The organism is Cobetia sp. 14N.309.X.WAT.E.A4, assembly GCF_030397495.1.
In the GTDB taxonomy this organism is placed as follows: Bacteria; Pseudomonadota; Gammaproteobacteria; order Pseudomonadales; family Halomonadaceae; genus Cobetia; species Cobetia marina.
The window spans coordinates 1-227,243 of sequence record NZ_JAPNXT010000008.1; the positions used below are offsets into that span (position 1 = coordinate 1).

The following is a 227,243-nucleotide window of genomic DNA, read 5'->3' on the forward strand; positions in this document are numbered from 1 at the left end:
CACTTATACTGAACCGCCCCTGCAGCCCAGCTGCAGGGGCGGTTCTCTTTGTGCGTGAAAAGAGTCGTGTGCGAGACAAAAGCTGCGCTGAGTAAAGAGTGCTGAGCCGGGCGTGCTGGGAACACGCGATGAGAAAAGGTCACGCGTCCCTAGGGTAGCGTTTCTCCCTGTAAGAGTAGCGGATGGCCGCCCCACAACCGTCATGCAAGGCTCGTCAGGCACTTGTACCAAACCGCCCCTGCAGCCCAGCTGCAGGGGCGGTCTGCGTTGGGGTATCGAGGTGGGCAGAGTACGGTAAAGCGGGAGGCGCTTCGTCGAGGTAGTGACGCAACGTTATTCAGAACCGCCGGGAGAGCGGTTGTGGACAGGTGGACGCCAACCAGGAAAACAAGTTGTCCACACCCCCTGGCGGCGTGAGAGCGCCCCGACTTACGAGGCAACTGTCGCTGTTACATGGCGCTGTCCCGGAAGAGCGGCAGGGTCTTGGTGGACATCGGACTCGCTAGAGGCCGACGCGAAGACGCCCTGCCACACAGTGCGTGGCAGGGCGTCTTGAGTTGCCTTCACTGATCAAATGAAGGTGCTACGGATCAGTGGCAGAGCCGTGGTTCATGACCTGGCCAGCCAGAACCACCAGACGATGGCAGCGATCAGGCCAAGCCCTATCAGATTGACGAGTATGCAGATCATGCTGACTCTCCTTGTGGCATGGTGGAAGAATTTCCTGTGCTGTCCGTACGTGACCGAGCTGCCCCCGGGGGAGTGAACCCCCGCAGGCGGTTGGCGTTCGTCACGACCGTCACGGAAGACAGTGACATGGCCAGCCCGGCGATCACCGGCGACAACAGCATGCCGGTGAAGGGATAGAGAATGCCTGCCGCAATCGGAATGCCGATCAGGTTGTAGCCGAAGGCACCCACCAGGTTCTGCTTGATGTTGCGCAGCGTGGCCTGGCTGATCGCGATCGCGTCCGCGACCCCTGCCAGGGAGGGCTGCATCAGCGTGATGCCGGCCGTCTCGATGGCGACATCAGTACCTTCACCCATCGCGAAGCCGACATCGGCCAGCGCCAGCGCCGGCGCATCATTGATGCCGTCGCCGACCATTCCCACCACATGGCCTTCCTGTTGGAGGCGGGCGATCTCATCGTGCTTGTCATCCGGTGAGACGCCGGCACGATAGTCATCGATCCCGGTCTCACGGGCCACGGCAGCGGCCGTGTGCTGATTGTCACCGGTCAGCATGATCACCTTGAGGCCAACGGCATGCAGGCGAGCGATGGCGTCGCGGCTATCGTCACGCAGCGGGTCGGCCAGCCCGAAGACGGCGATCAATGCATTGTCACGTGCCATCAGGATCACGGTGCGGGCATTGTCTTCCAGCGACGTGATCTGCTCACTCAGCGGTGCAAGGCTGATACCTGCATCCTCCAGCATGGCAGCGTTGCCCATGCGCCAGGTGCGGCCTGCATCGTCCTGAGCCTGAATGCCGCGCCCGCTGATGGTCTGGTAGTCATTGAAGGCCTTGCTGCGCGAGGCCTCGGGACGCTGTGCTTCGATATGTGCCAGCAGCGCGGTGGCCAGGGGGTGCTCGGAGCCCCGCTCTAGGGCATGAGCGGCATCCAGCACCTCCTGCTCGCTTTCCCCCGAGACCCGATGCGTTTCAGTGACTTCCGGCTTGCCGCGCGTCAGGGTGCCGGTCTTGTCGACCACGAGTGCCGTCAGGCGACTGGCGGTCTGCAGTGCCTCACCGCTGCGCACCAGCACGCCATGTTCCGCTGCCTTGCCGACCCCGATCATGGTCGAGATCGGCGTCGCCAGACCCAGTGCACAGGGGCAGGCGATGACGAGAACCGCCGTCGCGACCACCAGCATATGCACGCCAGTCGGGGCGGGCCCGACGTTGAACCAGAGAAGCGCCGCGACAATGGCGATGATCATCACGCTGGGCACGAATACGCCGGAGATGGTATCGGCCAGCCGTCCGATCGGGGGGCGCGAGTTCTGCGCCTGACGCACCTGACTGATGATGCGGCCCAGGCGTGTCTCGTTGCCGATGCGCTCGACCTCGAAGACCAGACTGCCACGCGTGTTGAGCGTGCCGGCAGCCACGTCATCGCCGACACCACGTGAGACAGCCAGCGGCTCACCGCTCAACATCGATTCATCGATGTGGCTCTGTCCCTCGATCACCTTGCCATCCACCGGGATGCGCTCACCGGGGCGAATGCGCACGTGGTCACCGCTGCGTACGTCGTTGACATCGATCTCGCGCTCTTCGCCCTCGCGAATGACCCGAGCGGTACGGGTCTGCAGATCCAGCAGCGCGCGCAGTGCTTTCTGTGTACGCCCGCGGGCTCTGACCTCCAGTGCCTGACCAAGACTGATCAGGCCGATGATCATGGTCGAGGCTTCGAAGTAGAGGCCACGAGCCGCCTGGGGCACCGTCTCGGGGAAGATCAGCACGCCCATGGAATAGAGCCATGCCGCCCCGGTACCGAGTGCCACCAGCGTGTCCATGTTGGCCTGATGATGGGTGAAGGCCTTCCAGGCGCTGGTGAAGAAGTTGCGTCCTGCGGTGGCGAGCACACCCAGCACCGCGATCCCGATGGCCAGCCACACTCCACGTTCGAGACCTTCGAAGCCGGGATGATGGAAGAACATGCTGATCATCAGCGGGATACCGATGCCCAGTGACAGCACGCTGTCACGGATGCGAGAGCGATATTCCTGGTCAGCCTCTTCCTGCTGTTGCGCGTCATTGGCGCCCGGGTCTTTCACCACGCTTGCCCCATATCCCACGTCTTCGATGGCCGCGATGATCTCGGTGGTCGCAAGCTGGCTTTTGACCTGTGCCGTGCGCGAAGCGAAGTTGACCTCGGCATGTTCCACGCCATCCAGCCCATCCAGTGTCTTCTGGATAGTGGCGACACAGCTGGCGCAGGTAATGCCGGACAGCGAGAGCTCAAGACTTCCGCTATCCGTCGGGCTGGCCGGAGAGGGTTCTGCTGCCGATGGAGCCGCCGTTGCGTGATCCTCCGTGGTGTCGTCGCACTCAGTGAGATCCGCTGATGTGTCGCCCTCGGCAGGAGGTTCCAATGCATAGCCCGCCTCGACGACAAGACGTTCAAGCAAGGCTTCCGGCAGCCAGCTGGAGACCTGCAGGACATTGTCTGCCGGCGTACCGCTGACGGTCGCGGACGAATCCCAGTGCTGAATGGCATTGCGCAGCTTGGCGACGCATTTCTGGCAGTGCATGCCGTAGACGTTGATCTCGAGGTTCGCAGGGGTGGCCGGTGCTGCCGGGGTGAGCGGATAGCCGCTGTCCTGCGCCACCTTCGCCACTCCTTCCTCACCCAGCCTCGTGTGTACCAGCAGCAGCTGGGCTTGGGGAGCGCCGACCAGTTCGGCCTGATCATCCTGTGCCAGCAAGGCCTTGCGAATCCTGGTGACACACCCCTGGCAGCTGATGCCGTCAGTGTTCATCACGCTGATCGTGGCAATGGGGTCGTGGCTCATGAGGTCCTCCCGGTGTCAGGGGTGTACGTTCCGTTCTCTTCTGAGGGGGGCGGGAACGATTGCCCCTCGATCAGGCAGCACACCCTGTTGCCATCCGGCACGCCGTCCGGCATGTCCTGCCAGCTCTCCATGGCATGCTCCATGCGCTCTGCCAGGGCTTCCAGCTCGCGGATGCGCTCACGCACTCGGGGCAGATGTTCCTTGAGCAGGTCTCTCACCATGGGGCAGGGGGAGTCATGCTGGTCAGCCTGCTGCAGAATCTGCTTGATATCGGCAAGGCTGAAGCCCAACTGGCGTGCCTGACTGATGAACTTGAGACGTACCAGCGCCTGCTCATCGAAGCGCTGGTAGTTGTTGACGGGATCGCGCCGGGCCGTGATCAGGCCCTGGCGGGTGTAATGGCGAACGGTTTCGGCGGTGACGTTTCCTTCGCGGGCCAGTTCAGCGACTTTCATTGCATCATCTCCTCGTGATCAAGAGTGGCGGAGAGAGCATTCGGCTGCCCTGAAGGTCTATCGGCAGCCAATGTTCCGTGAATGATCCTCAGTGTAAGACCTATGTGCAGGACATAGGTCAAGCGACCCACTACATACGAAAAACCTGATGTTCGACCAATAGGCTAGAGAGGAAGGTGAGAGCCCCGCCATGTTTTAAACGCTGGCGAACAGACGCTAAATGATCGCCAGGACATGGGGTTAGCAACACGATGACAGTGCAGACATGAATGAAAGTTCCTCAAATACTAGAAATCTCCCTATTCAAACAAACGTTCGCCCTTGACTTGAACGGGCGACTCGCCCAAAACGTAGGTGTCAGGGCTATGCATCAACGAACGATAACAACAACATGCAGCTCTCCAAGCCACCTGCAATGGGACGCCATCCATAATGAAAAACAAGATGAACAAACTCACCCTCGGGGTCGCGCTGGCAGCGGCTGCCACGGCTTATGCCGGTGGCGTTCACGCGGGGGCCTTCCAGCTCAACGAGCAGAGCGTCAGCACTCAGGGGACGTCCTTCGCCGGGCGCGCCTCGAATGCCAACGATGCTTCCACCGTCTTCGGCAACCCGGCTGGCATGTCCTTCCTGGATCGCGCCCAGATCACCGGTGGGGTGACCTATCTGGACGTCAATACCGATATTGATGTCGCCAGCGCGAATGATGCACTCGGTCGGCCAGTCTCTGGCGGAGATGACGGCGACATGGTGCCGGGGGCGGCAGTGCCTTCCTTCTATTATGTGCAACCGATGAACGATCAGGTCGCGCTGGGCTTCGGGGTCTATGCGCCCTTTGGTGTGATTACCGATTATGGCTCTGATTTCCGTGGCCGTTATTTCGCCAATTACAGTGAAGTCGAGGTGGTCACCGCCCAGCCGACCATCTCCTACCGCATCAATGACAAGTGGGCCATCGGCGCCGGTGTGACCTACAACAGCATCAAGGGTGAGCTGACGTCGAATACTGTCGATGTCGGCGCAGGGGATGGCAAGGTCAAGATCAAGGGCGACGATGCCGCCTGGGGCTACAACGTCGGGGTCATCTTCCAGCCGGTGGAAAGTACCCGTCTCGGTCTGTCCTATCGCTCCAAGGTCGACTACAGCCTGGAAGGCGAGGCCAAGTACAACAATGTCTTCACTGGCACGGGCTTCGCGAATACCGAGCAGGATGCGTCGCTGGACGTAACCTTGCCGGAAAGCATCGACTTCTCCGTGACGCACAAGCTGGATGATCGCTGGACGCTGATGGCGGGCGTGACCTGGGTACACTGGAGTCGCTTCGACGAGATCGCGGTGGAAGTCGACAACATGAACGACATCGTCGAGGAGCAGGGCTATGAGGACAGCTGGCAGTATGCGGTCGGTCTGAGCTATCAGCTCAATCCGCAGTGGGTGCTGCGTACCGGCATGGCCTTCGATGACAGCCCGACCGTGGATGAGCATCGCAGCGCGCGTATCCCGTCCGGGGATCGCACCATCTTCTCGCTGGGGGCCGGCTGGACGCCGATGCCGGAGCTGACCATCGACATGGCCTACACCTACCTGTGGGAAGAGACGGCCACCGTCAGCCTGAGCGAGCCCAACCGTGGGACCTATGAAGCCGATTACGAGAATGAAGCGCATGGCTTCGGTCTCGGCGCGACCTATCGCTTCTGAGTACGTAAGCGGCTGAAACGCTGAGCGGATCTCAGGACAACCAATACAGAAACGCCCGGTCACATGACCGGGCGTTTTTTGTTGCCCCTGCCGGAGGCCATCCGGCAGGGGCGGGACCATCGCCTCAGCGCGAGCATCGGCGGTCCGTCACCAGCGTCTGACATGACGATCAGAAGTCGTAGCGTGCCAGGAACATCAGCTGGTCGCGGTCAGCACTGTACTCGCTGCCGTCTGACTGGCGGCTGTTGTCGAAGCGGTACTCGGTGGCCAGCGTCAGGTCCTTGACTCGCCAAGCCGCGCCCAGGATCTGATAGGCGTAGCGGGCTTCGCTGTCGGTGTCTTCCAGGTGGTTCAGGCCGCCATAGAGCTCGACGCTGTCATCGCCCCAGATGACCTCCTTGAACTTGTAATTGACCACGAATTCCGCGCCGCGCGCCTTGTCGACGAAGGCTTCCGAGGAGTCCAGGGTGCTGCCGGCGATGTGGTTGCGATATTCCCCGCCGACGAGCGCGATGTACCAGTTGCCCGGCGACCAGTGACCGCCGAGCAACCAGGCATCGACATCGCCGTTCTCGCTGTTGCCGCTCTCGTAGTCGCTCAGCTCCGTATGGTGGAAGACCCCGCCCACCGTGACGTCCTCGTTCGGATGCCAGTTGAGCGCGGCTTCATAGCTGTAGTCGCGCTCATAGCCTGAGTACTCGGTCTCGGTGGTGAAGACGCCGTCCTCGAAGAGCGAGGTCTCGTTGCTGTGCTGGCCATCATGACTGAGCTGGTAGAGCAGGCCGACGGTGAACTCTCCGAAACCCTTCTTCCAGTACAGCGAGTTGTCCGGGCGTCCCGTGCCATGCAGACCACCATCTCCGCTGCGGCCTTCGAAGGTACCGGACGCCTCGCCACCATTGATCCAGAACCAGTCGGTGTTGACGGCCACCATGTCGTACCAGGGGCCATACTGCTTGCCGACCGTGAAGCTGCCCCATTTCTCGTGTGCCGCCCCAGCGTAGAGCATGCGCTTGTAGTGAGCATCGGTGCCATCCTTGAACCAGGGGTCGAAGCCCCATTCGGCCCGGATGATCGAGCTCCAGCCTTGCTGGAACTGATGCTCGTGGATCAGGCGAATCCGCGAGCCACCGTTGTAGATCTCATCGTGTGCGCCATCCTGGATCACGGCAAACGCCGCCAGGCGGCCACTGAACTCGACGCGGTCGGTATCCGTCTTGTAGACCTCGATGGCCTGAGCCATGGGGCTCATGCTCAGCAGTCCCGTGCCGAGCAGGGCTGCGCCAATCGCGTGACGCAGACGAGGGTGAGTGAGAAGGGGGATGCTGGCTGTTGTTGTAGGTTGCATCGTCATCCTGTGCATGTCTTTCCATCGGTGTTGGGAATGCCGGAGCATCCTGCTCCGGCCTCGGTCGGGTGCACGCACCCGGTTGGCAGCCAATGTCGATTCGCGTGACCGACTCGGCTGCCCTCGCCTGAGCCTTTTCTCAGGCAAAGCGGGGTCTTGATGGGCGCCGAAGCGCCCATCAGGCATGTCGTCGTGTTCAGGGTGTCAGTGGTGCGCCTGGCCCAGATCCGGGGCGAAGGCAGCCTGCATCAATTCACGGGTGTAACGCTCACGGGGCGCCTCGAAGATGGCGTGGGTACTGCCGCTTTCCACCACCTCGCCTTCCTTCATCACGATGAGGTGGTCTGACAGTGCACGCACGACCGCCAGGTCATGGCTGATGAACAGGTACGTCAGGCCATGACGCGTCTGCAGGTCGCGCAGCAGGTCGATCACCGTGACCTGTACCGAGCGATCCAGCGCCGAGGTCGGCTCATCCAGCAGCAGGAATTCCGGCTTGAGCACCAGGGCGCGAGCGATGGCGATACGCTGGCGCTGGCCGCCGGAGAATTCATGCGGATAGCGATTGCGCATGCCGGGGTCGAGGCTGACCTCACAGAGTGCCTCACAGACCTGTGCGTCGCGTTGGGCGCGATTGAGCTCTGGATGATGCACGCGCAGGCCTTCGCTGATGATCTCGCCCACGGTCAGGCGCGGCGACAGGGAGCCGAAGGGGTCCTGGAAGACGACCTGCATGCGCGAGCGCAGCGGTCGCATGCCGGACTTGTCCAGCGCGGCGATGTCCACGCCATCGAAGTCGATGTTGCCCTGGCTCTTGAGCAGGCGCAGCAGGGCACGACCCAGCGTGGACTTGCCGGAACCGGACTCGCCGACGATGCCGATGGTCTGGCCGCGTCGGACCTCGAGATCGATGCCGCGCACCGCCTCGAAGGCGACCTTGGGGCCGAACAGCGGCCGCTTGATGGTGAAGCTGACGCGCACATCGCGTGCCGAGAGCAGCACCGGCGCATCCGCCGCCACCGCGGCCTTCTCGCCGGCCGGTTCGGCATCGATCAGCATGCGGGTGTAGGCGTGCTGCGGGTTGTCGAAGACCTCGTGGGTGGTGCCGGTCTCCAGCAGCTCGCCGTGGCGCATCACGCAGACGCGGTCCGCGAAGTGGCGCACGATGCTCAGGTCGTGGGTGATGAACAGGATCGCCATGCCGTAGCGTTGCTGCAGCGACTTGAGCAGCCGCAGGATCTGCGCCTGCACCGTGACATCCAGCGCGGTGGTCGGCTCATCGGCGATCAGCAGGTCCGGCTCGCAGGCCAGCGCGATGGCGATCATCACGCGCTGACGCTGGCCGCCGGACAGTTCGTGGGGATAGCTGTCGATACGTCGCGCCGGCTCCGGGATGCCGACCTGCTCCAGCAGCTCCAGCGCCTTGTGACGGGCCGCGCGGCCCTTGAGATCACGATGCAGTGCCAGTACCTCGATGATCTGTCGTCCGATGCGATGCAGCGGGTTGAGCGAGGTCATCGGCTCCTGGAAGACGGTGGCGATACGGTTGCCGCGCAGCTCGCGCATGCGCCGCGTCGAGGCACTCAGCAGGTCTTCGCCGCGCAGGCGGATGGCGCCCTTGATCTCGGCGAGTTCCGGCAGCAGGCGCAGGATGGCGGTCGAGGTCACCGACTTGCCGGAGCCGGACTCGCCGACCAGCGCCAGCGTCTCGCCCTTGTTGAGGGTGAAGCTGACGCCCTTGACGGCGGGTACCGCGCCATCCGGGAGCTGGAAGTCGACCTTGAGGTCATCGACTTCCATCAGCGGCGGCGTGCCCGGCGCCTCGGCCGCCAGTCCCAGGCGAGTCAGGGTGTCGGCGCGAGCCTGGTCGGCGGCGTTGCGCGCTGGCGGCAGGCTGGAGGCGGTGCCGGAGGGTGAAGGTGAAGAGGTCATGATCAGCGCTCCGGTTCAGCGAGTCTTGGGGTCGAGGGCGTCACGCAGGCCATCGCCGAGGAAGTTGAGGCAGAACAGGGTCGCGGCGAGGAAGGCCGAGGGCACCAGCAGCATCCAGGGCGCGGTCTCCATCATGTCCTTGCCTTCGGAGATCAACACGCCCCAGGAGGTCAGCGGTTCCTGCACGCCAAGCCCGAGGAATGACAGGAAGCTCTCCAGCAGGATGACCTTGGGCACCGTCAGCGTGACGTAGACGATCACCGGGCCCAGCGCGTTCGGAATCAGGTGACGCGTCACGACCTGCAGATCACGCACGCCGAGTGCATGCGCCGCCTCGACGAATTCGCGCTTCTTGAGTGCCAGCACCTGGCCGCGCACGATGCGCGACATGTCCAGCCACTCCACCGCACCGATGGCGGCGTAGATCAGGAAGATGTTGCGACCGAACACCACCATCAGCAGGATCACCAGGAACATGAACGGCAGCGAATACATGATGTCGACGAAGCGCATCATCAGGTTGTCGGTGCGTCCGCCGAAGTAGCCGGAGACGGCGCCGTAGAGCACGCCGATCACCAGACTGACGAAGGTGGCGACCAGCGCCACCGACAGCGAGATCTGACCGCCATGCAGGGTACGGGTCAGCAGATCACGCCCGTTGACGTCGGTGCCGAAGATGTGGCCGGAGGCCAGGTCCGGACCGGTGCCGATGGCGTTCCAGTCGACCTCGTCGAGTTCGAAGGGCGTCAGCCATGGGCCGATCAGGCAGGCCAGCACGACGAGGGTCATCACCACCAGACTGCACATGGCGGCGCGGTTCTGCTTGAGACGACGCCAGGCATCGCGGGTCAGGCTGTCGCCTGCCGGTGCCGCAGGGGGCTGGCCGTCGAAGGCACTGGCAGCGCCGGTGCCGTGGGGGGCGGGAGTTGTCTGTGACATGTCAGGGCCTCGGGTCAGTCGTCGTAGCGGATCTGCGGGTCGAGCATGCTGTAGAGCAGATCGACGATCAGGTTGAGCAGCAGGATCAAGGCGCCATAGAAGACCACCGTGCCCATCACCAGGGTGTAGTCACGATTGAGCGCACCCTGCACGAAATAGCGGCCGATGCCGGGGATACCGAAGATCTGCTCGATCACCACCGAGCCGGTGATGATCCCGGCGATGGCCGGGCCGAGGTAGGAGACCACCGGCAGCATCGCCGGTCGCAAGGCATGGCGCAGAATCACCTTCCACTCGCTCAGCCCCTTGGCGCGGGCGGTGCGGATGTAGTGACTGCCCAGTACCTCGATCATGCTGGCGCGCATCATGCGGGCGATGTAGGCGATCTGCTGGATGGAGAGTGCCACCACCGGCAGCAGCAGGTTTTGCCAGGCGCCGCCGTTCCAGCCGCCGGCCGGCAGCCAGCCGAGCAGCACGCCGAACACCAGCGCCAGCAGCGGGGCGATCACGAAGTTGGGCACCGCGATCCCCGCCAGTGCGGTACTCATCACCACGTAATCCGCCGTCGAGTTGCGCCGGATGGCCGCGATCACCCCCAGCGGCACGCCGATCAGCAACGCGGCCAGAATCGCCCACATGCCCAGTTCCAGACTGGCCGGGAAGCCCTGGCTGATCAGCTCGCTGACGTCGAAGTCCTTGTACTTGAAGGACGGGCCGAGATCGCCCTGTACCAGATCACCCAGATAGCGGATGTACTGCATCGGCAGCGGTTCATCCAGGTGATAGGCCGCGCGCAGGTTCTGCTCGATTTCCGGCGGCAGGCGGCGTTCGCCATCGAAGGGACCGCCCGGGGCGACCCGCATCAGGAAGAACGACAGGGTGATCACGATCAGCAGGGTGGGAATCGCCTGCAGCAACCGTTTGAGGGTGTAGCTCAGCATCCAGTGCTCCGTTCGGGCCGCTGCCCGGGTGTGTCGTTGTTATGGGTGGCTGTCATCGGTCAGTGCGAGGAGTCGATATGCAGATAGCGACTCGGGTGCACGTCCAGCGCGTTGGGGGCCCAGCCGCTGATGGCGGGGGTCACGAGACTGGAGGTGACGTAGTCGTAGAGCGGCAGCACCACATCGTGGTCGAGCAGATACTGCTCGGCATCGTGCAGTTGTTGCCGGCGAGCATCGTCATCGCCCTCGCGGGCCGCCGCCTCGATCAGCGCATCGTAGGCCGGTGAGCTGAGTCCGGGTGCGTTGGAGGTGTTGTCGCTGCTGAAGGCGTTAAGGAAGTCGTAGGCATCGGCGATGGTCGCGATCATGCCGTAACGGCCGACCTCGAAATCACCCAGCGCCAGATCCCGGTAATGCACCGCGGCCTCGGTATTGGTCAGCGTCACGTGCACGCCCAGCGGCTTCCACATCGCTCCGAGCGCCACGGCGATCTTCTTGTGGTCTTCCAGGGTGTTGTAGCGCAGGGTCAGCTCAAGCGGGTGGTCTGGCCCGTAGCCCGCGTCTGCCATCAGCTCGCGGGCCTTCGCCATGCGCCGGTCCATCGACCAGTCAGCGAAGTCGAAGCGCGCGCCCTGATGTTCACTCAACGCCTCGGGCACGAAATGCCAGGAGGGGATCTGGCCCATGCCGAGAATGCGCTCGGTGATCACCTCACGACGCGTGGCCAGATTCAGCGCACGACGAATGCGCCGGTCCGCCACGGGCGAGCCCTCGCGCAGATTGAAGACATAGAAGTACTCGCCGAGGATCGGGTAGGTGTGCAGGGCCTCGGCCAGATTGTCCTGAATCCAGGCGTAGTGGCTGGCGGGTACGCCGTAGGCGATCTCGACTTCACCCGCACGGAAGCGATTGAGCGCGGCATGGCTCTCCTCGATGGGCAGGTAGACCACCTCGTCGAGAGTGACGTTCTGTGCGCCGTGATAGCGCGCGTTGGGTGTCAGCGTGATATGCGACTGCGGCGCCCATTCCTTGAGCACGAAGGCGCCCGAGGTGACCATGTTGGCCGGCCGCGTCCAGTCAGCGCCATTGGCCACGATCACATGGCGTGGCAGCGGGGCGGCTTCGCTCATCGCCAGCGTCTGCGCCAGTGTTGCCGACGGATGACTGAGCGTGATGGTGAGCGTCTGCGCATCGGGCGCGGCCACGCCGAGCTGATCCGGGGGCAGCGCGCCGGTATTCACCGCGCGGGCATTGACGATCGGGTAGTAGAGGGTGGCGTTGTGGGCCGCGGTAGCCGGTGTCAGCAGGCGGCGCAGCGCAAAGGCTGCATCCTCGGCGGTCAACGGCGTGCCGTCTGACCACTCAAGCCCCGCGCGCAGATGGAAGGTCCAGATCCGTCCATCGGCGGACGACTCCCAGCGCTCTGCCAGCCCGGGAATCAGCTCGCCGTCGGCGGAGTAGGCGATCAGCGGCTCGAACAGATCACGCACGATGCGTGTCTCCCAGGTGCCGCTGGTCTGTTGCGGGTCCAGCGAGCCGGGTTCGGCGCCGTTGGCGATGCGCAGGATCTGTTCGTCCTGGCTTGCGGGGCTTGTGGAGCTTGTGGCTTGTGCGGCCATGGCGCTGCTGGAAGCGCTCATGGACACGGAGAGTACGGACAGCAGCAGGCCTGCGCCGAGGCTTGCCGCGCATTGCATCGGGGAAGTGGGGGACATGCGTCGACTCCTTGTCACGCCCGTGGGGCGCGACGGCATCTTCTGGTGCCATCCTTGGCAGATGCCACGAGGCCGCCCTGGTGGACAGCCGCGTGAACCCATGACATTCGAGAGAGCGGCGAGCCTGGTCAGAGGCTCAGCAGGCTCGCCTCACTCGGAGAACGAGACCCAGCGCGAGCGGTGGATATCCTCGATGTTGCCCTGCCAGCCGCTGAGCTTGGGATTCACCAGGTTGCGTGACACGTAGTAGTAGATCGGCAACACGGCGTAGTCATCAAGCGCCTTGCGCTCGGCGTCCTGCATCAGGGCCTCTCGGTCATCCATGTCGAGGGTATCGGCGGCCTTTTGCATGTCGTCATCCAGCGCCTTGTTGGAATAGGCGCCGTAATTGTTGGGCACGCCGGTTTCCAGCAGGTTGAGGAAGTTCTGGGCGTCGTTGTAATCGCCGATCCAGCCGGCGCGACCGACATCGAACTTGCCCTGGCGCATGTCCTCGTAGTGCACCGCCACCTCAGCATTCAGCAGATTGACCTTCACGCCCAGCGGCTTCCACATCGCGGCGGCGGCAATGGCCACCTTCTTGTGGTCTTCGCTGGTGTTGTAGCGCAGGGTCAGCTCCAGCGGGTTGTCCGGGCCGTAGCCGGCGTCTTCCATCAGAGACCTGGCCTTCTGCATGCGTTCATCCATCGACATGTCCTTGAAGGGCATCTCCTGGATGTCGTAGTGGTTCACGCCGGTGGGCACGAAGCTGTAGGCCGGCACTTCGCCGGTGCCGAGAATCTTGTCGGTGATGATGTTGCGGCGGATGGAGAGGTTGAGCGCCTCGCGCACCCGCGGGTCTGCCGTGGCATGGCCGTCGCGTGAATTGAGCACGTAGTAGTAGATACCCAGGTAGGGCGCGACGTGGGTGGCGTCCGGCAGATTGTCCTTCAGCCAGCCGTATTGCTGGGTGGGGAATTCGCGTGCGATGTCGATCTCGCCGGCACGGAAGCGCTTCAGGGCGCTGTTGCGCTCCTCGATGGGGTAGTAGATCACCTCATCCAGCGCGACCTCCTTGGCATCGTGGAATTCAGGATTCTTGAGCGCGACGATGCGGGTCTGCGGCTGCCACTCGCTCAGCTCGAAGGCGCCGTTGGAGACCATCTTGCCGGGGTCGGTCCAGTCCTTGCCGTACTTCTCCACCACATGTTTCGGCAGCGGGTAGGCGGTGTAATGCGAGAGCTGGTCCAGGAAGTAGGGCGTCGGGCGCTCGAGGGTGATCTCGAGAGTGTGGTCATCCACGGCTCGCACGCCGAGGGTATCCGGCTCGGCCTCGCCGCTGTTGATGGCCTTGGCATTCTTGATCGGATACAGGATGTAGGCGTAATCCGAGGCGTTCTCGGGTGTCATGATGCGCTTGAGCGCGTACACGAAGTCCTCGGCGGTCACCGGCTCACCGTCAGACCACTTGCCGTCCTGGCGCAGCGTGAAGGTATAGGTCTTGCCGTCATCGGAAATCTGCCATGACTCGGCCGCGCCAGGGATGCGCTCGCCATCGGCGGCTTCGGTGACCAGCCCCTCGAAGAGATCGCCCACCACGTCATTTTCCCAGGTGCCGGAGATCTGCTGCGGGTCCAGCGAGGCCGGCTCTCCCATGATCGCCAGCTTGAGCGTATCGGCCATGAGGCCCGGGGAAGCGGCGATGCTCCCGGCCAGCAGCAGGGAGCTTGCCAGTCGCTTGAGCGCGAAGCGCTTGGGGAGGGCCGGCGCATGAGACGAGGAGTGCAGTAGTGCCATGGTAGGGAGGCTCGCTATTGTTGTTAGGGGGAATACGAGTGATGCCTTCTACCATCGAGTCTTTTCCTGCCTGCTGTCCATGTTAAAAAATGGATAGCTCATGCATGCATTCGATGATCGCCATGCAAGGCACGGAAAATCGGGCGTTCCGGGGCTGACAGCCGTTTGAATGACTTTGGTCGCAGTCGCATGGAAGGCAGGCAGCTGCCGGCTGGCGGGCAGCGTGACGGATACCCGAGAGCGTCCTTCGGCCACCTGGCCACGGATGATGGGGCGGGCATGGTCGCCACGCCGGGAAATGGCTACAATATCGGGCTTCGCGCGCTGTCGATCTGCGCAGGTGTCCAGTGGACAACGTCTCGCAGGCTGTCCCCTTCGACAGGGCTGTCGCGCCCCATTCACGCATCATCGCCTCAAGACAGGACGACCATGCAAGAGATCAATCCGATCACCAACCTCATCAAGGACCTGTCCGAAAGGGCAGAAGTCCTGAGGGGGTATCTTTGACTATGCCGAAAAGCAGGATCGGCTAGAGGAAGTCACTCGCGAACTCGAGAATCCGGATGTCTGGAATGACCCGGAATACGCGCAGAAACTCGGCAAGGAGCGTGCGTCGCTGGAGCTGGTCGTCAAGACCCTCGACGACATGAGCAACGGCCTGTCCGACTGCGCTGACCTGCTGGAGATGGCGGTCGAGGAAGAGGATGAAGGCACCGTGGACGAAGTCGTCCGCGAGCTGGATCAGCTCAAGGCCAGTCTCGAGAAGCTCGAGTTCCGCCGCATGTTCTCCGGTGACATGGATGCCAACAACGCCTACCTCGACATCCAGGCCGGCTCCGGTGGTACCGAAGCTCAGGACTGGGGCAACATGCTGCTGCGCATGTACCTGCGCTGGGCCGAGCATCACGGCTTCAAGACCGAGATCGTCGAGGCGAGTGCCGGTGAAGTCGCGGGCATCAAGTCCGCCACCATTCACATCGAGGGCGACTATGCCTTCGGTTGGCTGCGCACCGAGCTGGGTGTGCACCGTCTGGTGCGCAAGAGTCCCTTCGACTCCGGCGGCCGTCGTCACACCTCGTTCGCGTCCGTGTTCGTGTCGCCGGAAATCGATGACAACATCGAGATCGACATCAATCCGGCCGATCTGCGCACCGATACCTATCGCTCCTCCGGTGCCGGTGGTCAGCACGTCAACACCACCGACTCCGCGGTACGTATCACCCACATCCCGACAGGGATCGTGGCGGCCTGCCAGACCGAGCGCAGCCAGCACTCCAACCGTGACCGCGCCATGAAGATGCTGAAGGCGCGTATCTACGAAGCCGAGATGCAGAAGCGCAACGCCGCCAAGCAGGAACTCGAGGACTCCAAGTCCGACATCGGTTGGGGCAGCCAGATCCGCTCCTACGTCCTCGATGACCAGCGCATCAAGGACCTGCGGACCGGTGTCCAGTCGAGCAACTGTGACAAGGTGCTCGACGGCGATCTCGATGACTTCATCGTCGCCAGCCTCAAGATGGGGCTCTGATCGCGAGGAGACTCGCGAACCAGCGCCCATTCGCCTCCGCCGGTATCGCCGGCGGAGGCCACGAATTCCCGAATCGCGATCAGTCCTGATGCGCTATCCCCAGGCTGATCTTGATCTGTCGTGGCTTTGGCCATGACCCTTTGATACGAGATAGGCCCCTCCATGTCGACAGAGCAGACCCCCGCCATTGATGAGCAGCAGGCCGCCGAACAGGCTCAGGAAGAGAATCGCCTGATCGCCGAACGTCGCGCCAAGCTGAGTGCCCGCCGTGAGCAGGCCGCCGCCGAAGGCAAGAGCGCCTTCCCGAATGACTTCCGTCGTGACAGCCTCGCCGCTGACCTGCAGGCGGAGCTGGGCGAGAAGGACAAGGCCGAGCTGGAGACGCTGGACCGCAAGTCCGCCGTCGCCGGGCGCATCATGCGCAAGCGTGGCCCCTTCATCGTGTTGCAGGAAGTCTCCGGCCAGATTCAGCTCTATGTCGACAAGAAGGGCCTGCCGGAAGCGCTGCTTGAGGATATCAAGGGCTGGGACATAGGCGACATCGTCGGTGCCAGTGGCCCAGTGCACAAGTCCGGCAAGGGCGATCTGTACGTCATGATCGAAAGCGCCCAGCTGATGACCAAGAACCTGCGTCCGCTGCCGGACAAGTTCCATGGTCTGTCCGACCAGGAAATGCGCTATCGCCAGCGCTATGTCGACCTGATCATGAACGAGCAGTCACGCCGCACCTTCGCGCTGCGTGCCGGCATCGTCGCCTCCATCCGCCGCTTCCTCAGCGACCGTGGCTTCATGGAAGTCGAGACGCCGATGCTGCAGCAGATTCCGGGCGGCGCGACCGCGCGTCCGTTCATCACGCACCACAATGCGCTGGACATGGAAATGTACCTGCGCATCGCCCCGGAGCTGTACCTGAAGCGTCTGGTGGTGGGTGGCTTCGAGCGCGTGTTCGAGATCAACCGCAACTTCCGCAACGAAGGGCTGTCGACGCGTCACAATCCCGAGTTCACCATGCTCGAGTTCTACTGGGCCTATGCGGACTACCGTGACCTGATCGCGCTGACCGAAGACATGATCCGCACCGCAGCTCAGGAAGTGCTCGGCACTACGCAGATCACCTGTCAGGGCAGCGAGTACGACCTGAGCCAGCCGTTCATCCAGATGACCATGCGCGAGTCGATCATCAAGTATGGCGATGGCATCACCGCAGCCGACCTGGCCGATTACGACGCCGCACGCGCCACGGCGGAGCGTCTCGGTATCCAGGTCAAGCCGATCTGGGGGCTGGGCAAGCTCGAGACCGAGATCTTCGAAGCCGTCGCCGAGCACCGTCTCGACCAGCCGACCTTCATCACCGAGTACCCGGCCGAAGTCAGCCCGCTGGCGCGTCGCAACGATGCCAACCCGCACGTGACCGATCGCTTCGAGTTCTTCGTCGGTGGCCGCGAGATCGCCAATGGCTTCTCGGAGCTCAACGACGCCGAAGATCAGGCCGAGCGCTTCCAGGCTCAGGTGGCCGAGAAGGATGCCGGGGATGACGAAGCCATGTTCTACGACGCCGACTACGTGCGCGCGCTGGAATACGGCATGCCGCCGACGGCGGGTGAAGGCATCGGCATCGACCGTCTGGTGATGCTGCTGACCGACAGCGCCTCCATCCGCGATGTGCTGCTGTTCCCGGCGATGCGTCCGCAGCAGGGCTGATCGCGCTGCTCGCCTCCCGTGGTGAGTCATCGTGACGAACCGCGCTGATGGCACTTGCGACGCCTCCGATCCTCGATCGGGGGCGTCGTGGTCTCTGCAGGGCGACATTGGCTGACGACGAGCGGTGGCCGAGGCGCAATCGTCACGGATGAGGCGAGGCGGTGCTTGGCTTTGTTGCATGCGAGCGGCCATAATGGTCGGCGTCCTGTCAGTCAGCCGTTTCATGGTGCTGAAGCTGACGACAGTATCGTCGAGGTCTACCGTGCGAGAGCGTGTGCCGGCTGTGTCGAGCCACCCACGATGGCGGTGTCCTGCCTTGGGAATTGTCCCCTGAATGTCCTGGAGAGTGCAGAATGAAGCTGCTTAACCGTTCCGCCCTGAGCGTCAAGCCGACCCAGGCGTTTGTCGACTGGATCAACTCGCTGGAATCCGAAGGTGAGGGAAGTGAGGATCTGGCGCTGGAGGATGTCAATCAGGAGAGTACCGTCTACCTGATTCCCGAGATGGACACTCGCGAAGCGCTGGATGGCTTCGTGTCCGAGCGCTGGCTGGACGTGCTGGAAAGCGAGCTGCGCGCCTGGGAGGAAGACACCCGCCATTGGCCGGAGCCGATGGACAAGGCGCTGTTCGAGCGCTTCCTGACCGTCGAGCACAGCTACCTGGCCGTTGACCTGGATGACGAGGCGCCGCTGGAAGTCTGCGAAGTGGACGACGAGCTGCTGGCGGATCTCGATTGAGTCCGTCGCGCGCCGTCTGTTGACGTGACGGCGCTGTCAGTCAGCGCGACAGGCGTTACAATGGCCTCGGGCAATGTGCTCGGGGCCATTTGCGTTCTGTGGCGGCTTTCCCCGTGGCGGCTTTCCCCTTGGTGTCTGTCACCCGGTATCTGCCACGCGGTACCTGTCACGTGGAGCGCCCTTTTCCCGACATGTCGTTTCATTTCACCTGCCGTCCATCCGCTCGGCGGCTGCCCCATTCAAGGAGATCGCGCATGAGCGTCCAGGCCCGGATAGAAAGCAAGCTAGCGACGCTCGACCCGCTGATGGTCGAGGTCGTCAACGAGAGCCACATGCATAGCGTGCCGGCCAATTCCGAGACGCACTTCAAGGTCACGCTGGTCAGCGAGCGCTTTGACGGCCTGATGCCGGTCAAGCGTCACCAGCTGTTGTACGCCCTGCTGGATGAAGAGCTCGCCGGCCCTGTCCACGCGCTGGCGTTGCATCTGTATACCCCGCAGCAATGGACGGCGCGCGGCGGTGAGATTCCCGAATCCCCCAACTGCCTGGGCGGTGGCAAGCACTGACCATGACCTCTGAACCGCAACGCCTGCAATACCTGGACGCCATGGGCCTGACCGCCTGGGTCGGTCGCTATCAGCTGCCCAATGCGCTGCCCACCGAGGCCTGTGAATGGCCAGAGCCGGTGGTGGCTGAGCCGGTGGCACCTCAGGCACGTCTGCATGCGCTGATTGAAGAGGCGCCGCAACCGACGGTGAGCTCGCCGCAGGCGGAGCCGGCTCCTGCGCGAGCACCGGGACCATCGCCTGCCGCCAGTGCGCGCGCCCTTCTGGGCATGGCGCCGGCCGAGGCCTCCGTGGCCACGGCCGTGCAGACCCGCGAGGCGACGGGGGGCGAGTCAAGCAGCACGGCCTCCTGGGGGACGCCACCTGCTCAGGCGACGACAGAGACAGTGGTCGAGGCGCAGGTCACTCCTCCGGCCGACCAGCCGCCGCTGCGATTCAGCGTACAGCTGGCAGCACTCGACGGACGCTGGTTGGTCATGTTGCCCGGTGATGAGGCGCCGCATCTGGAAGGCGAGGCGTTGCTGAAGGCATTGTGGCGGGCGGCAGGCATCACGCCGACGACAGACCTGACGTTCAGTCACTTCCGCTGGCCATTGCTCGCGAACCTCAAGGCCAGTGCACCGCTGGATGAGGCACGGGAGGGATTGCGGGCCTTCCTGAATGGCCCCGCACGCCGTGATTGGCAGCCCGAGCGGGTCCTGATCTTCGGCAATCGCGAAGACTGCGCGACCCTGCGTGAGGTGCTGGGCATCACCTCCTCCTCGGGAGACGCCGAAACCTCAAGCCTGCTGGACATTCCCGTCTGGCAGGGGCCCGAGCTTGCCACGCTGGCGCGCTCCAGTGATGCCAAGCGCCAGCTGTGGCCGCTGCTGATTCGCTGGGGAAAGGCGTGGTCTCGCGGGATGACGGAAGGCACGTCGTCATGAGCGGGGCTGACGGCGAGACGGGCGCGGTGCGCAAGCTGGTGCTGGACGATGCGACGCTGGCGGCATTGCAGGCCATCGAGAGCACCCAGGCGCATGGGCTCTCCAGATGCCAGCTGGCGGATGTGCTCAGCGATGCCTCACGCTGCATTCTTGGCTGGCATGCGCCAGCCACGCCTGAGCGGCTGGCGGGATTCGTGGTACTGGCGCGCGGCCCTTTCGAGGCCGAGATCGAGGCGATCACCGTGCATGCTGACCTGCGCGGTCAGGGCATCGGGCGGGCCCTGTTGCAGGCAGCGATCGAGCGCGCCAGACAATGGCATCATGCCACGGGGCTGGAGCGCCTGTTGCTGGAGGTGCGCGCAGGCAATGACGCGGCGCGTGCGCTCTATGCGCATGCCGGGTTCCATGTGGATGGCGTGCGGCGCGGCTACTACCCGGCCTTGCCTCCTGCGCCCTCGGGAACTCGCGAAGATGCGCTGCTGATGTCGCTGTCACTGGAGTGAGGTGCCGGCAGGACATCTCTTCAGAGGCTGGCCTTCTGGGGCACATCGCAAGCGACTGCTGACAGAGACGACAACGCCGCCGACAGGAGACTGTCGGCGGCGTTGTCGTGCAAGGCCAGAGTGATCAGGCGCTCTGGGTCTCGCTCTCGTTCTCGCTGAAGCGGGCGATCAGGCCTTCCAGACGGCTCGCCCACTGGTCGCGCTCTTCCTGCAGGCGCGCATTGGCCTGACGCAGCTGCTCCAGTTCCTCGCCCTGGCCTTGCTTGGCGTCGCTCAGTCGCTGGTTTTCTTCCTTCAGCTCATCGACTTCCATCTTCAGCATCTCGATGGAGTCGATCGCCTGGCCGACTTTCTGCTCAAGCTGGGTAAAGAGTTCAGTGCTCATGCTATCTCCTTGTCGGGCCCCAAGGGCTCGAGGGTGTTCGTTGAGGGCGGTAAAAGTATGCGGTGAATGCTGGTGCGATGAAGATCGGCCACCCCGGCAGTCCCTGCCGGAACGGCGCAGCGATACCCGCCTGCAGGCAGACTACGATGCTGCCTTTATCGACACAAGCGCGAAAGGTGCTCAGGCCGGTTGCTGGCGTCGATAGAGGCGTCCGTGACTGTCGCCGGCGCGACTCTCGCGATGCAGCTGCCAGTTGGCGGGGACCTGAGGCGTCAGCTCCGCCTCGACTTCCAGATAGATCATGGCGCCATCCTTCAACCAGCCCCGCGACTCGAGCAGCTCGCAGCTCTCGGCGGCGAGTCCGAGCCGGAAGGGCGGGTCGAGCAGGACCAGGTCCACGCCCTCCTCGGGCGGGGTGCCGCTCTGTAGCCAGTGGATCACGTCGGCGGTGATGACCGTCGCCGGCAGCGGGCCTTCATTGCTCAGGGTCGTGATGTTGTCGGCCAGCGCCCGAGCGACACGGCTCTCGCGTTCCACGAAGGTGACCTGGGCTGCCTCCCGTGACAGCGCCTCGAGTCCCAGTGCGCCGCTGCCGGCGAACAGATCCAGTACTCTGGCGCCACCGACATGAAAGCCGAGCCAGTTGTAGAGTGTCTCGCGAACGCGGTCTGGCGTCGGCCGCAGGCCGGGCGCCTCGATCACGGTCAGCAGGCGGCGCTTGAAACGTCCGCCGATGATTCGCAGACGCCCCGCTGGCCCTGCCTTGCCAGAGCGCGAGGGGGCTGAGGATTTGCCCCGTGCGGGGCCTTTGTGAGGTGCGCGTTTTTTCATGCCGCGAGTCTAGCATGTGCGACGCCGGATGCCGCGTGGTGCGTACCTTAAGGCCTGAAGGGATGGTAGGATGACGCCACTTTCACGAGTTCAGGACTGTCTCGCCATGTTCGGTTTTTTCAAGCGCAAGAAACACAAGGCTCAGGAGCAGCAAGCCTCCGAGCAGCAGGCCCTCGAGCAACAGGCTCTTGAACAGACACAAGATGCCACGCCCCACGAGCAGGACTCCGGCAAGCAGGACACTGCCGAGCAGGCAGCCCAGCTAGAGGCTGAAAAGGCGGCAGCTGAGAAGGCCGAAGCCGAGCGTCTCGCTGCCGAGGAAGCCGCCCGTGTCGAGGCTGAAAAGGTGGCAGCTGAGAAAGCCGAAGCCGAGCGTCTCGCCGCCGAGGAAGCCGCCCGTGTCGAGGCTGAAAAGGCGGCAGCTGAGAAGGCCGAAGCCGAGCGCCTCGCCGCCGAGGAAGCCGCCCGTGTCGAGGCTGAAAAGGCGGCAGCTGAGAAAGCCGAAGCCGAGCGTCTCGCCGCCGAGGAAGCCGCCCGAGTTGAAGCTGAGAAGGCTGAAGCTGAGCGCCTCGTCGCCCGCGAAGAAGAAGAGCGCCTGGCTGCCGCGCAGCTGGCCGCCATCGAGGCCGAAGAACAGGCCGCGCTGGAGCAGGCTCGCCTGGAAGAAGAGGCCCGTGCTGCCGAAGTCGCCGTGGCGGAGGCTGATGCCACGGTGGACGATGAGGATGCCCGCGATACGGCGCGCGATGGACGTGAGAAGCCGCGTCGTGGCTTCTTCGCGCGCATCAAGGCAGGTCTAGGCAAGACGCGCGCCAACCTGACCGAGGGTGTCGCCAGTCTGTTCCTCGGCAAGAAGCAGATCGACGATGAGCTGATGGAAGACCTCGAGACCCAGCTGCTGATGGCAGATGTGGGCATCGAGGCCACCACCGAGATCATCGACAACCTGACCGCGCGCATCTCGCGCAAGGAATTGAAGGAACCGCAGGCGCTCTACGAAGCGCTGCAGGAAGAGCTGCGCGTGATGCTGGCGCCGGTCGCGAAGGATCTCGAGCTGCCGGCCAAGGGCGATGGCCCCTTCGTGATCCTGATGATCGGGGTCAACGGGGTCGGCAAGACCACCACCATCGGCAAGCTGGCCAAGCGCTACCAGAGCCAGGGCCGCAGCGTGATGCTGGCGGCGGGCGATACCTTCCGTGCCGCAGCGGTGGAACAGCTCAAGGTCTGGGGCGAGCGCAACAAGGTGCCGGTCATCGCGCAGCACACCGGTGCTGACAGCGCCTCGGTCATCTATGACGCTCTGGAAGCCGCTAAGGCGCGTAACGTCGATATCCTGATCGCCGATACCGCGGGCCGTCTGCACAACAAGAGCCACCTGATGGAAGAGCTCAAGAAGGTGCAGCGCGTGATGGCCAAGCTGGACGTCGCCGCGCCCCATGAAGTGATGCTGGTGCTGGATGCCGGTACCGGTCAGAACGCGCTGTCACAGGCCTCCACCTTCCATGAAGCGGTCAACATCACCGGCCTGACGCTGACCAAGCTGGATGGTACCGCCAAGGGTGGCATCATCTTCGCGCTGGCCAAGCAGCTCAATCTGCCGATTCGCTACATCGGTGTCGGGGAGGGAGTGGATGATCTGCGGCCCTTCGCGGCGGACGATTTCGTCAACGCCCTGTTCGCGCGTGCCGGAGAGGAAGAGGATGCACGTCCGGCGGATGGCGCGGAGACACGCGAGGCATGATTGCCTTCGAGCATGTGGGCAAGCGCTATGGAGGGCGCTTCGATGCACTCGCCGGGCTCGATTTTCGCATCGAGCGTGGCGAGATGGCGTTCCTGACCGGGCATTCCGGGGCAGGGAAGAGCTCATTGCTCAAGCTGATCATGCTCCTCGAGCGTCCCTCGCGTGGCCGTATCCTGGTGGCCGGGCACGATATCGGACGCCTGCATGCCTCGCAGGTGCCTTACTACCGCCGCCAGATCGGCGTGGTCTTTCAGGACCATCAGCTGCTGAGCGATCGCAACATCTTCCACAACGTGGCGCTGCCCCTGATGATCCAGGGGGTCACGCCGCGCGAGCAGGCGCGTCGCGTGCGTGCCGCTCTCGACAAGGTGGGCCTGCTGCATCGCGAGAAGGCGCTGCCCATCGAACTCTCCGGGGGGGAGCAGCAGCGCGTGGGCATCGCGCGTGCGGTGGTCAACAAGCCAGCCTTGCTGCTGGCGGATGAGCCGACCGGCAACCTGGACCCGAAACTCTCGACCGATATCATGCGTCTGTTCGAGGACTTCAATCGCATCGGTACCACGGTGATGATCGCCAGTCATGATCTGGCGCTGATCGCGCGTCTGCACCATCGCACGCTGGAGCTTTCCGACGGTCGCCTGATTGCCGACAAGGAGGCCCGATGAGCCCTCCCCGCACTCACCACGAGTCCTCGTCCGACAAGCGCCAGGCGGGAAGAGGTCGTGCCGGCAAGGCCGCCTCGGACGCTGTCGAATCCACGGAGTCTGTCGAGCGTCAGGCGCGCAAGGGCGCGCGCTCCAGCCGGATTTCCGTCGAGAGTCGCTATCGCAGCTGGCTGCGTCATCATGGCGCCATGGCGCGTGACAGCGCACGCCGTCTGCTGGTCACTCCGGTCGCCAGCCTGCTTACCATGCTGGCGATCGCCATCGCGCTGACACTGCCTGCCGCGCTGTGGCTGGCGCTGGACAGTGCGCGCCTGCTGGACAATGAGCTCAATGACAGCGCTCAGCTCACCCTCTATCTCGAGACGTCGGTCGACGAGAGCCAGGCACTGACGCTGTCGGACTCGCTGCGCGGCGCCCCGGGCGTCGGAGGCGTACGTTTGATCACTGCCGCCGAGGGCATGCAGGAATTCGCCCAGGCACTCGATCTCAAGCGCTCACTGAGCCTGCTGGACGACAACCCCTTGCCGGCCAGCATCGTCATCACGCCGCTGGATACCTCGCCGGAATCCGTCCGCGATCTCGCCGCACGCCTCGAGGGCGAGCCGGGCGTCGAGAGTGCACGGCTGGATCTGGCGTGGCTGGAGCGTCTGCGTCAATTGAGTGAGCTGGGTCAGAAAGTGACGCTGGGACTTGCGCTACTCTTCGGACTGGGGGTGCTGCTGGTGGTAGGCAATACCATCCGGCTGTCGGTGGAGAGCCGCCGGCAGGAGATCGAGGTCGTGACCCTGATCGGTGCGACCCACGCCTTCGTGCGGCGTCCCTTCCTTTATAGCGGTGCCTGGTATGGCCTGGGCGGCGGGTTGCTGGCGTGTGGCATTCTGGCGCTTGGCGGTAACTGGTTGGCGGCACCCGTGACGGCTCTTGTACAAAGTTATGGCGGCAACTATGTGTTGCCCGCACTGGGCATCACAGGGGGTACCACGCTGCTGTTTTCGAGTACAATACTGGGTTGGTTGGGGGCCTGGATCGCGGTCGGACGTCATCTGGCGAGTATTTCTCCGCGCTGATGCCGATCTTTTTTCGCGGTTTTCCGCCAGTGTTCCTCTCCAGAAAGGTCATCAGTTACGCTCCGGCAACAATTGCGCCGGGCGTCAGTGAAGGGGCTGGTGGGTGGTTAAACGTACCGCACACCCGCTGGCGTTACGAAGCGCTACTCGTCATGACAATTGTACACGTCATGTACAGCTATTGACGGGAACCTGTCGCAACCTTCACAGTCTCACTACTTGCATGCGTGTTAGGCAACCATGGAGACATCTGCATTATGAGCACCAGTCTTCAGCCACTTGGCCACCTGTCACCGGGTCAAGATCTAAACGGCTATATCCAGTCGGTGAACCGTATCGCTGTGCTTACTGCTGAAGAAGAGCATGAGCTTGCCCTGCGGTTGCATGAAGAGAATCATCTGGAGTCGGCTCGTCGACTCGTCATGTCGCACCTGCGCTTCGTGGTACATATCGCGCGCAGCTACAGCGGCTATGGCTTGCAGCAGGCGGACCTGATCCAGGAAGGCAATGTCGGCCTGATGAAAGCGGTCAAGCGCTTTGACCCCCATCAGGGCGTTCGCCTCGTGTCCTTTGCCGTGCATTGGATCAAGGCCGAGATTCACGAGTTCGTGCTGCGCAACTGGCGCATCGTGAAAGTCGCGACCACCAAGGCCCAGCGCAAGCTGTTCTTCAATCTTCGCGGTGCCAAGAAGCGTCTGGCATGGCTGAACAATGAAGAAGTGGACGCCATCGCAGGCGACCTGGACGTCAAGCCATCGGTGGTACGCGAGATGGAAAGTCGTCTCTCGGCACACGATGCCGGCTTCGATGCGGGTCCCAGTGATGACGAGAGCTCCGCTTACCAGGCGCCGGTCAATTATCTCGAGGACCACAGTCTCGATCCGGCGGCTCAGGTCGAGCAGCAGGATCTGGAAGATGACTCCCACGGGCGTCTGCTCAAGGCACTGGCAGCATTGGATGAGCGTTCGCGCGATATCCTCCAGCAGCGCTGGTTGAGCGACAACAAGGCGACGTTGCACGAGCTGGCAGACATCTACAGTGTCTCGGCAGAACGTATCCGTCAGCTGGAAAAGAACGCCATGAAGAAGCTGCGTGAATCGATGGGTGACATGAGCGAAGGGTTCGCTGCCTGACACTCCCTCGCTGACTTCCCGCAGTAGATGAAGCCCCGCCGGTGTTCCGGCGGGGCTTCTGTCGTTGAGGGACAGTGAAACGACCGGCTATGGCAGTAGACAGTTGTATCGTGCAACAGAATGTTTCATTCTGTTGCACTACGCTAAGCGGTCATTTCCCTTCCTCATTGGTGGCTATGTGGACCCGATTACCTCGCGTCAACCAGGCACACATTCACTGTGGCGCATCCTTGGCATCAATGTCGCTTTGCTGGTGGTGTTGGGCGGGCTGTTTCTGGCGGGACAATGGTTTGATGTCCGCGAACAGGAGATGCAACGCCTCGAAGCGCTCGATACGCAACTGCACATCTCGACTGAACAGCTCGTGGCGGATGTCGCCCGCGAGATGATGGTGCTCGAGCGTGTGTTGCACGAGGAGACACCAAGGCAGTGGAGAGGCTCGCTCGAGAGTGCGCTGGGGCGTCATCCGGCGCTGGTCTCCCTGATGATGGTGCCGTTCGCCGATTATCGTGGCAGCAGCCTCAATCAGATCGGTGTCGGGCGCAGCTGCAAGTGGCAGCTCTCGCAGGCCGAGGCGCAATCCCTGCCCGGCAGAAGCAATCTGTTGTTCGGTTCGGCACTGCCTCTCGGGTCCGGCCAGCCCGGCTTGCCTTTCTATCGCCATATGCAGCTCGAGGACAAGGCGTGGCTGCTGATCGGGTGCCTGGATTTCTCGGAGTCCAGAAGTCTGCTGGCCAATCCGGGGGCGGATGACGGGCAGCGCCTGCGCCTGTTCTCGACCAACGGTCTGCTGCTGTTTTCCAGCCCTCAGGAGCACGCGCTGGGGGTGACGGGAAAGTTGCCGTTGCCGACGCTGGCCAACATGGGCAAGTACATCTCCGAGCGTGGCGTGCGGCGCTATCACGTGGACGGCTTTGATGGCCGTCCGCGCATGGCGGCGGGCAGTTTTATCGCACCACTCAAGCTGTTCAGCGTCGTCAGTCAGCCCGTCTCGAGCCTGTGGTGGGTCTGGTGGCAGCGTATCTGGTTCGGTCTGCTGCTGGGAGGCATCTTCCTGGTGGTGCTTGGCGTGATGATCGCGCGTGCCGAGCGGCAACGCAGTGAGCGCCACGATGAGCTGGAGGGCGAGCTTGAATCGATGGCGGCGCGCTCGCGTACTCTGGTGACCTTGATGGATAACCTGCCCGGTGTGGTGTATCGCATCGAGGTCAACACCGGCACGCTGACCTTCATCAGCAGTGGCGCCGCGGAATTGTTCGGACGTTCGGCCGAGTCTCTGGTCGGGGCCGGCATCACCCTCAATGAGCTGATCCATCCCGAGGATCGCCCGTCCGTCGCGTCGGCGCGTCACTGGGCGATGTGCGCTCAGATGCGTCATGAACAGGTGTTCAGAATCGTCGCGGATCACGAGCGCTGGGTGCTGGACCGCAGCGTGATGATCGAGGGGGAGGAGGGCGTACGTTACTGGGAAGGCCTGCTGCTGGACATCAGCGCCCACAAGGAGTCGGAGCGTCAGCTCGACTACCTGGCGCGCCACGATGCCTTGACGGGGCTCTACAACCGCAAGGCCTTCATGGCGGCGGCGGATGAGCGGGTCGCGATCGGAGGCGTGATGATCTATGCCGACATCGATCGCTTCTCGACGGTGAATGATGGCCTGGGGCATGAGGCGGGGGATCAGCTGCTGGTCTCGATCGGTGAGCGCCTGCGGCGCATCCTGCCGCCCGGTGGCCTGGTCGCGCGTCTCGGGGCGGATGAGTTCGGCCTCTATTTCCCTCAGGTCGGCGAGCAAGCCGAGCAGATCGTGGCCGATGTCCAGCAGAAGCTGGAGCGCCCCTTCACGATTCTCGGGCGTCCCTTGATCATCAGCCTGACGGCCGGCTACTCCCTGGCCGAGGCAGATGGTGATGCCCAGGCGTTGATGCTCAATGCGGACGTGGCGCTCTATCATGCCAAGTCGCGTGGCGATCATGCCCTGCGCTGGGAGTCCTCGCTGGACAAGCATGTCGCCTCGCGCATGACGCTGGAGCAGGACCTGCGTCAGGCCATCGAGCGCCAGCAGCTCTTCCTGCACTACCAGCCGCAGCTGAACGCGGCGGGAGAGCTGTTGGGGGTCGAGGCGCTGCTGCGCTGGCAGCATCCTGAGCTGGGCATGATCTCTCCGGCCCAGTTCATTCCGCTCGCGGAAGAGACGGGGCTCATCTTCCGGCTGGGGCGTTTCGTGCTGGAAGAGGCCTGCGCCCAGATGGTGCGCTGGCAGGAAAGCGGCCTTTACATGCCGCGCATGGCCGTCAACCTCTCGGCGCGTCAGCTGACTTCGGGCTATGAGCATGAAGTGATCAGCGTGCTCGAGAGTCAGAATCTCGCGCCGACGCGCCTGGAGGTCGAGGTCACGGAGACCCTGTTGATCCAGGACATGGAGGGTGGGCTCAGCGTGCTGAGAGCACTGCGGGAGCTCGGTGTGCGTGTGGCGCTGGATGACTTCGGGCAGGGATACTCGTCACTGTCCTATCTGTCTTCCCTGCCGCTGGATGTGCTCAAGGTCGACCGCAGCTTCGTGATGAAGATGGACGCCCTGGCGGAAGATGCGTCCGAGCAAGGGCGCGGCGGTCAGGTGGCCAGCGAGCAGGGAGCCAATGAGCAGGCCATCCAGCTGGTAGGTGCCATCATCAGTCTGGGGCATTCGATGGGGCATGAGATCGTGGCGGAAGGTGTCGAGACACAGGCGCAGTTCGAGGGGCTCAAGCGATTGCGCTGCGACAGTTATCAGGGCTACCTGCTGGCACGCCCGATGACGGCGACGGCCATCGTCGAGCGCTATGGGCCTGGCAACTGAGTCTGCACGTGAAGGTGGCATGAAAAAGCCCCCGTCTCTTCGAGGCGGGGGCTTTTCTTTTGCTCAAGCGGAGGGCCGTCAGACGGCAATCCGCTCCTGGCTGCTCAGCAGCAGGTCGCGACTCAACAGTCTCCACTGTTCTTCCCAGTGCTCGGTGGGTCGCTTGCGATAGTCGCTGCGGACATACTGTCCGATGCGGCCTTCGGCACTGGCCAGCAGGAGATTGGCTGCGGCTGTCACGGTAATGGCAGGCCGCAGGCCTTCACGAGGCTCGGCCTCGCGCAGTACCTGCTTGAGCTGGGTCTCGAGACGTTCGAACAGCTGCGCCATGCGCACGCGCAGACGAGCCGTCTCCCCGGTCAGGGCATCGCCGTTGAGCAGGCGGCACAGTCCGGGATTCTTCTCGGCAAAGCCAAGCAGCAGGCTCAGGATATGGTGCACCCTGGCATGAGCCGTATCGTTGTCCTGCAGAATCAGCGCGATGCGCTCGAACAGGGTGCTCTCGATGAACTCGATCAGCCCTTCGAACATGCGCGCCTTGCTGGGGAAGTGACGATAGAGTGCAGCCTCGGAGACGCCGACCTGACGTGCCAATGCCGCGGTGGTGATACGTTTGCCGCTGTCCTCTTCCAGCATCAAGGCAAGTGCCTGGAGGATCTGTTCGCGACGTGATTGTTTTGGATTCGCCTGCGTCATGGAATCTTGTCATTTCTCGCGGCCTGCAGCGATGTGCTGCGGGCGGGTCCGTGTCCTGAGGCGTGTCGCTGGCCTCGCGCGAATCACCGGAAGTCTGGCCCCGGCTTTATGCTCTTCATGCCTTGGAGGTGTCCGGATCAGCATTGCTGATCAAGGTGCCGACACCGGCATTGGTGAAGATTTCCAGCAGGGTGGCATGCGGTACGCGACCATCGATGATGTGTGCACTGCGCACGCCCTGCTTGACGGCATCCAGCGCGCAGCTGATCTTGGGCAGCATGCCGCCATAGATGGTGCCGTCCTCGATGAGTCCATCCACCGCTTCGGTGGTCAGCCCCGTCATGACTTCGCCCTCGGCGTTCAGAAGGCCGGCGACGTTGGTCAGCAGCATCAGCTTCTCCGCCCCCAGCGCTTCTGCGACCTTGCCGGCGACCAGGTCGGCATTGATATTGTAGCTGCGTCCCTCATCGTCGACGCCGATCGGCGCGATCACCGGAATGAAGTCATTGCGGGTCAGTAGCTCGATCAGATCCGTCGAGACATGCTCGACTTCACCGACGTGACCGATATCGATGATTTCCGAGGCATTCATGCCCGGCATGTGGCGGGTGACCTTGAGCTGACGCGCGCGAATCTGGCCGCTGTCCTTGCCGGTGACGCCGATGGCCTTGCCGCCGCACTGGTTGATCAGATTGACGATGCCCTTGTTGACCAGGCCGCCCAGTACCATCTCGACCACATCCATGGTCTCTGAGTCGGTCACGCGCATGCCGTCGACGAAGCGTGATTCGATGTTCAGCTTCTTGAGCAGGGCGCCGATCTGAGGGCCGCCACCGTGCACGACCACCGGGTTGATGCCGACTTCCTTCATCAGCACCATGTCGCGGGCAAAGGAGTCGATCAAGGTATCTTCGGTCATGGCGTTGCCGCCGTATTTGACCACCACGGTCTTGCCCGAGAACTGCTGGATATAGGGCAGGGCTTCGGACAGGACCTCGACCACCTGGTGCGGGTCGCGGTTGGCGTGGCTCATCAACGTATCACTCCACAGAAATTGGGTCCGAAAGGAGAGTTCGGACGCTGTCACTCGAGACTATCACTTGCGTTACGCCTGCGCGCACCACGTCATGGAAAGAGGTGATGGCAACCGGCGCTGCCATGGGAAAGAGTCACCCGGGCCGGGGAGTCAGCGGACCGGCACGGCGGTCATCCTGCTGCCGCGCCGGTCGTTGATCGCCTGCCCGGGCCGATCAGAACGCCTCGATCAGAACGGGGCGGTGATGCTTGGCTCGGCCTGCTTCAGTGCGGCGCGGAAGCTGTCCTTGATGCGCTCCAGCGCCGCCTCTGACTTGCCTTCGAAGCGCAGTACCAGCACCGGTGTGGTGTTGGAGGCGCGGCACAGGCCCCAGCCGTCGGCGTAGTCGACGCGAATGCCATCCAGCGTGGTCTTCACGCCGTCGTCACCGAAGTCACCTTCGCTGGCCAGTCGCTCGACGATAGCGAACTTGGTCTCATCGGTCACTTCCACGTTGATCTCGGGGGTGCCCAGATCCTGCGGATAGCGTGCGAAGAAGGTGTCGGCATCGACATCCTGCTTGGCGAGGATTTCCAGCAGACGCGCCGCGCCGTAGAGGCCGTCGTCGAAGCCGAACCAGCGCTCCTTGAAGAAGATATGGCCGCTCATCTCGCCGGCCAGGGCCGCGCCGGTTTCCTTCATGCGCGCCTTGATCAGGGAGTGGCCGGTGCGCCACATTTCCGGTGTGCCCCCCGCCTTCTCGATCACGGTGGCCAGGTTGCCGGTGCACTTGACGTCGAAGATGATGCGCGCGCCCGGTACACGTTCGATGAGGTCTTCCGACAGTGCCATCATCAGACGGTCGGGATACAGGATCTCGCCCTTGGGCGTGACGACGCCGAGGCGATCGCCGTCGCCATCGAAGGCCAGACCGATATCCGCGCCGGTTTCCTGCATGGTTCTGATCAGGTCCTGCAGGTTTTCCGGCTTGCCCGGGTCCGGGTGATGGTTCGGGAAGTTGCCATCGATCTCCTCGAACAGCGGGATGGTCTCGACACCGAGGCGACGGATCAGCTCCGGGCCCAGCTCACCGGCCACGCCATTGCCGCAATCGACCACTGCCTTGAGCGGACGCTTGACGACCACGTCGCCGGTAATCTGATCCAGGTAGCGTTCGCGCACGTCTTCTTCACGCAGGCTACCTTCGCCTTGCGCCAGATCGCCTTCCTGCAGGCGGCGATAAAGGTCGGTGATGGTGTCGCCGGACAGGGTCTCACCCGCCAGCACGATCTTCAGACCGTTGTAGTTGGCCGGGTTGTGGCTGCCGGTCAGCATCACGCCGGAGCGGGTGCCTTCCAGGATGTTGGTGGCGTAGTAGAGCACCGGAGTCGGCACCATGCCGATGTCGATGACATCACGGCCGGCATCGCGCAGGCCGGCAATCAGCGCCTTGGACAGGCGCGGTCCGGAGAGGCGACCATCGCGGGCGACCACGACGGTGGACTCACCGCGTGCCGCGGCTTCGCTACCAATGGATTGGCCGATGGCGCGCACGCCGTCTTCGGTGAGGGTCTCATCCACGATGCCACGGATGTCGTAGGCGCGAAAAATTGAAGCGGGTACCTGACTCATGGTGCATCCCTGTCGGTTGAATCAATCGTGAGAAGTCATGGCCGGCATGCCGTGCGAACACTATCGCGGCATGCCGACGGGTGCGGCTAGCAAGCGGTTCCATCTGTCACGGAGCGCTGTCGGGTTTCGGTGGCGAGTCGTCTGCAATGTGCTGTCAGTGACGACCCGTCAATGACGACCAGAATGGCCAAAGCCGCCTTCACCGCGCTGGCTGGTCTCGAATTCCGTGACCTCGACCAGTTCGGCTTGTACTACCGGGACTAGCACGTACTGTGCCAGTCGCTCACCGGGTTCCAGCACGAACTCGCTGTCGCCGCGGTTCCAGACCGAGATCATCAGTTCGCCCTGGTAGTCGGAATCGATCAGACCGACCAGATTGCCCAGCACGATGCCGTGTTTATGCCCCAGGCCGGAGCGCGGCAGGATCATGCCGGCCAGCGCGGGGTCGGCGATATGGATCGCCAGGCCGGTACGCACCAGCTCACAGGCGCCCGGGGCCAGTGTCAGCGGGGCATCCAGCAGTGCGCGCAGGTCCATGCCGGCACTGCCGGGAGTCGCATGGTGGGGTAGCGGGTAATCGCGAACGCGCTCGTCGAGGATCTTGAGTTCGAGCCGGGGGCGGGTCATCTAAGGTGTTTCCTGGTCATCGATGGCGGAGGTCGCCATGTTCAAATTGGCGGCGCCATGGAGGGCGCCGTCTTGATGCAGTGCCAGTGCGCGCTCGAGAATCGCACGCGCCAGCGCAATCTTGGGGCAGGCCGCGATGGCCTGTTCATGCAGTCTGTCATTTGCCTGGCCGGGGTGTCGCCACACCAGGGTGGCGGCATTGCTGTCACTGCCGAACCCCAGTCCCGGGGTGCTGACGTCATTGGCCACGATCATGTCGAGACGCTTGCGTGTCAGCTTGTCGCGGGCATAGCGAAGGACATCGCGAGTCTCGGCGGCGAAGCCGACCACCAGCGGAGCGGGCTGTCCGTTGGCGCGCCGCGCCTGACTCTGCTCGGCAATGCCGGCAATGATATCGGGGTTGCGGATCAGATGGACCTGCATCTGTTCTTCGCCGACCTGCTTCTTGAGCTTGTGCTCGGCGACAGCGGCAGGTCGGAAGTCGGCGACGGCGGCGCAGCCGATGAAGACCTGGCTATCCTGCAGCGCCGCTTCGGCAGCGTCTTGCATCTGCAAGGCTGACTCGACATCGATGCGCTCGACGCCAGGCGGTGTGGGTAGGGCGACAGGCCCACTGATCAGGCGAACTCTTGCGCCCAGTGCCGCGGCTTCGCTGGCCAGGGCATACCCCATCTTTCCGGAGCTGTGATTGCTCAGATAGCGCACCGGATCCAGCGCTTCCCGGGTCGGACCGGCGGTGATGGTGATGGTCAGGCCCGCTGCCGGCAATGGTGCCGGCTCGCCCTCGTCGAGCAGCGCGCTCAGACCGGCGACGATCTCTTCTGGCTCGAGCATGCGCCCGGCTCCCACGTCGCCACACGCCTGTTCGCCGCTGGCCGGGCCGAGCAGCGTCCAGCCATCGGCACTGAGCTGCCGGGCGTTGCGCTGGGTGGCAGGGTGCGCCCACATCGCCTGATTCATCGCCGGGACCACGACCCAGCGTGCGTTGTTGGCCAGGCACAGGGTAGTGATCAGATCATCGGCACGGCCATGGGCCAGGCGGGCCATGAGGTCGGCAGTGGCGGGGGCGATGAGAATGACCTCCGCCCAGCGCGCCAGCTCGATATGTCCCATGCCGGCCTCTGCCTCAGGATCGAGCAGCGAGGTATGCACGGGATTGCCCGACAGCGCCTGCAGGGTCAACGGCGTGATGAAGGCCTGGGCACCTTCGGTCATGGCGACGCGTACCTCGCACCCGGCCTTTTTCAGCAGACGAGTGATGAGCGCCGCCTTGTACGCTGCGATACCGCCGCTGATGCCCAGCAGAATGCGCCGTCCGGCGAGTGAGTGCATGGTGTCCTGCATCCCTGATCCGTCAATGTCAAAGCTCTCGCGTTCGCCTCTACCATATCACCGTGATGCAACCTTGCGTAGCGTCGCTGGCCGGGCACGCCGTCTGTCGCGGGTGCGGACACTGACCTGTCGCGGCACGATGAGCCGCGAACCAGAAAGGCTCAGCCAGCCAGAAAGCGCGCCAGGCATGCAAGCGTTGAGAGTGACGCTGGCGGCAGTGACGGGCGAAGACCACGCTTCTCAGTCCAAATGCTGATGTCGCGTCATGCTCCTTGGCGTGTCGGTGGGCCTGCCCTGAGGCAGGCGTGGCCACTCTCGTGGCGCGCCGGATGTCAGCATCACTGTCACGAGAGGAGAATGTGCATGGGCATCAGGGAGTGGCCAATCGGGGAGCGGCCCCGTGAGAAGCTTCTGTCATCGGGGGCTGCTGCGCTGTCAGATGCCGAGTTGCTGGCAATCTTCCTGCGAGTGGGAATCAAGGGACGTTCGGCGGTGGACCTGGCGCGCGACCTGTTGACCACCTTCGGCGGGCTGCGCCCACTGCTGGAAGCCAGTCAGCAGGATTTCTGTGCCGCGCGAGGCCTGGGAGATGCCAAGTACGTACAGTTGCAGGCGTCGCTGGAGCTGTCCCGTCGACATCTGGAAAGCCTGTTGATGCGCGGGGCGGCATTGACCTCACCGCTGCTGGTACGGCGCTACCTCTCCTCTCATCTGCGTGATCTGCCACATGAGGTCTTCGCCGCACTCTTCCTGGATAGTCAGCATCGCGTCATTCGCTTCGAGACACTCTTCACCGGCACGCTGGATGCTGCTGCCGTCTATCCGCGTGAAGTGGTCAAGCGGGCGCTGGCGCTCAACGCGGGTGCCTTGATACTCGCCCACAACCATCCCTCCGGAGTGGCGGAGCCCAGTGATGCCGATCGTCGTATCACCCAGCGCCTGGAAGAGGCGTTGGGACTTTTCGATATCCGGGTGCTGGATCACTTCGTGGTGGGGGACGGCGAGGTGATCTCCTTCGCCGAGCGTGGCTGGTTGTGAGCCAGGCATCGCCTCGGTCTTGTGCGACCTCTTTCGACAAGGCGCTGAGACGAGAGCAGGGGGGAAGAGAAGGAAGAAGAAGGAGCGGATGGGAAGGAGGCGCCCTGCGGATGTCCGGTCTGGTCAATTGTCGGGCCTGCCGGGTGACAGGGATTGCAAAACAGGGCGTCGATTGTGGTAATGTTGCGCCTCCCGTACCACCCACCACAGAATTCGCGACCACTCTGGCCGACATTGGCTGAGTGAAGCGTCTGGCTAAGCAAGCGTCTGTACCGATGTGACAGCTCGGGCGAAGCGTGTTGGCGAAAAAAATCCGTCTTGGGCGTGCTTTCGCGTTCCTCTTCGGGTAAAATGCTGCGCCTGCACGTTCCAGTACCCTGAAGCTTGTCTTCCGGAATGGACGTAACACACTTTGAAATCAGGGCATGAGGCGGCGCCTGCCACTTCCGGTTTGCCCGACAGGTTTTGAACAACTTAGCCAACGCAGCGGTTGGAGGCTCCAATGTCCAAAGTATGTCAGGTTACCGGCAAGCGCCCGGTGACTGGTAACAACGTTTCTCACTCCCAGCGCAAGACTCGTCGCCGGTTCCTGCCGAACCTGCACACCCACCGTTTCTGGGTTGAATCCCAGCAGCGCTTCGTCAAGCTGCGCGTCTCTACCAAGGGCATGCGCATCATCGACAAGAAGGGTATCGACGAAGTCCTCAAGGACCTCACTGCACGTGGCGAGCGCTTCTAAACACTAGAAGACAGCCCCTGTAGCAATGGCAACCGAGCCGAGGGCAACGCTCTCAATCGTTCGGTGAATGCGACTGTGGAAGGAAACTGAAAATGCGTGACAAGATCAAGTTGGTGTCAAGTGCCGGTACTGGCCACTTCTACACCACCGACAAGAACAAGCGTAACACTCCGGACAAGCTTGAATTCAAGAAGTACGATCCGGTCGTTCGCAAGCACGTGATGTACAAGGAAGCCAAGATCAAGTGATCTTGTCTCCCGCCAGCGTGCTGTCGGAACCCTCGAAAACCCGGTCCTGACCGGGTTTTCGAGTATCTGGATGTCGGAGTTCCGGCATCCTGCAACAGGGTGGCGGCTTCTGTCGTCACCCTGTTGTGCGTCTGGCGGTCAGTCGAGGAGGAAGCATGCCCGAATTACCGGAAGTCGAGACGACTCGCCGTGGTATCGCACCATTGGTCGAGGGCCAGGAGGTCACCGAGGTGATCGTGCGTCAGCCACGGCTGCGCACGCCAGTACCGAGTGAGCTGGCGGAGTGGCTGGTGGGGCAGCGTTTTGGTGAGCTCTCGCGCCGTGCCAAGTACCTGCTGTTGCCGATCGCCGATGGCCACCTGCTCTGGCATCTGGGCATGTCCGGCAGTCTGAGGCTGGTACCCCTCGGCACGCCGCCCCGTACGCATGACCATGTCGATGTAGTGCTGGGCAATGGCCAGGTGTTGCGCTATCACGACCCGCGTCGCTTCGGTTTCGTCGACTTCGTGCGCGGTGACCCGCACGCTGACACACGTCTGGCGAGGCTCGGGCCGGAGCCCTTGTCGGACGCCTTCACCGGTGAGCTTCTCTTCGCGCGCTCGCGCAAGCGACGCGTGGCGATCAAGCCTTTCCTGATGGACAACGCCAATGTGGTCGGCGTGGGCAACATCTACGCCAGTGAGGCGCTCTTCATGGCTGGCATCGACCCGCGTCGTCCGGCGGGGGAGACCTCTCTGGAGGAATATGAGCGCCTCGCCGAGGCCTCGCGCAGCGTGCTGGCGGCTGCCATCGAGCAAGGCGGTACCACCTTGCGTGATTTCGTCGGTGGTGATGGCAAGCCCGGCTACTTCGCCCAGCGCCTCAACGTCTATGGGCGAGGGGGCGAGCCCTGCCGTGAGTGTGGCCATGAGATCATGAGCTTGGTGCTCGGGCAGCGTGCCAGCTGCTTCTGCCCTCATTGCCAGAGCTAGTGCCGTTCGTGCCGGCACGGGTCAGACATGTCTCGCTGGCCCTTGATGATCACTTGACCGGAGGCTCCGTGACCGGGGCCGCCATGACGACTAGAATGGCCCCATTCGGGCGCGCCCTGTCGTCGTCCTGTCCCTTTCCCTGTCTTATGGATGATTCCCGTGACTGAACGTCTGCGCCTGAAGAAGAATGCTGATCGCCGCCTCAAGGCTGGCCATCTGTGGCTGTACTCCAATGAAGTCGATACCGTCGCGACGCCGCTCAAGAACTTCGAACCGGGCGCCCAGGCGATCATCGAGGCCAGCAACGGCCGCGCGATGGGCGTTGCCTACGTCAACCCGAACTCGCTGATCTGCGCGCGTATCGTCTCGCGCAACCCGGAACAGCGTCTGGACCGCTCGCTGCTGGTGCATCGCTTCAACCAGGCGCTGTCGCTGCGCGAGAGCCTCTATGACAAGCCGTTCTACCGTCTGGTCCACGGCGAGGGCGACCTGCTGCCGGGTCTGATCGTCGATCGCTTCGGCGACGTGCTGGTCTGCCAGCTCAACACCTTCGGCATGGAGCGTCTGGCGGAAGTGATCGTCGATGCGCTCTTGAAGGTCGTCAAGCCGACCGCCATCGTGTTCAAGAACGATTCCAGCGGTCGCCGTCAGGAACAGCTCGAGCGCAACGTCGAAGTCGTCTATGGCGAGCTGCCGGAAAGCGTGCTGCTGGAAGAGAATGGTGTCCAGTTCAGCGCGCCGGTACTGGATGGCCAGAAGACCGGCTGGTTCTATGATCACCGCGACAACCGTGCCTGGCTGAATCGTCAGGTGGCAGGCAAGCGCGTGCTGGACCTGTTCAGCTACGTCGGTGGCTGGGGGGTGCAGGCGGCGGCGCATGGCGCCAGCGAAGTGCTGTGTGTCGACGCCTCCGGTGCGGCACTTGAGCGAGTCTCGGGCAACGCCGTGCTCAACGGTGTCGAGGATCGCGTCTCCATCGCGGAGTCGGATGTCTTCGAGGCACTGACGGCCCTGCGCGCGGAAGGCGAGCAGTTCGACGTCATCATCGCGGATCCGCCCGCCTTCATCCGCAAGCGCAAGGACATCACCAATGGTGAGCGTGCCTATGCACGCCTCAACCGTGAAGCCATGCGCCTGCTGGGCCGCGACGGTCTGCTGATGTCCGGCTCCTGCTCCATGCATCTGGCGCCGGAGCGCCTGATGGATGTGGTGCGCGGCGCCGTGCGTCACCAGGACCGCCACGGTCAGGTCATCTTCCAGGGCCATCAGGCCAGCGACCACCCGGTGCACCCGTCCATCCCCGAGACCTCCTACCTCAAGGCGCTCGGTGTGCGGGTCTATCGCGACTGAGATCGAGTCTCGGGTCGCGATCGGGATCGCGAGCGATGAACGTGTCCTTTGGCACGAACGACAACGCCGCCCTTTGGGGCGGCGTTGTCGTTGATGGCTTCCGTAGCGCCCGGACTCTGATAGTCTGACGGCATGTATCGACGACTGACATCCCATCACAATCTCGTGCTGCTGGATCACTGGCGCAACCTTCTGGAAAGCGAAGGTATCCCGTGCGAGCTGCGCAACCGTCTGCTGGGTTCGGCAGCCGGGGAGTTGCCCGTCAACGATTGCGAGCCGCAATTGTGGGTTGCCGAGCACAATCTCGCCCGCGCTCGCCAGCTGCTGGCGCATATCGAGGCCGCGCCTGCGCAGCCGGATTGGCAGTGCGCCTGCGGGGAGCGCCTCGAAGGCAGCTTCAGTGAATGCTGGTCCTGCGGTGCCAGTGCGCCCATGCGTGATGATGCAGGGCCCCGCGAGCAGGATGACGACACGGAGTTCGTGGCATGACGGACGTACAGGCATCGGAGACCGTCATCGGCAACACGGCCCCCTTGCGGGAAACCTGTGAAGGGTGGGCGCTGCCGTCTCCCTTCCTGCTGCCGATCGCGGTAAGTGTCGAGGCGCTGGATGGCTATGGCCATGTCAACAATGCCGAATACGTGCGCTGGCTGGAGAGAATCAGCTGGGCGCATTCCGAAGCGTTGGGGCTGGGCCTTGAACACTATCGTGCCCAGGATCGTGGCATGGCGGTGCATCGTCACGAGATCGACTATCTGGCCAGCGCACGGCTTGGCGATTCGCTGATGCTGGCCACCTGGCTGGTGGCGTGCGATGGCCGCCTGAGCCTGACGCGCCGCTTTCAGCTGCGTCGTTGCTCGGATGGCCTGACGCTGTTGGAGGCGCGCACGCGCTTCGTCTGCATCGAACTCTCGAGTGGGCGAGCCAGACGCATGCCCGAGGCTTACCGTGAATGCTATTCGGCGGCGCTGGTGAGCGAGGATGCTGTCAGCCAACGATGATTCCCTGCATTCCACTGCATTGCTGTCGTGTTTTGGTGAATCTTGCTGGCATCTGATTGGCGCGACGCTGACGAGTCTGCTGTGCTTGTAGGAGGTGTCGAGATGACATCGCCGTATTCCGCCAGCAGTGCAAGGAGCTCGTCATGCAGATCGCCGTGCCGAAGGAAATCAAGAACCACGAATACCGTGTCGCTCTGACGCCCGCCGGGGTGCGAGAGCTGATTGCCCATGGCCATGACGTCATCGTCGAGCGTGGTGCGGGTGAGGGCAGTGGGTTCAGTGACGCCGAGTACCAGGGGGTCGGGGCTCGTCTTGAATCGGATGTCGAGCAGGTCTTTCGTGAGGCCGAGCTGATACTCAAGGTCAAGGAGCCTCAGCCGGCCGAGGTGGCACGTCTCACCAGCGGCCAGACATTGTTCACCTACCTGCATCTGGCCGCCGCCCGTGAGCTGACCGAAAGCCTGCTGGATAGCGGGGTGACCGCGATTGCCTACGAGACCATCACCGACACCGCCGGTGGTCTGCCGCTGCTGGCGCCCATGAGTCGCGTTGCCGGGCGCATGGCGATCCAGGCCGGCGCGCATGCGCTGGAGAAGGCGCAAGGCGGGATGGGGGTGCTGTTGCCCGGTGTGCCTGGCGTGCCACCGGCGCGGGTCACGGTGATCGGCGGCGGCGTGGTGGGGGAGAACGCGGCGCGCATGGCGCTGGGGCTGGGCGCCGAGGTGGTGATTCTCGATACGTCATTGAACCGCCTCGAGACGCTGGATCACCGCTATCAGGGACAGATTCGTACGGTCTATTCGACATCCGAGGCGCTGGATGAGGCGGTACGCCATTCGGCATTGATCATCGGGGCCGTGCTCGTGCCCGGTGCCGCGGCTCCCAAGCTGATCCGTCGCGAGCATCTGCGCAACATGATGCCCGGTGCGGTGCTGGTGGATGTCGCGATCGACCAGGGCGGATGTTTCGAGACCAGTCGCGCCACGACCCATGCGGAACCGACCTATCTCGTCGATGGTGTCGTGCATTATTGCGTGGCCAACATGCCGGGGGCCGTGGCACGTACCTCGACCCAGGCACTTACCAGCGCGACGCTGCCTTATGTGGTGAAGCTCGCCAATGGCGGCTATCGCAAGGTATTGCGGGAAGATCGTCACTTCGCGGCAGGCCTCAACGTGCATGCCGGCCAGCTGACGATTGCGGAAGTCGGCGCTGCCTTCGGCATGCCGGTGATCTCGCTGGAAGATGCCCTGGCAAAGGGCTGACACCTGCCGGCGGGTACATGGCGTGCATGGGGCGCTGGTCGTCTGTCCGGCCCTTACGAAGGCCATGCCCCTCAGGGTAAGATGAGCGCAATGCAGCGGCAGGACATGGCGGGTTCATCGCATCGTGATGCGCGCCGTCGTGCCCTGTCGTGATTCATTGTGAGCAGGTCCCGCCAAGTGGCACGCTCCCCGACTCAGACGCCCAAGAAGTGCATCCATGACCAAGACCCGCGTTCTTACCGGCATCACGACCACCGGCACCCCTCACCTCGGCAACTATGTCGGCGCCATCAAGCCCGCCATCGAGGCCAGCCAGGACCCGACGGTCCAGTCCTTCTATTTCCTCGCCGATTTCCATGCTCTGATCAAGTGTCAGGACCCGAAGCGCGTGCAGGAATCCCGCCGTGAGATCGCCGCCACCTGGCTGGCGCTGGGGCTGGACACCGACAACGCCATCTTCTATCGCCAGTCGGATGTGCCGGAGATTCCGGAGCTGATGTGGTTGCTCAACTGTGTCTGCGCCAAGGGCCTGATGAACCGTGCGCATGCCTACAAGGGCGCCGTGGCCGAGAATGAAGAGAGCGGTATCGAGGATCTCGATCGCGGCATCAGCATGGGTCTGTTCAGCTATCCGGTGCTGATGGCGGCGGACATCCTGATGTTCAATGCCCACAAGGTGCCGGTGGGGCGTGACCAGATCCAGCATATCGAGATGGCGCGCGATATGGCCGGGCGCTTCAACCACCTCTTCAAGGGCAACTACTTCACCATGCCCGAGGCGGTGACCGACGAGAAATCCCAGCTGCTGCTGGGCCTCGATGGCCGCAAGATGTCCAAGAGCTACAACAACACCATTCCGCTGTTCGGCACCGAGAAGCAGCTGCTCAAGAGCGTGCGCAAGATCAAGACCAATTCGCTGGAGCCGGGGGAGCCGAAGGACCCGGATACCTGTTCGCTGTTCCAGATCTATTCAGCCTTCGCCACCGAGGCGGAAGTCGCCGCCATGCGTGAGCAGTACGCCGCCGGCATTGGCTGGGGCGATGCCAAGAATCAGCTGTTCGAATACCTGAACGACCATCTCAAGGCGCCGCGTGAGCGTTACGTCGAGCTGATGGAAGATCCGGCACATGTCGAAGCCATCCTCAAGCGTGGTGCCGAGCGTGCGCGCGATGAGGCCGCGCCGATGATGGAGCGCCTGCGTCGTGCCGTCGGTCTGGGCAACTTCGTGTAATCTCGAGGACACCCCGCACAGCCCGGCACCAGACGCCCGCCATCGCTTTCGATGGCGGGCGTCGTCGTCTGGGAGGTGAGCTGACGGGGGTGACTTATATTCCATGGCGGAATGGATGGCGTGCTGAAAATTCGTTCACAGCTATAAGGCAACGCGTTAGGCTTGCCGCATTGATGAACGCGACATGACGACTTCGTTCAAGGAGCAAGACATGAGTCACGATGCGATACCCGGCAAGGCCAGCCAGTCCGGCCTGCCGACGACCGCCATCAACCCGAAGGCCATTCTGGCCGGAGGCTTGCTGGTGGTGGCTGCCATCCTGCTGGGGATGGTGTCCGGCTGGCGCCAGGGCTTGCTGCTGCTGGTGGGGGGCGCGCTGGGCGTGGTGCTCTACCACGCGGCCTTCGGCTTCACCTCCGCCTGGCGAGTCTTCATCACCGAGCGCCGAGGACGCGGCCTGCGTGCCCAGATGCTGATGCTGGCGATCGCCGTGGTGCTGTTCTTCCCGGTATTGGCCTCGGGCAGCCTGTGGGGGCAGGAGGTCTCCGGCTTCGTCTCGCCGCTGGGTATCTCGGTGGTGGTCGGTGCCTTCCTGTTCGGGCTCGGCATGCAGCTGGGCGGCGGCTGCGCCTCGGGCACGCTGTTCACCGTCGGTGGCGGCAATGCGCGCATGGTGATCACCCTGATCTTCTTCTGCGTCGGCTCGGTGATCGGCACCGCGCACTTCAGCTGGTGGCAGAGCCTGCCGTCGCTGCCCGCCGTCTCGCTGGTGGACAGCTTCGGCGCGCTGGGTGGCATCATCGTCAGCCTGGTGCTGTTCGCCATCATCGTGGTGGTGACACGCACGCTGGAGAAGCGCCGTCACGGTGAGCTCGAGAAGGCCACCGTGACCGACAGTCAGCCGCGTGGTCTGTCACGCTTTCTGCGTGGTCCCTGGCCGCTGCTGGCGGGTGCCGTGGCGCTGGCGCTGCTCAACTTCGTGACGCTGGCGCTGGCCGGTCGCCCGTGGGGCATCACCTCGGCCTTCGCGCTGTGGGGCACCAAGGCCTACACCGCGCTGGGCTTCGATGTCAGTGACTGGGGCTACTGGCAGGCGGCGGGCAATGCCAAGGCACTGGCTGCACCGCTCTATCAAGACATCACCACGGTGATGAACATCGGTATCGTGGTGGGGGCGCTGGCGGCGGCACTGCTGGCCGGCAAGTTCGCGCCGAAGTGGAACATTCCGCTGCGCTCGGTGGTGGCTGCCGTGCTGGGTGGTCTGCTGCTGGGCTATGGTGCGCGCCTGGCCTTCGGCTGCAACATCGGTGCCTACTTCGGTGGCATCTCCTCCGGCAGCCTGCATGGCTGGCTGTGGCTGGTGATGGCCTTCGCCGGCAACATGCTGGGCGTGAAGCTGCGCCCGTTCTTCGCGCTTGCGCCGCGCAAGCCGGCATCGCGTGCCGATCTGGCCTGAGCCATTCCCCGCACGTGACCGAGAACGCCTCGCTCCTTCCCCGTCAGGGGGATGAGCGGGGCGTTTCTCGTCATGCAGCACCCTTGTCTGCGCAACGCACGCCGACCCTGCACAGGCTGCCGGAGATAGCACTGCGCGTGCTATCATCATGCCTTGTTCGCACGTGGAAACTGCACGTCGAAAGGTCCCTCGGACGCCCGGTTGCCAGCAGGTCTTCTGCGGTGCTTCAGCGGGCATGCTGCGCGTGTCTGCCGGCATGCCAGAAGCTTGCCGAGCGTGAGGTCGTCCCCACTGATTCAAGAGTCTCGCCATGACGGATACTTCCAAGCGCGCCCTGTACGTTCCCTACGCCGGCCCGAGCCTGCTCGAGATGCCGCTGCTCAACAAGGGCAGCGCCTTCAGCCTCGAGGAGCGTGTCAGCTTCAATCTGATGGGCCTGCTGCCGCAGAATGTCGAGAGCATCGAAGAGCAGGTCGCGCGCGTCTACAGCCAGTATCAGCAGTGCGCCACCGACCTCGACAAGCACATCCTGTTGCGCTCGGTGCAGGACGACAACGAGACCCTGTTCTTCCGCGTGATCGAGGAGCACCTCGAGGAGATGATGCCGATCATCTACACCCCGACCGTCGGTCAGGCGTGCGAGGAGTTCTCCAACATCTACCGCAACCACCGCGGCCTGTTCATCTCCTACCCGGACCGCGAGCACATGGATGACATCCTGCGCTCCGCGACCAAGGACAACGTCAAGGTCATCGTCGTCACCGATGGCGAGCGTATCCTGGGGCTGGGCGATCAGGGCATCGGCGGCATGGGCATCCCCATCGGCAAGCTGTCGCTGTACACCGCCTGTGGCGGCATCAGCCCGGCCTACACCCTGCCGATCTCGCTGGATCTGGGCACCAACAACCAGAAGCTGCTCGACGACCCGCGCTACATGGGCTGGCGTCACGAGCGCGTCACCGGTGATGACTACAACGCCTTCGTGGCCGAGTTCATCACTGCCGTGAAGCGTCGCTGGCCGAAGGCCATGATCCAGTTCGAGGACTTCGCGCAGGCCAACGCCATGCCGCTGCTCGAGCGTTACCGCGATGAAGTCTGCTGCTTCAACGACGACATCCAGGGCACCGCCTCCGTCGTGGTCGCGACCCTGATGGCGGCCTGCAAGGCCAAGGGCGAGAAGCTCTCCGATCAGCGCGTGACCTTCCTGGGTGCCGGCAGCGCCGGTTGTGGCATCGCCGAGATGATCGTGGTGGCGATGGTCAAGGAAGGCATGGACGAGGCCGAGGCCCGCAAGCGTGTCTTCATGGTCGATCGCTTCGGCCTGCTGACCAGCGACATGGAAGGCCTCTACGACTTCCAGAGCCGTCTGGCTCACGACGTCGAAAGCGTGGCCGACTTTGGTGACCGCGGCCTGCTGGATGTGGTCAAGGCCGCCAGGCCGAGCGTGCTGATCGGTGTATCCGGCCAGCGTGGCCTGTTCAGCGAAGACGTGATCCGTGCCGTGCAGGCCGGTTGCGAGAGCCCGCTGGTGATGCCGCTGTCCAACCCGACCTCACGCGTCGAAGCGACACCGGCGGAAGTCATCGAGTGGACCGACGGCAAGGCACTGGTTGCCACCGGCAGCCCGTTCGCGCCGGTCGAGCACAACGGCCACACCCACGCGATTGCCCAGTGCAACAATGCCTACATCTTCCCGGGCATCGGTCTGGGTGTGCTGGCATCCAGCGCCTCACGCATCACCGACAACATGCTGATGGCCGCGGCCAATGCGCTGGCCAACAACGCCCCGATCGTCCTGAAGGGCGAGGGCGCGCTGCTGCCGTCACTGGGCGACATCCAGGACATCAGCCGTCAGATCGCCTTCGATGTAGCACGTCAGGCTCAGGCCGACGGCGTGGCGCTGACCTCCAGCGATGAGATCATCCAGGCCAACATCGAGAAGAACTTCTGGCAGCCGCGTTACCGCGCCTACCGTCGCAAGGCGTTCTGATCGCGCCTGCGCCGTCAGTGAGCGCATGAAGTAGATTGCCTGAAACAGGTTGCCTGAAACAGAGTGTGCAAATGAAGAAGCCCCCGCAGGCCATGCCTGCGGGGGCTTTTGTATTGCGGTCAGCGCTGCGGTCAGCGGCTGGCGGGTTACAGCATGCCGCGCAGCACGTAGTGGAGGATGCCGCCGTGGCGGTAGTACTCCAGCTCGTTGTCGGTATCGATGCGGCACAGCGCCTCGATCTTCTGCGCACCCTTGTCGCTCTTGAAGGTGACCTGGACCTTGCCGCCGGCCGTCAGGTCATTCAGACCGCTGATGCTGATTTCCTCATCACCGGTCAGGCCGAGAGACTGGCGACTCTCGCCTTCAGGGAACTGCAGCGGCACCACGCCCATGCCGATCAGGTTGGAGCGGTGGATGCGCTCATAGGACTCGGCAATCACCGCACGTACGCCCAGCAGCAGGGTGCCCTTGGCGGCCCAGTCACGTGAGGAGCCGGTGCCGTACTCCTTGCCCGCGACCACCACCAGTGGCGTGCCTTCCTCGGCATACTTCATGGCGGCATCGTAGATGGCCATCTGCTCGCCGGAGGGCACGTGGCGTGTCTCGCCGCCCTCGACGCCATCGAGCATCTCGTTGCGGATACGCACGTTGGCGAAGGTGCCGCGCATCATCACCTCATGGTTGCCGCGACGTGAGCCATAGGAGTTGAAGTCCTTGACCTCGACACCGTTCTCCTTGAGGTAGCGACCCGCCGGGCTGTCCGGCTTGATGGCACCGGCCGGTGAGATGTGGTCAGTGGTCACCGAGTCGCCGAGCATGGCCAGCACGCGAGCGTTCTCGACGTCCTGCACGGCCTTTGGCTCGCGCTCCATGCCTTCGAAGAACGGCGGATGCTGGATGTAGGTGGAATCCTTCCACTCATACACCTCGGCTTCCGGTACCTCGATGGCCTGCCAGGTCTCGTCGCCGTCGAAGACTTCAGCGTACTCCTTGCGGTACATCTCGGTGCGTACCTGTTCGACGGCCGTGGCGATTTCCGCCTGGGTGGGCCAGATGTCCTTGAGGAAGACATCGTTGCCGTCGTTGTCCTTGCCCAGCGGCTCCTTGGAGAGGTCGGTGCGCACGGTGCCGGCGAGGGCGTAGGCCACCACCAGGGGCGGTGACGCCAGCCAGTTGGTGCGGACGTTGGGATGCACGCGACCCTCGAAGTTGCGGTTGCCCGACAGCACCGAGGCGACCGTCAGGTCACGCTCGTTGATGGCGGCTTCGACAGGGTCCGGCAGCGGGCCGGAGTTGCCGATGCAGGTCGTGCAGCCATAACCGACCAGATTGAAGCCCAGCTCGTTGAGGTCATCCTGAACCCCCGCCGAGGCGAGATAGTCGGTGACGACCTTGGAACCCGGTGCCAGAGAGGTCTTGACCCATGGCTTGGTGCGCAGGCCTTTCTCGCGCGCCTTGCGGGCCACCAGGCCTGCCGCCAGCATCACGCTGGGGTTGGAGGTGTTGGTGCAGGACGTGATGGCGGCGATGACCACGTCCCCGTGATCGAGACGGAAGGTCTCGCCGTCCAGCTCGCTGTAGTCGGTATCCTTCTCGTAGCTCTGCTCGACATCGACGGCGGTCTGGCCACCCTCGGACAGCCATTTGCCGTCCTCGACCGCGGGAATCTGACCCAGCTGGTCATCGAGGATCTTCTCGAAGGTCTGCTTGATGTCGGTGAGCGCGACGCGATCCTGCGGACGCTTGGGGCCGGCCAGAGAGGCGACGACCTCACCCATGTCCAGCTCCAGGGTGTCGGAGAAGATCGGCTCATGGCCCGGCTCACGCCACAGACCCTGCTCCTTGGCATAGGCTTCGACCAGCGCGACCTGTTCATCGGAGCGGCCGGACAGACGCATGTAGTTGAGCGTCTCGTCATCCAGCGGGAAGAAGCCGCAGGTGGCACCATATTCCGGCGCCATGTTGGCGATGGTCGCGCGGTCCGCCAGTGGCAGGTCGTCCAGGCCATCACCGTAGAACTCGACGAACTTGCCGACCACGCCACGGCTTCTCAGCATCTGGGTGACGGTCAGTACCAGGTCCGTCGCGGTGATGCCTTCGTTGAGCTTGCCGGTCAGCTTGAAGCCGACCACTTCCGGAATCAGCATCGAGACCGGCTGGCCGAGCATCGCGGCTTCCGCCTCGATCCCGCCGACACCCCAGCCCAGCACGCCCAGGCCATTGATCATGGTGGTGTGGGAGTCGGTGCCGACCAGGGTGTCAGGGTAGGCGAGCGTCTTGCCATCTTCCTCGCGGGTGAAGACGGCGCGCCCCAGGTACTCGAGATTCACCTGGTGACAGATGCCGGTACCCGGCGGGACGACGGAGAAGTTGTCGAAGGCCTGCTGGCCCCAGCGCAGAAACTCGTAACGCTCGCGGTTGCGCTCCATCTCGATACGCACGTTGTCCTTGAAGGCGCTTGGGTCGCCGTAGTGATCCACCATCACCGAGTGGTCGATGACCAGATCCACCGGGGTCAGCGGATTGACCTTCTCGGGGTTCGCGCCCAGTGTCTTGACGGCGTCACGCATGGAGGCCAGGTCGACGACGCCGGGCACACCGGTGAAATCCTGCATCAGCACCCGGGCCGGGCGATAACCGATCTCATGAGTGCTGGAGGCGGTCTTCTGCCAGTCGGCCAGCGCCTTGATGTCGTCCTTGGTGGCAGTGTCACCATCCTCGAAGCGCAGCTGGTTCTCCAGCAACACCTTGAGCGTGAAGGGCAGTCGCGTCAGGTCGCCAAGCGACTCGGCGGCCTTCTTGAGCGAGTAGTAGTAATATTGCCTGTCTCCGACCTGCAGTTCGGAGAGGGTATTGAGCGAATCCAGTGACTGAGAGCGCTGGGAACCCATGATTCTCCTCCTTGTCGTTGTCTTCACCGGCCAGACTGCTGATGTGTCATCCAACAGGTGCGTCAGGTGCCTTGGCCGGCTGCGACGCGTCGCCTGAGAGCGACTGCCAAATCGCGGGATACTGCCTATATAAGGCTATGGTCATCATCTGACCGGAATTCAAGCGCCTGCTTGCTTGAGGATAGTGCGCAGTGAGGAACCCCGCGTCGCGTTCGCTGCCATAGAGACGGATGAGAGACATCGTGAGGGAGGTGAGCATGGCGCTCATGGCTCGTGGACTGTCAGCCGCTGGCAAGGCCTTCGCCGCGATCAATCGCATCTCTCACATGACATGACGGAGGTTGGCATGAGTGATCAAGGGCGTGAGCCGGGTGAGTTGCCGGAAGATGACGAGGTACTGGATGCTGCCGTCGAGCAGTGGCTGGCGGAGCATTCCTCGGGGCAGTCCGATGAGTGGCCGGGACATGAGCTGCTCGAGGACAAGCATGAAGGTGTGACCAGTGAGGCGCTGCATGAGGCGGAAATCAACTGCCCCTACTGTGACACGCCCTTCACGGTGTTCCTGGATCTGGACGAGGGCAGTCTGACCAACATCATCGACTGCGAGCGCTGCTGTCAGCCGATTCAGGTGCGCCAGCAGGTGGACCCCGCCAGTGGTGAGCTGGACGGCCTGGATATCGGCCAGGACGATGACGTGCTCTGACCTCGGGGGGCGATCTCAGACGCGATCTCAGGTGCCCTGATTCAGCGCATCTGCCCCGAATCGCGCCGCAAGAGCGAGAATCCCGAGCAGTGCACAGGAGATACTGTATTCTGTTTCAGAGGTCACTTATGATTCCGGCGCAGCAGGCATCGTCATCGAGCTTTCATAGGCAAACTCTATGATGGTGATTGCGCCAAACATTTGGCATCTGCCACCTGAGGCGATTAGTCTGTGTGGCGATTCATCACGAAGGCGGCTTTGCGCCTTCCATCATCATTTCTCAGGAGATCACCATGAGCGTATTGGTCGGACGTCAGGCCCCGGATTTCGAAGCCGCAGCTGTGCTGGGCGACGGTACCATCGTCGACAACTACAAGCTGTCTGATTCCAACGGCAAGCTGCGTGTGCTGTTCTTCTGGCCGCTGGACTTCACCTTCGTTTGCCCGTCTGAAATCATCGCCCACGACAACCGTCTGGCGAAGTTCAAGGAACTCGGCGTTGAAGTCATCGGTGTTTCCATCGATTCCCAGTTCACTCACCACGCATGGCGCAAGACCTCTCCGGACGCTGGCGGCATCGGTGAAGTCGGCTTCCCGATCGTGGCTGACGTCAAGCACGAAATCGTGCAGGCCTTCGGTGTCGAGCACCCGGAAGCTGGCGTCGCACTGCGCGCGTCCTTCCTGATCGACGAAGACGGTGTCGTTCAGCACCAGGTCGTCAACAACCTGCCGCTGGGCCGCAACGTCGACGAGATGGTCCGCATGGTCAAGGCCCTGCAGTTCCACCAGACCAACGGCGAAGTCTGCCCGGCAGGCTGGGAAGAAGGTCAGGAAGGCATGAAGGACACCGCTGAAGGTGTCGCCAAGTACCTGGCAGGTCACTCCAGCAGCCTGTAAGTCGCTGCCTGGTCGCGATCAGCCGCGTCATCGCTGACTGATCGAGCGTCCGCCTTTCGACACCCTCCCATGAGTGGCTCGACTGGCAGGCGAACCGGAAGCCGTCGCCCCTGGCGGCGGCTTCCGTGTATCTGAGGCTAGCGTCATAAGCTTCTGCGATGCCGGTCTGAGCGCAGTGCTGAAAGCTCGGCGCGTCTGCGCTAATCTGCGCAGTCCCTGTTCACCATCCACTCCGTGTCCTGAGCCATGCCGATCGCAGGCGCTGTCCGCATCGCTCAGTACATAGATCATCAGTCGTCACCCGGCGTCTGGTGAATTTTCCGCCTTCATCTGTCCTGAGGTCATCCATGAGCAATGTCCGTCACGAACGTCTGATCATCCTCGGTTCCGGCCCGGCGGGTTACACCGCTGCCGTCTATGCCGCGCGTGCCAACCTCAAGCCGCTGCTGATCACCGGCATGCAGATGGGTGGCCAGCTGACCACCACCACCGATGTCGACAACTGGCCGGGCGATGATGCCGGCGTGCAGGGACCGGAGTTGATGGAGCGCATGCGCCGTCACGCTGAGCGCTTCGAGACCGAAGTCCTGTTCGATCACATCAACGAAGTGACTCTCGGCGAGCGTCCGTTCCTGCTCAAGGGTGACAACGGCAGCTACAGCTGTGATGCACTGATCATCGCCACCGGTGCCAGTGCACAGTATCTGGGACTGCCGAGCGAGCAGCAGTTCATGGGCCAGGGCGTCTCGGCCTGCGCGACCTGTGATGGTTTCTTCTATCGCAATCAGGAAGTCGTGGTGGTCGGTGGCGGCAACACCGCGGTCGAGGAAGCGCTGTACCTGTCCAACATCGCCTCCAAGGTCACCCTGGTGCACCGTCGCGACAGCCTGCGCGCCGAGAAGATTCTGCAGGACAAGCTGTTCGACAAGGTCGAGAACGGCAACATGGCGGTGGAATGGCATCACACGCTGGATGAGGTGCTGGGTGACAACTCCGGCGTCACCGGCGTGCGTCTGCGTCATGTCGAGAGTGGCGCCACCAAGGAGCTGAGCTCGATGGGGGTGTTCATCGCCATCGGCCATCGTCCGAATACCAGCCTGTTCGAAGGCCAGCTGGAGATGCAGGGCGGCTATCTCAAGGTCCAGTCCGGCCTGGAAGGCAATGCCACCCAGACCAGCATCCCCGGTGTCTATGCCTGTGGTGACGTGATGGATCACGTCTATCGCCAGGCGATCACCTCTGCCGGTACTGGCTGCATGGCGGCGCTGGACGCCGAGCGCTATCTGGATGGTCTGACTGCCTGAATGGCCTGACCCTCCGCGCTCGCGTCTCCTGACAAGCCGTCAGGGAGGCACGCACAAGAACGGCCCCGTGGCATGCGCTGCGGGGCCGTTCTGCGTTTTGATCACAGGTGCCAGTGCTCGCTTCAGTAGTGAGGAGGAAGCTCATCGGCAGGCGACAGTGAGTCGGTCTGTGTCCGTTCACTGCCAGATTCGCGCAATTGGCGCAGCTGCGCGCTCATCAGCGCGGTGAGGCGCTCGAGCGTCTCTATCTGGCGTTGCTGGGCAATCACGGTGCGATCCAGCGTCTCCAGCCAGTCATCCTGGTGGGCCAGGCGGCTTTCGAGCGCTTCCAGGCGTGCTTCCAGCCGAGCATCGCCGGGGAGATCGGTCGGGGTCGACATGCGCTATGAACTCCTGAAGAGAGGTGTCAGTCCCGGTGGGCGAGTCAGTGGCGTGAGGATATCACCAGCCACAAGCGGACCGACAAGGGTTGAGGGAGGCACGTGGTGGCATCAGACGCATTCTGGTGAGGCGTGTTAGACTGATATCGGTGTGTTCTGCCTTCTTTTCGCGCAGTGCACCTGTTGACGGCACCTGCCAGTTTCGCCTCTGGCACTGACATGGCTGCCGGTTCCATCGACTGATGTGGGGAGACTCGCATCACGAGCCACGACGTGGCCAGGCTGACACCGAGTGTCAGTGACAGCCACGGGCATCGCCGTGAGGCGTTGCGTTCAGGCAGAGGTCCGACGACTGACGGTCGCATCGCGTGTCGTCATCCTCCCGGATTCTGCCCTTGCTGCGGCGTCTGGCAGAACATTCTGATATGGATCATCTGAAGTACCCCCTTCTGCCTTGTCGCGTTCCACCTTAATCCATTGCTTAGAGAGTTTATCTTGATGAGTTCCAAATCGTTCTTCCGTTGTTTCATCATCAGTCTGTTGCTGGCATTGCCGGCACCGTTGCTGATTGCCGTCTTCATCACCCTGACCGGCGGCGAGCTGGCCGACACGCTGTCCACTGCACTCAGCGTCGAGGGCTTTGAACTGGCCTACGCCGCTGCTGCCGTCGCCGTCTTCATTCTGCTGCTGGTCGCCACCCTGGCCATTCCGGTGCTGACACCGCGTTCCGCGGCGCTGGCCGAAGTCGAGGACGACGATCGTGAGATCGGCGAGGTCAAGTGGTTCAACGTCAACAAGGGCTATGGCTTCGTGACCCGCGAGAGCGGTGAAGATGTCTTCGTGCACTTCCGTGCCATCCGTGGCAAGGGCCATCGCACGCTGGCCGAAGGTCAGAAGGTGCGTTACCACGTCATCAGCAATGAGCGTGGCCTGCAGGCGGATGACGTGACGGTCATCACCTGATCGCTGACTCGCTCAGTGAAAGACGACAACGCCCCGCAGGCTAGCCTGCGGGGCGTTGTCGTTCATGGCCTGCACATTGGGGTGACGAGCGTCGCGTCACTCAGCCCTGGTCTGGCCAGGTGAAGGCCTCTTCGCTGCCATCGGCCATGACGCGGAAGAAGCGGTCCGGCTCATCACCTGGCTGCCAGCTACCCAGCGAGCAGCGCGCCTCGACCTGCAGCCCTCGGGCGGCGGCGCGAGCACAGTCGACATCACGTGCCCAGGGAGTGCTGGCGCTGTCGAACCACAGGCTGGCGAACCCGTCAGCGACTTTCTCCACGACCAGTACCGCGATCTCGGCGCCGTCACGCGTGAGGCGGGTCCGGTGCTGCAGCTTGCCGGCCGGCTGGAAGACGACGACCTGCCCGAACTGCTCGCCCAGCCAGGCACCGAGCGCTTCCAGGCTCAAGGGCTTGAGGTAGATCTCGATGTCCGGGTATTGCTCATCGGCGTCAGTGTGCGGGGTGTCGCTCATGCCGTGGTCTCTCGGGTCGCGGGGACAAACAGGTATTCCAGGATGTGCTCGTAGGCGCTGGAGAGCTGGTCCAGATCGCTGGCCATGACGCGTTCATCGATCTTGTGGATGGTCGCGTTGACCGGCCCCAGCTCGACGACCTGGGTGCCGAGCGTGGCGATGAAGCGTCCGTCCGAGGTGCCGCCGGAGGTGGACAGTACCGGCTTGCGTCCCAGCGCGCGTTCCACGCCGTGCACGGCGGCATCGACCAGCGCGCCTTCCGGTGTCAGGAAGGGCTCGCCGCTCAGGTTCCACTCGATCTCGACGTCCAGCCCGTGCTTCTCGAGGATCTCGTAGGTGCGACGCTTGAGGTCATCGGCGGTCAGCTCGGTGGAATAGCGGAAGTTGAACACCACTTCCAGCTCGCCGGGGATGACGTTGGTCGCGCCGGTACCGCCACGGATGTTGGAAATCTGGAAGCTGGTCGCCGGGAAGAAGTCGTTGCCGTCGTCCCAGTGTTCAGCGGCCATGGCGGCCAGTGCCGGGGCAGCCTCGTGGATCGGGTTGCGTGCCAGGTGCGGATAGGCCACGTGGCCCTGCACGCCTTTCACGTGCATGACGGCGCCGAGCGAGCCGCGACGGCCATTCTTGATCACGTCACCGGCGTAGTCGGTGGAGGACGGCTCGCCGACGATGCAGTAATCCAGGCGTTCGTGGTGCTCGCGCAGATACTCGACCACCGCGCGGGTACCGTGAACCGCCGGGCCTTCCTCATCGGAGGTGATCAGGAAGGCGATGCGGCCTTCGTGGTCCGGGTTGGCGGTCACGAAGCGCTCGGTGGCGGTCAGCATCGCGGCCAGCGAGCCCTTCATGTCGGCGGCACCACGGCCACACAGGAAGCCGGCGTCATCGATGCACGGTGAGAACGGCGGATACTGCCAGTTGGCTTCCGGGCCGGTGGGCACGACATCGGTGTGGCCGGCGAAGGCCAGTACCGGACCATGATGACCGCGTACTGCCCAGAAATTCTCGACATCACCGAAGGGCAGGCGGGTGATCGTGAAGCCAAGTGCCTCGAGACGGTCGATCATCAGGGCCTGGCAGTCCAGATCATCCGGTGTGACGGAAGGGCGCTCGATCAGGTCGAAGGCCAGTTCCAGCGTCGGCGAGAGATTGCTGGGGCGTGACGGAAGCGGTGCGTGTGAATCAGTCATCATGGGCCATCGCTGCAGGCGTTGCCGCGAGGAGCGGCAACGCGAAATTCGGGGGAGACGAAATGTCTTCGTGCCGGCTCGAGCATCGCTGCCCGAGCCGGAAGATGCCGCGGCTACCTGCTGGCTCACTTGCCTGACAGGCAGCCGTCGCGCGCCTCAGTTGTGGGCGTGCAGGGCATCATTGAGCGCGATGGCGCTCTTGTTGGTGAGGCATTCCACGCGACCGGTGATGGAGTTGCGACGCAGCAGCAGGTCATCCTGGTTCGCCAGCTCACGTGCCGCGACGGTCTCGACTTCCTTGCCTTCATTGTCGAAGACCATGACCTTGGTGCCGGCGGTGATGTAGAGGCCAGCTTCCACGGTGCAGCGATCGCCCAGCGGGATGCCGATGCCGGCATTGGCGCCGATCAGGCAGCCTTCGCCGACCTTGATGATGATGTTGCCGCCACCGGACAGGGTGCCCATGGTGGAGCAGCCACCGCCCAGGTCGGAGCCCTTGCCGACGAAGACGCCCGCAGCGATACGGCCTTCGACCATGCCCGGGCCTTCGGTGCCGGCATTGAAGTTGCAGAAGCCTTCGTGCATCACGGTGGTGCCTTCGCCCAGGTAGGCACCCAGACGCACACGTGAGGTATCGGCGACACGGATGCCGGTCGGCACCACGTAGTCGGTCATCTTCGGGAACTTGTCGACGCAGTCCACGGACAGCGTGCGACCTTCCAGGCGGGCCTTGAGACGACGCGCCGGCAGCTCCTCGATGTCGATGGCGCCTTCGCTGGTCCAGGCGACATTCTTGAGCAGACCGAACATGCCGGTCAGGTCGATGCCATGCGGACGCACCATGCGGTGGGACAGCAGGTGCAGCTTGAGGTAGACCTCCGGCACGCTCTGCGGTGCGGCATCTTCCTCGAGGAACATCGCGACCAGCGGGCGCTGGGAGCTGGCCAGGCTTTCGGCCAGTTCGGCCTGGGCGCTGTCGCCGGCGTCGCGCAGGGCGCTTGCCAGGGCGGCACAGTGCTCCGGCAGGAAGCTGGTGGCAGTGGTGCCGGCCGGTGCGTCCAGTGCCTTGCGAGCGGCGTCAGCAACGGCAGCGGTCGGCTTGAACAGCGGGGCAGGATAGTAGACTTCCAGCCAGTCGCCGGTGGTGTTCTGGGTGCCGATTCCGAGGGCAAGGCTCAACATCGTGTCAATCTCCGGGGTGTCCAGTGGTGTAAGAGGTAACTCAGTCCTGCGGTTCGTAGACCGCCTTGTCATAGCCGATCACCAGATCCACCTCGTCCTCGGCCGGATGGCGTTCGAGGATAGGGCGCTTGATCAGGGTCGGGTGCTCCAGCATCAGTGCGCGTGCCGAGTTGGCATCGAGGCTGTCACGTTGTTCATCGCTCAGGTTGCGCCAGCTGGTGCTGCGCTTGTTGAGCAGGTTGCTCCAGGCGGTCTGCTCCAGCCAGGATTCCAGCAGGCTGGCGGAGAGGCCATCCTCACGCAGGTCATGCCAGCGGTAGGGCACGCCCCGGCCATCGAGGGCGCGGCGCGCCTTGCGGCAGGTATCGCAGGTCTTGATGCCGTAGAGCACGTGCATGGCGGTCTCCTTGAGCCAATCCGCCTCGCCGGGCGGGGCTGTCATCCAGTATTGGGCTGCTGTCAGCCCGTGCAGGCCTGGCGCTCAGCGCAGGCGTTCGACGAAGCGACGCAGGCGCCGGGCGGCTTCGACGGTCTGTTCCAGTTCGGCCACCAGCGCCAGACGAATGCGTCCGGCGCCCGGATTCACGCCGTCCACCTCACGCGCCATGTAGCTTGCCGGCAGCACGCCGACGGCCTCTTCACGCAGCAGCTCGCGGGTGAAGGCGGCGTCATCCCCGCTCGGCACGGCCGGGTAGAGATAGAAGCTGGCTTCCGGGGTCGGGAAGTCCATCACCGGCGCGAGGATCTCGGTCACGGCGGCAAACTTCTCGCGGTAGGCGTCGCGATTGGCCAGCACGTGGGCTTCATCGTTCCAGGCGGCGATGGAGGCGTGCTGGTGGTGCAGCGGCATCGCGCAGCCGTGATAGGTGCGGTAGTGACGGAAGCGACGGATCACCTCGCCATCGCCGGCCACGAAGCCGGAGCGCAGGCCCGGCAGGTTGGAGCGCTTGGACAGCGAGTGGAAGACCACGCAGCGCGCGTAGTCATCGCGACCCATGGCGGCACAGGCTTGCAGCAGGCCCGGCGGCGGTGTGGCTTCGTCGAGGTAAAGCTCTGAATAGCACTCGTCGGAGGCGATCAGGAAGTCGTGCTCGTCAGCGAGGCGAATCAGCTGCTGGAAGTCGGCCAGCGGCGTCACCGCGCCAGTGGGGTTGCCCGGCGAGCAGACGAAGACGATCTGGGTGTCACGCCATACCTCGGCCGGCACCGCGGCGTAGTCGGGGCGGAAGCCGTTCTCGGCGGGGCAGGGCAGGTAGGTGACCTCGCCGCCGGCCAGCAGCGTCGCGCCTTCGTAGATCTGATAGAAGGGGTTCGGCACCAGTACGCGCGCCGGACGCGTGCTGTCCAGCGAGGCCTGGATGAAGGCGAACAGTGCCTCGCGGGTGCCGGTGACCGGCAGGACCTGCTGGTCGATATCCGGGGTGGCGTTGAGCGAGAAGCGCTTCTCCAGCCAGCTGGCGATCGCGGAGCGCAATTCCGGCAGGCCGCCGGTGGCGGGATACTTGGCCACGCCCATGATGTGCTCGCGCAGGGTGTCGAGCACGAACTCGGGCGGCGCGTGACGCGGCTCGCCGATGGTCAGCGCAATCGGGTCCAGAGCGGGGTTGGGGACGACGCCCTCGCGCAGCTTGGCCAGGGTTTCAAACGGGTAGGGCTTGAGCTGGTCGAGATCCGGGTTCATGCACGTTCCATGGGTGATGGCCGTGGCAGCCAGGCTGCCGGCCGAGCAGGAAGGAAGGCGTCCGCGAGTCCGCCGGACTGCCATGCAGGTCGACTCGCGATTATAGGGAAGGCGGCCGGTCCCCTCAATCGCGGGGTGCCGGCGGCCTCTCGCTGTTCATGCCTGCGCGACGCGTCAGCCGCGCTCGCCGACCTGGAGCACTTCGGTCAGGGCATCACGCAGGCGCGTCTGGCGCTCTGGGTCGGTGATCGGCTCACCGGCGCGGTCGGTGATGAAGAAGATATCCTCGACGCGCTCGCCCAGGGTGACGATCTTGGCGGCATCGATGGCGATCTCGTGCTCCATGAACACGCGGCCGATGCGCGCCAGCAGACCCGGGCGGTCAGAGGCGATCACTTCCAGCACGCTGCGGCCATTGGTGTAGTCCTGGCTGAGCGTGATGCGTGGCGCGATGCGGAAATGCTTGAGCTGACGCGGCGTATGGCGATTGACGATCACCGAGTAGTCATCCGGATCATCCAGCTCTTCGACCAGATGGGTGCGGATGTCGGCGAGACGTGCGGCATCGCGGATCGGCTCACCGTCGTCATCGAGCAGGATGAAGGTGTTGAGCGTCCAGTTGTGGCTCGAGGTGGCGATGCGTGCATCGTGGATCGAGAGCCCCAGTTGCTCCAGTGCCGCCGCCGTGGCGGCAAACAGGTTGTCCACCGAGCGGGTATGGATGAAGACCTTGGTGCCGCCTTCGGTCATCTCTTCGGTGGGTGCACTGGTCAGCACCAGCGGCAGAGGTTCGCCATGCTCGTCCAGCTGGGGCGATGCCTGACGTGCCAGGATGCCCTGGGTGTGCCAGGCCACCTCGCTGGGCGCGTAGCGTACGAAGTAGTCGTCACCGAGGCTGGCCCACAGCGCTTCGGCGTCGCTGCGTGAGGTGCCCATGCCGGCCAGCAGTGACAGGGCTTCCTCGCGGGTCTCGGCGATCCATTCGTGGCGTTCCGGCGGATGCTCCAGGCCCCGTCGCAGCGCCCGGCGCGTCTCCATGTGCAGCTGACGCAGCAGCGCCGCTCGCCAGCCATTCCACAGCGAGGGGTTGGTGGCATTGATGTCGGCCACCGTCAGCACGTAGAGGTAGTCGAGATGCGTCTCGTCGCCGACGATCTCGGCGAAGCGCGTGATGATCTCGGGGTCGGCGATGTCCTGCTTCTGTGCGGTCATCGACATCAGCAGATGGTGGCGCACCAGCCAGCTCAGGGTGCGAGTGTCGCGCTGGCTGAGATCATGACGGCGGGCGAAGTCCTCGATTTCCAGTGCGCCGATCTCGGAGTGATCGCCGCCGCGTCCCTTGCCGATGTCATGATAGAGCCCCGCGATCCACAGCAATTCCAGCTTGGGCAGTTCACGGATCAAGGCGGCGGCGACGGGGAATTCCTCTTCCGCGTCAGGGGCGCGGAATTCCTGGGCGACCTTGAGCAGACGCAGGGTGTGGGCATCGACGGTGTAGACGTGGAACAGGTCATGCTGCATCAGGCCGACGGCACGACCGAAGGCCGGCAGGTACTTGCCGAGGATGCCGTAGCGCGCCATGCGCTTGAGGACGCGTGGCACGTTGCCGCCGGAGCGCATCAGCTCCATGAACAGGCTCTGGTGACGGACGTCGTCACGGAAGGCGTCATCGATCTGGTGACGATGATCACGCAGTGCGCGGATGGTGTCGGCGCGCACGCCCTCGATCTCGGGGTGCTGCGCCATGAGCAGGAACAGCTCCAGCAGCGCGGCGGGGCGACGGCGGAACACGCCTTCCTCGCGCAGGCTGATGTAGCCGCTGCGAATCTCGAAGCGCGGATTGAGCGGCACGATGTTGACCGGCTCGTCATGGCGCAGGATGGCCTCATCGAAGTGCTGCAGCAGCATGTCGTTGAGGCCCGCCAGGGCGGTGACGTGGCGATAGTAGCGCTTCATGAACTGCTCGACCGCCAGGTGCTCGGGCGTGTCCTGGAAGCCGAACAGCTCGGCGATGGTGCGCTGGTGGTCGAACAGCAGCCGGTCCTCGGCGCGCCCGGCCAGCATGTGCAGCGCGAAGCGCACCTGCCACAGGAAGGCCTGCCCCTGGCTTAGGATGCGCAGCTCGGCGTCATTCATGAAGCCCAGCTCGACGAGGTTGTCGTAGCGCTCGACCCCGAAGTGACGCTTGGCGACCCAGCCGATCATCTGGATATCGCGCAGGCCACCGGGGGATGACTTGATGTTGGGCTCGAGGTGATATTCGGTATTGGCGAACTTGTGGTGGCGAGCGATCTGCTCCTGCCACTTGGCCTCGAAGAAGGCCTCGGCCGGCCACAGATGGTCGGTACCCAGGCGCTCGCGCATGGCCTCGCGCAGCCGCTGCGGGCCGGCGATGACACGGGATTCCAGCAGGTTGGTGATCACGGTGACGTCGGCACGGGCCTCACGTTCGCAGTCACTCAGCGAGCGCACCGACTGGCCGATCTCGAGCCCGATGTCCCACAGGAAGGTGATGAAGGCGGACAGCGCCTCACGGTAGGGCATGTCATCGTCCTGCTCCAGCAACAGCAGCAGGTCGATGTCGGAGTGCGGGTGCAGCTCACCACGGCCATAGCCGCCCACGGCGAGCAGGGCGATGCCATCATCCGGCCAGGCCTGGCGTTGCCAGGCGATGGCCAGCAGGCGATCGATGGCGCGGGCTCGGCCATGGATGAGGTCGCGGATGTCGGCACCCGCCTTGAAGCGGGCCTCGAGACGCTCCTGTACCTGTGCCAGAGCCCGCTTGAACAGCGGGATGGGCGTCTTCGTCGTGGCCAGCTCGCCGTCGAAGGTGACGGCATCGTAGAGCGCTTCACGCTCGACGAAGTGGTAGTGGTGCAGGAGCATCGTGATCAACCCTCGAGGAAGGAGAGGTCCTCTTCCGTGCGACGTGTCAGCACCTCGACGCCGGTGGCGGTGACCAGCAGGGTATGCTCCCACTGCGCGGACAGGCTCTTGTCCTTGGTCACGGCTGTCCAGTCGTCCTTGAGTACCTTCACCTTGTAACCACCGACATTGACCATCGGCTCGATGGTCAGGCACATGCCTTCCAGGAGCTCGGCGTCGGCACGGGCTTCGTAGCCGTCATAGTGCAGCACCTGCGGGTCCTCATGGAAGCCGGCGCCGATACCGTGGCCGCAGAAGTCACGCACGACGCTGTAACCTGCCGCTTCGGCATGCTTCTGGATGGCGCGACCGATCTCGGAAAGACGCACGCCCGGGCGTACCAGCTCGATGCCCTTGTAGAGACATTCCTGGGTGATGCGGCACAGGCGCTCCGCCTGGATGGTCGGTTCCCCGACGATGTACATCTTCGAGGTGTCGCCGTGATAGCCGTCCTTGATCACGGTGATGTCGATGTTGAGGATGTCACCCTTCTTGAGCTTCTTGTTGTCATCGGGAATGCCGTGACAGACCACGTGATTGATCGAGGTGCAGATCGATTTCGGGAAGCCGTGGTAGTTGAGCGGTGCCGGAATGCAGCCCTGAACCTCGGTGATGTGGTGGTGAGCGATGCGATTGAGCTCGCCCGTGGTGACACCGGGACGGACGTGCTCGTCGAGCAGCTCCAGCACTTCAGCCGCCAGACGGCCGGCGACGCGCATCTTGTCGATTTCTTCAGCTGTCTTGATGGGAATGTTCATGAGGACTCGAGGCAGGAGATAAGAGGGATGAAACGCCGCCAGGCCGCGCGTGGCGGGGGAATGGCGCGACGCATCGCGTGCCGTGTCGGGCAGTCGCGACTTCATATCGTGGTCGAGCTATGGTATAAAGCCGCGCGCTTTCCTGCAAATTCTCCTCGATCGGCCACCTCCGGGCATCTGGCCGAGGCGACATTGAAAGGACTGACGTACATAACCCCAATCCACACACGTTCCGTCACATGGTCCCGGGTGCCGCGCAAGCGGTCGGATCCATGGGGGACGTGGAGGCCCAACCCGATATCCAGGAGATATTCACATGGCGCAAGTCAACATGCGCGATCTGCTCAAGGCAGGCGCACACTTCGGTCACCAGACCAAGTACTGGAACCCGAAGATGTCCAAGTTCATCTTCGGCGCTCGCAACAAGATCCACATCATCAACCTCGAGCACACCCTGCCGGCGCTGAACGAAGCCGTGTCAGTGGTCGAGAAGATGGCTGCCAATGGCAACAAGATCATGTTCGTGGGCACCAAGCGCGCTGCCGGCAAGATCATCAAGGAAGAAGCTCGCAAGGCTGGCCAGCCGTACGTCAACCATCGCTGGTTGGGCGGCATGCTGACCAACTTCAAGACCATCCGTCAGTCCATCAAGCGCCTGCGCGAAATCGAGCAGATGCATGAAGACGGTACCTTCGCGAAGCTGACCAAGAAAGAAGTCCTGATGGCCACTCGTGAGCAGGACAAGCTCGAGCGTTCCATCGGCGGTATCAAGGAAATGGGCGGCCTGCCGGACGCCATGTTCGTGATCGACGTTGACCACGAGCGCATCGCGATCAACGAAGCCAACAAGCTGGGCATCCCGGTCATCGGCGTCGTCGATACCAACTCCAATCCGGACGGCGTGGACTACGTCATCCCGGGTAACGATGACTCCATCCGTGCCATCCAGATCTATGTCCAGGCAATTGCAGGCGCCTGTGGCAAGAACAAGGAAGAAGAGCTGGCCGGTGAGTTCGTCGAAACTGCGGCTGAAGAAGACGCAGCAGAGTGATCCTGGCGGCTTGATCTGACTGTCACACACGCTGCGCTACACTAAGTGCGGCATGGCCTAGCCAAGCGGCAGTCAGGTCAGGCAATGAGGGGGCCACGGCCCCCTCATTTGCGACCGCTCAAGCGGTCGTGACCGAATTCCCGTATTCAAAGACGTCGACACGACAGAGGTTTCATCCCATGGCAGCTATCAGCGCATCTATGGTCAAGGAACTGCGTGAGCGTACTGCGCTCGGCATGATGGAATGCAAGAAGGCTCTTACCGAAGCCGGTGGCGACATCGAGCTCGCGATCGAGAACCTGCGCAAGAACTCCGGCCTGAAGGCCGCCAAGAAAGCTGGCCGTGTGGCCGCTGAAGGCGCCATCGTCATCAAGGTCGCCGACGATGCCAGCTATGGCGTGATGGTCGAAGTCAACTCCGAGACCGACTTCGTCGCTCGCGATGACAACTTCCAGGCCTTCACCAAGCTGATCGCCGACCGCGTGTTCGAGACCAAGAACACCGATATCGCTTCCCTGATGGAAGGCGAGCTGGAAGACACTCGTGGTCAGCTGGTTCAGAAGATCGGTGAGAACATCTCCGTGCGTCGCGCCGAGCTGGTCGAAGCGCCGGCCGGTGGTGTCGTCGGTGGTTACGTCCACGGCGGTCGCATCGCGGCTCTGACCCTGCTGCAGGGCGGCACCGCTGACGCGGCCAAGGACGTCTCCATGCACGTCGCAGCCGTGAACCCGGTCTGTGCACGTCCGGCAGACATGCCGCAGGAACAGATGGACGCCGAGAAGGCCATCATCCTTGCTCAGCCGGACATGGCTGGCAAGCCGGCGGAAATCGCCGAGAAGATGTCCCAGGGCCGTCTGAAGAAGTACCTGGCTGAAAACAGCCTGACCGAACAGCCGTTCGTCAAGGACCCGAACCAGACCGTCGCCGAGTTCGTCAAGGCTGCCGGCGGTGAAGTGGTATCCTTCGTGCGCATGGAAGTCGGTGAAGGTATCGAGAAGGAAGAAGTGGACTTCGCAGCTGAAGTCCGTGAGCAGGCCAGCCGCGCGTAAGGGCTGACTGTTTTCGCTTCTCACGATGGCGTGCGCTTAGTCGCACGCCATCGTGTATCTGGCCCCCGCCTTCGGGCCGCCCCGTCCCCGTATGTCAGTATCAGGAGAAATTCGCATGGCCACCATTTCCGCTGAACGCAATGCCAAGTACAAGCGCATACTGCTCAAGCTTTCCGGTGAGGCCCTGATGGGCGATGGCGAGTTCGGCATCGACCCCAAGGTGCTGGATCGCATGGCGCTGGAAATCGGTCAGCTGGTGGGCATCGGTGTCCAGGTCGGCATCGTGATCGGCGGCGGTAACCTGTTCCGTGGCGCGGCCCTGCAGGAAGCCGGCATGGAACGCGTGACCGGCGACCACATGGGCATGCTGGCCACCGTCATGAACGGTCTGGCGCTGCGTGATGCACTGGAGCGTTCCAACATCCGCTCTCGCGTCATGTCTGCCATCCCGATGAGTGGCGTGGTAGAACATTACGACCGCCGTACCGCGATCCGTTATCTGACCTCGGGTGACGTCGTCATCTTCTCCGCCGGCACCGGCAACCCGTTCTTCACCACGGATTCCGCCGCCTGTCTGCGTGGCATCGAGATCGATGCCGATGCCGTCATCAAGGCGACCAAGGTGGATGGTGTCTACGACAAGGACCCGGTCAAGTTCCCGGATGCCGTGAAGTACGAGAGCCTCAGTTATGACGACGCGCTGGAGCAGAAGCTCGGCGTGATGGATTTGACCGCCATCTGCCTGGTGCGTGACCATGACATGCCGGTACGGGTGTTCAACATGAACAAGGTAGGCGCGCTGCTCAACCTGGTGGTGGGTGGCAAGGAAGGCACGCTGATTGATAGAGGGTAAGATTGTGATCAACGATATCAAGAAAGACGTCGAAGCACGCATGAAGAAGACCATCGAGTCCCTCGGTGCCGCCTTCAGCAAGATTCGTACCGGTCGTGCGCATCCGAGCATTCTCGATGCCGTGACGGTCGACTACTACGGTAGCCAGGTGCCGCTGAATCAGGTGGCCAACATCACCACCGAAGATGCGCGCACCCTGACTGTCGTGCCGTGGGAAAAGCCCATGGTGCCGAAGGTCGAGAAGGCCATCATGACTTCTGACCTGGGTCTCAACCCGTCCACCGCCGGTGACGTGATTCGCGTGCCGATGCCGATGCTGACGGAAGAGACGCGTCGTGGTTACACCAAGCAGGCGCGTGCAGAAGCGGAAAACGCCCGCGTGGCGCTTCGCAATGTGCGTCGTGACGCCAATGGCGACATCAAGAGCCTGCTCAAGGACAAGGACATCTCCGAAGACGATGCACGTCGCGGAGAAGACGAGATCCAGAAGCTGACCGACAAGTATGTGGCGGAAGTCGACAGTGCTCTGGAGCACAAGGAAACTGACCTGATGCAGGTCTGATCGGGTCTGCCGCCGGCACCCTGTCGGCGGCATCCGGTGCTCGTAGCGAGACCCCATGACGTCACCGAATTCCCTCTCCACGCCACGCCATGTGGCGATCATCATGGACGGCAACAACCGCTGGGCGAAATCCCGCGGCTGGGCTGGTATCCGTGGCCATCGTGCCGGTGCCGAGACCGTCCGCAGTACCATCCGTCGCGCTGCCGAGCAGGGCGTCGAGGTACTGACCCTGTTTGCTTTCTCCAGCGAGAACTGGAAGCGTCCGGCCAATGAGGTCAGTGCGCTGATGGAGCTGTTCCTCATGGCGCTCAAGCGTGAGGTCAAGAAGCTTCATCGACACGACATACGCCTCTCCGTGATCGGGGAGCGCAGCCGCTTCTCAAGCTCCATCCAGAAACATATCCGCAGTGCCGAAGAGATGACGCGCGACAATCGCGGCATGCATGTGGTCATCTGCGCCAACTACGGTGGCCGCTGGGACATTGCCGAGGCTGCCCGACGTCTGGCGACGCAGGTCGAGCGAGGCGAGCTCAAGGCCGCGGATATCGACGAGTCCCGCCTCGGGGCCGAGGTCTGTCTGAGTTCGCTCCCGGAAGTGGATCTGTGCATTCGCACCAGTGGCGAGCAGCGTATCTCCAACTTCCTGCTCTGGCAGCTGGCCTACGCCGAGTTCTACTTCTCGCCGGTGCTGTGGCCTGATTTCGACTCGGCGGCCTTCGATGAGGCGCTCGATGCCTATGCCCAGCGTCAACGGCGCTACGGCATGACCAGCGAACAACTCGACGCCGAGGGGCTCTAGTGCTCAAACAACGAATCATCACCGCGCTCATTCTCGCCCCGCTGGCGCTGTGGGGGCTGTTTGGCCTCGACGGTGCCGCCTTTGCGGTCATGACCGGGGGCGTGGTGGCACTGGCCGCCTGGGAGTGGGCCAATCTTGCCGGCGTGCGTGCCGGCGCGGCGCGTCTGCTGTTTCCTGCCTGCATGGCGCTGGCGATGCTGCTGGTGTGGTGGGCGGATGCCTCCCAGGCTCGCTGGCCGCTCTATCTGGCGGCGCTGGCATGGGCCGTCAATCTGCGCTGGGTGATGCATTACCCCGAAAAGCGTCAGGAATGGCATGCCACCGGCATGCGACTGGGTGTCGGGGTCCTGGCACTGTTGCCGACCTGGTTCGGCTTTCTCCAGCTCAAGACCAGCGGTGGCGAGTGGCTGCTGTACGTGCTGCTGATGGTGTGGGCGGCGGATATCGGTGCCTATTTCTCCGGCAAGCGATTCGGCAAGCGCAAGCTGGCGCCACGTGTCAGCCCGGGCAAGTCCTGGGAAGGTGTCTACGGCGGGCTGGTCGCCACCGGATTGCTGGCCACCGGCTATGCGCTGGCAGGGCAGGCCGACTGGCTGCCGCTGCTGCTGGTCACGCTGGGCGTCACTGGCGTCTCGGTGCTGGGAGACCTGCTGGAAAGCATGTTCAAGCGCGAGCGTGAGATGAAGGACTCCAGTCAGCTGTTGCCGGGGCACGGCGGCATCATGGACCGCATCGATAGTCTGACGGCGGCCGTGCCGTTGTTTGCGCTACTGTTGCCCTGGGTGCTGGGAGGTGGTGCGTGATGGCGGGTGACATGTCCTCCAATGCGCCGGTGCAGCGCATCACGATTCTGGGGGCCACCGGCTCCATCGGCTCCAGCACGCTGGATGTGATCTCGCGCCATCCGGAGCGCTATGTGGTGCATGCATTGAGTGCCGCCACGCGCCATGAGGCATTGCTGGAGCTGTGCCTGGTCCATCGACCTCAGGTGGCGGTGATCGCCTCCGCCGAGGCGGCGCTGTGGCTCGGTGAGGCGCTCGAGGGCGTCGAGAGCTACCAGGGCACGCCCATCGAGGTACGTCACGGTGAGCAGGCGCTGGTGGACATCAGCGAGGCCCCCGAGGTCGACAGCGTGATGGCGGCCATCGTGGGTGCTGCCGGGCTGCTGCCGACTCTGGCCGCGGTGCGTGCGGGAAAGCGCGTCCTGCTGGCCAACAAGGAGGCGCTGGTGTGTGCCGGCCAGTTGTTCATGGATGCGGTGAAGCAGCACGGTGCGACGCTGCTGCCCATCGATTCCGAGCACAACGCCATCTTCCAGTGCCTGCCGCCCGAGCATCGCGAGGGGCTGGCCCCCATCGGGGTCGAGAAGCTGCTGTTGACTGCCTCGGGTGGCCCGTTCCGTGACGAGGCCGAGTGGCCTGCCGAGCGCCTGGCGACGGTGACGCCGGACGAGGCCTGCGCGCATCCCAACTGGTCGATGGGGCGCAAGATCTCCGTCGACAGTGCCACCCTGATGAACAAGGGGCTGGAACTGATCGAGGCCTGTTGGCTGTTCGCCTGTGGGCCCAACGACATCCAGGTCGTCGTGCATCCCCAGAGTGTCATTCACTCGATGGCGGCTTACAGTGATGGTTCGGTGCTGGCCCAGATGGGCAATCCCGACATGCGCACGCCCATCGCCTACGCGCTGGCCTGGCCAGAGCGCATCGATGCCGGCGTCGAGCCGCTGGATCTTTTCCAGGTGGCGCGACTCGACTTCCGTGCCGCCGATGAGACGCGCTTCCCGTGTCTGCGTCTGGCGCGTGAAGCCATCGCGGCAGGCGGCACCTGGCCTGCAGTGATGAATGCCGCCAATGAGGTGGCAGTGGCAGCCTTCCTTGAGGGCCGCCTGGCCTTCGATCGTATCCCGGTGGTGGTGGAAGCCGTCATGCAGGCTCGCCCGCCCCTGGCGGTGGATGGTCTCGAGGTGATCCTGTCCGAAGATGCCGCGGCACGTGAGTTGGCAGCCGCCCAATTGGCCCTCGTCGGGCCCTGAAATCCTATCTTGCACTGTCTTGTCACTTTCCTTGTGGGCGTGACAGGGCAGGCTGCCCATCTCGGGCACCAATTTCCAGGAGCGCGTGATGGGTGTGATCCAGAATATTCTTGCCGTGATCGTCGTGCTGGGGGTGTTGATCACCATCCATGAGTACGGTCATTTCTGGGTCGCGCGTCGTTGCGGCATCAAGGTGCTGCGCTTCTCCATCGGTTTCGGCAAGCCGTTCTGGTCGTGGACGGACCGCCACGGCACGGAATACGGTGTCGCGGCCATTCCATTGGGCGGCTACGTCAAGATGCTGGATGAGCGCGAGGGGCCAGTCGACCCGTCGGAGCGCCATCTGGCCTTCAATACCAAGTCCGTCTGGAAGCGCATCGCCGTCGTCTCGGCAGGGCCGCTGGCCAATTTCCTGCTGGCGATTCTGGCGTACTGGGCGCTGTTCGTCGCCGGTACCACGACCGTGGTGCCGATGGTCGGAGCGGTGGCGCCGGACTCTCCTGCAGGGCGTGCCGGGCTGACGCCCGATGCGGAAATCGTCGCCATCAATGATCAGCCGACACCAAGCTGGGAGGCGATCAATCTGCGCCTCATCGGCGCGATAGGGGACGACCAGCTGACGATCACCACCCGTGCTCCGGGCGCCAGTGCCTCGCGTGAACAGACACTGGATGTCGAGCGCTTCCTGGTGGATCAGGATCCGCCGCGTCCGCTGGTCACGCTGGGCATCACCGCCTGGCGGCCCCAGCTGCCGGCGGTGCTGGGGCGAGTGCTGGAGGACGGTGCGGCGCAGGCTGCCGGCTTGAAGGCGGGAGACCGTATCGTCAGCATTGATGGCGTGCTGGTGGTGGACTGGATCGACTTCGTCGAGCGGGTGCGCGGTGCGCCGGGCGAGACGCTGTCCGTGCTGGTGGCGCGTGATGGCAAGGAAGAGACGCTGTCACTGACGCCCGCGAGCAATGCGCTCGATGACGGGCGTGTCGTGGGGCAGGTCGGCGCCGGTGTCGAGAATGTCAGCTGGCCGGAAGAGTATCAGCGTGAGCTCAGCTATGGGCCCCTGGCTGCCGTGGGGCAGGCGGTGAGCAAGACCGGCGAGATGACGGTGCTGACGCTGGACTCCATCCGCAAGATGCTGGTGGGCCTGATCGCGCCTTCCAATCTGTCCGGACCGATCACCATCGCGCGGATCGCCGGTGATACGGCTCGCTCCGGGCTTGAAGCCTTCCTGGGCTTCATGGCGTATCTGTCCATCAGTCTCGGGGTATTGAATCTGCTGCCGATTCCGGTGCTGGATGGCGGGCATCTGCTGTTCTATCTGGTCGAGGCGGTGCGCGGCAAGCCACTGTCCGAGAAGGTGCAGAATGCCGGGCTCAGGATCGGCATGGCGCTGGTCGGGTCGTTGATGTTCATGGCGATCTATTTCGACCTCATGCGTCTGTGGTAACCACCAGGATGGCGAAGACGGGGTGCCTCAGGATTGCCTCGCGTTTCCTGCAAGATGAACCAGAGCTGAACTGTCGCCCCTCATGAGGGTCAATTCATTGCACGGGCTGGCCAACATGGCCAACTCCCGTCATCATGCCCACACGACTTCGGCCCCGATTGCCGACCCCCAGGGGTGCTGTCTTGTCAGTAGCCAGGGGTTGTGTATAAGGTGCCTGTTTATCCAAGCGGGCGGAATCCAGAGAAGCGAAGCGACTGCATGAAACTCAAGACCATTGGATTGGCAGCTGCGCTGCTCGGGGCCAGTCAAGGCGCCTTGGCCGCGTCTTTCAAAGTATCCGACATCCGGGTAGAAGGCCTTCAGCGCGTGTCTGCGGGCACCGTGTTCAACGCCTTCCCCGTCTCCGCTGATCAGACCGTCGAGGATGATGATCTGTCCTCCGCGGCGCGCCAGCTGTTCGACACTGGCCTGTTTGATGATATCCGCCTCAAGCGTGATGGCGATGTGTTGATCATCGACGTGGTCGAGCGCCCGACGATCTCCAAGATCGAGATCGACGGCAACTCGCAGATTCCCGACGAGGACCTGCGCAAGGGCCTCAAGGAAGCCGGGCTGGCCGAAGGTCAGGTGTTGCAGCGCTCCACCTTGGAAGAGATGCAGCGTGAGCTGGAGCGCGTCTACCAGGCGCAGGGCCGCTACAGCGCTCGCATCGAGACCTCGGTGGAAACCCTCGAGCGCAACCGTGTTCAGGTCAATATCGACGTCAAGGAAGGTGCGGTCGCCAAGATCCACCAGATCAACATCGTCGGCAACTCCGCCTTCGATGACGAGACCCTGCGTGAACAGCTCGAGCTGGAAGACCGCCCGAGCTGGTTCTTCGGCTGGTTCTCCGACGACGAATACTCGCGCGAGAAGCTGACCGGGGACATCGAGACGCTCAAGTCCTGGTATCTGGATCGTGGTTACGTGAACTTCCAGGTGCGCTCGACCCAGGTGTCCATCTCGCCGGACAAGTCCGAGATCTTCGTCACCATCAATGTCGACGAAGGCAAGCCGTACAAGATCGGTGAGATCGGTTTCGCCGGCGACATCAAGATGAAGGAAGAGAGGGCGCGTGATCTGGTCAAGCTCGCTCCGGATGCCCTCTATTCCCAGCGTGATGTGACGGCTTCCAGCGAGGCCCTGCGTCAGGCATTGGGAGCCGACGGCTTCGCCTTCGCCAAGGTCAACGCCGTGCCTGAGGTCAATGAAGAGAGCGAGACGGTGGATCTGACCTTTGCGGTCGACCCCGGCAAGCGCGCCTACGTGCGTCGCATCAACTTCAAGGGCAATACCACGACGGCCGACGAGGTGCTGCGTCGTGAGATGACCCAGCTCGAGGGTGCGCCTGCCTCGACGGACAAGATCAAGCAATCCAAGCAGAAGCTCGAGCGCCTCGGCTTCTTCAAGCAGGTCGATGTGGACACGCGTCCGGTCGCCGGCGAGCCGGATCAGCTGGACGTCAACTACAACGTCGAGGAACAGCCGTCGGGCTCGATCTCGGCGTCGGTCGGCTTCTCTCAGGGTGACGGGGTCATCTACGGGGTGGGGCTGTCGCAGAAGAACTTCCTGGGCACCGGCAACGAAGTCAACATCAATGCCCAGAAGTCCGATGACTACACCAATGTCAGCTTCGGCTATACCGACCCGTACTGGACACTGGATGGCATCTCGCGTGGCTACAACCTGTTCTACCGCAAGGTGGATTACGACGATGATGACGATGTCGCCAGCTACGCGACCGACAGCTTCGGCGGTGGCATCAACTTCGGTTACCCGATCAACGAACTGTCGCGCCTGAATTTCGGTGCCGGTTACGAGTTCGTGCGCGTCAAGGACTTCGATGACAGCCCCGCCGAGGTCACGCAGTACATCAGTGATGAGGGCGAGGATTTCAACCTCTACAAGCTGACCGCCAGCTGGTCGCGCAACAATCTCAACCGCGGCATCCTACCCACGGCGGGCAGCTCGCAGCTGCTGTCACTGGAAGTGGCAGTGCCCGGCTCCGATGCGGACTATTACAAGTTCCGCTACAAGGGGCAGAAGCTGTTCGAACTGCATGATGACTGGTCGCTCAAGTTCCGGACCGAACTTGGCTATGCCAATTCGTTCTCCGGCGATACCTACCCGTTCTTCAAGAACTTCTATGCGGGTGGTCTGGGCAGCGTGCGTGGTTACAGCTCCAACACCCTGGGTCAGGCATCCACCGAGGTCGATGACGGTGATGACGATACCCTGGGCGGCAACATCCTGGTCGAGGGCGGGATCGACCTGATCTTCCCGATGCCCTTCGTCAAGGACAAGCGCAGCGTCCAGCCGTCGTTCTTCGTGGATGCGGGGAATACCTATCTGACGTCCTGCTACGATGTCGGCTCCAGCTATTCCAGTTCCTGTGAGAGTGGCGTGGACCTCGGCGATCTGAATTACAGCGCCGGTATCGGCCTGTCATGGATCACGCCGGTTGGCCCGCTGACCTTCAGTGTCGCGCAGCCCATCGGTGACGATGACGACGACGACACCGAGATCTTCCAGTTCTCACTGGGCCAGACCTTCTAAGGCGGACATGACGCCACACCGGTGGGCAACCGATGTGGCGTCATGTCCCCGCTGCCGGCGCCGCCGTTCCTGTTCTGGCGTCGGTCACCGAACAACAGGCCTACAAGGAGTTTTATGATGCGTAAATTGACCCGCGCACTGTGTCTGGCAGGCGGCCTCGCAGCCTTTGCGACCCCGATGATGGCCCAGGCCACGGAAGTGGCGGTCATGGACTGGCGCCAGGCGCTGTTGAGCTCCGATGCTGCCCAGCGCTCCATGAATCAGCTCAAGAATCAGCTGGCTGGCAAGCAGGATCAGGCCAAGGCGCTGGCCAAGGAGCTTGAGACCATGCAGAACAAGCTGCAGAAGGATGGTGCGGTGATGTCGGATTCCGAGCGCCAGTCACTGCAGCAGCAACTGCGCCAGAAGGGCGGGCAGTTCCAGCAGCTGCGCGGCCAGGTCCAGCAGCAGCAGCAGCAGGCCGAGCAGGCATTCCTCAAGCAATCCAAGCCCAAGCTGGACAAGGCCATTCAGCAGGTCGTCGACAAGCACGGTGTCGAGCTGCTGGTGGACCGCAGTGCCACGGTCTACAGCAAGGATGGTCTCGACCTGACCGATGAGGTCACCCAGGTCTTCAACTCGCTCAACTGATGTCGTCGCGCGTCACGGCGCGCGATGCCAGCATTGAGCATGCCTACGCGAATGCGAGCCAGCGGCGCCCGACGCCTAGAGACAGCATGAAAAAGCAACAATTCTCCTACACTCTCGAGGATCTGGCTCAGCGGCTGGGTGCTCGACTCGTTGGCGACCCGAACGTTCGGGTCTCTGGTCTGTCGACGCTGGTGGACGCGGCGCCAGGCGATATCGCCTTCCTCGCCAATCGCGCCTACCTCAAGTATCTCGCGGACTCTCAGGCCACGGCGGTGCTGCTGCACGAGAGTCATCTCGACGAGTGCAAGAGCCATGCGCTGGTGCTGGACAATCCTTACCTGGCCTATGCCGAGCTGTCGCGGTTGTTCGATCCCATGGCACAGGCACCGCAGGCCAGCGTGCATCCCAGTGCAGTCGTCGATGAGACGGCCACGCTGGGCGCGAATGTCGAGATCGGCCCGCAGGTGGTGGTCGGCCCCGGTGTCAGTATCGGGGATGGCTCCCGTCTCCAGGCCGGGTGCGTCATTGGCGCTGACAGCGTGCTGGGCGAAGGGTGTTTGCTGCATCCCAATGTCACGCTCTATCACGGGGTGGTCATCGGGGCGCGGGCAGTCCTGCACAGTGGCTGCGTGATCGGTGCCGACGGCTTCGGTTTCGCCCACGACGGCAAGGGCTGGCACAAGATCGCCCAGCTGGGTGGCGTGATGATCGGTGATGATGTCGAGGTCGGCAGCTGCACCAGCATTGACCGAGGAGCACTCGGCGACACCATCATCGGCAATGACGTCAAGATCGACTCCCAGGTCCAGATCGCGCACAACGTGCAGATCGGAGATCACTCGGCGCTGGCCGGCTGTGTCGGCATCGCCGGTTCCACCAAGGTGGGTCGCTACTGTCTGATGGGCGGTGGCGTGGGGCTTGCCGGGCATCTGGAAATCTGTGATGGCGTGCAGGTCACCGGCATGAGTCTGGTGACCAATTCCATCACCAAGCCGGGCGTGTACTCGTCGGGTACCGGGGCGATGGACAATGGCCTGTGGCGCCGCAATGCCGTGCGTTTCAAGCAGCTGGATCAGCTCGCACGACGTCTGAACCAGGTCGAGAAGGACTTGAAGGACAGGTAGCGCTGCTCTGGCACCGCGGCAGGTGCCAGCAGGCGTTGTCCATGAGGCAGTGGTCGCTGGTTTTGTGCCTTGTGCCGAGCGCCTGTCCAGGCAGGTCATCTCGTCAGCCCGGCGACTCTGGGCAATGAGCGGCTGCCAGTCGCGCGCAAGGACGCTATAATGCGCGCCATTGCCAGAACGGCGGTCCGGACCGTCATTACATGCCTGCCCGAGTGCGGCAGGCATTTCGTTATTTCAGAGGTTGCAAGCCAATGGTTATGGACGTCAACGAGATCCGTGAGTATCTCCCGCACCGCTATCCTTTCCTGCTGATCGATCGGGTCATGGAACTGTCCCTTGGCGAGTTCATCGTCGCGCGCAAGAATGTGAGCATCAATGAGCCGTTCTTCAATGGCCACTTCCCGGGACACCCGATCATGCCGGGTGTGCTGATCGTTGAGGCCATGGCTCAGGCGGCAGGTATTCTGGGTTTCAAGACGGTCGACAAGCGTCCTGCCGATGGTTACATCTATTACCTCGTGGGCAGTGACAACGTGCGCTTCAAGCGTCCGGTCATGCCGGGCGACCAGCTCGAGATCAGCGCCCGCGTGCTGCGCGAGAAGCGTGGTATCTGGAAGTTCGCCTGTCAGGCCAAGGTCGACGGTGACGTGGTCTGTGAAGCCGAAATCATCTGTGCCGAGAGGAAGGTCGCTTGATACATCCTACTGCCATTGTCGATCCCGGCGCCCGCCTGGCCGACGATGTCGAGGTCGGTCCGTTTTGCGTGATCGGTGCCGACGTCGAGATCGGCGCTGGCACGGTGGTGGGGCCGCACGTCGTCATCAAGGGTACGACGGTCATCGGTGAGCGTAACCGCATCTTCCAGTTCGCCTCGGTCGGTGAGGATTGCCAGGACAAGAAGTACGCCGGTGAGCCGACACGCCTGGAGATCGGGGATGACAACGTCATTCGCGAGGGTGTGACCCTGCACCGGGGTACCGTCCAGGATGCCAGCCTGACACGCATCGGCAGTCGCAACCTGTTCATGGCCTACTCGCACGTGGGCCATGATTGCATCATCGGGGATGACTGCATCATGGCCAATCAGGCGACGCTGGGGGGGCATGTCCATCTGGGCAATCACGTCATTCTCGGCGGACTGTCGGCGGTGCACCAGTTCTGTCATGTCGGCGAGCACGCCATGGCGGGCGGTGGCTCCATCATCACCAAGGACATCGCGGCCTTCGTGATGGTCAATGGGCACCCTGCCGAGGCGCATGGCCTCAACAGCGTCGGCCTCAAGCGCCGTGGTTTCAGTCGCGAGACCATCTCCGCCCTGAACGCGGCCTACAAGACGGTCTTCCGTCAGGGGCTGACACTGGCGCAGGCACTCGAGAAGCTGGAAGGTGAGCCGCCTCTCGCCGAGCGCGATATCTTCATCGCCTCGCTCAAGGCGTCCACTCGTGGCCTGACACGCTGAGCATGCGCATCTACCTGGTAGCCGGAGAGCTCTCCGGTGACATCCTCGGTGCCAGCTTGATGCGCGCGCTCAAGGCGCGTCATCCCGATGTCGAGTTTCGTGGCATCGGGGGGCCGCGCATGCAGGCCGAAGGCTTCGACAGCCTCTATCCGCTGGAAACTCTCTCCATCATGGGGCTGGTCGAGGTGCTCAAGCATCTGCCGGAGTTGATCAAGGTGCGTCGCCATCTGTTGCGCGACGCGCTTGAGTGGCAGCCTGACGTGATGATCGGTATCGATGCTCCCGACTTCAATCTGGGGCTCGAGCTGCGCCTGCGCAAGCGGGGCATCACTACGGCGCACTATGTCAGTCCCTCCGTCTGGGCCTGGCGTCAGGGCAGGGTGAAGACCATCCGCCGTGCCGTCGATCGCATGCTGACCTTCCTGCCCTTCGAGGCGGCCTTCTATCGCGAACATCAGGTGCCGGTGACCTTCGTCGGCCATCCGCTGGCGGATGAGTTGCCGCTCGAGGATGATCGCGATGCTGCTCGCCTGCAGCTGGGGATTGCCCCCGACGTGCAGTTGCTGGCGGTGTTGCCGGGATCCCGTGGCAACGAGATCCGTTTCCTCGGCGAGACCTTCCTGGCCGCCATTGAACGCCTTTGCCAGCGTTACCCTGCGCTTGAAGTGGTGATTCCGGCCGCCACGTCGCTGCGGCGTAGCGAGCTTGAGTCACTGATGCAGGGGCGCGAGGCGCTGGATCGCAGTCGCATTCACCTCATCGATGGCCAGTCGCGTGAAGCGATGACTGCCGCCGATGCCGTGCTGCTGGCCTCCGGTACGGCAGCGCTCGAATGTCTGCTGTGTCATCGTCCGATGGTGGTGGCCTATCGCATGGCGCCGATGACCCACCGCATCGCACGGCACATGGTCAAGACCGATTGGATTTCGCTTCCCAACCTGATTGCCCGCGAGACATTGGTGCCGGAGCTGATCCAGGACGCAGCCACGCCGGAGTCCATCGAGGAAAGCCTCGCTCCCTTGCTGTCGCGTGCCGCCGGCGATGTCTGTCGCCAGCGTGAGCTGCGTGAGCGCTTCGTCGCCATGCATCGTGAGTTGACCTGTGATGCCAGCGCCGCGGCCGCCATTGCCATCGGTGAGCTGGCGGGGCGCTGATCACGATCGCCCGTGATGCCTTTACTGACTGATACCCCCTGATCGGCAGGCCGCAACAGTGGTCTGTCGGTTGTCTGACGCCCCGAGATACCATGACCGATTCTGCCGATCGACCCGCCGCTCTGCCCGCCAGTCGCAAGCGCAAACCTGCCGATGATTTCCCTGCGCTGGTGATCCCCTATCACGGGGAGCTGCTGGCAGGTATCGATGAGGTCGGGCGTGGACCGCTGGTCGGGCCCGTGGTGGCGGCAGCGGTGATTCTTGACCCGGATGACCCCATCGAGGGCATCACCGACTCCAAGAAACTCAGCGAGAAGAAGCGCCTGGCACTGTACGAGCAGATTCGTGCGCGTGCCTGGGCCTGGGCGATCGCCGAGGCTACCAGTGAAGAGATCGATGAGCTGAACATCTATCAGGCCACGCACCTGGCGATGCGGCGTGCTGTCGATGCCCTAGGCGTACGCCCGGAATATCTGCTGGTGGATGGCAACCGCTTGCCGGGGCACGAGATTCCCGGCATGGCAGTGGTGAAGGGCGACCTGCGCCACGCCGCCATCGGCGCGGCTTCCATACTGGCCAAGGTATACCGCGATGCCCAGATGGCAGCGCTGGATGCCTGCTTCCCCGCCTACGGTTTCGCGCGTCACAAGGGCTACCCGACCCGCGAGCATCAGGCTGCCATCGAGACGCATGGCATCCTTACCCTGCATCGCAAGAGCTTCGGGCCGGTCAAGCGGCTTTACATGGCCGGGCATGTGCCGCAGGCCGTGCCGGAAGATGCATTGATCGCGCTGCCAGCACCGGTTGAGCCAACCGCTGAGCCGGACAAGGCTGTCGAGTCATCAGGGCAATCGTCGGGGCCGTCAGAGCGATCGTCGGGGCCGTCAGAGCAGGAAGCGGCCCTGGCGACGAGTGAGCCGAGCCAGTCTCCCGCTGAAAAAAAGCCGCCAGCCGTGGTCTGACTGATGCCAGTGAGACCACGGCATCCCCGTCAGTCGAGGTCGTCCTGACAGGCGAGGCGCCTTCAGACGCTGCCCCCGACGCGCTATCCTTGGCAGCGGAGTCCCCGCCTTCAGCGTCCGAGGCGCCGGCAGCGTCAGCGCGGCCATCGTCACCCGCCGCGACTGAATCCTTTACCGTCACGCAGACTTCACGAGCCGATTCCATGACCACGCCCTTTGTTCACCTGCGCGTTCACACCGAGTTCTCTCTCGTCGATGGTCTGCCCGGCGTCAAGCCGCTGATCAAGGCGACCGCCACGGCAGGCCAGCCGGCTGTCGCGGTCACCGACGAGGCCAACCTGTTCGGGCTGGTCAAGTTCTACTCCAATGCCCGAGGGGCCGGGATCAAGCCGATCATCGGCTCCGATCTGTGGATGACCAATCCGCAGGACGTCACGCGTCCCTACCGCATCACGCTGCTGGCGATGAATGACATCGGCTATCGCCATCTGACCGAGCTGATCTCGCGCGGTTGGACCGACGGCCAGAAGCAGGGGCGTGCCTATCTCGAGAAGCAGTGGATCTTCGAGCAGGCCGAGGGGCTGATCGTGCTGTCCGGGGGTCGCGAGGGCGAGATCGGGCGTCATCTGCTCTCGGATCACGAAGACACCGCACGGACCCTACTGAGCGAATGGAAGGCGGTCTTCGGGGATCGCTTCTATCTGGAGCTGACCCGTACCCAGCGCCAGTACGAGGAAGAGTGCCTGCACCTGTCGGTGGCGTTGGCGGAGGCGACCGATACTCCGGTGGTCGCCACCAATGACGTGCGCTTCCTCAAGCGTGAGGACTACTGGGCCCACGAGACGCGCGTGGCCATCGGGGAAGGCAAGGCGCTGGATGACCCGCGCCGCGAGACCCGCTACAGCGATGAGCAGTACCTGAAGACCGCCGAGGAAATGCACGAGCTGTTCGCCGACATTCCCGAAGCGCTCGAGAACAGCGTGCTGATCGCGGCGCGCTGTTCCGTGACTGTTCAGCTGGGGACCTACTTCCTGCCCGAGTTCCCGGTGCCGGAAGGCATGACGATGGATGAGTTCTTCCGCAAGGTTTCCCATGATGGCCTGACGGAACGCCTCGAGAAGCTCTATCCGCGCGACAGGCATCCCCGCGACAGCGAAGCCTGGGCTGACACCGAACAGCGCTATCGTTCCCGCCTGGACTTCGAGCTCGACATCATCCTGCAGATGGGCTTCCCCGGGTACTTCCTGATCGTCATGGACTTCATCCAGTGGGGCAAGGACAACGGCGTGCCGGTCGGCCCGGGGCGTGGTTCCGGTGCCGGCTCACTGGTGGCCTATGCCCAGAAGATCACCGATCTGGATCCGCTGGAATACGACCTGCTGTTCGAGCGCTTCCTGAACCCGGAACGTGTCTCCATGCCCGACTTCGACGTCGACTTCTGCATGGAGAAGCGCGATCGCGTCATCGATTACGTGGCCGAGCGCTACGGGCGCAATGCGGTCTCGCAGATCGTCACCTTCGGCACCATGGCCGCCAAGGCGGTGGTGCGTGACGTGGCGCGTGCCCAGGGGCGTCCCTACTCGCTGGGCGACAAGCTCTCCAAGCTGATTCCCTTTGAAGTCGGCATGACGCTGGAGAAGGCCATCGAGCAGGAGCCTCAGCTCAAGGAATTCATCGAGAACGATGAAGAGGCCCAGGAAATCTGGGAGATGGCGCTCAAGCTCGAGGGCACCACCCGCGGTACCGGCAAGCACGCCGGGGGCGTGGTGATCGCTCCCACCAAGCTGACCGATTTCTCGCCGCTGCTGTGTGAAGAGGATGGCAGCGGTCTGGTGGTGCAGTTCGACAAGAACGATGTCGAGGAAGCCGGGCTGGTCAAGTTCGACTTCCTGGGGCTGCGTACCCTGACCATCATCGACTGGGCGACCGAGATGGTCGACAAGGTCCGTGAGCGTGAAGGGCTGCCGCCACTGGAGATCGATGACATTCCGCTGGATGACGCCAAGACCTTCGACATGCTGCAGAAGGCGGAGACGACGGCGGTCTTCCAGCTGGAATCCCGCGGCATGAAGGAGCTGATCAAGAAGCTCAAGCCCGACTGCCTGGAAGACATGATCGCCCTGGTGGCCCTGTTCCGCCCGGGCCCGCTGCAGTCCGGCATGGTGGATGACTTCATCAACCGCAAGCACGGTCGCTCCGAAGTGTCTTATCCACACCCGGATTATCAGCACGAGCTGCTCAAGCCGGTACTGGAGCCGACCTACGGCATCATCCTGTACCAGGAGCAGGTCATGCAGATCGCGCAGGTGCTGGCCGGCTACACGCTGGGCCAGGCCGACATGCTGCGCCGCGCGATGGGCAAGAAGAAGCCGGAAGAGATGGCCAAGCAGCGTGCCGGCTTCATGGAAGGGTGTGCCGAGAAGGGCATCGACAAGGACCTGGCGGGCAACATCTTCGACCTGGTGGAAAAGTTCGCCGGTTACGGCTTCAACAAGTCCCACTCGGCGGCCTATGGCCTCGTCTCCTACCAGACGGGCTGGCTGAAGGCGCACTATCCGGGGCCGTTCATGGCCGCGGTGATCTCGACCGAGATGCAGACCATCGAGAAGGTGGTACCGCTGATCGAGGAATGCCGCCATATCGGCCTGACGGTCACGCCACCGGACGTCAACATCGGTGGCTACAAGTTCACCGTCGACCTCGAAGGGCGCGTCGTCTACGGGCTGGGCGCGATCCGTGGCGTGGGCGAGGGCCCGATCGAGGCGATCGTCAGCGCACGTGCCGAGGGTGGGCCGTTCAGCGACATCTTCGACTTCTGCAAGCGCATCGATGCCAAGAAGATCAACAAGCGCACCCTGGAGGCGTTGATCCGCTCCGGGGCGCTGGACAACATCGGCCCGTCCCGTGCGGTGCTGATGCTGGCGGTGGAGGATGCGCTCAAGGCCGCCTCCCAGAATCATGCCAACAACGATGTCGGCATCACCGACATGTTCGGCGATGCCTTCAGCGAGCCGGAAACGGATGTCTACGCCGGCTATCGCAAGGCGCGCGAGTGGACCGACAAGGAGCGCCTCACCGGCGAGAAGGACACCCTGGGGCTCTATCTGACCGGCCATCCCATCGATGAATACGAAGGTGAGCTCAAGCGCTTCATCAATGCGCGCATCAGTGACCTGAAGCCGTCACGGGAGCCGCAGCGCATCGCCGGGCTGGTGATCGCCATGCGCACCATGAAGTCCAAGCGTGGCGATACCATGGCCTTCGTGACCCTGGATGATCGCACCGGACGCATCGAGGCCTCGATGTTCGGCGAACTCTACGACCAGGTACGCAACAAGCTGGTACCTGACAGCGTGGTGATCGTCGAGGGGGAGGTCAGTCAGGATGATTATTCCGGCGGCCTGCGCCTGCGTGGCAAGGATGTCACGCCGATCATCGATGCGCGGGCGCGCTTCGGTGAGGCCGTCGAGATGAGCATCGCCGCCGAGGATATCGGCGGACGCTTCACCCAGCAGTTGTCCACGCTGTTGACGCCGCACCTGGCCAGCGAAGGCCTGCCGATGCGGCTACGCTATCGCAATGCCGCCGCGGAGGCCTGGCTGGAGCTTGGTGAGCAATGGCGCGTCGCCCCCAGCGATGAACTGCTGATCCAGCTGGGTGAGGTGGAAGGCCAGCGCGGCGTGCGACTCAAGTACCGTGAGTGATTGTGGATCAAGGGGGAGGGACGCCATCCCTTCCCCTTGATGATGCAAGTGAAACGAGGTGGTGAAGGGCGTGGGGGAGAGGCAATCCCGCGCCGAACGGGCGGGCAAGGTTTGCACCTGTCGAACAGGGTGCGATAATGCCCCCCTATCTTTTCCGTACCCAATTCCATGCCGACTGTGACCGCCGTGAGCCACAGATCGCCTGAGCGCTTGCTCAGGGGGAGTGACCCGGCCGACTCGCTTTCCTGGCTGCCCGAGACGACGAACGAAACGCCTTATGAATCCCAATTATCTGGACTTTGAACAGCCGATCGCCGAGCTGCAGGCCAAGATCGAGGAACTCCGTCTGGTCGGTAACGACTCCCAGGTCAACCTGTCTGACGAGATCGCTCGTCTGCAGGACAAGAGCACCAAGCTCACCGAGTCCATCTTCAAGGACCTCGGTGCCTGGCAGGTATCTCAGCTGGCGCGTCATCCGCAGCGTCCGTATACCCTCGACTACCTCGAGAACCTGTTCACGGATTTCGATGAGCTGCACGGCGACCGTCACTACGCGGACGATGAAGCCCTGGTCGGTGGCATTGCGCGTCTCGACGACAAGCCGGTGATGGTGATCGGTCACCAGAAAGGCCGTGACGTGAAGGAAAAGGTGCGTCGCAACTTCGGCATGCCGCGTCCGGAAGGCTACCGCAAGGCCTGCCGTCTGATGGAGATGGCCGAGCGCTTCAAGATGCCGATCCTGACCTTCATCGACACCCCGGGTGCCTATCCGGGCATCGGTGCCGAGGAGCGCGGTCAGTCCGAGGCCATCGCCTACAATCTGGCAGTGATGTCGCGTCTCAAGACCCCGATCATCTCCACCGTCATCGGTGAGGGCGGTTCCGGTGGTGCACTGGCCATCGGCGTGTGTGACGAGCTCAACATGCTGCAGTACTCCACCTACTCGGTGATCTCGCCGGAAGGGTGTGCCTCCATCCTGTGGAAGAGCGCAGAGCGTGCCGCCGATGCCGCTGATGCCATGGGCATCACGGCCTCGCGCCTCAAGGAGCTGGGCTTCGTCGACAACTTGATCAAGGAGCCGCTGGGTGGCGCGCACCGCAATCCGCAAGCTGCTGCCGACAGCATCAAGGCCGCGCTGGGTGAAGGCCTGGAGCGTCTTGGCGCGCTGGATACCGACGCCCTGCTGGAGCGTCGTTACCAGCGCCTGATGAGCTACGGCGCACCGGTATGATCTCTGCACATCACGCTTGATGCGCATGCAGTTCACGCCTGAGTGACCAGGACGCCTCCGGAATCTTCCGGGGGCGTCCTTGCGTTCAGGGCCGCTTTTTCTCCGCTCACTTCATCCATCTGCTTTCGCGACGGGAGCCCGGCATGTCTCTGTCTTCTTCACTGGACTCGATGTCCTCGTCTCCGCAGTCTCTTGGCGAGATGGCGGAATCGCGCGCACTCGTTGCCGTCCGTGCGGCGTTGGCAGCAACGGATTCACGGCACACGGTATGGATCGCACTCTCGGGCGGACTGGATTCGGTGATGCTGGCGAGGCTGGCTGCCAGGGCAGTACAGGCCTGCCCGCGGCGACTGCGGCTGGTGCATGTGCACCATGGCCTGCAGGCGGCCAATGATGATTTCGAGCGTCTGGCGCGCAGGCTGGCCTCGCGGTTGGGGCTGCCGTTGAGTGTGCGCCATCTGGCGCTGGATGAGGCCGCATTCAAGTCGCGAGGCGTGGAGGCTGCCGCACGTGAGGCGCGGCTGGCGGCACTGACGGCCTGTCTGGCGGCGGGCGATAGCCTGTGGCTGGCGCAGCATCAGGATGATCAGGCCGAGACACTATTGCTCAACGCGCTGCGCGGCAGTGGCGGGCGCGGGCTGGCGGCCATGCCGCCTGAGCGGGCGCTGACCGTGGGCAACTTGTCCACTGGGCGAGATCTGGCCCCCCATGCGCGTGCACGACTGGTACGCCCGCTGCTGGATGTCTCTCGCCGTGATCTCGAGACTCTGGCGAGTCAGCAAGGGCTATGTGTCTCACGAGACTGGTGCGAGGACCCCAGCAATCTCAGTCAGCGTTTCGATCGCAATTATCTGCGTCACACGGTGCTGCCGGCACTCGAAGGGCGTTGGCCACAGGCTGCGGGCAGCCTTGCGCGCTCGGCGGAGCAGCTCCAGGAAGAGCAGTCATTGCTGGATGAGCTGGCGGCCGAGCTGCTGGCGAAGGTACGGCTGTCAGGCGCGGAGCGCGTCACGCCGGGGCAGGAGCTGAAACTGGAGCAAGAGCAAGAGGTGCAGCTGTCGCTGGCACGTCTGGGCGAGTTGAGTGAGCCACGCCAGCGTCTGGTGTTGCGTCACCTGTGCCAATCACGCGGCTGGCCGGTGCCGCCGCGCGGGCGCCTGGCCAGTCTGCAGCAGTGGATCGCCACGCCGCCGGGCTCGGTGGCGGAGGTGCGCTGGCACAGTCCGGTCTCAAGTCTGGTGGTGCGCCTCTGGCGCGGTCAGCTGTGGTGGCAGGCGAGTGATACCGTTACAAGGCATGGTCTTGGTGACGGGGTCAGTGACTGCCAACGGCGTGAACTGGATGATCGGGCGAGACAGAGCTGGCAGGCATTGGCCGGGCAGGAGGACGAGGTCGTGATCGGCCAGCGTCAGCCGGGTGATGTCATGCGCCTGGCTGACAGGGGCCGGCGGGACCTCAAGCGCCTGCTGCAGGAAGCCGACATCCCACCCTGGCAGCGCCACCAGCTGCGGGTAGCGCGACGTGCCCGCGATCAAGCCATCGTGGCGCTATGGCATCCCGCGTGCGGGTGGTGGTTGCGAGCAAAGCCGAGTGGCTGACTGTGGGCCTCAGAAGTCGGCCCCGGGAGTCAGTCTCGACAGAGAGTCTCACGGGGCCCTGGGCGTAGTGGCGGGACAGCACGAGGCCAGGGCGGCGTCCGTTCTCAGTCGACGTCTTCGAGGGTGAGCGTCATGTCGGAGGCCTTCTGCAGACTGCTTTCCTGGGTCAGGTCATCACAGATCAGACTGTGATCCCGATATTCTTCTGCCAGGCTCAGTCGCAATTCGTCGCCCTTGGCGCTCAATTGCGTGCCGAGGACAGGCTGTTCAGGGCGTGAATGATTGAGCATCACGGCGATGCGCAGCAGGCGCGCCAGACGGGCGAGGCGTGGCTGGAGCGTCAGCGGCAGATTGGCAAGCTCCCGGCTGGCGAACTTGCGACGATGGGCGCGTACCAGGAAGGCGAGCGCCTTCTGCTCCGGTCGCGAGAACCCCTGCAGGTCGGAATGCTCGATCAGGTAGGCGCCATGACGATGGAACTGGCTATGCGAGATGGCCAGCCCGACTTCATGCAGTTCGGCCCCCCAGGCCAGCATCTGGCGGGAGGTTGCCCCCAGTGACCACGCATCCGCGACCTGGTCGAACAGCGCCAGTGCGGTATCGCGCACGTTGGCCGCATGTCGGGTGTCGATACCATAGCGACGACGCAGCAGATCGATGGCCGCGATGCGCGAGTCTTCCGCCGTATTGCGACCGATCAGATCAAACAGCACGCCTTCGCGCAACGCGCCATCGGAGTAGCGGATCTGCTCGAGTTCCAGGGCTTCGAAGATACCGCACAGGATCGCGACCCCGGCCGGGAAGACGCTGGCGCGGTCACTTTTCAGGCCTGGCAGGCTGACCTTGTCGAGACGCTTGAATCCCAAGAGAGCGGTGCGCAGCCGATGGAGTCCCTCGCGAGTCACCAGGCCGTGTGCTGCCCAGCCATGGGCTTCCATCACGCTGGCGGCTGCCTTGATGGTGCCGGAGGAGCCGACGGGGTCGTCCCAGCCCAGCTCGCGATAGCTGCGCTGTATGCTGGCCAGCTCCGAGCGAGCGGCCAGTTCGGCACGGCGCATGCGTTTCTCGCTGATCTCGCCGTCAGAGAAGAATGTCTTGGTATAGGCCACGCAGCCCATGTGCAGACTTTCCAGCAACAGCGGCTCGAACTGTTCACCGATGATGAATTCCGTCGAGCCGCCGCCGATGTCGATGATCAGGCGCTTGCCATGCACATCGGCCAGGGCATGGGCGGCCCCCAGATAGATCAGGCGCGCTTCTTCACGGCCGGCGATGATCTCGATGGGATGCCCCAGCAATTCCTCGGCGCGATCGATCAATGTCTGGCTGTTGTGCGCGGCACGCAGCGCGTTGGTGCCTACGATGCGCAGATGCTCCGTCTCGATGCCATCCAGGAAGGGCGCGAACTGTGCGAGGCAGTTGAGCGCACGCTCCATGGCATCTTCACTGAGCATGCCGTCTTCATCCAGGCCAGCTGCCAACTGGATCTTCTCGCCCTGCTTGGCCACGACCTGCAATTGTCCGGCCTGATGATTGGCCAGCAGCAGATGGAAACTGTTGGAGCCGAGATCGATGGCGGCCAGCTTCAACAGTGGTGCATCGTCACTGGTGTCCGTGGCAGCGGGGGAGCTGTCAGGTAGGGAGGAGGCTGAATCACTCAAATGCATGGTCCTTGTGGCAGGTCCTGCTGGCAGGCCTTGCGCGAACGGGCGCTGCTACATGCGCTGTCCTCGAGGGCAGGGCGCCATGTGCCAAGCCGTCCACGCTGCGGAGTATCACGGTAAAGAATGCAATGTCAGTCTGGATCAAGGTTGCGGCGACTTGTGTGAGGTGTCAAACCTCATGGCATGTCGTCGGCAGGATCGGTCGAGAGTGGGGCATGTCAGAGACAGGGCGTGGTAGTCTACTGGTGCGACATGACAGTCGTGCGAAGCGCCAGAGAGCGATGCCTCTCGTACAAGGCGCTCGCGTGACACCGCTCATCCCGGGGCTTGCCGTCATCGTCGTCACGCTGAAGTATCATCATTTACCTGCAGGAAGATCAGCAAGGCCGATGTGGCCTGGGAGATAACGTCGCGATGAGCGAACGTGTGGCACCGATTTCAGAAAGAGACTTTGAATCCGTGGTGTTGGAGAGCGAGCAGCCGGTACTGGTGGATTTCTGGGCCTCCTGGTGTGGGCCGTGCAAGACGGTGGCCCCGACACTCGAGTCGCTGGCGGAGGAATATGAAGGGCGGTTGAAGATCGTCAAGGTCGATGTCGATGAGGCCCCTGAGCTGGCGTCCCGTTTCGGCGTTCGTGGCGTGCCGACCCTGATGCTGTTCCTGTCCGGAAATGTCGAGGCCAGCAAGGTCGGGGCGATGCCTCGTGCGCAATTGGCCGCCTTCCTGGATGCCAACCTGTGATGGGGGATGACGCCGTCAGTTGAGCGGCGGCCCCGTCCCCCGGGCTGCGCTGGCATGGCCTCTGAGCACGGGACTTGCGTTCGAGGTGAAGCTTGACTACCATCGAGGCGTTCGCCTGATTACACGCTCTCTGATTGCGTCATGTCGACCGTCCCACGGTCCCCCAGTTGTCAGCCAGCCCTCTGGTAATTCTGTCCTTCTATTCACAGGTCAGCCACCAGGCGATTCATACCGCTAGATTCCATATCGAGAAGACTTTTACGTCAGGAAGCACGACGCCCCATGTCCTTGCGGACGGGCTGCAGTCGCTCGACACTCCGTTGCCGAATCCGTTGTACGGCCGTGGTGAGTGATCTTTCCTGAACCTTTGGCACCTGTATTCTTTCCACTCAGGCGCTTGCCCCCGGGAATGCTGTCGAGATCAGCCTGCACTCACACAGTACAGTGTCAGTCTCTGCCTCCTGCTCGTCTTCTCGATTCCCTTCTTATCTTCAGCCCTGCTGACACGAGCTACGTTCAAACAAGCCGATGAATCTTACCCAACTCAAGCAAAATACCGTCCCGGAACTGCTGGAACTCGCCCAGACCATGGGGATCGACAACCTGGCACGTTCGCGCAAGCAGGACATCATCTTCGCCATCCTCAAGAAGCACGCGAAAAGCGGCGAGGATATCTATGGTGATGGTGTGCTGGAAATCCTGCAGGACGGCTTCGGCTTCCTGCGCAGTGCGGATTCTTCCTACCTTGCTGGCCCCGACGACATCTACGTTTCCCCGTCCCAGATTCGCCGCTTCAATCTGCGCAAGGGCGATACCATTTCCGGCAAGATTCGTCCGCCGAAGGAAGGGGAACGTTACTTCGCGCTACTCAAGGTCAATCAGATCAACTTTGACCGTCCCGAGAACGCCAAGCACAAGATCCTGTTCGAGAACCTGACGCCGCTGTTCCCGCAATCGCGTCTGCTGATGGAAATCGGCAACGGTTCCACCGAGGACATCACCTCGCGCATCCTGGATCTCACGGCCCCGATCGGCAAGGGACAGCGTGGTCTGATCGTGTCACCGCCCAAGGCGGGCAAGACGATGATGCTGCAGAACATCGCCGCCTCCATCACTCGCAACAACCCCGAATGTCACCTCATCGTGCTGCTGATCGATGAGCGTCCTGAGGAAGTCACCGAAATGTCGCGCACCGTGCGCGGCGAAGTCGTGGCCTCCACCTTCGATGAGCCGCCGGCCCGTCACGTCCAGGTCGCCGAGATGGTGATCGAGAAGGCCAAGCGTCTGGTCGAGCACAAGAAGGATGTCGTCATCCTGCTCGATTCCATCACGCGTCTGGCGCGTGCCTACAACACCGTGGTGCCGTCCTCCGGCAAGGTGTTGACCGGTGGTGTCGATGCGCATGCCCTCGAGAAGCCGAAGCGCTTCTTCGGTGCCGCGCGCAACATCGAGGAAGGCGGCAGTCTGACCATCCTCGCCACGGCGTTGGTCGACACCGGTTCCAAGATGGACGAAGTCATCTTCGAGGAGTTCAAGGGCACCGGTAACATGGAAGCGCACCTCGACCGCAAGCTGGCCGAGCGTCGTGTCTTCCCGGCACTCAACATCCGTCGTTCCGGTACGCGCCGTGAAGACCTGATCGCGTCTGAAGATGAAATGCAGCGCATGTGGATCCTGCGCAAGCTGCTCAACCCGATGGAAGACGTGGCCGCGACCGAATTCCTGATCGACCGCCTGAAAGATACCAAGACCAACCTCGAGTTCTTCGAGGCCATGAAGCGCCGCTGAACCGATGTCCTGAGTTGACGAGGCAATGCCATGGATTCCCCCACGTGATTCCGTTCAATGACGGAATCACGTGGGGAATCCGCACTTTCCGAGACGCCCATCTTCTGATCAGGAGATGGGCGTCTTGCGTTGTCGGCCTGCCGACTATCGGCTGGCAATGGTATGCTCGGAACCTGATCAAGCCGACCGGAAACTCCCATGCAGTATCGAGACTTGCGCGATTTCATCGCGGCGCTGGAAGAGAAGGGCGAACTCAAGCGCATTCGTGCCGAGGTGGACCCTTACCTGGAGATGACCGAGATCTGCGATCGCACCCTGAAGGCGGGTGGTCCGGCGTTGCTGTTCGAGAACGTCAAGGGCCACAGCATGCCGGTGCTGGGCAATCTGTTCGGCACGCCGCGTCGTGTGGCGCTGGGCATGGGGCAGGAGTCGGTCGAGGCACTGCGCGAAGTCGGCGAGCTGCTCGCCTTCCTCAAGGAGCCGGAGCCGCCCAGAGGCTTCCGTGATGCCTGGGACAAGCTGCCGATCTTCAAGCAGGTGATGAGCATGGGCCCCAAGCGGGTCAAGCGTGCGCCCTGTCAGGAGGTCGTACTGGAGGGGGATGATGTCGATCTCGACATGATTCCGATTCAGCACTGCTGGCCCGGAGATGCCGCGCCGCTGGTGACCTGGCCGCTGGTGATTACCCGCGGGCCGCACAAGGAGCGTCAGAACCTCGGCATCTACCGTCAGCAGAAGCTTGGCAAGAATCGGCTGATCATGCGCTGGCTGGCGCACCGTGGCGGGGCTCTGGATTTCCGTGAGTGGCAGAAGGCCCATCCGGGTGAGCCCTTCCCGGTCGCCGTGGCGCTGGGGGCTGACCCGGCGACGATTCTGGGCGCTGTCACTCCGGTGCCGGATACGCTGTCCGAGTATGCCTTCGCGGGGCTGCTGCGCGGCTCGCGCACCGAGCTGGTCAAATGCGGCCTATCGGAGCTCGAGGTGCCGGCCAGCGCCGAGATCATCCTCGAAGGCTATCTGTATCCGGATGACATGGCACCGGAAGGCCCCTACGGCGATCACACCGGCTATTACAACGAGGTCGAGACCTTCCCCGTCTTCACCATCGAGCGCATCACCCATCGTCGCGATCCGATCTATCACTCGACCTATACCGGGCGTCCACCGGATGAGCCGGCGATTCTCGGTCTGGCCCTCAATGAGGTCTTCGTGCCGATTCTGCGCAAGCAGTTCCCGGAGATCGTCGACTTCTATCTGCCGCCGGAGGGATGCTCCTACCGCATGGCGGTGGTGACGATGAAGAAGCAGTACCCCGGCCACGCCAAGCGCGTGATGATGGGAGTCTGGAGCTTCCTGCGCCAGTTCATGTATACCAAGTTCGTGATCGTGCTGGATGATGATGTCGATGCCCGCAAGTGGGAAGATGTCATCTGGGCCATCACCACGCGGATGGACCCGAGCCGTGATACCGTTCTGGTCGACAATACGCCGATCGACTATCTCGATTTCGCCTCGCCAACCGCGGGGCTCGGCTCCAAGATGGGCATGGATGCCACCAACAAGTGGCCCGGCGAGACCGACCGCGAATGGGGCGAGCCCATCGTGATGAGCGACGAGATCGTCTCGCGGGTCGATGAGCGCTGGGACAGTCTGGGCATTCTGGATTGAGTCTCACCTGACCATCACCACTCATGCATTTACCCTGCCTCGGCGCCAGGCGTCGCGGCAGGCTTCAGACAACAAGAGGATACGATGACGGCGCGGACCCTGACCTGTCATGTCGAGAGTGTGGAAGACCTGACCCCGGACGTGTTTCGTGTGCGCTTTGCCGCACGTCCCGAGGCCCTGGCGCATGCGCCGGGCCAGTATCTCGAGATGAAGCTCGACGACACCACCTGGGTACCGTTCTCCATCGCCAACGCTGCCAAGGGAGATGGCGTGCTTGAGCTGCACATCCAGCACTGGCCGGAGCGCAGCAACTCGGCGCGTCTGCGCAGCCTGTTGGTCGCGGCCAATCAGCTGGAGTTGCGCCTGCCGAATGGCGAATGCGTGCTCGATCTCGACGACCCCAGTCCCATCGTGCTGATCTGTGCCGGTACCGGATTCTCGCAGATGCATGCCATGTTGCAGGCAGCGTTTGCACACGGCCTCAATCAGCCCATCGAACTGTGGTGGGCCGCGCGTGAGCGTCGGGATCTGTATCTGGAAAGCGCCGCGCTCCACTGGGCCGCCAGTCAGCCCAATTTCCGCTACGTGCCGGTACTGGAAGAAGCGCCTGAGGCGGGTGATGCCCACCATCAGGCACTGGAAGCGGCTGGGGTCGAGGCAAGCTTCAATGGCCATATCGGTCGTATCGATGATGCGCTGCGAGCGCATGCGGAGAGCATGGCAGGCAAGCGCGTCTATCTGTCGGGCTCGCCCGGCATGGTCTATGCCTGTGTCGATGCGCTGACGCCGCTGGGGGTCGAGGCCAGCGCGCTGAGCTCCGATGTCTTCAGTTATGCACCACGCGAGCCGCTGCTGGATCCGGCGCTGGTATCCGGCTGAAGCTGCCTGACGTTGCCTGAAGGAGTCGAGTGAATGAGTCAGTCCCCCATCCTGATCACCGGTGGCGCCCAGCGACTGGGGCGCTACTGCGCCGAACGTCTGGTGGATGATGGCCATCCCGTCATCATCAGCTACCGACGTGAGCGCGAAGAGCTCGATGCCCTGCGGGCGTTGGGTATCCGCACCGTCCAGGCGGATTTCTCCAGTGAGGCGGGCATCCAGGCCTTCATCGCGACGATTCGTGAGATGACGCCGACGTTGAGGGCCATCGTGCACAATGCCAGCGACTGGGCGCCGGATGGTGGGGCGGAGGAGCGCGGCGAGATGTTCGAGCATCTGTTTCGCGTCCACATGCAGGCGCCGTATCTGATCAATCTGGCGCTGCGTGATCTGCTGGAGGCAGGTATCGAGACTCAGGCCGACATCATTCACATGAGTGATTTCGTGGTCCAGAAAGGCTCGCGCAAGCATGCGGCCTACGCGGCCAGCAAGGCGGGGCTGGAAAATCTGACCTTGTCGTTCGCATCGATGTTCGCGCCACGCATCCAGGTCAACACCATCGCGCCGGCGCTGATCATGCTGCGCCCGGACGACGATGATGACTACGCCGAGCGAGCGCGGGCCAAGTCTGCGATGCAGAGTGTGCCGGGCCCAGGGGTGATCTGGCAGGCGCTGCGTTATCTGCTGGACAGTCCCTATGTCACGGGCACGACACTGCCGGTGGATGGCGGACGTCATCTCACGTGACGGGTGCTTCCTGCCGGTGTCCGGGTAGCCTCCAGAAATCGAGACCCGGCAGAGCAGCATGAAAAAGGCCCCCGCTGAGAAGCGGGGGCCTTTTCGTTGATGCGACGTCGTGTGGTGACGCAGCGTTTGCCGCCAGTGCTTGCAGGCAGTGCCTACAGAATGTGGCGGCCTTCGACGGCGGTGAACTGGCCTTTCTTGAGCGTTGGCCCCATGTTCTGACCGGAGGGAGCGCCGCCCGGATTTTCCAGCGTGATCACCAGGTCGCTGTCGGGGAAGGCGGCCAGATATTCCTTCGGCACTTCCACCTTCATGGTGCCGGAGTGCGGCAGGATGCCCAGTGACATCGGCTCCTTGCCATCCTTGGCCATCAGCCACAGCTCGCAGACCTTGCCGGGGGCCGGGGCGTTGGGGCTGACGGCCTGGACCATCATCTCACCCGAGTGGGAGGCATTGACGATCCAGCCGGGGCTGCTGTCAGGGTTGCTGACCACGAACACGTAGTCGCTCTCCATGCTCTCGTTCTGACCCAGACTGAAGGTCAGGCTGACGGCGAGTGCGAGGCTGAACGCCGTGGCCGTCATGCCTTGCCACAGGCCCAGGCGACGCCACCACGGCTGCCGAGCGGTGCCCGTCGCCTCGGCGATGCCTTGCCAGACATCGGCGGGCGGCGCGACAGGGGGCAGCTGTTCATTGAACACGTTCAGGTGTTCGCGCCAGCGCTCCACATCGCGCTGCAGATCGTGACTCACGGAGAGCAGCGACTCGAAAGCGGCGCGCTCACTGCGTGTCAGGGTTCCGAGCGCGTACTCGCCCGCTGCGGTTTCGCGCAGTTCGGGATCGCTCAGATCAAATGACTCATGCATGTCTTTAACCTCTCGAGTCCACGTCGGACCCAGCTCTTGACGGTGCCCAAGGGCTGGTCCAGTTGGTTGGCCAGATCCTGGTGGGTGAGGCCTTCGAAGTAGGCCAGTTCCAGGGCGCGGCGTTGATCGTCATTCAGCTCGGCCAGACACTGGTGGAGTTCACCACTGTGCTGGGCCAGGTCGACATCTGCCTCGATATCACTTCGACCGGGCATGGCAGCGATCAATTCATCGCTGTCGTGCTCGCTGGGTCGCTGTCGACGTATCCAGTCGATGGCGATGTTGCGGGTCATGGTGCCGAGCCAGGTCATCGGGCGGGCGCGGCCGGCGTCATACTGGCCGGCGGCGGCCCATACCCGGATGTAGACCTGCTGAAGACAATCCTGCGCGGATGCCTCATGTCTCAAGATACGCAGCAACTGAGCGTATAGATGCGCACTGGTTGCGCGATAAAGTCGATCCAGTGCCTTGGCATCCTGCCGGGCACATCCCGACAGATACTCTATCAGTGCTTCATTTCGGGAATCCTGCATGCATGCATTCCAAGCTGTGGGCGCGGTGTCAGGCACCGCTGGACGAATGCGCGTTGCCGATCATGTCGTTCGACAACCAAAGGTTATACTGATGCCACTCCGGGCTGATAGTCCTTCTTTATACGTGCAGGCAACGGTTTGTTGCCCGATCATGCTTGCGTGCGACGTTTCGTAGTGCAAGGATAGAGTCATCGACGCTTCATCGTCATCACTGGACACCGGCCCGACCCATGAATCAATCCTCAAGCTCCCGCCTTCGCACTGCCGCTGCCTGCCCTTCGGGTCAGCTGGCGTCGGCTGCGTGTGCGGCCGGCTATTGGTATTGGTTTACACAGGGGCGCGCCTGAGGTTACGGCGTGCCTGTCTCGTACGGGCTGCCACCACCTTGAAGAACCCCCGGTCGCAGCCACGACCGGGGGTTCTTGCGTTTGGGCCCGGCAATCTCTCATGACGAGAGAGGCGTGCCACCCTAACGTGCCAACGATGATTGCAGCATGAATGACTGGAGGAATGACCATGCGTACCACGATCCCGACTACCCGCTTGTCTTTCGCTTCCGCTCGGGTCGTGCATGGTTATTGGCGCTGGCGATTTAGCGGCGTCCTGCCTCTTTCCGCTGTCACCGCGGGGCAGGGCGAGCAACATCGGGGTGACGATTCGCGAAGTCCCTGTCTGTCAGAGTGAATATTGCGTGATGAAGCCGAAGCTTCGTCACAGGAGAGAAGACCATGAACGCCAGCCTTGAACGCGTGTTGACGAATGACCCGCACACAGCCGATACCACTGTCGACACCATGACCGCCGAGACTACCCCCGTGACCCGCTTCGATGCCGCCCAGACACCGACCACTCCCGGACGCATCAGTCGTGAAGCCCTGCCCAGCGCCAGCGAATTGCGCGCGCAGCTGCCGGTGGATGCTGACCTGGCCGGCCAGATTCGCCAGCACCGCGCTGAGATCAACGCGATTCTTGCCGGGGAGGATGATCGTCTGCTGGTGGTGGTCGGCCCGTGTTCCATCCATGATCTCAAGGCCGCGCGTGAATACGCCCAGCGCCTTGCGGTGATCGAACCGCAGGTCCGTGATCGCCTCAAGCTGGTGATGCGTGTCTATGTCGAGAAGCCGCGCACGACGGTGGGCTGGAAGGGGCTGGCCTATGATCCGCATCTGGATGGCAGTGATGACATGGCCAGCGGCCTGCGTCAGGCGCGCGAGCTGATGCGCGAGATCAACCAGCTGGGCCTGCCGGTGGCGACCGAGCTGCTGCAGCCCCTGACCGCCGCCTACCTGGAAGACCTGCTCGGCTGGGCGGCCATCGGGGCACGCACCACCGAGTCACAGATCCACCGCGAGATGGCCTCCGGCCTTGGCTGCGCCGTAGGCTTCAAGAATGGAACCGATGGTGGGGTCGAGGTCGCCGTGCAGGCGATCGGTGCGGCAGCTCACGGGCATCGCCACTTCGGCATGGATGACTGCGGGCGCCCGGCGCTGATCGAGACCGCGGGCAATCCCCACACCCACGTGGTGCTGCGGGGCGGCCATGGTCAGCCCAACTACGATGCAGACTCGGTGGCCGCCTGCCGGCGAGAGCTGGAAGGGGCCGGTCTGACACCGCGACTGATGGTCGACTGCAGTCATGCCAACTCGCGCAAGGACCACCGTCGTCAGAGCGAAGTGATGCTGGATGTGCTCTCCCAGCGTCTGGCCGGTGATGACGCCTTGATCGGCGTGATGCTGGAAAGCCATCTCAACGAGGGCAAGCAGGCATTGCCGGCAGCGGACAAGCTCTCGCAGCTGCGTCATGGCGTTTCCGTGACCGATGCCTGTCTCGGGTGGGAGACGACGGAGCATCTGCTGAGTCTGGCGGCAGAGCGTCTGCGAGACGCCTGACCCAGACACCACCCTGCTGGTGAAGCCCTCTTTCCTCACGGCTGACGGAGCAGGTCTCGCGCTTGTGAATTCCCCGCGCCCGATGGTCATGCGACCGTCGGGCGCTGTCGTTTGCATGAGGCGTATCGTTCGCGTCATACGACTGTCATTTGGTTCGCGTATCACTCTTGTTGCCCTTGGCGGCCCCACAGGGGCCAGGCCTGAAAAGAACAACCCGCAACCTGACTACGGGGAAGCAGCATGAGCAAGGAAATTGAAGATCATCGCCTACTGAATGCCAGTCACAACGAGACATTCTCTTCCATCATCGACAAGCACCTTTCCCGTCGTCGCGTGTTGCAGGGTGGTCTGGGCATGGCGGCTGCCAGCATGCTGGGCGGCTTCGGGCTGGCGGGCCTGAGCGGTGCGGCCAATGCCGACAGCGGCAAGAGCACAGGGACCCCGGCGAAGACACCGCTGGCGCTGGCCTTCGAGTCCATCAAGGGCTCTCGCACGGATGCCTTCGTGGTACCTGCAGGGTATACCGCCCATGTCCTGGCACCGTGGGGCACCCCGCTCAACGACAAGGCACCGCAGTGGAGTGAATCGCTGGCGATGACGCCGGAGGCCCAGCTCAACAGCATCGGCATGCATCACGACGGCATGCACAACTTCGCGCTGAGCGAAGGCACCGCCTCCAGCAATTTCCTGCTGGTGATGAACAATGAGTACATCGATCAGGATGCCCTGTGGGCGCCCAAGGGCGGCGCGACCAATGCGGAGTCCGGCAAGCGCCCGGCCGATGAAGTGCGTACCGAGATCAATGCCCACGGCGTGACCGTCGTCGAAGTCAAGAAGGATGCCGGCGGCAAGTGGGATGTGGTGAGCAACTCCGGCTACAACCGTCGCTATACCAGCGCCAGCGAGATGGTGTTGAGTGGCCCGGTGGCAGGCAGTGATTACGTCAAGACTGCCTTCTCTCCGGATGGCACGCGCACGCGTGGTACCAACAACAACTGCGCCAACGGCTATACCCCCTGGGGCACCTACCTGACCTGTGAGGAGAACTGGCCGGGGTACTTCGTCAAGCGCAGTGATCGTCAGAGCGATGATGATCGCATCGGCATCGAGACCGAGCGTGGCCGCTACGGCTGGGAAACCGCCGCGGGAGATGCCAGCGAAGTCGATGGCGAATTCGCGCGCTTCGACAATACGCCGACGGCGGACAGTGCCGACAAGGATTATCGCAATGAGCCACGTACCTTCGGCTACATCGTCGAGATCGACCCCTACACCGGTGAGAAGGCCGTCAAGCGCACCGCGCTGGGACGTTTCCGTCATGAAGGCTGCTGGCCGGGCAAGCTGGTCGAAGGCGAGCCGGTGGTGTTCTATTCAGGGCATGACTCGCGCAACGAATACATCTACAAGTTCGTCTCCGATGCCAGGTGGGAGGCCGCCGATGCGCACGTGCCGGGAGCCGACAAGAATCGCCTGACGATCGGTGACAAGTATCTGGACAAGGGCACGTTGTATGTTGCCCAGTTCTCCGCCGACGGTACTGGCAAGTGGCTGAAGCTGACGCCGGATGCCGTGACCAGGGATGGCCGGACGCTGGCCGCTGCGCTGGGCCTGGCGGCCGATGATCTGGCCGGCGTCATCATCCATACCGCGGACGCGGCGGATCTGATGGGCGCCACGCCGATGGACCGCCCGGAGTGGGGTGCCGTCGACCCGGCTTCCGGTGAGGTCTACATGACACTGACCAACAACTCCAAGCGCACCGAAGAGGGGACTGCGGCTGCCTTCACCAATGACGGCAAGGCCATCGAGGAGCCGGGAGTCGGTTACAAGACGGCGCCGACCAATGCCGCCAACCCGCGCGGTGGCAACGAGGCAGGACAGATCATCCGCTGGCGTGAGGCAGGGGATCACACCGCCTTCGATTGGGAGATCTTCGTGTTCGGCGCGGCGGCCAGTGACGCCGACAACCTGTCCGGCCTGACCGAGATGAATGAATTCGCCAGTCCGGATGGCCTCTACTTCGACGAACGTGAGGACGAGCAGGGTATCCTGTGGATCCAGACGGACAACGGCTACGCCGGTGTGGCGGACGCCACCAATGACCAGCTACTGGCGGTCGTGCCGGCCGCGCTTCAGCAGGCCGAAGGGGATGCTGCCGTGATTGGTGCCGATAACCAGGCACAGCTCAAGCGCTTCGCGGTTGGCCCGAACGGCTGTGAAGTGACCGGCATCTTCGCGACACCTGACAGGACGGCGTTGTTCGTCAATATCCAGCATCCCGGCAACTGGCCGCAGAGTGTGGATGCGACTGCCGAAACTGACGGCAGTGTGCGCCCGCGCGCCGCGACCGTCGTCATCCAGCGTGAAGATGGTGGTCAGATCGGCGTCTGATCCGTTGAGCGCTTGATCCGATCGTCAGCTGCCAGGCCCCCGCATCCAGGATGCGGGGGCCTTTTCATTGTCTGGTTGGGGGGCAGAAGGATCGGGACAGGAGGACTGGGACAAGGCTTGTCTGCTCAACGCAGACGGCCCCCACGCAAGCGTGAGGGCCGAGAGTCAGGTGATCTGGACTGCGCCGGATGAGGCGGGCCTGAGCGGGGCGCGATCAGGCCTTGGCAGCGTAGGCGAACAGCAGGGTTTCCTGCACGCTGATCGGCTCTGCATCGCCGGCATCCAGCTGGGTGTAGTGACCATCGCTTTCCAGGCGCCAGCTCTGGCAGTTGTCGACCAGATAGGTGTCCAGGTCCTTGCGGATGCGCTGCGCCAGCTTCTTGTCGAGCAACGGGAAGCAGGTCTCGACGCGGTGGAACATGTTGCGCTCCATGAAGTCCGCGCTGGAACACCAGGTCTCCGGCTGGCCGGCATTGTGGAAGTGGAAGGTGCGAGTATGTTCCAGGAAGCGACCGATCACCGAGCGGACGCGGATATTGTCGGAGATGCCCGGAACGCCCGGACGCAGACAGCAGACCCCGCGGATGATCAGATCGCACTGCACGCCCGCGCGTGAGGCGCGATACAGCGCGCGGATCAGCTTGGGTTCGGTCAGTGAGTTGCACTTGATGATGATGTGGGCGCGCTTGCCCTTCTCGGCGTTGCGCGCTTCCCGGTCGATCATCTCCACCAGTCGCTCATGCAGTGTGAAGGGGGCATGCAGCAACTTCTCGATATTGCGTTGCTTGCCCATGCCGGTCAGCTGCTGGAAGACCTTGTGCACGTCCTCGCACAAGGTCTCGTTGGACGTCAGCAGGCTGTAATCGGTGTACAGGCGCGCCGTCTTGGCGTGGTAGTTGCCGGTGCCGAGGTGCGCATAGTGGCGCAGCTCGCCATTTTCTCGCCGCACGATGTGCAGCATCTTGGCATGGGTCTTGTAGGCCATCACCCCGTAGATGACGATGGCGCCTGCCTCCTGAAGGCGGGAGGCCAGCTGCAGGTTGTCGGCTTCATCGAAGCGGGCACGCAGCTCGATCACCACGGTGATCTCCTTGCCCTGGCGTGCAGCTTCCACCAGCGAGGAGACGATGTTGGAATCGGCTCCGGTGCGATAGAGCGTCTGCTTGATGGCCAGCACGTTCGGGTCGCGCGCTGCCTCGGCCAGCAGACTCTCGACCGGCGAGAACGACTGGAAGGGGTGATGCAGCAGGATGTCCTCGCGGCGAATGGCATCGAACAGGCTGTTGTCACTCTTGAGTGCCTTGGGCGTGCCGGGAGTGAACGGTGCGTAGAGCAGGTCCTCGCGGCCCACGTCGCCGATGACTTCCATCAGGCGATTGAGATTGACCGGTCCCTTCACCTGATACAGGTCTCGCTTCTCCAGCTCGAACTGCTTGAGCAGGAAGGTGTAGAGCGCCTCCGGACAGTTGTCCGCCACTTCCAGGCGCACGCCATCGCCGTAACGCCGCGCCAGCAGCTCGCCGCGCAGCGCCGAGGCCAGATCCGAGACATCCTCGGCATCCACCGAGAGGTCGGCGTTGCGCGTCAGCCGGAACTGGTAGCAGCCCTTGATCTTCATCCCCGGGAACAGCTCCTGGGCATGGGCATGAATCATCGAGGACAGGAAGACGTACTCGGTATAGCCGCTCTCTGCGAGCGCTTCCGGCACGCGAATCAAGCGCGGCAGCGAGCGCGGAGCCGGAAGAATGGCCAGGCCGCCCTCGCGCCCGAAGGCGTCCTTGCCTTCCAGCTCGACGATGAAGTTGAGGCTCTTGTTGACCAGGCGCGGGAAGGGATGTGATGGATCAAGCCCGATCGGGCTGATGACCGGCTGAATCTCTTCCTCGAAGTATTCACGAACCCAGGCTTTCTGGGCGTCGTTCCACTGATTGCGGCGACGGAAGCGGATGTGTTGCTCTTCAAGCGCCGGAATCAGTTCTTCGTTGAGGATGCGGTACTGGCGCTCCACCTGCTCGTGGGTGATGCGCGAGATCTCGTCGAGCACCTTGCCGGGCAGCATGCCATCCGGGCCGGGCTCGGTGCGGTCGAAGGCGATCTGATGCTTGAGACCCGCCACGCGGATCTCGAAGAACTCGTCCATGTTGGACGTGAAGATCAGCAGGAACATCAGCCGGTTGAGCAGCGGATGCGAAGTGTCCTGCGCCTGCTCCAGTACCCGGATGTTGAACTGCAGATTCGACAGCTCACGGTTGAAATACAGGGCGGGGTCGGCCAGGTCGGCTTCGGGGGAGGGCGTGACCTTGGCGTGAATGCCCTTGCGCGTGCGATTGACGCGCAGGGGCGGAGGTTCAAGGGCTGGCGGCTCGTCGGTGACCAGCTCCATGTCGCCCTCTTTCCCCCGGGACGCCGCCGGGGCGGCAGCGTCCTGATGCGGTTGGGGAGCGGTGTCCAGCGAGGTGTCTGACGCGTCATCTATGGCGTTCTTGTGGGTCTGTTCCATCATCAACTCCATGACCCCGGTCAGACACGGTCGCCGGGGTAGTCAAAGGCGATTCTTCTCCGCCAGCAGTTCCGCGGCCCGGCGGGCAAAATAGGTGAGAATGCCGTCGGCACCCGCACGCTTGAAGCACATCAATGATTCGAGAATGACCTTGTCGGCATCCAGCCAGCCGTTCTGGAAGGCGGCCATGTGCATGGCGTACTCGCCGCTGACCTGGTAGGCGAAGGTCGGCACTTCCAGTTCACGCTTCACGCGGGACACCACATCCAGGTAGGGCATGCCCGGCTTGACCATCACCATGTCGGCGCCCTCGGCAAGATCCATGGCCACTTCATGCAGCGCTTCGTCGCTGTTGGCCGGATCCATCTGGTAGGTCTGCTTGTCGGCCTTGCCCAGATTGCCGCTCGAGCCCACCGCATCACGGAACGGGCCGTAGTAGTTGGAGGCGTACTTGGCCGAATAGGCCATGATGCGGGTATTGATCAGGCCTTCCTGTTCCAGCATGGCACGGATGGAGCCGATGCGGCCGTCCATCATGTCAGAAGGGGCCACGACATCGGCGCCCGCTTCCGCGTGTGACAGTGCCTGCTTGATCAGGGTGTCCACGGTGCGGTCGTTGAGCACGTAGCCGTCATCATCGAGGATGCCGTCCTGGCCATGCACGGTGTAGGGATCCAGCGCCACATCGGTGATCACGCCCAGCGTCGGGATGGCTTCCTTGAGGGCACGCACCGCGCGCTGCACCAGGCCATTGGCGTTGTAGGATTCCTCGGCCAGCAGGCTCTTGGCCTCGGCATCGATCACCGGGAACAGCGCGATGGCCGGCACGCCCAGCGCATGGACCTCACGGCATTCCTCGACCAGCAGGTCGATGGACAGGCGCTCGACCCCGGGCATGCTGGTCACGGCTTCACGACGCTGCGAACCTTCCAGCACGAAGACCGGCAGGATCAGATCATCGGCCGTCAGCTGGTTCTCGCGCATCAGGCGGCGAGAGAAATCATCCTTGCGCATGCGGCGCATGCGAATCGCAGGAAACTGGCGTGGGGTACGTTGGCTCAAGAGAGGCTCTCCGGATCTAAGGCTCCGGTTCCGTGAGGGACGCTGGAAGTCTAGGTCTATAATATTTCAATGATATTACAGGTCAGACGGCGCCCATACGACCGAAGGAGATGGGATTGGCCGAGCAAGCTGTCGGCACGATGCCTTCGAGTATATCAGTGCATGCAGGTCGGAACAGGGGCGCGGCATGGGGCAGGGTGTCGCGTCGTGTGCACTGTCATCCTGCCCGCCGAACCGCGAGGGGCGCCCTTGAGATGTGGCCATGCCGCCCATAGTCTTGGGGCATCGGAGTGACGAATACCCAGGTGCTGCAGGCCGCCGGCATCATCTGTCCTTTCCAGCCGGTACCTCTTCACATGGTGCTTGCCTGTAGCGGATTCCTGTACGAATCTGTCACTTCTGACCTGTCGGCAGCCGCCGAGCAGTTCACCGTCAATGGAGTAACACATGACCAAGCAGGTAGCCCTGATCCTATCCGGTTGCGGTGTCTATGATGGCTCCGAGATCTACGAAACGACCCTGACCATGCTTCGGCTTGATCAGCTGGGCATCCGCTACGAGTGCTTCGCTCCGGACATCGATCAGCATCATGTGCTCAACCACGCCACCGGCGAGGAAATGGACGAGACACGCAATGTGCTGACCGAGTCGGCTCGCCTGGCGCGTGGCAAGGTGCGTCCGTTGCCGGAGCTGTCCGCCGAGGACTTCGACGCGCTGATTCTGCCCGGTGGCTTCGGTGCCGCCAAGAATCTCAGCAACTTTGCCGTCAAGGGCGCGGATCTGACGCTGGTGGATGGTCTGCGCGAGGTGGTGCAGCCCTTCCATGCGGCCGGCAAGCCGATCGGCGTGATGTGCATCGCGCCGGTGATGGTGCCGAAGCTGCTGGGCGAGGGGATCTCGGTCACCATCGGCACGGACCCTGAAGTCTCCGGCGCCATCAGTGCCCAGGGCGGTCTGCACAAGAGCTGTGAGGTGACGGATATCGTGATTGATGCCGCCAATCGCGTGATCACGACGCCAGCCTACATGCAGGCAGAGCGCATCTCCGAGGCTGCCGAAGGCATCTTCAAGCTGGTGGAGCGTCTGAACGGCTGGATCGAGGAAGACCAGGCCAAGGCCAGTCAACAGGATTGACACGGTCGCACGGCACCCAGCAGGAAACGACGAAGCCCCCGCCATTGGCGGGGGCTTCGTCGTTTCCTGCGTCATGATTCTTGCGCGTCATCGTTCAGGCGCTGTCTGCTCGAGACTTCGCGTCAGGGGGCCTGCTGCGAGGCCTCATCATCGCTCGCCGGACGGCGGCGCTTGAAGGCGCGTGCGGCGAGAATCCCGACCTCGAACAGCAGCCACATCGGAATCGCCAGCAATGACTGCGAGATGACGTCAGGCGGTGTCAGCAGCATGCCGACCACGAAGCAGGCGATCACGATGTAGGGGCGTTTCTTGCTCAGCACCTCCACGGACGTGGCCCCCGTCCAGATCAGCAGGAAGGTGGCGATGGGAATCTCGAAGGCCACACCGAAGGCGAAGAACAGCTTGAGGACAAAATTCAGGTACTGATTGATGTCCGTCATGATCGCCACGTTCTCGGGGCCCGTGGTGGTGAAGAACTGGAACAGCAGCGGGAAGACGACATAGTAGGCAAACGCCGCGCCCGCATAGAACAGCAGGATGCTGGAGGCCAGCAGCGGCAACGCCAACGCCTTCTCGTTCTCGTAGAGTCCCGGCGCGATGAAGGCCCAGGCCTGATAGAGCACCGCCGGAATCGCCAGGAACAGCGCCACCACCAGTGTCAGCTTGAAGGGGGCCAGGAAGGGCGAGGCCACCTCGGTGGCGATCATCTGAGAGCCGGGAGGCAGCAGGGCCATCAGCGGCTCGGCCACATACAGATAGATCTGATTGGAGAAGCCATACAGCGCCGCGAATACCACGAGGACCACGACAGTCGCACGCAGCAGGCGGGAGCGCAGTTCGATCAGATGCTCGATGAGCGGGGCGTGGGCAGCCTCGCCGGAGGCGGAGGGCTGCGGGTCATGCGGATCACTCATCAGGAACGCGGCTCCCGTGACTCACTGGTGGGGGTGGCGGAGGTCTCTTGCTCGCCTGAGGTCGTCTCCGTCGTCGAGTGAGCACTGTCGGCGGCAGGCGAGGCGTTGGCATCCTCCTGTGACGCGGGCGAGGAACGCGTGATGGTGGTTTCCACCTCACGCGCCTCATTGCGGGCATGTGCCAGGGTCTCGTCGAGCTGCTTCTTCTGCTCATTGAGCGTCTGACGCAGTTCTTCGGCTTCCAGCTGGGCGCTGATTTCCTGCTGGATCCCCGAGACGCTGCGCTTGATGCGCCCCAGCCACAATCCCGCCGTACGTGCCGCCCGGGGCAGACGCTCCGGGCCGAGCACGATCAATGCCAGCAGCGAGATCAGTGCCAGTTCAAAAAAGCCGATGTCGAACATGCGGCTTACGAGCGCTTGTCAGCGGTATCGCGGCGCTCGGCCTCGACATCGATGGTATCGCCGCGGGATTCACCGTGGGAGACCTTCTGCTGAGGAGCCGTGTCTTCGGGGGCCTTTTCCTCTTCCTTCATGGCGCCCTTGAAGCCTTTGACCGCGCCACCGAGGTCTGATCCGACGTTGCGGAGCTTCTTGGTGCCGAAGATCAGGATGATGATGCCGAGCACGATGAGGAGCTGCCAGATACTGATGCCACCTAACATGGGAAGTTCTCCATTTTGGCCGATGGGACTAGGTCACGAGGCCTTGAGTCTTGCAGGGTGAGAGCACCACTGCCAGGGAAATCGGCTTGCGCTGCAAGTCGTCTGCTTGATCATCACTGACCGCGAGCGGCCTTTTCATCATGGCCGGAGACGCCGAAGCGTCGCGCCAGCTCATCCAGCACGTCCTGATGGTCCAGCCCGAGGTGAGAAAGCATCACCAGCGAGTGGAACCACAGGTCGGCGGTCTCACCGATCACTGCACGGTGGGAGTCCACGTCGTCCTGAGTGAAATCCTTGGCGGCCAGTACCGTTTCCGTGGCCTCTTCGCCAATCTTCTCCAATACCTTGTTGAGGCCCTTGTGATGCAGGCTCGCGACATAGGAGGACGTCGGATCAGCGTCGCGCCGCTCTGCCAGTACGTCTGACAGGCGGTTGAGAATATCACTCATGAATCATCATTCCTGAAAGCATGGGGTCTGGCATGAAAACCTTATCTGCATGAGAACCGTTGCAGGAGCGTCGCGGCCAGCCGGACAACCGGGCCCGAGCGAAGGCAGCGAGTCCAGCCCGAGGCTCCTGCCTCATCGAGCACTGCCGCGAGGCAAGGCCCGGCGACTCAGGATGCAAGGGTTACATGACAATCATATTGCACTGCGCCCCGAGGGGCGGCAAGTTTCGGTCAGCGCCGCGAGCGAAGCGGGGGCGCGGCTAGCGCCACAGCAACAGCACGATGCCCAGGCCCGCGCCGACCAGCACCATCATCGGCTGCGTCTCGGCCCAGGCGATCAGCGGTTGCCAGCCGAAGGCCACGGCGATCAGCAGTCCACCTGCGCGCAAGCGCCAGCCGGTGCTGGACGCATGATTGACACGATCGCGCAGCGTGGCGAGTGCCTCGGTCTGACGCTGTCGAGCGCGGTGTTCATCATCGATGCGCTGCATGGCCTGGAAGGCCATCACCGGCAGCTGCGGCAGCTGATGTGACAGCTCCGGAGCCTGCTTGACCATCTCGGCCCAGAACGCCTTGGGGCCGGCGCGCTCCTTCATCCAGCGCTCCAGATAGGGGCGGGCGGTGGCCCACAGGTCGAGATCCGGATACAGCTGACGGCCGAGGCCCTCGATGTTGAGCAGCGTCTTCTGCAGCAGGACCAGCTGCGGCTGGACTTCCATGTTGAAGCGGCGCGCGGTCTGGAACAGGCCCAGCAGCACCTGGCCGAAGCTGATGTCCTTGAGCGGCTTCTCGAGAATCGGCTCGCAGACGGCCCGGATGGCCGCGGCGAACTCGTTGGCGCGCGTGCCTTCCCCGACCCAGCCGGACTCGATGTGCAGCGCCGCGACCTCGTAGTAATCCTGACGGAAGAAGGCCAGCAGATTGCGCGCCAGATAGTCCTGGTCCTCGCGGGTCAGGCTGCCGACGATACCGCAGTCGATGGCGATGAACTGCGGGTCATGGGCGTTCTCTCGCGAGACGAAGATGTTGCCGGGGTGCATGTCGGCGTGGAAGAAGTTGTCACGGAATACCTGGGTGAAGAAGATCTCCACGCCGCGTTCGGCCAGCTTCTTGAGGTCGGTGCCCTGCGCGGTCAGCTCCTCGATATCGGCGACCGGAATGCCGCGGATGCGCTCCTGCACCATCACGCGGCGGCGCGTCAGCGGCCAGTGGATGGTCGGCACGTAGAGCAGGGGCGAATCGAGGAAGTTGCGCTTGAGCTGGGAGGTGTTGGCGGCCTCCTTGTGCATGTCCAGCTCATCGAACAGCGTGGCCTCGTAATCGGAGACCACTTCCACGGGGCGCAGACGCCGTGCTTCCGGCGAGAGCTTCATCAGCAGGCGCGCGAGCAGATACAGCAGGCCGATATCCTTGCGCATCACCTCTTCGATGCGCGGGCGGATCACCTTGACCACCACGTCGGAACCATCGTGCAGGCGTGCCGCATGGACCTGGGCGATGGAAGCCGAGGCCAGCGGTTGCGCCTCGAATTCGGCGAAGGCTTCCTCGACCGGCATGCCCAGCTCCTGCTCGACCAGTTCGCGCGCCACCTCGTTCTCGAAGGGCGGCACCTGGTCCTGCAGGCGCTTGAGCTCATCGGCGACGTCCGGTGGCAGCAGGTCACGACGAGTCGAGAGCATCTGGCCGAACTTGATGAAGATCGGGCCCAGCGCTTCGAGTGCCAGCCGCAGGCGCTCACCACGCGAGCGCTTGCCGACAGGCAGCAGGCGCAGCGGTGAGAGCTTGACCAGCGGCCGCAGCAGCGCAGGTACGCGAGACAGCGGGATCAGATCATCCAGTCGATAGCGGGCGATGACCCACAGGATGCTCAGCAGGCGATAGAGTCTCACGACGGCTGGCACTCCCGATCAGCGGACCGTGGCGTGGTGACGGCCTCCAGATGGCGTCGCAGGCGCGCCAGGCGTGCCTCGGTGCGATCCAGGCACTGGGTCAGCTCGGTCAGCTCGTCCCGTGCGACCTGCAGCTGGGCATGGCCGGGCAGCCAGCGTGCTTCCTCGGTCAGATACTCTCGCAGATCCAGCTCCAGCTCACGGCGGCTGGTCAGCCCGAAGCGACCGAGGCTGCGCAGGCCGGTGGCCAGACTATGACCGGGAGTCTCGCCGAACCATTCGCTCAAGGCCCCTTCCCAGTCGAGATCGAGATCCATCACCAGATCCCGTGCGCTTTCCAGCAGGTGCAGACGGCCACGCACGGCCAGGCGGCCCTCGAACATCAAGCGCTCGATGGGCTCACCGGACAGCAGTGCCGCGGCAGTTTCCATGTCCAGCTCCACCACCACGTCGCCGTCGCTCTCGTTGGCCTCGGGCAGGCGCAGCAGATGCAGCCCCTGCAGGTCGAAGTGCACCAGCAGGTCGAAGGCGGGGCGCTCCAGGCGCAGCAGCAGGCGTCTGCCGGCAAGCGCATTCAGGCGCATGGCGGAGGCGGGGTCACGGGCGAGCAGGCGGTTGAGCGTGCGTTCCGCCGTCGCCACCAGCAGGGGGGTCAGCAATGCCATGACAGCCTCAAAGCTTGATACCACGGTGCAGCGCGACGATGCCACCGGTGAGATTGGTGAACTCGACACGCTCGAGACCTGCCTCTTCCATCATGCCGGCCAGGGTCTTCTGGTCGGGGTGCATGCGAATGGATTCGGCCAGATAGCGGTAGGAATCGGCGTCGCCAGCGACCATCTCGCCCATCTTCGGCAGCAGGCGGAAGCTGTACTGATCGTAGGCGGTGGAGAGCAGCGGATTGACCGGCTTGGAGAACTCCAGCACCAGCAGGCGGCCTCCGGGCTTGAGGATGCGCTGCATGGAGCGCAGGGCCTTGGCCTGATCGGTGACGTTGCGCAGCCCGAAGGCGATGGTGATGATGTCGAAGGTGTTGTCAGGGAAGGGCAGCGCCTCGGCATTGGCCTGCACATACTCGACATTGCCACCCACACCGCGGTCGAGCAGCTTGTCACGCCCGACGTTGAGCATCGAGGCGTTGATATCGGCGAGCACCACGCGACCCTTCGGCCCGACCAGGCGCGAGAACTTCAGCGTCAGATCCCCGGTGCCACCGGCAATGTCCAGCACCGTCTGGCCCGGACGGGCACCGGCACGCTCCAGGGTAATGCGCTTCCACAGACGGTGGATGCCGAAGGACATCAGGTCATTCATCACGTCGTACTTGGCGGCGACACTGTGGAAGACATCCGCGACGCGGCCTGCCTTCTCGTCCACGGCAACTTCCTGATAACCGAAGTGAGTCGTACGCTTGTCCATGACTTCCCCTGTTGTGACGCCACCCATGGGGGACGTCAGCGCAATATGGTGAGCTTTCGCAGTGGCTCGATTGTAACCGCTGGCCAGCGGGCTGTCTTTTGACAAGACGTCGAGTCGGACATCTTGCCGCGCCCCATTGGCATCAGTGGCTTACAGCTGATTGAGCGGAATGCCCAGCGGCTCACGCGAGGCACCGGCCTCTTCCAGCTGGCGCAGGTAGTAGGCCCACATGGCATCGCGGCGGTTGGCCAGTTCCCACAGGTATTCCCAGGTGTAGAGGCCGCTGTCGTGGCCATCATCGAAATGCAGCTTCAGCGCATAGCGACCGCTCTGGGTGATGTTGGCCAGACCGACGTGGCGCATGCCGACCTGCAGCGTTTCCTGGCCGACACCGTGACCGCGCACTTCCGCGGAGGGGGACATCACGCGCAGGAATTCGGTGCTGAGGCGGAAAGTCTGGCCATCCGCATAGCCCAGTTCCAGTTCACGCTCCGACTTGTGATAGTGCACGCGCGTCGGTACCGGGGCCTCGTCGGCGTCACGGGCATGGCGCTCATTGAGGCGGTAGTCGCGCTGCTGGCTGCGAGGTTCGTCCTGCTCGGCAGCGTGGTCTTCAGGTGTGTCGTGGCTCATCAGGGCATCCTCGTGTCAGCCCGCCGTCCAGCATGACACCACGCTGTAAGGCGACCGAAGGAACAGGAGCGTCGAGCGACATCTCGGGCGCGTCGACGTATCTATGTCGCATGATGCACTGACGCCCGAACCGGGCCAAGCCGGATCGGGCGTCAGTGGCATCTCTCAGGGTGGCGATTGCCGCCATGAGGGCTTCTCGCGGGTCAGGCGCTGACGCCAGACGTCAGAGAATGTAGCGCGACAGGTCTTCGTCACACGCCAGGTCGCCCAGGCGAGCATCGACATAGGCGGCATCGACCTTGAGCTCACCCGCCTGATCGGCACCTTCGTAGGAAATCTCTTCCAGCAGGCGTTCCATCACGGTATGCAGACGACGCGCGCCGATGTTCTCGGTGCCTTCGTTGACCTGATAGGCGATCTGGGCGATACGCTCGATGGCGTCATCCGCGAAGCTCAGCTCGACGCCTTCGGTGGCCAGCAGCGCCTTGTACTGACGGATCAATGCCGCGGACGGCTCGGTCAGGATGCGCTTGAAGTCGTCCGGGGTCAGGGCATTGAGCTCGACGCGGATCGGCAGACGGCCCTGAAGCTCCGGAATCATGTCCGAGGGCTTGGACAGGTGGAAGGCGCCGGAAGCGATGAACAGGATGTGGTCCGTCTTGACCATGCCGTGCTTGGTGGAGACGGTGGAGCCCTCGATCAGCGGCAGCAGATCGCGCTGCACGCCTTCACGGGACACGTCGCCACCACTGCCGGACTCGCCACGCTTGGCGACCTTGTCGATCTCGTCGAGGAAGACGATACCGTTCTGTTCGACGGCCTCGATGGCACGGCTCTTGAGGTCTTCATCGCTGACCATTCTGGCCGCTTCTTCCTCGTGAACCAGCTTGAGGGCTTCCTTGACGCTGATGCGACGGCTTTCCTTCTGCTGCTTGCCCATGCTGGAGAACATGGACTGCAGCTGACTGGTCATCTCTTCCATCCCCGGCGGGGTGGCGAAATCCAGGCTCTGGCTGGCCGGGCTCAGCTCGATGTCGATTTCCTTGTCATCCAGCTGACCTTCGCGCAGCTTCTTGCGGAACATCTGACGCGTGCTGCTGTTGTTGGCCGCCGCATCATATTCCTCGCCACGGGCGCGCGGCAGCAGCGCATCGAGGATGCGATCCTCGGCGGCATCCTCGGCCTTGTCGCGCACTTCCTTCATGGCCTCTTCACGCACCAGCTTCATGGCGACCTCGACCAGGTCACGGATGATCGATTCCACGTCACGTCCGACGTAGCCGACCTCGGTGAACTTGGTCGCCTCGATCTTCAGGAAGGGCGCGCCGGCCAGCTTGGCCAGACGACGAGCGATCTCGGTCTTGCCGACACCGGTCGGGCCGATCATCAGGATGTTCTTCGGGGTGACTTCCGGGCGCAGATCATCGTTGAGCTGCATGCGACGCCAGCGATTGCGCATGGCCACGGCCACGGCACGCTTGGCTTCCGGCTGACCGACGATGTGCTGATCGAGGGCGTTGACGATTTCCTTCGGGGTCATCTGGGACATCTCAGGACAGCTCCTCGATGATGGCATTGTGGTTGGTGAAGACGCAGATGTCGGCCGCGATGGAGATGGACTTCTCGGTGATCTCGCGGGCGGACAGCTCGGTGTTCTCGATCAGGGCGCGGGCGGCGGCTTCGGCGAAGTTGCCGCCCGAGCCGATGGCCAGCACGCCGTGTTCGGGCTCGACCACGTCACCGTTGCCGGTGATGATCAGCGAGGCATGCTTGTCGGCCACCACCAGCATGGCTTCCAGCTTGCGCAGGGCGCGGTCGGAGCGCCACTCCTTGGCCAGTTCCACGGCGGATTTCACCAGCTGGCCCTGATACTTCTCGAGCTGCGCTTCGAAGCGTTCGAACAGCGTGAAGGCATCGGCGGTACCGCCAGCGAAGCCGGCCAGCACCTGATTGCGATACAGGCGACGCACCTTGGCTGCGTTGCCTTTCATGACAGTGTTGCCAAGGGATACCTGGCCGTCACCAGCCAGGGCGACCTGGCCGTTGCGACGCACGGAGACGATCGTGGTCATGGATAACTCCTGAGAGAGCATGCCGGCGATTGGAATAAGGTGAACGGGGCCGGGCATGGCATTTCGGGGCAGACGAGGCCAGGGCCTCGTCGCGTAAAACGGGTGGTGGTCGTCAGTCTGGCAATTGCCACTGCTTGCCGCGACGTGTCACCGCCACCGTGGCGGATCGCGGTCTGATATCTCACCGGAATGCTGTAAATGGGGGCGCTGATGCGGGTTTCAAGTCATCGGCGACTCAGCGTTGACGCCCGTTGTGCAGAGGGCTGGCGCCCTTTACGCAACGGGCCCGCTCAACTTGTGAGCGGGCCCGTTGACCTGTGGCGTCATGCCGAGGTCATTGCAGCTTGATCAGCAGAGGCTCGATGCCCTGGGTGTTCATCAGATCCTGTGCGCGGTTGAGCTCGCGGGTGTCCTTGTACGGGCCGACCTGAACGCGGTGCCAGACGGTACCGCCAGAAGCATTGACGTCACTGACCTTGGCCAGCAGGCCGAGATCCTTGAGCTTGCCGGCCAGTTTCCTGGCATCGGACATCTCGCGGAAGGAGGCCGCCTGCAGCATGTAGTTGGTCAGCGAAGCCTCGGACTTCTTGGTGCTCTCGGCGCTGCCCGGACGCGGAGTGGACTTGTACTCATCCACCTTGGGGGCGATCACCTCGGTTTCCGGCAACAGAGTGTAGAACTCGAAGGTCGGCATGCTGCCGCCGCTCTCTTCGGGAGTGTCCTTCTGCGATGCCTTGTCCTGCTGGCTACCCTGTTGTGCGGCCTGCTGACCATTCTGCTGAGTGTTGGCCTTGGGCACGATGGCAGCCACCGGCAGACGCGGCGCCTGTTGCTGGAAATACTGAGCCAGCACGAAGCCGGCGACCAGACCGACGATCCCCCACAGCCACCCCGGGAAGCCGCGGCTCTGACTGGCGGCGGGCTGCCGGCGGGGGCTGGCTCCCTGACGGGAAGCGGGCTTCTTGCTGGCGGGGCGGCGAGCAGCCATGGCTTACATCTCCTCGGGAGCGCTGACACCCAGCAGGGCCAGGCCGTTGCGGATGACCTGAGCGGTCGCCAGACCCAGCGCCAGGCGCGCGTTGCGGGTCGCGTCGTCCTCGACCATCACCTTCACCGCGTTGTAGCAGGTGTGGAAGTCAGAGGAGAGGTCCTGCAGATACTGAGCGACCTGCTGCGGTTCCCGCACCTTGGCGGCGTGGGTGACGACGTCCGGGAACTGGGCCATGCGATTCATCACGGCCTTTTCCTGATCGCTGGTCAGCAAGGACAGTTGCGCCATGGCCAGAGATTCATCGAAGGCCTTGTCTTCACGGCTGGCCTTGCGCAGCACGCTGTGCACGCGGGCGTGGGCATACTGGATGTAGTAGACCGGGTTGTCGTTGGACTGGGAGCGGGCCAGGTCAATGTCGAAGGTCAGCTGGGAGTCGGCACGTCGCGCCGCCAGGAAGTAGCGGGTCGCGTCGCGGCCGACTTCCTCGATCAGGTCACGCAGGGTCACGTAGCTGCCGGCACGCTTGGAGAGCTTCACTTCCTCACCGGAGCGCATCACGGTGACCATCTGGTGCAGCACGTAGTCCGGCCAGCCTTCCGGGATGCCGGCCTTGAGGGCCTGCAGGCCCGCACGCACGCGAGTCACGGTGGAGTGGTGGTCGGCACCCTGTTCATTGATGACCTGGGTGAAACCGCGCTGCCACTTGTCCAGGTGGTAGGCGACATCTGGCAGGAAGTAGGTGTAACCGCCGTCACGCTTGCGCATCACGCGGTCCTTGTCATCCCCGAAGTCGGTGGTGCGCAGCCACATGGCGCCATCGTCTTCGTAGGTATAGCCGTTGTCGACCAGGCGCTTGACGGTGTCTTCGACCTTGCCGTCACGGTAGAGCGAGGATTCGAGGAAGTAGACGTCGAACTCGACGCCGAAGGCCTTGAGGTCCAGATCCTGTTCATGGCGCAGGTAGGCGACGGCGAAGACGCGGATGGCGTCGAGATCGTCAGGTTCTGCGGCGCCCGTGACCTGCTTGCCATCGGCTTCGACGGTATCGCCGGCCATGTAGGAGGCGGCCAGTTCGCGGATGTAGTCACCGCGATAGCCATCAGCCGGCCAGCTGGCGTCATCCGGGCCCAGGCCCTTGGCGCGTGCCTGAACGGAGAGCGCCAGATTGTTGATCTGGGCGCCGGCGTCGTTGTAGTAGAACTCGCGCGTGACGTCGTGGCCGGTGGCGGCCAGCAGGCGGCACAGCACGTCGCCGACCGCGGCGCCACGCCCGTGACCGACATGCAGCGGCCCGGTCGGATTGGCGGAGACGAACTCGACCTGGACCTTCTCACCGGCGCCCACGTCGCTGTGCCCGAAGCGGTCGCCTTCGCTGAAGACGCGGCGCACGATGTCGGCCACCGCCCCGGTCTCGGCGAAGAAGTTCAGGAAGCCGGGGCCGGCGATCTCGACCTTGGAGACCGCGTCGGAGGCCGGCAGGGCGGCGACCAGCTTCTCGGCCAGCTCACGCGGCTTCATGCCGGCAGCCTTGGACGTCATCATCGCCAGGTTGCTGGCGTAGTCGCCGTGGGTCTTGTCCTTGGTCGGGTCGACCTTGATCTGCGGGCTGGCGTCGGCGGGCAGGGTGCCGTCGGCCTTGAGGGAATCCAGGGCCTGGCCCAGCAGTTCGATGATCGTCTCTTTCATGGAATATCGGTCTCTTCACGGCTCAGGTCGCACCGCGTGCTCTGGAGCAGGCGGTTGCAGGCATCAGGCCTGCGGGCAATGGGGGAGTGCGGATGTCGCTGCACGATGGCGGGCATTATCACCGATCCTGCGGCTTGCATAAACCGTCGTGATCAATCACGGCGCAATCCGTGTCCTGGCGGGATAGTGGTCAGTTCAGTATCGGAGCTGGCGACACCTGCCTGAGTCCCCCTGCCAGACTCAGGCCATGCCGATGGGATCGACATCCAGTGACCAGCGCAGGCGGCGCGCGTCACGATCCTGCTCGCAGAGCGTCACCAGCCAGGCGGCGGCTTCATGCAGCGGGCCGCGTTTCGCCGCGCGCAACAGCAATTGGGCGTGATAGCGATTCTGGCGGCGCTCCATCGGCGCCGGTACCGGGCCGAGGCAGTCCACCTTGAGGTCGGCACTGTCGATGTGCTGACGCAGGGCGCTTCCTACCTTCAACAGCCACTGCTCGACCTGCTGCTGATCGGTGGCTTCGGCGCGCAGCAAGGCCAGATGGCTGAACGGCGGCAACTGCGCGATGCGGCGCTCCTCCAGCAGCTCGCCGGCCAGCTGTGGGTAGCCGGCCTGGATCAGTGTCAGCAGGTTGGGGTCTTCCGGATGGCGGGTCTGGATCAGCACCTCACCGGGGCGCTCGGCGCGTCCGGCTCGCCCGGCGACCTGCACCAGCAGCTGGGCGGATTGCTCCAGCGCACGGAAGTCGGCGGCGTAGAGTCCGCTGTCGGCATTGACCACCACCACCAGCGTGACGTGGGGGAAGTGGTGGCCCTTGGCCAGCATCTGGGTGCCGACCAGCAGGCAGGGTTCGCCACGGCGGATCACTGCCAGCGCTTCACTCATGGCGTCCTTGCGCTGGGTACTGTCGCGGTCGATGCGCAGCACCGGCACGTCGGGGAATTTCTCGCCGAGCAGCTCTTCGGTGCGCTCGGTGCCCGCGCCTTGTGGACGAACATCGCCGCTGCCGCAGGCCGGGCAGGCATCCGGCAGCGGGCGGGTGCGTTCGCAGTGATGGCAGGTCAGCTGCGGGGGATGGCGATGCAGGGTCATGCGTGCGTCGCAGTTGTCACATTCGGCGATCCAGCCGCAGGCATGGCAGGTCAGCGTCGGAGCGAAGCCGCGCCGATTGATGAATACCAGCACCTGATCGCCCTGGGCGAGGCGCTTCTCGATGGCGTCCAGACTCTGGGTGGAGAGTCCGCCCAGCGTCATGCGGCCGCGCAGGTCGATCGGGTGCAGGCGTGCCGGTTGGCTGCGCCCGGCACGCTGATGCAGATGCAGGTGAGTGAAGCGCCCTTCGCGGGCATGGCGCAGGCTTTCCAGAGACGGCGTGGCGCTGCCGAGCACTACCGGGATGCCTTCCTGCTTGCCACGTACCAGCGCCAGATCGCGGGCGTGATAGCGCAGGCCATCCTGTTGCTTGAAGGAGCCGTCGTGCTCCTCGTCGACGATGATCACCCCGAGCTTTGCCATCGGCGTGAAGATGGCAGAGCGCGTGCCGATCACGATGCGCGCGCGGCCGCTGCGTGCCGCCTCGAAGCCATCGAGGCGCTCGCCATCGCTGACGCCGGAATGCAGCATCACCTGGGGGACGCGGAAACGTCTGCGGAAGCGCTCCAGCGTCTGGGGCGTCAGGCCGATCTCGGGCACCAGCACCAGAGCCTGGCCGCCGCGATCCAGCACCGCCTCGATCAGTTGCAGGTAGACCTCGGTCTTGCCGGAGCCGGTCACGCCCTCCAGCAGCGTGGGGGAGAAGCGACTCAGGCCTTCATGCAGGCGCGAGAGCGCGCGGCCCTGCTCGTCATTGAGTGCCAGGCTGGGCTCGGCCAGCACGCCCTTGCTGGCCTGCTCCGGGGTGGCGCCGGTGACAGGCTCTTCACGTGATTCGATGAAGCCACGACTGCGCAGGGTTTCCAGCTGCTGGCGGGTGAAGCCCTGGGCGGTGATCGCGCTGTGTACCAGGCCATGACGGTGCTGAGCGAGCAGCTCGAGCAATGCGATCTGGCGGGTCGCGCGGCCGAGGCTGGCCGGCTCCGTGATACGCCCCTTGTCGGTGAGTGACCAGCGCTCACGGGTGCGTGCCTCGAGGGCACGTCCCTGGCGCAGCAGTGATGGCATCGCCTGCGCGAAGGTGTCGCCGAGTGAGTGCTGGTAATAGCGTGCGGTGAACTGACATATCCACAGCCAGTCGGCCGGCAATGGCGCTTCGTCGATCACCTCGCTGACGGGCTTGAGCTTCTCGATGGGAAAGGCTGAGTCGCTGCGCAGCTCCGCGATCACCCCGACCAGCTGGCGACGGCCGAACTCGACGCGCACGCGCAGACCGACCTGCCAGCCATGGCGAGGTGGCTGGCGTGCTGGCAGATAGTCAAACAGGTCGCGCAGGGGGCCGGGAATCGCGATGCCCAGTACACGTCCGGGCAGGTGAGTCGCAGTCTTGTCGCTGGTGTCAGGCACGCAAGGCATCCGAGGAAGAGAGAATGAGATGACGAGAGGAAAACGCCACGCAGTCTACAGAGTGTTGCCGGCAATAAACGCCACAAAGTTTGGTCTTGTCGCAGATGGCTGGTAAAATGCGTCGCCTTCCGTCGGAGTCGGCGGAATGACCGGTTACATCCAAAACCCGTGTACGGTGCCTGGCAATCGATCAGGTGGCGGTGCACAGCGACCTGAGGTTACACACCATGAAACAGGGTATCCATCCGGACTACCAGCGCCAGACCGCAACCTGCTCCTGCGGCGCGCAGCACGAAATCGGTTCCACTTCCAAGCAGACCTTCGCGCTGGACGTGTGCTCCGAGTGCCACCCGTTCTACACCGGCAAGCAGAAGCAGGCTACCACCGGTGGCCGCGTCGAGCGCTTCAACAAGCGTTTCGGTGCTGCCATCAAGCGCTGATACCTTCAGCTGCTTGTCGCTTGCATGGCGCTGTGCATCGCGCAGCGCCATCAACGAAAAAACCCGCTTGCGAGCGGGTTTTTTTGTGTCTGTCATTCGATGCAGGTGAGGGGATTGGTGCCGAGCTGGCACTATTCCAGCGCCACCAACGCATCACCCCTCTGCGCAGGAGGCATTTCCATTTCCGGCGCCGGATGCGCGCGGTCATTGCGCGGATTTTCATGAGATACGCGGGGCGAAACGCCACGCCGACCCGTCAGTGATAAGGAAAGGTTTATGACTGAGTGGGGCATCCATAACGTTAGACGAATGGCTAAAACAGTTTTTAAACATCCGTATTAATTCCTTTCATAACAACAAGTTGCGTTGGTTGTTCGCGAGGGGGTTTTTCTATATTCTGGTCACAGCCAACCCCCGCTAAAATACCGGATGACACGCATGTCTGATGCCATGAAGAAAGCAGCACTGCAATATCACGCCGAACCGATTCCCGGAAAGCTGTCCATCGAGCTGACCAAGCCGACAGAAACTGCCAAGGACCTCGCGCTGGCCTACAGCCCGGGTGTAGCCGAGCCGTGCCGCGAGATTGCTGCCGATCCGGAAAATGCCTACCTGTATACCGGCAAGGGCAACCTGGTCGCCGTCATCTCCGATGGCACCGCCATCCTGGGGCTGGGCAATCTCGGGCCGCTGGCTTCCAAGCCGGTCATGGAAGGCAAGGGCGTGCTGTTCAAGCGCTTCGCTGGCATCAACTCCGTCGACGTCGAGATCGATGCGGAAAGCCCGCAGGCCTTCATCGATACCGTGCGTCGCATCCACACCACCTACGGTGGCATCAACCTGGAAGACATCAAGGCACCGGAGTGCTTCGAAGTCGAGCAGGCGTTGATCGAACAGTGCAACATCCCGGTCTTCCATGATGACCAGCACGGCACGGCCATCGTCACCGCTGCCGGCATGCTCAACGCACTCGATATCGCCGGCAAGTCCCTGGAAGACGCGCGTATCGTCTGCCTGGGCGCCGGTGCTGCCGCGATTGCCTGCATGAAGCTGCTGGTCTCCAGTGGTGCCAAGGTCGAGAACATCTTCATGCTCGATCGCAAGGGCGTGATCCACAGCGGCCGTGATGACCTGAATCAGTACAAGGCGATGTTCGCCACCGAGACCGAGCTGCGTACGCTGGATGATGTCATCGAAGGTGCGGATGTCTTCGTCGGCCTGTCCGGCCCCAACCTCTTGAAGGCCGAGCAGCTCAAGAAGATGGCTGACACGCCGATCGTGTTCGCGTGCTCCAACCCGGATCCGGAAATCCATCCGGATACCGCTCGCGAAGCGCGTCCGGACGTCATCATGGCGACAGGTCGCTCCGATTACCCGAACCAGGTCAACAACGTGCTGGGCTTCCCGTTCATCTTCCGCGGTGCGCTGGACGTGCGAGCCACACGCATCAATGAAGAGATGAAGCTGGCGGCCGTTCACGCGCTGAAGGACCTTGCTCGCGAGCCGGTCAGCCAGGACGTGCTGGATGCCTACGAGATCGACAGCCTCGAATTCGGTCCGGGGTATATCATCCCGACGCCGATGGATGCGCGTCTGCTCGAGCGTCTGCCGGCTGCCGTGGCGCAAGCCGCCATCGATTCCGGTGTCGCGCGCAAGCCCTATCCGGCGCATTACCCGCTGACCAATGCGGATCAGGTCTACGGCTAAGCGTCATCGAGCCCCGCTTGCGGGGTGCTGAAGAAAAAGCCCTCGTCGGAGATGTCCGGCGAGGGCTTTTTGCTGTCTGTCCAACAACTTTCAGTGGCGCACTAGAAGCTGTAGAGAATCGAGGCGGCGGTAGTGGTGTCGGTCTTGGCGTCCGTGTCATCCGGCGGGCTGGTGTTGTTCTTGATCTCGTGGGAGAGCTTCAAGGCCAGGCTGGAATTGATGGAGACGGTCAGTGCGGTATAGCTGCGGCTGATGATGTTGTCCCGGGTACCCTCCACCGAGAACTGCTGCTCGAAATTCGAGGTATCAGACAGCTGCCAACGATAATCCATGGCCGTGTAACCGAGGAGATAGTTCTCGTGATCCCCCTCGGTGATATTGTCGTAGCGATAGCCCGGACCCGCCTCGACAGAGAGATTGTGCTCAGGGCCTGACAGCAGGCGAATCCCGTACCCCCCGATGGAGGTGACTTGATCGTCATAGCCGGAGAAGCGCTCCTTCTCCCAGCGCAGCAGCCCGAAGGCATAGCGATCACGCCCCAGGTCATAGCGCTCACGCTGACCGATCAGGTACTGCTCGGTGGTGGTCTCGCCGCTGCTGGACACATGCTTGGCTTCCATGCGGAAGGTATGGGTCCAGGGCTTGAGGTGCCAGGACAGGCGGGCCTTGCCCAGCAAGGTTTCGCTGTTCGAGTTGCCGGAGAGCTTGGTAAAGCCCAGCTCGGCCTGACCGCTGAATGGCTCGGAATCCTCGCTGGCGGCGGGGGGAGCGTAGAAGAGGTCATCATCGGCACTGGCCTCGCGAAGCGGGCTCAGGGCCAGACACAGCAGCAGGGTCATGCGCAGTGTGGGCAATGGGTGAAGCATGCGGACTCCGGGCATGGTGAAAGGGGGCATTGAAGGACAGCGAGGCCAGATGGATGAAAGAAGAGCGACCATGGGCCGCTCTTCTTTCACCTCCCTGCGCGCGGTGTGGACGGGCGCAGGTGACCTGCTTCAGATCAGAAGATGGCCTCGAAAGTTCCAGTACCTTCTGAGCCGCTCTGTTGCTCCAGCTCCTTGCGGATGGTGCGTTCCTTGTAGGGCGGCAGATTGTCCTTGCGGAACAGCTCGCTGACGCCGCCGGATTGACCACTGTGCAGGCGCTTGCCGGACTCCGGGTCGATGGTCGCGCTCACGATGTCATCGGGGCGCTCCATCCTGGCGGATGGCATGCCCTTGAGGGCGCCACGCATGTAGTCGACCCAGATGGGCAGCGCGGCCTGGGCACCGTACTCGGCGAGGGTGTCATTGGAGTCCTTGCCGACCCAGACGGTCGCGACCAGCTTGCTGTTGAAGCCGGAGAACCAGGCGTCACGCTGGTCATTGGTGGTCCCTGTCTTGCCGGCCAGGTCATCGCGACCAAGCGTCAGGGCCCCACGGCCGGTGCCGCGCTTGATGACGTCTTCCATCATGTCACGGATCAGGTACATGGATTCCGGCGAGGCGATGCGCTCGGCCAGCGGATACTGACGGCCATCACGATTGACGGTCACCATGCCCGGCGTGCAGTTGGCGCAGGCGACGGCCGGATGAGCTTCGTAGTCGGTCTCGTCGTCACCGCGCGTGACGGTGTCGATGTACCAGGGTTCGACACGGAAGCCGCCGTTCGAGAGTACGGCGTAGGCACGGGCCATTTCCAGCGGTGTCAGCGAGGCGCTGCCCAGTGCCAGTGACAGGCCGTTGGGCAGCTCTTCGCGCTTGAAGCCCACCTTGACGAGGAAGTCGAGCGTCTTCTCGAGACCGACGGTCTGCAGCAGTCGCACGGACACCAGGTTCAGGGAGCGATAGAGACCAACGCGGATCCGGGTCGGACCAGTGAACTTGCCGCCGGCGTTCTCCGGGCGCCATACCTTGTTGCCATCCTGCATGACCACCGGAGCATTGTTGATGATGGTCGCCGGTGACATGCCGCCCTGCTCGAGCCCCGAGAGGTAGATGAACGGCTTGAAGATGGAGCCGGCCTGACGACGTGCCTGAATCGCTCGATTGAACTTGCTGGCGGAATAGCTGAAGCCGCCCTGGAGTGCGAGGATAGCGCCACTTTCCGGGTCCAGTGAAACGATGGCCGACTGGGCATCCGGCAGCTGACCCAGGCGATAGCCATCATCTTCCTTGATGACGCGTACCAGATCGCCGACCTTGGCGATCTCGGCGGCAGAGCCGGGTACACCACCGCGCCAGCGGGAGCTCTTGTACTCGCGAGCCCATTTCAGGCCGTCCCAGCCAATCGTGGCCAGGCTGGCGTCTGCCAGCAGGACCTTCATCTGCTTGCCATCATTTTCCACCACGATGGCGGCTTCGAGCGGGCCATAGTCCGGCGTGCGATCCAGCACTTTCAGCCAGTTGGAGACATCGCGGTCGATGCCCTCGATGCGCTTCTCGCTCTTCTGGGCGGCCTGTCTGGCCGTTTCCAGCACTTCGGGAGAGCGAGAGATCTCTTCTTCGAGGCCGGCCTGATCGGTCTGGTCCTGAGCTTCCGCCAGTGACGCCGCGATACCGGATTCCTCCACGCCACGCCAGCCATGGCGGGTGTCATAGTCGATCAGGCCCTTGATCAAGGCATCGCGAGCCTGCGGCTGCAGCTTGCTGTCCAGCGTCGTGGTGATGCGCACATTGTCGGTATATGCCTTGTCACCGAAACGATCGACCGCGAAGCTTCTGGCCATCTCTGCGACATAGGGCGCCTCGACTTCCGGCCGCGTGTAATGGCGTGCCGCGGTGATCGGTGCCTTGACGGCCTCGTCATAGGCCTGAGGCTCGATGTAGCCCAGTTCCTTCATGCGCAGCAGGATCCAGTTGCGACGGATCAGGGCGCGCTGAGGGTTGGTGAGCGGGTTGAAGCTGGAGGGGGCCTTGGGCAGGCCTGCCAGCATGGCCTGCTCCGCCAGGGTCAGTTCATCGAGAGACTTGTCATAGTAGGTGCGTGCCGCAGCCGCGATCCCGTAGGCGCGATGGCCCAGAAAGATCTTGTTGACGTAGAGCTCTAGGATCTCCTGCTTGGAGAGGATCTGCTCCATCTGCAGTGACAGCAGGATTTCGCGAATCTTGCGCGTGAACGTCTGATCCAGCGTCAGCAGGTAGTTGCGCGCGACCTGCATGGTGATGGTGCTGCCGCCCGATTGGATGCTGCCGCTGGAAGCCAGCTGGACGGCGGCACGCGCGAGGCCCTTGGGGTCGATGCCCGGGTGCGAGAAGAAATTGCTGTCCTCGGCCGCGAGCAGGGCGTCCACAAACGTCTCGGGGATCTCGTCGAAGGTGACCGGGATGCGGCGCTGGTCACCGTATTCGCCGATCAGCTTGCCGTCACGGGTGTAGATGCGCAGCGGCGTCTGCAGCTTGGTATCCTGCAATTGGTGAACATCGGGCAGGCCAGGTGCGAAATACAGGGAGGCGCCGACGATGGCCAGCAATCCCGCAGCACACAGTGACAGCAGCAGCCAGAACACTGGCGAAAGTAGTCGTCTCAATAGCTTCATGGGCAAGACAGGGTCCGTGGGTAATGAAAGGCGGGTGGCTGCGGGGGGATTGGCAATTCCATTGCTGGGGCATTATAAGTAGCGGGTCCAGATGCGGCCAGCGTTGAACCCTGTCTTGCGCGTCTGTTGTGTTATTCTGCGAAACATAATGTAACCTCTCAGCAGAAGAGGGTGCCGCGGCGGTGCCGCACGGGAAGCGGCGGCCCGCCAGTCAGACGGGGTCGTCATCAGAGCAGGGGAATGCCAATTGCTGGGACTCAAATCCGCCGGCAAGGGACTGATTGGCGTCGATATCACATCGGCGACCGTCAAGCTCCTGGAGCTGTCCAGACACGGAAATCGATACCAGATCGATAGCTACGCGGTGCGCCCCTTGAAGGAAGGCGCAGTCGTCGAGCGGCGCATCCGCGACATGGATGAAGTCGTGCTGGCGATCAAGCGCGCGGTCGAGCAGGCCCAGCCGCGCTCGCGACGAGCCGTCGTGGCGGTGCCGGCCAGTGCCGCCATCACCAAGACATTGAGCTTTCCGACCAATCTGGCCGATGACGAGATCGAGCAGCGCATCGCGCTCGAATCCGAGAAGCATTTTCCCTTCCCGCTCAATGACGTGGCGTTCGACTTCCAGCATCTGGGGGTCAATGCCCGCAACCCTGATCAGCAGGATCTGCTGCTGGTGGCCTGTCGCAGCCTGGATGTCGATCAGCTCACCTCCGCGCTCGAGCAGGCCGGCCTTGAGCCGTCAGCGGTCGATGTCGAGACCTTTTCGCTGGAGCGTGCCTTCGGTGAATTGCGCCACCAGCTCCCCCCTACCTACGACAATGAAGAGTGCGTCGCGGTCGTCGATATCGGTGCCACCATGACGGCTTTTCATGTCATCCAGAATGGTCGCATCGTCTACAGCCGGGATGCCGTGTTCGGGGGGCGTCAGCTGACCGACGAGATCATGAACCGTTTCGATCTTTCCAATGACGAAGCGGGTCTGGCCAAGAAGCGCGGTGGTCTGCCGGACACCTATGACAGTGAAGTGCTGGATCCGTTCCGTGACACGCTCGTGCAGCAGATCGCGCGCTCCCTGCAGCTCTATTACACCGCCGGCAAGCGTCGTGAGGTCCAGCGCATTCTGCTGGGAGGAGGGACCGCCGCCATTCCCGGATTACGTGAGTCGCTGGCAGGGCACACCGGACTGGAAGTGATCATGGCCAATCCCTTCACGCACATGAGCGTCAACCCTCGAGTCGACATCCAGGCGCTGGCCGGTGATGCCCCTGCGATGTTGACGGCTTGCGGGCTTGCGATGAGGAAGCGCTCATGACCATCGAGATCAATCTGCTGTCGTGGCGTGAGGAGCGTCGCGAGAAGCGCAGCAAGCGCTTCTTCGGCATTCTGGCGCTGGCCGCCGTGGTGGGGGTGGGAGCCGGGTTTGGCATGAGCGAGTATTACCAGAGCCAGCTCGAGGCGCAGAAGCAGCGACATGCCTTCATCGAGAAGGAAATGGCGCGGCTGAATCGCGATATCAAGGAAGTCGAGGATATCGAGAGTCGGCGTGACCAGATGCTGGCGCAGATCGAGCTGATTCGCAGTCTGCAGTTCTCGCGCCCGGAAACGGTACGTGTCTTCAATCAGCTCGTTGCGACGCTGGTCGAGGGTGCCTGGTACCAGAGCATCAGTCGCAGCGGACGTCAGATCAAGGCCAACGGCATCGCGGAGAATACGCGTCAGGTGTCCGGTCTGATGCGCACGCTTGCGGCATCGGATGTCTTCGGTACGCCGACACTGTCCGACGTACAGAGCAGCGACGATGATCGTCGCAGCTTCAATATCATGATTCCCGAGACACCGACGGCTGTCGCTACCAGTGCTGCCGATACGAAGGCCGCCAGGCAGGGAGGTCGGAAATGAGTTTCCTCAATGCCGAAGTGCGTCGTCTCAAGTCGACGGACTTCCAGGATCTCGACCTCAAGGAGGCGGGTATCTGGCCCGTCACCTTGCAGGTGGTATTGGTGCTGATCGTCTTTGGTGCCCTGTTCTGGGCGTCCCACTGGTTCCTTGCGGCACCCAAGGCCGAGGATCTTGAGCGCCTGCAGGCCAAGGAACGTCAGCTGCTGAGCCAGTTCGAGACCAAGGCCTTCAAGGCGGCCAATCTGCCCGTGATGCGTGAGCAGATGGCCGAGCTGGAGACGCGCATGGAACAGCTGCTCGAGATGCTCCCGACCGATGCCGAAGTGCCGGCTCTGCTCGATGACATCAGCGAGACGGCCATCAACAACCAGCTGGAGGTGGAATACATTCGCCTCAAGCCGGCCCAGAATCGCGATTTCTACGTCGAGCAGCCCTTCGATATCAAGGTGCGCGGCGATTACCACCGCATTGCCGCCTTCGTGTCTGGGGTCGCCGGGCTTTCGCGTATCGTGACGTTGCATGACTTCGTTCTGACACCGGTCTCGCAGGGTGAAGACCTGGAGTTGTCGCTGCTGGCCAAGACTTACAACTACCGCCAAGGCGCACCGTTGCCATCGGGAGGTAAATGATGAGTCTGACGACACGTCGCAAGCATGTCGTGCTGGGTGGTGCGATGTTGCTGACACTGCTGGCCGGTTGTGGTGATCCGCAGCTGCCTGCGCTGGAGAGCGAGCTCGAGTCGCTCAGAGAGCGGCCGACGGGGCAGGTCAAGGACCTGCCGCCTCAGCCCGAGTATCATCCCGTGACGTACGACATGGCAGATGCTCGCAGTCCTTTCCAGTCGCGACTGCCGGAGCCGGAGGAGGAGCTCGCCATGGTGGACAATGGCGTGCGGCCGGATCTGGATCGCCCCCGCGAGCCTCTTGAGGCCTGGCCGATGGAGCAGCTCAGCATGGTGGGGACCCTGGATGTGGACGGCAGTCGCTCGGCGTTGATCTTGACGCCGGAGCAGGAGGTGCAGCGTGTGAGTGTCGGCGGACACATGGGGAGCAATTTCGGCCGCATCATTCGCATCGGTGATACTCAGCTGGACCTGGTGGAAATCGTGCCCAACGGTCAGGGCGGTTGGATCGAACGAACCCGCGCCATGGCATTGACTCAACCGGCAGATGCCAGCGGTTAGCGCGTGCTGGCGGCGCTGTCTGCAGAATCGTCACGGAAGATGAGCGGTCGATGACCGACACCATAATGCTTCGACAAGAATAAGGCGCGATCAGCTTCAATGGCTGGGCGGAGCCGCAGCGAGACAGGGGACAAGGGAACATGACGCGATTGCAACGAATGAGTCTGCTGGGGTTGGCGGCTTTCGGCAGCCTGATGGCGAGTGTGGCGCAGGCGGCCTCCACGCTGCAGGATCTGGAATTCACTTCGCTGGGTGGCGATCGGATGGAGCTCAAGCTCGATTTCGCCGGCGGGGTGCCTGAGGTCAAGGGATACCGGATCGAGACACCGCCGCGTATCACCATCGATCTCATGGATACCAGCAGTCAGCTGGACAAGCGCCGCTTCGAGCTCGGCCTCAATGGGGTCGAGGAGCTGGTGGCGCTGGAGGCCGGCTCGCGTACGCGCCTGGTCATGAAGCTCAGCCAGACCCGTCCCTATGTGACGCGTACCGAAGGCAATAGCCTCTATGTCATCGTCGGTGAGCAGGGCGGTCCGGTGGCCGCCGCCGCGTCAGGCCAGTCCGCGCAGCCGCAGCAGCAGGGTGGCGGACTGGAAGTCGCGGCGGAGCCTTCCGTCAGTGGTATCGATTTCCGTCGGGGCAGTGAGGGGGAAGGGCGTGTCGTGGTCAACTTCAATCGCGCCAATGTCGAGTCTCGTGTGACCGAGCGTGGCCGCAAGATCTATATCGATCTCAAGGGTGTCGCCCTGCCGCCAGAGCTGAATCAGGTGCTGGATGTCGGTGATTTCGCGACTCCGGTCTCGAGGATCGACCCGCAGCGTACTCGTGATGGTGTGCGCCTGGTGGTGGATGCCAATGGCTACTACACCCAGTTGGCCACCCAGGCCGGCAACGAGCTGGTGCTTGAGGTCAAGCCGCTGACACGGGAAGAGCAGGCGGAGCGGATCAAGGACAAGTTCCCGTACACCGGCAAGAAGATCTCGCTGAACTTCCAGAATATCGAAGTGCGCTCGGTGCTGCAGATCATCGCGGACTTCACTGGGCTCAATCTGGTGGCCAGTGACAACGTCACCGGCAACGTGACCCTGAACCTCAAGGAAGTGCCCTGGGATCAGGCGCTGGACCTGGTGCTCAAGTCGAATGGCCTTGCCAGTCGCCGCATGGGCAACGTGCTGATGGTCGCGCCGGCGGAAGAGCTGGCGGCACTTGAGCGCAAGGAGCTGGAAGCCAATCAGCAGGTCAAGGAGCTGGCGCCCCTGACGACGGAGTACATACAGGTGCGTTATGCCAAGGCGGCGGACCTGGCGGCATTGCTGCGCGGTGAAGGCGGTATCGGCCTGCTCTCCGAGCGCGGTCGTGTCATGGTGGATGAGCGTACCAACACCATGTTGATCCAGGACACGCGCGACACTCTGGAGTCCATTCGCGGTACCCTCGAGTATCTCGACATTCCGGTGCGTCAGGTCCAGATCGAGGCGCGCATCGTGATCGCGCGCAGCAGCGTGTCGAGTGAAATCGGTGTCAACTGGGGGCTTTCCAACAGCAGCAACGGCAAGTTCGGCCTGGAAGGCGCCTCGACCGGCACGACCAGTGACGGTGGCCTGAGCGTCAATCTGGGTGACGACAGTGATCCGGGCAGCACCTTCAGCTTCGGTTACCTGTCCGGCGACATCCTGCTGGATCTGGAGCTTTCGGCGCTGGAAAGCGAAGGCAAGAGCCAGACCATCTCCCAGCCCAAGATCATCACCGCCAACCAGAAGAAGGCCGTCATCAAGCAGGGTCAGGAAATTCCCTACGAGGAGGCGACCTCCAGCGGCGCGACCAACATCGAGTTCAAGGAGGCGGTGCTGGCGCTGGAGGTCACGCCGCAGATCACGCCGGACAACCGCATCATCATGGATCTGTTGATCAACAATGACGATGTGTCCGATGACAGCTTCAATGGCGAGCCGGCCATCGATACCAATGAAATCGAGACTCAGGTGCTGGTCAATGATGGCGAGACGGTGGTGCTGGGCGGTATTCTGACCTCTGAACAGATACGCAGCGTCTTCAAGACACCTTTCCTGGGGGATCTGCCGGTGATCGGGAATCTCTTCCGCTATACCGAAGAGTCCAACGAGAAGGTAGAATTGCTGGTATTCATTACCCCGAAGATCATCGAGGACGGCCTGGCGGTGCGCTGATGCATGTGATTCCCAACGTATTCCTTGTCGGCCCCATGGGGGCCGGCAAGAGCACTATCGGCCGCCTGCTGGCGGCCGACTTGCATCGTGAATTTTGCGATAGCGACCACGTGATCGAAGATCGCTGCGGTGCCAGCATCCCCTGGATCTTCGATGTCGAGGGCGAGGCAGGCTTTCGCGGGCGCGAGCAGGCCGTGATTGACGAGCTGACCTCGCTGTCCGATGTCGTGATGGCCACCGGTGGTGGTGCCATCATGGCCGAAGCCAACCGGCGTGTGCTGCGAGAGCGCGGCACGGTGGTCTATCTCTATGCTCCGGTCGAGCAGCAGCTCAAGCGTGCCGGACGTGACCGCAATCGTCCTCTGCTCCAGCAGGATGACCCGGGGCGGGTGCTCAAGCGTCTCTTCGAGCTGCGAGACCCTCTCTATCGCGACACCGCGGATATCATCGTGCGTACCGATCGACGCAGCCCGCGTGCGGTCACCAACGAGATCCGGCGCCGGCTCAAGGCATTGTCAGACCCGCTCCACGTGCATGGCTAGACTCCCCTGGGGAGTCTGGCTCTCGCTTACATTCAGGCGCCGTCATTCGTTTCGCCGCAAGGAGAATCATCATGTCCCTGGCTCCCGCTCATCGTCTCGATGTCGCACTTGGCGAGCGTAGTTACCCCATTCACATCGGCCCGGGCCTGACGGCGCGAGGAGACCTCATTCGTGAGCATCTCGCCGGTCGTCAGGTGATGATCGTCACCAACACCGTGGTGGCGCCACTGTATCTGGAGGCGCTCAAGGCATCACTTGGCGATGGTCTGGATATTCGAGAGGTGATTCTCGAGGATGGCGAACAGACCAAGCACATGGCCAGTATCGGTCTGATCTGGGATGCCCTGCTCGAGGCCGGCTTCAATCGTCGTTGCACCTTGATCGCCCTCGGTGGGGGAGTCATCGGCGACATGACCGGTTTTGCCGCCGCCTGTTATCAGCGGGGGGCGGCCTTCATCCAGGTGCCGACCACGCTGCTGTCGCAGGTGGATTCCTCGGTGGGTGGCAAGACCGGCGTCAATCATCCGCGCGGCAAGAACATGCTGGGTGCCTTCTGGCAGCCGAGACTGGTGTTGATCGATACCTCAAGCCTCAGGACATTGCCGCAGCGTGAGCTGTCGGCGGGCATGGCCGAGGTCATCAAGTATGGCCTGCTGTGGGATGAAAGCTTCCTGAGCTGGCTGGAAGACAACATGCAGGCCTTGATGGCGCTGGATGAAACCTTGCTCGGAGAGGCCATCCGCCGCAGTTGTGCGATCAAGGCGGATGTCGTGGCGCAGGATGAGACCGAGCAGGGCGTGCGCGCACTGCTCAACCTCGGCCACACCTTCGGGCATGCCATCGAAACGGACCAGGGCTATGGCGTCTGGCTGCACGGTGAAGCCGTCGGCACCGGCATGCTGATGGCCGCTGAGCTTTCGGCGCGCATGGGGTGGCTGTCGAGTGCCGATGTCGAGCGTATCGCCAAGGTAATCGGCAAGGCCGGTCTGCCGCTGCAAGCGCCGGAGGACATGGGGGTCGAGGACTTCCTGCGTCACATGCAGCTGGACAAGAAGAATGTCGATGGTCGTCTGCGTCTGATCCTGCTCGAGCGTATCGGGCGTGCGGTGATTACCGAAGAGGCGCCTGCCGGCCTGCTGGCGGACATGCTGGAGCACTGGCCGCGCAGCAGCCACTGATCCCTCGACCAGCCGTTGGCTGGTGCACGGAATCTGCCGCAGAAGAAAAGCCGTCACCTCAGGGTGGCGGCTTTTCTTTTTGTCGAGCGTCAGCGGGCACTTCAGGTGGACGTGCCCGGGGCGCATGTCCGATGTACGGGGCGGGTGTGCTGGTGAGTGTGCAGGACAAGTGCATTAGCGGGGCGTGATTCCTGAATTGGTATGCCGTATGCGTAATCGGTATGGGGAGAATTGAATAAAAACGCTGTTTTTTATTCATCCAAGACTAAAGTTGCAAGGCGAAACCCGCGAGGCATGTCTACCCGCTAAGCGCTTGAGCCTACAGGGTTTTTTGGAATGAGGTGTCTCTAACCTTCGGTTTTGTCAGGTTTTTTTGCCCGATGGGCGACCTGTGGAGAATTGCGCGGTGGGGAAGCGCGGGGATATGCTCGAGGGAAATCTGGCGTCGTGTTGCGACACTGATGGCGCCACTATCGGCAGGCATAAAAATAAAGATAACCGATAACTATAACCTCGAAAATGCTTGTTGAAAAGCATCTGGACACATGATTTCTCCGTGAGGCACGCCCATGAATAAAGGTCTCCACCAACCGGGAGAGTTCCGCGACAACTGCGGCTTCGGCTTGATCGCCCATATGGAAGGGCAGGCAAGCCATGAGCTGTTGCAGACTGCCATTGAATCCCTGACGTGCATGACTCACCGCGGTGGTATCGCTGCCGACGGCAAGACCGGTGATGGCTGCGGCCTGCTGCTCAAGATGCCGGATGGCTTCATGCGCCAGATCGCCCGAGAGACGCTCGGGCTCGAGCTGGGCGAGCGCTATGCTGTCGGTACGCTTTTCCTGCCGAATGATGACGCGCGTGAACAGGCCGCGCGTGATGCCTTCGAGTCCGCCCTGACGGCACGCAACCTTGAAGTGCTCGGCTGGCGTGACATGCCGGTGGATGACAGCGTGTGCGGCCCGATGGCCCGCGACTGCCTGCCGCGCATTCGTCAGGTCTTCGTTGCAGCTTCCAGTGAACGTACCGATATCGCCTTCAATGTCGACCTGTTCATGGCGCGCAGATACGCCGAGCAGGCGCTGAAGGGCGAAGAGGACTTCTACGTCTGCTCGCTGTCCGGCAAGGTCATCTCCTTCAAGGGTCTGGTGATGCCGGAAGACCTTCCGCGCTTCTACAAGGACCTGGGCGACCCGCGTCTCGAGACCGCGATCTGTGTCTTCCACCAGCGCTTCTCGACCAACACCGCGCCGCGCTGGCCGCTGGCCCAGCCGTTCCGCTTCCTCGCCCACAACGGCGAGATCAACACCATCGAGGCCAACCGTGGCTGGGCAAACGCGCGCAAGGAGAACTTCGTCTCTGAGCAGCTGCCCGAGATCGCCGAGCTGGACGAGATCGTCAACACGGTCGGCTCCGATTCCTCCAGCATGGACAACATGCTGGAAGTGCTGCTGACCGGTGGCATGGATATCTATCGCGCCATCCGCATGATGGTGCCGCCGGCCTGGCAGAACGTCGAGCAGATGGATTCCGACCTGCGGGCCTTCTACGAATACAATTCCATGCACATGGAAGCCTGGGATGGTCCGGCGGGCATCGTGCTCACCGACGGTCGCCACGCCGTGTGCATGCTGGACCGCAACGGTCTGCGTCCGGCGCGTTGGGTCATCACCCGCAATGGCTTCATCACGCTGGCCTCCGAGATCGGTACCTACGATTACAAGCCGGAAGATGTCGTCGCCAAGGGGCGTGTCGGGCCGGGGCAGGTGCTGGGTGTCGATACCGAGACCGGTGAAGTGCTGCACACCGATCAGGTCAGCGAGCGCCTCAAGGGGGCCCATCCCTACAAGCGCTGGTTGCGTGAAAATGCCAATTACCTCGAGTCCGCGCTGACCGAGCTGGCGCGTTTCCAGCCGATGGAAGCGGACACGCTGGACGTCTATCAGAAGATGTTCCAGGTCAGCTTTGAAGAGCGTGATCAGCTGCTGCGCCCGCTGGCCGAGAGCGGTCAGGAGGCGGTTGGCTCCATGGGGGATGACACCCCGATGGCCGTGCTGTCGCGCCAGAACCGCGTACTGACCGACTATTTCCGTCAGAAGTTCGCCCAGGTCACCAATCCGCCGATCGATCCGCTGCGCGAAGCGATCGTGATGTCGCTGGAGACCTGCTGTGGCGCCGAGCTCAACATCTTCGACGCGACGCCGGAACACGCGCATCGTCTGATCCTGACCACGCCGGTGCTGTCACCGCGCAAGTTCAATGCGCTGGTCAATCATGAGGACCCGGCGTTCACCTCCCAGACGCTCAAGCTGCACTATGACCCGAGTCAGGACTCTCTGAAGCAGGCGCTTCAGGGTATCTGTCAGCAGGCCGAGGAAGCGGCGCGCAATGGCAAGGTGATCCTGGTGCTCAGCGACTGCGGGCTCGCCAAGGGACAATTGCCGATTCACGCGGCGCTGGCGACCGGTGCCATTCACCATCACCTCGGAGCACTGGCACTGCGTCCGCGCGTCAATCTGGTCATCGAGACCGGCTATGCGCGTGATGCACACCAGATGGCAGTGCTGTTCGGGGTGGGTGCCACGGCGGTCTACCCCTACCTTGCCTATCAGGTGATGGCCGACATGCATCGCACCGGCGAGCTGTCCGGCAACCCGGCCGATGCCCGCGAGAACTATCGCAAGGGCATGCAGAAGGGCCTCTACAAGATCCTGTCCAAGATGGGCATCTCGCACATCGGCTCCTACCGTGGCTCGCAGCTGTTCGAGGCCGTAGGGCTCAACAGTGAAGTCATGGACATGTGCTTCACCGGCATGGCCTCGCGCATCGAAGGCGCCGGCTTCGCCGAGCTGCAGTTCCAGCAGGAGCTGCTGGCGCGTGAAGCCTGGCTGCCGCGCAAGCGCATCAAGCAGGGCGGTCTGGTCAAGTACGTGCACGGTGGTGAGTACCACGCCTACAACCCTGACGTGGTGATGAAGCTGCAGCAGGCCGTGCAGCAGGGGGACTACGGCAAGTGGAAGGAATTCGCGCGCCTGGTCAACGAGCGTCCGGTCGCGACCATTCGCGATCTGTTGAGCCTCAAGCCCGTGGCCGAGCCGCTGCCGCTTGAGGAAGTCGAGTCCGTCGAATCACTGCTGCCGCGCTTCGACAGCGCCGGCATGTCACTCGGCGCGCTGTCTCCCGAGGCACATGAGGCGCTGGCGCAGGCCATGAACGAGGCCGGCGGGCGCTCCAACTCCGGTGAGGGCGGTGAAGACCCGGCACGCTACGGCACCGTGCGCTCCTCCAAGATCAAGCAGATCGCGTCCGGGCGTTTCGGTGTCACGCCGGCGTACCTGGTCAATGCCGAGGTACTGCAGATCAAGGTCGCACAGGGCGCCAAGCCCGGTGAGGGCGGTCAGCTGCCGGGCGGCAAGGTCAACGACCTGATCGCACGTCTGCGCTACGCCGTGCCGGGGGTGACACTGATCTCGCCGCCGCCGCACCATGACATCTATTCCATCGAGGATCTGGCACAGCTGATCTTTGACCTGAAACAGGTCAATCCGTCAGCGCAGGTCTCGGTCAAGCTGGTCTCCGAGCCCGGCATCGGCACCATCGCCACCGGTGTCGCCAAGGCCTATGCCGACCTGATCACCGTCTCAGGCTACGACGGTGGCACCGCGGCCAGCCCGATTACCTCGATCAAGCATGCCGGTTCCCCGTGGGAGCTGGGGCTGCCCGAGGTGCACCAGGCGCTGCGCATCAATCAGTTGCGTCACAAGATTCGTCTGCAGACGGATGGCGGTCTCAAGACCGGTCTGGATGTGGTCAAGGCGGCGATTCTGGGGGCCGAGAGCTTCGGCTTCGGGACGGCACCGATGGTGGCGCTGGGCTGCAAGTACCTGCGTATCTGTCACCTGAACAACTGTGCCACCGGTGTCGCGACCCAGCACCAGGCGCTGCGTGATGAGCATTTCCGCGGCACCGTCGAGATGGTCAAGCACTACTTCCGCTTCATCGCTGAAGAGGTGCGCGAGCTGATGGCGCTGCTGGGCGTGCGCCAGATCACCGACCTGATCGGTCGTACCGATCTGCTCGTAGTGCTGGAAGGCGAGACCAACGCGCAGCGTCGTCTCGACCTCACGCCGTTGCTGGGCAATGACTTCGTGCCCGAGGACGCGCCGCAGTTCTGCCAGGTCAGCCGCAACGAGCCGCATGACCCCGGCGCCAAGAACCTCGAGATGCTGGCGGCGATGGAGTCGGCGATCGACAGCCGCAGCGGTGGCGAGTTCAGCTTCCATGTCACCAACTGCGATCGCTCCATCGGGGCGCGTGTCTCCGGTGAGATCGCCAAGCGGTATGGCGAGGCAGGACTGGCGGGCTCGCCGCTCAAGGTCAGCCTGACCGGCGTGGCAGGGCAGAGCTTCGGGGTCTGGAATGCGCATGGCCTCGAGATGCATCTGGAAGGCGATGCCAACGATTACGTCGGCAAGGGCATGAATGGCGGCAAGCTGACCATCGTGCCGCCGCGCGGCTCGCGCTTCGAGAGCCACAAGACGGCCATCATCGGCAACACCTGCCTGTATGGGGCGACCGGCGGCAAGTTGTACGCCGCGGGAACTGCCGGCGAGCGCTTCGCGGTGCGCAACTCCGGTGCGCATGCCGTCATCGAAGGGGCGGGCGATCACTGCTGTGAGTACATGACCGGCGGGCTGGTCTGCGTGCTGGGCGAAACCGGCGTCAACTTCGGTGCAGGCATGACCGGCGGCTTCGCCTATGTACTGGACGAGAGTCGAGACTTCGTCGACAAGTACAACCACGAGCTGGTGGAAATCCACCGTATCAATACCGAAGCCATGGAGGCCTATCGTCGCCATCTGCGCGAAGTGATCGAGGAATACGTGGCCGAGACCGGCTCCGAGCGCGGTCGCAACATCCTGCGTGATTTCCCTGACTTCGTGCGTCACTTCTGGTTGGTCAAGCCCAAGGCGGCAAGCCTGGGGGGATTGCTCGATCAGTCCCGGCGTCAGCCGGAGTGACCGCATCCCTCACCCTGGCAAGCCCCGGGTGAGGGCCCGCACCGCGACGGTGCCCGGATTTTGAGAGAGGATTCATCATGGCCAATCAGCTCGCCAACGACTTCCAGTTCATCGATGTGGGTCGTCAGGACCCGCAGAAGAAAGATGCTCGCGTGCGTGCCCGCGAGTTCAACGAGATATACGCCGAGTTCAAGCCGGTGGAAGCGGCCAGTCAGGCGCATCGCTGCCTGGGTTGCGGCAACCCCTACTGCGAGTGGAAGTGTCCGGTACACAACTACATCCCCAACTGGCTGAAGCTGGTCTCCGAGGGCAACATCCTCGAGGCTGCGGAGCTTTCGCACCAGACCAACTCGCTGCCCGAAGTCTGTGGGCGCGTCTGCCCGCAGGATCGTCTCTGTGAAGGCGACTGCACCCTGAATGATGGCTTCGGTGCCGTCACCATCGGTTCTGTCGAGAAGTACATCACCGACACCGCCTTCGCGATGGGCTGGCGTCCCGACATGTCCAAGGTCAGCTGGACGGACAAGCGCGTCGCCATCATCGGTGCCGGCCCGGCGGGTCTGGGGGCAGCCGATATCCTGGTGCGCAACGGTGTGCGTCCGGTGATCTATGATCGTCACCCGGAGATCGGTGGGCTGCTGACCTTCGGTATCCCGGAGTTCAAGCTCGAGAAGGGCGTGATGACGCGCCGCCGCGAGATCTTCGAAGAGATGGGCATGGAGTTCCGTCTCAATGTCGAGATCGGTCGTGACATCGGCTTCGATGCCCTGCTCGAGGAATACGATGCCGTCTTCCTGGGAATGGGCACCTACAACGCCATGAGCGGCGGTTTCCCGGGCGAGGATCTTCCGGGAGTTCACAAGGCGCTCGACTTCCTGATCGCCAACGTCAATCACTGCCTGGGCTTCGAGAAGGACCCGGCCGATTACGTCTCGATGGAAGGCAAGAAGGTCGTGGTGCTCGGCGGTGGTGATACCGCGATGGACTGCAACCGCACCTCCATCCGTCAGGGCGCCGATACCGTGACCTGTGCCTACCGTCGCGACGAGGCCAACATGCCGGGCTCGCGTCGTGAGGTGACCAATGCTCGTGAGGAAGGCGTCGACTTCCTGTTCAATCGCCAGCCGGTGGCGGTGGTCGGTGAGGGCAAGGTCGAGGGCGTCAAGGTCGTGCGTACCCGCATGGGTGAACCGGACGCCAACGGGCGCCAGCGCCCGGAAGTGGTGCCGGGTTCCGAAGAGATCCTGCCGGCGGATGCCGTCATCGTCGCCTTCGGTTTCCAGGCCAGTCCTGCGCCGTGGTTCACCGATTTCGATATCGGGGTCGATGAGCGTGGGCGCATCGCGACCAGTGCCGAGCGACTCGCCTTCCAGACCACCAATCCCAAGGTGTTCGCCGGTGGTGACATGGTGCGCGGTTCCGATCTGGTGGTGACCGCCATTGATGAAGGCCGCCGGGCCGCAGAAGGGATTCTCGATTTCCTGGAAGTGTAAGGAGATCGCAGTATCACGTATCAGGCCCGCCACGGCGGGCCTGATACGTTGTGGCGGCTGCCCGTGGCGGCGTCACCAAGGATGGATGGAGTGGCAATCAAATTGAGCCGGAGCAGCCTTTCCGCTAGACTGGCGACCCATCCTGATCCGTTCCCCCGGATCTCTCCTACAGCTCACGTTTTCGGCAGGTTTCCATGACACGATTTATCTTCGTGACGGGCGGCGTTGTGTCCTCGCTTGGCAAGGGCATCGCATCCGCTTCGCTGGCGGCTATTCTCGAGGCCCGTGGCCTCAAGGTCACCATTCTCAAGCTGGATCCGTACATCAACGTCGATCCGGGCACCATGAGCCCGTTCCAGCACGGCGAAGTCTTTGTCACTGAAGATGGCGCGGAAACCGATCTGGACCTCGGTCACTACGAGCGCTTCATCCGCTCGCGCATGACTCAGGGCAACAACTTCACCACCGGCCGTGTCTACGAGCACGTGCTGCGCAAGGAGCGCCGCGGCGACTACCTGGGTGGAACGGTTCAGGTCATCCCGCACATCACCGACGAGATCAAGCGTCGCGTGATCGCTGGCGGTGAAGGCTATGACGTCGCGCTGGTCGAGATCGGTGGCACCGTCGGTGACATCGAGTCCCTGCCATTCCTGGAGTCGATCCGTCAGTTGCGCGCCCAGCTGGGTAGCGAGCGTGCCATCTTCATGCACCTCACGCTGGTGCCGTACATCAAGACGGCTGGTGAGACCAAGACCAAGCCGACCCAGCACAGCGTCAAGGAGCTGCGCTCCATCGGTATCCAGCCGGATATCCTGATCTGCCGCAGCGAAGTCGAGATCGAGGAAAGCGAGCGTCGCAAGATCTCGCTGTTCACCAATGTCGAGGAACGTGCTGTCGTGTCGCTGCAGGATGCCGACACCATCTATCGTATTCCGCTGATGTTGCATGAAGCCGGTCTCGATGAGATTGTCTGCGACAAGCTGCGCCTGGAGGCCAAAGAGGCCGACATGTCCGAGTGGGTGTCGGTACTGGATGCCAAGCTCAACCCGCTCAAGACCATCAACATCGCGATGGTCGGCAAGTACATGGAGCTGCTGGACGCCTACAAGTCCCTGAACGAGGCGCTGATTCATGCCGGTATCCAGGGGCGTGTGAAGGTCAACGTCGACTTCATCGATTCCGAAGAGATCGAGCGCAACGGTACCGATCGTCTGATCGGCAAGGACGCGGTGCTGGTGCCGGGCGGTTTCGGCGAGCGGGGTGTGGAAGGCAAGATCGCCACCGCACGCTTCGCACGTGAGAACAAGGTGCCGTATCTGGGTATCTGTCTGGGCATGCAGGTCGCGGTCATCGAGTTTGCCCGCAACGTGGCCGGCTGGACTGATGCGAACTCCACCGAGTTCACTCACGACACCCAGCACCCGGTGGTCGGTCTGATCACTGAATGGCTGACGCCGGAAGGCAAGATCGAGACCCGTGACGCGGCATCCGACCTGGGCGGCACCATGCGTCTGGGCGGTCAGGCCTGTCGTCTGCTCAACGGCTCCAAGGCGCATCAGGCCTATGGCAGCGATGAGATCGTCGAGCGTCACCGCCACCGCTATGAGGTCAACGACCAGTTCGTGCCGGCGCTGGAAGAGGCCGGTCTGATCTTCTCGGGCCGCAGCGTCGACAACTCGCTGGTCGAGATGGTCGAGCTGCCGGACCATCCGTGGTTCGTCGCGTGTCAGTTCCACCCGGAGTTCACCTCCACCCCGCGTGATGGTCACCCGCTGTTCTCCGGCTTCGTGAATGCGGCGCTCAATCACAAGGCGGCGCGGACTCGCGGCGAGTGATAGGGTGATCGCCGGGCGTCACGCCAGAGTGGCGCCCGTGGGTCTTTTCCGCGGCGGCTCATCAAGAATGTCCGGCAGGCAAGGGCATCGCGGCTGAGCCGCCGGTGGGCAACGTTTTTGATGGACGGTGCAGTGATGAGCAACGAACAACGCGTGATCGAATTTGCAGGCCTGCAAGTCGCCAATGATCGGCCGATGACGCTTTTCGGTGGCATGAACGTGCTGGAATCGCGTGAGCTGGCACTGGAAGTCGCCGAGCAATACGTCGAGGTGACATCGCGCCTCGGCATGCCGTACGTCTTCAAGGCCAGCTTCGACAAGGCCAATCGCAGCTCCATGCACTCCTATCGCGGGCCGGGGATGGAGAAGGGTCTCGAGATCCTCGCCGAGATCAAGTCGCGCTTTGGCGTGCCGATCATCACTGACGTCCACGAGCCTCATCAGGCAGCTGCCGTGGCCGAAGTGGCCGATGTCATCCAGCTGCCCGCCTTCCTGGCGCGCCAGACGGATCTGGTCGTGGCCATGGCGCGCACCGGTGCCGTCATCAACGTCAAGAAGCCGCAGTTCCTGGCCCCGCACGAAATGCGCCATATCGTCGCCAAGTGCGGTGAAGCGGGCAATGACCGGATTCTGCTGTGCGAGCGCGGCTCCAGCTTCGGCTACAACAATCTGGTGGTCGACATGCTCGGCATGGCCGAGATGAAGGATACGGGGCTGCCGGTGCTGTTCGATGTCACCCACTCGCTGCAACGCCCGGGTGGGCGGGCCGATTCTGCCGGTGGTCGTCGTGAGCAGGTCTTCGATCTGGCCCGTTCCGGCGTGGCGCTGGGGCTGGCAGGCCTGTTCCTCGAGGCACATCCGGACCCGGACAATGCCAAGTGTGACGGCCCCTGCGCATTGCCGCTGGATCAGCTCGAACCCTTCCTGCGCCAGCTGCAATCGCTGGATTCGCTGGTGAAGGGCTTTGCGCCGCTGGATATTCGCTGAACATGACTACTGGCCGTTCACTACCCTGTGAGCGGCCTTTTTGCGCTATGGGCAAGATGCCCGTCGTGGTGTTTCAATCCCCCGTGTAGAGGACGACACAAGATGGCCAATATCGTCGAAATCCGCGCCCTTGAGGTGCTCGATTCCCGTGGTAACCCGACCGTACAGGCCGAGGTCGTGCTGGAAGGTGGACAACGTGCCAGCGCCTGCGCGCCTTCCGGTGCCTCCACCGGTTCGCGCGAAGCGCTGGAATTGCGTGATGGCGACAAGAGCCGTTATCTGGGCAAGGGTGTGCTGAAGGCAGTCGAAGCCGTCAATGGCCCGATCCGCGAGCGTCTCGTGGGCATGGATGCACTGGACCAGCGTGCGCTGGATGACGCCATGCTGGCGCTGGATGGCACCGAGAACAAGGAATCGCTGGGTGCCAATGCGATCCTCGCGGTCTCCCTGGCCGCTGCCAAGGCGGCCGCCCAGGCCAAGGGTATCGAGCTCTACGCTCACATCGCCGAGCTCTACGGTCAGCCGGGCAAGTACTCCATGCCGGTGCCGATGATGAACATCATCAATGGCGGCGAGCATGCCGACAACAATGTCGACATCCAGGAGTTCATGGTCCAGCCGGTCGGCGCGCCGACCTTCCGTGAAGCGCTGCGCACCGGTGCCGAGATCTTCCACGCGCTCAAGAAGGTCCTGCAGGGCCGCGATCTGAGCACTTCCGTGGGCGACGAAGGTGGTTTCGCACCGAACCTTGCCTCCAATGCCGAAGCGCTGGCGGTCATCAAGCAGGCGGTCAGCGATGCGGGCTACACGCTGGGCACTGACGTGACCCTGGCGCTGGATTGTGCCTCCTCCGAGTTCTACAAGGATGGCCAGTACAATCTGTCTGGTGAAGGCAAGAGCTTCGATGCACGTGGTTTCGTCGACTACCTGGCCGAGCTGGCGGACGAATACCCCATCGTGTCCATCGAAGACGGCATGGACGAGTCTGACTGGGAAGGCTGGAAACTGCTGACCGACAAGCTCGGCGACAAGGTGCAGCTGGTCGGTGATGACCTGTTCGTCACCAACACGCGCATCCTGAGCCGTGGTATCGATGAAGGCATCGGCAACTCCATCCTGATCAAGTTCAACCAGATCGGTTCACTGTCCGAGACCCTGGATGCGATCAAGATGGCGCAGGCCGCTGGCTTCACTGCGGTCATCTCCCACCGCAGTGGCGAGACCGAAGACACCACCATCGCCGACCTCGCCGTGGGTACCTGTGCCGGGCAGATCAAGACCGGTTCTCTGTGCCGCTCTGACCGTGTCGCCAAGTACAACCGCCTGCTGGTGATCGAGCAGCAGCTGGGCGATGTCGCCTACAATGGCCTGAAAGAGATCAAGGGCCAGTAAGCAGGCGACAGGCTTGTGGATGCCGTCTTGGTCGTCGGCATCCACAACGCTTCCACATGACGGGGTCGTACCTTCGGGTACGGCCCCGTCGTGCGTTACACGTGCTGTCCGCGCAGGTTGCGTCTCAAGTACGTGGACTTTCCCCATCTCTGCAGTCAGTTCATGTAAGCCTTTTCCTACAAGATATGCAGGACATAGAGGATAACTGCTGCACTCCGGATACGTGTTCAATCGTATGTTTTTCTATAGATCACTGTTTTACAACAGTTTTATCTAAAAGCTTCCTTGTTTGTCCCGATTCGTCTGAGCGGTTTGGCTAGTTGCCTGATGACGGCTTGCTGACCAGAATAGCGTCATGGAAGCGGGATGCGGCGGGACACCGCACCCTTGAGCAGGATGCTCTTGATGATCTTCCAGGGAGTACGTCGGGCAGGATGCCCGACTCGTCTGAACAGGATGTTCAGCGAACAGGAACCGTCAAGGATGACGGAAGCAGCAGCACTGCATGGCATCTTGCCCGAGGAGCGGGCAGGAATTGGCCAGGGACCACGGATGAATGGCCAGGTACAGGAAGTACCGGATCAGGAAGATCCAGAGTGACGGTATCGTCATTGGCAGCGGACGCGCAATCATGACAGGGATGGTTGATGGGTCTCGACCCGATATGCAGTCAGGAAGCTCGCCTTCACAGGAGTGACGGATGACGGGACATCATCCGTGTCAGGCAGACGAGGCAATCAGCGGCAGAATCTCGACGGCAGGATGCCGAGGCAAGGATGTCAGATCACGGAACATCATGAGACTGTCAGCTGAGGCAGGTCAGGAGCGGCACGGGCAGGATGCCGGGCAATGCATCTGCGATGCAGTTGCATGAGCAGGACAGCAGGGCAGGCAATAAGCAGAAACGGGCATTGTGGTGGGACAGCTGCGCAAGCAGTGCCGCAATGCCCCATGCGTGACGGTGCGCTCTGAATGGCAGGATGCCATGACGGGCAGGGACAGCACCCAGGAACACGATCCAGGACGGATCGACAGGGACACGCTTGGAGCGGGCGACCTTTCGGGGTTGCCCTTTTTTGTGCCTTTTTTTCGGCCCCACCCGCCGGGCTGGCTGACCATGAGCGCTCAAGACGAAGACGGCAGCCACCCCTGAGGGAGTGGCTGCCGTCTTGATGAGAACCTGGTGCTTGCCCGGTCAGGTCGGGCAGGGCATTTACTGCTCCAGGTATTCGAGCTTGCCTTCGACACCATCCCACTTCTCGGCGTCTTCCATGGCGTCCTTCTTCTCGCTGATGTTCGGCCACACTTCGGCCAGATCGGCATTCAGCTCGATGAATTCCTTCTGATTCTCCGGCACTTCGTCCTCGGAGAAGATGGCTTCCGCGGGACACTCCGGCTCGCACAGAGCGCAGTCGATGCACTCGTCCGGGTTGATGACCAGGAAGTTGGGGCCTTCATAGAAGCAATCGACCGGGCAGACCTCCACGCAGTCAGTGTATTTGCAGCGGATGCAGTTCTCGGTGACGATGAATGCCATCTGGGTCTCCTGACGCGGGTCGGCGTCTCTCGTAGGTCGTGGTCCAGCGCCACTCTGTGCCGTCTGAGCGGCATCTTGAGTTTCAGGTTATAAGCGGCGCGAGTGTTATAAGGCGTTATTCTAGTGGCGCTCTGCCGCCCTCGCAATCAGCGTGGGCGGATCGTTTTGGAATGGTGCTATGCCCATCGCGCACTGTCGAGTGTCGGCAGGCGCATGGTGTCATGCGACTTGTCAGTCGACTCACTCCGCCGCTTACTGGATCTTGCGCCATTCATAGATGAGTTCCAGTGCCCGCTTGGGGCTCAGGTCATCCGGGTCCAGCTGGGTCAAGGCTTCGACGATCGGGTGAGGCGGTGCCGCGAAGAGATCATTCTGCTGCGGTACTGGCTGGCCGAGTGCATCTTCACGGGCAACCTGCGGACGATCGACCTCCTGCTGCTCGAGACTGGTCAATTTCTCACGTGCACGCAGGATGACGTTCTGCGGGACCCCGGCCAGCTGGGCAACCTGCAGGCCATAACTCTGGCTTGCCGGCCCCTCCTCGACACGGTGCATGAAGACGATGCCATCGCCATGCTCTGCGGCGGTCAGGTGAACGTTGGCCACGCCATCGACGTGCTCGGGGAGTGCCGTCATCTCGAAATAATGGGTCGCGAACAGCGTGAAGGCGCGCGTGCGGGCCAGGTGCTCGGCGCTTGCCCAGGCCAATGACAGGCCATCGAAGGTCGAGGTGCCGCGACCGATCTCATCCATCAGCACCAGACTCTCGTCGGTGGCGTTGTGCAGGATGCTGGCAGTCTCGGTCATCTCGACCATGAAGGTCGAGCGGCCACCGGCCAGGTCATCCGAGGAGCCGATACGCGTGAAGATGCGATCCAGCGGGCCGATGCAGGCGCGAGCGGCGGGTACGAAGCTGCCGGTATGCGCGAGCAGTGCGATCAGCGCGGTCTGACGCATGTAGGTGGATTTACCGCCCATGTTGGGGCCGGTGATCACCAGCATGCGGCGCGCATCGTCAAAGCGCACGTCGTTGGGCACGAAGGGGTGGTCGCTGACATGTTCCACCACAGGGTGGCGGCCGCCTTCGATGTCGATTCCCGGCGTGTCGCTGAGCTGCGGGCGGACGAAGTCCAGTGCGGCGGCGCGATCAGCAAAGGCGGTGAGCACATCCAGTGACGCCAGGGCGCGTGCCGTCTGCTGCAGGCCATCCAGTTCGGTATTCAGGTCATCCAGAAGGTGCTCATACAGCAGCTTCTCGCGGGCCAGCGACTTGGACTTGGCCGACAGCGCCTTGTCCTCGAATTCCTTGAGTTCCGGGATGATGAAGCGCTCGGCATTCTTGAGCGTCTGGCGGCGGATGTATTCCGGCGGAGCTTCCGCTGACTGGGAGCGCGGCAGCTCGATGAAGTAACCATGCACGCGGTTGTAGCCGACCTTGAGGTTGCTGATGCCGGTGCGCTCACGCTCACGGGTCTCGAGGGCCACCAGATACTGACCGGCGTTCTCGGAGAGGCCGCGATACTCGTCCAGCTCATCGTCGTAGCCATCGGCGATCACCCCGCCATCGCGCAGCACGACCGGCGGATTCTCGATCAGCGCTTCGCTGAGCATGGCCGAGAGGGCGGGGAACAGGCGGATGCCATCGCGCAGGTCATCGATGGCACTGCCTTTCTCGACGCTGGCGAGCACGGCACGCAGCTCTGGCAGTGTATTGAGGCCATCACGCAGGCGCGCCATGTCCCGCGGGCGGGCGCTGCGCAGTGCAACACGCGCCAGGATGCGCTCCACATCGCCGATCCGCTTGAGCAGGCCTTGCAGTTCGAAGGGGTAGTCACCCTCCATCAAGCGCTGCACTGCCGCCTGGCGCTGGCCGATCTGGGTCTGATCGCGCAGCGGGCGGTTGAGCCAGCGCTTGAGCAGGCGTGAGCCCATCGCGGTGGCAGTCACGTCCAGCACACTGGCCAGCGTGTTGTCGCTGCTGCCGCCCAGGTTGGTGTCGATCTCGAGGTTGCGACGGCTGGAGGCATCGATCACGACCGAATCGTCGCGACTCTCCACGGCCAGCGCCGTCACGTGGGGCAGACCGGTGCGCTGCGTGTCACGCGCGTAGTCGAGCAGGGCACCAGCAGCGGTGACCGCGCAGGTCAGATGACTGCAACCGAAACCATTGAGGTCCTGAACGCCGAACTGATCGCACAGCAGGCGCAACGCGGTCTCATGGTCGAAATGCCAGTCACTCTGACGGGTCAGGCCCGGGCGTGAGGCAAGACTGCTTGGCAGTTCACGACTCTCGCCGACCATCAGCTCGGCGGGTGACAGACGCTGGATCTCGGCCAGCAGTTCTTCATCGCCATTGACTTCCAGTACGCTGAAGCGTCCTGAGGAAAGCTCCAGTGCCGCCAGGCCCCAGGTCTCACCGTCTCGATGCAGCGCCACCAGCAGATTGTCACGGCTGGCATCCAGAAGCGCCTCGTCATGCAGGGTGCCCGGTGTGACGATGCGCACCACCTTGCGCTCGACGGGGCCCTTGGTGGTCGCGGGATCGCCGATCTGCTCGCAGATGGCCACGGATTCGCCCATTTTTACCAGGCGTGCCAGGTAACCCTCGGCGCTGTGATAAGGCACCCCTGCCATGGGAATGGGGGAGCCGCCGGAGCTGCCACGTGCCGTCAGGGTGATGTCGAGCAGTTGCGCGGCTCGCTTGGCGTCCTCATGGAACAGCTCATAGAAGTCGCCCATGCGATAGAACAGCAGCACACCGGGGTGCTCGCGTTTGATCTTCATGTACTGCGCCATCATCGGCGTCATCTGGGGCGCGCTGTTCTTGGCCATGGCCATGGACTTCCTTGACTGCACTGCAATGGGAAAAAGACGCACATGCGAGAACACGGCATGCGGGATGCGCGATATTCTACGGACTGGCGCGGCCGGCTCCAATGCCTGTGATGCCTCCTGCTCGCTTCCCTTTTCCTCAGACCACTTCTAGAAAGGAGTTCGTTCATGGCTCGATTGACGGATACGACGTCCGAGGCACCGGATGCGAATGCACTGGCCGAGCAGCTGCAGGCGCTGGCATTGGCGCGCGGAGTCCAGATCACTGCTGCAGAGTCATGCACCGGGGGCGGCGTGAGTGCCGCGATCACGGCGATTTCCGGTAGCTCCGGCTATTTCGAGGCGGGCTATGTGACGTACTCGAATGCGGCCAAGCGGCGTCTGCTCGGCGTCAGCGAAGCATCGCTCGCGGACTTCGGGGCAGTCTCCGAGGCCGTCGTGCGCGAGATGGTCAGGGGGGCGTGTCGTGACAGCGGTGCCGAACTGGGGGGGGCAATCAGTGGGGTGGCGGGTCCGGGAGGCGGCAGTGAAGAAAAGCCCGTGGGGACGGTGTGGCTGGCATGGGGCAGTGAGGCGCGACAGCAGGCGCGGTGTTTCCACTTTCCGGGAGACCGGCAGGCCGTGCGCGACGCCGCCGTGAGGGTGGCATTGCAAGGCTTGATCGAATGCGTGGAAGCCTGGCAGGGCTGAACTGGTGAGGCTCGAGACGCATGCAACCCTCTGCGTTGAGACTGCTGCCTGAAAAAGCGCATCACCGGACTGGCAGAACGATGAAACATGCGGCATCATACTGTCCATGTATACAGGGTTTTGCCATGACAGCCCAGCCGCTAGGCTGACAGTCTCTGCATCACCCGAAGCTTGAGAATTTCCTATTTCAGGTGGTTGCCCATGCGGCGCCGCCGTTCGACAGGAGGCCACATGGCACAGGACGACAATCGTACCAAGGCGCTGAACGCGGCGCTGTCCCAGATCGAGCGCCAGTTCGGCAAGGGCGCCGTCATGCGCATGGGCGATGCCCCGCGTGTGGCCATCCCGTCGGTATCCACCGGGTCTCTGGGCCTGGATATCGCGCTCGGCATCGGTGGCCTGCCTTTCGGTCGAGTGGTCGAGATCTACGGTCCGGAATCCTCGGGCAAGACGACACTGACGCTCTCGGTCATCGCCCAGGCCCAGAAGCAGGGCAAGGTGTGTGCCTTCATCGATGCCGAGCACGCGCTGGATCCGTCCTACGCCGAGAAGCTGGGCGTCAATCTGGACGAGATGCTGGTCTCCCAGCCGGATACCGGTGAGCAGGCACTCGAGATCGTCGACATGCTGGTGCGTTCCGGTGGTGTCGACGTCATCATCGTCGATTCCGTGGCAGCCCTGACGCCGCGTGCCGAGATCGAGGGTGAGATGGGTGACTCCCACGTCGGCCTGCAGGCGCGTCTGATGTCCCAGGCGCTGCGCAAGGTGACGGGTCACATCAAGAATGCCAACTGCATGGTAGTGTTCATCAACCAGATCCGCATGAAGATCGGGGTGATGTTCGGTAGCCCGGAAACCACCACCGGTGGTAACGCGCTGAAGTTCTACTCGAGTGTCCGTCTCGACATCCGTCGTACCGGCTCCGTGAAGTCCGGCGATGAAGTCACCGGTAACGAGACTCGCGTCAAGGTCGTGAAGAACAAGGTCGCGCCGCCGTTCCGCCAGGCCGAGTTCCAGATTCTCTACGGCAAGGGCATCTACCACGCCGGTGAGGTCATTGATCTGGGCGTGCAGTGTGGTCTGGTCGGCAAGGCAGGTGCCTGGTACAGCTACCAGGGCAGCAAGATCGGTCAGGGCAAGGCCAACTCCGCCCAGTATCTGGAGGATAACCCCGCGATCATGGAAGAGATCGAGAGCCAGATTCGCGCCCAGCTGCTGGCTTCTCCGGAAACCAAGGAAGAGGCCAAGGAAGAAGTGGTCGCCGAAAATGAAGATGATCTGGATCTCGATTGAGACCTGCTCGAGAACGTGTTCATTGAGCGCTGATTTCAGCGCCTTTCAGTGATCTGCAGCGCCCGCCCCGTTTTCGGTGGCGGGCGCTGTGCGTTTTGCACCGGGGATTTCGCCATCTTGGGTGCCTCTCCAGAAAGGAGCGCCAACATGCACGATCAGGAAAGAGAGACCGTCGGGCCGGACTATCAGCCCCTCGATGTCGGCGCGATGACGCCGCAACGGCGTGCCCGCAATGACGCCATCGCACGTCTGGCACGCCGCGAGCACAGCCGTCGCGAGCTGCACGACTATCTCAAGGAGCGCGACTACCTGCAGACCGTCAGCGATGATGCGCTGGCGGAGCAGTCCGCGAGTGGCGAGGAGGGCGCCGAGACGCGCTTGAGTCGTGATGAGGTCGAGCTGCTGATCGAGGAAGTGCTGGAGCGTCTGGTCGAGGAAGGCCTGCAATCCGATGAGCGCTTCGCCGCCAGCTTCCTGCGGACACGGGTGCTGAGGGGGCAGGGCCCCAGGCGTATCCAGCAGGAGTTGCGCCAGCGTGGCATCGACAACGAGACGTCAGGTGCCGTGATGCGTGCTGCCTGTGATCCGGTGCCTGATGCCTTCGGACATGTTGATGCGGTGGACTTCTTCGAGCTGGCGCGCGAGACGTTGGCAAGGCGCTTTTCCTCAGCGGGCGAGGGTCACAAGGAGCGTGCGCGCCGAGAGCGCTTCCTGCTCCAGCGCGGCTTCGACTACGAGCAGTTGCGCTACGCCATGGAGTCCGCCTGGACGGAAGACGAGGCGTGAGGCCAGCCATTGCCCGGGCAATGGCTCGGAACGCGCAAACCGGTCACTCAAGCCATTTCCCCCCCTTTAGCTTGCGCGAACAGGCGTTATACTAGGTCGTCTTGCGACGGCACGGGGCAGGCGCCTTCTTTCATGCTTTTCATTGCACCTCCATGCATTCCCACATGGATGAATATGCAGAAACCATGCGGAAGTCATGCAGAAGAAGACCCCCGGAGCGTCTTTACGCACATCGCTACGGAACCTCTATGAAAAGCGCAGAAATCAGAAACGCCTTCCTGACCTATTTCGAGAAGCAGGGGCATACCATCGTTCCCACCAGTTCTCTGGTGCCGAACAACGACCCGACCCTGCTGTTCACCAACGCCGGCATGGTGCCCTTCAAGGATGTCTTCCTGGGCCGTGATCCGCGTGGCTACAGCCGTGCCACCTCCGCACAGCGCTGCGTGCGCGCCGGCGGCAAGCACAATGACCTGGACAACGTCGGTTACACCGCACGTCACCACACCTTCTTCGAGATGCTGGGCAACTTCAGCTTCGGTGACTACTTCAAGCGCGAAGCCATCCAGTTCGCCTGGAAGTTCCTGACCGAAGAGCTGGGCCTGCCGAAGGAGAAGCTGTGGGTCACCGTGCACGTCAGCGATGACGAAGCCCGTGACATCTGGTTCAACGAGGTCGGCATCGATCAGAACCGCTTCTCGCGTCTCGACGAGGACAATTTCTGGCAGATGGGCGACACCGGCCCCTGTGGCCCGTCTTCCGAGATCTTCTATGATCACGGTGAAGACGTCGCCGGCGGCCCGCCGGGCAGCCCGGACGAAGATGGCGATCGCTACATCGAGATCTGGAACCTGGTCTTCATGCAGTTCGATCGTGATGCCGAAGGCACGCTGAACCCGCTGCCCAAGCCGTCCATCGATACCGGCATGGGGCTGGAGCGCGTCGCGGCCGTGATGCAGGGCGTGCACTCCAACTACGAGATCGACCTGTTCCAGAATCTGCTGGCGGCGGCGGCCGAGATCATCGGTCACGACAACATCACCACTCCCTCGCTGCGCGTGGTGGCGGATCACATCCGTTCGTGTGCCTTCCTGATCGCCGATGGCGTGCTGCCGTCCAACGAAGGGCGTGGCTACGTGCTGCGCCGTATCATTCGCCGTGCCGTGCGTCACGGTCACAAGCTGGGCGCGCGCGGCAGCTTCTTCTACAAGCTGGTCGCGGCGCTGGATGCCGAGATGGGCGATGCCTATCCGGAACTGCGCTCTGCGCGTGAGCAGATCGAGCGAGTGCTGCTCAAGGAAGAGGAGCAGTTCGCGCGTACGCTGGAGCACGGCATGAAGCTGCTCGAGGAGGCCATCGCCGAGCTGGATGGCAATACTCTCGACGGCGAAACCATCTTCAAGCTCTACGATACCTACGGCTTCCCCTACGACCTGACCGCCGACATCTGCCGCGAGCGCGAACTGATCCTCGATGAGGCCGGTTTCGAGGCCGCGCTGGAAGCTCAGCGTGAGCGTGCACGTGCTGCCAGCAATTTCGGGGGCGACTATTCCGCCAACCTGACGCTGGAAGGCGAGACGCAATTCACCGGCTATGATCACCTCGAGGGTGAGGCGACCGTCACCGCGCTGTTCGACAGCGAAGGCAATACGCTCGAGCGTCTCGAGGCCGATACCAAGGGCATCGTGGTACTCGATACCACGCCGTTCTATGGCGAGTCCGGTGGTCAGGCGGGCGATACCGGTTATCTGCATCTGGAGGGCGGCCGTTTCCAGGTCAGCGATACCCAGAAGCAGGCCGGACATCATCTGCATCACGGTGTGCTGATCGAAGGTTCGCTCGCGGTGGGCGACGCGGTGCGTCCGCAGGTCGATGCAGATCTGCGTGCTGCCTCCGTGCGCAACCACTCCGCCACGCACCTGCTGCATGAAGCGCTGCGCCAGGTGCTGGGTGAGCACGTCCAGCAGAAGGGCTCGCTGGTCACGGCCGAGCGCCTGCGCTTCGACTTCAGTCACTTTGAGGCGATGACCGCAGAACAGCTCTCCGAGGTCGAGCGCATCGTCAATGCGCAGATTCTCGCCAACGCCGAGACCACCATCGAGTTCATGACTCTCGATGAAGCCAAGGCGCGCGGCGCGGCGGCACTCTTCGATGCCAAGTATGGTGAGCAGGTTCGCGTGCTGACCATCGGTCAGGATGCCTTCTCCATCGAGCTGTGTGGCGGGACTCACGTCAAGCGCAGTGGTGACATCGGTCAGATGCACATCATCGCCGAGACTGGCATCGCCTCCGGCGTGCGCCGCATCGAAGCCATCACTGGCCGTGCGGCACGTGATTTCCTGCTGGCGCAGGAAGCGACCCTGACTCGTCTGGGTGAGCGCCTCAAGGCCAAGCCGGAGCAGGTCGAGGAGCGTGTCACCAGTCTGCTTGAGCGCAACCGCGGTCTCGAGAAGGAGCTTGAGCGTCTGAAGGCCAAGCTGGCATCCGCTTCTGCCAGTGACATGCTGAGCGACATCGCGGATGTCCAGGGGCTCAAGGTGCTGGCCAAGCAGGTCGAAGGCGTCTCCGGCAAGGAGTTGCGTGGCCTGATGGATGACCTGAAATCCAAGCTGGGTTCCGGCATTCTGGTGCTTGGCGTCGCGGATGGTGACAAGGTCAGCCTGATTGCGGGCGTCACCGATGATCTGACCTCGCGCATCAAGGCGGGTGATCTGGTGCGTCACGTGGCTGAGCAGGTCGGTGGCAAGGGCGGTGGTCGTGCTGACATGGCGCAGGCCGGTGGCAGTGATGCCGCATCGCTTCCCGGGGCACTGGCCGGCGTGCCAGCCTGGGTAGACGCCCAGCTGGGGTAAGAAGACAAGATGAAGGCCGGGCTTCTCGTGAGGAGACCCGGCCTCTTTTTGGGCCCGCATGAGTCTCATGTGGGGACAACGCAAACGGACACGGATAACGGAAACGCACATGGCGCTATACGTTCAGAAGTTCGGAGGCACTTCGGTCGGCTCGGTGGAGCGGATCAAGGCCGTCGCCGAGAAGGTCAAGCGATTCCGCGACGAAGGACATCAGGTTGTCGTGGTCGTCTCAGCCATGAGTGGCGAGACGAACCGGCTGATCGGTCTCGCCAGCGAGATCAACGATGACCCGACGCCGCGCGAAATGGACATGCTGGTCTCTACCGGTGAGCAGGTGACCATCTCCCTGCTGGCCATGGCACTGCAGAAGATCGGTGTCGACGCGACCTCCTATACCGGCGCTCAGGTAGGCATTCGTACCGATAGCGCGCACACCAAGGCGCGTATCCAGCGCATCGACACCGATGACCTGCGCGAAGACCTCGATGCTGGCAAGGTCGTGGTGGTCGCTGGCTTCCAGGGGGTCGATGATGAAGGCAATATCACGACACTGGGGCGCGGTGGCTCCGATACCACCGGCGTCGCCCTGGCGGCAGCCCTCAAGGCGGACGAGTGTCAGATCTATACCGATGTCGATGGTGTCTACACCACTGATCCACGTGTGTGCTCCAAGGCACGTCGTCTGGAAACGGTGACCGTCGAGGAAATGCTGGAAATGGCGAGCCTTGGCTCCAAGATCCTGCAGATCCGTTCGGTGGAATTCGCCGGCAAGTACAATGTTCCCCTGCGTGTGCTGTCTTCCTTCGAGGATGGCCCGGGTACCCTGATCGTCGCTGAGGAAGAAGACAACATGGAAGAACCGCTGATCTCCGGCATTGCCTTCAATGTCAACGAAGCCAAGCTGACCCTGCTCAACACGCCGGACATTCCGGGTGTCGCCTCCAAGATTCTGGGCCCGATCGCCGATTCCAACATCGAGATCGACATGATCGTCCAGAACGTCTCCCCGGACGGCAATACGACCGACTTCTCCTTCACGGTGGCCAAGAGCGACTTCAAGGCGACCCAGCGTATCCTCAACGAGACGGTCATTCCGTCCGTCGGCGGCGGTGAGCTCAGAGGCGATGACAATATCGCCAAGGTCTCGCTGGTCGGTGTCGGCATGCGTTCCCATGCCGGTGTCGCCTCCAAGATGTTCCGCGTACTGGCGGAAGAGGGCATCAACATCCGCATGGTGTCCACGTCCGAGATCAAGATCTCCGTTCTGATCGACGAGAAGTTCATGGAGCTGGCCGTGCGTGCACTGCACACCGCCTTCGGCCTGGATGCGGAAGCCGTCAGCGACGAGACTGCCTGATTTGCATTGAATGATCAGCACAATGGTGCTCAGATGAAGTGACTTGCCACCCGTGGGTGGCTCGTCCTTCCGCCAGGGACTGCACTGCATGGAAGTGAGGCCCGGCAAGGAGCGCCAGGGGCCCTGCCTCATGCACCCGATACATTGGCGATCGCACCTTCTGGGGGAGAGCCGGTGTGTCGGGTGCTTTCATTCAACGAGTCATTCAGTTGATATGAAGGGGTGGTGTTGGCCGTCGGAGCATGCATGACGCATAATCTCCAGGCCTCATGCACCTCGGTGGCCGGCTCGTCCCTGCCGGTCGCTGACTTCGAATCCTGTTGCCGTCCCGGCTGTATGAATTACTGACAAGGAGATCAGTCATGCTCATCCTGACCCGTAGAGTAGGTGAAACGCTGATGATTGGTGATGACATCACCGTCACCGTGCTCGGTGTGAAGGGAAATCAGGTGCGAATCGGTGTCAACGCACCCAAGGACGTCGCCGTCCATCGTGAAGAGATCTATCAGCGTATCCAGCGCGAGAAGGAAGACAATGGTGATGCCATCGCCTGATGGCATGTCATGCCCACCAGATGGCTCCGGATACTCTCGAGAGCACCACACGAACGCCAACCACGCTGTCCACCTGGTTGGCGTTCGTGTTTCTGGGATATGGTCTGTGCGGTCTGGGCGTTGCCCGGTCCTGGCGGCCTGAGTGACTCGATCCGTTCAGGCTCAGATGCATGCGTCGGAGGCATCAGGCAGAGCTGAATGGGCGGCTGAGCGTCAAGTCAGTGTTCCATAAGGAAAAAATTCACTTTTTTCCTGGAAAGGGGGAGACAGACGACTTCTTCTTGGGTATTATTCCCGCTCCCTCGAACGAGACGCGACGACAGGCTAGCCATCGTCATGTTCTGGTTCATGCGGGGAGATTGCTTGGGGGCGCGCAGCCTCGAGCCTGTTGTCGAATGGTGATGAGATGCTCTGCATCGAAGCCAAAAAATCGACACAGGGGCTAGACAAAGCCCAATCAAATGAGTAAGATATGCGCCGTACCTGATGAGGAGAGGTGGCCGAGTGGCTGAAGGCGCTCCCCTGCTAAGGGAGTATAGGGTTTATAGCCCTATCGAGGGTTCGAATCCCTCTCTCTCCGCCATTAGGTACAAATGCAGTAAGATGCGCCCTTAGCTCAGCTGGATAGAGTACCTGACTACGAATCAGGCGGTCGGAGGTTCGAATCCTCCAGGGCGCGCCACTGCAATGCAAGACGGTGTTGGAAAGACACAACACTCGCAAGTCAAGTCCTGAAGACATTTGAAATGCTCAGGCCACAGATTTCAAGGTTTATGCGCCCTTAGCTCAGCTGGATAGAGTACCTGACTACGAATCAGGCGGTCGGAGGTTCGAATCCTCCAGGGCGCGCCAATTGAAAAACCCGCTTCACTGAAGCGGGTTTTTCTTCGTCTGAAGAAAAGTCAGGCATCTTCGGTCTCAGCCGGCATGGCCTCGATCCTTGCCTTCATGTCATGTCTGACAGTTCCCCGTTTTCCTTGACTGTGATGTCACGCCTTCGGGCGGACGATCGCTAGGGCGCCCTTTTCGCGAGGGGCGCCTTTTTTTGTTTCGGACGGATCAGGCGAGGGCGGGCAAGTCGGCGGATTCCGGCATGCGGGTCACCGATGTCAACAGACTCGGCGCCAATGCCAGCGAGGTACCTGCAACCAGACCGGTGAAGAATTCGGCGCGCCCCTTGTGGCGCTTGATGGCCTGGAAGCGACGTTCCGCTTCCTCGTTGCCGCTCTGGCGCATCATGTTCATCCACTGCTTGAGCAGCGGCACCATCACCTTGTCAGGCAGATGGGCGCAGCGTTCGGCGTGGGAGAGCAGCACCTGTGCACGCTGTGTCCAGTCCGTCTCGGGCAGCAACTCCCCGGTCATCTGCCAGTGCTTGATGCGCGCCGCGAGGAAGGGGTCGGCCAGGGCGGCACGCCCCAGCATCACATCGCGACAGCCGGACAGTGAGCGAGCCCGCCAGTAGCAGGGCATGTCCCAGATGTCCCCATTGGCAACGACCGGAATGGAGAGTTCGGACGTGATCTTGCCGATCCATTCCCAGTGCGCTGGCGGACGATAGCCTTCCTGTTTGGTGCGCCCATGCACGACCAGCTGCGTGGCGCCCCCGGCCTGGGCTGCCTGAGCGCATGCCAGTGCCAGGCGACGGTCGTTGAAGCCGAGGCGAATCTTGGCCGTGACGGGTACCCCGGTGCCCTTGAGGGCATTGCGCACGCCCTCCACCGCACGAAAGACGCGGTCCGGCGAGCGCAGCAGGGCTGCGCCTCCGTCGTGACGGTTGACGGTCTTGGCCGGGCAGCCGAAGTTGATGTCGACGCTGGGTGCCCCCAGGCGTGCCGCGACGCGAGCGTTGATGCCCAGCGCCTCGGGGTCGGCACCCAACAGCTGCAATGCGACCGGTGTGTCGTGTCGTGTGCGTGCCGTCCGTGTCGGGGAGGCTTCCAGCAGCTCCGGGCAGATACGCTTGAAGACGCGAGGCGGTAGCTTGACATGCGTCACGCGCACGAATTCCGTCACACACCAGTCATAGCCTCCAAGGCCGGTGAGACATTCGCGCGTGATGTCATCAATCACGCCTTCCATCGGCGCGATGCCGATGCGGCCAGCCCGCGCGAGGGCTTGTGGGGTCAACGATGGTGTCATTGCAATTGCCGTGGAATCAGGCACTTTAAAGCGATCAACAAGCACTGAATGCCGCTGCATGGGGTGTCGACAGTGGCCAGCGACGCAACGGCGTGAACGCTTGGACGTGTCGAGCATCATCGAAGGCACGGGCAATCATCGCTCATGCCGCACCCTGATTGGCGCGATGACGAGAATGACTCGAGGACACTGGCATGCAAGAGAATGATCTGCTCGGTGAAGGCTTGAACCTGATGGTGTTCGGGATGGGGTTCGTGTTCGTGTTTCTAAGTCTGCTGGTAGTCGCCATGATGGCGATGGCCAAGCTAGTGGACCGTTTTGCGCCCGCGCCGCTACCGGCTGCACCGCGCACGACGCGCGCGCCTGTCTCGGCGGCACCTGCAGCAGAGGATGACAGCGAACTGACGGCTGTCATGGCGGCGGCGATTCACCGCTTTCGCCAGGATCATCACAAGCACTGAGATGTCGCGGAAGTCGTCGGTGCTGCTGGTACTCTCGGAGCGCCGGAGCGACACCGCAGCGAGAAAGCGGCGATTCTATCATGAGCCGTCCGGTGGGGAGACCACCTCTCGAGTGCAATATTCTGTGTGGCAGGCGCGGTGAAAGGCAAGCCTGCCGCCACGGCAGAACCCGATATCCACATTATAAAGAACAAGGGATCACTCATGGACAAGCAACCGCTGGGCATCACGGATGTGGTACTGCGCGACGCGCATCAGTCATTGCTGGCCACGCGCATGCGCCTCGATGACATGCTGCCGATCGCCGCCAAGCTGGACGACATCGGCTTCTGGTCGCTGGAGAGCTGGGGCGGCGCGACCTTCGACGCCTGCATCCGCTACCTGGGCGAAGACCCCTGGGCGCGCATTCGTGCCTTGAAGGAAGCGATGCCCAAGACTCAGCAGCAGATGCTGCTGCGCGCCCAGAACCTGCTCGGCTATCGTCATTACGCCGATGACGTGGTGGATGCCTTCGTCAAGCGTGCCGCGACCAGCGGTGTCGATGTCTTCCGTGTCTTCGACGCGATGAATGACCCGCGCAACCTCGAGCGTCCGCTCAAGGCGGTGCTGGATCAGGGCAAGCATGCCCAGGGCACCATCTCCTACACCGTGAGCCCCGTGCACACGCTGGAGATGTGGGTGGAGCTGGCGCAGAAGATCGAGTCCATGGGGGCCCAGTCGCTGGCGATCAAGGACATGGCGGGCCTGCTGACGCCGTATACCGCCTTCGAGCTGGTCTCGCGCCTCAAGGCGAGCCTGTCGATCCCGATCCACATGCAGTGCCATGCCACCACCGGGCTTTCCACCGCCACGGCTCTCAAGGCCATCGAGGCGGGCATCGACAACGTCGACACCTCCATTTCCTCGATGTCGATGACCTACGGCCACAGCCCGACCGAATCGGTCGTCGCGATGCTGGCAGGCACCGAGCGCGATACCGGACTGGACCTCGAGAAGCTCGAGGATATCGCGGCCTACTTCCGCGAAGTGCGCAAGAAATACGCGGCATTCGAGGGCAGTCTGCGCGGTATCGACTCGCGCATTCTGGTCGCCCAGGTGCCGGGTGGCATGCTCACCAACATGGAAGGCCAGCTCAAGGAGCAGGGCGCCGGTGACAAGCTGGATGACGTGCTCGCCGAGATTCCGCGCGTACGCAAGGACCTGGGCTATATCCCGCTGGTGACCCCGACCTCACAGATCGTCGGCACCCAGTCGGTGATGAACGTGATGATGGGCGAGCGCTACAAGTCGATCTCCAAGGAAGTGCAGGCGCTGCTCAAGGGGGAATATGGCGCGGCGCCGGCACCCTTCGACAGCGAACTTCAGTCCCGCGTGCTGGAAGGCGCCGAGCCGATCACCTGCCGCCCGGCAGACAACCTGACGCCGGAGATGGAACGTCTGCGTGAGGAGCTCAAGGGCAAGGCCAAGGAGGAAGGTATCGCGCTGGAGAGCGGCGAACGCGAGACCGATGACGTGCTGACCTATGCACTCTTCCCGCAGATCGGCCTCAAGTTCCTGCGCAACCGTGGCAACCCGGATGCCTTCGAGCCCGCCCCGCAGGCTGTCGATGACAAGGCATCCAAGGCCGCCGCAGCGCCGGTCTCTGGTGCTCCGGCCGTCAGTGCTCAAGGCGCGTCGAGCGGCCCGCAGACCTACACCCTGAACGTCAACGGCAAGCAGTATGTCGTCGAGGTTGCCGAAGGCGGAGACATTACCCAGGTGCAGGCCAGCGAGCCTGCGGCATCGGCTCCGGCAGCCGCGGCACCTGCCGCCCAGGCCGCCTCCGGTGAGCCGGTGAATGCGCCGCTGGCGGGCAACATCTTCAAGGTCAATGTCGCCGTCGGTGACAGCGTGGCGGAAGGAGATGTCGTGATCATTCTCGAGGCCATGAAGATGGAGACCGAGATCCGTGCCCACCAGGCCGGTACCGTCTCCGCGGTGAAGGTCAAGGAAGGCGACAGTGTCAGTGTCGGCGACGTTCTGATCACCCTCTGAGCCGGTGTGTCCGGCCCGTCGGCATGCACGACGGGCTGGTCGGTGATGCTCCTCTGCAAGGCGACACGACATGGACAAGATACTCAACCTCTGGCACGGCTCGGGGCTCTACAACATGAGCTTCGGCCAGCTGGCGATGATCGTCATCGGCCTTGGCCTGCTTTATCTGGCGATCCGCAAGAACTTCGAACCCCTGCTGCTGGTGCCGATCGGCTTCGGTGGCATTCTGGCCAACATTCCGGAAGCCGGACTGGCGCTGTCTGCTGCCGAGCAGGCGGCGCATCTCGGCAAGCCGGAGCTGCTGGCTTCGATGGCCAATCTGCTCAACGTCAACATCGCCAGCCTGCCGCTGGATGAGGCGCGCCACGCGGTGGAGCAGGCACTGCATGGCGAGATTCCCGCAGTGCTCAAGCAGCAGGCCAGCAACATGGCGCTGGATGGTGGCTTCTCCAACGGCATGCTGTACAGCTTCTACAGCGTGGCGATCGCTTCCGGCATCGCGCCGTTGGTGATCTTCATGGGCGTTGGGGCGATGACGGATTTCGGTCCGTTGCTGGCCAACCCCAAGACCCTATTCCTCGGGGCGGCGGCGCAGTTCGGCATCTTCGCGACGCTGCTGGGTGCGGTGGCGTTGACCTCGATGGGGCTGATGGACTTCAGCCTGCAGCAATCGGCGGCCATCGGCATCATCGGCGGTGCGGACGGCCCGACCTCCATCTACGTCGCCAGTCTGCTGGCACCGGAGCTGCTGGGGGCGATCGCCGTGGCGTCCTACTCCTACATGGCACTGGTGCCGATGATCCAGCCGCCGATCATGCGCGCGCTGACCACCGCCAAGGAACGCAGCCTGGTGATGACGCAGCTGCGTCCGGTCTCCAAGACCGAGAAGATCCTGTTCCCGCTGGTGCTGTTGATCATGGTGGCGATGCTGCTGCCGGACGCCGCACCGCTGCTGGGCATGTTCTGCTTCGGTAACCTGATGCGCGAGTGCGGTGTGGTGGAGCGTCTGTCGGATACCGCCCAGAACGCGCTGATCAACATCACTACCATCTTCCTGGGACTGTCGGTGGGCTCCAAGCTGCAGGCCGACAAGTTTCTGGCGGTGGAGACGCTGGGCATTCTGGCCCTCGGCGTGGTCGCCTTCGGCATCGGCACGGCCTGCGGGGTACTGATGGCCAAGCTGATGAACAAGGTTTCGAAGACGCCGATCAATCCGCTGATCGGGTCGGCCGGTGTCTCGGCGGTACCGATGGCGGCACGTGTCTCCAACAAGGTCGGGCTTGAGTACAACCCGCACAACTTCCTGCTGATGCATGCGATGGGGCCGAACGTGGCCGGTGTGATCGGCTCGGCGGTTGCCGCGGGGGTGATGATCAAGTACCTCGGTTGATCGTCTTTGCAGTACTGATACGACAACGCCCGCCATGGCTTCCATGGCGGGCGTTGTCGTCTCTCGGGCCTTCATCAGCGGCGCTTTATCTTGTCTCGGCCGAGGGGCTGGAGGGCGTGGCTGAGACGGTGCGCTGGCCTGGCTGCATGCGGGATGCCGGGTCATGGATGGCTTGCCAGAGGCTCAGCAAGGCAGCGCGATCGACACGCTGACTGGGCAGTCGCTGGCTGTCGTCCAGAGAATGCCATTCACGTGTGCTGGTCTGGCGGGCCAGCGCGAAACGGAAGGGGTGGTAGCCGGGCGAGCCCAGGCGGGTATCGGTCACCGCCAGCAGCGTCTCACCCTCTGATGTCCGCTCGCGGCTCGCCCGCAGGTAGGGCGCGGCGAACCAGCGCAGACGCTGTCCATCCTCAAGCTTCCCGACCTCGGCATCCAGCGCTGGCTGGCGCGGGAAATCCCGTCGCGCCAGTGCCATCAATTGCTCGTCGGAATCGAAGACACCGACCATCCACTCGTGATCCGCCAGTGGCGTGACCACGCTGACCCGCCATAGCAGGCTGTTGAAGGGCGTGGGCTGCACCATGCGTGGGGCGTTCGTGAACCCCTGACTGGCCAATACCGGCGCCATGCGATGTTCCACCCAGCTCTTGGCGGCCAGCCCCCAGCCAAGATAGAGGCTCGAGAGCATCAGGCCAGTGACCAGCAATCGTCCTGCGTGGCCGCGTATGGCGACCCACAGGCCGGTGATCAGCAGCGGCAGGGTGTAGAGCGGGTCGATGATGAAGATGCTGGCCAGGCTCACCGGTCGGCTTGGCCATGGCCACAGCAGCTGGGTGCCATAGGTGGTGAAGGCATCCAGCAGCGGGTGCGTGATCAGGCACAGCAGGCAGTAGGCGATCAGGCGGCCACGCCCCAATGGTGCCAGGCGTGGAAGATGGGCGAGCAACCAGCCGAGCAGAATGCCCAGCAGCCCCAGTACCGGCAGGGAATGGCTGAAGCCGCGATGATGGGTGTAATTGGCGACGGCGTCACCGTAGTCGATCATCACGTCGAGATCGGGCAGGGTGCCGAGTGCCGCTCCACCGAGTAATGCATAACGGATGGCAGCGCCGCGTCTTTCGACGGGCAAGTGTCGGATGGCGGGCGCCATGACGGCACCGCCCACGGCGGCTCCGAGGCAGATCTGGGTAAGGGAGTCCATCGGCGGGCTACCTGCGAGAGGGAAGGGGGAGTGAAGAGGACGAGCTGGTGTCAGGCATCCGCATGGATCGCCTCCAGGGCACCCGGCTCGGCCCAGCGCGGGCCGGCGTCCAGCACGCGAGCCTGTACCGGACAGTCGTCACGATGACAGCCCGGCAGATAGCCGCAGCTCATCAGCAGCTCGTTGACGATCTCGGGACCAGTGAAGCGGAAGGTCTTCTTGAACAGCTTGACCCAGGCGGACAAGGGTTGCGGATGATGGGCATCCAGCCATTGGAGAAAGCTGCCGTGCGAGTCCTTCATCTGCAGTACCACGCCCGCGTTGTGGATCACGGCATTGACCTTGAGGCGGTTGCGGATGATGCCGGCATCGCTCAACAGGCGCGCGCGCTCTTCATCTCCATAGGCGGCGATACGCGCGATATCGTAATTCTCGTAGGCCTCGCGAAAGGCCTCGCGCTTCTTGAGTACCGTCAGCCAGGAGAGGCCAGCCTGGTTGATCTCCAGCACGAAACGCTCGAACAGTACCCGGTCATCGCTGACCGGGAAGCCGTATTCGTGATCATGATAGGGACCATGAATCGGGTGCTGGGGAGCATTCTCGCAATAGGTGCTGGCAGTGACGACGTCGGCCATCAGTCCTCCTGCACCGCGAAGCGGCCACTGCCGAGAAAGACGACGGCCAGTGCGCTGGCGAGGAAGAAGCCTTGCAGTTCCAATGCCCAGCCACCGGACGATGACAGGCTCAGCAGCTGCCCCATGTGAGCCACCGCAATGGCGAACAGCATGTTGGCGACGACGATCAGGCCGGCGATGCGGGCGTGCACGCCGAGGATGAGCATGATGGGCGCAATGATCTCGCCGATGTAGACCCCATAGGCCACCACGCCTGGAATCCCCATCTTCTCCAGCTCGCCGGCGATCCAGCTCAACGTGCCGCCATCACCGAGCAGTTTCGAGAGGCCGTGGAACAGCAACAGCAGCCCCAGAGTCAGGCGCAGGATCAACTTGCCGAGGTCGTCATTTTCGAGAAATTGCACGTCAGAGCTCCTTGCTCAGCGAGGGTTGCGGGAAATCAGCGAGAGAGGTCAGGCGTTGGGGTCGTCCACCAGCAGGCGCGAGAAGCGCACGATCTCGGCATTGCGATTCGCCCAGCCCAGACGCTCCCAGAAGCGGTGGGCCTCATGATTGTCATGCAGGGTATCCAGGTGCACCTTGTCGATGCCTTCCTGTGCCAGGGCGTCCAGGCAGCGCTCGACCAATGTTCTCGCGATCCCCTGGCCTCGCATGTCCGGGGCCGTCATCACATGTTGCAGGTAGCCGCGCTTGCCATCATGCCCGGACATGGCACATCCCACCAGCCGCACGCCGGAGAAGGCCAAGTGGCTCATGCCGGGGTTGCGGATCAGATAGCGCTCGACGGCGGCATACTCATCTGCCTTGCGGATCACCACCCCCGGGGTGGCCTCCATCATGTGCATGAAGGCCGAGTGGTCGGCGGGTGTCATGGGGCGATAGGTGACGGGTAGCATCGACGAGCCTGTCATGGAAGGTGAGCCGGTGGTCGCTGGGGCTGCCAGCTGGAGAGGATATCAGTCGCGCGGGATATCGAAATGGCCCGGGCGCGCCGCGACACGTGCCAGCCACGCCTGTATGGCAGGATAATCATCCAGCGCGAAACCGCCTTCATCAGCGACATGCGTATAAGCATAAAGGGAAATGTCGGCGATCGTGAACTGATCCCCTACCAGCCAGTCATGTTCGGCGAGATGATGCTCCATCACCCGCAGGGCACGCTTGCCGCCCTCCTGCTTGGCGGCGTACTCGTCACGGCGTTCCTCGGGCAGGCCGAGGTAGCGATTGATGAAGCGGGCAGTGGCGATGTAGGGCTCATGGCTGTATTGCTCGAAGAACTGCCACTGCAGCACCTTGGCACGCAGGAAGGGGTCACTCGGCAGATAATCGCTGCCATCGGCGAGGTAGTTCAGGATGGCGTTGGACTCTGACAGTGTCTCACCGCGATGCAGCTCCAGCAGCGGGATCTTGCCATTGACGTTGCGGGTCAGGAATTCCGGCGTGCGAGTATCGCCGGCCAGAATGTCGACTTCGATGTAATGGTGATGGCGTTCGAGAAGGTGCAGCAGCAGCTCGACCTTGTAGCAGTTACCGGAGCGGCGATCACCATAGAGCGTCAGCATGGAGGAGCATCCTGTGCAGGCGTGTAAAAAGCGTCCTGACAGTCTAGCGAACATCGCGAGGGAAAACAGTGGTGATGCGAACAGTGTTCGATATCCGTGATGTACTGCCGTCCCTCGCAGGCCAGCGACGATCAGCCCAGGATGAAGATGACGCAGGAGGCCGTCAGTGCCCCCATCACGCGGTTGAAGATCCTCCAGGCGCGCTCGGTATTCAGCAGACGCCCGATGGCGGTGCCGAAGCCTGCCCACAGGGAGATGCAGGGCAGCGCCACCAGTTCCGCGAAGCTCGCCAGCAGGATCGCGTTGAGCCACACCGGCCCGTCTTCCGGGAGAAAGCCCGCCATCAGTGCGATACCCATGACCCAGGCCTTGGGGTTGGCGAACTGGAACAGCGCGGCTGCCAGAAAGCTCATCGGCCGTGCATCCTGTCGGCTCGACAGGTCGGGTGGTGGGGCCATGGCAATCTTCCAGGCCAGATAGAGCAGATAGCCACTCCCCAACACCTTGAGCAGTGTCTGCACGATGGGGTAGCGCTCGAAGACCAGTCCCAGTCCCAGCGCGATGCCGATGAACAGCACCAGGCAGCCGATCATGATGCCGAAGATATGCGGCAGGGTGCGCCAATAGCCATGATTGGCTCCGGAAGCCGTCAGCATGACGTTGTTGGGCCCCGGTGTCAGGGTCATCGACAGCATGTAGAGCGTGGCTGGGGCAAGAAAGGCGAGGGATTCCATGGGTGTCCTTCAGCGTGTGGGGCGTTGGCGTGATGCCGCATTATTGTATGGGTGCAATTGTGATGGATGTCGGCACGTTCCAGCATTTTATGGCTTGTTGGTGCCATGTTTTGAGCATAATCTGATGACAATTACCGTCAACAGGTTTTTTGTCACCATGACAATATGGACTCCGACACTTGATCCCACCCTGCCGCGCTATCGTGCGCTGGCGGAGGCCATCCGCCTCGATATCGCCTCAGGCCTGCTCAAGGAGGATGAGCGACTGCCGCCGCAACGCCGACTTGCGGATGCGCTGGGCGTGACGATCGGTACCGTGACACGCGGCTATGCCGAGGCCGAGCGACATGGGTTGGTCAGGGCGCGTGTGGGGAGCGGAACCTACGTCAATGCGCCGGTCAGCGCGGGGCCTGTGCCCGACAGGCGCTTCGGACATGCCTTGCATGCCAGGCCATCATTCGGGATCGCGGCGGAGTCGGATGACTCCCCTTCGGCATCCTCTGGTGTGATGGATCTCACCATGAGCCTGCCACCGCCGCATCCGGCGCGGCAGCAGGGGATGGCGGCGGCACTGACCGCGATCAGCCACTCCCCCGAGGCATTGGTGCGGAGTGTCGAATACCAGAATGAATTCGGGGTGGGCAGTCATCGCCAATTGCTGGCGAGCTGGATGAGCGAGCTCGGCATGCCGGTCGACCCCGAGGAGCTGATGCTGACGCAGGGAGGGCAGAATGGCATTACTCTCGCGCTGTCGGCCTTGCTGGCCCCCGGAGAGGCGGTGGTCACGGGAGCGCTGACCTACCCCGGACTGATCGCCGCGAGTGCTGAGCGGGGCCTGAAGCTGCTGCGAGTACCGCTGGATGAGGAGGGCATGGATGTCGAGGCTCTGGCGCGGCTGTGTCGCCAGCAGGTGCCCAGGATGGTCTACGTGATGGCCGAGCAGAACAATCCGGGCGCGGCGCAGTTGTCTCATGCACGGCGCGAGGCCCTGGTCGCCCTCGCGCGCCATCATGACTTCTGGATTCTGGAAGATGGGGTGCAATATCTGCCCAACGAGGAGTGCGGCACGCGGCTCTATCAGATGGCTCCTGAGCGCACCCTGTATGTCTTCAGTACCTCCAAACTGCTGGCTGGCGGTCTGCGTCTGGGCGTATTGCGCGCCCCGGTGGAAGTGCTGTCCCGGATTGGCGCGGTGCTGCGCAGTCACAGCTGGATGGTGGCACCGCTGTTGATGGAAACGGTCTGCGCCTGGCTGACCAGTGGCAATGCGACACAACTGGTGGACTGGCAGGTGGAGGAGATGCGGGCGCGCCAGCGACTGGCACGTACTCTGCTGGGGGAGTGGACGCTCTCTTCGCGGCCTTCATCGTTCGATCTGTGGCTGGTGCTACCCGAAGGGCAGCGTAGCCAGGCTGTGGTCGAGTCATTGGCTCGGCGCGGGGTACATGTCACCAGTGCCGAGCCTTTCTGTGTCGGCAATGAACCTCCACCACAGGCATTGCGGCTGTGCCTGAGTGCCGCCGAGAATCGTGAGGTCCTGACGCGGGCCCTGGAGATCGTCCGTGAGGTGCTGCATGCCCCGCCGCCGTTGCGTTGCACGACGCTCTAGCCGCTGTGCGCTGGCGAGCCTCATGATCTGCCGGAGGATTCGGCCTCCTGAGCCAGCCTTGCCTGCTTGAGTTCCACTCCCCAGCGATAGCCACCGAGACCACCATCACCCCGCACCACGCGGTGGCAGGGCGTCAGCAGGGCGAGGGGGTTGGCACCGCAGGCATTGGCGACGGCGCGGCTGGCAGTGGGTCGCCCCAGAGCTTCGGCCAGTTGCCGGTAGGTCAGGGTCTCGCCGCTCAGGGTGGTATTCAGTTGCTGCCAGACACGCAGCTGAAATGCGGTGCCGCGGACATCCAGCGGCAGCTCGATGAAGAGCGTCTGGCTCGTCTGTGGAGTCTCGCAGAGTGCCAGCAGGCGTGCACCGAGCATTGCATGCAGTGATTGCCCTGCCTCGTCGTCGGGTGTCACCTGTTGCCAGTCAGCCTCTGGCAGACGAGCTTCCAGAGCACTCTGCCCAGCATCACGGCTATCCGTCAGCTGGATGGCCACCACTCCACGTTCACTGAGCGCGGCGCTCAGCCAGCAGTGATGCTCGGGCATACCGAAACTGCATGGCCAGTGCATCGCCAATAGTGTCTCGCCACTGCCTCCTTTCGAACGAGCGCTGGGTGTCATGCCGCCGGCGCGTGCATGGGCACGGCTGGTGGAGCGATAGCCTGCCGTGAGGATGGCGTCGGTGACACCGCGCCCTTGTTCGAGCAGATCATGAAAGCGCAGCTGGCGCAGTCCGCTGGCATAGTCGCTGGGTGACAGGCCGAGCCAGGCCTTGAAGCGGCGCTGAAGGTGAGAGCTGCCAAGGCCCGTGAGGATGGCCAGACGGCTCAGTGACGGTGTCGGCCGGCTCTCGGCGACGGCGGCTTCCAGTTGCCGACAGACGGCGATGAGCCAGTGTGGCATGTCGGGGATCTCGCGGTTGTCCGAGGATGAATCCGTCTCTGGGTGACAGCGACGGCACGCGCGCAGACCGGCTGCATGCGCGGCGCGGGTGTCAGGGAAGAACCTGACATTGTCACGCCGTGGAGGCGGTGAGGGACAGCCGATACGGCAGAAGATGCCGGTGGTGATCACGCCATAGCGCAGTGACTCACCGGCAATCGACTGGCGAGCCAGCAGGCGTTGCCAGATGGCGTCTTGTGCCGCTCGTGAAGGAGTCATCGTTCGTCTCGCGGTGACGGAGTTCCGCCCAGTATCGCCACGTGGCGACTACCTCGCACTCCGCATATTGCACTGGCTTTCGAGATCGGTGTCTCAGAATTCCATCGATTCCTGGCGCTTTTCCTCTTCCTCGGCCTGCTTGCGAAGCTTCTTGCGAATCGCGGCCTTGTGGAAGCGCAGTTTCTGCTCCTGGGTTTCCAGGTTCAGTGGCGGCACCGGAACCGGATTGCCGTCCGGATCCACCGCGACCATGGTCAGGTAGCAGCTGTTGGTATGACGAATCAGGCGACCCTGGATGGACTCGGCGACGACCTTGATGCCGATTTCCATCGAGGAGCGGCCGACATGATTGACGGAGGCCAGGAAGGTCACCAGCTCGCCGACGTGAATCGGCTGCTTGAAGCGCACCTGGTCCACCGACAGAGTGACGACGTAGCTGCCGCTGTAGCGGCTGGCACAGGCGTAGGCGACTTCATCCAGCTTCTTGAGAATGGCGCCACCGTGCACCTTGCCGCTGAAGTTGGCCATGTCCGGTGTCATCAACTCGGTCATGATCAACTGGTGCTGACCGGGGAGGGCGTCATTGAGGGTGGCCTGATCAGGCTGGGTGTCATTCATGCAGGAATCCTTGATGAGCGAGTCAGGGTCAGAAAGGCTCGAGTGACCCTGGGGACGGGTATCGGAGCGGGATGATTCTTGTCCCTGACAGTCTGAGGGATTCGGCGTCACTTGGCACCCTGTGAGCGGCATATCAGCACTCTCTGAACGACCTGGCCCCCGAAGAATCACTCCCCGGGGGCCAGGTGGCATGACGTTGCGAGGGGCCGGGAGTCGTGGCGTTCGAACGTCTCGTCAGAGATATTTCGTCACGGCGACCTTCTCATAGAAGGGTCAGCCCCAGTGAGATGATGATACCGGTCACCAGCAGCTGCACCAGACAGAACCCCATGATGTCCTTGGCCTTCAGGCCCGCGATGGCCAGGACAGGCAGTGCCCAGAAAGGCTGCAGCATGTTGGTCCAGGCATCGCCCCAGGCGACGGCCATCGCGACGCGTGGCAGGTCGGCACCCAATGCCTGGGCGGCAGGAATCATGACCGGTGCCTGAACCGCCCACTGTCCACCACCGGAAGGTACGAACAGATTGACGATACCGGCACTGATGAAGGACCAGAACGGCAGGCTCTCGGCGCTGGCGATCGACACGAATCCCTCGGAGAGGGTAGTCGCCAGTCCGGACTGCACCATGATCGCCATGATGCCGGCATAGAAGGGGAACTGGATGACGATACCGGCGCCGCCCTTGATGGCCTCGTTCAGACTGTCCAGCAGCTTGCGCGGTGTGCCATGCAGCACGATGGCCAGGAACAGGAAGCTGAAGTTGATCACGTTGAGATTCAGGCCACCGCCACGAATCACGAAGTGATCCACCAGCCAGGCGAGGCCGAACAGCCCCACGACCCAGGCGAGGATCGGTGAGTTCTCGAGACGCTCGGCGGGACGAGGCTGGTCGCTGATCTCGGTGGGCTTATCCTCCAGCAGGGCCGGATCCACGTACACGCTTTCCTTCTCGAAGGGCATCATGGCGCGATTGACCAGCGGCATGATGATCAGCAGCGCCGAGACGATGGCGATATTGAAGAAGGCAAAGATGGTGTCCGAGGTGGGCACGATGCCGATGCTCTCCTCGGTGAAGTGGCCCGCGGTGGCGATGGTCAGCGGAATCGAGCCCGAGATGCCCGCATGCCAGATCACGAAACCTGAGTAGGCGCTGGCGATCAGCAGCCGGTAATCCACCTTGATCATCTTGGCCAGCTGCTTGGCGAATAATGCACCGATCACCAGACCGAAGCCCCAGTTGATCCAGCTGGCGATCAGCGAGACGAAGGTGACCAGCATGATGGCACTGCCAGGCGTTCTGGCCAGCGAGGCGATGCTGGCCAGGCCCTTCTTCACCGGCGGCGTATTGGCGAGCATGAACCCCGAGATCAATACCAGCAGCATCTGCATGGAGAAGGTCAGCAGATTCCAGAAGCCATCGCCCCAGTAGCGCATTACCTCGGCGGGGGAGCGTTGCTCGATCAGCATGGCGGCTGCGGCCGCGACGACGGTCAACAGCAATACGAAGATATAGGGGTCAGGTAGATAGCGCTCGACCAGCTTGACGGCTGGCCGGGATAGCGATTGCAGCATGTGATGCTCCCTGTGGCTTTTTATCGGTATGGGAGTTGGGTTGGCATGCTCACATTAGTCTATCCGATAGCAGTAGAGTATCGCGCGATGGTCGAGGGGTAGGGCTCCGATGCGCCTGGCGAGCACTTCATCGATGGATCAACCCAGGGCGTGCTCTGCTCGATAGGGTTCAGCGCCAGTGGTGACGGCGATGATGCAGATAGTAGCCGCCGAGCAAGACAGAACGAACGCTGGTAAACAGCAGGAACGCCAGCCACAGGCCATGATTTCCGAAGCTCTCGAGCAGGGGCCACAGTCCGATGAATGCCAGCAGGGAGACCACCAGCGTATTGCGCATTTCACGTGTCGCGGTGGCACCGATGAAGATCCCGTCCAGCAGGTAGCTCCATACGGCCACCAACGGCATGGCGACCATCCAGGGCAGATAGGTGATTGCCAGTTGTCGTACCTCGGGCAGGTCCGTCAGCAGGGCGATCATCTGCGGGCCAAGGAGCCATAGCAGCAGGCTTGCGGCGGCGGCAGTGACCAACGAGAAGCGCGTAGCCGCCCTGACGCTGCGAGTGAAGCGCTGCCAGTCTCCCTGTCCCACGGCGCGGCCGACCTCGGATTCAGCAGCCTGCGCGAAACCATCGAGCCCGTAGGACGTGATCATCACGAATTGCAGCAGCACGGCATTGGCCGCCAGAGTCTCGTCCCCGAAGCTGGCTCCCTGGGACGTGAAATAGGCCGTGGCGCCCAAGAGACACAGGGTGCGCACGAAGAGGTGCTGATTGACGCGGATCAGTACGCTCCAGGCGGACAGTGATAACAGGGCGGCGCGATCACTGTGACCCGGCATGCGGGAGAGTTGACGTGACACCAGCCACAGGCCGGCCGCCAACCCGCAGTAATCCGCGATCACACTGGCCAGGGCCACGCCATCACTGGTCATCCCCAGGCCTGGGACGAAGGCGAGATCCAGCACGATATTGAGCACATTGGTCAGCACCAGGATACCCAGCGTCACCCGTGAATTCCCCAGGCCCAGAAACCAGCCCAGTATCACGTAATTGATCAGTACGGCGGGTGCCGACCACAGGCGAATGCTGGCGTAGTCATGGGCCAGTGCGCGAGTGGACTCGCTGGCCTCCATCAAGCCCAGGCCCAGCGAAATGAGCGGTGAGCCGAGCAGCATCAGAAGCATGCCGATGGCCAGTGCCAGCAGAATGCCCTGTCCGAGCAGCGTTCGCAGCCGGTCGTGATCACCACGGCCATGTGCCTGGGCCGTCATGCCGGTCGTGCCCATGCGGAGGAAGCCGAAGCCCCAGTAAAGGAAGCTGAACAGCACCGCGCCCAGCGTGACGGCACCCAGATAGATCGCATCTTCCAGATGCCCGACCACGGCGGTATCCACCAGTCCGAGCAACGGCACCGAGATATTGGAAAGGATGATCGGCCAGGCGAGCTGCCAGAGATGGCGGTCGGTGCGAGCGGCCGATGGAGAAGAGGGGGCGGCTTGTCGTGAAGAATCGGTCATTGGGGATCGTTGCCGTAGTGGGTGATGCTGAATCAGTAAAAGGAGCAGCGCGGGTGACGCGGCGTGAGTCCGTTGGCGTTGACCGCAGCATGAGGGTAGAGAGCTGGGCGTATGGCTTTCGGAGCGCTAATCTAGAGAACGTGAGATGGATGACACGGCTTGTCAGGCGCTGGTGGTGCTTGCCCCAGTGTATAGACTCATAACAGGGACGCTTGGAGCGTCCATACGCAAGGGACCTGAGCATGAAATCCATGATTTTTCAGTCGGGCATGTGGCTGCGCAACGGAATCGCGGCTGCGGGCATGACACTGATGCTGGCATCTCCCGCCTATGCCATCGAGTTGCCCAGCGAGCAGGGGGATGATACTCCGAGTGCCGGCATGATGGTGGCTGATGCGCTTGTCGGGCGCCCTCTGCTGTTGGCGACGACGGTCGTGGGGGCAGCGCTGTTTGTCGTTTCGGCTCCGTTCGCGGCCATGGGGCAGAATATCGATGAGACTGCTCGTGTGCTGGTGGCTACACCGGCGCAGGCAACCTTCGCGCGCTGCCTTGGCTGCAAGACGACGCGTGTTGATTGGGACTGACTCCCGCTGGGGGGCGACTTGAAGCATCGCCTGTCCAGAGCCATGCAGGAATGTGACAAGACCCCGCACACGACACCGCCGGCCATCATGGCCGGCGGTGTCGTCTTTGAGGTCAGCGGAAAGAGGCTGAACTCGAGCGCTGCAATATCACGAGGCCTCATCTGGGAGAGGACGTGACTCGACGGTCTTCGGTGGGGGGCAGATTGTTGAAGCACAGAACGCGTTGACGGCCCGAGCGCTTGGCCTGATAGAGCGCGTTGTCGGCCATGCTGAACAACGTGTCGGTCGACTGACTGTCGTGGGGAGCATTGGCGACGCCGGCGGAGAAGCTCAGCCCTGTCAGCTGTCCCAGGGTGTCATGCTCGAAACTTTCTTCCCGGAAGGCTTCAAGGATGGCTTCGACGCGTGCGCGTGTCACGGCAGCGCTGGCCCCCGGCATCAGAATGACGAACTCTTCCCCACCATAACGGCAGGCTTCATCCGAGCTGCGCAGCGACTCGCGGATGATGCTGGCGAGGCGAGATAGAACCTGGTCCCCCATCTCATGACCGTAGGTATCGTTGACCTGTTTGAAGTTGTCCAGATCCAGAACTACCAGTGAAAGGGGGTTGCCGATGCTGGCTTCTGCCAGTTTCTGTGGCAGCACTTCATCCAGATGCCGGCGATTGTAGAGTCGAGTGAGGGTGTCCCGACGTGCCTCATGGGCCAGCCCCTGTTTCAGTTGCAGGTCAGCCAGCGCCAGCATGATCAATTGACAGACGTCCTCTGCCAGCGGGCGGAGGTGCTCCTGACTCTCGCTGTCAGAGGGGATCTGCAGCGTGAAGTTGCCGATCACCGTATCCCCGACGCTCAGTGAGTGATTGAGTACGCAGACTTCCGTGGGAGCCGTCCCCCACTGGATATGTGTCTTCTGCTGGTGATCCGCCGGATCTGCCAGCTGCAGCGTGCCCTCGCAGCCGGCGAACAGGCTGGGCAGGCGCACATTGAGCTGGGTGACGATCTCGTCCAGTCGTGAGCAGGTCAGCAGACGTTCCGAAAGATGATGGATCTGGGTGCGGCTTTCCGAGAGGCGTGACAGCTTGAGATTGGCGATCTGGAGGTCTCGTTGCGCGCGTTTGCGATCCGTGATGTCGTGCACGATCGAAAACAGCAGGGTGCGGCCATTGAGGTCAACCGGGCCTGTGAAGATCTCGACGTCACGCAGTTCGCCGTTGGCCAGCTGATGGCTGGCCTCAAAGTGGTTGTCAGTACGGTTGACCACCGAACGGATGCGCTTCGAGAGCGTCTGGCTTGCCAGCACGTTGATGCGTCCCAGGGGCATGCCACACATCTCACCGATGCTGTAGCCGTAGAAATCGGCGGCGACCGGGTTGGCGTCGATGATTTCAGCTAGTTCCGGATCGATCAGCAGCTTGATGGCGTTGCCGGTACTGAAGACTTCCTGATAGAGCGTCGCGTTCTCCTCCAGCAATTCGATGGCGCGGCGCCGGTCCTCGATGTTGTTGACCAGTACCAGGGTGCGATCCTCGCCTTCAAGCGGAGTAAGGGTGACTTCCGCCCAGAACAGATGCCCGCGCGCGGTCTGCATGTGGTATTCGTCCTGGAAGTTGCCGCCCTCGCGCTGGAGCTGCCCCCAGGCACGCTTCAGGCGACTGACTTCCTCGAGGGAGAACAGCCCCCAGAGGGACTGCTGAAAGAGCTCGGCTTCACCTCTGCCCAACAGGTTGTGCATGGCGGAGTTGGCATCGACGATGGTGCCGCTGCGATCTGCCACGATGATGCCCACGGGGGCCGAATGGTAGATGGAGCGCAGCCGTGCCCGACTGGTGATCAGGCGTTGCTGCTGTTCCTTGATCCAGTCGATATCGCTGTGAGTGCCGATCATGCGCAATGGTCGACCGTCCGGTGAGCGTTCGACGACTCTTCCCTGATCCAGAATCCACTTCCATTCGCCGCTGCGGGTCAGCATGCGATGCTCGTTGCGGTACTCGACGCTGTGTCCATCGAAGTGTTGCTTGAGGTCTTCCAGCGTCCGCTGCATGTCGTCAGGGTGTATGCGCGATTTCCATTCGTCGAAGCTGCTGCCGATGTCCTCTTCTTCATAGCCCAGCGTCGCTTTCCACTGCGGAGAGTAGAAGACCTGATCGCTGTCCTGCTTCCAGTCCCAGACACCGGCACCTGAACCTTCCAGCGCGAACTGCCAGCGCTGTTCCGCTTCTGCCAGCGCACTGCTCATGTCCTTGAGTCGCTGGTAGGGGTAGACCAGGCGTGAGGAATAGATGGCGTGGTAGAGCATGCCGTAGGCGGCCACCTTGTACAGGTGCCCCAGGAGATTGAAGACGTCGTGGGCAGTGGCATACAGGGTGAAGCAGAGCTCCGAGAGGCCAGTGGCAAGCGCGGCGACGGCCAGCCAGCTGATGTTGGTGCCCTCGGGCAGACGTCGGGAGTTGAGCAGCAGGATCGCGGCGATCAGGGATCCGATCGCCAGTACCCATTCGTAACCGATCTTCCACGCCGTCAGGCCGCTTCCGGGGATGAAGGTCGCGGGGAGGTAGTCAAGATGATAGAGCCCTACCCAGCTGACCAGCAGGCCAATGACAAGCGTCAAGACGAACGCCAGTGGCAGCCGGCGGCGCGTCATCGGGCGTGAGGTGATCAGGCAGGGTGCCAGCAGCGCCACGACGAAGGCCGTCCGCCCCGCCAGCCAGAAGTGGATGGCTTTCTGTACCGACGCATCACTGACGAAGTTCGGCATGCCGTCATAGCTGAAGATATGAATCAGGTCGAAGAAGGCCGAGAGCAGAAAGGCACAGCCCATCACCACGAAGCTGACGGGGACCGTGCTGCGATGGCCCTGGAAGATGGAGATGGCCGCCATCGAGGCGACCAGTACCGCACCGATCTCAAGCAGTGAATGAGGGATGAGGTATTGCGCGACTGACGTGAAGATATCGGGGCGTGGCAGCAGGATCAGCAGCACCATCAAGACCAGCATTCCGGCCAGACCGACCAATCCCGAGGCGGGAAGTGGAGTATGGGCTTTGAAGGCTGGCATTTTCAGGGCTGACGGCAGTTGGCGTGATGACATGTGCATTCCGTGCGCGTGAAGGGCGATCGGTGACTGTATCCCTACAGGATAGAATACTTCTGTTACTGTGTACTAACAGAAATTAACCGATAGTCTCGCTATCCACCATCATATTCTTTATCGCTGATGAAAGTGCGAGGCGCCTGCCTCCCGGGGAGTCGCGCAAGCCGAGCCGTCCTGCACGGTGTCAGCGGCTGACCGTTGGCACTGAGACTCGTGCGGTCATCGCGCATCGCGAAGCACGCAGGATGGAAGAGGTTGAAAAGAGAGAATAGAGAAGAGAGAAAACAATAGAAGAGAGACGAGCAAGCGGGAGGAGAAAGGAGAGGCGACAGGACAGGAGGGAGAGGAACGCTGCCAAGGAGGGAGTCAGGACATGGCTTCTACAGGCGTTGCCAGGAGTGCCAGGCCACCACGAGCGCCTGACAGGGGCAGGCGCACGTGGTGGCGGGCAGGTGCAGGTCAGTTGCCCAGCGCTGCCGTGATGATCTGGTACTTCTCCATCAACTCTTCCTGGCTTTCCTTGTTGGCCGGGTCGAGCGGGATGCAGTCAACCGGGCAGACCTGCTGGCATTGCGGCTCATCGAAGTGGCCGACGCACTCGGTGCACAGGTCCGGGTCGATGACATAGATCTCTTCACCCGGCGAGATGGCGCCATTGGGACATTCCGGCTCGCAGACGTCGCAGTTGATGCACTCATCAGTGATGATCAGGGCCATGGTGGTGTCCTCAGCTTGTGGCGGTGTCGGCGCCGGGCGGTTTGAAGTGGCTGGCAAGAGCCTCGGCCACTATCGGGTGCACCAGACGCGACACATCACCCCCGTGTCGCGAGATTTCGCGCACGATGGTCGATGAAATATAGGAGTTCTGCAGTTCCGGGGTCAGGAACAGGCTGTCGACGTGCGGCGCCTGTGCCCGGTTCATGTTGGCCAGCTGCAGCTCGTACTCGAAGTCGGATACCGCGCGCAGGCCGCGCAGAATGATACGCGCATTCTGCTGTTCCAGCAGCTCCGTCAGCAGACAACTGAAACCGATGACCTCGACATTGTCGAGATGCGAGAGAATCTGTCGGGCAAGGTCGATGCGCAGTTCCAGTGGAAGGGCGGGTTGCTTGCTCGGGCTGTAGGCGACCGCGACGATGACCTTGTCGAACAGGCGAGCACCACGCTCGATCAGGTCGGTATGGCCATTGGTGATCGGATCGAAGGTGCCAGGGTAGACGGCAATGTTCTTGGGCATGACGAACTCGTGCTCTGTCAGCGGGCCATCGCGGACGGCCTTGCTGCAATGGACGACGAAGGATGAGAAGCCTGCGCTCTGGTCTTGGTGCAAGACGCCTGCGGGCAACGAGCGAAAGCTGGTGGCCAGTCCGAGTGTAGAACCCCCAGCCTTGCTGTGGCCAGCAGGCTGGGGGAGCGCTCTTCATGGCAGTCGCTCACGAGGTGTCGCTAGAGTGACCCGAAGGGGTTGTCGACCTTGAGAGAGACGGCTTTCGCGTATCCCGGAATGCGGATCTCGCGATCAGTGATCTCAAGCTCCGGCCCTTCCAGCACACCCTCGCCGAAGCGGTAGGTCGGCGTGAATTCACCGCGCTGCGCCTTGTCCAGATAGTCCGCCCGACGTTGCTCACAGAGGCCGCTGCGCTCACGCCAGGCCGCCAGGGCGTCGTCACCATGTCGCGCTGTCAGCAGCTTCAGCGTGACATCGGCCGACAGCACCACGCCGCTGGCGTTGTTGCCACCGAATCCCTTGGCATTGATGAAGGCGACATCGGCCGAGAATTCGCGAGCTTCGCGTCGGATGTCGAGATGGCTGTGATGCACGTCTTCGGCGATGGCATCCAGCGTCGGAATGCCCGGCAGAATGCCGGTGGTCATGCTGCCGAGTGCCGAGACCGTCTGATCACCCGCCGCGCTGCCCTGGCTGTGGCCGACGAAGGTCTTCACCGCCACGACAGGCCATGCTTCGATACCGTTGGCCCGCGCCACCTCGTTGAGCACATGGGATTCGGTCGTGCGGTTCTTCGGTGTGGAGGTGGCGTGTGCATGCACGAAACTGCGCTGGCGTACGCCTTCATCACCGACGATATCTCGCGCCAGCGCCACCGCCTTGCTCAGCGTGATGTAATTGCCGACGCCCGGTGCCGAGATGGACCGCTTCCAGCCATCCGCATTGACGAAGACATCCGGGACACTGCCCAGGATGCGAGCGCCGGTCTCCAGCGCCAGCTCGTCCGCCATCAGAATCACGAACTGGGTCGCTTCGGCGATGGTGAAACCGCAGTTGCGCGCAAAGGGACGGCAGGCTTTCTGGTAATCGCTGTCAGTGAGGACTTCCAGCGCATCGAGGGCCTTGAGACTCTCGTCATCGGCCAGCGCTCCCATGCTGCGGAACCCTTCAATGACTTCCGGCGTGATGGGCGCATCCGCCGTGCCTACCATCACCACGCGACGGCGTCCGCTGCGGATGTCATTCAGGCCCAGCTTCAGGTTGTAGAGGAAACTGGCGCAGGCACCCATCGCGGCACCGGCTCCCCCGACATTGCCAAGCACATAGGCATTCAGGAAGTCGGCCGGCATCTGGGCATAGCCCAGCGGCATCTGCTTGGAGGTGGCGCGCTCGCCGGCCACGAAGGACTTCATCAGTCCGCCCCAGCCTTCAGTGTCCATCTGGCCGATCGAGTTGCCGGCATAGACGGCAATGTCGTCGGGGTCGAGGCTGTCGCGCAGCGAGTCCCAGTCAAGTCCGCTGTCGCCGAGGCAGTCACTGGCGCCGAAGATGGTCATCGACAGGCCGCGAGGGTGATGCACGCTGCGGTAGAGCTGCTCCGGCGCGAAGCCGCTGGGCAGCTGACCGGCGGCGCGCACCAGTGCCCTGCGGTTGTCCGGCAGCAGGACATCGAATTCGCCTGCCGGCACCGTGACTTCGACGCGACGATTGTCCAGCTCGCGGATCTGCCACGCGGCGGGTGGCTGCTCCGGCAGCTGGCGGCTGCGCAGGGTGAAGCTCAGGTCCTCGGTCAACGTCAGGCGTGACTGGCGGTTGGCGGGAATCCCGGCGTCATTGAAGCGTTCGTCTTCGATGCGACGAATCAGGGAATGTGCCAGTACCTGCTCTTCCAGACGAGCCGCGAGTGCCTGTGCCTCGGCGGGCTGGCCTTCGGCATCGAACCACTGACCCTGCTCGTCGCAGCGGGCGAGATTCATGAGCGATGCAAGGCCCAGCAGGGTCTCCTGGCGGTCCGTCTCCGACAGAGTCTCGAGCACCGTGCGCCGGAAGGCTTGATGACCCGAAGTCCTGCCGGCGGCGTTGACTCCGCCCATGCCGACGATCACCGGTAAGTGTGACAAGCCGCTTTCCTCGTGAAAAATGCTGTGAGTCGTTGGTCTGGGCGACGCCTCTGCGGGCATTCGTCCAAATGATGCCGCGATGATAACACCCCCTCAATACAGGCGTCATGCACCCTGCTCTCAGGCTGCGGCGCTAGCGAGGACTCGCTGCGAACACTGTGCGATATCCTGCGTTGCAGGGTAGGCCATTCCACCGAGGTCCTGGGTCACGAAAAAAGATCAATCGTTTGTTTGATTATGGGCGTGACGGATGAGATGCTTCAGGGGCTGTTTGAGTCGCTAGAGTTGGTGTAGGCGCGTGCCGAGAGGCATGCGCCTTTTTTTGTGCATTGCCTGCCGGCGCTTGCCGCCAGACCGAGCGGGGCGCGGCGGATTCCCGAAAGAGGAATCTGCTAGAATTCCCTCGTCCATTTTCTGCTCGCCTGCCACCGGAATTCCGATGTACGCCAACTCCCGTCAGATCGACTCTCCCCAGTCCGGCCCCCACGAGGACATCGAGCGGCGCGTACGCCGTGCGATGGCACATCCGCTTCGCAAGCCAGTCGCGGAGCACACGCGTGAGGCGTTTGAACAGGCGCAACGCTGGCTGGCGGAACAGGACAAGCCCTTGTGGCTGGACAGCGGCTGTGGCGTCGGGCGCTCGACCCGCCTGCTGGCACTGGCCCATCCGGATCATGCGGTGATCGGGGTCGATCGCAGCGAGGACCGCCTCACTCGCAAGCACGGCGAGCTTCCGGACAACGCGTTGCTGGTACGTGCTGATCTCGTTGATTTCTGGCGTCTCGCACTGGCGGCAGGCTGGGCGCCGGCTCATCACACCCTGCTGTATCCCAATCCCTATCCCAAGGCGCGTCACCTCAAGATGCGCTGGCAAGGCCATCCGGTATTTCCGATCATCATGGCATTGGGCGGTCGGCTCGAGTTGCGCACCAACTGGCAGATCTACGCACTGGAATTCGCTCAGGCCATCGGTCATGCCACCGGTGTCGAGGTGACGGCAGAGGCCTTTGTCCCGCACGGCGATTATCTGACCCACTTCGAGCGCAAGTATCATGAGTCCGGTCAGGCGCTGTGGCGCCTTGAATGCCAGCTCGAGCACACGCCTGAGCGTTACCCCCTGCAGGTGTGAGGCGTGTCATGCCGGCGGCAGGTTCTGGTTGGCGATGGCGGCGTGACTGTCACGGAAGGTGTCGCGCAGTGATTGGCGCAGCCAGCTGGCGGCAGGGCCGCGGGGGCTGTCACGTCGCGAGATCAATTCGATATCGATATCGGCGGTGGCGCCCAGTGCACTCAGGTCCAGTATCGTCAGCCGCTTCTGGAAGGGCGGGTAATGGGCGATGTGACGTGGCACCTGTGCCCAGCCCAGGCCACGTGTCGTCAGTTCCGCCATGGCATAGAAGCTGTTGAGCTGCCAGAAACGCTGTGAACGAGGAGCTTCCTGGCCGGGGCCCAGCTGCTGACGCTGACCGATCATCAATTGACGGTGATCCGCCAGATCGCTGTGGGTCGGGCTCTCGAGCTGTGCCAGGGGATGGTCGCGGGCGACGATCAGCACCTGCTCCAGTCGTCCCAGAGCCTCCCGCTCCAGTGCCATGGCACAGAGCGGCTGGCAGAACAGGATGCCGAGGTTGGCCTCGTGCTGCTCCACCCAGCGCGCCACTTCATCCTGAGCCCCATTGAGCAGATTCAGTGTCAGTGTCGGATACTGCACCGCCATCTTTTCCAGTACTTCCATCACGGGTGGCATCTCCACCAGCGCTTCATCGATCGCCAAAGTCAGGCTGGCTTCCAGGCCCTCGCTGAGGGTGCGTGCACGGGCCTCCAGGCGTTGGCATTGCACCAGCACGCTATTGGCTTCGTGCAGCAGTGCCTTGCCTGCAGGTGTCAGGATGGGGGTACGCGGGGTGCGATCGAACAGCTCGCAGCCCAGGTCCATCTCCAGATTGGCGATGGCGGTGCTGACGGCGGACTGCGCACGGCCCAGACGACGTGCCGCGGCGGAGAAAGACCCCGTTTCCGCCACGCAACGCAGCGTCGTCAGCTGTTCCAGTGTCCAGTTCATTGCCTTGCCTCTCGCCTCGATCCATCTGAATACTAGATGGATACTAACTTTTATCCATCTCCATGACCTCTAGAATGCCTGACATATCCACCTCGCACAGCCGCACGGCATCATGTGCGAAGTCTGAGCAGGAGTCTCGGTGATGCGTTCCAACAAAGAGCGATTGGCACAGGCTGGGTTGCTGGAGCTGGGCGGCATTCTGATCGTGGCCCCGCTGTCCGCCATGTTGACGGGACATGATCTGGCGAGCATGGGGAGCCTGGCCGTGGTGATGTCCACGCTGGCCGTGATCTGGAGTACGGTCTGGAACTGGATGTTCGACCGCTGGGTACCGACTCGCCAGCGCAATATGCTTCAGCGCATCACCCAGGCACTCGGCTTCGAGCTGGGGCTGGTGCTGGTGACGGTCTTCCTCGTCGCGGCCTGGCTGGAGATCGGGCTATGGCAGGCACTGTTGCTGGACCTTGGTTTCGTGGCCTTCTTCCTTGTCTGGGCCATGATCTTCAATCCACTGTTCGACGCGGTCATGACCCGCCTGCTGGCACGCAAGGCTGCCCGTGAGCGGAAGCACCCGTCACCACATTCCATGAGGTGAGTCGATGAGTTATGTCTTTCTGGCGCTGGCAATACTGGCAGAGGTCATCGCGACCAGTGCGCTCAAGGCCTCCGAGTCCTTTTCGCGACTCGGCCCCAGCCTGATCGTGGTGGTGGGGTACGGCATCGCCTTCTATCTTCTGACGCTGGTGCTGCGGGACCTGCCGCTGGGCGTCACCTATGCGGTGTGGTCTGGACTGGGGATCGTGCTGGTCACCCTGTTCGGCGCGGTGGTCTATCGCGAGATGCCGGACCTGCCGGCGATCCTGGGTCTGGCGATGATCGTGGGGGGAGTTGCCGTCCTGCATCTGTTTTCCAGCGCCACTCCTCATTAAGCTAGAGGCATCACGGCGCCAATCCGGCTGTGACATGGATGCTTACCGACGACGTCACTGGATGCCTCATGCCTCTACTTCGCACTGCACAAACCTCTGCGCGACCTGCGTTGCTGCCCACGTTGCTCTCTTCGCTGCTTCGCCCGTTCAAGGCAGCGGCACACCCCGCGGTGTCGGGAATGCCGCTGCGCTTCACGCGCTCGCTGCGCGGACTGGCCATCGCCGCCGGCGCTACCCTGGTAGCGACCGGGCCGGCGCAGGCAGCCGGGTTCGACAACCTCACTCGCCTGGCTGACAAGGGCTTCATCGTCAGTGCCCAGGCTCGCATGCTGGACACCGGCGAGACGCTGGCCTCGGTCGATCCCGGCCTGCAATTGACGCCCGCATCGTTGTCCAAGCTCTATATCGCTGGCGCGGCGCTGGACCGTTTCGGGCCGCAGTATCGCTTCTCCACACGTCTGCGCAGCACGGGCTCGATCAATGACGGCGTGTTGACCGGCGATCTGGTGCTCGAGGGCAGTGGTGACCCGGCATTGACCAGTGAAGAATTGTGGCGCCTGACCGAAGAGCTGCGCTTCAGAGGCATCCGGCGCATCGAGGGACGCCTGCTGGTCAGTCAGTGGCGTTTCGGGCCGGTGCCATGCATCAGTACCGATCGCTGCAATGCCTCGCGTCGCTCGAGCAACGCCTATGATGCGCTGCTGTCGTCCGCGGCCAGCAACTATGCCAGCTGGTGCGTGAAGGTGATGCCGGGGGCGGGCAGTCAGGCGCCGGCGCGACTTGCCAGCTGTGACACGACCCAGCCCACCGAGATCTTCGACAATCAGGTCACCACCGTCGCGGCCGGCGGAAAGAATGCCCTCAATGCGCGTCGTACCACCAGCAACGGGCGCGATACGCTGGTCGTCAGTGGCACCATCGCCGCCGACAGCCAGCCGCGCAGCATCTACCGTGCCGTGTCCAATCCGGCGCTGTATACCGGCGAGCTGATGCGCGACATGCTGGCGCGTGCCGGCATCGCGGTCACGGGCGGCGTGGACATCACCACCACGGCACCGCCTTCCAGTGCGGTACAGCTGGGGAGTGTCGAGGGCAAGCCGATGCAGGAGCTGTTGACGCGGATGCTCAACTACTCCAACAACTTCATGGCCGACCAGCTGACATTGGCACTGGTCGGTGGCAGTCAGGCCACGCTGCGTCAGGGAGGTGCCAAGCTTGAGACCTTCGCCAGCGCGATCCCGGGTCACGGTCCGCTGACGCTGTATTCAGGCAGTGGTCTGACCTCGCAGAACCGTACCAGCGTCAATGGTCTGATCGCGTTGCTCGACAGCATGTACCACCGTCCGGCCCTGTTCCCCACTTTCGTTGCTGGGCTTCAGGCACCGGCCAATGGTCCGATGCGCTTCATTCGGCGCGGCAGCGAGACCTTCCGCAATCACGTGATGGTCAAGACGGGAACGCTCAACAATCCTGTGCCGGTGCGCGCCATCTCGGGCTACTTCCGCACCCAGACAGGCCGCTGGGGAGCCTTTGCCGTGATGGTCAACGGGCGTGCCGCCGTACCGTATCTTTCCTGGCCGCAGGTGCTGGATCCGGTCGCGGAGGACCTGACCGCGATGATCGAGCGCAATTGATCCATCGGCCGTGACTGCATGACACGAAAGCCCCCGCCAGCTGGCGGGGGCTTTCGTCTTCATGGCCTGTGTGACAGGCACAAAAAACCCCGCCCGAAGGCGGGGTGATCCTCCACACGCCCGGCATGGCTGAGGGGAGGGCACTCGGGACGCTCGACAGGGCGTAACGAGATGCCTAGAGCATAGCGTCGTGAGGCCGCCTTGGCTAACCTCAAACAGCGTATTGCACCGCAACAATCAATGACTTGGCGCAATTTTCGATGCAATGGCGCATTTTTTCCGTGATCGGCTGCGATTCGTGGTGCGCGCTGGCATGTCAGCGGGCGGGATCCAGCAGTACGCGGCCACTGATGTTGCCGTCGATCATGGCCTCGGCACGTGCCGCGATGTCATCCAGTCCCACCGTCTCCAGCTGCATCCGCGCGTGCAGCTCGCTGGAGACCTCGGCCAGGCGTTGCCACACCTGCTGGCGACGCTCGGCATTGATCATCACGCTGTCGACGCCGAGCAATGAGACGCCGCGCAGGATGAATGGCATCACGCTGGTGGGCAGGTCCGCGCCCGCCGCGAGTCCCACGGCCGCCACCTTGCCATCGTAATGCATCTGCGCCAGCAGGTTGGCCAGTACCTGGCCACCGGCGGTATCCACGGCACCGGCCCAGCGGCTCTTCTCCAGCGGACGGCCCTTCTCCTCGAAATCGCTGCGCAGATGGACCTCGCTCGCGCCCAGTGACTCGAGCCACTCACGCTGCTCGGCCTTGCCGCTGACCGCGTGGACCTCGAAGCCCTGCTCGGCCAGCATCTGCACTGCCCAGCTGCCGACCCCGCCAGTGGCACCGGTGACGATCACCGGGCCTTGCTGGGGCGTCAGGCCGGCCTCTTCGAGACGCATCACGCACAGCATGGCAGTCAGGCCCGCCGTGCCGAAGGCCATGGCCTGTTCGGCACTCAGGTTCGCGGGGCGCTTGACCAGCCACTCGGGCTTGACGCGCATGCGCTCGGCCAGTCCGCCCCAATGACGCTCGCCCACGCCCCAGCCGGTCAGGATGACCTCGTCGCCTGGCTGGAAGTCCGGCGAATCGGAGGCCTCGACACATCCCGCGAAATCGATGCCCGGCACGAAGGGCAGCTCGCGCACGATCTTGCCACGGCCGGTGATGGCCAGCGCATCCTTGTAGTTGAGGCCGGAACGCTCGATGGCCACCGTGACAGGCAGGTCGGGTAGCTGATCATCGGAGAGTTCGACGACTCGGGCGCGTGGGGTCTCGTCGTGCAGCATCAGTGCGCGGGACATGGCAGTCTCCTCGTGATTGGCGTTGGTGTTGGCGCTCTTCCTGCGTGAAGGTGTCAGGGCGTCTGGCGTGAGACGCTCGGTCTCACAGTGCCTGCAAGCGACGCCGCGGGGAAGTCCTGAGACCTCGACATTGGGATGAGACTGACGCAACCGGGGCCGCTGATCAGATGAAGCTGCGCACGGTGGCCAGGCCGACCAGGGTCATCAGCACGGTATAGGGCAGCGCCATCCATACCATGCGCCCGTAGGACAGCCGGACCAGCGGGGCGATGGCCGAGGTGAGCAGGAACAGGAACGCCGCCTGACCATTGGGGGTCGCCACGCTTGGCAGGTTGGTGCCGGTGTTAACCGCCACCGCCAGCGCATGGAAATGCTCACGACTGATGTTGCCCGCCAGGTACTCGTTCTTTACCTGAGTGATGTATACCGTCGCCACGAAGACATTGTCCGAGATGGCGGACAGCAGTCCGTTGGCGAGGAACAGCGCCCCCGCCTGGTCCTCCATCGGCAGACTGAGCACCCATTGGATGAAGGGCTGGAACAGATGCTGCTCGTGGATGACGGCGACGATGGTGAAGAACACTACCAGCAGTGACGTGAAGGGCAGCGCTTCCTGGAAGGCGCGTCCGATCTGATGCTCATCGGTGATGCCGTTGCCGGCGGTCAACAGGATGATCACCGCCAGCCCGATCAGCCCGACCTCGGCCAGATGCAGCGCCAGTGACAGGACCAGCAGGATGGCCACCACCCCCTGCACGATCAACGCTGCGCGCTCGCGCGGGGTGCGGCGCGCATCCTGATGGCGATCATAGTCCTCGAGAATCCGGCGGACGCTGGCAGGCAGGCGTTGGCCATAGCCGAACCAGCGGCCGCGTTCCAGCAGCACGCATAGCGCAAGTCCTGCGAAGAAGGTGGGAAGGGTGACGGGGGCCATTTGCAGGAAGAAGGACAGGAAATCCCACTCGGCGGCCTTGGCGATCACCAGATTCTGCGGCTCGCCGATCATGGTACTGACGCCCCCCAGCGCGGTACCGACGGCACCATGCATCAACAGCGAGCGCAGGAAGCCGCGGAAGTCCTCGAGATCTTCGCTGTGGATCGCCTCGACACTGATGTCGTTGGCGTGATCATGCTGGGTATCGAAATTCTTGCCTGACGCCACCTTGTGATACACGGAGTAGAAGCCCACCGCGATACCGATGATCACCGCGGTCACGGTCAAGGCATCCAGGAAGGCGGACAGCAGGGCGCTGGCCAGACAGAACATCAGCGACAGCCAGGTCTTGGAGCGGACGCCGAGAATGATCTTGGTGAAGGTATAGAGCAGCAACGGCTTCATGAAGTAGATGCCTGCCACCATGAACATCAACAGCAGGATCACCGGCAGATTGCGCTCCATCTCCTGCATGATGGCATCCGGGGAGGCCATGCCGATGGCGACGGCCTCGATCGCCAGCAGACCGCCGGGTTGCAGCGGGTAGCACTTGAGCGCCATGGCCAGCGTGAAGATGAACTCGCCCAGCAACAGCCAGCCGACGATCACCCCACCCTGAGGGCCGCTGAACCACAGCAGCAGCGGATTGGTGATCAGGAACAGGCACATCAACTGCTTGTACCAGCGCGGCGATTGGCCGAGGAAGTTGCGCGCCAGTCCGTGACCGAGTGTCTGGCGTGTGTCGTGAGATGAGGAAGGCATGGGCAGTTCCCGGGCGTTGACTTGTTGTTGTTGGATGACAGTATCGGCAATGCCGCAACATCGCGGGCTTTGCTATCATCGCCGCCGTCATCGAGCGCCTGGCGGTATTAGAGCATGCTCGGTGATGAGGTCTCGGGTAGCCTTTGGTCGTGAAAATCGCGCAGCTAGCGCTGCGAGGTCGCCAGCCGGAGTGCTGGCAGCTCTCCCCGAGACGTGTTTCTGGTAAACGTCATCGTCCGATTGAAAGATCGGCCTCTGCAGCCACCGTGCTGCGTCTGCACGAGACCCGAAGATGAAATCACGGCATACCGGCCTGACCCACCTCAAGCACTCCGCGCGTTACTCTCTCAAGGGGCTCAAGGCGGCCTGGCGCAATGAAGAAGCCTTCCGGCAGGAATTGATCCTGTGCGCGCTACTCTTGCCGTTCGCCTGGTGGATCGGGGAATCGCACATCGAGTGGCTGCTGCTGGTCGGCTCCATCCTGATCGTGTTGATGGTCGAGCTGCTCAATTCCGCGGTGGAGTGCGCGATCGATCGTATCGGCCCGGAGTTTCATGAACTGTCCGGGCGCGCCAAGGACATGGGCTCGGCAGCGGTGATGCTCGGTCTGATCTTCGCGGGCCTGACCTGGGGCACGCTGCTCTACGACAAGCTGTTCGGATAGGGCATATCGCCTGTGGGGCATGGCCGTGTCATGTCCCCTCTGCCTCCGTTATGCTGAAGGTCGGATCGAAGGAGACGACCATGCCCGACAACGCCCCCGCCTCATCACCTCACTCTTCCTGTCCGTCAGCGGATCTCCCGCTGCCGGCAGACTTCCTGCCGCTGGAGTCGCTGCTCGGCCAGCAATTCGAGCACAGTCGCCAGACACTGGAGGAGGCTGCCGGCGCCGCACGGGAGCGTCTGAACGAGAGCCTGATGCAGGCCCGGAGTCTCAGCGAGATGCGCGGCGATGCCAGCTCGCCCGTGGCGACGTTTCTGGCGCTGGGGGCGCAGCAACGTCTCGAGCTCGCCCGTCTGGTCACGCTGTCGGACTTCGCTCTCGATACCCTGTGCCGTCGCCCTGAGCTTCTGGCCGAACTGATCGAGAGCGGCGAGCTTGAACGCACCTTGCCGCCACGGGAATTGAGCGCACGGCTGGCGGAGGGGCTGTCGGCCGCCGAGGATGAAAAGGCGATGCAGCAGGTGCTGCGGCGTTTCCGCCAGCTGCGCATGCTGGGCATCATCTGGCGTGATCTCAATGGCACGGGCATGTGGGACACGGCGGGCGCGGTCTCGCGACTGGCCGAGGTCTCGCTTGAAGGTGCGCTGGGGTGGCTGGAGGCCTTTCTTGAACCGCGCTATGGCCACCCGGCAGCGGATCGCTTCGGAGAGCCGCAGCGGTTGGTGGTGCTCGGCATGGGCAAGCTGGGGGCCGGAGAGCTCAACCTGTCCTCCGATATCGACTTGATCTTCGCCTTCCCCGACAAGGGCGAGACGACGGGCGGGCGCAAGTCGCTGGATCACCAGGAATATTTCACGCGGCTGGGCCAGAAGTTGATCGCGGCGCTGGATGCGATGACCGCCGATGGCTTCGTGTTCCGCGTCGACATGCGCCTGCGGCCGCTGGGGGACGGCGGCCCACTGGTGGGCAGCTTCTCGATGCTGGCCAGCTACTACCAGGATCAGGGGCGTGAATGGGAGCGCTACGCGATGCTCAAGGCGCGTCCAGTGGCCGGCAGCATCACCGCGGGCGAGCGACTGATCGCGCATCTGCGACCCTTCGTCTACCGCAAGTATCTGGACTTCGGCGCCATCGAATCCCTGCGCGAGATGAAGGGGATGATCAATCGCGAGGTCAAGCGCCGCGGGCTCTCTGACAACATCAAGCTGGGGTCCGGTGGTATTCGCGAAGTGGAATTCGTCGCCCAGGCCTTCCAGTTGATCCGCGGTGGCCGCGAGTCGGAACTGCAGGTCACCTCACTCAAGACAGCCTTCGCGCGACTGCCCGAGCTTGGCTTGTTGCCACAGGCGGTCGTGGATGAGCTGGTGCCGGATTACGTCTTCCTGCGTGATCTTGAGCATGCCCTGCAGGCGCAGGCCGACCGCCAGACCCAGACATTGCCGCTGGACCCGCTGGGGCGCGAGCGTCTCGCCCTGGCGATGCAGCTGCCGGACTGGGAGGCGCTCACCGAGCGACTCGAAGAGGTGCGGGCTCGCATCCGGCTGCACTTCGACAACGTGATCGCCGCGCCGGAAGACGAGGAAACCGAACCGCCCGAAGGGCAGCAGGCACTCGATGAGTGGCGTGCCCTGTGGCGCGATGAGCTGACGGTGGAAGAGGGTCGGGAGCTGCTCGCCGAAAGCGGATTCGAGGCACCCGACGAGAGTCTGCGGCGCCTGAACAGCCTGCGTCGCTCACGGGCAGTGCAGGGGATGCAGCGCATCGGTTTTGATCGTCTGGATGCCTTGATGCCCTCACTGCTGCAGGCGCTGGGCTCGGCGGCGGGCGATCCGGAAAAGCCCGGCGAGCATGATGCCAGTCGCGTGCTGGAGCGTGTGCTGCCGCTGATCGAGGCCGTGTTGCGTCGCACGGCCTACCTGGCGCTGCTGCGCGAGAATCCTGATGCACTGACGCAGTTGATGCGCCTGTGTGCGGCGAGCCCCTGGATTGCCGAGCAGCTGGCACGCTATCCGGTGCTGCTGGACGAGCTGCTGCACCCGCACAATCTCTACTCGCCCGCCGACAAGGTGCGTCTGGCCGATGAGCTGCGCATCGCGCTGTCACGCATCCCCGAAGATGATGAAGAGGCGTTGCTCGAGGCGCTGCGCGTCTTCCGGCACGCCCAGGTGCTGCACGTCGCTGCCTCCGACATCGCGGGGGCGCGCCCGCTGATGAAGGTGAGCGATTATCTGACCTTCATCGCCGAGGTGATCCTCGAGCAGGTGCTGGCGATGGCCTGGAAGACCCTGACCCGCAAGCACGGCTTTCCGCTGGGGCGGGATGGCCAGCCGATCACCGGGGACAGTCTGAGCGGCTGCTTCGTGATCGTCGGCTACGGCAAGCTGGGGGGCATCGAGCTGGGCTATGGCTCGGATCTGGATCTGGTCTTCCTGCACGATGCCGCCAGCAAGGGCCAGACGGATGGCCCGCGCCCCCTCGACAACCCGCTGTTCTTCACCCGGCTGGGTCAGCGCATCATTCATCTGCTGACCGCGGTGACTCCGGCCGGTGCCCTCTACGAAGTCGACATGCGCCTGCGGCCTTCCGGCAACTCCGGACTGCTGGTCTCGAGCCTGGCTTCCTTCCGTGATTACCAGCTTTCCCAGGCCTGGACCTGGGAGCATCAGGCGCTGGTGCGGGCACGTGCCGTGGCGGGGGATCCGGCGCTGGCGCTGGCGTTTGAGCAGACACGTCGGGAGGTGCTGGGGCAGGCCCGAGAGGCCGATGCCCTGGGCAAGGACGTCGTCGCCATGCGCCACAAGATGCGGGATCACCTGGGGAGTTCCGCCAAGGACCGGGATGCAGGCCAGTTCCACCTCAAGCAGGATGCGGGAGGCATCGTCGATATCGAGTTTCTGGCCCAGTACTGCGTGTTGTCGATGAGCCATCAGGAGCCTGAGCTTCTGAGATGGAGTGACAACATGCGACTGCTCGAGACGCTGGAGGCCTGTGGGCGCCTGCCGGGGGAACAGGCCAGTGAGCTGCGCGAGGCCTATCTGGCCTATCGCAATACCAGCCACCGCCTCGCGCTGGAAAAGCGTGGCAGCCTCATCAATCTCGAGCAGGTGCCGCTCATCGCCATGCACCGCGAGCGTGTCATCACTATCTGGCAATCCTTGCTGGGGGAGTGATCTTGACTCAGACATTTCGTGTCCGGCTCAGGCATTCCCTGTCCCGATGATTCGCGCGGCGTGATTAAACGCCATATCAATGCTCGCAATCCCCTGTCGCCATCCCCAAGAAAGGGTGCACCAGACAACGTTGACAGGGGAGGTCAGCATGATGGAGTGGATCGCGAATCACTCGAAAACCATCTCGGCGATTGCCAGTATCGGCTCGTTCTTCATCTGGCTGGTCTACGCACAGCTGCTGTATCACAACTTCCGTCGCCAGCGGCGCCCGCGCGTGCTGATCAATCGCGGCAAGTCCAAGGGGATCGACAGCCTGTGCATCGTCAGCAACATGAGTGCCGAATCGATCTTCATCGAGCACATCATCGCCCGGCTGGATACCAGTCATGGCAGCCTGCTGATGGATGTCACCGAGTTCGAACGCAGCTATCAGGAAGGTGACGAGCAGAGTGACAATCAGCAGGACGGCGACAGCGAACAGTCCGCGAAGGAGGCTTCCAGCAGCAGTGAATGGCGTATCTCCGATACCACGCGCCAGGGGCCGCTGGGCTCGGGCGACTTCCTGCATATCGGGACGTTCTCTGAAGTCATCGAGCGCATGGCGCGCCGCAATGGCATCTCGCTTGACGGTCACTGGCCCAGCAATGAGCAGCTGAAATTCCAGCGCCTGACGCTGAGCATCATCGGCATCTATGGCAGTGAAGACCACCCGATCGGTGTCGAGCGTGCCTTCCGTCTGCACGATGCCAATGGAGAATGTGCGCTGGTACCGGAGCGCTGGGATTCCAATCGCCTGTCATCACGCCGCCAGCGTCACAAGTTGCGCAAGCTTCTGAATCGCATCAGTGGGGAAGACATCAGCGAGCAGTCTACCTTCCAGCCTCCGAGTGACGACGAGTCGCGCGACAAGACGTCATGAGCGCGGGCACATGAGGCTAACGCATGAATCACCGAGCGCATGAAGCTTCGGTCGCATGAACTACCGGGCGCATGAATCATCGCAAGCACGACAGCGGTGTCTTCACACTGTCAGGACGTCGAGGATGGGGTAGGCTTTCCTGAGCCCCATTTACGGAGATCCTCGGATGCAGGAACGCGTCACGCCCTTTCAGCTGTTCATTCTGGTGCTGTCACTGTATGTCATCGGTGCGATGGTCGTGGATCTGATCTTCGAACTGTCTCCTCCGGTCCAGCGACTGCTGCAGTACATGGACTACGTGGTCTGCCTGTTCTTCTTCGTTGATTTCTGCAAGCGGTTCGCCAGTGCGAAGAGCAAGCGCGAGTACATGAAGTGGGGCTGGATCGACCTGCTGGCCTGTATTCCGGCAGGCCTCTTCCAGGGGGCGAGGCTGTTTCGCGTGGTGCAGATACTGCGAGTGCTGCGCGCCATCAAGTCGATGGAGATGATCTGGAAGCTGCTGTTCCGCAATCGCGCCGAGGGGGTGTTCGCCTCTGCGGCCACTGCCACGGTGCTGCTGGTGGTCTTCGGCGCACTCACCATGCTGATGGTGGAGACTCCCAACCCCGACAGCCCCATCAACACTGCCGAGGAGGCGCTGTGGTGGGCCGTCGTGACGGTGACCACCGTCGGCTATGGGGACTATTATCCCATCACCACCCTGGGGCGGGTCGTGGCCGTGCTGTTGATGGTGGGAGGCGTGGGGCTGTTCGGGAGCTTCGCGGCCTACATCAGTTCGATCTTCATCGAGGATGACAGTGAGCAGGAGGCGCGCGCGGCGCGTGCCCAGCGCGACATGACCCGCGCGCTCTACCACCAGATCAGCGAGCTGACGACCGAGGTGCGTGAATTGCGCACCCGGCTTGATGAAGTGGCGGTGATGCAGGGGGAGTCGCTGGCGGAGCGCGAACAGCGCCGTGAGGCGCTCCAGCGTGAGGTCAATGACGAGATGGCCCGGCGTCTGGACGAGGCCGGCACCACTGCGCCGCAACGCAAGACTGACCCCGGGCCTGACGGAAGGCGTTGAGCCGTGGTCGGGCCAGAAAAAAGCCCCTGACACCCAAAGGTGTCAGGGGCTTTTGCATGCCTCGAGGCGTGCCCGGCTCAGTCGAAGTTGCGCGAGTAGAAGATCTCGAGCATTTCGCGACGCAGACGGCTTTCGATGTTGGTGGCTTCCTCGAAGGTCAGCTCGCGACGCGAGGTGCCGAAGAGGTAGTTGTCCAGCTCGAAGTCCTTGAGCAGCATCTTGGTGTGGAACATGTTTTCCTGATACACGTTCACATCGACCATCTGGTAGGCACACTTGGTGTCTTCCGCCAGGTAATCCTGGATCGAGGTGATGTCGTGATCGATGAACAGCTTCTTGCCATCCACGTCGCGGGTGAAGCCGCGCACGCGGTAATCCATGGTCACGATGTCGGAGTCGAAACTGTGGATCAGGTAGTTCAGTGCCTTCAGCGGGCTGATCATGCCACAGGTCGAGACATCGATATCCAGACGGAAGGTGCTGATGCCGTTGTCCGGGTGGGACTCAGGGTAGGTGTGCACCGTGACGTGTGACTTGTCCAGATGGCCGACGACCGTCTCGGGCAGCGGGCCAGGACCCGGCTCCGTCTGGGCGGGGTCCGTCTCTTCCAGCTCATGCTCGGCGATCAGGATGGTCACGCTGGCACCATGCGGCTCGTAGTCCTGACGCGCGATGTTCAGCACGTGGGCACCGATGATGTTGGTGACATCCTTGAGTATCTGGGTCAGACGCTCGGCGTTGTAGAGTTCATCGATATAATCGATATACGCCGTACGCTGTTCTTCGGTCTGCGCGTAGCAGATGTCGTAGATATTGAAGCTCAACGAACTGGTGAGGTTGTTGAACCCGTGAAGGCGGAGTTGATCGCTCACGTCCAGGCCTCCTTGAGATGGGAGGGTGGTATGACATCCGATGCCTCTATCACGCCCGTGTGGCGTTGCCATCCAGGGGTGAACATCGGGCCGAAGAAGGTGTCCTGCGGCGCTCGTTTCGTGGCCGATGGCCGAGGAGCGACCGGGAAGACAACCGGTTTGAGGGGCGTATTATGCACAGGCAGGGCTGACACGCCAGCGTCAATTCCCGTCGAGCGTCGCTCGCTGGCGTGAGTCCCCCCTCTGCCACCCGCCGTCAGATCGCTCATGGCGGCGGGTGGCAGAGGGGGAGTGCCGGGAGATGATCAGGCGGCGCTGTCGATGACTTCGTAGGAGTGCGTGATCTCGACGCCACCGGCGCTGAGCATCAATGACGCGCTGCAGTACTTTTCGGCGGACAGCTCCACGGCGCGTTTTACCTGTGCTTCCTTGAGGTTGTAGCCCGTGACCACGAAGTTGACGTGAATGCTGGTGAAGACGCTGGGCACGCCATCGGCGCGCTCGGCCGTGAGGTCTGCGCGGCAGTCCGTGACCTGCTGGCGGGCCTTCTCGAGAATCTGGATGACGTCAAAGCTGGTGCAGCCGCCCAGCCCCATCAGCAGCATCTCCATCGGGCGCGGGCCGGTGTTGCGTCCGCCATTTTCCGGATTGCCATCCATGACGACGCTGTGGCCGCTGCCGGATTCCGCGAGGAACTGGCGACCATCGGTCCACTTGATGCTGGTGTTCATTGCCATGACGAATTCTCTCCCTTCGGTGAATCAATGAGTCAGTGAGGTGCACCGGTGCGCAGGCGGGACCGCACGAAGGCGCACAGAATAGCATTGCCGCGCCCGCGGCCGGAGGAACGTCCGGCGCTGAGCTTATGCCTGCGAGCTCATGCCTTTGGATGTGTCGGGCGATCGCTGAGCAGCCTGTCCAGCTCGTCCAGTCTTTCCGGCGTTCCGACGTCGATCCATTCGCCACGGTGATGCAGTCCGCGTGCCTCCCCGCGCTGCATGGCATCGCGCAGCAGCGGTGCCAGCTTGAACACGCCATCCCCCTCTCGCAGAGCCGGCGTCTCGTGCAGGGCGCGCCGGATCAGGCGTGGGGACAGCCATGACACGCCGGAGAAGGTCAGGCGGTCTGCGTTGTCCATGCGCTCGTCCGTTCCATTCACGGGGCCGTCGCGGACTTCGCCATCCTGCATCAGCAGGAAGTCGCCGCTCGGATGGTGTGGCGGGTTGTCCACCAGTACCAGGCCCGCCAACGGCCTTGGCGGCAGGCACTGAGTCTGGCTGGCCAGTGCCTGGGCCATCAGCGCCCCGAGATCCACATCGCACCAGACATCGCCATTGATCAGCAGGAAGGGCGTCTCGTCGGCGTCATCGGCCGTCAGAGCGCCGGGCAGTGTCAGCGCGCGTGCGATGCCGCCACCGGTCTCCAGTGGCGTCGTCTCATGGGAGAACGTCAGTGTCAGTTCGCGCCTGCGGCCCTGCCAGCGCGCCTGCAGCAAGCCGCAGGGAGAGCGAGCAGCGGCGAAATGCTCCAGGATCTTCTGCGCAAGATGGCCGACGTTGATGACGATGTCATCCACGCCTGCGGCTTCCAGCCTGAGCAGGTGATGCTCCAGCAGCGGGCGTCCTGCGACGTTCAGCAGCGGCTTGGGCGTGTGGTCAGTCAATGGACGCATGCGAGTCCCGAAGCCCGCGGCCAGAATCATCGCGCGCATCAGCCTCTCTCCTGCGTGACATCTGTCTGACGTGCCTCGGCGTTGCGCATCCGGCGTGCCGCGCGATCGGCCAGAGCGGCCAGCTCATCGTAGTCGTCGAGGTTGATCTCCGGCGTCTCGCCATTGGCCAGTCGCAGGCCTCGTGCCTCGCACTCGGAGGCCAGGCGCAGTGACAGCGCCGGGGTCAGCACCTCATCCAGCCAGTGGGTGAAGGTGATCAGTTCGGGGCAGAAGGCCAGACCTTCACGCAGATGGCCGAGGAAGCGTGGCATCAGCGTCAGATAGCGTGGCTTGGCGTCGCGCAGGGTCAGGCGCGCGAAGATGCCGAGAATCTTGAGATTGCGCTGCACCCCCATGCGCTCGACGCTCTGACGATACGCGAGCGGGCTGGGGGCCGGCAGGCCAGCGGCGGCATAGCGTGGCAGGGCGGCAAGGCGGGCCTGTTCGATCCAGCGCGCCATGGCGGGCTCCGGCCAGCGCCAGTGGCGGTCACGCAGCAGCGAGATCAGGTCGTAGTTCTCGGGACCGATGACGGCATCCTGGAAATCGATGATCCACAGCGTCTCCCGCGACTGGCCGGCATCGGCATGCAGGAACAGGTTCTGGGCATGGAAGTCGCGGTGCACGGTGACGAGAGGTTGCGCGCGCGCGGCCGTCAGCAGCTGTCCGCAGAGCGTTTCCCAGGCGGCGTAGCGGCGGTCATGCGGCATGTCGAGCAGCTGCCCCAGACACCATTCGGGGAAGAGGTCCATCTCGGCCTTGAGACGCGCATCGTCATAGGCGGGCAGGTCGGCCAGCGGCAGTTCATGCAACTGCTCGAGCAGGCCGATGGCCTCGCCATAGTAGTGGTCGGCGTGTTCGGTGCTGGTCAGGGCCGTCATCAATGGCGTATCCCCGAGATCCTCAAGCTCCAGAAAGCCTCGGGCGTCATCGAAGGCGAAGACCTCGGGCAGGGGCAGGCCGGCCTCTCGCCACTGACGGGCGATGGCGACGAAGCCATGGCTGTCCTCCTTTTCCGGCGGTGCATCCATCAGGATGCGGGACGACATGCCGGGGGCGCTCTCATCGAGATGCAGGCGGAAGTAGCGACGAAAGCTGGCGTCGTCGGCCACCGCACTCAAGCGGACGGCGTCGGGGGTGAGGTCGTGGCGTGCGGCAGCCCAGGCGTGGAGGGCCTGACGGCGGGCGTCGGATGTCATGGGGCGGGGCTCCTGTCGGCGGATACGGGGGCCGGCTGTCAGTTGACGCCTGTGCCGCGGCCCCGCATGCTGGGGTGTGGTGACCACAGGACAGGCGGAACCGGCAAGCAGGAAGGCCGGTTGCTGGGCCTGTATAATACCGATTCCCCCAGCCAAGGACACAGAGCAGCCATGGCCCAGCGCAGCCATTCAATACACACGGGCAAGCCGGTGTCCGCCCTCGGGCGGCCGCATCGTCGTCTTGCGTCTTCCACGACGGCGACGCGTCTCCCCGTCAGCCAGCCGGCGACATGGCGGCTCAAGCCGCTGGTGCTGCGTCTCCTGTGGACGCTGGCCCCGCTGGCCGCCGGCGCGCCGCTGATGGCGCAAGCCGCCCCGCCGGAGCCGCTGTCGGCAAGCCAGCTCGACTGGCAGCCTTATGATGAGGTGCCGCAGGGGCAGCTGTGCAGCGGTCGCTACGTGACACCGGCCTACCGGATCGATGCGGGTGACACGCCCGAGCAGGTCGCGACCTCCGCCGACAAGGCCAATTATGGCAATGATGGCGTCGCGACCCTGATGGGCGAGGTAGTGCTCAGACGGGGTGATTCCCAGCTGGAATCGCCCGAGGTCAGCGTCAACGAGGCGCGAGACACCGCGACGGCCAAGGGCCCGGTGACCTACCGTCAGCCCGGCGTGCTACTGCGCGGAGATGATGCCCGCGTCTCGCTCAACAGCGACGCGGCCAGCGTCGACAATGGTCACTACGTCTTCCACAAGCAGCGTATCCGGGGGGATGCGGTGCAGTTGGCGCGTCTGGAAGATGGCCGATATCGCCTGAAGGATGCCAGCTTCACCTCCTGTGAGCCGGGCAACAGCCTGTGGCGTCTGGTCGGCAGCGATATCACCATCGACCGGGAGTCCGGTTGGGGGGAGGCGACCCACGCGCGCATGGAAATGGGCGGCGTGCCGGTCTTCTATTGGCCCTATGTGCGTTTCCCGGTCGATGACCGCCGCCACACCGGGTTGCTGTGGCCGCAGCTCAGCTACACCAGCTCCAGCGGCTTCGATTATGCCCAGCCCATCTATCTGAACCTGGCCCCGAATTACGATGCCACCATCACGCCTCGCTACATTTCAGAGCGCGGTGAGATGCTGGAAGGTGAGTTCCGTTACCTGCTGCCGCGTGGCGACGAAGGCACGCTGGAAGGCGCCTGGTTGGCCGATGACGATGGCGGCAGTGATCCGGATGACGATGAAGAGGATCTCATCGGCGAGGATCGCTGGTACATCAATTACCAGCACTCTGGTCGCTATGACGCGCGCACGGCCTATCAGCTCAAGTACGGCGCGGCATCCGACGGCAATTACTTCGATGACTTCGGGCGCAACTTCGGCGAGACCGAGACGGACAGCCTCGAGCGTCTCGCGCGACTGAATTACCGTGGCGACGTCTGGGATCTCGAGTTCAAGGCGCAGGGGTATCAGCGGATGGACTTTCCGCTGGATGACGAGGACAAGCCGTTCTATCGCCTGCCGAGCCTGACTGCCAACGCGCGCTGGAGCCAGACCAGCGGCTTCTATGAAGAATGGAATTCCAACGCCACCTACTTCTGGCGTGATGTGGACGAGACCGACACAGACATCGACGACGATGAAGCCGCCAACGGCACCCGTCTGCGTCTGGCGCCGGCCGTGGGCTGGCGCAGCGATCAGAGCTGGAGCTTCATCGAGCCGCGTGCCCAGCTGATCAGTCTGAGCTACGACCTGGACTACGGGGATCGCGAGACCGATCGTGACAGCAGTACCTCGGCGACCATTCCGGTGCTGTCACTGGACAGCGGCTTGATCTTCGACCGTGATACCGAGTGGTTCGGCGAAGGTTACAAGCAGACGCTGGAGCCGCGTCTGTACTACGCCTATGTCCCTGAGGTCGATCAGTCCGACTTCCCGGACTTCGACACCTCCGAGGATGCCTTCAGCTGGAATCAGCTGTGGTCTCCCTACCGCTTCAGCGGTGGCGACCGAGTAGGCGACACCAACAAGATCTCCTACGGCGTCTCCTCGCGCTTCATCAGTGACGAGAGCGGTCGTGAACGCCTCAAGCTGGGCGTTGGCCAGTCCAGCTACCTGTCGGACCGCAACATCGACATGGATGGGGACCCGGACAAGACGTCTCGCTCCGACTTCGACAGCTACTCCGATTACTATCGGGCGACGCGTGACCGCTCGCCGGTGGTCTTCCAGGCCGATGTGGTCCTCAACGACCAGTGGACCGCGACCCAGGCCGTGTTCCAGGACTTCGATCGCGGTGTCACCGAAAGCGCCCAGACATCACTGCGTTATCGCGCCAAACAGGGCACGGTACTGAACTTTGGCTTCAATCGTGAGATCGAAGGGTTCGTGCCTTACGATGATGAGGACGATGAAGACGTGCTGGGCTATACCCGCAACGAGTGGGATTTCTCGTTCGCGACGCCGGTCAGTGCAAGCTGGTCGCTGCTGGGCCGCTATCAGTACGACAGCACCAATTCCCGCTCGCTGGAGAAGGTGCTGGGTGTCCAGTACAACGACTGCTGCTATGGCGTCCAGATCACCTGGCGGGAATGGCAGGATGACAACGACACCGCCAATACCATCTCGGATGATGAAGAGAAGAACGGTATCTTCCTGACCTTCGAGTTCAAGGGACTGGGTGGCGTCGGCCAGAGCGCGGACAGCTATCTGGAGCAGGCGGTGCCGGGCTATCGCAACGCCGGTTTCTGACCCCCGGGATGCGTCACGCACGCTGACGACAGGGCGCCGCTGCAAGGCGGCGCCATCAACATTTTTACGTCGAGAGAACACCCGATGCGCAAGACCCTGATTGCCCCGCTGGGGCTGGCATTCGCGCTGGCAAGCCTGCCGGTGAGTGCCGCCGAGTTGCTCGACCGTGTGGTTGCCGTGGTCAACAAGGACGCCATCATGCAAAGCGACATGGAGCGGCGTGTCTCCCAGGCTAGCCAACAGCTGCAGAGTCGCGGTATCAACCTGCCGCCGCGCAATGTGCTGGAGCGCCAGGTGCTCGACCGCATGGTCAATGAGCAGATTCAGCTGCAGATGGCGGAGCAGGCCAATCTGAGCATCGATGACACCCAGCTCAATGCCACCCTGCGGGGAATCGCCAAGGACAATGGTCTGAGCCTGGAGGCCTTTGCCGACAAGCTCGAGCAGGATGGCATGTCGCTGGCCGATGTGCGTGATCAGGTGCGTCGTGAACTGCTGGTGCAACAGATCCAGCAGCGTCGCGTGGCCAGCAAGGTGCGCATCTCCGATCGCGAGATCGACCGGTATCTCAACCAGCAGGACGTCGGCAGTGATATCCAGTATCACCTAGCGCACCTGCTGGTCGCCCTGCCGCAGGAGCCGACACCGGCTCAGGTCAAGGCGGCGCGCGAGCGTGCCGATGGTCTGCGTCAGCAGATCGCCGATGGGACGGACTTCGCCCAGGTGGCAGCGGCGGAATCCGCTGGCAGCCAGGCGCTGAGTGGCGGGGATCTCGGCTGGCGCGCCGGCGGTGAGCTGCCGAGCGTATTCGCCGATGTGGTGCCGGACATGCAGGCAGGTGAGGTGTCCCAGCCGTTGCGCAGTGCCAGCGGCTATCACCTGGTGAAGCTGATCGAGAAGCGTGGCGCAGGCAAGTCATTGATTTCCCAGACTCAGGCGCGTCACATCCTGATCCAGCCCAACCCGAACATGAGTGATCAGCAGGCGCTTGAGCGTGCCGAGTCCATCCGCCGTCGCGTGCTGGGTGGCGAGGACTTCGCCGCGCTGGCCCAGGAGTTCAGCGACGACAAGGGCAGCTCTCTCAAGGGTGGCGAGCTGGGGTGGGTCAGCCCGGGGCAGACGGTGTCGTCCTTCGAGACTGCCATGAACGCCCTGAAGGTGGGGGAGGTCAGTCAGCCCATCAAGACGCGCTTCGGTTATCACATCATCGAGGTCGAGAATCGTCGTCAGCAGGATGTCACCAATTCCAGCCAGCGTGACAAGGTCCGCAAGACCCTGTTCCAGCGCAAGCTCAATGACGAACTGGAAGCCTGGCAGCAGCAGATCCGCGCCGAGGCCTATGTCGACAACCGCCTTGATGAGCAGTGAGCGCGCCATGTCGTCCGAGGTGATCGCGCTGACCGCCGGGGAGCCGGCGGGCATCGGTCCCGAGCTGCTGGTGATGCTGGCGGCTCAGGCCGAGGACTTCCCGGCGCAGCTGGTCGCGGTCGCCGATCCCGACCTGCTGGCCAGTCGTGCCCGCCTGCTGGGGCTTTCGCTTGAATTGCATGAGCTGAGCCCCGGCGACCCCCTGCCACCGGCCCGCAATGGTCATCTGGCCGTATGGTCGGTGCCGCTGGCGGTGCCCAGTGAGCCGGGGGTGATCGATGCGCGCAACGGTGATCATGTCCTGCAGATGCTCGACGTGGCCATCGCCGCCTGTCAGGCCGGACACGCCAGTGCCATGGTGACGGCGCCGCTGTCCAAGGCGGCCGTGATCGAGGCCGGCCACGCCGGTTTCACGGGGCATACCGAGTATCTGCGCGACGTCTGCGGTGTCGAGGAAGTGGTCATGATGCTGGCGTGCCCGGGACTGCGTGTCGCGCTGGCCACCACCCATCTGCCGCTGCGTGAGGTGGCCGACGCCATCACGCCGCAGGGGCTGACACGAGTGCTCACTATCCTGGCGGAAGATCTCAAACGCTACTTCGGGCGTGAGACGCCGCGCATCGCGGTGTGCGGACTCAACCCCCATGCCGGCGAAGGTGGGCATCTCGGCGTCGAGGAGATCGAGGTGATCTCACCGACGCTCGAGGCACTGCGCGCCACGGGCATGCAGCTGGCGGGGCCGCTGCCGGCGGATACCCTGTTCACGCCACGTCATCTCGATGGCGTGGATGCCGTGCTGGCGATGTATCACGATCAGGGGCTGCCGGTGCTCAAGTACGCCGGATTCGGTCAGGCGGCCAACATCACGCTGGGCCTGCCCATCGTGCGTACCTCGGTCGATCACGGTACCGCGCTGGATCTCGCGGGCACGGGTCGGGCCGATGTCGGAAGTCTCGTGCAGGCCGTGCAGGTGGCCATCGAGATGGCAGCCGCCGCGCGAGCCTGAGATAATCCCCCATCATCTGGCGTGACCGTCCATGCGGCACGCCGAGCGCGCACCTCAAGCAGGCGTCGCCGCTACCCCAGTCATTCGACCATCCAGGATGGTCTCGCCGTCCTTTCCATGTCCCTCGATGCCTCTGCATCGATTCCACAGGTGAAGGATGGCGTCTTGTTGTCGGGAGTCCACAGGGCTCCCCGGAGGAAAGTCAGTCCCATGTCCCAACATTTCCCGGCGCATCGTGCGCGCAAGCGTTTCGGCCAGAACTTCCTGCAGGATCTTGGCGTCATCTCCCGTATCGTCAGGGCCATTCGTCCGGCAGAGGGGGAGCGGCTGGTCGAGATCGGTCCGGGGCAGGGGGCGCTGACCGGTCCGTTGCTGGAAGCGGCGGGCAAGCTGGAGGTCATCGAGCTGGACCGTGACCTGATCCCCGGGCTGCGCGTGCAGTTCTTCAACTATCCCGATTTCGTCATCCACGAGGGCGATGCCCTGCGCTTCGATTTTCCGGCGCTGGTGGGCGATGGCCCGGCACTGCGCGTGGTCGGCAACCTGCCGTACAACATCTCCACGCCACTGATCTTCCACCTGCTGGAAGCGCGTGGCGCGATTGCCGACATGCACTTCATGCTGCAGAAGGAAGTGGTCGAGCGTCTGGCGGCTGAGCCGGGTGGTACGGACTGGGGCCGTCTGTCGGTGATGACCCAGTATTACTGTGCGGTCGAGAACCTCTTCCTGGTGCCGCCCAGTGCCTTCTTCCCGGCGCCAAAGGTGGACTCGGCCATCGTGCGTCTGGTGCCGCATGCCGAGCTGCCGCATCCGGCGACTGACGAGAAGCTGCTGGCCATCATCGTGCGGGAAGCCTTCTCTCAGCGTCGCAAGACCCTGCGCAACAACTTCAAGGGGCGTATCGATGCCGAACAGCTGACGGCGCTGGGCATTGATCCCTCGCGTCGCCCGCAGACGCTGACGGTCGCGGAGCTGGTGATGATCACCAACCATCTGAGCGCCCAGGGCATGACCGCCAGTCAGGCGGACAGCGCGCCCCGCAAGCGCCCCCGCAGCAATGTCGGTCACGGTGAGGTCACGACCTCGCAGGCCGCCACTGACAGCGATCACGACGCATGAGCGGCGTGGCGGACATTCATGTCGACGCCGTACCGGAGTACTGCGCCGACGAGAGTCGTCCGAGCGAGAACCGCTTCGTGTTCCGCTACACCATCACGGTGCACAATGGCAGCGACGAGACGATCCAGCTGCTGGCGCGTTACTGGAAGATCACCCAGGGAAGCGGCAACGAGCAGGAAGTCCGCGGCAAGGGGGTGGTCGGCAAGCAGCCGCTGATCGCCCCGGGGGAAAGCTTCCGCTATACCTCGCGGGCCGTCCTCGACATGCCGGTCGGCGTGATGCAGGGGGCCTATACCTTCTCCGATGCCACCCATGCGCGCACCTTCGAAGTCGCCATCGCGCCATTTCGTCTGGCCGGGCCGCATCAGGTGCATTGATGCCTGCCGAGTCTCGGGCCAGGTCGGGACATGGCCCATCGGTCTGTCGCCGTCCTGAACGAAACCATCAGCAAGTCATTCACGTAGCAGGCCGCCAGGCGGCCGGGGGAGCAGCATGACGCAGTGGGCGATTGGCGATCTGCAGGGATGTCACGTTGAGTTCGAACGCCTGTTGCAGCGTCTGGAGTTCACGCCCGGACGTGATGTGATGTGGTTGGCCGGAGATCTGGTCAATCGCGGGCCGGGCTCGCTTGAATGCCTGCGCCATGCCAAGGCTCTCGGGGACAGTGCGCGCATCGTGCTGGGCAACCATGATCTGCATCTGCTGGCGGTCGCGCATGGCTTCGGGCGCCTCAAGCGTTCCGATACGCTTCAGCCCATTCTGGACGCGCCGGATCGCGACGGGCTGCTTGACTGGCTGCGTCGCCAGCCGTTGATGGTGGAAGAGACCATCGATGCGCGGCGCACGGTGATGACGCATGCCGGCGTTCTGCCCGGCTGGACCTTGAATCAGGCGGCAGCGCTGGCCCGCGAGGCGGAAGCTGCACTGGCGGGGGACGCCTATCGCGAGTTTCTCGGCGAGATGTATGGCGACACGCCCGATCTCTGGCGGGAGGATCTCAGCGGCATCGCGCGGCTGCGTTGCATCGTGAATGTCTTCACCCGCATGCGTTTCGTGGACCGCGAGGGTCGCATGGACTTTGCGGCCAAGGAGGGGCTGGATTCCGCGCCCGAGGGCTATCGTCCCTGGTTCCAGTTTCCGCGTCCCGAGGGGGCCTGGGATGACTCTCCGCGCCTGCTGTTCGGCCATTGGGCGGCGCTGGAAGGCGAGACTCCAGCGGCGCGCCAGGATGTCGCGGCACTGGATACCGGCTGTGTATGGGGTGGCGGGCTGACAGCGCTCGATCTCGAGACGGGGCAGCGCGTGTTCGAACCGGCGGTGACATCGCGCGACTGACTCTGCAAGGCGCCTCCCCTGCGCGGCGCACGTCCATTTTCCTGTCCCTATCTTCAGCGGAGTTCCCATGAGTTTCGAACATCTTGATCTGGCGTCACTGGCGCAATGGCGCGACGGCGAACAACCCTTCGTGCTGCTGGACATCCGTGATCCGCTCAGCTTCACCCAGGGGCGCATTCCCGGCAGCCGGCATCTGGACAACGCCAGTGCGGGGGCGATCCTGGAAGAGACCCCTCGTGACACACCGCTGGTAGTGGTGTGCTATCACGGCCACTCCAGTCAGCAGGCAGCGGCCTGGCTTGCCGGGCAGGGCTTCGAGAAGGTCTACTCTCTCGATGGCGGTTTCACCCAGTATCAGCTCACCCATGGCGACGATGTCGAAAGCGGTAGCTGATCCCACCTTTGCCTGATTGTCTCATCTCCCTTCTGCCAAGGAGTCCCCATGACTCGTAGTGCCCCTCATCGACTTGATGCGTCATCGGACCGCCTGCTGCAAGGGCTCGAGGTCTATCGGGTAGGGGGCGCCGTGCGCGATGCGCGCCTGGGCTGGCCATGGCATGAGTGCGATTTCGTAGTGGTGGGCGCGACGGTCGAGGACATGCAGGCGCGTGGTTTCCGCCCGGTGGGGCGCGACTTTCCGGTCTTCCTGCACCCTCAGACGCAGGAGGAATATGCGCTGGCACGCACCGAGCGCAAGTCCGGACATGGCTACGTTGGCTTCACCGTGCATGCCAGCCCCGACGTGACCCTGGAAGAGGATCTCGTGCGTCGTGATCTGACCATCAATGCCATGGCCGAGCCGCTGGACAGTCCGCCCGGCGAGGGCGAACTGGTGGACCCCTACGGCGGACTTGCGGATCTCGAGGCACGACTGTTGCGCCACGTCTCCGACGCCTTCAGTGAAGACCCGCTGCGCGTGCTGCGCGTGGCACGCTTCCTGGCACGTTATCAGGGGCTGGGTTTCACGGTCGCCGAGGAGACTCGCGCGTTGATGCAGGGGATGGTCGAGAGCGGCGAAGTCTCGCATCTGGTCGCTGAGCGTGTCTGGAAGGAAACCGAGAAGGCGCTGGGGGAAGCCAGTCCTGAGGCCTACTTCCAGCTGCTGGATGAGCTGGGTGCCCTGAGCGTGCTGATGCCGGCACTGGCGAGGGAGGCCCGTGCGCTTGAGTCAGCGCTGGAGCGGCTGGATCGCCTGCCGCGACAGCTGGTCGATGAGGCGGAGATGGTCTGCTGGCGCATGGCACGGCTGGTGGAGCACCTGTCGCGTGAGGAGATCGATACCCTGGCGCAGGAGCGGCGTCTGCCCAGTGCCGTGCGCGATGCGGCTCAGCAGGCGCGTCTGTGCCGAGAGCTGAATGATGCGTCGCATCGAGAGGGTGGCGTGCAGGCGGAAGATCTCAAGGTCTGGCTGGATGGCGTCGATGCGTGGCGTCGTGGTGAGCGTCAGTCGGTGCTGGTGGCCTTGCTGGCAGTGGAAGACAAGGGGCTGGCGCGGCTGGGCAATGCCGCCTGGCAGGCCGCGACGGCGGTCTCGCCGCAATCCCTGGTCGCTCAGGGGCTCAAGGGTGCCGAGATCGGGCGGGCGATGGGCGAGCAGCGTCAGCAGGCGATTGCCGAGGCGTTGGGTGAGTGGCGAGCCACGCCAGAGGTCCATGCGCCGCACTGTGGTTGTGGCCACGCTCACTGAGAGGCCGATGCACGCAGAGGCAAGGGTCGGGCTGCGGAGTGAGGGTCTACAGGCGCGGTTCGCTGCCATCGCTCAGGCGGCGCAGATTGAGCGCGTGACGCACCACGATCAGACTGGCGAAGACGAGTATCACGCCGCTCATTTCCGGCGCCAGCCACAGGCTGAAGAGCGGGGCGGCAAGCCCTGAGACGAGTGAGGCAATGGCGGCGGTGCGCAGGCGCCACGCCAGTCCGATCCACAGGGCGGCACAGCTCAGGGCCACGCCCGGCGCCAGCATCAACAGCACGCCGAAGGCGGCAGCGACAGCCTTGCCGCCTCGATGTCCGCGATGCCATAGCGGCAGGCTGTGGCCGATCAGCACCGCCAGCCCGATCAGTCCCAGTGCCCAGGCGGGCAGGGCGATCTCGCCACCCAGCCACAGGGCAGGCATGCCCTTGGTGGCATCGAAAGCCAGGACCAGCGCGGCAGGCATGGCACCGTGCAGTCGCAGTACATTCGAGAAGCCCGGATTGAAGGAGCCGGCCAGCCGCGGGTCGGTCAGGCCCAGGCGCTGGCAGATCCACACCGCTCCCAGAACCGACCCTCCCCCATAGGCCAGTGCCAGCAGCAGGCTCAGCTGCTGCCAGTGTGCCAGCGTGGCCACCCAGCCGATGATGTCGCTCAGCATGCCTCCCCCGCACATGACCCGCTGCGCGCCGTCAGCCATGTCGCTTGTGGACAGGCGCATCGCGCGGCTCGGTTTGGCCAAGCAGGGGCTGGGTGCAGTAGAATCTCGGGCATGATGGCGGGGCCTTTGGCGGCGTCGTTTTACTGGTTCATCCGACAAGCATAGAGGTAACGCCATGGATCGTGTGCTGATCGAGGCTCTGGCAGTTGAGACCGTGATAGGAGTCTATGACTGGGAGCGTACCATTCGCCAGCGTCTGGTGATCGATCTGGAGATGGCGACGGATATCCGTCCTGCCGCGGCGGGGGATGATCTGACGCATACCCTTGATTATGCTGCCATCAGCGCTCGTATCCAGACCTACGCAGACGACAGCCAGTTCGAGCTGGTGGAGACCTTTGCGGAGCGTCTCGCCGCGCTGCTGCGGGAAGAATTCGGGATTCCCTGGCTCAGGATGACGGTGCGCAAGCCGGGGGCGGTCCCGGAAGCGCAAGCAGTGGGCGTGCGCATCGAGCGTGGCACGCTCGTGGATGTCAGCGCATGACCCTGGTGCTTGTCTCCATCGGCAGCAACATCGAGCGTGATCATCACGTGCGAGTCTGCCTGGATGCCCTGGAGGCGACCTTCGGGGAGCTCACGCTGTCTTCCGTCTACGAAAGCGAGCCGGTGGGGTTCGTCGACGGGCGCAATTTCTACAATCTGGTGGCGGGATTCCACAGTGACTGGAGCGTCGGTGAGCTGCAAGCCTGGTGCAAGCAGGTCGAGTTCGCCAACGGACGCCTCGAGGGCAGCCCCAAGTTCAGTCCGCGTACGTTGGATATCGACATCCTGACGGTCGGTGAGCTGACCGGCGAGATCGACGGTGTCCTGCTGCCGCGCGAGGAAGTGGATCGCAATGCCTTCGTGCTGCTGCCACTGGCGGAAGCCTTCGCCGAGCAGCGCCACCCGGTGCGTGGGGTCGACTATGCCAGCCTGTGGCAGTCATTCGTCGAGCATGGGCATGCCGAGTCGCAGCCCTTGTGGCCGGTGGAGTTCAGCTGGCGTTGTCGGAGGATCTCCCGCACCGGCGTCGCGCCGTGATGAGGCGGCACTCTGCGCGGTCTGATCACGGCGCTGAATGACGCTCGAGCCATGACCTGCGCCACATGAAGCACGAACGCCCTGCCGGGTAGCCCGGCAGGGCGTTGCTGTTTTCATCGGAACCGTTTTCATCCTAGCCGTTTCATCGCAGCTACGCCTTTTCACGCCCGCCGAGACGCGCCGGGAGCGGCAGTGATCAGTCGTGATGCCCCTGCGGCGCGGACAGGCTATCGAGAGGCCAGCGTGGTACGGCCTTCATCGGGCCAGTGTCCTGCTCACCGGCGTTCAGTCGTTGTGCACCCACGTAGGCGATCATGGCGCCATTGTCGGTACAGAAGCGACCGCGCGGATAGTAGGCGCGGGCGTTGCGCTTGGCCAGTTCATGGCTCAGGCGCTCGCGCAGGCGGGTATTGGCACTGACGCCGCCCGCCACGACCAGGCGCTTGAGACCGGTCTGGTCCAGCGCGCGGCGGCACTTGATGACCAGGGTGTCGACCACGGCTTCCTCGAAGGCACGCGCGATGTCGGCGCGATGCTGTGCGTCCGGCTCGCCACTGGCCTTTGCCTTCTTGAGGGTGACCATGGTGTGGGTCTTGAGGCCCGAGAAGCTGAAATCCAGTCCGGGGCGATCCGTCATCGGGCGCGGGAAGCGGTAGCGCTTCGGATCGCCCTGTTCGGCCAGCTTGGCAACCTGCGGGCCGCCGGGGTAGGGCAGTTCCAGCATCTTGGCGGCCTTGTCGAAGGCCTCGCCTGCGGCATCATCCACGGACTCGCCCAGCAGCTCGTACTCGCCCAGCCCGCGCACCGCCACCAGCTGTGTGTGGCCACCGGAGACCAGCAGCGCCACGAAGGGGAATTCCGGTGCGTCGTCTTCCAGCATCGGGGCCAGCAGATGGCCTTCCATGTGATGCACCCCGAGCACCGGAACCTGCCAGGCTCTGGCCAGGCCATGGGCCGTCGAGGCGCCGACCATCAAGGCGCCCACCAGCCCCGGGCCTGCGGTATAGGTGATGGCATCGATGTCAGCGGCTTTCAGATTCGCCTCGTCCATCACCTGCTGGATCAACGGCAGCAGCTTGCGGGTATGATCGCGAGAGGCCAGCTCCGGCACCACACCGCCGAATTCGGCGTGCATGGCGATCTGGCTGTAGAGGGCGTCTGCAAGCAGGCCCTGGTCCGTGTCGTAGATGGCGACGCCGGTCTCGTCGCAGGAAGTCTCGATGCCGAGCACACGCATGGCTGACTCTCAGGAAATATCAGAAGTAGAGGGCGGCACGGCCAGCGAGGCTGCCTGAGCGAGCCCGAGAGGCGAGGGTGCCGTGAATGCGCGATATTCTACTGGCTGTGAGCACGGGTGTCGCGCCAGCTGGCGTTATGCGAGAGACGATTTCCGGTTTCCGCGTTTGCAAAGGCGGGGACGGGTGTCTAGAATATGGCACTCTGCAAGACTGGGTCGTGCATCCGACCACCCCGCAAAAGCTCCCCGAATCATGATTCCAGCCAGCGACGGCTACCCTCACCGGTGGTGTCGCAGGCGACTGATTGATGCTGGATCGACCTGCAGGTGGCGGTTTACCGTCGCTGGCTGGTGGCTCCTGAGGAGTGGCTGCACCGGATGTGCGTTCAAACCGAACTCATGATCTCAAGGTAGGTGAGTGTTTAATGCCTTCAGTTAAAGTACGTGACAACGAGCCGTTCGACGTCGCCCTGCGCCGTTTCAAGCGCTCCTGCGAAAAAGCCGGTGTTCTTTCCGAAGTGCGTCGTCGTGAGCACTACGAGAAGCCGACCGCTGTTCGCAAGCGTCAGCAGGCGGCCGCTGTAAAGCGCCACGCCAAGAAGGTTCAGCGTGAGCGCAAGCGTTTCGAGCGTCTCTACTGATCCGTACTTTTGGGGAGTGATCCACTGCTCTCTGGAAGGACACCAAGCGGCTGCCTCACGGTGGCCGCTTGTTTTTGTCTCTGGTGATCCGTTTGTTCCCGAGTCGTGTGTCAGTTCACTGCACACGTTGCTGTTTCTCGAGGGATGGCCTGACCCGAGCGCTGTCGTCGATGTGATCGCCCGTTGGCGTGAGGTCGACTCACTGCGTTGGGGTCAGTCCGTTTTTCCATGACTTCTGGCGAACCATGGCTGGTCTCATCCCGCAAGGCTTCATAGACGATCTGCTGGCCCGTACCGATGTGGTCGAGGTGGTAGGTGAGCGTGTCCAGTTGAAGAAGGCTGGCAAGAGCTATGTCGGCCTGTGCCCCTTCCATCAGGAAAACTCTCCCTCGTTCAACGTCATTCCGGACAAGCAGTTCTATCACTGCTTCGGGTGCGGGGCGAGCGGCAGTGCCCTCAAGTTTCTGATGGAATTCGATCGTCTGCCGTTTCCGGAAGCGGTCGAGCAGCTTGCCTCACGTCTGGCGCTCGAGGTGCCCCGTGAAGGCGGCAATCAGAGCCCCCATGAACGTCGCGAGCGCCAGCGCCGTGAGCAGGCCCGTGAAGAGGGTGTCAATCTGCTTGAGGCGGCGGCTGACTTCTATCGCCAGCGCCTGACGGAACCTGCCGCACAGCCCGCCCGTGAGTATCTTGAGGGGCGTGGGCTGTCGCGTGAGGTGATGCGCGATTTCGGTATCGGCTTTGCGCCCCAGGGCTGGGAACATCTCAAGCACCATCTGAGCAAGCTGGGTGTCAGCGAAGAGGTGCAGATCGAGTACGGCCTGCTGATCCATCACGAGGAGAGTGGGCGGCGCTATGACCGCTTCCGCGATCGCGTGATGTTCCCGATCCGTGACTGGAAGGGGCGCACCATCGCCTTCGGTGGTCGCGTGATGGGCGATGCAAAACCCAAATACCTGAATTCCCCCGAGACGCCTGTCTTCCACAAGGGGCGTGAGCTCTACGGCCTGTATGAGGCCCGCGAGGCGAATCGCAAGCTTGAGCGCATGCTGATCGTCGAGGGCTACATGGACGTCGTGGCGCTGGCGCAGTATGGCATTCGCAATGCCTGCGCCACCCTGGGCACCGCGACCAGTGAGGAACACCTCAAGCGCCTCTATCGGCTGGTCGATGAAGTGGTGTTCTGCTTCGACGGTGACAAGGCTGGCCGTCAGGCCGCGCGCCGGGCACTGGAGACGGTGCTGGACGTCATGATCGATGGCCGTCAGGCACGTTTCCTGTTCCTGCCTGAGGGTGAAGACCCGGATTCGCTGGTGCGCAGTGAAGGGCAGGAAGCCTTCGAGAAGCGGGTGACCTGCGCCTCGGGGCTCTCCGAGTTCCTGTTCGAGCAGGCGGCGGAAGGGCGCGACCTCAAGCGCATGGAGCAGCTGGAGCGCTTCGTGACCCAGGCACTGGAATGGATCTCCCGGGTGCCCGAGGGGGTGCTGCGTTCACTGCTGCTCAAGGAGCTGGAGCGCCGCAGTGGCCTGGAGCGTGAGCGGCTGGATGCCATGCTGGTGGAGCGTGCCGCGGCGCGTGATGCCCAGCAGGCGCGTCTCCGGCAGCATCAGCAGCTGCGCCAGTCGCACTCCGCCGCTCCGGCGGGGAATCGCCTGGAAGGTGGCAGTCTGAATGAACCGCAGGGTGGCGACTGGTCATCGCTGGATGCGATGGCAGATGCCGGCTTCGGTGAGCAGGATGCAGAGGGCTGGCAGCCGGAGGACTGGGCGCCACCCTCGGAGGCTGGTGGTGCCTCGGGTGGGCGGTCTCGTCCGGCTGCTGCCTCGCATGGCGCGGCTCGCAAGACGTCACCGCGTCACTCGGTCAGCATGCTGACGCGCCTGCTGCACCTTCTGGTGCATGAGCCGCAGCTGGTGGCGGAGCTGCCGGCCAGCGATGAATGGATCGAAGGCGCCGGCGAGCCGGCAGACAGTGAGGATGTCCGTCTGCTGGTCGAGGTGGTGAGATTGCTCAAGGCTGGCCGGTATCGTTCGCCTCAGGTGCTGCTGGCGCACTTTCTGGGCACTGCTCAGGGGCCGCGCCTCGAGCAGTTGGCCGCGCGTGAGCTGCTCATCCCGCGTGAAGTGCGCAGCGAGGAGCTGAAGGGGCTGGTGGAGCATTGCCAGCATCAGCTGGCGCGCACGTCACCCGAGGCGGAATACCAGGCCTTGCTGGCCAAGGAAAAGCAGGGCGAGAAGCTGTCGGCTGAGGAGAAGCAGCGGCTGATGGCCCTGCTGATGCAGCTGGCAACGCGGCGCTGAAGCTCACGGAGCCTTTCGGTGGCCGCATGTGGGAGATGGGCCGTCCTCGCGGATGAAAAAGCGTTGGCTGACCTTGAAAGACGCTCTCACACACACTATCTAATGGGGTAGTTCCCGATGCGGACTGCCGCAACGTAACCGATAACGCTAACACACCTGGATGGTCCGGCAAATACGCCGCTGGCAGCATCTCCCGATGGCACGCTATACTGGTGCGCTTGATGCTCTCTTCGTCCCTAACCGGCGCTTACTCGCTGAGCAGCGTCGCGTCCAGGTGCTTCATTCTTCTTCGTCGAGATTAGGGGTTCTATGGCTGGTAATGCGCAGCAGCAGTCGCGTCTCAAGGAGTTGATCGCGCGCGGCAAGGAACAGGGTTACCTGACCTATGCCGAGGTCAACGATCACCTGCCCGAGGATATCGCTGATCCAGAACAGGTGGAAGACATCATCAGCATGATCAACGATATGGGCATCAAGGTCGCTGAAGAAGCGCCTGATGCCGATACCTTGATGATGTCTGATTCCTCCACTGACGAGTCCGCCGCCGAAGAAGCCGTCGCTGCTCTCGCCGCGGTGGAAAGCGATGTGGGACGCACGACCGACCCGGTCCGCATGTACATGCGTGAAATGGGTACCGTCGAACTCCTGACCCGTGAAGGCGAGATCAAGATCGCCAAGCGGATCGAGGAAGGCACGCGTGAGGTCATGTCGTCTCTGGCCTTCCTGCCGGGAGCGGTCGACTCCATTCTCGAAGCCTACGATGGCACGCTCGGCGAGGACGGCGGACGTCTGTCCGACCTGTTCTCCGGTTTCATCGATCCGGATGAAGGCGTACCGGGTGTCGCTGAAGTCGAGGTCGAGGAAGTCGAGGAAGTCGAGGAAGGCGAGGAGTCTGAAGGCGAGGACGACGACGAGGACGACTCCGCTTCCGAGGGTGGTCCGGACCCTGAGCTTGCACGCGTGCGCTTCGAGCAGATTCGCGAGCAGAATGATCTGACCAAGGCCGCCATCGAGAAGTACGGTTCAGGTTCTCCTGAGGCCAAGGCCGAGCAGGAGCGTCTTGCCGAGCTGTTCTCGCCGATCAAGCTGGTGCCCAAGCACTTCGAGCGCCTCGTCGGTCAGGTTCGCGTGTCCGTCGAGCAGGTGCGCGAGCAGGAAAAGGTCATCCTGCAGATCTTCGTCAAGCGCGGCAAGGTGCCTCGCAAGAGCTTCATCAAGGCCTTCCCGGGCCACGAGTCCGACATGGACTGGTTCGACGGCTTCATCGGCGGCAGCAAGAAGTACGCCGACAAGCTCGAGCCGTTCCGTGCCGACGTGCTGCGTGCCCAGCGCAAGATCGCCTTCGAGCAGGACATGGTCCAGCTGCCGGTCAGCGAGCTCAAGGAAGTCAATCGTCGCCTGTCGATCGGTGAAGCCAAGGCGCGGCGTGCCAAGAAGGAAATGGTCGAGGCCAACCTGCGTCTGGTCATCTCCATCGCCAAGAAGTACACCAATCGTGGCCTGCAGTTCCTGGATCTCATCCAGGAAGGCAACATCGGCCTGATGAAGGCCGTGGACAAGTTCGAGTACCGTCGTGGTTACAAGTTCTCGACCTACGCCACCTGGTGGATCCGTCAGGCGATCACGCGCTCCATCGCGGATCAGGCGCGCACCATCCGTATTCCGGTGCACATGATCGAGACCATCAACAAGCTGAACCGTGTCTCGCGTCAGATGCTGCAGGAAATGGGTCGCGAGCCGACGCCGGAAGAGCTGGGTGAACGCCTCGAGATGCCGGAAGACAAGGTGCGTCGCGTGCTCAAGATCGCCAAGGAGCCCATCTCCATGGAGACGCCGATTGGTGACGACGATGATTCGCACCTGGGTGACTTCATCGAGGACGGCACCATGGTCTCGCCGATCGACTCCGCCACCGGCGAAGGTCTGATCGAAGCGACCCGCGGCATCCTGTCTGGCCTGACGGCACGTGAAGCCAAGGTGCTGCGCATGCGTTTCGGTATCGACATGAACACCGACCACACCCTCGAGGAAGTCGGCAAGCAGTTCGATGTCACCCGTGAACGTATCCGTCAGATCGAAGCGAAAGCGCTGCGCAAGCTGCGTCACCCGTCACGCTCCGAGTCACTGCGTTCCTTCATGGAAGAGTGATCTGAAGCGTTCGGGGCCACGGTTCAGCCGCTAGCCCCGCTGACAGCACAACGCCCGCCCCCATGCGAATGGGAGGCGGGCGTTGTCGTTTCTGGACGCGAGTGAATGGCGTGGATGGCAGGCGGACATGATCGTCTTGCGATGCGCTGAGTGGTGGTGCCGTCAGGCTCCATGCCCCAGCTGATGCGAGGATGAGGTCGCGGCCACGCTGAAGATGACGCGCCCCTTGACGCACTGGCGGGACACCGGGCCCATCTGCTCACTGCTCAAGCCATCGGGGTGCTCTCCGTACAGCCAGAGGCGGCCGTGGTGGTCGATGCGATCTACATGCTTGATCAGCCGTCCCAGCGTCGGGTGTTCCACCACGATGGTGGTACCCGCTGCCAAGGGCCAGTGTCCAGGCCAGCGCATGCTGATGACCAGACTGTGCTGCGGGAGGCGGGGGGCAAGACTATGACCGTGCAGGCGGTAGCTGTTGAACCAGCGCATGTGAGGCTCCTTGAAGGTGAGGGCATGACACGGTCGGGGTCTTGTCGGTGTCTTTCCTGAGCAGTGGTGATAGTTGTAGGGTATCCACTGCTTAGTAAAATATAATCATTCTCATTTGATGTCCAGGCATTCTCATCCCGGACGGAGGGTTGGTGCCGGGCAAGGGCCGAAAAAAGCCGCGGCTCATGGTGAGCAGCGGCTTCTTGGGTATCACGAACGTGCGGGATTCTCGGGGTTCCAGCGGCGCTGGAGAGGGACTCGAGCGATGTGCGTCAGAGTGCGGCGTCGAGTTCGCGCAGTCGGGCACGGCGCTGGCGACCCATGCGAATGGCCAGCAGCACGATTTCGGCCACGGCGATCGCCATCAAGGTGTAGCCGAACAGTTCGGTGACTTCCTCGGCAGCATTCTTGACCGAGCGCAGGTAGGCGCTGCCCATCAGGGTTTCCCAGAACTCCGAGCGACCATAGAGGCGCGAGAAGACATAGGTGGCCAGGAAGCCGGCGCCAAACAATCCGAAGGCGAAGCTGCGACCGAAGTGTTCGAACTCGGCCACGAAGCGGGTGCGATGGCGCCATACGCCGATGATGACCGGAATCGCGACCACGCTGACCAGGATCTGCCAGCTGCCATCACCGAGCATGCCATCGAGCATGGCGTCCTGTTCACGGATCAATGACGCTGCGAACAGGCCGAACAGCAGCAGGCTGACGGTGCGCAGATCCGGCAGGCGTGAATGTACCAGCCACATGGTGGCGGCACTCAGCGCCAGCAAGGTGCTCTGCATGTGTTCCGTCCAGCTGGCTTCGCTGAAGCCGACATCGCCGAAGTGATGGGCATCATGCATTACCAGCGACATCATCGCTGCCACCACGGGGGCATAGATGGCCAGGCGCAGGCAGGCCTGCATGAACAGCGAGGTCGGCTTGCGACCATAAAGAGGCTGTTCGGCGCTGATGGGCAGCGGGACGGTATGGTGGTGTCGTGTCTGTGAGGTCAGGCGAGACAAGGGACTCTCCGGACAGTCCATGGACTGCCTGTCAGGGTGAGGGTGTCGTTTGCCTGCTCATTATAACGATGCAAAGGTGGCGGGTTAATATTGCCTTAAGAAAACTGTGAGGTGCCATTTGAGCATCGATGTCGCGTCATCAATCACTCATCCCTGTCTCAGTCGGTCGCGCTCGGCCTCTTCGACGATCCAGTCATGCACGGCCTGGATACGGCCATCGTCCAGAGTGCCGTGGGGATGGACGATGACGTAACGCTTGCCGGTCAGCACGCGCTCCGCGAACGGGGCAATCAGGATGCCGCTATTCAGTTCATGGGTGATCAGGGTGCGTCTTGCCATGGCGACGCCCATGCCGGCGATGGCCGCTTCCATCGAGAGATGATTGCGATTGAAGGTATAGCCACGCTGAACGTTGACCTCCGGTGCGCCGATGCTCGCCAGGTAGAATTCCCATTCGGCATGGTCGTGGCTGCCGCGCCACGCAGTGACGTCATGCAGGAGGGGGTACCAGGCGAGATCCTGAGCATTGCGCAGTGGGGGGCGGCCGCGCATCAGGCCGGGGTGGCAGACGGGGAAGATCTCTTCTTCCATCAGCTCCGTGACCTGCATGCCGGGGTAGTGGCCATCGTTGAGGTCGACCGCCAGCTCGAAATCCCCCTCGCGCAAGGGTGAGTCACTGTCCTCGGCACGTACGTGCAGCTCGATGTCCGGGAAGCGTGCCTGCAGGCGGGGCAGGCGTGGTGCCAGCCATTTCGAGAGGAAAGACGGCACCGAGCGCAAGCGCAGCACGCCGCTCATCAGGCCGCTGCGCAGCCGCTTGACCTCCAGCCCCACTGCGCCGTAGGACTGCTCCACCACGCGTGCCAGACGCGCACCTTCCCCCGTCAGTTCCAGCCCGCGTGAACGGCGTAGAAACAGCTTGAAGCCCAGCCGCTCCTCCAGCTGCTTGATCTGCTGGCTGACTGCACCCGTGGTGACATGCAGTTCCTCGGCGGCACGCGTGAAGGAGGCGTGGCGCGCCGCGCAGGCGAATACCTGAAGCCAGGCGTGGGTCTGGCCATTGAGGTGGCGTGGGCTGATGGGGTGAGGCGTGGCGAGTGGCGAGTCGGAGGGCTTGGGCATGCTGGAACTCGTGCTGGCAAGAGACGACAGATGGATACTGACTGAACAGGGATGACGCTTATGACACAGTCTACGCCGTTTTTGTCTCGTATGGTTTAGTAAAACTAAAGCCATGGGCAATTTTTATGGTTTGTGACTGTGGTGCCCCTCCCTCATCATGGCGTCATTCACTCGCACGGCCACTGGCTCGGCGGGAACTCGAGATGAGGTGTCGTCATGTCCATCAGCGTATTTGATCTCTTCAAGGTCGGTGTCGGTCCGTCCAGCTCGCATACCGTGGGCCCGATGCGCGCTGCCGCACAATTCGTGGAAACGCTGCGCGCAAGGGATCTGCTCGAGCGTGTGGCGCGCATCGAGGTGCAGCTGCATGGCTCGCTGTCCGCGACCGGTGTCGGGCATGGCACCGACAAGGCTGCCATCCTCGGGTTGATGGGCGAGCTGCCCGAGACCATCGACCCGACCATCATCGAGCCCTGCGTCGAGGAGCTGCTGGAATCCCAGACGCTGCTGCTCGACAACCGCATCGCGGTGCCCTTCGTGTGGGTGCGCGACATGCAGTGGCACGACGAGCCCTTGCCCTATCACCCGAATGCCATGCGTCTGGTGGCGCATGGCTACCGTGAGGAGCTGTACCGCAATGTCTACTACTCGGTAGGCGGCGGCTTCGTGGTCGATGAGGTGGAAGCGGCGCGTGATCCGTTGCTGGAAGACGAAACCCTGCGCCTTCCCTATGAGTTCAATACCGCCAATGAGCTGCTGGCGCTGTGTCGCATGCACAAGATGCGCATCAGTGAGCTGATGATGGCCAATGAGTGCTCGTTGCGCAGCGAAGCTCAGGTGCGTCGCGGTCTGTGGCGCATCTGGGAGGTGATGAACGAATGCATCGACAACGGCCTGAGCCATGAGGGCATTCTGCCCGGCGGGCTCAACGTCAAGCGGCGTGCCAAGCGGCTGCACGCGCGCCTTCTGGATGTGGAGTCCAGCAAGTCGATCATCACCTCGACCTTCTCGGCGATGGATTGGGTCAACCTGTTCGCGCTGGCGGTCAATGAAGAGAATGCCGCTGGTGGGCGCATGGTCACCGCGCCGACCAATGGCGCGGCGGGCATCATTCCGGCGGTGCTCAGCTATTACATGAAATTCCAGGAGGACGCGCGCGAGGAGGATGTGGTCGATTTCCTGCTCACGGCGGCCTCGGTGGGCATCCTGTGCAAGAAGAACGCCTCCATCTCCGGGGCGGAAGTCGGCTGTCAGGGCGAGGTGGGTTCCGCCTGCGCCATGGCGGCCGCCGGGCTTGCCGAGCTGATGGGCGCGACGCCGGAGCAGGTCGAGAACGCCGCGGAAATCGGTCTGGAGCACAATCTGGGACTGACCTGTGACCCGATCGGCGGCCTGGTGCAGATTCCCTGCATCGAGCGCAATGCGATTGCCTCGGTCAAGGCGATCAATGCCGCCCAGATGGCGATGTGTGGCGATGGCGATCACTTCGTCTCGCTGGACAAGGCGATCCGCACCATGCGTGACACCGGCCGCGACATGCAGGACAAGTACAAGGAGACCTCCAAGGGCGGTCTCGCGGTCAACGCCATCGAGTGCTGATGCGGCTCCCTGTTCCGACGCTCTCTTTTCTCTTCTGAAGTCTTGCCATCTTCGGAGGCTAACGCATGGTCTCCGGCCAGAGATCATGTGCTCGGCAACCCTCATTGACGCCTCTCGGCACGGATTTCCGTGACCGGGATGGCGTCTTTTTTGTGCGTCTCTTTCACCGACCGTCACCACCCGACGCCTGATATCTGGCAAGGAATCGTCCCCTTGCGCGTGCCCTGGCGGCAATCACCTGCCGCTGGCATCGCCATGCCCGATATTTCGCGCCTGTCGATGATCAAGCAGAAACTGATATATCGGCTATTGGTCGAGTGACGTGGGATGAGGCTGGCAGCGTGAGTGGCAGTGTTCTAGTTTACGTTAACGTTAATTGCGCTGAGTGCAACGCCCCTGTCGGGCGGCGTCAGCGCCTCTTCACTCAGCCTTGTCGCCACAGACACTGCCGGCTTGCCGGACAGGGACGGAGACCCGACATGCCATCACCTCCCATTCAGGGACCGCGCGCCAGTGGAGGTGCCTCTGCCACGGCGCCCATTCTCGAGACACGTGGCCTGAGCAAGGATTTTCGTGGCTTCACCGCCGTCGATGATGTCGATCTGCAGATTCAGGAAGGCCACATCCATGCACTCATCGGACCGAATGGCGCAGGCAAGACCACGGTCTTCAACCTGCTGACCCGGTTCCTGCCCGCGACCCGTGGCGAGATTCTCTATCGTGGCAAGTCGATCACCCGCATGCGCTCGCATGAGATCGCGCGTCTCGGGCTGGTGCGTTCCTTCCAGATATCCGCAGTCTTCGCGCAGATGACGGTACTCGAGAATGTGCGGGTGGCACTGCAGCGCTCACAGGGCACCTCGTTTCACTTCTGGAAGTCCGAGCGCAGCCTCGACAGCCTCAATGAGCAGGCGCTGCATCTGCTGGAAGAGGTGGGGCTGCGCGAGGACGCCAACCGAGTGACGGCCAGTCTGCCCTATGGCCGCAAGCGTGCGCTGGAGCTCGCCACCACGCTGGCACTGGAGCCGACGGTGATGCTGCTGGATGAGCCGACCCAGGGCATGGGCGCCGAGGATGTAGACCGTGTGGTCGAGCTGATTCGCGTCGCGGCACGTGGGCGCACGGTGCTGATGGTCGAGCACAACCTGAGCGTGGTCAGTCGTCTGTGTGACCGCATCAGTGTGCTGGCGCGCGGACGCGTGCTGGCGGAAGGCGACTACGCCAGCGTATCGGCCGACCCCGAGGTGCGCGAGGCGTATCTGGGCAGCGAGGTGACCGATGTCACAGCGGATCAGCGCGAGGAAGTTTCATGACCGAGATTCTGGAAAGCCCGGCCAAGCGTCAGCCCCCTGCGTGTGACTCCGCCACGCCGCAAGAGCAGCTCTGCCTGCGCGAGCTGAACGCCTGGTATGGCGAGTCCCATGTGCTGCATGGCGTCAACATGACGGTGCGGCGCGGCGAGCTGGTGACCCTGTTGGGTCGCAATGGTGCCGGCCGCAGCAGCACGCTGCGCGCGATCATGAACATGGTCGGGCGGCGCAGTGGCGGGATCTTTCTCAAGGGTCGCGACACCATGAAGCTGGCACCGCATCACATCGCCCATCTCGGTGTGGGCTACTGTCCCGAGGAGCGTGGCATCTTCTCGAGTCTGAGCGTCGAGGAAAACCTGCTGTTGCCACCGATAGTCAAGGGCGCAGGGCATGGCCAGGGTCAGAGCCAGAGCCAGCGTCAGGGTCAGGGTCAGGGTCAGGGTCAGGGTCAGGGTCAGGGTCAGGGTCAGAATCAGGGCATGTCGCTGGATGAGCTCTACGCGCTGTTTCCCAATCTGCATGAGCGGCGCAACAGCCAGGGCACGCGCCTCTCCGGTGGCGAGCAGCAGATGCTGGCGCTGGCGCGCATCCTGAGAACCGGTGCCGACCTGCTGTTGCTGGATGAGATCACCGAGGGCCTCGCGCCGGTCATCAATCAGAAGCTGGGTGAGGTGCTGATGCTGCTGAAGGCGCGCGGCATGACCATCGTGCTGGTCGAGCAGAATTTCCGCTTTGCCGCACCGCTGGCCGACCGCCATTACCTGATGGAGCACGGCACCATTCTTGAGGAGATCACCGCCGCTGAGCTGCCGGCACGCCACGAATATCTGCACAAGGTACTGGGGGTCTGAACTCCCGGTCGGGGTGAGCTGCACCGGGCTTGCCGCCATGCACCGCCGTTGCATTCGCCAATCTGAAGTCCGTACGTCTCACCACAACAATCACAATATTGCCGGGTAAACCGGTCTGGAGATGTCATGCACGCCACCGTTTCATCCAACGCCACCCCTGTCGCATCACCGTTGTCACGCCGCATCACGGCGGCCACACGCCGGCGCCTGTGGCCGCTGTCCGCGCTCATGATGGGGTCACTGCTGTCGGCGGGAATCGCGCAGGCCGATATCAGTGACGGCGTGATCAAGATCGGCTATCTGGCCGACATGTCGGGTACCTATCGTGACCTGGCAGGCCCGGGCGGCCTGGATGCGCTCAAGATGGCGGTCGAGGACTTCGGCGGCAGCGTCAACGGCATGCCGATCGAGGTATTGAGTGCCGATGACCGCAACAGCGCCGATGTCGGTGCCAATACGGTGCGCGGCTGGATCGATCAGCAGAATGTCGACATGGTCGCAGGCCTGGTGGCCTCATCGGTGAGCATCGCGGTGACGCGGATTCTCGCCGAACAGGACACGCTGGGAATCGTCTCCGGCTCGGCGGCCTCCAGCATCACCAATGAGCATTGCACGCCCAATCATGTCCACTGGGTGTATGACACTTATCCGCTGGCGCATGGCACGGCCAAGGCCATCGTCGATGAAGGCGGCGACAGCTGGTTCCTGCTGACTGCGGATTATGCCTTCGGTCATGCCCTGGAAGGGGATGTGGAAAAGGTGGTGACCGAGAACGGCGGGAGCATCGTCGGCAAGGTGCGTCATCCGTTCCCGACCAGTGATTTCTCCTCCTACATCCTGCAGGCGCAGGGTTCCGGCGCCAAGATCGTCGGGCTGGCCAACGCCGGGGCGGACACCGTCAATGCGTTGACCACGGCGAGTCAGTTCGGCGTGGTGCAGTCGGGGCAGTCGCTGGCCGGGCTGTTGATCTTCCTCAACGACGTGCACGCGCTGGGGCTTGAGGTCGCGCAGGGGCTGCAGCTCACCACCGGCTGGTACTGGGACCTCAATGACGAGACGCGTGCCTGGTCCCAGCGCTATCACGAGCGCAATGCGCGCATGCCGACCATGGTCCAGGCCGGCATCTACTCAAGCACCCTGCATTACCTGAATGCGGTGGCAGCCACCGGCAGTGATGACACCGCCACCGTACGGGCGAAGATGGGCGAGACGCCGGTCAATGACATGTTCGCCAACAACGGCACCATCCGTGCCGATGGGCGCATGGTGCACGACATGTACCTGGTCAAGGTCAAGACGCCCGCCGAGTCCCAAGGCGAGTGGGACGTCTATGACGTGATCCGCACCATTCCCGGCGCTGAGGCCTACCGACCGCTGGCGGACAGCCAGTGCGAGCTGGTCAAGGGCTGAAGCCGAACGTCAGTCGAGTCGCTGAGACGTATGGCTCGGCGCTGCCGGTCAGATGATCGGCAGCGCCGAGCGGCTGACGCGAATGGGCGCTGAAAAGGACTGAGCGGATGACGATGATTTTTGGAATACCCCTGATGGTGCTGTTCGGTCAGCTGATGCTGGGGCTGATCAACGGTGCCTTCTATGCATTGCTGAGTCTGGGGCTGGCGGTGATCTTCGGTCTGTTGCGCATCATCAACTTCGCGCATGGTGCCCAGTACATGCTGGGCGCCTTCGCGGCGCTGCTGGGAGCGCAATATCTGGGGCTCAACTACTGGACGGCGCTGATCGTGGTGCCGCTGGTGGTGGGTGCGCTGGGCATTGTTGTCGAGCGCTTCCTGCTGCGCCGCATCCAGCATCTTGATCACCTCTATGGCCTGCTGCTGACCTTCGGTCTAGCGCTGATCCTCGAGGGCACGCTGGTGAATCTGTTCGGTGTCTCGGGGTCGAGCTACCCGATTCCCGAGGCGCTGAGTGGCGGCTTCAAGCTGAGCTTCATGTTCCTGCCCACCTATCGCGCCTGGGTGCTGGTGGCGGCACTGGTGGTCTGCTTCGGAGTCTGGTTCCTGATCGAGCGCACGCGTCTCGGTGCCTATCTGCGCGCGGGAACCGAGAATCCTGAGCTGGTGCAGGCCTTCGGCATCAATGTGCCCTTGATGGTGTCACTGACCTACGGACTGGGCGTGGCGCTGGCCGCCTTCGCCGGCGTGCTGGCCGCACCCTTGTATCCCGTCTCGCCGACCATGGGCTCGAGCCTGCTGATCGTGGTGTTCGCGGTGGTGGTCATCGGTGGAATGGGCTCGATTCTCGGTGCCATCCTCACCGGGCTCGCGATGGGGCTGATCGAGGGGCTGACCAAGGTGTTCTATCCCGAGGCCGCCAATACCGTGATCTTCGTGGTGATGGTGATGGTCTTGATGCTTCGCCCCGCCGGGCTGTTCGGAAAGGAGGCCTGACATGGCCGTACTGCAACAGGACCACCAGGCCGCGCGTGCAGGCAGCGCGCCGCGCAGAATCACCCCGCTGGGCATGCTGTATCTCGTGCTGTTCCTGCTCGGGTTGCTGGCGCCCTGGGTCGCCTATCCCGTCTTTCTGATGAAGATTCTGTGCTTCGCGCTGTTCGCGAGCGCCTTCAATCTGCTGCTCGGCTTCGTGGGGCTGCTGTCCTTCGGGCATGCCGCCTTCCTGGCCACGGGCGCCTATATCACCGGCTTCTTGCTCGCGGAGTATCCGGGCCTGAGTCCCGCGCTGGGCATCGTGGCCGGCACCTTGGGGGCCGTGGTGCTCGGCACGCTGTTCGGCGCGCTGGCCATCCGACGACAGGGCATCTACTTCGCGATGATCACGCTGGCCCTGGCCCAGATGATGTTCTTCTTCTTCATCCAGGCGCCGTTCACCCATGGGGAAGATGGCCTGCATGGCGTGCCGCGCGGTGAGCTGTTCGGCGTGTTCGATCTGGCGGACAACCACACGCTCTATTACGTCGTGTTCGCGATCTTCGTGGCGGCCTTTGCCCTGATCCGCCGCGTGGTGCATTCCCCCTTCGGTCAGGTGCTGAAGGCGATTCGCGAGAACGAGCCGCGCGCCATCTCGCTGGGCTATCACACCGATGCCTACAAGCTGGTGGCTTTCGTGCTGTCGGCGGGGCTGGCAGGCCTGGCGGGAGCGACCAAGACGCTGGTGTTCCAGCTCGCCTCGCTGGGTGATGCCAGCTGGCACATGTCGGGGGAGGTGATCCTGATGACGTTGCTGGGCGGCGTCGGCACGCTACTTGGGCCATTGGTGGGCTCAGGACTGGTCATCGGGCTGCAGCATCAGTTGGCGCAATCCGCGCTGGGGGATTGGGTCAGCGTGATTCTGGGCGCCATCTTCGTGGTCTGCGTGCTCAGCTTCCGCAGCGGCATCATCGGGGAATGCCAGCGCTGGATCGCGCGTCGTCAGCAGCGAAAAGAAAAATGAGCGGCGAGGGTGGGGATGAGAAGCGAGGTCAGCAAGAAGGTGCGGGTGGCGCGTTTTGCTCTTAAGCAAAGAAAATCAATGGCTTGCCGATGACTTCAGGCATAAAAAAAGTCCACCCAAGTGGGTGGACTTAAATGCCATTGTATATCGAGGGGGATACGCCGGTCCCGGATCCTCGACTCAGCAATGAGCACGCCATGCGAGATAGCCGCCATTTGCCATCTCGCTTTATAGATTGCATACCTGGTGCCAGATTTCTAGCAAGTCATTCAAAATCAATAGCTTGAGTGATTTCTCTTCGCCAGATGCCTGCCAGGTGGCGGTCAGGCGAGTCGAGGCGTGCGCATTGCCGGGCGGATCATGGTGCGTTGCAGCATGGTTGTGCACCAAATATGTGCCATTTTTCGAGCATATCCGTACGTCATCAATAGCTTATGTGCTTTTCAGGCATCGGCCTGTCCGCTAGCACTGTATCTGCACGGCATCCCCCTCGAGGCGAACCGGCCACACCTGAAGCGAGAGCGTCTCGTCATCCAGGCATTGGCCATCTTTGAGTCGATAGCGCTGCTTGTAGAGCGGCGAGATCACCAGTGGCTCACCGGCATGATCGCCCAGCAGACCGCGGGCGATCACGTTGGCGCCGGATACCGGATCATGATGGTCGATGGCGAACAGCGTGAGGGCGTCGCTGTCCGCGCTGGAGGGTAGCGTGAACAGCGCGATCTGGAAGTCTTGGCCGGCCTGTTCCAGCCAGGCGGCCACCCCGGAGCCCGGCACCAGGTCCCCGCGCTGACAGAGTGTCACCCAGCGAAGTGGCGACTCCTCCTTGGTTGAGGTGTCAGGTGCCGTGTCCTGTGCCGTGTGGCACGCTGTGGAGAGCGGTGTGGAAGCGAGTGCAGGCGATGTCATGAGCGCACCTCCGTGGCCAGGTTGGCCGTCAGTTCTGTTGCCAGGCTGATGCCTGAGTCCGTTCCCTCATCGAGAGAGCCGCCGTCACTGGTGATCAGCTCGCCGCGGCTTGCCGGGCGTATCTGGTCACGCTCGATGATGTTGACCACGGCCGGGTCGGGTCGCTGGTCATTCACGTAGTGGCGGAAGCGCTTGAGCTTCTCGGGACTCTTGAGGGCATTGGCCCATTCGCACTCGTAGCGGTCCACCACCTGTTGCATCTGCTCCTCGAGGGTCTCGCCAAGCCCCAGACTGTCCTCGAGAATCACCTCCTTCAGATAGTCGAGCCCGCCTTCGAGGCCCTCGCGCCAGACAGAGGTGCGCTGCAGGCGATCGGCGGTGCGAATGTAGAACATCAGGAAGCGGTCGATGGTGCGGATCAGTGTCTCGTCATCCAGATCGGTCGCGAACAGCTCCGCGTGACGCGGGCGCATGCCGCCGTTGCCGCAGACGTAGAGGTTCCAGCCGTTCTCGGTGGCGATCACGCCGACATCCTTGCTCTGGGCCTCGGCGCATTCGCGGGTACAGCCGGAGACGGCGAACTTGAGCTTGTGCGGTGAACGCAGGCCCTTGTAGCGGTCTTCCAGCGTCAGCGCCATCGCCATGCTGTCCTGCACGCCATAGCGACACCAGGTGCTGCCGATGCAGGATTTCACCGTACGGGTGGACTTGCCGTAGGCGTGGCCGGTCTCGAAGCCGGCGGCGATCAATTCACCCCAGATATCCGGCAGTTCATGCAGCTGGGCGCCGAAGAGGTCGATGCGTTGCCCGCCGGTGATCTTGGTATAGAGGTTGTAGCGCTTGCCGATCTCGCCGATGGCGATCAGCTTGTCCGGCGTGATCTCGCCGCCGGGAATGCGTGGCACCACGGAGTAGGTGCCGTTCTTCTGCATGTTGGCCATGAAGGTGTCATTGGTGTCCTGCAGCGGAATGTGCGAGGCCTCGGTGATCGGCGCATTCCAGCACGAGGCCAGAATCGAGCCCACTGCGGGCTTGCAGACTTCGCAGCCCAGGGCATCGGGATGGCGACCGTGGCTGGCCATCAGCTCGGCGAAGGTCTGGATGCCTTCGACGCGCACCAGTGAGTAGAGCTCCTGACGGGTATGCGCGAAGTGCTCGCACAGCGAGCGATCGACCTCGACGCCACGACTTTCCAGCTCGGCATCCACCACCTTCTTGAGCAGCGCCGCACAGCCCCCGCAGCCGGTACTGGCCTTGGTGCAGGCCTTGATGGCGCCCAGATCGCTGTTGCCGGCGTCGATGGCGCTGCAAACATCCCCCTTGGAAACGTTGTGGCAGGAGCACAGGGTGGCGCTGTCAGGCAGGGCATCCGCGCCCAGGGTGATGGACTCGCCACTGGCATTCGGCAGGATGAGTGCCGCCGGGTCCTTGGGCGCCGCGATGCCATTGGTGACGTACTGCAGCAGGGTGTCGTAGCGCGAGTTGTCACCGATCAGCACCGCGCCCAGTACCTGCTTGCGGTCCTGCGAGACGACAAGGCGTCGATAGACGCCGTCGGCCTCGTCACAGTAACGATAGCTGATCGCGCCTTCGCTCTTGCCGTGGGCGTCACCGATGGAGCCGACATCCACCCCCAGCAGCTTGAGCTTGGTGGACATGTCGGCGCCCTGGAAGCGGAAGCGCTCCTGCGCATCGCTTGTGGCATCGCCTGTGCTGGCGGCCAGCAGGGACGCCACGCCGCGTGCCATCTGATAGCCGGGCGCGACCAGCCCGAAGATGCGCGATTGCCACAGGGCGCACTCGCCGATGGCGAAGATTTCCGGGTCCGAGGTGCGGCATTCGTCATCGATGATGATGCCGCCGCGCTCGCCGATCTCGAGGCTGGCGCTGCGTGCCAGTGCATCCTGAGGACGGATGCCGGCGGAAAACACGATCAGATCCGCTTCCAGATGCTCACCGTCGGAGAAATTCATCCGCCACTGGTACTCCTCGCCGGGCACGATGTCGGTGGTGGCGCGATTGAGGTGCACTCCCACGCCCAGCGCAGTGATGCGTTGCTTGAGTGCCAGGCCGCCATCCTCATCCAGCTGCACCGGCATCAGGCGTGGCGCGAATTCGACCACATGCGCCTCCAGACCGAGTGACTTGAGGGCGTTGGCGGCCTCAAGTCCCAGCAGGCCGCCACCGACCACCACGCCACGCGTCTTGCCGTCGGCAGCGGCGCGTATCTGGTCGAGGTCTTCCAGGGTGCGGTAGACCAGCCGATTGCTGGCGGCAGCCTCGCTGCCTGGCTCGCCAAGGCCCTGGATGGGCGGCACGAAAGGCGTGGAGCCGGTGGCCAGCACCAGGCTGTCGTAGGGATAGCGCCCTTGGGGAGTGATGACATGGCCGCCGTCGCGATCGATCGCCGTGACGCACTCGTCGAGGTGCAGCGTGATACCGGCGCTGGCGTAATCCTCCACGCTGCCGAGCGCGAGAGATTCGGCATCGCGTCCGGTGAAGTACTCCGAGAGATGTACGCGGTCGTAGGCGATGTGGCGCTCTTCGCCGAAGACATGAATCTGGTAGTGCGCGGTGGCGCCCAGCGCGATCAGCTGCTCGACGCAATGATGGCCTACCATGCCATTGCCGATGATGATCAGGTGTTTCATGCGGCCTCCTCGAAGGTGTCAGGGGTGGTGTCGCGATCAGGATGTTGAGATGCAGTGTTCTGGTGGGTCGCTCTGCCGCCGGGGTCATTCGGTGGGCCAGAGGGTGTCTCGTCCAGTTGTGCCAGCGCTTGTGCGGGCATGAGCAGCAGGTCGTCACGAATCGCTGTCAGTGGCGTGCCTGCCTTGAGGGCTTCGAACAGCGCGTTGCCGGTACTGACATCGCCGTAGAGCACCACCCCGACCAGACGCTCATCGCGCAGCAGCAGGCGGCGGTAGTCACCCAGGGCGTGGTCCTGATAGACCAGCACCTCGTCAGTGGGATGTGGCATCAGCTCGCCGCAGCTGTAGAGGTCGATACCGCTGACCTTGAGACGCGTCGCCAGGGGGGCATTGCGATAGGGCGGGGTCGCTTGCTCAAGAAGATGGCGTGCGAGCACCTCGATCTGTGCCCAGATGGGCTCGATCAGACCGAAGGTCTCGCCCTCCACCTCACAGCATTCGCCCAGCGCGTGAATGTGCGGATCGCTCGTGAGCAGGTGGCCATCGACCTGGACAGCGCGCTGGCAGGCCAGGCCGGCAGCACGCGCAAGCGTGATCTCGGGGCGGATGCCAGTGGCGGCGATGGTCAGTCCGGCGTGCAGTTCACGGCCATCCTTGAGACGCACGCCAGTGATGCGGCCCTTCGGCGTTTCGAGCCACTCTTCGAGGTGCGCGTCGGTGATGATCTCGAGGCCGCGCTCGCTCAGCTCCTGCTCCAGCAAGCCAGCGGCCACGTCATCCAGCTGACGATTCATCAGTCGCTCGCTGCGCTGGATCAGGGTCACCGCCAGTCCGCGCTTGCGCAGTCCTTCGGCGGCTTCGAGCCCCAGCAGGCCGCCGCCGATCACCAGGGCATTGCCGTCGTGACCGGCTCCGGTGCGACAGGCGGCCTGCATCTGCTCGACATCCCTGAGGTCACGAAAGCCCATCAGTCCCGGTGGCCAGTCGTTGGCATCGAGTGCCTGAGGCAGGTGAGTGGGGAGCGGCAGTGGCAGCGCCGGGCGTGACCCCGTGGCGATCACCAGACGCTGATAGGGAATGCGGCGACCGCTGGCGGTCTCGACACAGCGGGCGGCGCGGTCGATCTGACAGGCGGGATCACCGCTGATCCGTGTGATGCCATGCAGCGAGAACCAGTCGGCCTGCTGGCTGATCAGGTCATCGGCTTGCGTCTCGCCCGCCAATAGTGGGGAGAGCTGAATGCGGTTGTAGGGCAGGTGAGGCTCTTCACCGATCACCGTGACTGTCCAGGGGAGCTGGCGATCAGGTGACAGCGCGACCAGTTGCTCCAGCAGCTTCTGCGCCGCCATGCCATGACCGATGATGATCAGGGACGGGGTCGTGTCGCCGGTGGAAGATGACGGATGCATGCTGCCTCCTTGCGATGGGATATCGAGTGCAAAAAAAAGCGCCTGCTTGCCGCCGTGAAGTTCACGACGTCAAGCAGGCGCCTTTGCCTGGAAGATGAGGGCTAAGCATTGGATAGCGAGTTGCAGTGCTGCGCGACGATACGGCTGTCACTCGGGACTGCGGCAGGTCTGACGGACCGTTGGCTGCCGTGCATCCACATGGATGCGCGGCGAGACCTGCGATTCGGGGTCGTCATTGACCCAACCTGTCAGGAATACAGCGAATTTGGTGCCGTCTGAGGAAAAACCACCAACTTTCATTGGTTTGTGAGTATTTCGATGTCGAGGGTCAGGTGTTTTCGAGTGGCTTGAGGCGCCATGGGAGCCGCCTGTCGTGAGGGAATGGTGCAGGAAGTCTCAAGGATGCACAGGGCTGGTGCGACAAGGCGGAGTGAGCGGCAGGGTCTTGCGGCTCCTGTCGACAGACTGGTGAGGCTGAATTGTGCAAGTTGCTGTTATCAAAGAGAAAGAGAAAGGGTTGGTCTGGTATCTGCCTCTTTTACCGCATTCATGTGCAGACATGACTGAGGGATCCATGTTCGCGTCAGCAATGACGTCGGGCATTACATCCGGCCAATGGCGGCTTGATCAGTCAGTCCGCGCGATGACCCGAACCGGGTCAGATACCTAGTCAGTGAACAGATATCAGCAACAGGCAAAGGCGCCTGATGACCGCACGCTTCGTGCTCGGTCGTCAGGCGCCTTTTTCGTGGTCAACGTTCTGTGCTCAATGCACCAGGGAGTGATGTCGATGCAAGTCAGGAATCCCCCAGACGCCCCGCAACCTGCTAGATGTCGTGCCACTACCACCTGCCCGTATTGCGGTGTCGGATGTGGTGTGGCGGTCGAGCTTGAGCAGGACCAGGACAGTGTGCGCATCGTGTCGTTGAGTGGTGATGTCGCGCATCCGGCCAATCATGGCCGGCTCTGCGTCAAGGGCTCCGCGCTTGCCGAGACGCTGTCGGCCGATGGGCGTCTGACGATGCCGCAGGTGCGTGATGAGGCCGGGGTATTGCGAGAGGTGAGCTGGGAGACGGCGCTGGACCTGATCGCCGCACGCTTTGCTGATCTGAGCAGGACGCATGGCGGAGAAAGCATCGCCGCCTATCTCTCGGGGCAGCTGCTGACCGAGGACTATTACGTCGCCAACAAGCTGTTCAAGGGCTTCATCGGTACCCCTCATCTGGATACCAATTCGCGACTGTGCATGGCCTCGGCCGTCGTGGCTCACAAGCGTGCCTTCGGAGCGGACGCCGTGCCCTGCAGTTACGAGGACCTCGAGCGTGCCGAGCTGGTCGTGCTGGTCGGCAGCAATCTGGCCTGGAACCATCCGGTGCTGTTTCAGCGGCTCAAGCAGGCGCGTATCGACAATCCATTGCTGCGAATCGTGGTGATCGACCCCCGGGTGACCGACAGCTGCGAGATCGCCGATCTCTATCTTGGCCTGCGTCCCGGCAGTGATGCGCGTCTCTTCAATGGTCTGCTGGCCTACATGGCAGATCGCGGACGCCTGGATCGCCTCTATCTGAAGGCGCACACTCAGGGCTTCGATGCGGCGCTCAAGGCGGCAAGGCGGGAAGACTGCTCGCTGGCGGCAATCGCGCGTGACTGTGATGTCGATGTGGAGCGTCTCGAGACTTTCTATTACTGGTTCGCGACCCAGTTGCATGTGGTGACGCTGTTCTCCCAGGGTGTGAACCAATCGACCAGCGGTACCGACAAGGGCAATGCGATCATCAATTGCCATCTGGCCGGGGGCAAGCTCGGGCTGCCGGGGGCGGGACCGTTCTCGATCACCGGACAGCCCAACGCGATGGGCGGCCGGGAAGTCGGTGGGCTGGCCAATCAGCTGGCGGCACACATGGACTACGAGACGCCGGGCGCGCGGGAGCTGGTCGGTGAATTCTGGAACGCCCCGAATATCCCTCAGGGGCCGGGGCACAAGGCGGTCGAACTGTTCGCGGCGATCGAGCGTGGAGAGATACAGGCGCTATGGATCATGGCGACCAATCCGGCGGTCAGTCTGCCGGACAGTACGCGCGTACGTGCGGCGCTGGCGGCCTGTCCGCTGGTGATCGTCTCCGAGTGCATGGCGGACAGCGACACCCTGGCGTATGCCGATGTGGTGTTGCCGGCCAGCAGCTGGAGCGAGAAGGATGGCACCGTCACCAATTCCGAGCGCTGCATCTCGCGTCAGCGTGGGTTGCTCGCACCGCCGGGCGAGGCACGTCACGACTGGTGGCAGCTGGCGGAGGTCGGCAAGCGCATGGGGTACCAGGCGGCATTTGGCTACTCGGGGCCCCACGCGATCTTCCGCGAGCACGCCAGGTTGTCCGGCTTCCGCAACGTCGCGCCACGTCACAAGGCGGGCAGCAAGCCTCTGGCGGCTTCCTCGATCAGGCGGCTGTTCAACATCGCGCCGCTGGCCGAGCTGGATCGCGAGGGCTATGACGCGCTCAGACCGATTCAATGGCCGGTACGGCGTGGTGAGAAGGGGGAGCTCATCGGCACATTGCGGTTGTTCGAGGATGCCACCTTCAATACGCCCAATGGTCGCGCACGGCTGGTGCCCGTGACCCCGCAATTGCCGCATCAGGCGCTGAGTGATGCGACACCGCTGCGCCTCAATACCGGTCGCATTCGTGATCAGTGGCACACCATGACACGGACTGCGCGCAGCGCGCGCCTGATGAATCATCGCGCCGAACCCTTCGTGGAGCTTCACCCGCAGGATGCCGCGGCTCGCGGTCTGCAGGAGGGGGCTCTGGCGCAGCTTGCAGGGCGTGATGAGCAGGGGGGCGTGCGTGGCGACTATCGTGCGCGTGTGCGTATCAGTCATGGCCAGCGTCAGGGTGAGGTGTTCATCCCCATGCACTGGAATGATCACTTCGCCAGTCACGGGCGCGCCGGGGCGTTGCTGGCCGGCCTGGTCGATCCTTTCTCCGGTCAGCCGGAATCCAAGCATGGCGCGGTCGATGTCATGCCATTGCCCTGTGAATGGCAGGCCACCTTGCTGATCGCCCCTGGCGTATGGGGTGGGCATGAAGATCTTGCAGGCGCGATGACAGAGCTCGAGGGATGCTATTGGGCGCGCATCCCGCAGGCGACATTGGTGCGCTATCAGCTGGCAGGGGAAGGGCAGCCGGATTGGGCGCTCTGGTGTGAAAGGCATCTGAGTGTTCAGGCGGGGCTCTGGGCACAGGATGTGGCACAGGGAGGCATCAGTGCCGCAGGTTTTCGTGAGGGACGGCTGATCTGGTGGTTGAAGGTCACCGCTGGCGCGGCACGCTCCGACCGACAGCCCAACATCGCCTGGCTGGGGGAATGTTTCGCCTCTGACCAGCTTTCTGCACTTGAGCGTCGCAGTCTCCTCGCCGGACGCCTCTCTGGTCAGGCGGATGTCGGGACGATGGTATGCGCCTGCCATCAGGTCGGCGAACTCACGATTCGGCAGGCTATCCAGTCGGGTGACCGTTGCGTGGAAGCATTGGGGGCGCGATTGGCCTGCGGCACTCGCTGTGGCTCCTGCCTGCCTGAACTCAAACGTCTTGTGGAAGAGGAGCGATCCGATGAGCGGACTGATTCGTTGGAAATGGCGTGATCTGATGGCATCGAGCATCAATTCAGCAACCCTCGGCATCTCCATGGCACGGCTGACGGAAGGCTTGCTGTCGCGTCGCGAGTGGCGTGCCATTGGCGGACAGGCACGATCACGGGCTGATGCCGGGGCCATCACGCCTGCCTGGCACGGGCTTCTTCCGGGACAGGTCGCGTTGGTCGGAGCCGGGCCGGGGGATCCGGATCTGATGACGCTCAAGGCCTGGAGAATGCTCAATGCAGCGGATGCCGTGGTCTATGATCGCCTGGTCGGTGACGAGATTCTGGCTCAGCTTCCGATGCACTGTGAGCGCTATTACGTCGGCAAGGCCTGCGGCAATCACAGCGTACCCCAGGACGAGATCGGCGCGCTGATGGTGCGTCTGGCCAAGGAGGGTATGCGTGTGGTCAGGCTCAAGGGCGGGGATCCCGGTATCTTCGGTCGCATGGGAGAAGAGCTGGCGGCACTTGATGAGGCTGGCATCACCCGTCATGTCGTTCCCGGCATCACCGCGGCCGCCGGTGCGGCAGCTTCGCTGGGCATGCCGCTCACCGACAGGGCTCATGCTCAGCGGCTGCGATTTGTGACCGCCCAGCTGTGCAACCGGAATGACCAGCCCGAATGGCAGCAGCTGGCACGCCGGGATGAAACGTTGCTCTTCTATATGGGGCTGAATCGCCTCGACACCATCTGTGATGAGCTGCAGCGCCATGGTCTGCCGTCAGACTGGCCGATGATGCTGGTGGCCAATGCGAGCCTCCCCGAGCAGCAGGCCTTGCACGGCACCTTGGGCGACATGGTGGCTCGTCTGGCAGAACGCCCGCTGCCGACACCCTGCCTGATCATCGTGGGCAGCGTATGCGAGATGGCAGCGGGGCGAGACCTCGTGATGGCTGCGGCCATGGCACATTCCTCAGAGCGCGAAGCGTGTGTCGCCTGACAAGATCAGCCGCGCCGAGGCGGCTGCAAGGTGGCCAGTCTTGTCACGGGGTCAGAAGGGGAGTCGTTCTGGAGGGCATGTGGATGAATCTTTTATCCACAAGGCCTTGAAACCAGGCCGGTGAATGCGTAAAGTACGCATCCGCTGCCGGGGACGCATGGCGTTACCAGCGGTGAAAGA

Annotated in this window: 182 protein-coding genes, 3 tRNA genes and 1 pseudogene; 110 read left to right on the forward strand and 76 right to left on the reverse strand. The window is 63.0% G+C overall.

Annotated features, from left to right (window positions below):
• Window positions 1-686: 686 nt before the first annotated feature.
• Both OW493_RS11750 and OW493_RS11755 read right to left on the reverse strand, forming a co-directional pair.
• Complete coding sequence (locus OW493_RS11750) at window positions 687-3,518, reverse strand: heavy metal translocating P-type ATPase (protein ID WP_289864279.1); 2,832 nt, start codon at window positions 3,516-3,518, stop codon at window positions 687-689.
• The gene (locus OW493_RS11755; RefSeq protein ID WP_289864280.1) at window positions 3,515-3,973 is read right to left on the reverse strand and encodes a MerR family DNA-binding protein; all 459 of its coding nucleotides are present in this window, start codon (window positions 3,971-3,973) and stop codon (window positions 3,515-3,517) included. The genes OW493_RS11750 and OW493_RS11755 overlap by 4 nt, the downstream gene beginning before the upstream one ends.
• Before the next feature lie 444 nt (window positions 3,974-4,417).
• On the opposite strand from OW493_RS11755, the gene OW493_RS11760 reads away from it, so the two are divergent.
• Window positions 4,418-5,671, forward strand: a complete 1,254-nt coding sequence (locus OW493_RS11760) for an outer membrane protein transport protein (protein WP_240499638.1) — start codon at window positions 4,418-4,420, stop codon at window positions 5,669-5,671.
• A 169-nt stretch (window positions 5,672-5,840) separates the two neighbouring features.
• Here the strand turns inward: OW493_RS11760 and OW493_RS11765 are convergent, their stop codons facing one another.
• From OW493_RS11765 to OW493_RS11790, 6 genes are all read right to left on the reverse strand, one after another.
• A complete protein-coding gene (locus tag OW493_RS11765; protein ID WP_169477284.1) occupies window positions 5,841-6,923 on the reverse strand; it encodes a porin in 1,083 nt (360 codons plus the stop codon).
• A 300-nt stretch (window positions 6,924-7,223) separates the two neighbouring features.
• Window positions 7,224-8,819 carry an ABC transporter ATP-binding protein gene (locus OW493_RS11770; protein WP_289864335.1) on the reverse strand — a complete coding sequence of 532 codons (1,596 nt, stop codon included), beginning with the start codon at window positions 8,817-8,819 and terminating at the stop codon, window positions 7,224-7,226.
• Between the two features lie 147 nt (window positions 8,820-8,966).
• Complete coding sequence (locus OW493_RS11775; protein ID WP_084207794.1) at window positions 8,967-9,890, reverse strand: ABC transporter permease subunit; 924 nt, start codon at window positions 9,888-9,890, stop codon at window positions 8,967-8,969.
• A gap of 14 nt (window positions 9,891-9,904) precedes the next feature.
• A complete protein-coding gene (oppB, locus tag OW493_RS11780; RefSeq protein WP_077377715.1) occupies window positions 9,905-10,831 on the reverse strand; it encodes an oligopeptide ABC transporter permease OppB in 927 nt (308 codons plus the stop codon).
• 59 nt (window positions 10,832-10,890) lie between these two features.
• Window positions 10,891-12,546, reverse strand: a complete 1,656-nt coding sequence (locus OW493_RS11785) for a peptide ABC transporter substrate-binding protein (protein ID WP_289864281.1) — start codon at window positions 12,544-12,546, stop codon at window positions 10,891-10,893.
• A 150-nt stretch (window positions 12,547-12,696) separates the two neighbouring features.
• Window positions 12,697-14,322 carry a peptide ABC transporter substrate-binding protein gene (locus tag OW493_RS11790; protein ID WP_077377718.1) on the reverse strand — a complete coding sequence of 542 codons (1,626 nt, stop codon included), beginning with the start codon at window positions 14,320-14,322 and terminating at the stop codon, window positions 12,697-12,699.
• 429 nt (window positions 14,323-14,751) lie between these two features.
• On the opposite strand from OW493_RS11790, the gene prfB reads away from it, so the two are divergent.
• From prfB to OW493_RS11820, 6 genes are all read left to right on the forward strand, one after another.
• A protein-coding gene (gene prfB, locus OW493_RS11795; protein WP_103751451.1) for a peptide chain release factor 2 occupies window positions 14,752-15,850 on the forward strand; the annotation gives its coding sequence in 2 pieces (ribosomal slippage) (window positions 14,752-14,826 and window positions 14,828-15,850; 1,098 coding nt in all).
• Window positions 15,851-16,012: 162 nt separating this feature from the next.
• A complete protein-coding gene (gene lysS, locus OW493_RS11800) occupies window positions 16,013-17,551 on the forward strand; it encodes a lysine--tRNA ligase (protein WP_289864282.1) in 1,539 nt (512 codons plus the stop codon).
• Window positions 17,552-17,904: 353 nt separating this feature from the next.
• Window positions 17,905-18,288 carry a hypothetical protein gene (locus OW493_RS11805; protein WP_289864283.1) on the forward strand — a complete coding sequence of 128 codons (384 nt, stop codon included), beginning with the start codon at window positions 17,905-17,907 and terminating at the stop codon, window positions 18,286-18,288.
• A gap of 254 nt (window positions 18,289-18,542) precedes the next feature.
• On the forward strand, window positions 18,543-18,854 hold the full coding sequence (locus tag OW493_RS11810) for a BolA/IbaG family iron-sulfur metabolism protein (RefSeq protein WP_077377728.1): 312 nt from the start codon (window positions 18,543-18,545) through the stop codon (window positions 18,852-18,854).
• A 2-nt stretch (window positions 18,855-18,856) separates the two neighbouring features.
• Window positions 18,857-19,780, forward strand: coding sequence for a hypothetical protein (locus OW493_RS11815; RefSeq protein WP_279856006.1), 924 nt, complete (start codon window positions 18,857-18,859; stop codon window positions 19,778-19,780).
• On the forward strand, window positions 19,777-20,283 hold the full coding sequence (locus tag OW493_RS11820; RefSeq protein ID WP_084207799.1) for a GNAT family N-acetyltransferase: 507 nt from the start codon (window positions 19,777-19,779) through the stop codon (window positions 20,281-20,283). Before OW493_RS11815 ends, OW493_RS11820 begins: the two co-directional genes overlap by 4 nt.
• Before the next feature lie 124 nt (window positions 20,284-20,407).
• Here OW493_RS11820 and OW493_RS11825 read toward each other — a convergent pair whose 3' ends face one another.
• Together OW493_RS11825 and rsmD are read right to left on the reverse strand one after the other, a co-directional pair.
• Complete coding sequence (locus OW493_RS11825) at window positions 20,408-20,668, reverse strand: cell division protein ZapB (RefSeq protein ID WP_077377738.1); 261 nt, start codon at window positions 20,666-20,668, stop codon at window positions 20,408-20,410.
• A gap of 180 nt (window positions 20,669-20,848) precedes the next feature.
• Window positions 20,849-21,499 (reverse strand): 16S rRNA (guanine(966)-N(2))-methyltransferase RsmD, encoded by a 651-nt coding sequence (gene rsmD, locus OW493_RS11830; RefSeq protein ID WP_136939625.1) that lies wholly within the window; start codon window positions 21,497-21,499, stop codon window positions 20,849-20,851.
• Window positions 21,500-21,605: 106 nt separating this feature from the next.
• Here rsmD and ftsY point away from each other — a divergent pair, with 106 nt between their 5' ends.
• The 5 genes from ftsY to OW493_RS11855 all read left to right on the forward strand — a co-directional run bounded on the left by ftsY (window position 21,606) and on the right by OW493_RS11855 (window position 28,941).
• The gene (ftsY, locus tag OW493_RS11835) at window positions 21,606-23,240 is read left to right on the forward strand and encodes a signal recognition particle-docking protein FtsY (RefSeq protein WP_289864284.1); all 1,635 of its coding nucleotides are present in this window, start codon (window positions 21,606-21,608) and stop codon (window positions 23,238-23,240) included.
• Window positions 23,237-23,905, forward strand: coding sequence for a cell division ATP-binding protein FtsE (gene ftsE, locus OW493_RS11840; RefSeq protein WP_077377747.1), 669 nt, complete (start codon window positions 23,237-23,239; stop codon window positions 23,903-23,905). The genes ftsY and ftsE overlap by 4 nt, the downstream gene beginning before the upstream one ends.
• Complete coding sequence (gene ftsX, locus OW493_RS11845; RefSeq protein WP_136939623.1) at window positions 23,902-24,972, forward strand: permease-like cell division protein FtsX; 1,071 nt, start codon at window positions 23,902-23,904, stop codon at window positions 24,970-24,972. The genes ftsE and ftsX overlap by 4 nt, the downstream gene beginning before the upstream one ends.
• Window positions 24,973-25,229: 257 nt before the next feature.
• Entirely contained in the window at window positions 25,230-26,105 is an 876-nt protein-coding gene (rpoH, locus tag OW493_RS11850; RefSeq protein ID WP_084207803.1) for an RNA polymerase sigma factor RpoH, read from the forward strand.
• A gap of 178 nt (window positions 26,106-26,283) precedes the next feature.
• A complete protein-coding gene (locus OW493_RS11855) occupies window positions 26,284-28,941 on the forward strand; it encodes a GGDEF and EAL domain-containing protein (protein ID WP_139345486.1) in 2,658 nt (885 codons plus the stop codon).
• Window positions 28,942-29,019: 78 nt separating this feature from the next.
• Here OW493_RS11855 and slmA read toward each other — a convergent pair whose 3' ends face one another.
• The 5 genes from slmA to coaBC form a co-directional block, all read right to left on the reverse strand.
• Window positions 29,020-29,637, reverse strand: a complete 618-nt coding sequence (gene slmA, locus OW493_RS11860) for a nucleoid occlusion factor SlmA (RefSeq protein WP_077377757.1) — start codon at window positions 29,635-29,637, stop codon at window positions 29,020-29,022.
• Window positions 29,638-29,752: 115 nt separating this feature from the next.
• Window positions 29,753-30,670 (reverse strand): acetylglutamate kinase, encoded by a 918-nt coding sequence (gene argB / locus OW493_RS11865; protein WP_084207805.1) that lies wholly within the window; start codon window positions 30,668-30,670, stop codon window positions 29,753-29,755.
• 231 nt (window positions 30,671-30,901) lie between these two features.
• The gene (locus OW493_RS11870) at window positions 30,902-32,284 is read right to left on the reverse strand and encodes a phosphomannomutase/phosphoglucomutase (protein WP_084207806.1); all 1,383 of its coding nucleotides are present in this window, start codon (window positions 32,282-32,284) and stop codon (window positions 30,902-30,904) included.
• 168 nt (window positions 32,285-32,452) lie between these two features.
• Complete coding sequence (gene dut / locus OW493_RS11875) at window positions 32,453-32,911, reverse strand: dUTP diphosphatase (RefSeq protein WP_136939620.1); 459 nt, start codon at window positions 32,909-32,911, stop codon at window positions 32,453-32,455.
• Window positions 32,912-34,243 carry a bifunctional phosphopantothenoylcysteine decarboxylase/phosphopantothenate--cysteine ligase CoaBC gene (gene coaBC, locus OW493_RS11880; protein ID WP_289864285.1) on the reverse strand — a complete coding sequence of 444 codons (1,332 nt, stop codon included), beginning with the start codon at window positions 34,241-34,243 and terminating at the stop codon, window positions 32,912-32,914.
• Between the two features lie 363 nt (window positions 34,244-34,606).
• On the opposite strand from coaBC, the gene radC reads away from it, so the two are divergent.
• From radC to OW493_RS11935, 11 genes are all read left to right on the forward strand, one after another.
• The gene (radC, locus tag OW493_RS11885; protein WP_077377769.1) at window positions 34,607-35,281 is read left to right on the forward strand and encodes a DNA repair protein RadC; all 675 of its coding nucleotides are present in this window, start codon (window positions 34,607-34,609) and stop codon (window positions 35,279-35,281) included.
• A gap of 502 nt (window positions 35,282-35,783) precedes the next feature.
• A complete protein-coding gene (rpmB, locus tag OW493_RS11890) occupies window positions 35,784-36,020 on the forward strand; it encodes a 50S ribosomal protein L28 (protein WP_043336270.1) in 237 nt (78 codons plus the stop codon).
• Window positions 36,021-36,112: 92 nt separating this feature from the next.
• Window positions 36,113-36,268 carry a 50S ribosomal protein L33 gene (gene rpmG, locus OW493_RS11895; protein WP_016417370.1) on the forward strand — a complete coding sequence of 52 codons (156 nt, stop codon included), beginning with the start codon at window positions 36,113-36,115 and terminating at the stop codon, window positions 36,266-36,268.
• A gap of 155 nt (window positions 36,269-36,423) precedes the next feature.
• The gene (gene mutM, locus OW493_RS11900; RefSeq protein WP_289864287.1) at window positions 36,424-37,239 is read left to right on the forward strand and encodes a bifunctional DNA-formamidopyrimidine glycosylase/DNA-(apurinic or apyrimidinic site) lyase; all 816 of its coding nucleotides are present in this window, start codon (window positions 36,424-36,426) and stop codon (window positions 37,237-37,239) included.
• Window positions 37,240-37,389: 150 nt separating this feature from the next.
• Window positions 37,390-38,589, forward strand: a complete 1,200-nt coding sequence (locus OW493_RS11905) for a class I SAM-dependent rRNA methyltransferase (protein WP_205700541.1) — start codon at window positions 37,390-37,392, stop codon at window positions 38,587-38,589.
• Window positions 38,590-38,721: 132 nt separating this feature from the next.
• Window positions 38,722-39,078: a DUF2007 domain-containing protein gene (locus tag OW493_RS11910; RefSeq protein WP_077377775.1), complete on the forward strand. Its 357-nt coding sequence runs from the start codon at window positions 38,722-38,724 to the stop codon at window positions 39,076-39,078.
• Window positions 39,075-39,590, forward strand: coding sequence for a thioesterase family protein (locus tag OW493_RS11915; RefSeq protein WP_289864288.1), 516 nt, complete (start codon window positions 39,075-39,077; stop codon window positions 39,588-39,590). Before OW493_RS11910 ends, OW493_RS11915 begins: the two co-directional genes overlap by 4 nt.
• A gap of 143 nt (window positions 39,591-39,733) precedes the next feature.
• Window positions 39,734-40,855, forward strand: a complete 1,122-nt coding sequence (gene ald / locus OW493_RS11920) for an alanine dehydrogenase (protein WP_077377781.1) — start codon at window positions 39,734-39,736, stop codon at window positions 40,853-40,855.
• Between the two features lie 217 nt (window positions 40,856-41,072).
• Window positions 41,073-42,086: a tryptophan--tRNA ligase gene (locus OW493_RS11925; RefSeq protein ID WP_289864289.1), complete on the forward strand. Its 1,014-nt coding sequence runs from the start codon at window positions 41,073-41,075 to the stop codon at window positions 42,084-42,086.
• Between the two features lie 211 nt (window positions 42,087-42,297).
• A complete protein-coding gene (locus OW493_RS11930; RefSeq protein WP_191237721.1) occupies window positions 42,298-43,542 on the forward strand; it encodes a YeeE/YedE family protein in 1,245 nt (414 codons plus the stop codon).
• Window positions 43,543-43,852: 310 nt separating this feature from the next.
• Complete coding sequence (locus tag OW493_RS11935) at window positions 43,853-45,532, forward strand: NAD-dependent malic enzyme (RefSeq protein ID WP_077377790.1); 1,680 nt, start codon at window positions 43,853-43,855, stop codon at window positions 45,530-45,532.
• A 146-nt stretch (window positions 45,533-45,678) separates the two neighbouring features.
• On the opposite strand, the gene acnA is transcribed toward OW493_RS11935, so the two are convergent.
• Window positions 45,679-48,423, reverse strand: coding sequence for an aconitate hydratase AcnA (gene acnA / locus OW493_RS11940; protein ID WP_289864290.1), 2,745 nt, complete (start codon window positions 48,421-48,423; stop codon window positions 45,679-45,681).
• Window positions 48,424-48,769: 346 nt separating this feature from the next.
• Between acnA and OW493_RS17235 the strand changes: the two genes are divergently transcribed.
• From OW493_RS17235 to trxB, 3 genes are all read left to right on the forward strand, one after another.
• Window positions 48,770-49,126 carry a CPXCG motif-containing cysteine-rich protein gene (locus tag OW493_RS17235; protein WP_347882132.1) on the forward strand — a complete coding sequence of 119 codons (357 nt, stop codon included), beginning with the start codon at window positions 48,770-48,772 and terminating at the stop codon, window positions 49,124-49,126.
• 293 nt (window positions 49,127-49,419) lie between these two features.
• On the forward strand, window positions 49,420-50,022 hold the full coding sequence (locus OW493_RS11950; RefSeq protein WP_065392448.1) for a peroxiredoxin: 603 nt from the start codon (window positions 49,420-49,422) through the stop codon (window positions 50,020-50,022).
• A 347-nt stretch (window positions 50,023-50,369) separates the two neighbouring features.
• A complete protein-coding gene (gene trxB / locus OW493_RS11955; RefSeq protein ID WP_077377802.1) occupies window positions 50,370-51,326 on the forward strand; it encodes a thioredoxin-disulfide reductase in 957 nt (318 codons plus the stop codon).
• 122 nt (window positions 51,327-51,448) lie between these two features.
• On the opposite strand, the gene OW493_RS11960 is transcribed toward trxB, so the two are convergent.
• Complete coding sequence (locus tag OW493_RS11960) at window positions 51,449-51,706, reverse strand: SlyX family protein (protein ID WP_077377805.1); 258 nt, start codon at window positions 51,704-51,706, stop codon at window positions 51,449-51,451.
• Between the two features lie 498 nt (window positions 51,707-52,204).
• Here OW493_RS11960 and OW493_RS11965 point away from each other — a divergent pair, with 498 nt between their 5' ends.
• Complete coding sequence (locus tag OW493_RS11965) at window positions 52,205-52,669, forward strand: cold-shock protein (RefSeq protein WP_077377808.1); 465 nt, start codon at window positions 52,205-52,207, stop codon at window positions 52,667-52,669.
• Window positions 52,670-52,769: 100 nt separating this feature from the next.
• On the opposite strand, the gene OW493_RS11970 is transcribed toward OW493_RS11965, so the two are convergent.
• The 7 genes from OW493_RS11970 to map all read right to left on the reverse strand — a co-directional run bounded on the left by OW493_RS11970 (window position 52,770) and on the right by map (window position 60,922).
• Complete coding sequence (locus OW493_RS11970; protein WP_084207814.1) at window positions 52,770-53,183, reverse strand: hypothetical protein; 414 nt, start codon at window positions 53,181-53,183, stop codon at window positions 52,770-52,772.
• Window positions 53,180-54,376, reverse strand: coding sequence for a succinyl-diaminopimelate desuccinylase (gene dapE / locus OW493_RS11975; protein WP_084209577.1), 1,197 nt, complete (start codon window positions 54,374-54,376; stop codon window positions 53,180-53,182). Before dapE ends, OW493_RS11970 begins: the two co-directional genes overlap by 4 nt.
• Window positions 54,377-54,532: 156 nt before the next feature.
• Entirely contained in the window at window positions 54,533-55,558 is a 1,026-nt protein-coding gene (gene dapD / locus OW493_RS11980) for a 2,3,4,5-tetrahydropyridine-2,6-dicarboxylate N-succinyltransferase (protein ID WP_289864291.1), read from the reverse strand.
• Between the two features lie 40 nt (window positions 55,559-55,598).
• Window positions 55,599-56,000 carry an arsenate reductase gene (locus tag OW493_RS11985; protein ID WP_333781925.1) on the reverse strand — a complete coding sequence of 134 codons (402 nt, stop codon included), beginning with the start codon at window positions 55,998-56,000 and terminating at the stop codon, window positions 55,599-55,601.
• Window positions 56,001-56,039: 39 nt separating this feature from the next.
• Window positions 56,040-57,239, reverse strand: coding sequence for a succinyldiaminopimelate transaminase (gene dapC, locus OW493_RS11990; RefSeq protein ID WP_289864292.1), 1,200 nt, complete (start codon window positions 57,237-57,239; stop codon window positions 56,040-56,042).
• A 174-nt stretch (window positions 57,240-57,413) separates the two neighbouring features.
• Window positions 57,414-60,125 (reverse strand): [protein-PII] uridylyltransferase, encoded by a 2,712-nt coding sequence (locus tag OW493_RS11995; protein ID WP_136939612.1) that lies wholly within the window; start codon window positions 60,123-60,125, stop codon window positions 57,414-57,416.
• 5 nt (window positions 60,126-60,130) lie between these two features.
• Window positions 60,131-60,922, reverse strand: coding sequence for a type I methionyl aminopeptidase (map, locus tag OW493_RS12000; protein ID WP_077378170.1), 792 nt, complete (start codon window positions 60,920-60,922; stop codon window positions 60,131-60,133).
• A 316-nt stretch (window positions 60,923-61,238) separates the two neighbouring features.
• Between map and rpsB the strand changes: the two genes are divergently transcribed.
• From rpsB to tilS, 18 genes and pseudogenes are all read left to right on the forward strand, one after another.
• On the forward strand, window positions 61,239-61,973 hold the full coding sequence (gene rpsB / locus OW493_RS12005; protein WP_065392491.1) for a 30S ribosomal protein S2: 735 nt from the start codon (window positions 61,239-61,241) through the stop codon (window positions 61,971-61,973).
• Window positions 61,974-62,152: 179 nt separating this feature from the next.
• The gene (tsf, locus tag OW493_RS12010) at window positions 62,153-63,022 is read left to right on the forward strand and encodes a translation elongation factor Ts (protein ID WP_065392492.1); all 870 of its coding nucleotides are present in this window, start codon (window positions 62,153-62,155) and stop codon (window positions 63,020-63,022) included.
• A 115-nt stretch (window positions 63,023-63,137) separates the two neighbouring features.
• A complete protein-coding gene (pyrH, locus tag OW493_RS12015; protein ID WP_240499639.1) occupies window positions 63,138-63,875 on the forward strand; it encodes a UMP kinase in 738 nt (245 codons plus the stop codon).
• Between the two features lie 4 nt (window positions 63,876-63,879).
• A complete protein-coding gene (gene frr / locus OW493_RS12020; RefSeq protein WP_077377825.1) occupies window positions 63,880-64,437 on the forward strand; it encodes a ribosome recycling factor in 558 nt (185 codons plus the stop codon).
• Window positions 64,438-64,492: 55 nt separating this feature from the next.
• Window positions 64,493-65,236, forward strand: a complete 744-nt coding sequence (gene uppS, locus OW493_RS12025; RefSeq protein ID WP_084207816.1) for a polyprenyl diphosphate synthase — start codon at window positions 64,493-64,495, stop codon at window positions 65,234-65,236.
• Window positions 65,236-66,039: a phosphatidate cytidylyltransferase gene (locus OW493_RS12030; RefSeq protein ID WP_084207817.1), complete on the forward strand. Its 804-nt coding sequence runs from the start codon at window positions 65,236-65,238 to the stop codon at window positions 66,037-66,039. Before uppS ends, OW493_RS12030 begins: the two co-directional genes overlap by 1 nt.
• Window positions 66,040-66,050: 11 nt before the next feature.
• The gene (gene ispC / locus OW493_RS12035; protein ID WP_289864293.1) at window positions 66,051-67,271 is read left to right on the forward strand and encodes a 1-deoxy-D-xylulose-5-phosphate reductoisomerase; all 1,221 of its coding nucleotides are present in this window, start codon (window positions 66,051-66,053) and stop codon (window positions 67,269-67,271) included.
• 88 nt (window positions 67,272-67,359) lie between these two features.
• Complete coding sequence (gene rseP / locus OW493_RS12040) at window positions 67,360-68,715, forward strand: sigma E protease regulator RseP (protein WP_084207818.1); 1,356 nt, start codon at window positions 67,360-67,362, stop codon at window positions 68,713-68,715.
• Window positions 68,716-68,973: 258 nt separating this feature from the next.
• The gene (gene bamA, locus OW493_RS12045; protein WP_170877460.1) at window positions 68,974-71,310 is read left to right on the forward strand and encodes an outer membrane protein assembly factor BamA; all 2,337 of its coding nucleotides are present in this window, start codon (window positions 68,974-68,976) and stop codon (window positions 71,308-71,310) included.
• A gap of 117 nt (window positions 71,311-71,427) precedes the next feature.
• Window positions 71,428-71,940 carry an OmpH family outer membrane protein gene (locus OW493_RS12050; protein ID WP_077377836.1) on the forward strand — a complete coding sequence of 171 codons (513 nt, stop codon included), beginning with the start codon at window positions 71,428-71,430 and terminating at the stop codon, window positions 71,938-71,940.
• Window positions 71,941-72,026: 86 nt separating this feature from the next.
• Window positions 72,027-73,064 (forward strand): UDP-3-O-(3-hydroxymyristoyl)glucosamine N-acyltransferase, encoded by a 1,038-nt coding sequence (gene lpxD, locus OW493_RS12055; RefSeq protein ID WP_077378183.1) that lies wholly within the window; start codon window positions 72,027-72,029, stop codon window positions 73,062-73,064.
• Window positions 73,065-73,315: 251 nt separating this feature from the next.
• A complete protein-coding gene (fabZ, locus tag OW493_RS12060) occupies window positions 73,316-73,759 on the forward strand; it encodes a 3-hydroxyacyl-ACP dehydratase FabZ (protein ID WP_077377839.1) in 444 nt (147 codons plus the stop codon).
• A complete protein-coding gene (gene lpxA, locus OW493_RS12065) occupies window positions 73,756-74,523 on the forward strand; it encodes an acyl-ACP--UDP-N-acetylglucosamine O-acyltransferase (protein WP_289864294.1) in 768 nt (255 codons plus the stop codon). Before fabZ ends, lpxA begins: the two co-directional genes overlap by 4 nt.
• Before the next feature lie 2 nt (window positions 74,524-74,525).
• Complete coding sequence (lpxB, locus tag OW493_RS12070) at window positions 74,526-75,677, forward strand: lipid-A-disaccharide synthase (protein WP_289864295.1); 1,152 nt, start codon at window positions 74,526-74,528, stop codon at window positions 75,675-75,677.
• A gap of 92 nt (window positions 75,678-75,769) precedes the next feature.
• Window positions 75,770-76,414: pseudogene (rnhB, locus tag OW493_RS12075) on the forward strand (ribonuclease HII); the annotation flags it as partial.
• A gap of 428 nt (window positions 76,415-76,842) precedes the next feature.
• Window positions 76,843-80,343 carry a DNA polymerase III subunit alpha gene (gene dnaE / locus OW493_RS12080; protein ID WP_077377851.1) on the forward strand — a complete coding sequence of 1,167 codons (3,501 nt, stop codon included), beginning with the start codon at window positions 76,843-76,845 and terminating at the stop codon, window positions 80,341-80,343.
• Between the two features lie 277 nt (window positions 80,344-80,620).
• The gene (accA, locus tag OW493_RS12085; RefSeq protein ID WP_289864296.1) at window positions 80,621-81,574 is read left to right on the forward strand and encodes an acetyl-CoA carboxylase carboxyl transferase subunit alpha; all 954 of its coding nucleotides are present in this window, start codon (window positions 80,621-80,623) and stop codon (window positions 81,572-81,574) included.
• A gap of 143 nt (window positions 81,575-81,717) precedes the next feature.
• The gene (gene tilS, locus OW493_RS12090) at window positions 81,718-83,172 is read left to right on the forward strand and encodes a tRNA lysidine(34) synthetase TilS (RefSeq protein ID WP_289864297.1); all 1,455 of its coding nucleotides are present in this window, start codon (window positions 81,718-81,720) and stop codon (window positions 83,170-83,172) included.
• A gap of 104 nt (window positions 83,173-83,276) precedes the next feature.
• Here tilS and ppx read toward each other — a convergent pair whose 3' ends face one another.
• Window positions 83,277-84,761 (reverse strand): exopolyphosphatase, encoded by a 1,485-nt coding sequence (gene ppx / locus OW493_RS12095; protein ID WP_289864336.1) that lies wholly within the window; start codon window positions 84,759-84,761, stop codon window positions 83,277-83,279.
• 489 nt (window positions 84,762-85,250) lie between these two features.
• On the opposite strand from ppx, the gene trxA reads away from it, so the two are divergent.
• The 5 genes from trxA (at window position 85,251) to folM (ending at window position 90,659) form a co-directional block, all read left to right on the forward strand.
• Window positions 85,251-85,577, forward strand: coding sequence for a thioredoxin (gene trxA, locus OW493_RS12100; RefSeq protein ID WP_077377859.1), 327 nt, complete (start codon window positions 85,251-85,253; stop codon window positions 85,575-85,577).
• Between the two features lie 528 nt (window positions 85,578-86,105).
• Window positions 86,106-87,365 (forward strand): transcription termination factor Rho, encoded by a 1,260-nt coding sequence (rho, locus tag OW493_RS12105; protein ID WP_077377862.1) that lies wholly within the window; start codon window positions 86,106-86,108, stop codon window positions 87,363-87,365.
• A gap of 198 nt (window positions 87,366-87,563) precedes the next feature.
• Complete coding sequence (gene ubiD, locus OW493_RS12110) at window positions 87,564-89,033, forward strand: 4-hydroxy-3-polyprenylbenzoate decarboxylase (protein WP_084207824.1); 1,470 nt, start codon at window positions 87,564-87,566, stop codon at window positions 89,031-89,033.
• 84 nt (window positions 89,034-89,117) lie between these two features.
• Window positions 89,118-89,912, forward strand: a complete 795-nt coding sequence (locus tag OW493_RS12115) for an FAD-binding oxidoreductase (protein ID WP_176494248.1) — start codon at window positions 89,118-89,120, stop codon at window positions 89,910-89,912.
• A gap of 33 nt (window positions 89,913-89,945) precedes the next feature.
• Window positions 89,946-90,659: a dihydromonapterin reductase gene (gene folM / locus OW493_RS12120; protein WP_084207826.1), complete on the forward strand. Its 714-nt coding sequence runs from the start codon at window positions 89,946-89,948 to the stop codon at window positions 90,657-90,659.
• Window positions 90,660-90,811: 152 nt separating this feature from the next.
• Here folM and OW493_RS12125 read toward each other — a convergent pair whose 3' ends face one another.
• Window positions 90,812-91,522, reverse strand: coding sequence for an anti-sigma factor (locus OW493_RS12125; RefSeq protein WP_077377873.1), 711 nt, complete (start codon window positions 91,520-91,522; stop codon window positions 90,812-90,814).
• Entirely contained in the window at window positions 91,501-92,055 is a 555-nt protein-coding gene (locus OW493_RS12130) for a sigma-70 family RNA polymerase sigma factor (RefSeq protein ID WP_077377876.1), read from the reverse strand. The genes OW493_RS12125 and OW493_RS12130 overlap by 22 nt, the downstream gene beginning before the upstream one ends.
• A 728-nt stretch (window positions 92,056-92,783) precedes the next feature.
• Here OW493_RS12130 and OW493_RS12135 point away from each other — a divergent pair.
• Window positions 92,784-93,944 carry a 3-deoxy-7-phosphoheptulonate synthase gene (locus OW493_RS12135; RefSeq protein WP_289864298.1) on the forward strand — a complete coding sequence of 387 codons (1,161 nt, stop codon included), beginning with the start codon at window positions 92,784-92,786 and terminating at the stop codon, window positions 93,942-93,944.
• A 240-nt stretch (window positions 93,945-94,184) separates the two neighbouring features.
• Window positions 94,185-96,335, forward strand: coding sequence for a PhoX family phosphatase (locus tag OW493_RS12140; RefSeq protein ID WP_289864299.1), 2,151 nt, complete (start codon window positions 94,185-94,187; stop codon window positions 96,333-96,335).
• Window positions 96,336-96,549: 214 nt separating this feature from the next.
• Here the strand turns inward: OW493_RS12140 and ppk1 are convergent, their stop codons facing one another.
• Together ppk1 and hemB are read right to left on the reverse strand one after the other, a co-directional pair.
• Window positions 96,550-98,718, reverse strand: coding sequence for a polyphosphate kinase 1 (gene ppk1 / locus OW493_RS12145; RefSeq protein ID WP_077377882.1), 2,169 nt, complete (start codon window positions 98,716-98,718; stop codon window positions 96,550-96,552).
• Window positions 98,719-98,877: 159 nt separating this feature from the next.
• Complete coding sequence (gene hemB / locus OW493_RS12150) at window positions 98,878-99,897, reverse strand: porphobilinogen synthase (RefSeq protein ID WP_136939602.1); 1,020 nt, start codon at window positions 99,895-99,897, stop codon at window positions 98,878-98,880.
• Window positions 99,898-100,344: 447 nt separating this feature from the next.
• Between hemB and elbB the strand changes: the two genes are divergently transcribed.
• Window positions 100,345-101,031 (forward strand): isoprenoid biosynthesis glyoxalase ElbB, encoded by a 687-nt coding sequence (gene elbB, locus OW493_RS12155; protein WP_077377888.1) that lies wholly within the window; start codon window positions 100,345-100,347, stop codon window positions 101,029-101,031.
• 122 nt (window positions 101,032-101,153) lie between these two features.
• Here the strand turns inward: elbB and tatC are convergent, their stop codons facing one another.
• The 13 genes from tatC to OW493_RS12220 all read right to left on the reverse strand — a co-directional run bounded on the left by tatC (window position 101,154) and on the right by OW493_RS12220 (window position 114,246).
• Window positions 101,154-101,945 carry a twin-arginine translocase subunit TatC gene (gene tatC, locus OW493_RS12160; RefSeq protein WP_077377891.1) on the reverse strand — a complete coding sequence of 264 codons (792 nt, stop codon included), beginning with the start codon at window positions 101,943-101,945 and terminating at the stop codon, window positions 101,154-101,156.
• On the reverse strand, window positions 101,945-102,349 hold the full coding sequence (gene tatB / locus OW493_RS12165) for a Sec-independent protein translocase protein TatB (protein WP_289864300.1): 405 nt from the start codon (window positions 102,347-102,349) through the stop codon (window positions 101,945-101,947). Before tatB ends, tatC begins: the two co-directional genes overlap by 1 nt.
• Window positions 102,350-102,354: 5 nt before the next feature.
• Entirely contained in the window at window positions 102,355-102,609 is a 255-nt protein-coding gene (gene tatA, locus OW493_RS12170) for a Sec-independent protein translocase subunit TatA (RefSeq protein WP_084207831.1), read from the reverse strand.
• A 113-nt stretch (window positions 102,610-102,722) separates the two neighbouring features.
• On the reverse strand, window positions 102,723-103,058 hold the full coding sequence (locus OW493_RS12175; RefSeq protein WP_077377900.1) for a phosphoribosyl-ATP diphosphatase: 336 nt from the start codon (window positions 103,056-103,058) through the stop codon (window positions 102,723-102,725).
• A 259-nt stretch (window positions 103,059-103,317) separates the two neighbouring features.
• A complete protein-coding gene (gene ubiB, locus OW493_RS12180; RefSeq protein WP_289864302.1) occupies window positions 103,318-104,946 on the reverse strand; it encodes a ubiquinone biosynthesis regulatory protein kinase UbiB in 1,629 nt (542 codons plus the stop codon).
• Window positions 104,943-105,611, reverse strand: coding sequence for an SCP2 sterol-binding domain-containing protein (locus OW493_RS12185; RefSeq protein ID WP_084207833.1), 669 nt, complete (start codon window positions 105,609-105,611; stop codon window positions 104,943-104,945). The genes ubiB and OW493_RS12185 overlap by 4 nt, the downstream gene beginning before the upstream one ends.
• A gap of 7 nt (window positions 105,612-105,618) precedes the next feature.
• Window positions 105,619-106,365, reverse strand: coding sequence for a bifunctional demethylmenaquinone methyltransferase/2-methoxy-6-polyprenyl-1,4-benzoquinol methylase UbiE (ubiE, locus tag OW493_RS12190; protein WP_077377909.1), 747 nt, complete (start codon window positions 106,363-106,365; stop codon window positions 105,619-105,621).
• 150 nt (window positions 106,366-106,515) lie between these two features.
• On the reverse strand, window positions 106,516-106,875 hold the full coding sequence (locus OW493_RS12195) for a DUF971 domain-containing protein (protein ID WP_240499733.1): 360 nt from the start codon (window positions 106,873-106,875) through the stop codon (window positions 106,516-106,518).
• 346 nt (window positions 106,876-107,221) lie between these two features.
• Window positions 107,222-108,547, reverse strand: a complete 1,326-nt coding sequence (hslU, locus tag OW493_RS12200; RefSeq protein WP_077377915.1) for an ATP-dependent protease ATPase subunit HslU — start codon at window positions 108,545-108,547, stop codon at window positions 107,222-107,224.
• Window position 108,548: 1 nt separating this feature from the next.
• Complete coding sequence (gene hslV / locus OW493_RS12205; protein ID WP_077377918.1) at window positions 108,549-109,070, reverse strand: ATP-dependent protease subunit HslV; 522 nt, start codon at window positions 109,068-109,070, stop codon at window positions 108,549-108,551.
• Window positions 109,071-109,404: 334 nt separating this feature from the next.
• On the reverse strand, window positions 109,405-110,058 hold the full coding sequence (locus tag OW493_RS12210) for an SPOR domain-containing protein (protein WP_077377921.1): 654 nt from the start codon (window positions 110,056-110,058) through the stop codon (window positions 109,405-109,407).
• A gap of 3 nt (window positions 110,059-110,061) precedes the next feature.
• Entirely contained in the window at window positions 110,062-111,747 is a 1,686-nt protein-coding gene (argS, locus tag OW493_RS12215; RefSeq protein WP_077377924.1) for an arginine--tRNA ligase, read from the reverse strand.
• Window positions 111,748-111,987: 240 nt separating this feature from the next.
• A complete protein-coding gene (locus OW493_RS12220; RefSeq protein ID WP_240499640.1) occupies window positions 111,988-114,246 on the reverse strand; it encodes a primosomal protein N' in 2,259 nt (752 codons plus the stop codon).
• 227 nt (window positions 114,247-114,473) lie between these two features.
• Here OW493_RS12220 and rpmE point away from each other — a divergent pair, with 227 nt between their 5' ends.
• Both rpmE and OW493_RS12230 read left to right on the forward strand, forming a co-directional pair.
• Window positions 114,474-114,686, forward strand: coding sequence for a 50S ribosomal protein L31 (rpmE, locus tag OW493_RS12225; protein WP_077377930.1), 213 nt, complete (start codon window positions 114,474-114,476; stop codon window positions 114,684-114,686).
• A 438-nt stretch (window positions 114,687-115,124) separates the two neighbouring features.
• Window positions 115,125-116,393 (forward strand): malic enzyme-like NAD(P)-binding protein, encoded by a 1,269-nt coding sequence (locus OW493_RS12230; protein ID WP_077377933.1) that lies wholly within the window; start codon window positions 115,125-115,127, stop codon window positions 116,391-116,393.
• Window positions 116,394-116,494: 101 nt separating this feature from the next.
• Here the strand turns inward: OW493_RS12230 and OW493_RS12235 are convergent, their stop codons facing one another.
• Both OW493_RS12235 and OW493_RS12240 read right to left on the reverse strand, forming a co-directional pair.
• Window positions 116,495-117,259 (reverse strand): DUF481 domain-containing protein, encoded by a 765-nt coding sequence (locus OW493_RS12235; RefSeq protein ID WP_103751453.1) that lies wholly within the window; start codon window positions 117,257-117,259, stop codon window positions 116,495-116,497.
• Between the two features lie 134 nt (window positions 117,260-117,393).
• Entirely contained in the window at window positions 117,394-119,910 is a 2,517-nt protein-coding gene (locus OW493_RS12240) for a penicillin-binding protein 1A (protein WP_077377936.1), read from the reverse strand.
• A gap of 247 nt (window positions 119,911-120,157) precedes the next feature.
• Between OW493_RS12240 and pilM the strand changes: the two genes are divergently transcribed.
• The 12 genes from pilM to eno all read left to right on the forward strand — a co-directional run bounded on the left by pilM (window position 120,158) and on the right by eno (window position 137,626).
• Entirely contained in the window at window positions 120,158-121,222 is a 1,065-nt protein-coding gene (gene pilM / locus OW493_RS12245) for a type IV pilus assembly protein PilM (protein WP_103751454.1), read from the forward strand.
• The gene (locus tag OW493_RS12250) at window positions 121,219-121,809 is read left to right on the forward strand and encodes a PilN domain-containing protein (protein WP_271303231.1); all 591 of its coding nucleotides are present in this window, start codon (window positions 121,219-121,221) and stop codon (window positions 121,807-121,809) included. The genes pilM and OW493_RS12250 overlap by 4 nt, the downstream gene beginning before the upstream one ends.
• Entirely contained in the window at window positions 121,806-122,438 is a 633-nt protein-coding gene (locus OW493_RS12255) for a type 4a pilus biogenesis protein PilO (RefSeq protein ID WP_077377942.1), read from the forward strand. The genes OW493_RS12250 and OW493_RS12255 overlap by 4 nt, the downstream gene beginning before the upstream one ends.
• Window positions 122,438-122,992, forward strand: a complete 555-nt coding sequence (locus tag OW493_RS12260; RefSeq protein WP_289864304.1) for a pilus assembly protein PilP — start codon at window positions 122,438-122,440, stop codon at window positions 122,990-122,992. Before OW493_RS12255 ends, OW493_RS12260 begins: the two co-directional genes overlap by 1 nt.
• A gap of 140 nt (window positions 122,993-123,132) precedes the next feature.
• Complete coding sequence (locus OW493_RS12265; protein ID WP_077377948.1) at window positions 123,133-125,178, forward strand: type IV pilus secretin PilQ family protein; 2,046 nt, start codon at window positions 123,133-123,135, stop codon at window positions 125,176-125,178.
• Complete coding sequence (gene aroK, locus OW493_RS12270; protein ID WP_077377951.1) at window positions 125,178-125,720, forward strand: shikimate kinase AroK; 543 nt, start codon at window positions 125,178-125,180, stop codon at window positions 125,718-125,720. Before OW493_RS12265 ends, aroK begins: the two co-directional genes overlap by 1 nt.
• A 71-nt stretch (window positions 125,721-125,791) precedes the next feature.
• The gene (aroB, locus tag OW493_RS12275) at window positions 125,792-126,898 is read left to right on the forward strand and encodes a 3-dehydroquinate synthase (RefSeq protein WP_084207838.1); all 1,107 of its coding nucleotides are present in this window, start codon (window positions 125,792-125,794) and stop codon (window positions 126,896-126,898) included.
• Window positions 126,899-127,467: 569 nt separating this feature from the next.
• A complete protein-coding gene (gene gltB, locus OW493_RS12280) occupies window positions 127,468-131,919 on the forward strand; it encodes a glutamate synthase large subunit (RefSeq protein WP_289864305.1) in 4,452 nt (1,483 codons plus the stop codon).
• Window positions 131,920-131,996: 77 nt separating this feature from the next.
• Window positions 131,997-133,412 (forward strand): FAD-dependent oxidoreductase, encoded by a 1,416-nt coding sequence (locus tag OW493_RS12285; RefSeq protein WP_289864306.1) that lies wholly within the window; start codon window positions 131,997-131,999, stop codon window positions 133,410-133,412.
• 194 nt (window positions 133,413-133,606) lie between these two features.
• Window positions 133,607-135,247: a CTP synthase gene (locus OW493_RS12290; protein ID WP_077377963.1), complete on the forward strand. Its 1,641-nt coding sequence runs from the start codon at window positions 133,607-133,609 to the stop codon at window positions 135,245-135,247.
• A 135-nt stretch (window positions 135,248-135,382) separates the two neighbouring features.
• Window positions 135,383-136,234, forward strand: coding sequence for a 3-deoxy-8-phosphooctulonate synthase (gene kdsA / locus OW493_RS12295; RefSeq protein ID WP_077377966.1), 852 nt, complete (start codon window positions 135,383-135,385; stop codon window positions 136,232-136,234).
• A gap of 102 nt (window positions 136,235-136,336) precedes the next feature.
• Window positions 136,337-137,626 carry a phosphopyruvate hydratase gene (gene eno, locus OW493_RS12300; protein WP_077377968.1) on the forward strand — a complete coding sequence of 430 codons (1,290 nt, stop codon included), beginning with the start codon at window positions 136,337-136,339 and terminating at the stop codon, window positions 137,624-137,626.
• Between the two features lie 1,213 nt (window positions 137,627-138,839).
• On the opposite strand, the gene fdxA is transcribed toward eno, so the two are convergent.
• Window positions 138,840-139,163, reverse strand: coding sequence for a ferredoxin FdxA (gene fdxA / locus OW493_RS12305; RefSeq protein ID WP_077377971.1), 324 nt, complete (start codon window positions 139,161-139,163; stop codon window positions 138,840-138,842).
• A 252-nt stretch (window positions 139,164-139,415) separates the two neighbouring features.
• The gene (gene mutS, locus OW493_RS12310) at window positions 139,416-141,995 is read right to left on the reverse strand and encodes a DNA mismatch repair protein MutS (protein WP_289864307.1); all 2,580 of its coding nucleotides are present in this window, start codon (window positions 141,993-141,995) and stop codon (window positions 139,416-139,418) included.
• A 168-nt stretch (window positions 141,996-142,163) separates the two neighbouring features.
• On the opposite strand from mutS, the gene OW493_RS12315 reads away from it, so the two are divergent.
• From OW493_RS12315 to OW493_RS12355, 9 genes are all read left to right on the forward strand, one after another.
• Complete coding sequence (locus OW493_RS12315; RefSeq protein ID WP_289864308.1) at window positions 142,164-142,685, forward strand: CinA family protein; 522 nt, start codon at window positions 142,164-142,166, stop codon at window positions 142,683-142,685.
• A gap of 231 nt (window positions 142,686-142,916) precedes the next feature.
• Complete coding sequence (gene recA, locus OW493_RS12320; RefSeq protein WP_077377977.1) at window positions 142,917-143,978, forward strand: recombinase RecA; 1,062 nt, start codon at window positions 142,917-142,919, stop codon at window positions 143,976-143,978.
• 147 nt (window positions 143,979-144,125) lie between these two features.
• Window positions 144,126-144,764, forward strand: a complete 639-nt coding sequence (locus OW493_RS12325) for a regulatory protein RecX (RefSeq protein WP_255303222.1) — start codon at window positions 144,126-144,128, stop codon at window positions 144,762-144,764.
• A 248-nt stretch (window positions 144,765-145,012) separates the two neighbouring features.
• The gene (alaS, locus tag OW493_RS12330) at window positions 145,013-147,616 is read left to right on the forward strand and encodes an alanine--tRNA ligase (protein WP_084207844.1); all 2,604 of its coding nucleotides are present in this window, start codon (window positions 145,013-145,015) and stop codon (window positions 147,614-147,616) included.
• Between the two features lie 109 nt (window positions 147,617-147,725).
• A complete protein-coding gene (locus OW493_RS12335) occupies window positions 147,726-148,973 on the forward strand; it encodes an aspartate kinase (RefSeq protein ID WP_077377982.1) in 1,248 nt (415 codons plus the stop codon).
• 362 nt (window positions 148,974-149,335) lie between these two features.
• A complete protein-coding gene (csrA, locus tag OW493_RS12340; RefSeq protein WP_043332937.1) occupies window positions 149,336-149,527 on the forward strand; it encodes a carbon storage regulator CsrA in 192 nt (63 codons plus the stop codon).
• 490 nt (window positions 149,528-150,017) lie between these two features.
• Window positions 150,018-150,110: transfer RNA gene (locus OW493_RS12345), tRNA-Ser, on the forward strand.
• Window positions 150,111-150,132: 22 nt separating this feature from the next.
• Window positions 150,133-150,209, forward strand: a tRNA-Arg gene (locus tag OW493_RS12350).
• Between the two features lie 93 nt (window positions 150,210-150,302).
• A tRNA-Arg gene (locus OW493_RS12355) sits at window positions 150,303-150,379 on the forward strand.
• A 207-nt stretch (window positions 150,380-150,586) separates the two neighbouring features.
• Here the strand turns inward: OW493_RS12355 and OW493_RS12360 are convergent.
• On the reverse strand, window positions 150,587-151,609 hold the full coding sequence (locus OW493_RS12360; protein WP_084209583.1) for a tRNA-dihydrouridine synthase family protein: 1,023 nt from the start codon (window positions 151,607-151,609) through the stop codon (window positions 150,587-150,589).
• Window positions 151,610-151,863: 254 nt separating this feature from the next.
• Here OW493_RS12360 and OW493_RS12365 point away from each other — a divergent pair, with 254 nt between their 5' ends.
• The 3 genes from OW493_RS12365 (at window position 151,864) to OW493_RS12375 (ending at window position 155,554) form a co-directional block, all read left to right on the forward strand.
• Complete coding sequence (locus tag OW493_RS12365; protein ID WP_084207845.1) at window positions 151,864-152,130, forward strand: OadG family protein; 267 nt, start codon at window positions 151,864-151,866, stop codon at window positions 152,128-152,130.
• 204 nt (window positions 152,131-152,334) lie between these two features.
• Window positions 152,335-154,164: a sodium-extruding oxaloacetate decarboxylase subunit alpha gene (gene oadA, locus OW493_RS12370; protein ID WP_289864309.1), complete on the forward strand. Its 1,830-nt coding sequence runs from the start codon at window positions 152,335-152,337 to the stop codon at window positions 154,162-154,164.
• 70 nt (window positions 154,165-154,234) lie between these two features.
• Window positions 154,235-155,554 carry a sodium ion-translocating decarboxylase subunit beta gene (locus tag OW493_RS12375; RefSeq protein ID WP_077377992.1) on the forward strand — a complete coding sequence of 440 codons (1,320 nt, stop codon included), beginning with the start codon at window positions 154,235-154,237 and terminating at the stop codon, window positions 155,552-155,554.
• An 85-nt stretch (window positions 155,555-155,639) separates the two neighbouring features.
• On the opposite strand, the gene OW493_RS12380 is transcribed toward OW493_RS12375, so the two are convergent.
• From OW493_RS12380 to OW493_RS12405, 6 genes are all read right to left on the reverse strand, one after another.
• Complete coding sequence (locus OW493_RS12380; protein ID WP_289864310.1) at window positions 155,640-156,755, reverse strand: metal-dependent hydrolase; 1,116 nt, start codon at window positions 156,753-156,755, stop codon at window positions 155,640-155,642.
• Window positions 156,756-156,805: 50 nt separating this feature from the next.
• Window positions 156,806-157,390, reverse strand: a complete 585-nt coding sequence (locus OW493_RS12385; RefSeq protein ID WP_084207848.1) for a DNA-3-methyladenine glycosylase I — start codon at window positions 157,388-157,390, stop codon at window positions 156,806-156,808.
• Window positions 157,390-157,794: a DoxX family protein gene (locus OW493_RS12390; RefSeq protein WP_077378001.1), complete on the reverse strand. Its 405-nt coding sequence runs from the start codon at window positions 157,792-157,794 to the stop codon at window positions 157,390-157,392. Before OW493_RS12390 ends, OW493_RS12385 begins: the two co-directional genes overlap by 1 nt.
• Before the next feature lie 48 nt (window positions 157,795-157,842).
• Entirely contained in the window at window positions 157,843-158,286 is a 444-nt protein-coding gene (locus OW493_RS12395) for a GNAT family N-acetyltransferase (protein ID WP_205632723.1), read from the reverse strand.
• A gap of 60 nt (window positions 158,287-158,346) precedes the next feature.
• Window positions 158,347-158,952: a glutathione S-transferase family protein gene (locus OW493_RS12400; protein WP_077378004.1), complete on the reverse strand. Its 606-nt coding sequence runs from the start codon at window positions 158,950-158,952 to the stop codon at window positions 158,347-158,349.
• A gap of 131 nt (window positions 158,953-159,083) precedes the next feature.
• A complete protein-coding gene (locus tag OW493_RS12405) occupies window positions 159,084-159,686 on the reverse strand; it encodes a LysE family translocator (protein WP_141391943.1) in 603 nt (200 codons plus the stop codon).
• A gap of 157 nt (window positions 159,687-159,843) precedes the next feature.
• On the opposite strand from OW493_RS12405, the gene OW493_RS12410 reads away from it, so the two are divergent.
• A complete protein-coding gene (locus OW493_RS12410) occupies window positions 159,844-161,295 on the forward strand; it encodes a PLP-dependent aminotransferase family protein (protein ID WP_289864311.1) in 1,452 nt (483 codons plus the stop codon).
• A 20-nt stretch (window positions 161,296-161,315) separates the two neighbouring features.
• Here the strand turns inward: OW493_RS12410 and OW493_RS12415 are convergent, their stop codons facing one another.
• The 4 genes from OW493_RS12415 to OW493_RS12430 all read right to left on the reverse strand — a co-directional run bounded on the left by OW493_RS12415 (window position 161,316) and on the right by OW493_RS12430 (window position 166,159).
• A complete protein-coding gene (locus tag OW493_RS12415; RefSeq protein WP_279855974.1) occupies window positions 161,316-162,452 on the reverse strand; it encodes a methylated-DNA--[protein]-cysteine S-methyltransferase in 1,137 nt (378 codons plus the stop codon).
• A gap of 93 nt (window positions 162,453-162,545) precedes the next feature.
• Window positions 162,546-163,070 (reverse strand): acyl-CoA thioesterase, encoded by a 525-nt coding sequence (locus OW493_RS12420; protein WP_077378016.1) that lies wholly within the window; start codon window positions 163,068-163,070, stop codon window positions 162,546-162,548.
• A gap of 262 nt (window positions 163,071-163,332) precedes the next feature.
• Window positions 163,333-164,643, reverse strand: coding sequence for a short-chain fatty acid transporter (locus OW493_RS12425; RefSeq protein WP_289864312.1), 1,311 nt, complete (start codon window positions 164,641-164,643; stop codon window positions 163,333-163,335).
• A 169-nt stretch (window positions 164,644-164,812) separates the two neighbouring features.
• Window positions 164,813-166,159 carry an MATE family efflux transporter gene (locus OW493_RS12430; RefSeq protein WP_289864313.1) on the reverse strand — a complete coding sequence of 449 codons (1,347 nt, stop codon included), beginning with the start codon at window positions 166,157-166,159 and terminating at the stop codon, window positions 164,813-164,815.
• Window positions 166,160-166,401: 242 nt separating this feature from the next.
• Here OW493_RS12430 and OW493_RS12435 point away from each other — a divergent pair, with 242 nt between their 5' ends.
• A complete protein-coding gene (locus OW493_RS12435; RefSeq protein WP_205632724.1) occupies window positions 166,402-166,743 on the forward strand; it encodes a hypothetical protein in 342 nt (113 codons plus the stop codon).
• A gap of 157 nt (window positions 166,744-166,900) precedes the next feature.
• Here the strand turns inward: OW493_RS12435 and OW493_RS12440 are convergent, their stop codons facing one another.
• The 4 genes from OW493_RS12440 to OW493_RS12455 form a co-directional block, all read right to left on the reverse strand.
• Window positions 166,901-169,831, reverse strand: coding sequence for an MASE3 domain-containing protein (locus OW493_RS12440; protein WP_289864314.1), 2,931 nt, complete (start codon window positions 169,829-169,831; stop codon window positions 166,901-166,903).
• Window positions 169,832-170,293: 462 nt separating this feature from the next.
• Window positions 170,294-170,551 carry a YfhL family 4Fe-4S dicluster ferredoxin gene (locus tag OW493_RS12445; RefSeq protein WP_077378030.1) on the reverse strand — a complete coding sequence of 86 codons (258 nt, stop codon included), beginning with the start codon at window positions 170,549-170,551 and terminating at the stop codon, window positions 170,294-170,296.
• A gap of 10 nt (window positions 170,552-170,561) precedes the next feature.
• A complete protein-coding gene (coaD, locus tag OW493_RS12450) occupies window positions 170,562-171,071 on the reverse strand; it encodes a pantetheine-phosphate adenylyltransferase (protein WP_289864316.1) in 510 nt (169 codons plus the stop codon).
• A 209-nt stretch (window positions 171,072-171,280) separates the two neighbouring features.
• Entirely contained in the window at window positions 171,281-173,155 is a 1,875-nt protein-coding gene (locus tag OW493_RS12455) for a beta-ketoacyl synthase (RefSeq protein WP_176494288.1), read from the reverse strand.
• Between the two features lie 466 nt (window positions 173,156-173,621).
• Here OW493_RS12455 and OW493_RS12460 point away from each other — a divergent pair, with 466 nt between their 5' ends.
• On the forward strand, window positions 173,622-174,311 hold the full coding sequence (locus OW493_RS12460) for an SAM-dependent methyltransferase (protein ID WP_136939579.1): 690 nt from the start codon (window positions 173,622-173,624) through the stop codon (window positions 174,309-174,311).
• Between the two features lie 6 nt (window positions 174,312-174,317).
• On the opposite strand, the gene OW493_RS12465 is transcribed toward OW493_RS12460, so the two are convergent.
• Window positions 174,318-175,244: a LysR family transcriptional regulator gene (locus tag OW493_RS12465; protein ID WP_077378039.1), complete on the reverse strand. Its 927-nt coding sequence runs from the start codon at window positions 175,242-175,244 to the stop codon at window positions 174,318-174,320.
• 142 nt (window positions 175,245-175,386) lie between these two features.
• Between OW493_RS12465 and OW493_RS12470 the strand changes: the two genes are divergently transcribed.
• From OW493_RS12470 to dacB, 3 genes are all read left to right on the forward strand, one after another.
• Window positions 175,387-175,839, forward strand: coding sequence for a PACE efflux transporter (locus tag OW493_RS12470; protein WP_077378043.1), 453 nt, complete (start codon window positions 175,387-175,389; stop codon window positions 175,837-175,839).
• A gap of 4 nt (window positions 175,840-175,843) precedes the next feature.
• A complete protein-coding gene (locus OW493_RS12475) occupies window positions 175,844-176,173 on the forward strand; it encodes a multidrug efflux SMR transporter (protein WP_077378046.1) in 330 nt (109 codons plus the stop codon).
• A 179-nt stretch (window positions 176,174-176,352) separates the two neighbouring features.
• On the forward strand, window positions 176,353-177,807 hold the full coding sequence (gene dacB, locus OW493_RS12480) for a D-alanyl-D-alanine carboxypeptidase/D-alanyl-D-alanine-endopeptidase (RefSeq protein WP_176494267.1): 1,455 nt from the start codon (window positions 176,353-176,355) through the stop codon (window positions 177,805-177,807).
• Between the two features lie 316 nt (window positions 177,808-178,123).
• Here dacB and OW493_RS12485 read toward each other — a convergent pair whose 3' ends face one another.
• A complete protein-coding gene (locus OW493_RS12485) occupies window positions 178,124-179,101 on the reverse strand; it encodes an MDR family oxidoreductase (RefSeq protein WP_191237694.1) in 978 nt (325 codons plus the stop codon).
• Between the two features lie 163 nt (window positions 179,102-179,264).
• Window positions 179,265-180,797, reverse strand: a complete 1,533-nt coding sequence (nhaB, locus tag OW493_RS12490) for a sodium/proton antiporter NhaB (RefSeq protein ID WP_077378054.1) — start codon at window positions 180,795-180,797, stop codon at window positions 179,265-179,267.
• Between the two features lie 292 nt (window positions 180,798-181,089).
• Between nhaB and OW493_RS12495 the strand changes: the two genes are divergently transcribed.
• The 4 genes from OW493_RS12495 (at window position 181,090) to OW493_RS12510 (ending at window position 186,616) form a co-directional block, all read left to right on the forward strand.
• A complete protein-coding gene (locus tag OW493_RS12495) occupies window positions 181,090-181,461 on the forward strand; it encodes a diacylglycerol kinase (RefSeq protein WP_077378057.1) in 372 nt (123 codons plus the stop codon).
• Window positions 181,462-181,541: 80 nt separating this feature from the next.
• Entirely contained in the window at window positions 181,542-184,631 is a 3,090-nt protein-coding gene (gene glnE, locus OW493_RS12500; RefSeq protein ID WP_289864318.1) for a bifunctional [glutamate--ammonia ligase]-adenylyl-L-tyrosine phosphorylase/[glutamate--ammonia-ligase] adenylyltransferase, read from the forward strand.
• Window positions 184,632-184,779: 148 nt separating this feature from the next.
• The gene (locus OW493_RS12505; protein WP_077378065.1) at window positions 184,780-185,550 is read left to right on the forward strand and encodes a hypothetical protein; all 771 of its coding nucleotides are present in this window, start codon (window positions 184,780-184,782) and stop codon (window positions 185,548-185,550) included.
• Between the two features lie 166 nt (window positions 185,551-185,716).
• On the forward strand, window positions 185,717-186,616 hold the full coding sequence (locus OW493_RS12510) for an ion transporter (RefSeq protein WP_136939574.1): 900 nt from the start codon (window positions 185,717-185,719) through the stop codon (window positions 186,614-186,616).
• A 77-nt stretch (window positions 186,617-186,693) separates the two neighbouring features.
• On the opposite strand, the gene speD is transcribed toward OW493_RS12510, so the two are convergent.
• The 4 genes from speD to OW493_RS12530 form a co-directional block, all read right to left on the reverse strand.
• Complete coding sequence (gene speD / locus OW493_RS12515) at window positions 186,694-187,488, reverse strand: adenosylmethionine decarboxylase (protein WP_077378071.1); 795 nt, start codon at window positions 187,486-187,488, stop codon at window positions 186,694-186,696.
• A 305-nt stretch (window positions 187,489-187,793) separates the two neighbouring features.
• Window positions 187,794-188,219 (reverse strand): OsmC family protein, encoded by a 426-nt coding sequence (locus OW493_RS12520; protein ID WP_077378074.1) that lies wholly within the window; start codon window positions 188,217-188,219, stop codon window positions 187,794-187,796.
• A gap of 146 nt (window positions 188,220-188,365) precedes the next feature.
• Window positions 188,366-189,199 (reverse strand): nucleotidyltransferase family protein, encoded by an 834-nt coding sequence (locus OW493_RS12525; RefSeq protein ID WP_289864319.1) that lies wholly within the window; start codon window positions 189,197-189,199, stop codon window positions 188,366-188,368.
• Window positions 189,199-190,398, reverse strand: coding sequence for a phosphotransferase (locus OW493_RS12530; protein ID WP_289864320.1), 1,200 nt, complete (start codon window positions 190,396-190,398; stop codon window positions 189,199-189,201). The genes OW493_RS12525 and OW493_RS12530 overlap by 1 nt, the downstream gene beginning before the upstream one ends.
• Before the next feature lie 171 nt (window positions 190,399-190,569).
• Here OW493_RS12530 and OW493_RS12535 point away from each other — a divergent pair, with 171 nt between their 5' ends.
• From OW493_RS12535 to OW493_RS12570, 8 genes are all read left to right on the forward strand, one after another.
• A complete protein-coding gene (locus OW493_RS12535) occupies window positions 190,570-193,143 on the forward strand; it encodes an LPS-assembly protein LptD (protein ID WP_289864321.1) in 2,574 nt (857 codons plus the stop codon).
• An 84-nt stretch (window positions 193,144-193,227) separates the two neighbouring features.
• Window positions 193,228-194,511: a peptidylprolyl isomerase gene (locus OW493_RS12540; RefSeq protein WP_077378083.1), complete on the forward strand. Its 1,284-nt coding sequence runs from the start codon at window positions 193,228-193,230 to the stop codon at window positions 194,509-194,511.
• A 7-nt stretch (window positions 194,512-194,518) separates the two neighbouring features.
• Entirely contained in the window at window positions 194,519-195,517 is a 999-nt protein-coding gene (gene pdxA, locus OW493_RS12545; protein ID WP_289864322.1) for a 4-hydroxythreonine-4-phosphate dehydrogenase PdxA, read from the forward strand.
• A 210-nt stretch (window positions 195,518-195,727) separates the two neighbouring features.
• Window positions 195,728-196,636, forward strand: a complete 909-nt coding sequence (rsmA, locus tag OW493_RS12550; protein ID WP_077378089.1) for a 16S rRNA (adenine(1518)-N(6)/adenine(1519)-N(6))-dimethyltransferase RsmA — start codon at window positions 195,728-195,730, stop codon at window positions 196,634-196,636.
• Entirely contained in the window at window positions 196,633-197,013 is a 381-nt protein-coding gene (gene apaG / locus OW493_RS12555; protein ID WP_077378092.1) for a Co2+/Mg2+ efflux protein ApaG, read from the forward strand. The genes rsmA and apaG overlap by 4 nt, the downstream gene beginning before the upstream one ends.
• Window positions 197,014-197,128: 115 nt before the next feature.
• The gene (locus OW493_RS12560; protein ID WP_289864323.1) at window positions 197,129-197,971 is read left to right on the forward strand and encodes a symmetrical bis(5'-nucleosyl)-tetraphosphatase; all 843 of its coding nucleotides are present in this window, start codon (window positions 197,129-197,131) and stop codon (window positions 197,969-197,971) included.
• Between the two features lie 67 nt (window positions 197,972-198,038).
• Entirely contained in the window at window positions 198,039-198,365 is a 327-nt protein-coding gene (gene glpE, locus OW493_RS12565) for a thiosulfate sulfurtransferase GlpE (protein ID WP_077378098.1), read from the forward strand.
• A gap of 48 nt (window positions 198,366-198,413) precedes the next feature.
• A complete protein-coding gene (locus OW493_RS12570) occupies window positions 198,414-199,658 on the forward strand; it encodes a polynucleotide adenylyltransferase (RefSeq protein WP_289864324.1) in 1,245 nt (414 codons plus the stop codon).
• A 46-nt stretch (window positions 199,659-199,704) separates the two neighbouring features.
• On the opposite strand, the gene OW493_RS12575 is transcribed toward OW493_RS12570, so the two are convergent.
• Entirely contained in the window at window positions 199,705-200,385 is a 681-nt protein-coding gene (locus tag OW493_RS12575; protein WP_289864326.1) for a glycerol-3-phosphate acyltransferase, read from the reverse strand.
• A gap of 115 nt (window positions 200,386-200,500) precedes the next feature.
• Between OW493_RS12575 and folB the strand changes: the two genes are divergently transcribed.
• Both folB and folK read left to right on the forward strand, forming a co-directional pair.
• Entirely contained in the window at window positions 200,501-200,869 is a 369-nt protein-coding gene (folB, locus tag OW493_RS12580) for a dihydroneopterin aldolase (RefSeq protein WP_077378104.1), read from the forward strand.
• A complete protein-coding gene (gene folK, locus OW493_RS12585) occupies window positions 200,866-201,405 on the forward strand; it encodes a 2-amino-4-hydroxy-6-hydroxymethyldihydropteridine diphosphokinase (RefSeq protein WP_077378107.1) in 540 nt (179 codons plus the stop codon). The genes folB and folK overlap by 4 nt, the downstream gene beginning before the upstream one ends.
• A gap of 196 nt (window positions 201,406-201,601) precedes the next feature.
• On the opposite strand, the gene tsaD is transcribed toward folK, so the two are convergent.
• Window positions 201,602-202,642, reverse strand: coding sequence for a tRNA (adenosine(37)-N6)-threonylcarbamoyltransferase complex transferase subunit TsaD (tsaD, locus tag OW493_RS12590; protein ID WP_289864327.1), 1,041 nt, complete (start codon window positions 202,640-202,642; stop codon window positions 201,602-201,604).
• A gap of 425 nt (window positions 202,643-203,067) precedes the next feature.
• Here tsaD and rpsU point away from each other — a divergent pair, with 425 nt between their 5' ends.
• From rpsU to rpoD, 3 genes are all read left to right on the forward strand, one after another.
• Window positions 203,068-203,283 carry a 30S ribosomal protein S21 gene (gene rpsU / locus OW493_RS12595; protein WP_024951433.1) on the forward strand — a complete coding sequence of 72 codons (216 nt, stop codon included), beginning with the start codon at window positions 203,068-203,070 and terminating at the stop codon, window positions 203,281-203,283.
• Window positions 203,284-203,528: 245 nt separating this feature from the next.
• On the forward strand, window positions 203,529-205,583 hold the full coding sequence (gene dnaG, locus OW493_RS12600; RefSeq protein ID WP_289864328.1) for a DNA primase: 2,055 nt from the start codon (window positions 203,529-203,531) through the stop codon (window positions 205,581-205,583).
• A gap of 309 nt (window positions 205,584-205,892) precedes the next feature.
• Complete coding sequence (rpoD, locus tag OW493_RS12605) at window positions 205,893-207,731, forward strand: RNA polymerase sigma factor RpoD (RefSeq protein ID WP_084207866.1); 1,839 nt, start codon at window positions 205,893-205,895, stop codon at window positions 207,729-207,731.
• 162 nt (window positions 207,732-207,893) lie between these two features.
• Here rpoD and OW493_RS12610 read toward each other — a convergent pair whose 3' ends face one another.
• The 3 genes from OW493_RS12610 to OW493_RS12620 all read right to left on the reverse strand — a co-directional run bounded on the left by OW493_RS12610 (window position 207,894) and on the right by OW493_RS12620 (window position 210,349).
• Complete coding sequence (locus OW493_RS12610; RefSeq protein WP_289864329.1) at window positions 207,894-208,220, reverse strand: peptidase S24; 327 nt, start codon at window positions 208,218-208,220, stop codon at window positions 207,894-207,896.
• A gap of 272 nt (window positions 208,221-208,492) precedes the next feature.
• Entirely contained in the window at window positions 208,493-209,227 is a 735-nt protein-coding gene (locus OW493_RS12615) for a hypothetical protein (RefSeq protein WP_103751455.1), read from the reverse strand.
• A 147-nt stretch (window positions 209,228-209,374) separates the two neighbouring features.
• Complete coding sequence (locus tag OW493_RS12620) at window positions 209,375-210,349, reverse strand: LysR substrate-binding domain-containing protein (RefSeq protein WP_077378122.1); 975 nt, start codon at window positions 210,347-210,349, stop codon at window positions 209,375-209,377.
• Window positions 210,350-210,565: 216 nt separating this feature from the next.
• On the opposite strand from OW493_RS12620, the gene OW493_RS12625 reads away from it, so the two are divergent.
• The 6 genes from OW493_RS12625 to OW493_RS12650 all read left to right on the forward strand — a co-directional run bounded on the left by OW493_RS12625 (window position 210,566) and on the right by OW493_RS12650 (window position 217,517).
• Window positions 210,566-211,948: an L-serine ammonia-lyase gene (locus OW493_RS12625; protein ID WP_077378125.1), complete on the forward strand. Its 1,383-nt coding sequence runs from the start codon at window positions 210,566-210,568 to the stop codon at window positions 211,946-211,948.
• A gap of 479 nt (window positions 211,949-212,427) precedes the next feature.
• Entirely contained in the window at window positions 212,428-213,261 is an 834-nt protein-coding gene (locus OW493_RS12630) for an ABC transporter ATP-binding protein (protein ID WP_176503631.1), read from the forward strand.
• Window positions 213,258-214,109, forward strand: a complete 852-nt coding sequence (locus OW493_RS12635) for an ABC transporter ATP-binding protein (protein WP_289864330.1) — start codon at window positions 213,258-213,260, stop codon at window positions 214,107-214,109. The genes OW493_RS12630 and OW493_RS12635 overlap by 4 nt, the downstream gene beginning before the upstream one ends.
• Window positions 214,110-214,337: 228 nt before the next feature.
• Window positions 214,338-215,519: an ABC transporter substrate-binding protein gene (locus OW493_RS12640; RefSeq protein WP_103751461.1), complete on the forward strand. Its 1,182-nt coding sequence runs from the start codon at window positions 214,338-214,340 to the stop codon at window positions 215,517-215,519.
• Between the two features lie 107 nt (window positions 215,520-215,626).
• Entirely contained in the window at window positions 215,627-216,514 is an 888-nt protein-coding gene (locus OW493_RS12645) for a branched-chain amino acid ABC transporter permease (protein WP_279875696.1), read from the forward strand.
• 73 nt (window positions 216,515-216,587) lie between these two features.
• Window positions 216,588-217,517: a branched-chain amino acid ABC transporter permease gene (locus OW493_RS12650; protein WP_289864339.1), complete on the forward strand. Its 930-nt coding sequence runs from the start codon at window positions 216,588-216,590 to the stop codon at window positions 217,515-217,517.
• 462 nt (window positions 217,518-217,979) lie between these two features.
• Here OW493_RS12650 and nirD read toward each other — a convergent pair whose 3' ends face one another.
• The 3 genes from nirD to OW493_RS12665 are packed head-to-tail and all read right to left on the reverse strand — an operon-like array spanning window position 217,980 to window position 222,486.
• Window positions 217,980-218,426 carry a nitrite reductase small subunit NirD gene (gene nirD / locus OW493_RS12655; RefSeq protein ID WP_077378144.1) on the reverse strand — a complete coding sequence of 149 codons (447 nt, stop codon included), beginning with the start codon at window positions 218,424-218,426 and terminating at the stop codon, window positions 217,980-217,982.
• Entirely contained in the window at window positions 218,423-221,077 is a 2,655-nt protein-coding gene (gene nirB / locus OW493_RS12660) for a nitrite reductase large subunit NirB (protein ID WP_289864331.1), read from the reverse strand. Before nirB ends, nirD begins: the two co-directional genes overlap by 4 nt.
• Window positions 221,074-222,486: an FAD-dependent oxidoreductase gene (locus tag OW493_RS12665; RefSeq protein WP_289864332.1), complete on the reverse strand. Its 1,413-nt coding sequence runs from the start codon at window positions 222,484-222,486 to the stop codon at window positions 221,074-221,076. Before OW493_RS12665 ends, nirB begins: the two co-directional genes overlap by 4 nt.
• Before the next feature lie 790 nt (window positions 222,487-223,276).
• Between OW493_RS12665 and OW493_RS12670 the strand changes: the two genes are divergently transcribed.
• Window positions 223,277-226,126, forward strand: coding sequence for a nitrate reductase (locus OW493_RS12670; protein WP_289864333.1), 2,850 nt, complete (start codon window positions 223,277-223,279; stop codon window positions 226,124-226,126).
• A complete protein-coding gene (gene cobA / locus OW493_RS12675; protein ID WP_289864334.1) occupies window positions 226,095-227,063 on the forward strand; it encodes a uroporphyrinogen-III C-methyltransferase in 969 nt (322 codons plus the stop codon). Before OW493_RS12670 ends, cobA begins: the two co-directional genes overlap by 32 nt.
• The last annotated feature ends 180 nt before the right edge of the window (window positions 227,064-227,243 follow it).

Bases quoted from the DNA above. Each gene is read 5' to 3' on its own strand.
- OW493_RS11750 (WP_289864279.1), bottom strand. From the start codon at position 3,518: ATGAGCCACGACCCCATTGCCACGATCAGCGTGATGAACACTGACGGC.
- OW493_RS11755 (WP_289864280.1), bottom strand. From the start codon at position 3,973: ATGAAAGTCGCTGAACTGGCCCGCGAAGGAAACGTCACCGCCGAAACC.
- OW493_RS11760 (WP_240499638.1), top strand. From the start codon at position 4,418: ATGAACAAACTCACCCTCGGGGTCGCGCTGGCAGCGGCTGCCACGGCT.
- OW493_RS11765 (WP_169477284.1), bottom strand. From the start codon at position 6,923: ATGAGCCCCATGGCTCAGGCCATCGAGGTCTACAAGACGGATACCGAC.
- OW493_RS11770 (WP_289864335.1), bottom strand. From the start codon at position 8,819: ATGGAAGTCGATGACCTCAAGGTCGACTTCCAGCTCCCGGATGGCGCG.
- OW493_RS11775 (WP_084207794.1), bottom strand. From the start codon at position 9,890: ATGTCACAGACAACTCCCGCCCCCCACGGCACCGGCGCTGCCAGTGCC.
- oppB (WP_077377715.1), bottom strand. From the start codon at position 10,831: ATGCTGAGCTACACCCTCAAACGGTTGCTGCAGGCGATTCCCACCCTG.
- OW493_RS11785 (WP_289864281.1), bottom strand. From the start codon at position 12,546: ATGTCCCCCACTTCCCCGATGCAATGCGCGGCAAGCCTCGGCGCAGGC.
- OW493_RS11790 (WP_077377718.1), bottom strand. From the start codon at position 14,322: ATGGCACTACTGCACTCCTCGTCTCATGCGCCGGCCCTCCCCAAGCGC.
- lysS (WP_289864282.1), top strand. From the start codon at position 16,013: ATGTCGACAGAGCAGACCCCCGCCATTGATGAGCAGCAGGCCGCCGAA.
- OW493_RS11805 (WP_289864283.1), top strand. From the start codon at position 17,905: ATGAAGCTGCTTAACCGTTCCGCCCTGAGCGTCAAGCCGACCCAGGCG.
- OW493_RS11810 (WP_077377728.1), top strand. From the start codon at position 18,543: ATGAGCGTCCAGGCCCGGATAGAAAGCAAGCTAGCGACGCTCGACCCG.
- OW493_RS11815 (WP_279856006.1), top strand. From the start codon at position 18,857: ATGACCTCTGAACCGCAACGCCTGCAATACCTGGACGCCATGGGCCTG.
- OW493_RS11820 (WP_084207799.1), top strand. From the start codon at position 19,777: ATGAGCGGGGCTGACGGCGAGACGGGCGCGGTGCGCAAGCTGGTGCTG.
- OW493_RS11825 (WP_077377738.1), bottom strand. From the start codon at position 20,668: ATGAGCACTGAACTCTTTACCCAGCTTGAGCAGAAAGTCGGCCAGGCG.
- rsmD (WP_136939625.1), bottom strand. From the start codon at position 21,499: ATGAAAAAACGCGCACCTCACAAAGGCCCCGCACGGGGCAAATCCTCA.
- ftsY (WP_289864284.1), top strand. From the start codon at position 21,606: ATGTTCGGTTTTTTCAAGCGCAAGAAACACAAGGCTCAGGAGCAGCAA.
- ftsE (WP_077377747.1), top strand. From the start codon at position 23,237: ATGATTGCCTTCGAGCATGTGGGCAAGCGCTATGGAGGGCGCTTCGAT.
- ftsX (WP_136939623.1), top strand. From the start codon at position 23,902: ATGAGCCCTCCCCGCACTCACCACGAGTCCTCGTCCGACAAGCGCCAG.
- rpoH (WP_084207803.1), top strand. From the start codon at position 25,230: ATGAGCACCAGTCTTCAGCCACTTGGCCACCTGTCACCGGGTCAAGAT.
- slmA (WP_077377757.1), bottom strand. From the start codon at position 29,637: ATGACGCAGGCGAATCCAAAACAATCACGTCGCGAACAGATCCTCCAG.
- argB (WP_084207805.1), bottom strand. From the start codon at position 30,670: ATGAGCCACGCCAACCGCGACCCGCACCAGGTGGTCGAGGTCCTGTCC.
- OW493_RS11870 (WP_084207806.1), bottom strand. From the start codon at position 32,284: ATGAGTCAGGTACCCGCTTCAATTTTTCGCGCCTACGACATCCGTGGC.
- dut (WP_136939620.1), bottom strand. From the start codon at position 32,911: ATGACCCGCCCCCGGCTCGAACTCAAGATCCTCGACGAGCGCGTTCGC.
- coaBC (WP_289864285.1), bottom strand. From the start codon at position 34,243: ATGCACTCACTCGCCGGACGGCGCATTCTGCTGGGCATCAGCGGCGGT.
- radC (WP_077377769.1), top strand. From the start codon at position 34,607: ATGGGCATCAGGGAGTGGCCAATCGGGGAGCGGCCCCGTGAGAAGCTT.
- rpmB (WP_043336270.1), top strand. From the start codon at position 35,784: ATGTCCAAAGTATGTCAGGTTACCGGCAAGCGCCCGGTGACTGGTAAC.
- rpmG (WP_016417370.1), top strand. From the start codon at position 36,113: ATGCGTGACAAGATCAAGTTGGTGTCAAGTGCCGGTACTGGCCACTTC.
- mutM (WP_289864287.1), top strand. From the start codon at position 36,424: ATGCCCGAATTACCGGAAGTCGAGACGACTCGCCGTGGTATCGCACCA.
- OW493_RS11905 (WP_205700541.1), top strand. From the start codon at position 37,390: ATGATTCCCGTGACTGAACGTCTGCGCCTGAAGAAGAATGCTGATCGC.
- OW493_RS11910 (WP_077377775.1), top strand. From the start codon at position 38,722: ATGTATCGACGACTGACATCCCATCACAATCTCGTGCTGCTGGATCAC.
- OW493_RS11915 (WP_289864288.1), top strand. From the start codon at position 39,075: ATGACGGACGTACAGGCATCGGAGACCGTCATCGGCAACACGGCCCCC.
- ald (WP_077377781.1), top strand. From the start codon at position 39,734: ATGCAGATCGCCGTGCCGAAGGAAATCAAGAACCACGAATACCGTGTC.
- OW493_RS11925 (WP_289864289.1), top strand. From the start codon at position 41,073: ATGACCAAGACCCGCGTTCTTACCGGCATCACGACCACCGGCACCCCT.
- OW493_RS11930 (WP_191237721.1), top strand. From the start codon at position 42,298: ATGAGTCACGATGCGATACCCGGCAAGGCCAGCCAGTCCGGCCTGCCG.
- OW493_RS11935 (WP_077377790.1), top strand. From the start codon at position 43,853: ATGACGGATACTTCCAAGCGCGCCCTGTACGTTCCCTACGCCGGCCCG.
- acnA (WP_289864290.1), bottom strand. From the start codon at position 48,423: ATGGGTTCCCAGCGCTCTCAGTCACTGGATTCGCTCAATACCCTCTCC.
- OW493_RS17235 (WP_347882132.1), top strand. From the start codon at position 48,770: ATGAGTGATCAAGGGCGTGAGCCGGGTGAGTTGCCGGAAGATGACGAG.
- OW493_RS11950 (WP_065392448.1), top strand. From the start codon at position 49,420: ATGAGCGTATTGGTCGGACGTCAGGCCCCGGATTTCGAAGCCGCAGCT.
- trxB (WP_077377802.1), top strand. From the start codon at position 50,370: ATGAGCAATGTCCGTCACGAACGTCTGATCATCCTCGGTTCCGGCCCG.
- OW493_RS11960 (WP_077377805.1), bottom strand. From the start codon at position 51,706: ATGTCGACCCCGACCGATCTCCCCGGCGATGCTCGGCTGGAAGCACGC.
- OW493_RS11965 (WP_077377808.1), top strand. From the start codon at position 52,205: ATGAGTTCCAAATCGTTCTTCCGTTGTTTCATCATCAGTCTGTTGCTG.
- OW493_RS11970 (WP_084207814.1), bottom strand. From the start codon at position 53,183: ATGAGCGACACCCCGCACACTGACGCCGATGAGCAATACCCGGACATC.
- dapE (WP_084209577.1), bottom strand. From the start codon at position 54,376: ATGACTGATTCACACGCACCGCTTCCGTCACGCCCCAGCAATCTCTCG.
- dapD (WP_289864291.1), bottom strand. From the start codon at position 55,558: ATGTTGAGCCTTGCCCTCGGAATCGGCACCCAGAACACCACCGGCGAC.
- OW493_RS11985 (WP_333781925.1), bottom strand. From the start codon at position 56,000: ATGACAGCCCCGCCCGGCGAGGCGGATTGGCTCAAGGAGACCGCCATG.
- dapC (WP_289864292.1), bottom strand. From the start codon at position 57,239: ATGAACCCGGATCTCGACCAGCTCAAGCCCTACCCGTTTGAAACCCTG.
- OW493_RS11995 (WP_136939612.1), bottom strand. From the start codon at position 60,125: ATGCTCCTGCACCACTACCACTTCGTCGAGCGTGAAGCGCTCTACGAT.
- map (WP_077378170.1), bottom strand. From the start codon at position 60,922: ATGAACATTCCCATCAAGACAGCTGAAGAAATCGACAAGATGCGCGTC.
- rpsB (WP_065392491.1), top strand. From the start codon at position 61,239: ATGGCGCAAGTCAACATGCGCGATCTGCTCAAGGCAGGCGCACACTTC.
- tsf (WP_065392492.1), top strand. From the start codon at position 62,153: ATGGCAGCTATCAGCGCATCTATGGTCAAGGAACTGCGTGAGCGTACT.
- pyrH (WP_240499639.1), top strand. From the start codon at position 63,138: ATGGCCACCATTTCCGCTGAACGCAATGCCAAGTACAAGCGCATACTG.
- uppS (WP_084207816.1), top strand. From the start codon at position 64,493: ATGACGTCACCGAATTCCCTCTCCACGCCACGCCATGTGGCGATCATC.
- ispC (WP_289864293.1), top strand. From the start codon at position 66,051: ATGTCCTCCAATGCGCCGGTGCAGCGCATCACGATTCTGGGGGCCACC.
- rseP (WP_084207818.1), top strand. From the start codon at position 67,360: ATGGGTGTGATCCAGAATATTCTTGCCGTGATCGTCGTGCTGGGGGTG.
- bamA (WP_170877460.1), top strand. From the start codon at position 68,974: ATGAAACTCAAGACCATTGGATTGGCAGCTGCGCTGCTCGGGGCCAGT.
- OW493_RS12050 (WP_077377836.1), top strand. From the start codon at position 71,428: ATGCGTAAATTGACCCGCGCACTGTGTCTGGCAGGCGGCCTCGCAGCC.
- lpxD (WP_077378183.1), top strand. From the start codon at position 72,027: ATGAAAAAGCAACAATTCTCCTACACTCTCGAGGATCTGGCTCAGCGG.
- fabZ (WP_077377839.1), top strand. From the start codon at position 73,316: ATGGTTATGGACGTCAACGAGATCCGTGAGTATCTCCCGCACCGCTAT.
- lpxB (WP_289864295.1), top strand. From the start codon at position 74,526: ATGCGCATCTACCTGGTAGCCGGAGAGCTCTCCGGTGACATCCTCGGT.
- dnaE (WP_077377851.1), top strand. From the start codon at position 76,843: ATGACCACGCCCTTTGTTCACCTGCGCGTTCACACCGAGTTCTCTCTC.
- accA (WP_289864296.1), top strand. From the start codon at position 80,621: ATGAATCCCAATTATCTGGACTTTGAACAGCCGATCGCCGAGCTGCAG.
- tilS (WP_289864297.1), top strand. From the start codon at position 81,718: ATGTCTCTGTCTTCTTCACTGGACTCGATGTCCTCGTCTCCGCAGTCT.
- trxA (WP_077377859.1), top strand. From the start codon at position 85,251: ATGAGCGAACGTGTGGCACCGATTTCAGAAAGAGACTTTGAATCCGTG.
- rho (WP_077377862.1), top strand. From the start codon at position 86,106: ATGAATCTTACCCAACTCAAGCAAAATACCGTCCCGGAACTGCTGGAA.
- ubiD (WP_084207824.1), top strand. From the start codon at position 87,564: ATGCAGTATCGAGACTTGCGCGATTTCATCGCGGCGCTGGAAGAGAAG.
- OW493_RS12115 (WP_176494248.1), top strand. From the start codon at position 89,118: ATGACGGCGCGGACCCTGACCTGTCATGTCGAGAGTGTGGAAGACCTG.
- folM (WP_084207826.1), top strand. From the start codon at position 89,946: ATGAGTCAGTCCCCCATCCTGATCACCGGTGGCGCCCAGCGACTGGGG.
- OW493_RS12125 (WP_077377873.1), bottom strand. From the start codon at position 91,522: ATGCATGAGTCATTTGATCTGAGCGATCCCGAACTGCGCGAAACCGCA.
- OW493_RS12130 (WP_077377876.1), bottom strand. From the start codon at position 92,055: ATGCAGGATTCCCGAAATGAAGCACTGATAGAGTATCTGTCGGGATGT.
- OW493_RS12135 (WP_289864298.1), top strand. From the start codon at position 92,784: ATGAACGCCAGCCTTGAACGCGTGTTGACGAATGACCCGCACACAGCC.
- OW493_RS12140 (WP_289864299.1), top strand. From the start codon at position 94,185: ATGAGCAAGGAAATTGAAGATCATCGCCTACTGAATGCCAGTCACAAC.
- ppk1 (WP_077377882.1), bottom strand. From the start codon at position 98,718: ATGGAGCTGGTCACCGACGAGCCGCCAGCCCTTGAACCTCCGCCCCTG.
- elbB (WP_077377888.1), top strand. From the start codon at position 100,345: ATGACCAAGCAGGTAGCCCTGATCCTATCCGGTTGCGGTGTCTATGAT.
- tatC (WP_077377891.1), bottom strand. From the start codon at position 101,945: ATGAGTGATCCGCATGACCCGCAGCCCTCCGCCTCCGGCGAGGCTGCC.
- tatB (WP_289864300.1), bottom strand. From the start codon at position 102,349: ATGTTCGACATCGGCTTTTTTGAACTGGCACTGATCTCGCTGCTGGCA.
- tatA (WP_084207831.1), bottom strand. From the start codon at position 102,609: ATGTTAGGTGGCATCAGTATCTGGCAGCTCCTCATCGTGCTCGGCATC.
- OW493_RS12175 (WP_077377900.1), bottom strand. From the start codon at position 103,058: ATGAGTGATATTCTCAACCGCCTGTCAGACGTACTGGCAGAGCGGCGC.
- OW493_RS12185 (WP_084207833.1), bottom strand. From the start codon at position 105,611: ATGGCATTGCTGACCCCCCTGCTGGTGGCGACGGCGGAACGCACGCTC.
- ubiE (WP_077377909.1), bottom strand. From the start codon at position 106,365: ATGGACAAGCGTACGACTCACTTCGGTTATCAGGAAGTTGCCGTGGAC.
- hslU (WP_077377915.1), bottom strand. From the start codon at position 108,547: ATGTCCCAGATGACCCCGAAGGAAATCGTCAACGCCCTCGATCAGCAC.
- hslV (WP_077377918.1), bottom strand. From the start codon at position 109,070: ATGACCACGATCGTCTCCGTGCGTCGCAACGGCCAGGTCGCCCTGGCT.
- OW493_RS12210 (WP_077377921.1), bottom strand. From the start codon at position 110,058: ATGGCTGCTCGCCGCCCCGCCAGCAAGAAGCCCGCTTCCCGTCAGGGA.
- argS (WP_077377924.1), bottom strand. From the start codon at position 111,747: ATGAAAGAGACGATCATCGAACTGCTGGGCCAGGCCCTGGATTCCCTC.
- rpmE (WP_077377930.1), top strand. From the start codon at position 114,474: ATGAAACAGGGTATCCATCCGGACTACCAGCGCCAGACCGCAACCTGC.
- OW493_RS12230 (WP_077377933.1), top strand. From the start codon at position 115,125: ATGTCTGATGCCATGAAGAAAGCAGCACTGCAATATCACGCCGAACCG.
- OW493_RS12235 (WP_103751453.1), bottom strand. From the start codon at position 117,259: ATGCTTCACCCATTGCCCACACTGCGCATGACCCTGCTGCTGTGTCTG.
- OW493_RS12240 (WP_077377936.1), bottom strand. From the start codon at position 119,910: ATGAAGCTATTGAGACGACTACTTTCGCCAGTGTTCTGGCTGCTGCTG.
- OW493_RS12250 (WP_271303231.1), top strand. From the start codon at position 121,219: ATGACCATCGAGATCAATCTGCTGTCGTGGCGTGAGGAGCGTCGCGAG.
- OW493_RS12255 (WP_077377942.1), top strand. From the start codon at position 121,806: ATGAGTTTCCTCAATGCCGAAGTGCGTCGTCTCAAGTCGACGGACTTC.
- OW493_RS12260 (WP_289864304.1), top strand. From the start codon at position 122,438: ATGAGTCTGACGACACGTCGCAAGCATGTCGTGCTGGGTGGTGCGATG.
- OW493_RS12265 (WP_077377948.1), top strand. From the start codon at position 123,133: ATGACGCGATTGCAACGAATGAGTCTGCTGGGGTTGGCGGCTTTCGGC.
- aroK (WP_077377951.1), top strand. From the start codon at position 125,178: ATGCATGTGATTCCCAACGTATTCCTTGTCGGCCCCATGGGGGCCGGC.
- aroB (WP_084207838.1), top strand. From the start codon at position 125,792: ATGTCCCTGGCTCCCGCTCATCGTCTCGATGTCGCACTTGGCGAGCGT.
- gltB (WP_289864305.1), top strand. From the start codon at position 127,468: ATGAATAAAGGTCTCCACCAACCGGGAGAGTTCCGCGACAACTGCGGC.
- OW493_RS12285 (WP_289864306.1), top strand. From the start codon at position 131,997: ATGGCCAATCAGCTCGCCAACGACTTCCAGTTCATCGATGTGGGTCGT.
- OW493_RS12290 (WP_077377963.1), top strand. From the start codon at position 133,607: ATGACACGATTTATCTTCGTGACGGGCGGCGTTGTGTCCTCGCTTGGC.
- kdsA (WP_077377966.1), top strand. From the start codon at position 135,383: ATGAGCAACGAACAACGCGTGATCGAATTTGCAGGCCTGCAAGTCGCC.
- eno (WP_077377968.1), top strand. From the start codon at position 136,337: ATGGCCAATATCGTCGAAATCCGCGCCCTTGAGGTGCTCGATTCCCGT.
- fdxA (WP_077377971.1), bottom strand. From the start codon at position 139,163: ATGGCATTCATCGTCACCGAGAACTGCATCCGCTGCAAATACACTGAC.
- mutS (WP_289864307.1), bottom strand. From the start codon at position 141,995: ATGGCCAAGAACAGCGCGCCCCAGATGACGCCGATGATGGCGCAGTAC.
- OW493_RS12315 (WP_289864308.1), top strand. From the start codon at position 142,164: ATGGCTCGATTGACGGATACGACGTCCGAGGCACCGGATGCGAATGCA.
- recA (WP_077377977.1), top strand. From the start codon at position 142,917: ATGGCACAGGACGACAATCGTACCAAGGCGCTGAACGCGGCGCTGTCC.
- OW493_RS12325 (WP_255303222.1), top strand. From the start codon at position 144,126: ATGCACGATCAGGAAAGAGAGACCGTCGGGCCGGACTATCAGCCCCTC.
- alaS (WP_084207844.1), top strand. From the start codon at position 145,013: ATGAAAAGCGCAGAAATCAGAAACGCCTTCCTGACCTATTTCGAGAAG.
- OW493_RS12335 (WP_077377982.1), top strand. From the start codon at position 147,726: ATGGCGCTATACGTTCAGAAGTTCGGAGGCACTTCGGTCGGCTCGGTG.
- csrA (WP_043332937.1), top strand. From the start codon at position 149,336: ATGCTCATCCTGACCCGTAGAGTAGGTGAAACGCTGATGATTGGTGAT.
- OW493_RS12360 (WP_084209583.1), bottom strand. From the start codon at position 151,609: ATGGAAGGCGTGATTGATGACATCACGCGCGAATGTCTCACCGGCCTT.
- OW493_RS12365 (WP_084207845.1), top strand. From the start codon at position 151,864: ATGCAAGAGAATGATCTGCTCGGTGAAGGCTTGAACCTGATGGTGTTC.
- oadA (WP_289864309.1), top strand. From the start codon at position 152,335: ATGGACAAGCAACCGCTGGGCATCACGGATGTGGTACTGCGCGACGCG.
- OW493_RS12375 (WP_077377992.1), top strand. From the start codon at position 154,235: ATGGACAAGATACTCAACCTCTGGCACGGCTCGGGGCTCTACAACATG.
- OW493_RS12380 (WP_289864310.1), bottom strand. From the start codon at position 156,755: ATGGACTCCCTTACCCAGATCTGCCTCGGAGCCGCCGTGGGCGGTGCC.
- OW493_RS12385 (WP_084207848.1), bottom strand. From the start codon at position 157,390: ATGGCCGACGTCGTCACTGCCAGCACCTATTGCGAGAATGCTCCCCAG.
- OW493_RS12395 (WP_205632723.1), bottom strand. From the start codon at position 158,286: ATGCTACCCGTCACCTATCGCCCCATGACACCCGCCGACCACTCGGCC.
- OW493_RS12400 (WP_077378004.1), bottom strand. From the start codon at position 158,952: ATGCTGACGCTCTATGGTGATCGCCGCTCCGGTAACTGCTACAAGGTC.
- OW493_RS12405 (WP_141391943.1), bottom strand. From the start codon at position 159,686: ATGGAATCCCTCGCCTTTCTTGCCCCAGCCACGCTCTACATGCTGTCG.
- OW493_RS12410 (WP_289864311.1), top strand. From the start codon at position 159,844: ATGACAATATGGACTCCGACACTTGATCCCACCCTGCCGCGCTATCGT.
- OW493_RS12415 (WP_279855974.1), bottom strand. From the start codon at position 162,452: ATGACTCCTTCACGAGCGGCACAAGACGCCATCTGGCAACGCCTGCTG.
- OW493_RS12420 (WP_077378016.1), bottom strand. From the start codon at position 163,070: ATGAATGACACCCAGCCTGATCAGGCCACCCTCAATGACGCCCTCCCC.
- OW493_RS12425 (WP_289864312.1), bottom strand. From the start codon at position 164,643: ATGCTGCAATCGCTATCCCGGCCAGCCGTCAAGCTGGTCGAGCGCTAT.
- OW493_RS12430 (WP_289864313.1), bottom strand. From the start codon at position 166,159: ATGACCGATTCTTCACGACAAGCCGCCCCCTCTTCTCCATCGGCCGCT.
- OW493_RS12435 (WP_205632724.1), top strand. From the start codon at position 166,402: ATGAAATCCATGATTTTTCAGTCGGGCATGTGGCTGCGCAACGGAATC.
- OW493_RS12440 (WP_289864314.1), bottom strand. From the start codon at position 169,831: ATGTCATCACGCCAACTGCCGTCAGCCCTGAAAATGCCAGCCTTCAAA.
- OW493_RS12445 (WP_077378030.1), bottom strand. From the start codon at position 170,551: ATGGCCCTGATCATCACTGATGAGTGCATCAACTGCGACGTCTGCGAG.
- coaD (WP_289864316.1), bottom strand. From the start codon at position 171,071: ATGCCCAAGAACATTGCCGTCTACCCTGGCACCTTCGATCCGATCACC.
- OW493_RS12455 (WP_176494288.1), bottom strand. From the start codon at position 173,155: ATGGGCGGAGTCAACGCCGCCGGCAGGACTTCGGGTCATCAAGCCTTC.
- OW493_RS12460 (WP_136939579.1), top strand. From the start codon at position 173,622: ATGTACGCCAACTCCCGTCAGATCGACTCTCCCCAGTCCGGCCCCCAC.
- OW493_RS12465 (WP_077378039.1), bottom strand. From the start codon at position 175,244: ATGAACTGGACACTGGAACAGCTGACGACGCTGCGTTGCGTGGCGGAA.
- OW493_RS12470 (WP_077378043.1), top strand. From the start codon at position 175,387: ATGCGTTCCAACAAAGAGCGATTGGCACAGGCTGGGTTGCTGGAGCTG.
- OW493_RS12475 (WP_077378046.1), top strand. From the start codon at position 175,844: ATGAGTTATGTCTTTCTGGCGCTGGCAATACTGGCAGAGGTCATCGCG.
- dacB (WP_176494267.1), top strand. From the start codon at position 176,353: ATGCCGCTGCGCTTCACGCGCTCGCTGCGCGGACTGGCCATCGCCGCC.
- OW493_RS12485 (WP_191237694.1), bottom strand. From the start codon at position 179,101: ATGTCCCGCGCACTGATGCTGCACGACGAGACCCCACGCGCCCGAGTC.
- nhaB (WP_077378054.1), bottom strand. From the start codon at position 180,797: ATGCCTTCCTCATCTCACGACACACGCCAGACACTCGGTCACGGACTG.
- OW493_RS12495 (WP_077378057.1), top strand. From the start codon at position 181,090: ATGAAATCACGGCATACCGGCCTGACCCACCTCAAGCACTCCGCGCGT.
- glnE (WP_289864318.1), top strand. From the start codon at position 181,542: ATGCCCGACAACGCCCCCGCCTCATCACCTCACTCTTCCTGTCCGTCA.
- OW493_RS12505 (WP_077378065.1), top strand. From the start codon at position 184,780: ATGATGGAGTGGATCGCGAATCACTCGAAAACCATCTCGGCGATTGCC.
- OW493_RS12510 (WP_136939574.1), top strand. From the start codon at position 185,717: ATGCAGGAACGCGTCACGCCCTTTCAGCTGTTCATTCTGGTGCTGTCA.
- OW493_RS12520 (WP_077378074.1), bottom strand. From the start codon at position 188,219: ATGAACACCAGCATCAAGTGGACCGATGGTCGCCAGTTCCTCGCGGAA.
- OW493_RS12525 (WP_289864319.1), bottom strand. From the start codon at position 189,199: ATGCGCGCGATGATTCTGGCCGCGGGCTTCGGGACTCGCATGCGTCCA.
- OW493_RS12530 (WP_289864320.1), bottom strand. From the start codon at position 190,398: ATGACATCCGACGCCCGCCGTCAGGCCCTCCACGCCTGGGCTGCCGCA.
- OW493_RS12535 (WP_289864321.1), top strand. From the start codon at position 190,570: ATGGCCCAGCGCAGCCATTCAATACACACGGGCAAGCCGGTGTCCGCC.
- OW493_RS12540 (WP_077378083.1), top strand. From the start codon at position 193,228: ATGCGCAAGACCCTGATTGCCCCGCTGGGGCTGGCATTCGCGCTGGCA.
- pdxA (WP_289864322.1), top strand. From the start codon at position 194,519: ATGTCGTCCGAGGTGATCGCGCTGACCGCCGGGGAGCCGGCGGGCATC.
- rsmA (WP_077378089.1), top strand. From the start codon at position 195,728: ATGTCCCAACATTTCCCGGCGCATCGTGCGCGCAAGCGTTTCGGCCAG.
- apaG (WP_077378092.1), top strand. From the start codon at position 196,633: ATGAGCGGCGTGGCGGACATTCATGTCGACGCCGTACCGGAGTACTGC.
- OW493_RS12560 (WP_289864323.1), top strand. From the start codon at position 197,129: ATGACGCAGTGGGCGATTGGCGATCTGCAGGGATGTCACGTTGAGTTC.
- glpE (WP_077378098.1), top strand. From the start codon at position 198,039: ATGAGTTTCGAACATCTTGATCTGGCGTCACTGGCGCAATGGCGCGAC.
- OW493_RS12570 (WP_289864324.1), top strand. From the start codon at position 198,414: ATGACTCGTAGTGCCCCTCATCGACTTGATGCGTCATCGGACCGCCTG.
- OW493_RS12575 (WP_289864326.1), bottom strand. From the start codon at position 200,385: ATGCGCCTGTCCACAAGCGACATGGCTGACGGCGCGCAGCGGGTCATG.
- folB (WP_077378104.1), top strand. From the start codon at position 200,501: ATGGATCGTGTGCTGATCGAGGCTCTGGCAGTTGAGACCGTGATAGGA.
- folK (WP_077378107.1), top strand. From the start codon at position 200,866: ATGACCCTGGTGCTTGTCTCCATCGGCAGCAACATCGAGCGTGATCAT.
- tsaD (WP_289864327.1), bottom strand. From the start codon at position 202,642: ATGCGTGTGCTCGGCATCGAGACTTCCTGCGACGAGACCGGCGTCGCC.
- rpsU (WP_024951433.1), top strand. From the start codon at position 203,068: ATGCCTTCAGTTAAAGTACGTGACAACGAGCCGTTCGACGTCGCCCTG.
- dnaG (WP_289864328.1), top strand. From the start codon at position 203,529: ATGGCTGGTCTCATCCCGCAAGGCTTCATAGACGATCTGCTGGCCCGT.
- rpoD (WP_084207866.1), top strand. From the start codon at position 205,893: ATGGCTGGTAATGCGCAGCAGCAGTCGCGTCTCAAGGAGTTGATCGCG.
- OW493_RS12610 (WP_289864329.1), bottom strand. From the start codon at position 208,220: ATGCGCTGGTTCAACAGCTACCGCCTGCACGGTCATAGTCTTGCCCCC.
- OW493_RS12620 (WP_077378122.1), bottom strand. From the start codon at position 210,349: ATGCCCAAGCCCTCCGACTCGCCACTCGCCACGCCTCACCCCATCAGC.
- OW493_RS12625 (WP_077378125.1), top strand. From the start codon at position 210,566: ATGTCCATCAGCGTATTTGATCTCTTCAAGGTCGGTGTCGGTCCGTCC.
- OW493_RS12630 (WP_176503631.1), top strand. From the start codon at position 212,428: ATGCCATCACCTCCCATTCAGGGACCGCGCGCCAGTGGAGGTGCCTCT.
- OW493_RS12635 (WP_289864330.1), top strand. From the start codon at position 213,258: ATGACCGAGATTCTGGAAAGCCCGGCCAAGCGTCAGCCCCCTGCGTGT.
- OW493_RS12640 (WP_103751461.1), top strand. From the start codon at position 214,338: ATGATGGGGTCACTGCTGTCGGCGGGAATCGCGCAGGCCGATATCAGT.
- OW493_RS12645 (WP_279875696.1), top strand. From the start codon at position 215,627: ATGACGATGATTTTTGGAATACCCCTGATGGTGCTGTTCGGTCAGCTG.
- OW493_RS12650 (WP_289864339.1), top strand. From the start codon at position 216,588: ATGCTGTATCTCGTGCTGTTCCTGCTCGGGTTGCTGGCGCCCTGGGTC.
- nirD (WP_077378144.1), bottom strand. From the start codon at position 218,426: ATGACATCGCCTGCACTCGCTTCCACACCGCTCTCCACAGCGTGCCAC.
- nirB (WP_289864331.1), bottom strand. From the start codon at position 221,077: ATGAAACACCTGATCATCATCGGCAATGGCATGGTAGGCCATCATTGC.
- OW493_RS12665 (WP_289864332.1), bottom strand. From the start codon at position 222,486: ATGCATCCGTCATCTTCCACCGGCGACACGACCCCGTCCCTGATCATC.
- OW493_RS12670 (WP_289864333.1), top strand. From the start codon at position 223,277: ATGCAAGTCAGGAATCCCCCAGACGCCCCGCAACCTGCTAGATGTCGT.
- cobA (WP_289864334.1), top strand. From the start codon at position 226,095: ATGAGCGGACTGATTCGTTGGAAATGGCGTGATCTGATGGCATCGAGC.